This window comes from Rhizobium sp. BK377, assembly GCF_014193935.1.
Lineage (GTDB): Bacteria > Pseudomonadota > Alphaproteobacteria > Rhizobiales > Rhizobiaceae > Rhizobium.
Genome location: NZ_JACIAC010000005.1, coordinates 223,386 through 454,071 on the forward strand (window position 1 = coordinate 223,386; position 230,686 = coordinate 454,071).

200 protein-coding genes, 1 tRNA gene, 1 pseudogene and 1 riboswitch (2 of these 203 only partly in view) are annotated in these 230,686 nt (G+C 59.4%); of the genes and pseudogenes, 88 read left to right on the plus strand and 114 right to left on the minus strand.

All coding sequences use genetic code 11. The features are described from left to right. The 9 genes from FHT92_RS20745 to FHT92_RS20785 all read left to right on the plus strand — a co-directional run. Window positions 1-825: the 3' portion of a M81 family metallopeptidase gene (locus FHT92_RS20745; RefSeq protein ID WP_183828852.1), read on the plus strand. The gene continues 618 nt to the left of window position 1, outside the view; only the last 825 of its 1,443 coding nucleotides appear in the window; its start codon lies off the left edge, out of view; its stop codon occupies window positions 823-825. Window positions 826-1,032: 207 nt separating this feature from the next. Next, on the plus strand, window positions 1,033-1,758 hold the full coding sequence (locus FHT92_RS20750) for a FadR/GntR family transcriptional regulator (protein WP_183828853.1): 726 nt from the start codon (window positions 1,033-1,035) through the stop codon (window positions 1,756-1,758). Between the two features lie 79 nt (window positions 1,759-1,837). Further along, entirely contained in the window at window positions 1,838-3,346 is a 1,509-nt protein-coding gene (locus FHT92_RS20755) for an ABC transporter substrate-binding protein (RefSeq protein ID WP_183828857.1), read from the plus strand. Between the two features lie 62 nt (window positions 3,347-3,408). Beyond that, on the plus strand, window positions 3,409-4,356 hold the full coding sequence (locus FHT92_RS20760) for an ABC transporter permease (protein WP_183749855.1): 948 nt from the start codon (window positions 3,409-3,411) through the stop codon (window positions 4,354-4,356). After that, complete coding sequence (locus tag FHT92_RS20765) at window positions 4,353-5,237, plus strand: ABC transporter permease (protein WP_183828859.1); 885 nt, start codon at window positions 4,353-4,355, stop codon at window positions 5,235-5,237. Before FHT92_RS20760 ends, FHT92_RS20765 begins: the two co-directional genes overlap by 4 nt. Before the next feature lie 21 nt (window positions 5,238-5,258). Beyond that, on the plus strand, window positions 5,259-7,043 hold the full coding sequence (locus FHT92_RS20770; RefSeq protein WP_183828862.1) for a gamma-glutamyltransferase family protein: 1,785 nt from the start codon (window positions 5,259-5,261) through the stop codon (window positions 7,041-7,043). Window positions 7,044-7,045: 2 nt separating this feature from the next. Further along, complete coding sequence (locus FHT92_RS20775) at window positions 7,046-7,801, plus strand: DUF1028 domain-containing protein (RefSeq protein ID WP_183828865.1); 756 nt, start codon at window positions 7,046-7,048, stop codon at window positions 7,799-7,801. A gap of 39 nt (window positions 7,802-7,840) precedes the next feature. Continuing rightward, a complete protein-coding gene (locus FHT92_RS20780) occupies window positions 7,841-9,679 on the plus strand; it encodes an ABC transporter ATP-binding protein (protein ID WP_183828868.1) in 1,839 nt (612 codons plus the stop codon). 256 nt (window positions 9,680-9,935) lie between these two features. Further along, a complete protein-coding gene (locus FHT92_RS20785) occupies window positions 9,936-11,267 on the plus strand; it encodes a glucoamylase family protein (RefSeq protein ID WP_183749850.1) in 1,332 nt (443 codons plus the stop codon). A 91-nt stretch (window positions 11,268-11,358) separates the two neighbouring features. On the opposite strand, the gene FHT92_RS20790 is transcribed toward FHT92_RS20785, so the two are convergent. The 6 genes from FHT92_RS20790 to FHT92_RS20815 form a co-directional block, all read right to left on the minus strand. After that, a complete protein-coding gene (locus FHT92_RS20790) occupies window positions 11,359-12,396 on the minus strand; it encodes an ABC transporter ATP-binding protein (RefSeq protein WP_183828871.1) in 1,038 nt (345 codons plus the stop codon). After that, the gene (locus FHT92_RS20795; RefSeq protein WP_210278555.1) at window positions 12,393-13,973 is read right to left on the minus strand and encodes an ABC transporter permease; all 1,581 of its coding nucleotides are present in this window, start codon (window positions 13,971-13,973) and stop codon (window positions 12,393-12,395) included. Before FHT92_RS20795 ends, FHT92_RS20790 begins: the two co-directional genes overlap by 4 nt. Before the next feature lie 150 nt (window positions 13,974-14,123). After that, window positions 14,124-15,149: an iron ABC transporter substrate-binding protein gene (locus tag FHT92_RS20800; protein WP_183828877.1), complete on the minus strand. Its 1,026-nt coding sequence runs from the start codon at window positions 15,147-15,149 to the stop codon at window positions 14,124-14,126. 205 nt (window positions 15,150-15,354) lie between these two features. Further along, window positions 15,355-16,893, minus strand: a complete 1,539-nt coding sequence (locus FHT92_RS20805) for an aldehyde dehydrogenase family protein (protein ID WP_183828879.1) — start codon at window positions 16,891-16,893, stop codon at window positions 15,355-15,357. Between the two features lie 25 nt (window positions 16,894-16,918). Beyond that, window positions 16,919-18,202 carry an NAD(P)/FAD-dependent oxidoreductase gene (locus FHT92_RS20810; RefSeq protein WP_183828882.1) on the minus strand — a complete coding sequence of 428 codons (1,284 nt, stop codon included), beginning with the start codon at window positions 18,200-18,202 and terminating at the stop codon, window positions 16,919-16,921. Window positions 18,203-18,271: 69 nt separating this feature from the next. Next, on the minus strand, window positions 18,272-19,678 hold the full coding sequence (locus FHT92_RS20815) for a VOC family protein (protein ID WP_183828885.1): 1,407 nt from the start codon (window positions 19,676-19,678) through the stop codon (window positions 18,272-18,274). 103 nt (window positions 19,679-19,781) lie between these two features. Between FHT92_RS20815 and FHT92_RS20820 the strand changes: the two genes are divergently transcribed. From FHT92_RS20820 to FHT92_RS20830, 3 genes are all read left to right on the plus strand, one after another. Next, entirely contained in the window at window positions 19,782-20,690 is a 909-nt protein-coding gene (locus tag FHT92_RS20820) for a LysR family transcriptional regulator (protein ID WP_183828888.1), read from the plus strand. Window positions 20,691-20,760: 70 nt separating this feature from the next. Continuing rightward, the gene (locus FHT92_RS20825) at window positions 20,761-20,997 is read left to right on the plus strand and encodes an Lrp/AsnC ligand binding domain-containing protein (protein ID WP_007825394.1); all 237 of its coding nucleotides are present in this window, start codon (window positions 20,761-20,763) and stop codon (window positions 20,995-20,997) included. A gap of 103 nt (window positions 20,998-21,100) precedes the next feature. Further along, window positions 21,101-22,267 carry a glycosyltransferase family 4 protein gene (locus FHT92_RS20830; RefSeq protein ID WP_183828891.1) on the plus strand — a complete coding sequence of 389 codons (1,167 nt, stop codon included), beginning with the start codon at window positions 21,101-21,103 and terminating at the stop codon, window positions 22,265-22,267. Window positions 22,268-22,282: 15 nt separating this feature from the next. On the opposite strand, the gene FHT92_RS20835 is transcribed toward FHT92_RS20830, so the two are convergent. From FHT92_RS20835 to epmA, 9 genes are all read right to left on the minus strand, one after another. Further along, window positions 22,283-25,594, minus strand: a complete 3,312-nt coding sequence (locus FHT92_RS20835; protein WP_183749841.1) for an oligosaccharide flippase family protein — start codon at window positions 25,592-25,594, stop codon at window positions 22,283-22,285. A gap of 89 nt (window positions 25,595-25,683) precedes the next feature. Next, complete coding sequence (locus FHT92_RS20840) at window positions 25,684-26,862, minus strand: glycosyltransferase family 4 protein (protein WP_183829204.1); 1,179 nt, start codon at window positions 26,860-26,862, stop codon at window positions 25,684-25,686. 46 nt (window positions 26,863-26,908) lie between these two features. Continuing rightward, window positions 26,909-29,383: a glycoside hydrolase family 2 protein gene (locus FHT92_RS20845; RefSeq protein ID WP_183828894.1), complete on the minus strand. Its 2,475-nt coding sequence runs from the start codon at window positions 29,381-29,383 to the stop codon at window positions 26,909-26,911. Window positions 29,384-29,398: 15 nt separating this feature from the next. Then, complete coding sequence (locus tag FHT92_RS20850; protein ID WP_210278544.1) at window positions 29,399-30,361, minus strand: DUF1839 family protein; 963 nt, start codon at window positions 30,359-30,361, stop codon at window positions 29,399-29,401. 8 nt (window positions 30,362-30,369) lie between these two features. Further along, a complete protein-coding gene (locus FHT92_RS20855) occupies window positions 30,370-31,278 on the minus strand; it encodes an amino acid--[acyl-carrier-protein] ligase (RefSeq protein ID WP_183828900.1) in 909 nt (302 codons plus the stop codon). A gap of 4 nt (window positions 31,279-31,282) precedes the next feature. Continuing rightward, on the minus strand, window positions 31,283-32,464 hold the full coding sequence (locus tag FHT92_RS20860) for an acyl-CoA dehydrogenase family protein (protein ID WP_183749837.1): 1,182 nt from the start codon (window positions 32,462-32,464) through the stop codon (window positions 31,283-31,285). Continuing rightward, entirely contained in the window at window positions 32,464-32,715 is a 252-nt protein-coding gene (locus FHT92_RS20865; protein ID WP_183749836.1) for an acyl carrier protein, read from the minus strand. Before FHT92_RS20865 ends, FHT92_RS20860 begins: the two co-directional genes overlap by 1 nt. A gap of 263 nt (window positions 32,716-32,978) precedes the next feature. Continuing rightward, window positions 32,979-34,031, minus strand: a complete 1,053-nt coding sequence (locus tag FHT92_RS20870; RefSeq protein WP_183828903.1) for a lysine-2,3-aminomutase-like protein — start codon at window positions 34,029-34,031, stop codon at window positions 32,979-32,981. Continuing rightward, a complete protein-coding gene (gene epmA, locus FHT92_RS20875) occupies window positions 34,028-35,092 on the minus strand; it encodes an EF-P lysine aminoacylase EpmA (protein ID WP_183828906.1) in 1,065 nt (354 codons plus the stop codon). Before epmA ends, FHT92_RS20870 begins: the two co-directional genes overlap by 4 nt. Window positions 35,093-35,243: 151 nt before the next feature. Here epmA and efp point away from each other — a divergent pair, with 151 nt between their 5' ends. Then, window positions 35,244-35,813, plus strand: a complete 570-nt coding sequence (efp, locus tag FHT92_RS20880; protein ID WP_011427226.1) for an elongation factor P — start codon at window positions 35,244-35,246, stop codon at window positions 35,811-35,813. 109 nt (window positions 35,814-35,922) lie between these two features. Here efp and FHT92_RS20885 read toward each other — a convergent pair whose 3' ends face one another. The 6 genes from FHT92_RS20885 to metA all read right to left on the minus strand — a co-directional run bounded on the left by FHT92_RS20885 (window position 35,923) and on the right by metA (window position 41,819). Beyond that, window positions 35,923-36,651: an SIS domain-containing protein gene (locus FHT92_RS20885; RefSeq protein ID WP_183828909.1), complete on the minus strand. Its 729-nt coding sequence runs from the start codon at window positions 36,649-36,651 to the stop codon at window positions 35,923-35,925. A gap of 13 nt (window positions 36,652-36,664) precedes the next feature. After that, entirely contained in the window at window positions 36,665-37,816 is a 1,152-nt protein-coding gene (gene nagA / locus FHT92_RS20890; RefSeq protein WP_183749832.1) for an N-acetylglucosamine-6-phosphate deacetylase, read from the minus strand. Then, window positions 37,816-38,847: an SIS domain-containing protein gene (locus tag FHT92_RS20895; RefSeq protein WP_183828912.1), complete on the minus strand. Its 1,032-nt coding sequence runs from the start codon at window positions 38,845-38,847 to the stop codon at window positions 37,816-37,818. Before FHT92_RS20895 ends, nagA begins: the two co-directional genes overlap by 1 nt. Beyond that, complete coding sequence (locus FHT92_RS20900) at window positions 38,844-39,617, minus strand: GntR family transcriptional regulator (protein WP_183749830.1); 774 nt, start codon at window positions 39,615-39,617, stop codon at window positions 38,844-38,846. Before FHT92_RS20900 ends, FHT92_RS20895 begins: the two co-directional genes overlap by 4 nt. A gap of 115 nt (window positions 39,618-39,732) precedes the next feature. Further along, complete coding sequence (locus FHT92_RS20905; RefSeq protein WP_183828915.1) at window positions 39,733-40,755, minus strand: aldose epimerase family protein; 1,023 nt, start codon at window positions 40,753-40,755, stop codon at window positions 39,733-39,735. A 149-nt stretch (window positions 40,756-40,904) separates the two neighbouring features. Then, the gene (gene metA / locus FHT92_RS20910; RefSeq protein WP_183828918.1) at window positions 40,905-41,819 is read right to left on the minus strand and encodes a homoserine O-succinyltransferase; all 915 of its coding nucleotides are present in this window, start codon (window positions 41,817-41,819) and stop codon (window positions 40,905-40,907) included. 47 nt (window positions 41,820-41,866) lie between these two features. Continuing rightward, window positions 41,867-41,944, minus strand: a riboswitch (SAM riboswitch). 148 nt (window positions 41,945-42,092) lie between these two features. Here metA and FHT92_RS20915 point away from each other — a divergent pair. Continuing rightward, window positions 42,093-43,958, plus strand: coding sequence for an ABC transporter ATP-binding protein/permease (locus tag FHT92_RS20915; RefSeq protein ID WP_183828921.1), 1,866 nt, complete (start codon window positions 42,093-42,095; stop codon window positions 43,956-43,958). 45 nt (window positions 43,959-44,003) lie between these two features. Here FHT92_RS20915 and FHT92_RS20920 read toward each other — a convergent pair whose 3' ends face one another. The 6 genes from FHT92_RS20920 to FHT92_RS20945 all read right to left on the minus strand — a co-directional run bounded on the left by FHT92_RS20920 (window position 44,004) and on the right by FHT92_RS20945 (window position 49,196). Beyond that, window positions 44,004-44,633 (minus strand): hypothetical protein, encoded by a 630-nt coding sequence (locus FHT92_RS20920; protein WP_183828924.1) that lies wholly within the window; start codon window positions 44,631-44,633, stop codon window positions 44,004-44,006. Between the two features lie 166 nt (window positions 44,634-44,799). Continuing rightward, window positions 44,800-45,198 carry a VOC family protein gene (locus FHT92_RS20925; RefSeq protein WP_183828926.1) on the minus strand — a complete coding sequence of 133 codons (399 nt, stop codon included), beginning with the start codon at window positions 45,196-45,198 and terminating at the stop codon, window positions 44,800-44,802. A 104-nt stretch (window positions 45,199-45,302) separates the two neighbouring features. Then, entirely contained in the window at window positions 45,303-47,123 is a 1,821-nt protein-coding gene (locus FHT92_RS20930; protein WP_183828929.1) for an ABC-F family ATP-binding cassette domain-containing protein, read from the minus strand. Window positions 47,124-47,126: 3 nt separating this feature from the next. Then, window positions 47,127-47,783 (minus strand): thiamine diphosphokinase, encoded by a 657-nt coding sequence (locus FHT92_RS20935; RefSeq protein ID WP_246735524.1) that lies wholly within the window; start codon window positions 47,781-47,783, stop codon window positions 47,127-47,129. 121 nt (window positions 47,784-47,904) lie between these two features. Next, the gene (locus tag FHT92_RS20940; RefSeq protein WP_183828935.1) at window positions 47,905-48,579 is read right to left on the minus strand and encodes an OmpW/AlkL family protein; all 675 of its coding nucleotides are present in this window, start codon (window positions 48,577-48,579) and stop codon (window positions 47,905-47,907) included. Window positions 48,580-48,671: 92 nt separating this feature from the next. Then, window positions 48,672-49,196: a MarR family winged helix-turn-helix transcriptional regulator gene (locus tag FHT92_RS20945; RefSeq protein ID WP_183828938.1), complete on the minus strand. Its 525-nt coding sequence runs from the start codon at window positions 49,194-49,196 to the stop codon at window positions 48,672-48,674. A gap of 115 nt (window positions 49,197-49,311) precedes the next feature. Here FHT92_RS20945 and FHT92_RS20950 point away from each other — a divergent pair, with 115 nt between their 5' ends. Further along, the gene (locus FHT92_RS20950; protein WP_183828941.1) at window positions 49,312-50,853 is read left to right on the plus strand and encodes an MDR family MFS transporter; all 1,542 of its coding nucleotides are present in this window, start codon (window positions 49,312-49,314) and stop codon (window positions 50,851-50,853) included. Window positions 50,854-51,233: 380 nt separating this feature from the next. Continuing rightward, the gene (locus FHT92_RS20955; protein WP_183749819.1) at window positions 51,234-52,778 is read left to right on the plus strand and encodes a M48 family metalloprotease; all 1,545 of its coding nucleotides are present in this window, start codon (window positions 51,234-51,236) and stop codon (window positions 52,776-52,778) included. A gap of 51 nt (window positions 52,779-52,829) precedes the next feature. Here the strand turns inward: FHT92_RS20955 and FHT92_RS20960 are convergent, their stop codons facing one another. From FHT92_RS20960 to FHT92_RS20980, 5 genes are all read right to left on the minus strand, one after another. After that, window positions 52,830-53,693: an RNA polymerase factor sigma-32 gene (locus tag FHT92_RS20960; protein ID WP_007825441.1), complete on the minus strand. Its 864-nt coding sequence runs from the start codon at window positions 53,691-53,693 to the stop codon at window positions 52,830-52,832. A 377-nt stretch (window positions 53,694-54,070) separates the two neighbouring features. Then, complete coding sequence (locus tag FHT92_RS20965; RefSeq protein ID WP_113299540.1) at window positions 54,071-54,643, minus strand: CarD family transcriptional regulator; 573 nt, start codon at window positions 54,641-54,643, stop codon at window positions 54,071-54,073. Between the two features lie 398 nt (window positions 54,644-55,041). Beyond that, a complete protein-coding gene (fdxA, locus tag FHT92_RS20970) occupies window positions 55,042-55,380 on the minus strand; it encodes a ferredoxin FdxA (protein ID WP_183749818.1) in 339 nt (112 codons plus the stop codon). Window positions 55,381-55,575: 195 nt separating this feature from the next. Then, window positions 55,576-55,980, minus strand: a complete 405-nt coding sequence (locus FHT92_RS20975) for an RNA-binding S4 domain-containing protein (protein ID WP_183749817.1) — start codon at window positions 55,978-55,980, stop codon at window positions 55,576-55,578. A 2-nt stretch (window positions 55,981-55,982) separates the two neighbouring features. Then, window positions 55,983-59,120: a helicase-related protein gene (locus FHT92_RS20980; RefSeq protein WP_183828944.1), complete on the minus strand. Its 3,138-nt coding sequence runs from the start codon at window positions 59,118-59,120 to the stop codon at window positions 55,983-55,985. An 856-nt stretch (window positions 59,121-59,976) separates the two neighbouring features. Between FHT92_RS20980 and FHT92_RS20985 the strand changes: the two genes are divergently transcribed. From FHT92_RS20985 to FHT92_RS29665, 4 genes are all read left to right on the plus strand, one after another. Beyond that, window positions 59,977-60,132, plus strand: coding sequence for a DUF3309 family protein (locus FHT92_RS20985; protein ID WP_017962528.1), 156 nt, complete (start codon window positions 59,977-59,979; stop codon window positions 60,130-60,132). Window positions 60,133-60,158: 26 nt separating this feature from the next. Beyond that, entirely contained in the window at window positions 60,159-60,413 is a 255-nt protein-coding gene (locus tag FHT92_RS20990; protein ID WP_183749815.1) for a YMGG-like glycine zipper-containing protein, read from the plus strand. 193 nt (window positions 60,414-60,606) lie between these two features. After that, a complete protein-coding gene (locus FHT92_RS20995; RefSeq protein WP_183828947.1) occupies window positions 60,607-60,750 on the plus strand; it encodes a hypothetical protein in 144 nt (47 codons plus the stop codon). A 58-nt stretch (window positions 60,751-60,808) separates the two neighbouring features. Then, the gene (locus tag FHT92_RS29665; RefSeq protein WP_281413035.1) at window positions 60,809-60,940 is read left to right on the plus strand and encodes a hypothetical protein; all 132 of its coding nucleotides are present in this window, start codon (window positions 60,809-60,811) and stop codon (window positions 60,938-60,940) included. Between the two features lie 2 nt (window positions 60,941-60,942). Here FHT92_RS29665 and FHT92_RS21000 read toward each other — a convergent pair whose 3' ends face one another. After that, on the minus strand, window positions 60,943-61,668 hold the full coding sequence (locus FHT92_RS21000) for a beta-ketoacyl-ACP reductase (protein ID WP_183828950.1): 726 nt from the start codon (window positions 61,666-61,668) through the stop codon (window positions 60,943-60,945). A gap of 67 nt (window positions 61,669-61,735) precedes the next feature. Further along, complete coding sequence (locus tag FHT92_RS21005) at window positions 61,736-62,917, minus strand: acetyl-CoA C-acetyltransferase (RefSeq protein ID WP_183749812.1); 1,182 nt, start codon at window positions 62,915-62,917, stop codon at window positions 61,736-61,738. A gap of 234 nt (window positions 62,918-63,151) precedes the next feature. On the opposite strand from FHT92_RS21005, the gene phaR reads away from it, so the two are divergent. Beyond that, the gene (phaR, locus tag FHT92_RS21010; protein WP_183749811.1) at window positions 63,152-63,724 is read left to right on the plus strand and encodes a polyhydroxyalkanoate synthesis repressor PhaR; all 573 of its coding nucleotides are present in this window, start codon (window positions 63,152-63,154) and stop codon (window positions 63,722-63,724) included. Here the strand turns inward: phaR and FHT92_RS21015 are convergent. The 5 genes from FHT92_RS21015 to mtgA all read right to left on the minus strand — a co-directional run bounded on the left by FHT92_RS21015 (window position 63,719) and on the right by mtgA (window position 66,827). After that, entirely contained in the window at window positions 63,719-64,126 is a 408-nt protein-coding gene (locus FHT92_RS21015; RefSeq protein WP_183749810.1) for a hypothetical protein, read from the minus strand. The two genes, phaR and FHT92_RS21015, sit on opposite strands and share 6 nt — an antisense overlap. 144 nt (window positions 64,127-64,270) lie before the next feature. After that, window positions 64,271-64,456 carry a 50S ribosomal protein L32 gene (gene rpmF, locus FHT92_RS21020; RefSeq protein WP_003543812.1) on the minus strand — a complete coding sequence of 62 codons (186 nt, stop codon included), beginning with the start codon at window positions 64,454-64,456 and terminating at the stop codon, window positions 64,271-64,273. 155 nt (window positions 64,457-64,611) lie between these two features. Continuing rightward, window positions 64,612-65,259: a glutathione S-transferase family protein gene (locus tag FHT92_RS21025; protein WP_183828953.1), complete on the minus strand. Its 648-nt coding sequence runs from the start codon at window positions 65,257-65,259 to the stop codon at window positions 64,612-64,614. Window positions 65,260-65,271: 12 nt separating this feature from the next. Further along, window positions 65,272-65,994, minus strand: a complete 723-nt coding sequence (locus FHT92_RS21030) for a DUF1868 domain-containing protein (RefSeq protein WP_183749808.1) — start codon at window positions 65,992-65,994, stop codon at window positions 65,272-65,274. Window positions 65,995-66,089: 95 nt separating this feature from the next. Further along, window positions 66,090-66,827: a monofunctional biosynthetic peptidoglycan transglycosylase gene (gene mtgA, locus FHT92_RS21035; protein WP_183828956.1), complete on the minus strand. Its 738-nt coding sequence runs from the start codon at window positions 66,825-66,827 to the stop codon at window positions 66,090-66,092. Window positions 66,828-66,961: 134 nt separating this feature from the next. Here mtgA and FHT92_RS21040 point away from each other — a divergent pair, with 134 nt between their 5' ends. After that, window positions 66,962-67,876: a polyprenyl synthetase family protein gene (locus FHT92_RS21040; RefSeq protein ID WP_183828959.1), complete on the plus strand. Its 915-nt coding sequence runs from the start codon at window positions 66,962-66,964 to the stop codon at window positions 67,874-67,876. A gap of 54 nt (window positions 67,877-67,930) precedes the next feature. Here the strand turns inward: FHT92_RS21040 and ispG are convergent, their stop codons facing one another. From ispG to FHT92_RS21055, 3 genes are all read right to left on the minus strand, one after another. Then, window positions 67,931-69,178: a flavodoxin-dependent (E)-4-hydroxy-3-methylbut-2-enyl-diphosphate synthase gene (gene ispG, locus FHT92_RS21045; RefSeq protein WP_183749805.1), complete on the minus strand. Its 1,248-nt coding sequence runs from the start codon at window positions 69,176-69,178 to the stop codon at window positions 67,931-67,933. A 95-nt stretch (window positions 69,179-69,273) separates the two neighbouring features. Further along, window positions 69,274-70,467, minus strand: a complete 1,194-nt coding sequence (locus FHT92_RS21050) for an MFS transporter (protein ID WP_183749804.1) — start codon at window positions 70,465-70,467, stop codon at window positions 69,274-69,276. A gap of 60 nt (window positions 70,468-70,527) precedes the next feature. Beyond that, a complete protein-coding gene (locus FHT92_RS21055; protein WP_183828961.1) occupies window positions 70,528-71,304 on the minus strand; it encodes a DeoR/GlpR family DNA-binding transcription regulator in 777 nt (258 codons plus the stop codon). Window positions 71,305-71,513: 209 nt separating this feature from the next. Between FHT92_RS21055 and FHT92_RS21060 the strand changes: the two genes are divergently transcribed. From FHT92_RS21060 to FHT92_RS21075, 4 genes are all read left to right on the plus strand, one after another. After that, window positions 71,514-72,383: a DMT family transporter gene (locus tag FHT92_RS21060; RefSeq protein WP_183829207.1), complete on the plus strand. Its 870-nt coding sequence runs from the start codon at window positions 71,514-71,516 to the stop codon at window positions 72,381-72,383. Window positions 72,384-72,537: 154 nt separating this feature from the next. Then, a complete protein-coding gene (locus tag FHT92_RS21065; protein WP_183749801.1) occupies window positions 72,538-73,311 on the plus strand; it encodes an amino acid ABC transporter substrate-binding protein in 774 nt (257 codons plus the stop codon). 102 nt (window positions 73,312-73,413) lie between these two features. Then, the gene (locus FHT92_RS21070) at window positions 73,414-74,094 is read left to right on the plus strand and encodes an amino acid ABC transporter permease (RefSeq protein ID WP_183749800.1); all 681 of its coding nucleotides are present in this window, start codon (window positions 73,414-73,416) and stop codon (window positions 74,092-74,094) included. Continuing rightward, window positions 74,091-74,852, plus strand: a complete 762-nt coding sequence (locus tag FHT92_RS21075; protein WP_183749799.1) for an amino acid ABC transporter ATP-binding protein — start codon at window positions 74,091-74,093, stop codon at window positions 74,850-74,852. The genes FHT92_RS21070 and FHT92_RS21075 overlap by 4 nt, the downstream gene beginning before the upstream one ends. Window positions 74,853-74,895: 43 nt before the next feature. Here the strand turns inward: FHT92_RS21075 and FHT92_RS21080 are convergent, their stop codons facing one another. From FHT92_RS21080 to FHT92_RS21090, 3 genes are all read right to left on the minus strand, one after another. Beyond that, entirely contained in the window at window positions 74,896-75,468 is a 573-nt protein-coding gene (locus FHT92_RS21080; protein ID WP_183828963.1) for an NADPH-dependent FMN reductase, read from the minus strand. Window positions 75,469-75,633: 165 nt separating this feature from the next. Beyond that, complete coding sequence (gene pyc, locus FHT92_RS21085; RefSeq protein WP_183828966.1) at window positions 75,634-79,098, minus strand: pyruvate carboxylase; 3,465 nt, start codon at window positions 79,096-79,098, stop codon at window positions 75,634-75,636. Window positions 79,099-79,216: 118 nt separating this feature from the next. Continuing rightward, entirely contained in the window at window positions 79,217-79,957 is a 741-nt protein-coding gene (locus FHT92_RS21090; RefSeq protein WP_183828969.1) for a LuxR family transcriptional regulator, read from the minus strand. A 317-nt stretch (window positions 79,958-80,274) separates the two neighbouring features. Between FHT92_RS21090 and FHT92_RS21095 the strand changes: the two genes are divergently transcribed. Further along, on the plus strand, window positions 80,275-82,038 hold the full coding sequence (locus tag FHT92_RS21095; RefSeq protein ID WP_183749795.1) for a glucan ABC transporter ATP-binding protein/ permease: 1,764 nt from the start codon (window positions 80,275-80,277) through the stop codon (window positions 82,036-82,038). A 608-nt stretch (window positions 82,039-82,646) separates the two neighbouring features. Then, window positions 82,647-83,612 (plus strand): magnesium and cobalt transport protein CorA, encoded by a 966-nt coding sequence (locus FHT92_RS21100; protein WP_183828972.1) that lies wholly within the window; start codon window positions 82,647-82,649, stop codon window positions 83,610-83,612. A 73-nt stretch (window positions 83,613-83,685) separates the two neighbouring features. Here FHT92_RS21100 and FHT92_RS21105 read toward each other — a convergent pair whose 3' ends face one another. The 10 genes from FHT92_RS21105 to FHT92_RS21150 all read right to left on the minus strand — a co-directional run bounded on the left by FHT92_RS21105 (window position 83,686) and on the right by FHT92_RS21150 (window position 101,069). Then, window positions 83,686-84,912, minus strand: coding sequence for an OpgC family protein (locus FHT92_RS21105; RefSeq protein WP_183828975.1), 1,227 nt, complete (start codon window positions 84,910-84,912; stop codon window positions 83,686-83,688). A gap of 81 nt (window positions 84,913-84,993) precedes the next feature. Then, on the minus strand, window positions 84,994-93,528 hold the full coding sequence (locus tag FHT92_RS21110) for a GH36-type glycosyl hydrolase domain-containing protein (RefSeq protein WP_183828978.1): 8,535 nt from the start codon (window positions 93,526-93,528) through the stop codon (window positions 84,994-84,996). Window positions 93,529-94,081: 553 nt separating this feature from the next. Then, window positions 94,082-94,246: a hypothetical protein gene (locus FHT92_RS21115; RefSeq protein ID WP_183749791.1), complete on the minus strand. Its 165-nt coding sequence runs from the start codon at window positions 94,244-94,246 to the stop codon at window positions 94,082-94,084. A gap of 129 nt (window positions 94,247-94,375) precedes the next feature. After that, the gene (locus tag FHT92_RS21120; protein WP_183828980.1) at window positions 94,376-94,564 is read right to left on the minus strand and encodes a hypothetical protein; all 189 of its coding nucleotides are present in this window, start codon (window positions 94,562-94,564) and stop codon (window positions 94,376-94,378) included. A 163-nt stretch (window positions 94,565-94,727) separates the two neighbouring features. After that, the gene (locus tag FHT92_RS21125; RefSeq protein ID WP_183749789.1) at window positions 94,728-95,477 is read right to left on the minus strand and encodes an ABC transporter ATP-binding protein; all 750 of its coding nucleotides are present in this window, start codon (window positions 95,475-95,477) and stop codon (window positions 94,728-94,730) included. Next, window positions 95,474-96,307 carry an ABC transporter ATP-binding protein gene (locus tag FHT92_RS21130; protein WP_183828983.1) on the minus strand — a complete coding sequence of 278 codons (834 nt, stop codon included), beginning with the start codon at window positions 96,305-96,307 and terminating at the stop codon, window positions 95,474-95,476. The genes FHT92_RS21125 and FHT92_RS21130 overlap by 4 nt, the downstream gene beginning before the upstream one ends. After that, a complete protein-coding gene (locus tag FHT92_RS21135; protein WP_183749787.1) occupies window positions 96,304-97,239 on the minus strand; it encodes an ABC transporter permease in 936 nt (311 codons plus the stop codon). The genes FHT92_RS21130 and FHT92_RS21135 overlap by 4 nt, the downstream gene beginning before the upstream one ends. Further along, on the minus strand, window positions 97,236-98,303 hold the full coding sequence (locus tag FHT92_RS21140; protein ID WP_183749786.1) for an ABC transporter permease: 1,068 nt from the start codon (window positions 98,301-98,303) through the stop codon (window positions 97,236-97,238). Before FHT92_RS21140 ends, FHT92_RS21135 begins: the two co-directional genes overlap by 4 nt. Window positions 98,304-98,325: 22 nt before the next feature. Then, window positions 98,326-99,966 (minus strand): ABC transporter substrate-binding protein, encoded by a 1,641-nt coding sequence (locus FHT92_RS21145; protein WP_183828987.1) that lies wholly within the window; start codon window positions 99,964-99,966, stop codon window positions 98,326-98,328. A gap of 44 nt (window positions 99,967-100,010) precedes the next feature. Then, window positions 100,011-101,069 carry a dipeptidase gene (locus FHT92_RS21150; protein WP_183828990.1) on the minus strand — a complete coding sequence of 353 codons (1,059 nt, stop codon included), beginning with the start codon at window positions 101,067-101,069 and terminating at the stop codon, window positions 100,011-100,013. A gap of 209 nt (window positions 101,070-101,278) precedes the next feature. On the opposite strand from FHT92_RS21150, the gene FHT92_RS21155 reads away from it, so the two are divergent. Continuing rightward, the gene (locus FHT92_RS21155; RefSeq protein WP_183828993.1) at window positions 101,279-101,830 is read left to right on the plus strand and encodes an NUDIX hydrolase; all 552 of its coding nucleotides are present in this window, start codon (window positions 101,279-101,281) and stop codon (window positions 101,828-101,830) included. 54 nt (window positions 101,831-101,884) lie between these two features. Here the strand turns inward: FHT92_RS21155 and FHT92_RS21160 are convergent, their stop codons facing one another. From FHT92_RS21160 to FHT92_RS21170, 3 genes are all read right to left on the minus strand, one after another. Next, window positions 101,885-102,910 (minus strand): ABC transporter permease, encoded by a 1,026-nt coding sequence (locus FHT92_RS21160; RefSeq protein ID WP_183828997.1) that lies wholly within the window; start codon window positions 102,908-102,910, stop codon window positions 101,885-101,887. Between the two features lie 33 nt (window positions 102,911-102,943). Next, on the minus strand, window positions 102,944-104,485 hold the full coding sequence (locus FHT92_RS21165) for a sugar ABC transporter ATP-binding protein (RefSeq protein ID WP_183749781.1): 1,542 nt from the start codon (window positions 104,483-104,485) through the stop codon (window positions 102,944-102,946). Window positions 104,486-104,554: 69 nt separating this feature from the next. Next, on the minus strand, window positions 104,555-105,484 hold the full coding sequence (locus tag FHT92_RS21170; protein WP_183749780.1) for a sugar ABC transporter substrate-binding protein: 930 nt from the start codon (window positions 105,482-105,484) through the stop codon (window positions 104,555-104,557). Window positions 105,485-105,874: 390 nt separating this feature from the next. Here FHT92_RS21170 and FHT92_RS21175 point away from each other — a divergent pair, with 390 nt between their 5' ends. Beyond that, window positions 105,875-106,378, plus strand: a complete 504-nt coding sequence (locus tag FHT92_RS21175; protein WP_183749779.1) for a DUF1993 family protein — start codon at window positions 105,875-105,877, stop codon at window positions 106,376-106,378. A gap of 6 nt (window positions 106,379-106,384) precedes the next feature. Here FHT92_RS21175 and FHT92_RS21180 read toward each other — a convergent pair whose 3' ends face one another. Both FHT92_RS21180 and galE read right to left on the minus strand, forming a co-directional pair. Further along, window positions 106,385-107,929 (minus strand): alkaline phosphatase family protein, encoded by a 1,545-nt coding sequence (locus FHT92_RS21180; RefSeq protein ID WP_183828999.1) that lies wholly within the window; start codon window positions 107,927-107,929, stop codon window positions 106,385-106,387. Beyond that, a complete protein-coding gene (galE, locus tag FHT92_RS21185; RefSeq protein WP_007824880.1) occupies window positions 107,907-108,890 on the minus strand; it encodes a UDP-glucose 4-epimerase GalE in 984 nt (327 codons plus the stop codon). Before galE ends, FHT92_RS21180 begins: the two co-directional genes overlap by 23 nt. A 357-nt stretch (window positions 108,891-109,247) precedes the next feature. On the opposite strand from galE, the gene FHT92_RS21190 reads away from it, so the two are divergent. Beyond that, window positions 109,248-109,892: a ThuA domain-containing protein gene (locus FHT92_RS21190; protein WP_183829003.1), complete on the plus strand. Its 645-nt coding sequence runs from the start codon at window positions 109,248-109,250 to the stop codon at window positions 109,890-109,892. 189 nt (window positions 109,893-110,081) lie between these two features. Here the strand turns inward: FHT92_RS21190 and FHT92_RS21195 are convergent, their stop codons facing one another. Next, a complete protein-coding gene (locus FHT92_RS21195) occupies window positions 110,082-110,339 on the minus strand; it encodes a DUF2934 domain-containing protein (protein WP_183749776.1) in 258 nt (85 codons plus the stop codon). A 177-nt stretch (window positions 110,340-110,516) separates the two neighbouring features. Next, window positions 110,517-112,044, minus strand: a pseudogene (locus FHT92_RS21200) (MFS transporter). Between the two features lie 165 nt (window positions 112,045-112,209). Between FHT92_RS21200 and FHT92_RS21205 the strand changes: the two are divergent. Next, window positions 112,210-113,154, plus strand: coding sequence for a LysR family transcriptional regulator (locus tag FHT92_RS21205; RefSeq protein WP_183829210.1), 945 nt, complete (start codon window positions 112,210-112,212; stop codon window positions 113,152-113,154). A 505-nt stretch (window positions 113,155-113,659) separates the two neighbouring features. Here FHT92_RS21205 and FHT92_RS21210 read toward each other — a convergent pair. Next, a tRNA-Ser gene (locus FHT92_RS21210) sits at window positions 113,660-113,749 on the minus strand. 304 nt (window positions 113,750-114,053) lie between these two features. On the opposite strand from FHT92_RS21210, the gene rplU reads away from it, so the two are divergent. The 4 genes from rplU (at window position 114,054) to FHT92_RS21230 (ending at window position 116,041) form a co-directional block, all read left to right on the plus strand. Next, window positions 114,054-114,371, plus strand: coding sequence for a 50S ribosomal protein L21 (gene rplU / locus FHT92_RS21215; protein WP_183829006.1), 318 nt, complete (start codon window positions 114,054-114,056; stop codon window positions 114,369-114,371). Window positions 114,372-114,405: 34 nt separating this feature from the next. Next, a complete protein-coding gene (gene rpmA, locus FHT92_RS21220) occupies window positions 114,406-114,675 on the plus strand; it encodes a 50S ribosomal protein L27 (RefSeq protein WP_007824841.1) in 270 nt (89 codons plus the stop codon). 125 nt (window positions 114,676-114,800) lie between these two features. Next, window positions 114,801-115,457: a GNAT family N-acetyltransferase gene (locus tag FHT92_RS21225; protein ID WP_183829009.1), complete on the plus strand. Its 657-nt coding sequence runs from the start codon at window positions 114,801-114,803 to the stop codon at window positions 115,455-115,457. Further along, complete coding sequence (locus FHT92_RS21230; protein ID WP_183829012.1) at window positions 115,454-116,041, plus strand: GNAT family N-acetyltransferase; 588 nt, start codon at window positions 115,454-115,456, stop codon at window positions 116,039-116,041. The genes FHT92_RS21225 and FHT92_RS21230 overlap by 4 nt, the downstream gene beginning before the upstream one ends. A gap of 35 nt (window positions 116,042-116,076) precedes the next feature. Here FHT92_RS21230 and FHT92_RS21235 read toward each other — a convergent pair whose 3' ends face one another. Beyond that, window positions 116,077-116,943 (minus strand): endonuclease/exonuclease/phosphatase family protein, encoded by an 867-nt coding sequence (locus tag FHT92_RS21235; protein ID WP_183829015.1) that lies wholly within the window; start codon window positions 116,941-116,943, stop codon window positions 116,077-116,079. An 83-nt stretch (window positions 116,944-117,026) separates the two neighbouring features. Here FHT92_RS21235 and obgE point away from each other — a divergent pair, with 83 nt between their 5' ends. The 7 genes from obgE (at window position 117,027) to modC (ending at window position 124,305) form a co-directional block, all read left to right on the plus strand. After that, entirely contained in the window at window positions 117,027-118,097 is a 1,071-nt protein-coding gene (obgE, locus tag FHT92_RS21240) for a GTPase ObgE (protein WP_183749770.1), read from the plus strand. Next, the gene (gene proB / locus FHT92_RS21245; protein ID WP_183829018.1) at window positions 118,090-119,259 is read left to right on the plus strand and encodes a glutamate 5-kinase; all 1,170 of its coding nucleotides are present in this window, start codon (window positions 118,090-118,092) and stop codon (window positions 119,257-119,259) included. Before obgE ends, proB begins: the two co-directional genes overlap by 8 nt. Further along, complete coding sequence (locus FHT92_RS21250; RefSeq protein WP_183829020.1) at window positions 119,252-120,535, plus strand: glutamate-5-semialdehyde dehydrogenase; 1,284 nt, start codon at window positions 119,252-119,254, stop codon at window positions 120,533-120,535. The genes proB and FHT92_RS21250 overlap by 8 nt, the downstream gene beginning before the upstream one ends. 37 nt (window positions 120,536-120,572) lie before the next feature. Further along, entirely contained in the window at window positions 120,573-121,172 is a 600-nt protein-coding gene (locus FHT92_RS21255) for a nicotinate-nucleotide adenylyltransferase (RefSeq protein WP_246715438.1), read from the plus strand. 496 nt (window positions 121,173-121,668) lie between these two features. Further along, window positions 121,669-122,460, plus strand: a complete 792-nt coding sequence (modA, locus tag FHT92_RS21260) for a molybdate ABC transporter substrate-binding protein (protein WP_183829023.1) — start codon at window positions 121,669-121,671, stop codon at window positions 122,458-122,460. A 76-nt stretch (window positions 122,461-122,536) separates the two neighbouring features. Next, window positions 122,537-123,238: a molybdate ABC transporter permease subunit gene (gene modB / locus FHT92_RS21265; protein ID WP_183829026.1), complete on the plus strand. Its 702-nt coding sequence runs from the start codon at window positions 122,537-122,539 to the stop codon at window positions 123,236-123,238. After that, entirely contained in the window at window positions 123,235-124,305 is a 1,071-nt protein-coding gene (gene modC / locus FHT92_RS21270) for a molybdenum ABC transporter ATP-binding protein (protein ID WP_183829029.1), read from the plus strand. Before modB ends, modC begins: the two co-directional genes overlap by 4 nt. Here the strand turns inward: modC and FHT92_RS21275 are convergent, their stop codons facing one another. Then, the gene (locus FHT92_RS21275; protein WP_183749763.1) at window positions 124,306-124,683 is read right to left on the minus strand and encodes a winged helix-turn-helix domain-containing protein; all 378 of its coding nucleotides are present in this window, start codon (window positions 124,681-124,683) and stop codon (window positions 124,306-124,308) included. Window positions 124,684-124,892: 209 nt separating this feature from the next. Here FHT92_RS21275 and rsfS point away from each other — a divergent pair, with 209 nt between their 5' ends. The 6 genes from rsfS (at window position 124,893) to FHT92_RS21305 (ending at window position 130,636) form a co-directional block, all read left to right on the plus strand. Continuing rightward, window positions 124,893-125,336 (plus strand): ribosome silencing factor, encoded by a 444-nt coding sequence (rsfS, locus tag FHT92_RS21280; RefSeq protein WP_183749762.1) that lies wholly within the window; start codon window positions 124,893-124,895, stop codon window positions 125,334-125,336. Window positions 125,337-125,454: 118 nt separating this feature from the next. Beyond that, on the plus strand, window positions 125,455-125,937 hold the full coding sequence (gene rlmH / locus FHT92_RS21285) for a 23S rRNA (pseudouridine(1915)-N(3))-methyltransferase RlmH (RefSeq protein ID WP_183749761.1): 483 nt from the start codon (window positions 125,455-125,457) through the stop codon (window positions 125,935-125,937). A 154-nt stretch (window positions 125,938-126,091) separates the two neighbouring features. After that, window positions 126,092-127,501, plus strand: a complete 1,410-nt coding sequence (locus tag FHT92_RS21290; RefSeq protein ID WP_183829213.1) for a murein hydrolase activator EnvC family protein — start codon at window positions 126,092-126,094, stop codon at window positions 127,499-127,501. Next, the gene (locus FHT92_RS21295; protein ID WP_183749760.1) at window positions 127,491-128,813 is read left to right on the plus strand and encodes a S41 family peptidase; all 1,323 of its coding nucleotides are present in this window, start codon (window positions 127,491-127,493) and stop codon (window positions 128,811-128,813) included. The genes FHT92_RS21290 and FHT92_RS21295 overlap by 11 nt, the downstream gene beginning before the upstream one ends. 77 nt (window positions 128,814-128,890) lie before the next feature. Then, the gene (locus tag FHT92_RS21300) at window positions 128,891-130,090 is read left to right on the plus strand and encodes a divergent polysaccharide deacetylase family protein (RefSeq protein ID WP_183829032.1); all 1,200 of its coding nucleotides are present in this window, start codon (window positions 128,891-128,893) and stop codon (window positions 130,088-130,090) included. Between the two features lie 12 nt (window positions 130,091-130,102). After that, the gene (locus FHT92_RS21305) at window positions 130,103-130,636 is read left to right on the plus strand and encodes an RNA pyrophosphohydrolase (protein ID WP_183749758.1); all 534 of its coding nucleotides are present in this window, start codon (window positions 130,103-130,105) and stop codon (window positions 130,634-130,636) included. 89 nt (window positions 130,637-130,725) lie between these two features. Here the strand turns inward: FHT92_RS21305 and bfr are convergent, their stop codons facing one another. The 5 genes from bfr to FHT92_RS29375 form a co-directional block, all read right to left on the minus strand. Then, window positions 130,726-131,211, minus strand: a complete 486-nt coding sequence (gene bfr / locus FHT92_RS21310; protein ID WP_027512212.1) for a bacterioferritin — start codon at window positions 131,209-131,211, stop codon at window positions 130,726-130,728. Then, window positions 131,177-131,551: a (2Fe-2S)-binding protein gene (locus tag FHT92_RS29370; RefSeq protein ID WP_246715436.1), complete on the minus strand. Its 375-nt coding sequence runs from the start codon at window positions 131,549-131,551 to the stop codon at window positions 131,177-131,179. Before FHT92_RS29370 ends, bfr begins: the two co-directional genes overlap by 35 nt. 109 nt (window positions 131,552-131,660) lie before the next feature. Beyond that, a complete protein-coding gene (locus FHT92_RS21320) occupies window positions 131,661-135,140 on the minus strand; it encodes an error-prone DNA polymerase (RefSeq protein WP_183829034.1) in 3,480 nt (1,159 codons plus the stop codon). Further along, complete coding sequence (locus tag FHT92_RS21325; RefSeq protein ID WP_312858782.1) at window positions 135,137-136,684, minus strand: DNA polymerase Y family protein; 1,548 nt, start codon at window positions 136,682-136,684, stop codon at window positions 135,137-135,139. Before FHT92_RS21325 ends, FHT92_RS21320 begins: the two co-directional genes overlap by 4 nt. Next, window positions 136,596-137,540, minus strand: a complete 945-nt coding sequence (locus FHT92_RS29375) for an ImuA family protein (protein WP_246735525.1) — start codon at window positions 137,538-137,540, stop codon at window positions 136,596-136,598. The genes FHT92_RS21325 and FHT92_RS29375 overlap by 89 nt, the downstream gene beginning before the upstream one ends. Before the next feature lie 162 nt (window positions 137,541-137,702). Here FHT92_RS29375 and FHT92_RS21330 point away from each other — a divergent pair, with 162 nt between their 5' ends. Further along, on the plus strand, window positions 137,703-138,140 hold the full coding sequence (locus FHT92_RS21330; protein ID WP_183829040.1) for a metallopeptidase family protein: 438 nt from the start codon (window positions 137,703-137,705) through the stop codon (window positions 138,138-138,140). A 1-nt stretch (window position 138,141) separates the two neighbouring features. Here the strand turns inward: FHT92_RS21330 and FHT92_RS21335 are convergent, their stop codons facing one another. Next, on the minus strand, window positions 138,142-138,348 hold the full coding sequence (locus FHT92_RS21335) for a DUF1737 domain-containing protein (protein ID WP_183749753.1): 207 nt from the start codon (window positions 138,346-138,348) through the stop codon (window positions 138,142-138,144). Continuing rightward, window positions 138,348-139,253 carry an HpcH/HpaI aldolase/citrate lyase family protein gene (locus tag FHT92_RS21340; RefSeq protein ID WP_183829043.1) on the minus strand — a complete coding sequence of 302 codons (906 nt, stop codon included), beginning with the start codon at window positions 139,251-139,253 and terminating at the stop codon, window positions 138,348-138,350. Before FHT92_RS21340 ends, FHT92_RS21335 begins: the two co-directional genes overlap by 1 nt. A gap of 113 nt (window positions 139,254-139,366) precedes the next feature. Between FHT92_RS21340 and FHT92_RS21345 the strand changes: the two genes are divergently transcribed. The 3 genes from FHT92_RS21345 (at window position 139,367) to leuD (ending at window position 140,873) form a co-directional block, all read left to right on the plus strand. After that, window positions 139,367-139,603, plus strand: coding sequence for a hypothetical protein (locus FHT92_RS21345; protein WP_183749751.1), 237 nt, complete (start codon window positions 139,367-139,369; stop codon window positions 139,601-139,603). Window positions 139,604-139,712: 109 nt separating this feature from the next. After that, window positions 139,713-140,132: a VOC family protein gene (locus tag FHT92_RS21350; RefSeq protein ID WP_183749750.1), complete on the plus strand. Its 420-nt coding sequence runs from the start codon at window positions 139,713-139,715 to the stop codon at window positions 140,130-140,132. Between the two features lie 132 nt (window positions 140,133-140,264). Next, window positions 140,265-140,873, plus strand: coding sequence for a 3-isopropylmalate dehydratase small subunit (leuD, locus tag FHT92_RS21355; protein WP_183749749.1), 609 nt, complete (start codon window positions 140,265-140,267; stop codon window positions 140,871-140,873). Window positions 140,874-140,935: 62 nt separating this feature from the next. Here leuD and FHT92_RS21360 read toward each other — a convergent pair whose 3' ends face one another. Beyond that, the gene (locus tag FHT92_RS21360; RefSeq protein ID WP_183829046.1) at window positions 140,936-141,868 is read right to left on the minus strand and encodes a pyridoxal-phosphate dependent enzyme; all 933 of its coding nucleotides are present in this window, start codon (window positions 141,866-141,868) and stop codon (window positions 140,936-140,938) included. 180 nt (window positions 141,869-142,048) lie between these two features. Here FHT92_RS21360 and leuB point away from each other — a divergent pair, with 180 nt between their 5' ends. Continuing rightward, a complete protein-coding gene (gene leuB, locus FHT92_RS21365; RefSeq protein WP_183829049.1) occupies window positions 142,049-143,161 on the plus strand; it encodes a 3-isopropylmalate dehydrogenase in 1,113 nt (370 codons plus the stop codon). Window positions 143,162-143,410: 249 nt separating this feature from the next. Further along, entirely contained in the window at window positions 143,411-144,148 is a 738-nt protein-coding gene (gene lpxE, locus FHT92_RS21370; RefSeq protein ID WP_183829052.1) for a lipid A 1-phosphatase LpxE, read from the plus strand. A 341-nt stretch (window positions 144,149-144,489) separates the two neighbouring features. On the opposite strand, the gene FHT92_RS21375 is transcribed toward lpxE, so the two are convergent. The 5 genes from FHT92_RS21375 to FHT92_RS21395 all read right to left on the minus strand — a co-directional run bounded on the left by FHT92_RS21375 (window position 144,490) and on the right by FHT92_RS21395 (window position 150,874). Further along, window positions 144,490-146,376 (minus strand): MFS transporter, encoded by a 1,887-nt coding sequence (locus FHT92_RS21375; RefSeq protein ID WP_183829056.1) that lies wholly within the window; start codon window positions 146,374-146,376, stop codon window positions 144,490-144,492. A 209-nt stretch (window positions 146,377-146,585) separates the two neighbouring features. Continuing rightward, window positions 146,586-147,869 (minus strand): ABC transporter permease, encoded by a 1,284-nt coding sequence (locus FHT92_RS21380; protein ID WP_183829058.1) that lies wholly within the window; start codon window positions 147,867-147,869, stop codon window positions 146,586-146,588. After that, window positions 147,866-148,555, minus strand: coding sequence for an ABC transporter ATP-binding protein (locus FHT92_RS21385; protein ID WP_183829061.1), 690 nt, complete (start codon window positions 148,553-148,555; stop codon window positions 147,866-147,868). The genes FHT92_RS21380 and FHT92_RS21385 overlap by 4 nt, the downstream gene beginning before the upstream one ends. A 6-nt stretch (window positions 148,556-148,561) precedes the next feature. Beyond that, window positions 148,562-149,023 carry a hypothetical protein gene (locus FHT92_RS21390; protein WP_183829064.1) on the minus strand — a complete coding sequence of 154 codons (462 nt, stop codon included), beginning with the start codon at window positions 149,021-149,023 and terminating at the stop codon, window positions 148,562-148,564. A 96-nt stretch (window positions 149,024-149,119) separates the two neighbouring features. Beyond that, window positions 149,120-150,874: an alkaline phosphatase gene (locus tag FHT92_RS21395; RefSeq protein ID WP_183829066.1), complete on the minus strand. Its 1,755-nt coding sequence runs from the start codon at window positions 150,872-150,874 to the stop codon at window positions 149,120-149,122. 69 nt (window positions 150,875-150,943) lie between these two features. Here FHT92_RS21395 and FHT92_RS21400 point away from each other — a divergent pair, with 69 nt between their 5' ends. From FHT92_RS21400 to FHT92_RS21410, 3 genes are all read left to right on the plus strand, one after another. Continuing rightward, on the plus strand, window positions 150,944-151,174 hold the full coding sequence (locus FHT92_RS21400) for a hypothetical protein (RefSeq protein ID WP_183749740.1): 231 nt from the start codon (window positions 150,944-150,946) through the stop codon (window positions 151,172-151,174). A 112-nt stretch (window positions 151,175-151,286) separates the two neighbouring features. Next, a complete protein-coding gene (locus tag FHT92_RS21405) occupies window positions 151,287-152,321 on the plus strand; it encodes an aspartate-semialdehyde dehydrogenase (protein WP_183829069.1) in 1,035 nt (344 codons plus the stop codon). A gap of 168 nt (window positions 152,322-152,489) precedes the next feature. Then, window positions 152,490-153,311: a lytic transglycosylase domain-containing protein gene (locus FHT92_RS21410; RefSeq protein ID WP_183749738.1), complete on the plus strand. Its 822-nt coding sequence runs from the start codon at window positions 152,490-152,492 to the stop codon at window positions 153,309-153,311. A 53-nt stretch (window positions 153,312-153,364) separates the two neighbouring features. On the opposite strand, the gene FHT92_RS21415 is transcribed toward FHT92_RS21410, so the two are convergent. From FHT92_RS21415 to pdxY, 3 genes are all read right to left on the minus strand, one after another. After that, entirely contained in the window at window positions 153,365-154,990 is a 1,626-nt protein-coding gene (locus tag FHT92_RS21415; RefSeq protein WP_183829216.1) for a GGDEF domain-containing protein, read from the minus strand. A 91-nt stretch (window positions 154,991-155,081) separates the two neighbouring features. Then, entirely contained in the window at window positions 155,082-155,723 is a 642-nt protein-coding gene (locus FHT92_RS21420) for a carbonic anhydrase (RefSeq protein ID WP_183829072.1), read from the minus strand. A gap of 61 nt (window positions 155,724-155,784) precedes the next feature. Then, the gene (pdxY, locus tag FHT92_RS21425) at window positions 155,785-156,660 is read right to left on the minus strand and encodes a pyridoxal kinase PdxY (RefSeq protein ID WP_183749736.1); all 876 of its coding nucleotides are present in this window, start codon (window positions 156,658-156,660) and stop codon (window positions 155,785-155,787) included. Window positions 156,661-156,931: 271 nt separating this feature from the next. Between pdxY and FHT92_RS21430 the strand changes: the two genes are divergently transcribed. Then, a complete protein-coding gene (locus tag FHT92_RS21430) occupies window positions 156,932-161,710 on the plus strand; it encodes an NAD-glutamate dehydrogenase (protein WP_183829075.1) in 4,779 nt (1,592 codons plus the stop codon). 30 nt (window positions 161,711-161,740) lie between these two features. Next, entirely contained in the window at window positions 161,741-163,129 is a 1,389-nt protein-coding gene (locus FHT92_RS21435; protein WP_183829078.1) for an MFS transporter, read from the plus strand. 41 nt (window positions 163,130-163,170) lie between these two features. Here FHT92_RS21435 and purH read toward each other — a convergent pair whose 3' ends face one another. The 4 genes from purH to htpX form a co-directional block, all read right to left on the minus strand. Beyond that, entirely contained in the window at window positions 163,171-164,787 is a 1,617-nt protein-coding gene (purH, locus tag FHT92_RS21440; protein WP_183829082.1) for a bifunctional phosphoribosylaminoimidazolecarboxamide formyltransferase/IMP cyclohydrolase, read from the minus strand. Window positions 164,788-164,979: 192 nt separating this feature from the next. Continuing rightward, the gene (locus FHT92_RS21445) at window positions 164,980-166,647 is read right to left on the minus strand and encodes a heparinase II/III family protein (protein ID WP_183829085.1); all 1,668 of its coding nucleotides are present in this window, start codon (window positions 166,645-166,647) and stop codon (window positions 164,980-164,982) included. A 102-nt stretch (window positions 166,648-166,749) separates the two neighbouring features. Continuing rightward, entirely contained in the window at window positions 166,750-168,141 is a 1,392-nt protein-coding gene (locus FHT92_RS21450; RefSeq protein ID WP_183829088.1) for an RsmB/NOP family class I SAM-dependent RNA methyltransferase, read from the minus strand. Continuing rightward, a complete protein-coding gene (gene htpX / locus FHT92_RS21455) occupies window positions 168,132-169,094 on the minus strand; it encodes a zinc metalloprotease HtpX (protein WP_183829091.1) in 963 nt (320 codons plus the stop codon). Before htpX ends, FHT92_RS21450 begins: the two co-directional genes overlap by 10 nt. Before the next feature lie 111 nt (window positions 169,095-169,205). Between htpX and FHT92_RS21460 the strand changes: the two genes are divergently transcribed. Beyond that, window positions 169,206-169,430, plus strand: a complete 225-nt coding sequence (locus tag FHT92_RS21460; RefSeq protein WP_183829094.1) for a DUF1674 domain-containing protein — start codon at window positions 169,206-169,208, stop codon at window positions 169,428-169,430. Window positions 169,431-169,504: 74 nt separating this feature from the next. Then, window positions 169,505-169,921 carry a thermonuclease family protein gene (locus FHT92_RS21465; protein WP_246735526.1) on the plus strand — a complete coding sequence of 139 codons (417 nt, stop codon included), beginning with the start codon at window positions 169,505-169,507 and terminating at the stop codon, window positions 169,919-169,921. 33 nt (window positions 169,922-169,954) lie between these two features. Here the strand turns inward: FHT92_RS21465 and acs are convergent, their stop codons facing one another. Beyond that, on the minus strand, window positions 169,955-171,910 hold the full coding sequence (acs, locus tag FHT92_RS21470; protein WP_183749727.1) for an acetate--CoA ligase: 1,956 nt from the start codon (window positions 171,908-171,910) through the stop codon (window positions 169,955-169,957). 232 nt (window positions 171,911-172,142) lie between these two features. Here acs and FHT92_RS21475 point away from each other — a divergent pair, with 232 nt between their 5' ends. Further along, window positions 172,143-172,844, plus strand: a complete 702-nt coding sequence (locus FHT92_RS21475) for a DUF1013 domain-containing protein (RefSeq protein ID WP_113300824.1) — start codon at window positions 172,143-172,145, stop codon at window positions 172,842-172,844. A gap of 71 nt (window positions 172,845-172,915) precedes the next feature. Here the strand turns inward: FHT92_RS21475 and FHT92_RS21480 are convergent, their stop codons facing one another. Both FHT92_RS21480 and FHT92_RS21485 read right to left on the minus strand, forming a co-directional pair. Further along, window positions 172,916-173,851, minus strand: coding sequence for a flagellin (locus FHT92_RS21480; RefSeq protein ID WP_183749726.1), 936 nt, complete (start codon window positions 173,849-173,851; stop codon window positions 172,916-172,918). Between the two features lie 416 nt (window positions 173,852-174,267). Continuing rightward, the gene (locus FHT92_RS21485; protein ID WP_183829100.1) at window positions 174,268-174,927 is read right to left on the minus strand and encodes a YggS family pyridoxal phosphate-dependent enzyme; all 660 of its coding nucleotides are present in this window, start codon (window positions 174,925-174,927) and stop codon (window positions 174,268-174,270) included. A gap of 192 nt (window positions 174,928-175,119) precedes the next feature. Between FHT92_RS21485 and leuS the strand changes: the two genes are divergently transcribed. The 3 genes from leuS to holA are packed head-to-tail and all read left to right on the plus strand — an operon-like array spanning window position 175,120 to window position 179,320. Continuing rightward, the gene (gene leuS / locus FHT92_RS21490) at window positions 175,120-177,750 is read left to right on the plus strand and encodes a leucine--tRNA ligase (protein WP_183829103.1); all 2,631 of its coding nucleotides are present in this window, start codon (window positions 175,120-175,122) and stop codon (window positions 177,748-177,750) included. Further along, window positions 177,740-178,261, plus strand: coding sequence for an LPS assembly lipoprotein LptE (gene lptE / locus FHT92_RS21495; protein WP_183749723.1), 522 nt, complete (start codon window positions 177,740-177,742; stop codon window positions 178,259-178,261). Before leuS ends, lptE begins: the two co-directional genes overlap by 11 nt. Window positions 178,262-178,273: 12 nt before the next feature. Next, window positions 178,274-179,320, plus strand: a complete 1,047-nt coding sequence (holA, locus tag FHT92_RS21500) for a DNA polymerase III subunit delta (protein WP_183829106.1) — start codon at window positions 178,274-178,276, stop codon at window positions 179,318-179,320. On the opposite strand, the gene FHT92_RS21505 is transcribed toward holA, so the two are convergent. The 8 genes from FHT92_RS21505 to hemE form a co-directional block, all read right to left on the minus strand. Further along, a complete protein-coding gene (locus FHT92_RS21505) occupies window positions 179,321-180,202 on the minus strand; it encodes a ParB/RepB/Spo0J family partition protein (protein WP_183749721.1) in 882 nt (293 codons plus the stop codon). It abuts the gene before it with no gap. A gap of 31 nt (window positions 180,203-180,233) precedes the next feature. Next, entirely contained in the window at window positions 180,234-181,028 is a 795-nt protein-coding gene (locus FHT92_RS21510; RefSeq protein ID WP_183749865.1) for a ParA family protein, read from the minus strand. A 19-nt stretch (window positions 181,029-181,047) separates the two neighbouring features. Then, complete coding sequence (rsmG, locus tag FHT92_RS21515) at window positions 181,048-181,665, minus strand: 16S rRNA (guanine(527)-N(7))-methyltransferase RsmG (RefSeq protein WP_183829109.1); 618 nt, start codon at window positions 181,663-181,665, stop codon at window positions 181,048-181,050. A 28-nt stretch (window positions 181,666-181,693) separates the two neighbouring features. After that, entirely contained in the window at window positions 181,694-183,568 is a 1,875-nt protein-coding gene (gene mnmG / locus FHT92_RS21520; RefSeq protein ID WP_183829112.1) for a tRNA uridine-5-carboxymethylaminomethyl(34) synthesis enzyme MnmG, read from the minus strand. Window positions 183,569-183,624: 56 nt separating this feature from the next. Further along, window positions 183,625-184,947, minus strand: coding sequence for a tRNA uridine-5-carboxymethylaminomethyl(34) synthesis GTPase MnmE (mnmE, locus tag FHT92_RS21525; RefSeq protein WP_183829115.1), 1,323 nt, complete (start codon window positions 184,945-184,947; stop codon window positions 183,625-183,627). A gap of 105 nt (window positions 184,948-185,052) precedes the next feature. After that, window positions 185,053-186,318 carry a transcription termination factor Rho gene (rho, locus tag FHT92_RS21530; protein ID WP_029868909.1) on the minus strand — a complete coding sequence of 422 codons (1,266 nt, stop codon included), beginning with the start codon at window positions 186,316-186,318 and terminating at the stop codon, window positions 185,053-185,055. 198 nt (window positions 186,319-186,516) lie between these two features. Further along, window positions 186,517-187,053, minus strand: a complete 537-nt coding sequence (hemJ, locus tag FHT92_RS21535) for a protoporphyrinogen oxidase HemJ (RefSeq protein ID WP_113322176.1) — start codon at window positions 187,051-187,053, stop codon at window positions 186,517-186,519. Next, entirely contained in the window at window positions 187,053-188,090 is a 1,038-nt protein-coding gene (gene hemE / locus FHT92_RS21540) for a uroporphyrinogen decarboxylase (RefSeq protein WP_183829118.1), read from the minus strand. Before hemE ends, hemJ begins: the two co-directional genes overlap by 1 nt. 402 nt (window positions 188,091-188,492) lie before the next feature. Here hemE and FHT92_RS21545 point away from each other — a divergent pair, with 402 nt between their 5' ends. The 5 genes from FHT92_RS21545 to dnaQ are packed head-to-tail and all read left to right on the plus strand — an operon-like array spanning window position 188,493 to window position 192,119. Beyond that, window positions 188,493-189,314, plus strand: a complete 822-nt coding sequence (locus FHT92_RS21545) for a pyruvate, water dikinase regulatory protein (RefSeq protein WP_183749716.1) — start codon at window positions 188,493-188,495, stop codon at window positions 189,312-189,314. A gap of 35 nt (window positions 189,315-189,349) precedes the next feature. Further along, complete coding sequence (locus FHT92_RS21550) at window positions 189,350-189,949, plus strand: Maf-like protein (RefSeq protein WP_183749715.1); 600 nt, start codon at window positions 189,350-189,352, stop codon at window positions 189,947-189,949. Continuing rightward, window positions 189,942-190,799: a shikimate dehydrogenase gene (locus tag FHT92_RS21555; RefSeq protein ID WP_183829121.1), complete on the plus strand. Its 858-nt coding sequence runs from the start codon at window positions 189,942-189,944 to the stop codon at window positions 190,797-190,799. The genes FHT92_RS21550 and FHT92_RS21555 overlap by 8 nt, the downstream gene beginning before the upstream one ends. Beyond that, window positions 190,799-191,395: a dephospho-CoA kinase gene (gene coaE / locus FHT92_RS21560; RefSeq protein WP_183829124.1), complete on the plus strand. Its 597-nt coding sequence runs from the start codon at window positions 190,799-190,801 to the stop codon at window positions 191,393-191,395. Before FHT92_RS21555 ends, coaE begins: the two co-directional genes overlap by 1 nt. A gap of 7 nt (window positions 191,396-191,402) precedes the next feature. Then, entirely contained in the window at window positions 191,403-192,119 is a 717-nt protein-coding gene (gene dnaQ, locus FHT92_RS21565) for a DNA polymerase III subunit epsilon (protein ID WP_183829127.1), read from the plus strand. Between the two features lie 59 nt (window positions 192,120-192,178). Here the strand turns inward: dnaQ and secB are convergent, their stop codons facing one another. Next, entirely contained in the window at window positions 192,179-192,661 is a 483-nt protein-coding gene (gene secB / locus FHT92_RS21570) for a protein-export chaperone SecB (protein WP_183749711.1), read from the minus strand. Between the two features lie 96 nt (window positions 192,662-192,757). Then, on the minus strand, window positions 192,758-193,276 hold the full coding sequence (locus tag FHT92_RS21575; RefSeq protein ID WP_183829130.1) for an FxsA family protein: 519 nt from the start codon (window positions 193,274-193,276) through the stop codon (window positions 192,758-192,760). A gap of 125 nt (window positions 193,277-193,401) precedes the next feature. On the opposite strand from FHT92_RS21575, the gene FHT92_RS21580 reads away from it, so the two are divergent. From FHT92_RS21580 to gyrB, 5 genes are all read left to right on the plus strand, one after another. After that, on the plus strand, window positions 193,402-194,106 hold the full coding sequence (locus FHT92_RS21580; protein WP_183749709.1) for a Tim44/TimA family putative adaptor protein: 705 nt from the start codon (window positions 193,402-193,404) through the stop codon (window positions 194,104-194,106). Further along, window positions 194,099-195,214, plus strand: a complete 1,116-nt coding sequence (locus tag FHT92_RS21585) for a murein transglycosylase A (RefSeq protein ID WP_183829219.1) — start codon at window positions 194,099-194,101, stop codon at window positions 195,212-195,214. The genes FHT92_RS21580 and FHT92_RS21585 overlap by 8 nt, the downstream gene beginning before the upstream one ends. Continuing rightward, window positions 195,214-195,783, plus strand: coding sequence for a Smr/MutS family protein (locus FHT92_RS21590; RefSeq protein WP_183829133.1), 570 nt, complete (start codon window positions 195,214-195,216; stop codon window positions 195,781-195,783). Before FHT92_RS21585 ends, FHT92_RS21590 begins: the two co-directional genes overlap by 1 nt. After that, a complete protein-coding gene (locus tag FHT92_RS21595; RefSeq protein ID WP_183749707.1) occupies window positions 195,780-196,157 on the plus strand; it encodes a helix-turn-helix domain-containing protein in 378 nt (125 codons plus the stop codon). The genes FHT92_RS21590 and FHT92_RS21595 overlap by 4 nt, the downstream gene beginning before the upstream one ends. A 133-nt stretch (window positions 196,158-196,290) precedes the next feature. Next, the gene (gene gyrB, locus FHT92_RS21600; protein WP_183749706.1) at window positions 196,291-198,726 is read left to right on the plus strand and encodes a DNA topoisomerase (ATP-hydrolyzing) subunit B; all 2,436 of its coding nucleotides are present in this window, start codon (window positions 196,291-196,293) and stop codon (window positions 198,724-198,726) included. A 60-nt stretch (window positions 198,727-198,786) separates the two neighbouring features. On the opposite strand, the gene FHT92_RS21605 is transcribed toward gyrB, so the two are convergent. After that, window positions 198,787-199,383 carry a nitroreductase family protein gene (locus tag FHT92_RS21605; RefSeq protein ID WP_183829136.1) on the minus strand — a complete coding sequence of 199 codons (597 nt, stop codon included), beginning with the start codon at window positions 199,381-199,383 and terminating at the stop codon, window positions 198,787-198,789. A 311-nt stretch (window positions 199,384-199,694) separates the two neighbouring features. On the opposite strand from FHT92_RS21605, the gene FHT92_RS21610 reads away from it, so the two are divergent. The 9 genes from FHT92_RS21610 (at window position 199,695) to FHT92_RS21650 (ending at window position 208,582) form a co-directional block, all read left to right on the plus strand. Beyond that, on the plus strand, window positions 199,695-200,537 hold the full coding sequence (locus FHT92_RS21610) for a fumarylacetoacetate hydrolase family protein (protein ID WP_183829139.1): 843 nt from the start codon (window positions 199,695-199,697) through the stop codon (window positions 200,535-200,537). Between the two features lie 207 nt (window positions 200,538-200,744). Then, a complete protein-coding gene (locus tag FHT92_RS21615; protein ID WP_183749863.1) occupies window positions 200,745-202,019 on the plus strand; it encodes a polyhydroxyalkanoate depolymerase in 1,275 nt (424 codons plus the stop codon). A gap of 144 nt (window positions 202,020-202,163) precedes the next feature. After that, window positions 202,164-202,598 (plus strand): DUF2852 domain-containing protein, encoded by a 435-nt coding sequence (locus tag FHT92_RS21620; protein WP_183734600.1) that lies wholly within the window; start codon window positions 202,164-202,166, stop codon window positions 202,596-202,598. A gap of 90 nt (window positions 202,599-202,688) precedes the next feature. Continuing rightward, the gene (locus FHT92_RS21625) at window positions 202,689-203,447 is read left to right on the plus strand and encodes a M48 family metallopeptidase (protein WP_183829142.1); all 759 of its coding nucleotides are present in this window, start codon (window positions 202,689-202,691) and stop codon (window positions 203,445-203,447) included. Window positions 203,448-203,519: 72 nt separating this feature from the next. After that, entirely contained in the window at window positions 203,520-204,194 is a 675-nt protein-coding gene (locus FHT92_RS21630) for a phosphoribosylanthranilate isomerase (protein ID WP_183829145.1), read from the plus strand. Next, complete coding sequence (trpB, locus tag FHT92_RS21635; RefSeq protein WP_183749701.1) at window positions 204,191-205,411, plus strand: tryptophan synthase subunit beta; 1,221 nt, start codon at window positions 204,191-204,193, stop codon at window positions 205,409-205,411. The genes FHT92_RS21630 and trpB overlap by 4 nt, the downstream gene beginning before the upstream one ends. Before the next feature lie 6 nt (window positions 205,412-205,417). After that, window positions 205,418-206,257: a tryptophan synthase subunit alpha gene (gene trpA, locus FHT92_RS21640; protein WP_183749700.1), complete on the plus strand. Its 840-nt coding sequence runs from the start codon at window positions 205,418-205,420 to the stop codon at window positions 206,255-206,257. Between the two features lie 39 nt (window positions 206,258-206,296). After that, window positions 206,297-207,199 (plus strand): acetyl-CoA carboxylase, carboxyltransferase subunit beta, encoded by a 903-nt coding sequence (accD, locus tag FHT92_RS21645; RefSeq protein WP_183749699.1) that lies wholly within the window; start codon window positions 206,297-206,299, stop codon window positions 207,197-207,199. A gap of 30 nt (window positions 207,200-207,229) precedes the next feature. Next, complete coding sequence (locus FHT92_RS21650; RefSeq protein WP_183829148.1) at window positions 207,230-208,582, plus strand: bifunctional folylpolyglutamate synthase/dihydrofolate synthase; 1,353 nt, start codon at window positions 207,230-207,232, stop codon at window positions 208,580-208,582. 46 nt (window positions 208,583-208,628) lie between these two features. Here the strand turns inward: FHT92_RS21650 and trxA are convergent, their stop codons facing one another. The 12 genes from trxA to FHT92_RS21710 form a co-directional block, all read right to left on the minus strand. Further along, entirely contained in the window at window positions 208,629-208,949 is a 321-nt protein-coding gene (gene trxA, locus FHT92_RS21655; protein WP_183749697.1) for a thioredoxin, read from the minus strand. 75 nt (window positions 208,950-209,024) lie between these two features. Next, window positions 209,025-212,570, minus strand: coding sequence for a double-strand break repair helicase AddA (gene addA, locus FHT92_RS21660; protein ID WP_183829151.1), 3,546 nt, complete (start codon window positions 212,568-212,570; stop codon window positions 209,025-209,027). Continuing rightward, window positions 212,563-215,748, minus strand: a complete 3,186-nt coding sequence (gene addB / locus FHT92_RS21665; RefSeq protein WP_183829154.1) for a double-strand break repair protein AddB — start codon at window positions 215,746-215,748, stop codon at window positions 212,563-212,565. Before addB ends, addA begins: the two co-directional genes overlap by 8 nt. A 3-nt stretch (window positions 215,749-215,751) precedes the next feature. Beyond that, the gene (locus FHT92_RS21670; protein WP_183829157.1) at window positions 215,752-216,483 is read right to left on the minus strand and encodes a nucleotidyltransferase family protein; all 732 of its coding nucleotides are present in this window, start codon (window positions 216,481-216,483) and stop codon (window positions 215,752-215,754) included. 12 nt (window positions 216,484-216,495) lie between these two features. After that, entirely contained in the window at window positions 216,496-218,007 is a 1,512-nt protein-coding gene (gene tsaE / locus FHT92_RS21675) for a tRNA (adenosine(37)-N6)-threonylcarbamoyltransferase complex ATPase subunit type 1 TsaE (protein ID WP_183829160.1), read from the minus strand. Then, window positions 218,004-220,589 (minus strand): sensor histidine kinase, encoded by a 2,586-nt coding sequence (locus FHT92_RS21680; RefSeq protein ID WP_183829163.1) that lies wholly within the window; start codon window positions 220,587-220,589, stop codon window positions 218,004-218,006. Before FHT92_RS21680 ends, tsaE begins: the two co-directional genes overlap by 4 nt. A 202-nt stretch (window positions 220,590-220,791) precedes the next feature. After that, window positions 220,792-222,192 (minus strand): adenosylhomocysteinase, encoded by a 1,401-nt coding sequence (gene ahcY, locus FHT92_RS21685; protein ID WP_183749691.1) that lies wholly within the window; start codon window positions 222,190-222,192, stop codon window positions 220,792-220,794. Between the two features lie 169 nt (window positions 222,193-222,361). Further along, window positions 222,362-222,637 carry an HPr family phosphocarrier protein gene (locus FHT92_RS21690; protein WP_183749690.1) on the minus strand — a complete coding sequence of 92 codons (276 nt, stop codon included), beginning with the start codon at window positions 222,635-222,637 and terminating at the stop codon, window positions 222,362-222,364. 9 nt (window positions 222,638-222,646) lie between these two features. Beyond that, on the minus strand, window positions 222,647-223,048 hold the full coding sequence (locus FHT92_RS21695; RefSeq protein WP_007813746.1) for a PTS sugar transporter subunit IIA: 402 nt from the start codon (window positions 223,046-223,048) through the stop codon (window positions 222,647-222,649). Between the two features lie 153 nt (window positions 223,049-223,201). Beyond that, window positions 223,202-223,642, minus strand: a complete 441-nt coding sequence (locus tag FHT92_RS21700; protein ID WP_183829166.1) for an HPr kinase/phosphorylase — start codon at window positions 223,640-223,642, stop codon at window positions 223,202-223,204. Further along, on the minus strand, window positions 223,639-225,429 hold the full coding sequence (locus tag FHT92_RS21705) for a sensor histidine kinase (RefSeq protein WP_183749688.1): 1,791 nt from the start codon (window positions 225,427-225,429) through the stop codon (window positions 223,639-223,641). Before FHT92_RS21705 ends, FHT92_RS21700 begins: the two co-directional genes overlap by 4 nt. Window positions 225,430-225,504: 75 nt before the next feature. Next, window positions 225,505-226,242, minus strand: coding sequence for a response regulator transcription factor (locus FHT92_RS21710; RefSeq protein ID WP_210278563.1), 738 nt, complete (start codon window positions 226,240-226,242; stop codon window positions 225,505-225,507). 336 nt (window positions 226,243-226,578) lie between these two features. Between FHT92_RS21710 and FHT92_RS21715 the strand changes: the two genes are divergently transcribed. The 3 genes from FHT92_RS21715 to FHT92_RS21725 all read left to right on the plus strand — a co-directional run bounded on the left by FHT92_RS21715 (window position 226,579) and on the right by FHT92_RS21725 (window position 229,338). Then, a complete protein-coding gene (locus FHT92_RS21715) occupies window positions 226,579-228,189 on the plus strand; it encodes a phosphoenolpyruvate carboxykinase (RefSeq protein WP_183829169.1) in 1,611 nt (536 codons plus the stop codon). 98 nt (window positions 228,190-228,287) lie between these two features. Next, window positions 228,288-228,725 carry an alternative ribosome rescue aminoacyl-tRNA hydrolase ArfB gene (arfB, locus tag FHT92_RS21720; protein ID WP_183749685.1) on the plus strand — a complete coding sequence of 146 codons (438 nt, stop codon included), beginning with the start codon at window positions 228,288-228,290 and terminating at the stop codon, window positions 228,723-228,725. A gap of 1 nt (window position 228,726) precedes the next feature. Next, window positions 228,727-229,338, plus strand: a complete 612-nt coding sequence (locus FHT92_RS21725) for an alpha-ketoglutarate-dependent dioxygenase AlkB (protein ID WP_183829172.1) — start codon at window positions 228,727-228,729, stop codon at window positions 229,336-229,338. 10 nt (window positions 229,339-229,348) lie between these two features. On the opposite strand, the gene coaA is transcribed toward FHT92_RS21725, so the two are convergent. The 3 genes in view from coaA to hisF are tightly spaced (at most 16 nt apart) and all read right to left on the minus strand, a layout consistent with a single transcriptional unit that may run on beyond the window. Continuing rightward, window positions 229,349-230,344, minus strand: coding sequence for a type I pantothenate kinase (gene coaA, locus FHT92_RS21730; protein ID WP_183829174.1), 996 nt, complete (start codon window positions 230,342-230,344; stop codon window positions 229,349-229,351). Then, entirely contained in the window at window positions 230,341-230,664 is a 324-nt protein-coding gene (locus tag FHT92_RS21735; protein WP_183734621.1) for a phosphoribosyl-ATP diphosphatase, read from the minus strand. Before FHT92_RS21735 ends, coaA begins: the two co-directional genes overlap by 4 nt. A gap of 16 nt (window positions 230,665-230,680) precedes the next feature. After that, window positions 230,681-230,686: the 3' portion of an imidazole glycerol phosphate synthase subunit HisF gene (gene hisF, locus FHT92_RS21740; RefSeq protein WP_183829177.1), read on the minus strand. Its footprint extends 783 nt past the window's final position; only the last 6 of its 789 coding nucleotides appear in the window; the start codon falls outside the window, past its right edge; the stop codon is at window positions 230,681-230,683.

Genomic DNA, 230,686 nt, shown 5'->3' on the forward strand with positions numbered 1-230,686 from the left:
GGCATCGATGCGCTAGACGGCGTCTGGGATGCTTCGCTGATGGTCGGCTACGTCTGGGCTGACGAACCTCGCGCCACCGCTGCAGCCATCATGACCGGTACCGACCGCAGCGTACTGGAGCGTGAGGCAAAGCGTCTGGCGAAGGCCTATTGGGATGTGCGCGAAGAATTCGTCTTCGGCTGCGAGACCGGCTCGATCGAGGAATGCGTCGCCACGGCGATCGCCAGCTCCACCGGCCCCGTCGTACTCGCCGAATCCGGCGACAATCCGACTGGCGGCGGCGTGGGCGATCGTGCCGACATATTGGCCGAACTGATTGCAAAAGGCGCCACCGGCGTCGTCTTCGCCGGCATCGCCGATAAGGCGGCCACCCAGACCTGCTATGCTGCGGGCGTCGGCGCCACTCTGGAGCTGACGGTCGGCGCCTCGCTCGATACTAAGGGCAGCAAGCCGGTGACGGGACGCTTCCTGGTGAAATTCCTGCACGAAACCGCTGACGCGATCGATCGCCAGGCCGTCGTTTCCATCGGCGGCATCGATCTGGTGCTGTCCGCCAAACGCCGCCCCTATCACAAGATCGTCGATTTTACCCGCCTCGGTCTTGATCCGCGCACAGCAAAGATCGTCGTCGTCAAGTCGGGTTATCTCTCGCCGGAACTGGCACCGATCGCCAATCCGAACCTCATGGCGCTCTCGACCGGTGTCGTCGACCAGTTCGTCGAGCGCCTGCCGCGCCTGCGCAAAGAGCACCCGACCTATCCTTTCGACAAGGATTTCAGCTTCGAGCCGCAGGCTTTCCTTTCTGCGCGCTCCGCGAACCGCTGAGGCTTGAGAGGCGAACCAATTGATTTTTGGTACCGCGCGCCTGCCTGGCGTGCGGTTCGCATTGAAACGTGCGCCTGTCTCTGGATCTGCCGCAAATCCAAGCCATTCGACCAATAAATAGGCAGGTATCTATATGCACAAAAAAGCGCTTGACGATCGACAGGATTTGGTTTGCATTGAACCAATATTAAATTGGTTCAGCCGATCATGGACGAAACGCAAGGTAATTCGAACTACGCGCTGGAGAAGCTGAGGACTCTCCTGCAGTCGGATAGTCTCGATGCCGATGGCAAGCTGCCAACCGAACGTACGCTCTCCGAAATCCTCGGCGTCAGTCGCCGCTCCATCCGCCGCGCGCTGGAAGTGCTGGAAGCCGAAGGCCGCATCTGGCGCCGGCAAGGTTCCGGCACCTTTGCCGGTAAGAGGCCGGACGGTTGGAGCAACCATGTCGATTCCATCGTCGCCGATACCGATCTCATGGAAATCATGGAAGTGCGCCTGCGCGTCGAACCGCAGCTTGCCCAGCTTGCGGCCATGCGCGCCAAGGCCGCCGATGTCGAGCGCATGTATGATCTGGTGAAGAAGATCTACGAAAGCACCGATGCCGACGGCCGCGAACTCTGGGATGGGGCGCTGCATCGCCAGATCGCCCAATGCGCCGGCAACTCATTCTTCCTCACGATCTTCGACGTCATCAACCGCGTGCGCCAGGACGAAGCCTGGCAGACCATCCGCGAGCGCGCCCGCAGCGTCAGCCGCACGCGCGAAGTCACCCATGGGCAGCACACAGCCATCGTCGATGCTATCGCCGCCCGCGATCCAGGAAAGGCCGGCGAAGCCATGCGCCAGCACCTGCTGACGCTGCAGGAAAGCCTCATCCGCATTACCTCCTTCGACCACAGCGAAACGCAGGCCGAGAAGGAGCCCACCTGAGCGAGGAAAAAGCACGGCGGAGATAACCGCCGGCTCGGCACGACGAATGTGAAACAAAAACATAACAGAGGAGAATGAAATGAAACCCGCCAGATTGCTGACATCAGCCGCAGCGGCAGTGCTCTTTGCGCTTCCCGCTTTCGCAGTCGAATTGAAGATCGGCCTGCAGGATGATGCCGACGTGCTCGATCCCGCGCAGTCGCGCACCTTCGTCGGCCGTATCGTCTATACAGCGATGTGCGACAAGCTCGTCGACGTCTCGCCAGATCTAAAGATCGTGCCGCAGCTTGCGACCGAGTGGAGCTGGTCGGCCGACGGCAAGGCGCTCACCATGAAGCTTCGCCAAGGCGTGAAGTTCCAGGACGAAACGCCCTTCAACGCAGAAGCCGTCGTCGCCACGATTGAGCGTAACATGACCCTCCCGGAATCGCGTCGCAAGAGCGAGCTGAGTTCCGTCCAGAAGGTCGAGGCATCAGGCGAATACGAAGTCAAGTTCACGCTGAAGAGCCCCGACGTCACCCTGCTTGCCCAACTTTCCGACCGCGCCGGCATGATCGTCTCGCCGAGGGCCGCGACGGAACTCGGCGCGAAGTTCGGCGACCATCCGGTCTGCGCCGGCCCCTTCAAGTTCGTCGAACGCGTCCAGCAGGACCGTATCGTACTCGAAAAGTTCCAGGACTACTGGAACAAGGATAACGTCTTCATCGACAAGATCACCTATCTGCCAATCCCGGATTCGACCGTACGCCTGGCCAATCTGCGCTCCGGCGATCTCGACATGATCGAACGCCTGGCCGCAACCGACGCCGAGACGGTCAAGAGCGATCCGAACCTCGTCTACAAGGATGTCGTCAACACCGGCTGGCTCGGCATCTATGCCAATGTCGGCAACGGCGCGCGCGCGGACAATCCGATCGGCAAGGACAAGCGCCTGCGCCAGGCCTTCTCGCTGGCAATCGACCGCGATGCCGCCATGCAGATCGTCTTCGAAGGCACCGGCGTTGCCGGCAACCAGCCTTTCCCACCGAACAGCCCGTGGTTCGACAAGGATGTTCCGGTTCCGGCCCGCGACGTCGAAAAGGCCAAGGCTCTCGTCAAGGCGGCAGGCTTCGACCGCATTCCGGTTGAAATGCAGGTTTCCAACAGCCCCGTGGTCATGCAGATGATGCAGATCGTCCAGTCCATGGTCGCCGAAGCCGGCTTCGACCTGACCCTGAAGACAACGGAATTTGCGACCCTGCTCAATGAGCAGACCGCCGGCAATTACCAGCTCAGCCGCTCCGACTGGTCCGGCCGCGTCGATCCCGACGGCAATATCCAGCAATTCGTCACCTGTGGCGCTGGCCTGAACGACAGCAAATATTGCAATGCTGAGGTCGATAAGCTGCTGAACGAGGCTCGCCAGTCTCCCGACGATTCCGTGCGCAAGCAGAAATACGATGCCGCAACTGCAATCCTCAATGACGACTTGCCGATCATCTTCCTCGGCCACCAGTCCTGGATCTGGGCGCTGCACAAGAACATCGCCGGCTTCATTGCTTCGCCAGACGGCATGATCCGCCTCGTCGGCGTGAAGAAGGAAGGCTGATAGCCGCACGCTTCAGGAACGCGGCGACCTCGCCGCGTTCCGCTGATGGTATCGGAGCGCCCATGTACAGGTTCATCGCCAAGCGGCTGCTGGTCGCCATTCCAACTCTGCTGATCATTTCGGTCTTTGTCTTCTCGCTGCAGAAACTTCTGCCGGGCGATCCGGTTCTGGCCATGGCCGGCGAAGAGCGTGATCCGCAGGTGCTGGAATTCCTGCGGGAAAAATATCACCTCAACGATCCCGTTCTTTACCAGTATTTCTACTGGCTGGGCTCAGCCCTGAAGGGCGATCTCGGAATTTCATTGCGCACAAACCAGCCGGTTCTCGAGCTCGTTGCAGAAAAACTGCCGGTCACCATCCAGCTTGCGATCATGTCGATGATCTTCGCCTTTGTGATCGGCGTGCCGATGGGCATCCTGGCCGCCGTCAAGAAGAACACCATCATCGACTATTTCGCCAACATCATCGCTCTGTCGGGCCTGTCGATCCCGAACTTCTGGCTCGGCATCATGCTGATCCTGCTGATTTCGGTGAACCTCGGCTGGCTTCCGGCTTCGGGCTATGAGCCTTTCTTCTCCAATCCGCTACGCTCGATCCAGACCATGCTGATGCCCTCCTTCGTGCTCGGCAACGCGCTCGCCGCCACGCTGATGCGCCACACCCGTTCGGCCATGCTGAGCGTCTTGAGCGCCGACTACATTCGTACCGCCCGCGCCAAGGGGCTTCCGGAAAGCTCGGTGGTGCTGGAACACAGCTTCCGCAACGCGGTCCTGCCGATCGTCACACTGACCGCTCTGCTTTTCGGCGAACTTCTCGCCGGCGCGGTTCTCACGGAGCAGATTTTCACCATTCCAGGCTTCGGAAAACTCATCGTCGATGCCGTTTTCAACCGCGATTATGCTGTCGTCCAGGGCGTCGTCATCTGCACGGCGATCGGCTTTATCCTGATGAATCTCGTGGCCGATGTGCTCTATGTCCTTCTCAATCCGCGCATGAGAGCGTCGCTATGACCGCAATCGATCAAGTCGCAACCGCGCCCGTCACGTCCATCGAGCAGCGTGCGCCGAGCCGCGCCTGGCGCAAGCTCAAAGCCAACAAGGGCGCGCTCGTCGGCCTCGCCATCATCGCCTTCTTCGCAATCCTTGCCATCATCGCGCCGCTCCTGCCGCTCCCCGATCCGAACGCCACGAGCTGGTCGACGATTCGCAAGCCGCCGTCAGCGGCCCATTGGCTCGGCACCGATGATATCGGCCGCGATATTCTCTCGCGCATGATCTGGGGCGCGCAGGCCTCGCTGATGGCCGGCGTCTTCTCGGTGGCGATCGCCGTTTTCATCGGCGTGCCCTTCGGCCTGATCTCCGGCTATTTCGGCGGCTGGATCGACATGATCATCTCCCGCATCACCGAGGCCTTTCTGGCAATGCCCTTCCTCATCACCGCGATCGCGCTCGCCGCCTTCCTCGGCCCAAGCTTGAGCAATGCGATGATCGCGATCGGCCTTTCGGCCATGCCGATCTTCGTGCGGCTGACACGCGGCCAGGTGTTGGCAGTGAAGACCGAGGAATATATCGAAGGCGCGCGCTCCATAGGGCTGCGTCACTTCAGCATCATCATCCGCTACATCCTGCCAAATGTTTTCGCGCCGATCCTCGTACAGGCGACGCTGACGATCGCGACTGCCATCATCGCCGAAGCCAGTCTCTCCTTCCTCGGCCTCGGCCAGCAGCCGCCGGCACCAAGCTGGGGCTCGATGCTAAACGTTGCCAAGAATTTCCTCAGCCAGGCACCGTGGATGGCGATGTGGCCAGGCATTGCCATCTTCCTCGTCGTTATCGGTTTCAATCTTTTGGGCGACGGCCTGCGCGATGCGCTCGATCCGCGCGAAGCATGACCCTTCGAAAGGACATATGAAATGACCGCATTCACGACCCGCCCCGAAATTCTGGGTACATTCGGCGTCGTCACCTCAACGCACTGGATTGCTTCGGCCGTCGGCATGAGCATCCTGGAAAAGGGCGGCAATGCCTTCGATGCGGCGGTTGCTACCGGCTTCACCCTGCAGATTCTCGAGCCGCACCTCGTCGGCCCCGGCGGTGACATGCCGGCGATCATTTATTCGAAGAGGAAAGACAAGGTCGAGGTCATCTGTGCCCAGGGCCCCGCCCCGGCAGGCGCCACCATCGAACACTATACGTCCGAGGGCCTGAGACTGATCCCCGGCGACGGCCTGCTGGCAACCGTCATTCCCGGCTCCTTTGATGGCTGGATGCTGATGCTGCGCGACTACGGCAGGCTGAGCGTGCGCGACGTGCTGGAGCCGGCGATCTATTACGCCGAAAACGGCCATCCGCTGCTGCCGCGCGTCTCCGCAACCATCAAGGGGCTTGCCGAATTCTTCGAAAAGGAATGGCCGACCTCCTACGAAACCTGGGTGCCTGGCGGCTCGGTCCCCGAACCGCATTCCAGCTTCAAGAACCCGGTTCTCGCCGAAACCTGGAAACGCATCATTTCAGAAGCGGAAGCAAAGCAGGGCCGCGAGGCGCAGATCGAAGCTGCCCGCGACGCCTTCTATCGCGGCTTCGTCGCCGAGAAGATCGCAAACTACCTGAAGACGGCCGAAGTGATGGATGCCAGCGGCAGCCGCCACAAGGCAGTGTTGACGGCGGATGACATGGCAAACTGGTCGGCAACGATCGAAGAGCCGCAGACCTACGACTATCAGGGCTGGACCGTCGCCAAGATCGGTCCCTGGGGTCAGGGCCCTGTCTTCCTGCAGACCCTGTCGATCCTCAGGGATATGGATATCGCCTCGATGGAGCCTGATGGAGCCGACTTCGTCCATACCGTGACCGAAGCCATGAAACTCGCCTTCGCCGATCGAGAGATCTACTACGGTGATCCCAAATTCGCCGAGGTGCCGCTCGATCAGCTTCTCTCGGACACCTACGCCGCCGCCCGCCGCAAACTCATCACAGACGAAGCCTCCTTCGACCTGCGTCCCGGAAAGCTGTCCTGCTTCGAGCGGCAATATGACGCAACAATGGAGATGCTCGGCGCCGATTCCAAGACCGGCGCCGTCTACGAGCCGACCATGGCGCACCTGACGGAAAAGCGCGGCGACACCGTCCATATCGACGTTATCGACCGCGAAGGCAACATGGTCTCGGTCACCCCCTCGGGCGGTTGGCTGCAATCCTCGCCGATCATTCCAGGCCTCGGCTTCTGCCTGAATTCGCGCGCCCAGATGTTCTGGCTGAAGCCCGGACTGCCGACATCGCTCGCTCCCGGCAAGCGCCCGCGCACGACACTGACACCTTCGCTCGCCCTTTATGAAGGCCGCCCGACGCTCGCCTTCGGCACGCCCGGCGGCGACCAGCAGGAACAGTGGCAGCTCTCCTTCTTCCTGCGCTATGTGCACCACAAGATGAACCTGCAGGCGGCAATCGACCAGCCCCTCTTCCACACCTCGCATTTCCCCGGCTCCTTCTATCCGCGCACGCGTGAACCGGGCGGTCTGATGGTGGAAGGCAATTTCAGCGCTGCCGTACTCGACAGTCTGCGTGCCCGCGGCCACAAGCTCACCGTCGCCGAACCTTGGACCATTGGCCGCCTGACGGCAGCCCGCCGCGATGCCGACGGCCTGCTGCGTGCCGCCGCCACGCCGCGCCTCATGCAGGCCTATGCGATCGGGAGATAAGCATGACCTGGTCCATCGTCGCCCGCGATCCCGACACAGGCTATCTCGGCATTGACGTCGCCACCCGCTTCTTTGCGGTCGGCGGGCTGGTGCCGCATATCCGCGGCGGCATCGGCGCAGCCGCGACGCAGGCCTTCGTCAGCCCGCTCTACGGCACGGACGGGCTCGCTTTGCTTGCTACCGGCAAGGCGCCGGATGAGATCATCGCAGAACTGACCGCCCGTGATGCCGGCCGAGACCAGCGCCAGCTTCACCTGATCAATGCCGAAGGCCGCAACGCCGCCTTCACCGGCGCCAAATGCATCGATTGGGCCGGCCATCTGCTCAACGACAATGTTTCCGTCGCCGGCAATATACTGGCAGGTCCTCAAGTCGTCGCCGAGACGCTTGCCACCTATAAGCAGGCAATGGACAAGCCTTTCATCGAGCGCCTGCTCGAAGCCATGCAGGCCGGCGAGGATGCCGGCGGCGACAAGCGTGGCAAACAGTCTGCCGCCCTCCTCGTCCATCGTGATCAGGATTATCCCTGGCTCAGCATCAGGGCGGACGATCATCCTGACCCGCTCGCGGAATTGCGCCGGCTCTATGCTGTAGCGCAAGAACGCTACATGCACGTCGCCGAAACGATGGCGACGAAGGCCAATCCCAATGGAATGATCGACAGGCGCGAGATCGATGAAAGGATCGCGGCGCTCGAGGCCGCGCGCATTGCTGAAGGACGGCCGTCCGCCTCACTTGCCACGCCTTTGAAGACCTGAAATCCCAGCGCTCTGGCACAAAAAGAATAAGGGAACGATATGAGTGATCAGCCTGCAACATCCGTCTCTCCGGTTCTTTCCGTCCGGAACTTGACAACCTCCTTTCTCGCCGACGGCGAGTGGAGATCCGTCGTCCGCAATGTCTCCTTCGATGTCATGCCGGGGGGAACAGTCGCCATCGTCGGCGAGAGCGGGTCCGGCAAGAGCGTCACCTCGCTTTCCATCATGCGCCTGCTCGCCAAGGGCTCGAGCCGCATCGAAGGCAGCATCACGCTCAACGGGCGCGATATCCTTTCCCTCTCCGACAAGGAGATGCGTTCCGTGCGCGGCAAGGATGCCGCCATGATCTTTCAGGAACCGATGACCAGCCTGAATCCGATCTTCACCATCGGCAGGCAGATTTCCGAAGCGCTGACGTGCCATGGCGACATCAGCAAGGCCGACGCGCGAGCCGAAACGATCCGCCTCCTGGAAAAGGTGCGCATTCCCAATGCCGCATCCCGCTTCGATGAATATCCGCACCAGTTTTCCGGCGGCATGCGCCAGCGTGTCATGATTGCCATGGCACTTGCATCGAGGCCGAAGCTATTGATCGCCGACGAACCGACCACCGCACTCGACGTCACCATCCAGGGCCAGATCCTCGATCTCATCAAGGTGCTGCAGGAAGAGGAAGGCATGTCCGTTCTCTTCATCACCCATGACATGGGCGTCGTCGCCGAGATCGCTGACCGCACCATCGTCATGTATCGCGGCGAAGCGGTCGAAACGGGCACGACGGACGATATCTTCAATCGCGGCAAACATCCCTATACGCGCGCCCTGCTCTCTGCCGTGCCGCGGCTCGGCTCGATGGATGGTCGCAAATGGCCGCTGCGTTTCCCTGTCATCGACACGGCAACCGGCGAACGCCGCGAACCGGTGGAAGTGGCCGAAACCGTCGACCGCCGCAAAACGCCAATCCTTGAAGTGAAGAACCTCGTCACACGCTTCGATATTCGCGGCGGTCTCCTCGGCCGCAAGACTGGCGCCATTCATGCCGTCGAGGACGTTTCCTTCGAACTCTTCCAGGGCGAGACGCTGGCCCTCGTCGGCGAATCCGGCTGCGGCAAATCCACGACCGGACGCTCGATCACGCGCCTGGTGCAACCGAATGGAGGCTCTGTCAGCCTTGACGGCTATGACGTGCTGAACCTCGACCCGATCAGCCTGCGCCAGATGCGCCGCAGCATCCAGATGATCTTCCAGGACCCCTTCGCAAGCCTCAATCCGCGCATGACGATAGGGGCTGCCGTCGCCGAACCCATTGTCGAACACGGCCTCGGCACCCGCGCCCAGGCCCGCGACAAGGCCGCCGACCTGCTGGAACGCGTCGGCCTGAAGCCCGATATGATGAAGCGTTACCCACATGAATTTTCCGGCGGCCAGCGCCAGCGTATCTGCATCGCCCGCGCCCTTGCGCTCGATCCGAAGGTGATCGTCGCGGATGAAAGTGTGTCCGCCCTCGACGTTTCGATCAAGGCCCAGGTCTGCAATCTGCTGATGGACCTGCAGCAGAGCCTCAACCTTGCGTTCCTTTTCATCTCCCACGACATGGCCGTCGTCGAACGCGTCAGCCATCGCGTTGCGGTCATGTATCTCGGCGAGATCGTCGAAATCGGCCCACGTGAAGAGCTCTTCCGCAACCCGCAACACCCCTACACCAAGAAGCTGATGGCGGCTGTTCCGGTGCCCGATCCCGCCCGACGCGGCATCCGCCGCAACCTCGGCACCGACGAGCTGAAAAGCCCCGTCCGCCCCGCGGGTTACGTGCCTCCGAAGCGTCAGTTTCGTGAGGTCGTAGCAGGCCATATGGTGCGGATGGAGGAAGCCGCCTGAGTTAGTCGATCAGGCTCAACCGAAAGTTTACGCATGATAGATATTGCACGGGATGGACTACCTCGCGGGAGTGCAGTTTAATCCCTTTTGCTGCATCGCTTATATCATTTATCCCAGATATTATTTCACGGGGAAATTATTAACGCCAATCGCCGACGTTTGTGTTCTCTTATCCTTGCGAATCAAAAAGGTTTGATTTGCGTGGGGCAGCCACCATGTTGAAGCATGGGGCGATAGAACAGTTGGGCAGGAGCACATGCTGCAACGGATTGAAGACATTGATGCCGCGCTAGTCGACAGGCTGCAGCATTCAGCGTTCAAATATTTCCTGAAATATTCCAATCCTGAAAACGGCCTCGTGCCGGATACGTCTATCCCTGGCGTACCGGCGAGCATCGCCGCAGTCGGCTTCGGGCTTTCCTCCTATCCTGTTGGCGTCGAGCGCGGCTGGATAAGCCGCGCGGAAGCTGCCGAGCGCGTTTTCAACACGCTGCACTTTTTTGCCAACGCCAAGCAGGGTACGGAACGCCACGCGACTGGCCATCGCGGCTTCTTCTACCACTTTCTGCACGTGGATACGGGCAACCGCGCCTGGAACAGCGAGCTTTCGACCATCGATACCGCTCTGCTCGTCGCCGGCATCCTGACCGCCGCGCAATATTTCGACGGCGAGGATGAAACCGAAACCGAGATCCGTGCGCTCGCAAAATTCATCTACGAGCGCGTCGACTGGCGCTGGGCGCTGAACAAGGGCGATTGTATCTCGATGGGCTGGAAGCCGTCTTCGGGTTTCCTGCGCTGGCGCTACCATGGCTTCGATGAAGCGATTATCCTTTACACGCTGGCGCTGGCGTCACCGACCTACCCGATCCCGCAATCGAGCTACGACGCCTTCACGGCAAGCTATTCGTGGATGATCTTCAACGAGCAGCCCTATCTCTATGCCGGCCCGCTCTTCATCCATCTCTTCTCCCATGCCTGGATCGATTTCCGCGGCATCCAGGACAAGCCGATGCTTGAGCGGAACTGGGATTATTTCCGTAACACGCAGGTCGTCATCAATGTCCAGCGCGATTATGCGGAACGCAATCCCGGCCAGTTCGTCGGCTATAGCAAGGATATCTGGGGCTTCACCGCCTGCGATGGCCCCCCGCCGACGCGGCGCATGCGCGGTGGCCGCAATCCGAAAGTACTGGGTTATGCCGCCCGCGGTGCTCCGCTCGGCCCTGATGACGGCACGATCGCGCCCTGGGCAGCGCTCGGCTGCCTGCCCTACGACCGGCAGGCCGCCCTCGATGGCACCAAGGCTCTGCTGACCACCTATCCGAACCTGCTTCTGGAAGGCGGCTTCCCCGGCGGCTTCAACCCGACAGTTCAGACCAAGCGGCCGGAAGGCTGGGTCGACGACCGCACCGTGGCTATCGACCAGGGCCTCCTCGTTATGACGGTCGAGAACGACCGCTCCGATTTCATCTGGAAGCTGATGCGCAAGAATCCAGTCATCCGTCTCGGCCTCGAGCGCGCCGGCTTTACCGGTGGCTGGCTGGCAGGCGAAGAGCCGCAAGAGCTGGTTCTGAAGGCGGGTTAAGCAATTCCAGCAAAAGTGTGCAGCGGTTTTGCGTCCGGAATTGCGTTAAGGAGCATTTTCGGGTTTCGAAGAAAACGGAAATGCTCTGAACTTACCGCACGAAGACATGCGCCTTGCCGGCGATATCGAGGCGAACGAGATCGCCTCGCGTCGGCAATGCCACGCTTGATGTCTTGATCAAGATCGGCGGCAGGGCGACAGCCGCAAGCGACACCGCCACCGTGCAGGTTGCGCCGCCGAATTCCACATCCACGACGCGCCCGCCGTACTTCGCGTTGGCCTCGTCGACGACGACGCGGATCTGCTCCGGCCGCAACATGATTTCCGCTTTGCCCTGATGGCCCCCCTCAACCGGCACACTGCCAAGCGCGCAATCGGCAAAGCCGTTCTTGATGATAGCGGGCAGCATCACCGCATCGCCAAGGAAAAGCGCCGTCTCGCGATCCCGCGGTTTGAGATAAAGCGTCTGCGGCGTGCCGGCCTGCACCAACCGCCCTTCACGCAAGACCGCAACCTGATCGGCAAAGGACAGCGCCTCTCCCTGATCGTGTGTCACGAGAACGGCGGTGATGCCAGCCGTTTGCAGAACGCGGGCAACAGCCTTGCGCATGTTTTCCCGAAGGCCTGTATCCAGCGCAGAAAAGGGTTCATCAAGCAGCATGAGGCGCGGACGGCGACCGAGCGCGCGGGCAAGCGCCACACGCTGCTGCTGGCCGCCCGAAAGCTGGTGCGGGCGGCGATCCAGCATACTGTTTTCCAGCTCCACCATTTCCAGAAGGTCGCGAATACGCTTTTCGCGATCCGGCGCCCCGCGCTCGAAACCGAAACCGATATTTTCAGCGACACTCAGATGCGGAAAGAGAGCGCCATCCTGCGAGACAATGCCGATGCCGCGCTTGTGGGCGGGAACGCAGGCCGGTCCGTCAGCGAGCACCTCACCATCGAGCATCACCCGCCCGACATCAGGCTGTTCGAAGCCGGCGATGATGCGCAGAAGTGTCGTCTTGCCGGAACCGGAGGGACCGACGACCGCCGTGCGGCTGCCTGCCTGCACTTCGAGCGAGATATCCTTCAGGGCTTGAACCGGGCCGTAGCGCTTGCTGATAGTGTCGATCGTAAGCAGCGTCATTGGCCGGCAGTCCGTTTCGATTGGGTATAGAGCATGAGGGTAAGCGGCAGCGACAGCACGACCATCATGAAGGCGTAGGGTGCTGCAGAGACATAATCGATCTCGCTGGTCATCGACCAGAATTTCGTGGCGAGTGTATCGACACCGTTCGGCGAGAGCATCAGCGTCGCCGTCAGTTCATTGGTGATGCCGAGCGCGGCGAGTGCCACGCTGGCTGCGGCCCCCGGCGCTGCGAGCCGCATGGTGATCTGGCGCACTGCCTGTCCCGGCGTCCGGCCAAGCCCCATTGCCGCCCGCTCCAGTTCGACAGGCGCCTGCGCGATGCTGGCGCGCAGCCCGACCATGGCGCGCGGCAGGAACAGCAGCACGTAGGCAACGAGCAGCGTTGCAAAGGTCTGGTAGAGCGGCAGAATAAGCCGGACAGTGATGGAAACCAGCGCGAGCGCCACGACGACGCCGGGCAGCGAACCGACATAATAGTGGCAGGCTTCGAGAATACGCTGGAGGCGGCCCGGCGCGCGCACCGAGAGCCAGGCCATGGGGGCGGCGGCGATTGTCGTCAGCACGCCGCCGGCAATGGCGAGAACGATCGTCTGCACAAAGGCGCTCACGACCTCGAGACGCCAGATGCCGAGCCCACCGAGATAAAGCCAGCGACCGAGCGTAATCAGCGGCACGCCGAGCGTCAGCACTGCGAGAATGATCGGCAGTGCCAAGGCAGGCGCCACGAACCAGCCGAGCCGGCGGCGATCGGCAGGGCGAGCCGAACCGGAGCCGACGCGCGCATATCGCTCATTGCCGCGCAACAGGATCTCGAGCCCGAGCAGGAACAGGCAGCAGGCGACGAGCACGCCGCCGAGCATATTGGAAGCCGGGCTGTTATAGGAAGACTGGAACTGGTCGACGATCGCGGTCGCAAACGTGTCGAAGCGTATCATCACGAACAGACCGTATTCCGACATCAGGTGCAGCGCGATCAGCAGCGAGCCGCCGCAGATGGCAAGGCGCAGCTGCGGCAGGATCGTGCGGAAGAAGACGCGCCACGGATCAAGGCCAAGCGAGGCCGCAGCATCCTCGATCGCCGGGTCGAGCCGGCGAAGAGTGGCGGCAACCGGCAGGTAGAGGAAAGGGTAATAGGCCACCACCGAAACGAAAACGCCGCTCTGCAACCCGCGCATGCCTGGAAGCAGGCTCACCCAGGCATAGGAATGCACGAAGGCCGGCACGGCAAACGGGGCAATAGCGAGCCACGCCCAGAGCCGTGCGAACGGAATATCCGTCCGCTCCGTCAGCCAGGCGAGTGTTACGGCAAGCGCGATAGACAACGGAATGGTGATCGATTCCAGGAGAACCGTATTGACGAGAAGCTCGCCGACACGCGGGCGGAAGACCAGCGTCTTCACCGTTTCCCAGCCGACATCATAGGTCACCCAGGCAATGAAGCCGAGCGGCATAAGGCTGAAGATCGCCACGATCGATGCGAGGAGAACGACGGAAGCGTGCGGCATGGGCCCGCGCGGCAAACTCATTCGCGCGGCCCCTGGCGTCACCGGCGCCTTATTGCCGGATGCAAGCAATCTATTGTCCTGCAGCAAGGCCGATGCCTTCACACGCTGAAAAAGGAAGGCAACCGCTTTTGAAGAGCGGTTGCCGGATTTCGTCTTGCCCTAAGGTTTTCTTGAGCCAAAAGCAATAGTTTTGGCCGGAAGAAGCCTGCGGCAGAAAGGTTAGATGAGGCCGGCGGCTGTCATCAACTCCACGACCTTCTTGCTGTCGAGGGTCGAGGCTTCGACCTTCGGCGCGTCAAGGTCAGCAAGCGGAGTGAGCTTGTCGTTGGAAGCGGCGTCCTTGCCGACGGCATATTCATAGGAATCGCCATCCTTGAGAACGGCCTGGCCGGCCTTGCTGGTCAGATACTTGATGAAAGCCTGAGCCTCCTTCATGTGCTGCGTGGACTTCAGGACACCGCCGCCGGAAACGCTGACGAAAGCGCCCGGATCCTGGTTCTTGAAATAGTGGAGGCCGACATTTTTGCTGTTTTCGCCGGTCTTGGCCTGATCGCCGAACCAATAATAGTGATAGATGATCGCGCCCTCGACTTCACCGGCGTTGACGGCCTTCATCGCAACGCTGTTGCCCTTGTAGGGAGTGGCGTTGTCCTTGAGGCCTTTTAGCCATGCCTTGGTGGCTTCTTCACCCTTCAGCTGCAGGAAGGCCGCGACGATTGCCTGGAAATCAGCACCGGCGGGTGCGGCACCCCAGCGGCCCTTCCAGGCCGGATCCTGAAGTTCGGCCATCGACTTCGGCAGCTTGTCTTCCGTCAGCTTCGTCTTGTCATAGACAAAAACGGTGCTGCGGGCGGCGATGCCGGTCCACATGCCGTCAGCCGGTCGATACTGCTCGGGAACCTGATCCAGCGTGTCCTTCTCGATCGGCGCAAACAGGCCGGCACCATCGACCAGCGTCATCGCCGGCGAGTTTTCGGTGAGGAACACGTCGGCCGGCGATGCATCGCCTTCCTGGATGATCTGATTGGCGAACTGCATGTCGCTTCCCTGGCGCATGGTGACCTTGATGCCGGTCTCCTTGGTGAAGGCGTCGATCCATTCGCGGCCGAGGCTTTCGTGCTGGGCATTATAGACGACGATGCCTTCTGACTCCTGCGCATTGGCGCTGCCTGCGAGCGCAGGGGCGGCAAGAAGTGAAGCGGCAAGCGTGAACGCGCCGGACAAACGGTTAAAAGCAATTTTCATGATGGCCTCCGTGGCGATGTCACCCGAGTTCCCAAGGATGATGGGAGGCGTATATTTTTGTTGACTGATGACTTCAAGTTTCGAGGTCAAAAATAACATCAAATTATCTTGACTCGATCTTTCATCTTCGCAGGGAATAAATCCGGATGTTGTCAAAAAAAGCGACGCCAGTGAGGCGCCGCTTTTTAGATTCCAATGCGTTAACTTATTCGACGTCGAACTTGACGCCTTGCGCCAACGGCAGGGTCTTGCCGTAATTGACGGTGTTGGTGGAGCGTCGCATGTAAGCCTTCCAGGCATCTGAACCGGATTCACGGCCGCCGCCGGTCTCCTTCTCGCCGCCAAAGGCTCCGCCGATCTCAGCACCGGACGGACCAATATTGACATTGGCAATGCCGCAATCCGAACCCCGCGAGGACAGGAAGGTCTCCGCTTCGCGCATATTGTTGGTGAAGATCGAGGATGACAGGCCCTGCGGAACGGCGTTGTGCAACTCTAGCACGGCGTCGAAATCGCTGTACTTGATGACGTAGAGGATCGGAGCGAAGGTTTCCTGCTCGACCGGGCCGGTCTGCGCGGGCATTTCGACGAGTGCGGGGCGAACATAGAACGCTTCTGCCGAATCATTGTCGACACGCTCACCACCGACGACGGCGCCACCGGCAGCCTTTGCCTGGCCGAGGGCCGCCTGCATCTTCTCGAAGGCCTGCCCGTCGATCAGCGGGCCGACCAGAGTACCCGTGTCCAGCGGATTGCCGATCGTCACCGAGCCATAGGCCTTCTTCAGCCGCGGAACGAGCTGGTCATAGACGCTCTCATGCACGAAGAGACGGCGCAGCGTTGTGCAGCGCTGGCCAGCCGTACCCATCGCCGCGAAGGCAACGCCCCGCAGCGTCAGATCGAGGTCAGCCGTCGGGCAGACGATTGCGGCATTGTTGCCGCCGAGTTCCAGGATCGCGCGGGCAAAGCGCTGCGACAGACGCGGACCGACCGCGCGGCCCATGGCCGTTGAGCCGGTGGCCGAAACCAGCGGGATCTTCGGATGGTCGACCAGCACTTCTCCTACCTCGCGCCCGCCGATCAAGAGCGTCGAGAGATTTGCCGGCGCCTTGCCACCTTCAGCAGCAAAACGCTTCAGTGCCTTCTCGAACAGCGCCTGCACGGCAAGCGCCGTCAGCGGCGTCTTTTCCGAAGGCTTCCAGACGGTGGAATTGCCGCAGACGATGGCGAGTGCCGCATTCCACGACCAGACGGCCACAGGGAAATTGAACGCCGAGATGATGCCGATGGCGCCGAGCGGATGCCAGCTTTCCATCATCCGGTGCTCGGCACGTTCGGTGGCGATCGTCAGGCCGTAGAGCTGGCGGGAAAGGCCGACGGCGAAATCGCAGATATCGATCATTTCCTGCACCTCACCGAGGCCTTCGGAGGTGATCTTGCCGACTTCGATCGAGACGAGGCGGCCAAGCGCTACCTTGGAGGCACGCAACTCTTCGCCGAGCAGGCGGATCAGCTCGCCACGCTTGGGTGCCGGAACGCCACGCCATTCGAGGAAAGCCGTGTGCGCCGCATCGATCGCCGCCTTGGCGTCGGTAACAGAATGCTCCTTCAGCTTTCCGATTTCCTTGCCCGTGATCGGTGATGTCACCGAAAGCGTACCGCCGGTGTATCTGTTGGCATCGACGCCGAGATCGGCGAGCAGCTTGGCGGTTTCGGTGGCGAGATCGAGGACGGCGATGGTCATTGTCTTGGTTCCAGTCTTGTTGTTCTCAGAAACGGGCATCGGCGAAATGGGCGACCTGAGCGCCGGCTTCGTACCATAATTCCTTAAGGGCGCGGAAGCTCGGCTCACGAGGATCTGTCAGCGGCAAAGGCAGATCCGCTTCAGCCATCCGGCCAAGAATATGCTCCGCCAAAGTGCGGCCGAACACTGTCCCCGGCGCGATCCCGCGGCCATTATAGCCCGAAAAGCCGATGACATTGGGAGCGAATTTGTGGAAGCGTGGCAGCGCATTGTCGGTCATGCCGATCTGTCCGTACCATTCACATTCGAATTCGATATCGCCGATCTCGGGGAAGAGCCGCTTCAGCGAGCGCTTGGCCCAGCCTTTGTGCACGGAAAGGCCGGTGTTGCGCAGCGCCCCGACACTCCCGAAGACCAGGCGGCCAGCCTGATCCATCCGGAAGGAGGAGAGGATTTCCTTTGTATCCCACACACCCTCGCGATTGGGCAGGATCGAGCGGCGTAGGTTGTGGCCGAGCGGCACGGTGGCGAAATTGAAATAGGGCAGAAACACCTGCTCGCTGCGCACCTGCTCCCAGGGGCCGGTACTGTAGGCGTCGGTCGCCACGATAATCCAGTCGGCGCTCACCTGTCCGCGTGCCGTCTTGACCACCCAGCGGCTGCCCTGCCGGTCGGTTGCGATAACAGGGCTTGCCGTGTGCAACACGACACCCGCCTTCTGCGCCGCATGGGCAAGCCCGCGCGCATAGGCAAGCGGCTGTAGCGTGCCGGCCCGCATGTCGAACAGCGATCCGGCATAGGCATTCGTACCGATGCGTTTTGCCGTCTCATCCGCATTAAGCAACGCGACGGGTGCACCACGCGCCGACCATTGTTTGTAGCGTTCCTCGACTTCCTTCAGCCCATCGGGACCGACAGCGCAATGCAGCGTACCCTGCTTTTCGAGCTCGCAGGCGATACCATGCTTTTCGATCAGCGCCATCACCAGCTGCGGCGCATTGCCGAGCAGATCGAGCAGCCGCTCGCCATAAACAGGGCCGAGCACACCGGGCAGGTCATCGGGCATGACCCACATGCCGGCATTGATGAGGCCGACATTGCGGCCAGCGCCGCCGAAACCGATCTCCTTCGCCTCCAGGAGCACGACCCGCGATCCAGCCTCGGCCAGATGCAGGCCGGAGGAAAGGCCGGTATAGCCGCCGCCGACGATGACGACATTGGCCTCGGTGGCGCCTTCCAGCGCAGACGTGACGGGCGGCTGGGGAGCAGTCTTTTCCCACAGGCCGTGGGAGCGCGGATCATTGAGCATCGGACAGTCCAGTCTGGATCGAAATCGGTACTCTAGCGCCGCTCCCGCCTCTGCGGAAGCGGCGGATTGTCAGGCGACCGTCTTCAACTTCAGGCCGGAAAGGCCGAGCTTTTCCATGGCCATGTCGAGCGAGGCGGCCTGCCGCTCGTCGTAAAGCGCGAGCTCGTCCTGTACATCTGCGCCGAGCGCCTCTTCGAAGACATCCCGATTCGAGCGTGTCGCATAATTCTGCTGCTGATCCGTACCGAGGTTCGACTGAAAGATACCGGCCGCGCTGACCGGCAGGAAATCCTCGTAGATAATAGGATCGAACCGCAAATAGCCCTTGGCGATCAACGCGTCCAGATCGGAGGGTAGTTCTCCCCTGGCCGCAATACCTTCGGGCGTCGCCGAATAGTGGAAGAAGGCAAGTCGGCCGCGCCGCAACTCGTCCCAGCTGTCCGGCAGCGCTTTAAAACGCTCGGCAAGTTCGGCATCGTAGTCGCCGGCCTTGGCGCCGGATGCACCGACCTGCACTTCGCCTCGTACCGAGGCAAGCAGCCGATCATAGAGTGCCCGGCCCTTCGCCGTCAGCGCCACGCCGCGCTGTTCGATCTCGCCGAAGCGCGCCGTGTGCGTGCCTGATCTCGTCCCGGCCTCGCCGGTAAAAGCAATCGGCTCTTCCAGAGCCTTGAAGCTCGTCTGCCGCAGCAGGATATCGCAATTGCGTCGCGGCGGGCCTTCGATGACGGCCTTGGGCGTGATGCCGCGCTCTGGCATGCGCCGCTGCACCTCATCAATATCGAGGGTGCGCGGCGTCAGATGGTTGATATGCGGCCCCTTGAAACTGACGACATCGGCAATGAGGCGATGCGCATCATGCAGACGTTTGTAGGTCTCGGCGCTGACCGTCGCCTCGCCGTGCCAGCGGAAGGTTTCCAGGGCCTCGGCAACAAATTCTGCGGCTTCCGCTTCCGTCAGACCGCCGGCCTTCTCATTCTGTTCGATGAGGGCGATGGCACGCGGTGTGTAGACGCGCCGTCTGGCGAGGATTGCCGCGGCTTCAGCGCGCAACTCTTCGTCTTCGATCAATTCCAGCCGCAACAGAGAAGTAAAGACACGGAACGGATTGATGTTCAGCGCCTTTTCTTCGACAGGCCTGAAGCAGGTAGAATGCACGGGAACACCGGCGACCGAAAGATCGTAATAACCGACCGACTGCATACCCATGACGGCAAAGAGCCGTCGGATTGTGAAGAGTTCCTCAGCCGTTCCGAGACGGATCGCACCGTGGCGCTCGACATCGATGCGCTCGAGCTCACCTGCATGCCGAAGCCGCTCGCTGAGTTCCTGGTCTTTCGCGAGGACTTCGGCGTTGACCTCCCCCACAAGTTCGATCAGCGCCCCGTATTGCGGCACCTCCGTCCGGTACATCTGCGACATGGCTTCGGTGAAAAGCGAACGGATGCGATCCGTGGAGACGAAAGCGCCGGGCATGAGGAAACTCCGCGTTCATTCCGATTTTGCAGGATGAAGTTCTTTACAAGGGCTATCAAGCCGTGAATATCGACGTTTCGGAAATAGTTCATTCTGAGATGGAATGATCATGCTTTCAGCAAGACGTTTTTTGCCGTCGATTTCGCATCTCGCCGCCTTCGAGGCAGTGGCGCGAACCGGCAGCGTAACGGCAGCAGCACGCGAACTCGACCTGACGCAGAGCGCCGTCAGCCGCCAGATCAAGGCGCTGGAGGAGCAACTCGGCGTCGAGCTTTTCCTGCGCGAGCGCCAGACGGTGCGACTTACTCTTGCCGGAGACGCTTACGCGCGGGAGATCCGCGAGGCACTCCGCCGTATCTCCAGCGCCTCGCTGAACCTGCGTGCTAATCCGCATGGCGGTACTTTGAACCTCGCCATTCTGCCGACCTTCGGCACCCGTTGGCTGGCGCCGCGCCTCGGCCGCTTCCTTGCCGGCAATCCGGGCGTCACGATCAATCTCGTGACCCGGCTTTCCTCCTTCGATTTCCGGCTCGATTCCATTGATGCCGCCATCCACTTCGGTCATCCCCACTGGCCAGGCGCGGAACTCACCCTTCTGATGTCGGAACGCACGCTTCCTGCCTGCAGCCCGAATTTCCTCAAACGCAATGCGATCTCCCGCGCGGAAGACCTGCTGACGATGCCCCTTTTGCATCTGACGACGCGGCCTGATGCCTGGGAGCGCTGGTTTGCCGATAACGGCGTCACCTTCGAAAGCGTCCACGGCATGCTGTTCGACCAGTTTGCGACGGCAGCACAGGCGGCGATCGCCGGCCTCGGTGTCGCCCTGCTGCCGACTTTCCTCATCCAGGAAGAGCTGAAGCGCGGCGATCTGGTCGCAGCCGTCGACCGCGAGATGGAGAGCCGCGAGCGTTATTATCTCGCCTTTCCGCCGGAACGTGCCGATTACGCCCCGCTTGCCGCTTTCCGTGATTGGATCGTCGCCGAAGCCTGTTCAGGTTCAGACACGTAAGGAAGGCTTGCATCGCAGCCACGCTTTCGACCATTATGCGCGCCATCAGAATTCGATGCAGGAAATTCCCATGAAGCCGATTTTCGTCCAGCTCCAGTGCGCGCCCGGCAAGACCTACGAGGTTGCCGACGCCATCTACAAGACCGAGCTGGTCTCGGAGCTCTATTCGACATCAGGCAACTACGACCTGCTGCTCAAGGTCTACATCGAGGAAGGTCAGGATATCGGCAAGTTCATCAACGACAACATTGCCAACATCCCCGGCATCGTTCGCTCGCTGACGACATTGACCTTCAAGGCATTCTGAAGCGATTAACCATCCCACCAATAAAGCCGGAAGGATCACTTCCTCATATACCGCACCTTAAGGCTCGGTATGGCTGGTCATTCCCATAGAGAACAGGTGGGAAATGTCCCTCTCCGTGGTAGAGACCGTCGAGAACAGCCCGCAGCCGAAAGCTGCGCCCCTCATCGTGCACGTCGTACGGCAGTTTCTGCCCAACCGCGGCGGCCTTGAGGATGTGGTCGCCAATCTCGCCCGCCAGACCCTGAAACGCGGATACCGCGTCCGTGTCGTCACGCTCGATTCGCTCTTTACCGCTCCTGACGACAAGCTTCCGGCGCGCGAAACCATCGACGGCATCGAGGTTGTCCGCATCCCCTGGTCCGGCAGCAGCCGCTATCCGATAGCACCACAGGTCTTCCGCCATATCGGCGATGCCGATCTCATCCATGTCCATGCAATCGACTTCTTCTTCGATGCCCTCGCCTGGGGCAGATTCCTGCACCGCAAGCCCATGGTTGTCACGACCCACGGCGGTTTCTTTCACACGAAGAAATTCCTTGTCATCAAGAAAGTCTGGTTCAGAACGCTGACGCGGCTCTCGGCGATCGCCTATCGACGCGTCGTCTGCTGCAGCGCGTCGGATCTCAGCCAGTTCGTCCAGATCGTCCCCGATGGCATGACCATCGAGAATGGTGCCGATATCGGCAAATTCGCCGATGCCGCCTCGCGCACGCCCGAGCGGCGCATCGTCACGATCGGCCGCTTCTCCGTAAACAAACGGCTCGATCTTCTGCTGGACGCGATGGCCGCACTCCTAAAACGTCATGCCGACTGGCATCTCGACATTATCGGCGCCGAATCCGATCTTGATGCCGCTGACGTCAGGCGGGAGATTGCCGCAAGATCGTTGCAAGCATCCGTAACCCTGACCGTTTCGCCGGACAATCACGCGATCCGCGGCATCATTGCCAAGGCATCACTCATGGCTTCGGCATCGGAATATGAAGGTTTCGGAATCGTTGCGCTGGAAGCGATGAGCGCTGGCCTGCAACCGGTCCTCAACACCAACGAGGCCTATCGCGCGCTCGCCCGGCGGCATGAGGAAATCATCCTCGCCGACTTCACGAAGCCGGAACTGGCGGCGGATGCGGTCGAGAAAGCCTATCGCAACGTCACCGTCGAGGGTTCGTCCTTACGGAAGAGCCTCATGCAAGCCGCCCATGCCTATTCGTGGGATGCCGTTGCGGAACGGTATATGGACCTCTACCGCTCAATCGGCATTGCCACTTAAAAGATCAGGAAATTCTCAGGCTTTCGCCAGCCGGACGATCTCCTCCAGCACCAGCTTGCGCGATTCCGGCGGCGTCAGATTGTGATCGGCATCCTGCAGCATCACCAACCGCACATTCGGGTGCTTGGCAAACTTGTGGCCGCGCGGGCCGAAGTGGAAATACATGTGGTCGAGACCGACATCGCCTTCGCTGTAGATCAGCGTCAGCGGCACCTTGCGTTTGCCGAGTGCCGCAAAAGACTGACGCACCTGGCGTGCGATATGACGGCGGCCCGGAATGAGTTCCACGAGCGGCGCGATGCGCGGCGAAAGCCGGCGACCGATCGCGATGAAGATGTTCTGCAGGGCCGCAAAGACATCGACCTCGCCGCGCAACAGCCGCTTGACCGTGTCGAGCCGCATCATCCGCTGACCGTAATCGTCGACGCTGCGCGGAACTGAGACGACATGTTCGCGTCGCACCGGCATCTCGGGATCCCAGTAGTAGACGAAGGGATTGATGGAAACGATCGCCTTCAGCCGCTCATCCTCGATGCCGGCGCGCAGGGCTACATAACCGCCGCTGCAGCGACCCGCGACCATGATCGGTCCGGCAACGAAGCTTTCCAAAAGATCCAGCGAGGCGAGCGCGTCTTCCGTCTGTGTCGCGGAATAGAGAACCTGTTCCGGCGCATCCGGGCGGGGGACGCTGTCGCCGACGTTGGCGGAATCGAAGCGCAGCGAAACGACGCCCTGGCGAGCGAGCTCGCGCGCCATATCGACAGTCGTCCGGCCCCAGCCGGCATGCCGGTCATAGGCCGTCGACATGAAGAGCACGGCGTTACCCTTGATCTCGCCTTGAGGCCGGCTGACGACGCCGATCAGATGCTGGAACGCGCCGAAACGAACCGGAATCTCCTCAAAACCGTCACCTGCGAGCGGCCGGTTTTCGACCTCCTGCGAAGAGTGACCGACGGACCCAGCAGGCGCGGTTGTCTCGACAAGCCATTCGGCAAGCAGCTTGATGACTGCCATCGGCGTCTTGGCAAAGAGCGGGTTCGTGACCAGCTCGTCATAGCCTTCGAAAACCCGCTGCTCGACGTTACCGCCAAGTGCCTTCAGGGAGTCAGCGAAGGCCATATCATCAACCCGAACCGGGCGTTCGAGGATCAGGTAATTCGGCGCCGAAAGCTCCTGCGGTGAACTGATATTGAGCTTGCCGATTTCCGCAGCAATCGCGTCTGGCAGGGTCAGGCCGGCGATCTGAACCTGGGCGCTTGGTGCATGCTCCTTGCCGAGACCGAGGTCGGCATGGATGATCCGCGACCACATATTGATTTCACGCAGATGCCCCCTGCCGCTGAGGACAGGCGCAAGCAGCACGATACTGTCGACGCCCTCGATCGTGTGGCCGGTGAGATGAGCAAGCGTGCCGCCGAGACCCTGGCCGACAAGAATAATCTGCGAGCAACCGCTGAGCGTCTTCAATTTTGCAGCGGCTGCGCGGATGGAATTCTTCCAGATTTCCAGACTGGGTGTCTGATCGCCAAAATCGAGCGCATCACCCGTACCCGTGTAGTCGAAACGCAGGCTCGGCACGCCAACGTCGGAGAAATGCTCCGCCGCGACGCGATAGAATTTCCGCGTGCACATTTCCTCGAAACCCCAGGGGCTGACGAACAGGACAGCAGCCGAGCGTTTTGCAACGTCAGCCTTTTCCGGCATGAAAAGACCAATCGTGCCATCAAAGACAACGGGAAGAGCAGCGGAGCGGCCGGCGCCTTCCGCCGGTTCACGCGAGAACTCTTCGTTATCAGGCTTCTTCTCTTCTCCTTCTGGGGTCGGCGCAGTGATGAAACTGACCGCGCGTCTTGCCGGTCCCTGCAGCAATGCGGGCATCTTGTCGAGGATCGAGCGCAGCACCTGGATATCTTCGGCAGGAACGGCACGGAGGACTTTCAACGCAGCAAAATACGCAAATGTACCAGCGATGATCGCCGCGACAAGGCCGACAAGCCCCTGGACGAGCTCAAGTGCAGTAATCGCACCGCAGGCGCAAAATACCGCCGCGAGAGTAATCTTCGTAAGGCTGAGATAAAGACCCGAAAGCTGCGTTCCGAATCCCGTTTGTCTGACCATCATTACCGACATCGCAACGAATACGGCTATGCGCACAAGCGCGGCACCCTCGGCGGCCAGACTAGGTACGATGAGTAAACAACCTACTACCATAAGAAGGCCACCTATCACACTGATTTTCAACCGTACATTGGCTTTGTCGATTGAGAGCAGGTACAGGCTGAGAACCTGCATGAGAGTGTAGGCAGGCGCGACAAGCGCAAGCAGAGCGACCACTCCACCGCTTCGGTCGAAGGCTTCGCCGAAGACGACATGCACAAGTTCGGTAGAGATCGCGGCAAGCCCCAGACTCATAGGCAGCACGATATAGGCCATGCTGCGGATGACAGCGGCAAAGGCGTCGACCGGGAACTTCGAGTCGGCGCTGGTGTGCCGTCGTTCCGAATAATAGGGGAGCAGGCTACCGCTCATCTGGATCGGAAGCTGCAGCGCGATATTGGCGATCGACAGGCCGGCAGCGTAGAAGCCGACCATTTCCACCGACCAGAACTGCTGCAGGAAAAGCAGTTCGATACGGTTTAGGAAGATCGAATCGATGATGAATTGCATCGACAGGATGACCGACGACGACGCCAGATATTTGAGCGAGACACCGCAGCGGTCACGACGAGCAAAGAGGATCGGCAAGGTAGCGACGAAAAGCACGAGCTGGCCGAGCGCATAGCCGACAAGCACGCCCTGCACACCGTAAAAGACGGCACCGACCGCGACGCCCACAAGCTGGAAAACCGAGACGATCAGCGTCAGCTGGAAGAACGTGCCGAGCCGCTTTTCGCCAATGAGGTAAAATTTAACGAAAGAGCCGATCGCCTGGACGAAGAAGAGGATGCCTGTCACAAGCGCCACCGACGGTGCGGTGTCGGCCCAATGCATTTCCTCCGATGTCAGGAAGAACAGAGCATAAAGCCCCAGTAGCACCAACGTGGAGCAGACCATGAAGGTGACGAGGATCGAGGCAAATCCTCTGCGTTGCTCGAAGCTGTAGCCCTGCGCCGAAAGCTGCGGCAGTGTCTTCAGAAGCGTGATGCTGGAGCCGAGCTCAGCAATCGAGGCCCCTGTGACGACGAGCCAGAGTGAAAAGGCGACGATACCGTTGGCCTCGGGGCCGAGCAGGCGTGCAGTTATGATCGAGGACGCGAACCCCGTCACCAGAAGCAGCATACCCGCCGCCGCATTCATCACCGAATTTGCAATAATGCCCTTCGACATCCGTCCATCCGCCAGAAACCGCAGCGCGGCCGAAAACAAGTCATCTCTAAATTGGAAATGTTAAAATAAAGGGGAGTAAAGCGCTCAGCTTAGCTCGCCTGCATCGCAGAAAGCCGTGAAAGCGCCTTGTCGTAGCTGTGCTCGGCGAGATGACGCACGAGATAGGCCCGCGCCGCCTCTGCTTTCTGCTTCGCAGCCTCGGGATCGGAATAAATGCTCTTCAAATGCGCCGCCGCGGTCGCGGGTGAAGGATCGGCCCAGACGGCATTCGTGAGATCAGCAAATTCCGGATGGCTATCGACGACAGGAATAAGCGACGGCTCGACCAGCCAGGTATTGTCGGGATCGCAGAAGTCAGCCGTGCCCGACCATTCTGTCGAAACGACGGGCGTGCGATGCATGATGGCTTCAGCCACCGTCAGGCCGAAACCCTCCGAACGATGCAGCGAAAGATAGGCATTGGAATCGCGAATGATGCCGTTTATCTCCGAACTCGCCAGATTATCGGTAACGATCCTGATGTTGCGGTCGCCTTCCACGGACTGCATGAGCGCGCGAAGTGCCTCGTCCCGGACCGGATTGCCGCTCGCCTTCATCAGCAGGAAGGCATGGGGGCATTCGGCGCTGAAGAGCCTGAAGGCCTCGATCGCCGCCTGCGGGTTCTTGCGGTTGATCGAGGAACCGGCGCTGAAGACGAACGATACGAGGAAAGCATCCTCGGCAATTCCGAATTTCTGCCGGATACCGTCAGCCGCCGGCCGCTCGGTCACCGGGTGCGGCACGACAATGACAGGTGCAGTCGTATGTGGTGCGATTGCCCTCCTGGCGAATTCCGAGGGAACGAAGACGGCGTTCATATAGTGCATGGCATTGCGCCATTCCGCTGGCACTACTTCCAGCTCCCATGCCCAGTAACCGATATTGAAGGCACGGGTGAAATTGCCGAGACCTTTCTTCAGGATCGCGCGCGGCAGCATGGGCGGATTGAGATGCCATATGCGGCTTCCCGGCTGGCCGCCGGACATTTGCTCTGACGCCCATTCGACCAGCTTGCCTTCGTCCGGATGTGTGCTGACATCCGCAAGCATGATCTCACGGCCTGCCTGCGAAAGCGCGGCAGCGCAAAGCCGCGCCGATTCGCCCACACCTGCTGCCATCGACAGATAACCGACAATCTCGACCGGTCGGCGCGGATTGAAGGCAAGCCGTGATTTGACAATCAGCCGCTGCAGCAGATGCCCGCGCACGCTTCGATAAACGCCCCGCAAAGCCTCTTCCGCCTGCACCCTGATCGTCATGACCGCTCCCTGGTCCTTAAAGCGCGAAACGGCGCAAGGCGCCGACGCTCCTGATTTCGCCCGCCGGCAACGCATCGCCATCAATGCCCGCAGCAGCGATGAGCTTCACTCGCTTGGCAGGACCTGGTGCCAGATGGAACCAGTCCTCTTCAGCCCGGTAGCCTTCGACATCGATATGCACGGATTGAGCCAGCCTGTCGGCCGCAAGCGTGATGAACCAACCATCGCCCTCACGGATGAAGGACGCCTCGATCGTCGCGTCGTGGAAGGCTCTGGCTCGGCCGCGCGGGAAATGGAAAGCCTGCGCCAACAGCGCGCCGTCCATCGTCGACCGCAGCCAGGCAACGCTGACGTCATGCGATGGCGCACCGAAACGGAAGGCATAGGCCGCATCAAAGAAGCCGCCGAAGAGATCGGTGCAAGCGATACGCTCCACGCTTCTCGGGTCGAGATTGAAGGCCTTGCTGCCGCTCGCGACCTGCTGGCGCCCCTCGCGGAGGCAGGCGACATCGAGTTCGAGAGCCACCACTTTGTCGGTCTCGTTGATGACATGGACATGGAGGCCATTCGTCCCCTCGTCCGTAAAAACTGCCTGCACAGGACGGAAGGCGCGGCGCATCGCATGCCAGACAGGTTTGGGCTCGCCGGCGGAATCGATCACGCCCCAGCCGGGACCTGGCAACAGATCCTGCAAGGTCCAGACGAGCGCCCCATTGCAGGTCGACCCCTTGCGCCGCCATTCGGCAAAGGTTTCCTCCAGCACTTCACCCGTAACAGCGCGCGACAAGTCGAGATAACGTTCGGGGTCTTCACGGCGGAGCTTGGCGGGGTCGACGTCATAGAGAAGTCCGAGATAAAAGTCCCTGACATCCTCGAAATCCCAGGAAGCACCGCGGTCGCGCGGCACCCGCTCTTTCCAGAGCGGACTGTGAACTGAAGGCACGTCGAGATGCCGCTGTAGGGTCCTTTGCTGCGGTACATGTGCGAAGGCGAGGCTTTCCGCCGCAAAGCGTACCTCGGCGCGGCGCGCATCCTCGAGCGGCCGCATATAGGCACCGACGCCGTAATAATGCGTGACGCCAGCGTTGGGCGAAAAGGGCATCGCCCCGCCGTGGGGCGAATTCGGCACGTAAGGGACGTCAGGCCGCATGCGCTGGCAGATCGCCGGGATGATCTCGTCGGTGATCGGCCCGCTCCAGAAATCCGAGGGCAGGCCGAACATCGCCGCCTGCTGGTGGATTTCGCTGCCGCCGCAGAGCACGGCGAGCGACGGCGAAAGCTGTACGCCGTGCAGGAATTCCTCCACCTCGGCATGCACATGGCCGATAAAGGTCTTGTCGTTCTTCGGATAGTCGAAATTGGCGAACATGAAGTCCTGCCAGACCATCAGCCCAAGTTCGTCGCAGAGCGCGAAGAATTCCGGCGTTTCATACGCCATGGTTCCCCCGATGCGGATCATGTTCATGCCGGCCTCGGCAGCAAGCCGCAGGAACGGCTCGTAGTCAGCCCGCTCCCCCGGCAGTCGCGCGATGTCGGCTGTCGTCCAGACCGCGCCACGGCAGAAGACCCGTTCGCCATTGACGCAAAGCGTGAAATCACTGCCGTCAGCGCCGTGGTCAACCTCGACACGCCGAAATCCTGCCTTGCCGAGCGAATGTTCCTCGCCGTCAAGAACCAGCGTCACATCGTAGAGATGCGACGCGCCATGCGTATGTGGCCACCAGGCCTCGACCTCGGGCAGCTTGAGGATTACCGAATAATGCCTGTCGCCGATCTTCTCGAAACCCTGCTCGATACCGGCGCAGCGCAGAAGCATAACGGGCTCTTCGCCATCGGCATGAAGAGAAACGCTGAGCCGTCCCGCCCCGCTTTCCTCCAGAACAGCACGCACCGTGACATTGTCGACCGAGGCAACGCCCCGGCGCACGAGCGAGATCGGCCGCCACGGCCCGACGGCATGGATTTCAGGGCACCAGCCGGGCATATGTCCAAGCAGCGTCGTGCGGATATTCTTCAGCCCTTGCGGCGTGATCATCTGCGGGCGCCAGCGGGCTCGCGGTCCGGGTTCGCCAAGGCGGGGAGCGAGGGCCCGAAAGCAGAGCGCCAGTTCATCGCCGCCCGCGAGCGTCACCGGTATCTCATGAGCGGTGAACATGCTCTCGGAGAAAAGGATCTCAACGCCGTTCAGAAAAACATGGCAGATCGTCGCCAGCCCTTGAAAACGCAGAAGCGCCTCGCCTGGCTCCGCATCGAAGAGGCGGGTCAGATACCAGGCATCCTTGGTGTTCAGCGGCTGTGGATTTTCCCGGTCGAACAGCCCTGCTTTTTCGAGCGCCGCTGCGACAGTGCCCGGAACAGGTGCGGGAATGAACTGCGCCGAAAGATGGATATCGTGGGGTGTCGCGCAGGCGTCAGGCTCGGTCAGAACCAGATTCCAGCCTTCGGAAAGCAGGCTTTCCTCAGCCCCTATGCTTGCCAACCGCCCCCGCATGTCTGATCTCCGGCTTCAGGCTCGCTCCGCGAGCGATGCCATCATCGAATCCCATGCATCGGCAGCCGGATCAAGAGCCGCTTTCAACGGCTCGAACTTGCGGCGGGTGACAGCACGCGCCAGCTGGAACTGAACAGACTTCGCCACCTCCGAGATCCGGCGTGCTTCCTCGATCGCGACGCCGAACTCGTCGGCTGAAAGCCAGGCCAGATGATCGGCCGCGAGTTCGAAATTCGCACCCACCTGTCTGAGCGTGTTGAAGGCATACTTGTGGAAGAAGCCAAACGGCCGGTCGGCCACCCCTTCGACCTGCAGCGGGAAGACTTCCGCAAAGGCGCGGATCGGATTGGCACCCGGCCTGCGGGCGAAATGAAAGCCAAGGAGCCGGCGGGAAACTTCGCGCAGATGCGCCTCACCGACCGGGCGTTCCGGGAACTTGGCGAATTCCGTATAGGGCAGGAACGGCGCATCTTCATCCGTCAGATGGGATTGAAACAGCCCGTCGAAATCCTCGCCCTCGATGCGGAAATAACCGGCATTGTGGAAATAGTCGACGCGCTTGCCGGCAAAGTCCAGCCGGTTGATCGCCACTGTGGTCTTGCCGTGCTCCTGCCGGTAGGCGGTGCCGCGCGTATCCGGCATAAAGAAGGAATCCATCTCGATCAGGCAGAGCCGCCCGCGGGCGATCTGCACCTCGACATGCCGCTCGACGCGGTCGTAGATCGCAAGCTCGGTAGTGCGGATGCCATAGAGCGCTTCGAGATCTTCCAGCGGCATCTTGAAGAAGGTGAACTGGTCGCCCTCGAAATCCTGCGTCAGCGTAAAGCCGAGCATCGCTTCGGGTGCGACGCCGAAAGTCGAGAGCACCTCAATCCAGAGATCGATATAGCAATTGGTCTCCGGCCACATGCGCTCGCCGGAATGCAGCGCATGCGGCTTGTAGGTATCGGGATCGATACCCGCAAAAACCGAGGTCATGGAACCGCTCAGCCCCACAGGACTTTCCGCACGCTATCAGGCCATTCCTTAACGTCGAGGCCGTGGTGATGGAAGAGCGCGAGCGCGATTCGCTCGAGGCCGAAGCCGACGCAGGCGGTATGGGCCACGCTGCCGTCCTCGAGGTTCAGGCCCCATTTCACGCCGAAAGAGTCCTGATGGTAGTTGAAGCTCATGCAGGCCGTCGGGTTTGCCGACGAGGTGATCGGGATCAAGAGCTCGAACTTCAGGTTCTGGTCGCGCTGGTTGTTGACCATCATCTTGCCGGCACGGCCGAAGAACGGGTCGTTGGCAACATCGATCGTCACGTCGAGACCGACCTGCTTCATCATTTCGACGCCGCGGTCCATCCAGCTCTGACGGAAATCGGTCACATGCTGCTCGGTGCCCATGCAGACATATTCGCGCATGCGGAACAGCTGCTGGCGCGCCGGATCCTTGGAGGGCTCATGGCGGAAGCAGTAGGACTGCAGATCGAAGAGGCCGCCCTTGGCCGGCAGGTTGCCGCGTTTGGCAACTGTCGGATAAAGCGGGTAGCAGGCAGCCGGCGTCAGAACGATATCGGTTGCCTTCTGATCCTTGGTCCAGTCCTCGCCGACTTCCATGCATTGCAGCAGGCTCATATGGTCGAGCTCGCTGCCGCAGAAGCTGTGCACCGTGCCGGCGAGCTGCGGGAAGCTCTTCATATAGCCGCTCTTTTCGAAGAGCGCACGGTTCATGCCGGGCGGAAAGCGCATCGCTTCGGCGCCATCGGCGCCACCGAACCTGTCGATCAGCCGTTCAAAAGCGGCGATGACGTCTTCGAACTGGCCGCTGCGTCCGTAAAGACCGTCAACGCCGGTATCGATCAGCAGGCCGGACTCGAAGAGCCGGTCCAGAAACGAAGTCTGCATATCCATGGCTTTACCCCAGTAGGCTAGTGTCCTGCTTATGGACAAGGAGCATGCTCGACGTATTGCCGAGGATGCGGTCGTTCGAGATCATGAGCTGTGCGGAATGGGCATCGCGCAGATGGCGTCCGAGGCTGAAGGGGGTACCGTTCTTGTAGCCCATGATGCCGCAGATCAGCATGGCATGATTGACGATTTCCAGGATCGTCTCAGACGAGGCGATCTTCACATTGTTCATCGCCACGGCAAAGCCCATTGAGGAAAGCTTGTCGCCGTCAGCCTTGGCGTCCTCATAGGCCTTGAGGCCGGCAACGACATTCGACTTCACCATCTGCAGGAGGTTGGAAACCTCAGCGAGGCGAAGGGCGCCGGGCGGGGTAGCATCGGGAGACTTGCGGGCAGCGGCGCGCACGAAAGCCTGTGCGCGGGAAACGGCGTCAACCGCGATGCCGTACCACACGCCGCTCCAGAGCAGATGCGAAGAGGCAAGCATCGACTGCGCGGCAATCTCAGCGAATGGCTTCGGCAGGATCTGTGCGGCCGGTGCTTCACCCTTGAACAGAAAGCCGTCGGAGCAGGTCCCGCGCATGCCGAGCGTGTTCCAGGCATGCGTCTTTTCGAGCGTGTACTGATCTTTCAGGAATGCGGTCAGGACCTGATCGGAAGAGGCGGCTTGCGGATGGCTGCGCGAAGTGATGAGAATGGCATCGGCATGCGAGCCATAGGAAATGACGGTCGCATCCTTTTGCAGCCTGCAGATATCGCCATCGATTTCGATCGCGCAGATGCTGTTGCGCAGATTGCCCCCGATCCCACCTTCGGTGGTGGCGGAAGCGATCAGAAGCTGTTCGGCAGCGATACGGCGCATGAAGGCGCTATGCCATTCGCTGTCGACGCCGTGTTCGACGAGACTCGAAAGCTTGATATGGTGCATGGCAAAGACCATCGCGCTTGCCGCGCAGGCCTGGCCGAGCATCGAGCACAATTCGGCAATATCGGTCGTGGAAGCAGCCTCGCCACCAAGATGGCGGGGGATCTGGATACCGAGCAGCCGCTCGGCCTTCATCGCGTTGACGGCTTCCTGCGGGAACCGGCCTTCGAAATCGACGGCATCCGCATGTCTCGCCGCAATTTCGGAGACGCGGGCAGCCCTTGCGACCAAGCTGTCTTCCGTGATCTTGACCGGGAAATTCATCAGGCGACCTTTCGGCCATCCCGGATGAGATCGACCGTGTTGGCGATCGCCGAGATGCTCGCGAAGGACTTGCGGTTCAGGAGATTATCGGGAAACTCGATGTCGAAGGCCTCTTCGATGCCGAGCATGAGTTGCACGGAAGCGAAGGACGTCAGACCCGCGGCGTAGAGATCCGCATCGTCGGCAACCTGATCAACGGACACAGGAAGCTTACCGAACTTGGCTACGAGGTCGCGGATTGTCTTGTTCATCCCATTCACTCCAGATTTTCATGATCCTGAACCGGCATTCATCGCCTTTTCATGGAGTGCTTTTAGTACGGAAAACAGAACATTCCGCTAATATAATTAGTTAAATATGACTAAGACTCATACTTTGCATTTTACGGATCATGCTTAGCTGAGGCCTAATACTTCATTTCTATCAATAGTTTGATATAGCCCGAGAAAACCGGCAGCAAGTCGCTCGAGTCGTGCGAAGTGCAGAAATGGTACGCCAGGAGCCTGCTGGTACGCTAATCTGCGGGCGGATAGGAATGCTCGTTGCCACGATAATCCGAAATCGAATAACAACCTTCGCCGGTCGCTTGCGCGGCGGTTTCGCCGATCGCGGCCTTGCCGTAGCCGCCCGGAATATCGAGGATATAGGTGGGCTGGCAAAGGCCGGAGATACGGCCGCGAAGCGACGAGACGATCTTCTGCCCCTCCTCTATCGACAGCCGGAAATGACTGGTGCCGGGCGCAAGATCCGGATGGTGGAGATAATAGGGCTTCACGCGTGCCTCGACGAAGGCTCGCATCAGTTCCGCCAGAACATCGGGATCATCGTTGACACCTTTCAGAAGCACCGACTGGCTGACCATGACGACGCCGGCATCCACCAGGCGGGCACAGGCGGCGCGCGCTTCCGCCGTCAGCTCACGAGGATGATTGGCGTGGAGCGCGACATAAACTGTCTTGCCGCTCGCCTTCAGTGCCGCGATCAGTTCCGCATCGATCTTCTGCGGGTCGACAACCGGCACCCGTGTGTGGAATCGCACAATTTTCACATGCTGGATTGCCGCAAGCTCGCTTAGAATGTCGCCGAGACGACGTGGTGAAAGCACCAGCGGATCGCCACCGGTCAGGATCACCTCCCAGATCTCGCTGTGGCCGCGAATATAGTCGAAGGCTGCAGCCAGCGCGGCCGGCTCGAGAGTGCCGAGCCCCTGCGGTCCCACCATCTCGCGCCGGAAGCAGAAGCGGCAATAGACCGGGCAGACATGCACAGCTTTCAGCAACACGCGATCCGGATAGCGATGCACGATACCTTCCACCGGACTATGCGCATGATCGCCGATGGGATCGGCCCGCTCCTCCGGCGTGGTCACCAGTTCCGCCGCATCGGGCACGAACTGCCGGGCAATCGGATCGGCCGGATCGGTGTGATCGATCAACCTTGCCATGGCGGGTGTCATCGCAACGGCATAGCGTGCAGCAACCTCATCGAGCGCCAGTCGCTCAGCCTCCTCGATCAGGCCTGTTCTGACGAGATCGTCGACACTTTTGATCGGACGCATGACATTCATCGGCCATACTCCGCAACAGGCGCCCAGAGCACCTGATCGATCCGCGACGCTCCCGTCGCCAGCATCACAAGCCGATCGAAGCCGAGCGCGATGCCGCTCGCTTCCGGCATGATCGTCAGCGCCGCCAGAAAATCTTCGTCGAGCGGATAGGTCTCACCATAGACCCGCATTTTCTCGGTCATCTCGATCTCAAAACGCCGCCGCTGCTCTGCGGCATTGGTCAGTTCACCAAAGCCGTTGGCAAGCTCGACCCCGCAGGCATAGAGCTCGAAGCGCTCCGCCACCCGCGGATCGCGCGCCGAAGGCCGCGCGAGAGCCGCTTCAGAAACAGGATATTCGTCGAGAATGGTAACACGGCCGAAGCCGAGATGCGGCTCGACCTTTTCCACCAGCACCCGACTGAAGAGATCAGCCCAATGATCGTCATCGGCAACGCGCATGCCGACCCGCCGCATCTCGGCGGCGAGATGCGCGCCATCCGTCGAGCCGTCAGCGGAAACCGAAGCCAGAAGATCGATGCCGGCATGGCGATCGAACGCCTCTGCAACGCTGATACGCTCCGGCCCGGCGAAGGGATCGCACTCAGCGCCGCGATAGACGAGCATTTCGGTCTTAACCGTCTCGGCAGCGAGCGCCAGCATGCGCACGCAATCCATCATCAGGCTCTCATAGCTTTCGCCCGCCCGATACCATTCGAGCATCGTGAACTCAGGATGGTGCAGCGGCCCGCGCTCGCGGTTGCGATAGACATGCGCAAAGCAGGCAATGCGTTGTTCACCGGCGGCCAAAAGCTTTTTGCACGCAAATTCCGGCGATGTGTGCAGATAGAAGGGCGCGGCCTGTCCGTCCGTCGTCAGCGCCTGGGTGGCAAAGGCATGCAGGTGAGCCTCGTTGCCCGGAGAGACCTGCAGTGTGGCCGTATCAACCTCGATGAAATCCTCGCGCGCAAAGTAGCCGCGCAGCGCCGCCTGGATCGCGTTGCGTCCGATGAGGAACGGGCGGCGATCGGCATGCACGGGTGGTGTCCACCAGGGAGACGCTTTGGCGCTCGTGAGGGTCATTCAGCGTGTTCCTCGCCGGATTCAGCCGTGTTGGGGGTGGCTATTTCCGCGATTTTAGGTTAGTGCCGCCCCGAAGAAAAAACATTTTGCGTCTTCAGGACTATTCTGACTGTCCTCTACGACGCCGAAAGCCGACTTACAAGGAAGTCTTATGGTCAAGGTCATCGCCTCTTCGGTCCGCAAGGGCAACGTTCTCGATGTCGACGGCAAGCTCTACGTCGTTCTCACCGCACAGAATTTCCACCCAGGCAAGGGCACGCCGGTCACACAGGTCGACATGCGCCGCATCGTCGATGGCGTGAAGGTTTCCGAACGCTGGCGCACGACCGAGCAGGTCGAGCGCGCTTTCGTCGAAGACGTGAACTTCCAGTACCTCTATGAAGACGGCGAAGGCTTCCACTTCATGAACCCGGCCACCTACGACCAGGTGGTCGTCAGCGCCGAAACCATGGGTGACCAGAAGGCCTACCTTCAGGAAGGCATGACCTGCATTCTGTCGATCCACGAAGGCGTTCCGCTGGCGCTCGAACTGCCCCGCCACGTCACCCTCGAAATCGTCGAGACCGAACCGGTCGTCAAGGGTCAGACGGCTTCCTCCTCCTACAAGCCAGCAATGCTGTCGAACGGCATCCGTACGTCGGTCCCGCCGCATATCGATGCCGGTACCCGCGTGGTCATCGCAACGGAAGACAATTCCTACGTCGAGCGCGCCAAGGACTGATTGCGTCAGTTTTCGGAGTTCAAACGGCCCGAAGCACACGCTTCGGGCCGTTTTTATTTTGCCCGATGGCGAGACGGAAAATCGGCCGGCAACATGCCGGCCCATTTGCTCAGAGATGGGGATTACGCGGCCGGTACTTCTTCACCAGCTTCTGATTGATCTCGGCCGCACCCGGCATGTTGGCGCTGAGATAGACGGGCGCGTCACCGGATTTCGAAAGCTGCGAAGCAACTTCTGCGCAGATGGCGTTGATGACCGTCACCCCGACGGCCGTAGACACCGGACCGACACGAAGACCCGTGCCCTCGAGATCAAGGACGGCGTCACCCGGCGGCAGCCCGTTATCAAGCACCACATCGGCCACATCGGCAAGCCGCCGGCGGTCATTGGCAATTGCCGTCGAATAGGCGATCGAGGTGATGGCGATGACTTTTGCGCCAATCTCGCGCGCGTAGTCGGCCGCCTCGATCGGCGCAGCATTTACGCCCGAATTGGAGGCGATTATGATGACATCACCCGGCTGCATGCCGTAACGCTCCAGCATCGGCCGCACCAGACCCTGCGTGCGCTCATAGACCGAGCTGATGACCGCCCCCTCATGCAGCATGGCCGAGCCGACGAGAACGGGCACCGTGAAAGCAAGCCCGCCTGCCCGATAATGCACTTCTTCCGCCAGCATATGCGAATGGCCGGTGCCAAAGACGTAAACGCGCTTGTCGCCACGGGCGGCCTCGAGGATTACAGCGGCCGCCTGCGCCATCGGTGCGGCAAGCGCCTGCTTCAGCTCCTCAAGCCGGCCGATGAGATTGGAGAAATAGGCGTCCGTAATGTCAGTCATCGGCCACTCTCCTTCACACCGCTTCGCCGTTCAGCCAGGTCGCTGTCACTTCGATCGCATCGGTGAAATGGACGAGATCGGCGCGCGCGCCTGGCGAAAGGTGGCCGCGATCAGTAAACTTCAGGAAGCGCGCCGGATAGAGCGTCGCCATCCTCAGTGCCTCGGCAAGCGTCAGCTCCAGATAGGTGACGCCGTAACGGATCGTCGAAGCCATATCGACATCCGAACCCGCCAGCGTGCCATCCGACAGCACGAGTTTGGAGCAGAAGCCGCCCCTTTCGCGCCGCACGGTGCGGCCGTTCAGCGTGAACGTATCCATCTCGGAGCCGACCAGCGACATGGCGTCGGTCACAAAGAAAAGCTTGCCCTCGCCGCGCTTGGCACGCAGCGCCGTGCGCAACGCCTTCGGATCGACGTGATGGCCGTCGGCGATGATGCCGCACCAGACCGCCGGATGATCGATCGCCGCACCAACGAGGCCCGGCGCGCGGTGCGCCAGCTGGCTCATGGCGTTGAAAAGATGCGTCACACCCCGTGCACCTGCATCGAAACGCGCCTCGGCTGCCTCGCTCGTGCAGTCCGAATGGCCGATACTGACGATGACGCCGGCTTCGCTGAGTTCGCGCACCTGAGAAACCGTCACTTGCTCCGCCGCCATGGTGACGAGCAGTGTGCCGATTTCCTCGCGCGCGGCGATGAAGGATTTGACATCCCTGTCCTCGACCGGACGCATCAACTCGGCGAGATGGGCGCCCTTGCGGGCCGGGGCCAGATGCGGACCTTCGAGATGCAGGCCTGCGACGCCGCGGTTCGTCTTCACCGCAATCTTTGCCGCCTCGATCGCTGCAGCCGTCGCTTCTGCCGTATCGGTAATCAGCGTCGGCAGCAGCGCCGTCGTTCCGTACGGCCGATGTCCGTCGGCAATCATGTACATCGAGTCCGGTGACGGCTCGTCGTTCAGCATGCGGCCACCGCCGCCATTGACCTGCGCATCGATGAAGCCGGCAGACAGCACACCTCCGGCAAGAGTTACGACCTCGCCGTCGGGCAGATCATTCGTGCCGACGATTGCCTCGACATGTCCGCCCTTGACGATCAGCGCCCGCTCGTCATGAAAGCGCTCGCCGTCGAAAATCCGTGCGCCGGTGAAGATCTTGCGCGTCATCAGACAGTCTCCGTCACCTTGAGCAGATTTGCCGGCTTGTCCGGATCGAAACCCTTGCGGCGAGTGACGGACTCGATCAGTCGATAATAGACGAGCAGCGAAACCAGGGGATCGATAAGGCCATTGCCTGTTGTCGGAACCTGCAGATTGACGCCGGCAAGCGGCTTCGTCGAGAAGGGCACGGTCGTAGCGCCGAGCTTCTGAAGCCGGTCGAGTGCCTTCACGTTGTTGTCGAAGGCCGCATCTTCAGGCACGAAGCCGACGATCGGGAAGCCCGGCTGCACCAGACGCATCGGGCCGTGCATCAGTTCCGCAAGAGAGAAGGCTTCCGCATGGAGGCCGGCAGTCTCCTTGGCCTTCAGCGCAGCTTCGAGAGCAATGGCGAAAGCGGTGCCGCGGCCGCCGGTATAGAGCGAGGCGGCGTTGAACAGAACCTCCTCGGCAGCAGCCGTATCGATGCCCGATGTCGCAGCGAGTGCGGCCGGCAGTTTTTCGAGCGCCGCCTGCAGATCGGCCTTGCTGCCTATCGCAGCCGTCACGCCGGTGAGGGCGGCGACAGATGCAATGAAGGACTTGGTTGCTGCAACGCTCTTTTCGGCGCCGGCATTGAGGCCGAGGACGATATCGGCTTGTTTCGCAAGGGGGCTGTCTGTGACATTGACCACGGCAATCGTCGTTGCGCCGCCCTTCTTGGCCGCATCCTGCAGCGCCACGATGTCAGGGCTCGCGCCCGACTGGGAAACGGTGAAATGGATGCCGCCCTTCAGATGCAGGGGCGCGTTATAAACTGAGGCGATAGACGGGCCTATCGAAGCCACCGGCACGCCACAGGTGATCTCGAACAGATATTTGAAGAAGGTCGCGGCGTGATCGGACGAACCGCGCGCAGCCGTCGTCACAACGGACGGGCGGGCGGACGAGAACAGCCGGGCTATTTCTGCGAAGACCGGCTTTTCCTTTTCGAGCAGGGTAGCGACCACGTCGGGCGATTGGCCCGCCTCCTGCAGCATCAACGACTGGTTCTCACTCATAGGTCATCTCCAATTCTCAGTTCGGCGACGAAATCATAAGCGTCACCACGATAATGCGAGCGGGTGTATTCAACGACACGCTGGTCTTCCAGGCGTGAAACGCGTTCGATCAGAAGCGCCGGCGCACCGGCCTTGACGTCGAGGATAGCCGCCGATGAGGGATCGAGCGTGACGGCGGTCAGGCGCTGCATAGCGCGCACCGGCTTGTGGCCGCTCTGGGCAAGCGCGTCATACAGCGAGCCCTCGCCGCCGGCATCCTCGCCGAGAAACTTGACCGGCACGACGGCGCGTTCGATGGCGAGGGGCAGCCCGTCGGCCAGACGAAGGCGGTCGAGCCGGAGCACAGGCTCATCGACACCGAGACCGAGCAGGAAGGATTCTTCTGGAGACGGATTGTTGATGGTACGCGACAGGATCTTCGCCGCCGGCGAGCGGCCGCGTGAGCGCATGTCCGCCGAGAAGGAGGAAAGCCGCCATAGCGACTGCTCCATGCGCTCCACCCTGCTGGAAACGAAAGTGCCGCTGCCGTGGCGCGATTCCAGCGCCCCTGATGTCATGAGATTGCGATAGGCTGTCCGAACCGTCACGCGTCCAAGCTTCAGGGCCTCCGCCAGATCGCGTTCGCCGGGCAGCGCTGTTCCGGGCTTCAAGAGGCCCTCCTGAATGAGACCCGTGAGCGCAACAGCCAGCCGCTTGTAAAGCGGCCCCGTTGCCGCCTCATCGCGCAGCCCACGGCCATTCAGTTCCGCTATCAGACTGGTTCTATCCATGGACGCATAATAGAACCTATTTAGAACCAATCGGCAAGCCGGATTCGCTTCAACAAAAAGAAAACCCTCGCGATACGTTGCGAGGGTTTCATCGATCCTGACAGGATAGCTGAACTCAGTTCTTCATGAAGATGTAATCCGTTTCCTGCCGCAGTACCTCACCTGGACGCAGAACCGCGTTCGGAAAATCAGCGTGATTGATAGCATCGGGCCAGATCTGCGTTTCCAGGCAGAAGCCGGCGAACGGGCCATATTTGCGGCCGTCGAGACCCGGCACCGGCACAGCGAGCTTGAAGCCGGCGTAGAACTGTACGCCTGGCTCAGTCGTACGCACTTCCAGCGAGACGCCGGAATGCAGGCTGCGGGCAAGTATGACGGAGCGCTTGGCCGTGCGCTCATTCGAAAAGCAGAAATTGTGGTCGTAAAGCGCCTGCTCCTGCCCGGCGAAACGCTTCATCGGCGCCATCGCGCGGAAATCGAACGCGGTGCCCTCGACAGAGCGAATCTCGCCGGTCGGTATCTGCTTCTCATCCGTCGGCAGGTAGTGGTCGGCGGCGATCATGATGTCATGCGCCAGCGCGTCCTCCCGGCCATCGAGATTGAAATAGGAGTGCTGGCAGACATTGGCGATCGTCGGCTGGTCCGTCACCGTCTCGTAGTTGACGGATAGCTCGCCATTGCCATGCACCCGGTAGGTCGCCTGGATCGTGCAGTTGCCGGGATAACCGGCGCGGCCATCGGGATCGACGATCTTCAGTACGACACGGTCGGTCTCGTGCTCGACGATCGTCCAGACGAGCGTACCGATATTATTGCTGCCGCCGTGAAGATGCGTGACGCCCTTCTCGTTCAGTTCGAGCTGATAGTCCTTGCCGTCAAGCCTGAACTTGCCGTCGCCAATCCGGTTGGCACAGCGTCCCGGCGTCGCGCCGAAGAAAGGCGAATGAGCGAGGTAGCTCGCGAAATCCTCGAAACCGAGTACCAGCGGCGCATCATGCCCTTCGAGCCTGATATCCTGGATGACCGCGCCCCAGCTCAACACCTTGACCGTCAGTCCGCCTCCGCGGATGACGACGCGATGGACGGCCTCTCCATCCTTCGTCTGTCCGAAAACTTCCCGTTCCAATTTATCCGCCATGATCGACGCTCACTCCATCCCTAGAATTCAGGAACCGGAACCTGCCCCCATTCGCCGCAAACCGCAACCGGGCAGGGCCGGAAAACAAAATGCCGTCGCAGAAATGCGACGGCATCATTTCTAAACAGGACCGGCGACGCTCAGATGTCCTAGCCGATCTCTTCGATATCGTAGGGCGTTGTCTGGTAGATCTCGTTGATCCAGTTGCCGAAAAGCAGATGCGCGTGGCTTCGCCAGCGGTTCTGGGGCGCGAGCGCCGGATCGTTATGCGGGAAGTAGTTGTGCGGCATTTTGATCGGCACGCCGGCATTCACGTCGCGGAAATATTCGTCCGAAAGGGACGTGGAATCATATTCGACGTGATTAAAGATATAAAGCCGCCGGCCCTTCGGCTCGTGGACGAGGCAGACGCCCATCTCGCTCGATTCCATAAGGATCTCGAGGCCGTCGACCTTCTCTATGTCGGCCCGGCGAACCTCGGTCCAGCGCGACACCGGGACCTCGAAATTGTCGGAGAAACCGTTGAGATAAACGGAGGAGGGCTTGAGATTATTGTGCCGGTAAACGCCGAAAGCCTTTTCCTTCAGTTCATACTTCGGCACGCCGTGGAAGTGATAAATCCCCGCCATCGCGCCCCAGCAGACATTCATGGTCGAATGAACGTTTGTCTGCGTCCAGTCGAAAATCTGCTGCATTTCCTTCCAATAAGTGACGTCTTCGTAGGGCAGCGTCTCGATCGGCGCGCCCGTGATGATGAAGCCATCGAACTTGCGGTGCTTCACTTCCTCCCAGGTCTGGTAGAAGGCGAGCAGGTGTTCTTCAGACGTATTCTTGGCCTTGTGGTTGCCGACACGGACCAGCGAAAATTCCACCTGCAGCGGCGAAGCGCCCACCAGGCGCGCCATCTGCACTTCGGTCTTGATCTTGTTCGGCATGAGGTTGAGCAGCCCGATCTGCAGCGGTCGGATATCCTGACGGATCGCCACCGTTTCGGTCATCACCCGCACACCCTCGTTCACAAGGGTTTCGAAGGCAGGCAGCGTATCGGGGATCTTGATGGGCATTGCGGTCAACTCGATCAAAATAAAAAACCGGCGGCGAAAGAATCGCTACCGGTCCGCACGCGGCCCTTTAGCGACTTATTTAACGTGGCTGCAAGCCGGCCGGCCAAATCACCACGAGGCGTCTTAAATAGCGCCAGTCGCGCCGCGAATCAACTGTCAATAGAGGCAGCTGCACAAGTCATCACGCTTTCTTTATGGGTGGTGGAATCTGTTGATGGACCAGTAACGCCCCCATGTTATTAATGGTGCGATGGGCGGATTTGGAAAGTTGTAATGGCAAATAGCGTAAAAGGGGGGAAGGGTATCCAGGGTCAGGACCGCGTAGGGTATGATCTAAGCCTGACATATCGGCTTGGAGTGATGTTCTCCGCATTCTGGAATTCGCAGGTCCGCGGCAAGGTCGTGGGGCTTGCGATCCTGCTTGTCCTCATCATCCTGGCGACCGCCTACGGACAGGTGATCCTCAACGAATGGAACGCCCCCTTCTACGATTCCCTTGAGCGTCGTGATCTTGGCGAGTTCTTCCGCCAGCTCGAAGTCTTCGCGATGATCGCCGGCGCGCTGTTGCTGCTCAACGTGCTGCAGGCATGGCTGAACCAGATGACGGCCCTCTACATGCGCGAAGGTCTCTCGCGCGATCTCGTCGATCAGTGGTTCAAGCGCAAGCGTGCCCTCAAGCTCTCCACCATCGGTATCATCGGCGTCAATCCCGATCAGCGCCTGCATGAAGATTCCCGCAACCTCGCCGAAAGCACCACCAACCTTGCTCTCGGTCTGTTGCAGTCGACCATCCTTCTCGTCAGCTTCATCGGCGTTTTGTGGGAGCTTTCAAGCGGCTTCATCTTTCGTATCAGTGGCTATAACTTCACAATTCCCGGCTACATGGTTTGGGCGGCAATCTTCTATGCCGCATCAGCGTCGGTCTTGAGCCAGGTCGTCGGCCGCAAGCTCGTCAAGCTCAATGCAGATCGCTTCTCCCAGGAAGCAGAGCTGCGCTTCGCTCTGATGCACGCGAACGAAAATATGCCGGCAATAACAGTGGCGCACGGCGAAGAGAACGAGCGCAAACGCATCAATGAAAATATCAGCAATGTCCTTGCCGTCATCAAGCGGCTTGCCATGGCCAATACCAATCTGACCTGGGTCTCGGCGGGTTATGGCTGGCTGGTCATCGTCATCCCGATCATCGTTGCAGCGCCCGCATACTTCTCCGGCGGACTCACCTTCGGCCAGTTGATGATGTCGGTCGGCGCTTTCAACCAAGTCAACACGGCGCTGCGCTGGTATGTCGCCAACTTCGGGCCGATTGCCGAATGGCGCGCCACGCTGATGCGTGTGACCGACTTCCGCCAGGCGCTTCAGGAGATGGATGATGGCTTCAAGTTCGAAGATGGCATTGTCTATGAGGAAACGACGCCCGATACGCTGACGCTGAAGGATGTGGTGATTGTTGCCAAGCTCGGTGAGGACATTGAAGATTGCGGCGGCTTCCGCCTGCGCGAGACGGACGTGACGATCAAGGCCGGAGAAAAGGTCATGATAAACGGCGATCACAGCGTGAACCGCCGCCTGCTCTTCCGGGCCATGGCCGGCCTTTGGCCCTCGGGGCACGGCACGATGGGTCTGCCGCCGATCGACGACATGCTGTTCATCCCGCAGGTCGCCTATGTGCCGGGCGGAACTCTGCGCGAGGCGATCGCATTTCCCGAAAAACCCGAAGACTATGACACGGCGGCCATCGAAGCCGCGCTTGAGGCTGCCGGTTTGCATTCGCTGGTCGCCCGCCTCGATAGCCGCGCGCGTTGGGACAAGCTTCTCGATGCCGATGAACAGAAGGCGATCGGCTTTGCCCGTCTGCTTCTCGTCAAGCCGCGCTGGGTCGTCTTCGACGAAGTGCTCGAAGGCATGGAGCCGGAATGGCAGCGCACGATGACGAAGCTGCTCGCTACCATGCCGGACACCGGCATGATCTATATCGGCCGTTCGGAAACCTATCTGGAAGTGCTGCACCCGCGCACACTGCATCTGCAGGCGCTGCCCTCGAATTCAGACGAAGAACCGGCAGCTTCCGTTGCAGGATCGAGCGCCCAGGCAGCCCCGTCCCGGCACTCTAGGGCAATTGCAGCAAAAACCGTATAGCGGTTTTGCCCCCGGAATTGTGTGAGAACGAAACCCCGGAAAATCTTACATCGGCGGCATCACGCCGTTGATGCCGACGGCGACCTGCGCGGCCGAGATGCTGCCATCGGCTGCCTTTTCCGCCATGACGATCACGCCGGCACCCGGCTTCAGATCGTGCTTTGTTGCCGGCGCAAAAGTAACGATCGGAGTACCCTCTGCAATCGAGATGATCTTCTCCTTACCCTGATAGATGAGCGTAATCGTGTGGCCGTCGACGGCCTTGACGGCATTGCTGACGGTCGCATTCGTCATCGAGCTGTTCGGCTGCAGGTCCCATGGACGGCTGCCTTCGCCGGTGCCCTTCATTGCGGCCGGGAATATCAGCACCTCGATCGCGCCATCGGGACCTGTGTCTTTCGGCAAGGAGGCGACACCGACGAAATCGCCGACTTTGATATCATCGACGGAAGCATTCCCGATACCGGCGACCTTCCAGCCAGACTTGAGCGCCACTGTCGCATCCCTGCCCTCGCGGGTCTTGACGGTTAGCGTGTCGCCATTGAGGCTCTCGATCGTACCACGCACCCGCACGCGCTGGTTTTCCTGCGCACGCGCCGCCTGCGAAAGGCCGAGCACGACGAAGCTGCCGGCGGCAAGCGCGATGAATATTCTGGTATAGGATTTGCGAGGCATGTGACTCTTCCTTATTGCCATTGATCGGCAAGATCCCCCCGCTGCCGGAGTGGCACCCTATGCCTCATGACACGGCACGAGCGAATCAAGGAAAAGTGAGGAAAGCGAACTCCGACAATCCAATTCCGGGCGCCGGGAGTCCGCGAATGACCTTTAGAAAATTGGCTCAACCGGCAGCAGACATGTCCATGTACATGATTTCCCAGACATGACCGTCGAGGTCCTGGAAGCTACATCCATACATCGGCGCCATATCGAGGGTCGGCTTCCAGGGTTTGCCTCCGGCTGCCAGCGCCTTCTTCAGATAGTCGTCTACTTCGGCGCGGCTGCCTGCCGAAAGGCAGGTCAACACTTCCTTCCCTTTGGAAGTGTCGGCGATATCGCCCTCGATGAACTGCTGGAAGTGACTGTGGGACAGCAGCATCACGCAGATGTTTTCCTCGACGATCATGCAGGCGGCATCGTCGTTGGTGAAGGCGGGATTGTAAGAAAAGCCAAGCGCCGAGAAAAATTCCTTCGATTTGACGAGGTCTTTAACGGGCAGGTTTACGAAAATCATGCGCATGAAAAATCTCCGTTCTGACGTGGCGGCACCATGCCGTTGATCACGCTCGGCCCAAAGACGCAGAAAAACCACCCGATCCGACATTTCAGGAAATTTTTATAGGATCAACCTTCCAGCTCCTCACGCAGCATTTCGAGTTCCAGCCATTCCTCTTCCATCTTCGTCAGGCTTTCGCGCAGCTTCTCCATCTCGGATGCCAGCCGGTTGAAGCTCGCGGGGTCCCTAGTGAAGAGGTTCGGATCAGCCATCTTCTCCTCACGCTTGCCGATCTCCGCTTCCGCCTTGGCCATTTCCTTCGGCAGGTTTTCGAGTGCGAATTTCTGCTTGTAGGAGAGCTTGCCCTTCGAGGCGGAAGCAGTGGCCGCAGCCTCAGGCGCCTTAGGCTTTTCCGCCGCCTTCTCGGCCCTGCGGCGCTCCTCGGCCGCACCCTTGCGCTGCGCCAGCATGTCGGAATAGCCGCCGGCATATTCGATCCAGCGTCCATCAGGCGTTTCCGGATTGGCGGGCGCAATCGTCGAGGTCACCGTCCGGTCCAGGAAGTCGCGATCGTGGCTGACGAGGATGACGGTACCGGCAAAGCCTGTGACGATCTCCTGCAAGAGATCAAGCGTCTCGATGTCGAGATCGTTGGTCGGTTCGTCGAGAATGAGCAGGTTCGTCGGCCGCGACAGGATGCGCGCCAGTATCAGCCGGGCACGTTCGCCACCGGAAAGATTCTTGATCGGCGTGCGCGCCTGCTCCGGCTGGAACAGGAATTCCTTCATGTATCCGGTCACATGCCGCTGCTCGCCATTGACCAGGAGATTCTCACCGCGTCCATCCGTCAGATAATTGGCGAGCGTATCCTCGGGATTCAGATCCTCACGCTTCTGGTCGAGGGTCGCGATATCAAGATTGGTGCCGAGCTTCACCGTTCCGCTGTCGGGCGCAAGCTGGCCGGTCAGCATCTTCAGGAGCGTCGTCTTACCGGCGCCGTTCGGGCCGACGAGACCGATGCAATCGCCACGATGCACGCGGATCGAGAACGGGGCGACGATCGGCCGGTCGTCATAGCTCTTGGTGATCTTGTTGGCCTCGATCACCAGCTTGCCGGATTCCTGCGCATCGGAAGCGCTTGCCTGCACGGTTCCCTGCGGCCCTTTGTGGCCACGATACTGCGAACGCATCGTCTGCAGCTCGCCGAGTCGGCGCATATTGCGTTTGCGTCGTGCCGTCACGCCATAACGCAGCCAGTGCTCCTCACGCTCGATCGCCTTGCCGAGTTTGTGCTGTTCCAGCTCTTCCGCTTCCAGCACCTGATCGCGCCAGGCTTCGAAAAACGCAAAGCTCTTGTCGAGCCGACGGGACGTGCCTCGGTCGAGCCAGACGGTCGCCGTCGAGACCTTTTCGAGGAAGCGGCGGTCGTGCGAGATCAACACCAGCGCACTGCGCGTCTTCTGCAATTCGCCTTCCAGCCATTCGATGGTCGGCAGGTCGAGATGGTTGGTTGGCTCGTCGAGCAGCAGAATGTCGGGCTCCGGCGCCAGTACGCGCGCAAGCGCCGCGCGGCGCGCCTCGCCACCGGACAGGTTATTCGGATTCTCTTCGCCGGTGAGCCCCAGATGGGAGAGCAAGTAAGTGACGCGATAGGGATCGTCGCCCGGTCCGAGTCCGGCTTCCGCATAGGCCTGCACGGTCTCGAAGCCGGCAAAATCCGGCGCCTGCTCCAGATAGCGCACCGTGGACGCTGGATGGCGGAAGACCTCACCCGACTGCGCGTCGACGAGGCCGGCGGCGATCTTGAGAAGCGTCGATTTGCCCGAGCCGTTGCGGCCGACAAGACAGATCTTGTCGCCGGGCTCGACCTGCAGGGCAGCGCCTGCCAGGAGCGGCGTGCCGCCGAAGCTCAGGAAAATGTCGTCGAGTTTCAGAATGGGTGGCGCCAAGTATCAGACTCCGGAAAGATCATAGGGCCGCGCGAGCACGATGGCCCTGCCGCTGGCAAGCGAGAAGCGCACGGGGCCTTCCGCCACATTGGAAATGGTGCGCGACGAGCCGAAGGGCAAATCGAAGTCGGCGAGCGGATAGCGGGCATTTTCGATGAACAGGCCACGCAGCTCGCTTAAGCCTGGCACGGAAAACAGACTGCCCGGCGGAAGATCGATCTGCAGCGAGCCAGGGAGCAAGGGCACAGCCTCCTCTTTGCCCGAGGTCAGCAGCATGTCGAAGCCTTCTTCCGCCAGCTCCACGGCGTACAGCAAGTGCTGCAACGCGTGGTCGGACCGTTCGCCGCCCAGCGCACCCGCAAGGATCAAGCGCTTCGCACCACGCTCGATCGCCTCGTTAACGGCAATTTCACCATCCGTTGCAGCCTTTGCGGCTGGGTAGGGCTGACGCGGCACGTCAGGAAAAGCACCGTCGAGATGGGGTGGCGTCGAATCGAAATCGCCGACCCACAGTTCCGGCACCACGCCCAGCGCCGCGGCATGCCGCATGCCGCCGTCAGCCGCGATGAACCGGCTGTCCCGCACGGCGTCGCGCAGACGATCCGTCAGGCTGAGTGACCCGCCGAGCAGGATGGTGAAGGTGGATTGGCTCATGGGCATTGCCCATAGCGCAAACGGGGGGTGAAGGGGAAGAGGCGCCGCAGATGCTGCGCCTTCCCTCAAAGCAATTCCCGTAAAACTGTGCGGCGGTTTGCGACGGGAATTGCGTCAACCAAATGCTTTAGAAGCGATAGGTGATACCGGCACCGATCAGCCAGGGATCCAGTTTCGCCTTCCCGCTGACATCGGCACCGCCGACTGTCGCATCAAAATCCGGACGCAGGAAGATCTTCTTCACATCCATGTTCGCGCCCCAATGCTCATCGAACATGTAGTCGAAGCCGGCCTGCAGCGCGACGCCGAATGTGTTCTTCACATCGAGGCTGTCGGCGCTCTTGCCGGACTGGTTGTAGAAGACTGTATAGTTCACACCGGCACCGAGATAAGGCTGGAAGGCGCCGAAATCGGTGAAATGGTACTGCAGCGTCAGCGTCGGGGGCAGCAGCCAGGTCTTGCCGATTTCGCCAAGGCCGGCAATCGAGCCTTCGCCACGCACATTAGCATAGGTCGTGCCGAGAATGAGCTCCGCGGAAATATTGTCGGTGAAGAAATAGGAGATATCCGCTTCCGGAATCACCGTGTCCGAATAGGAAAGACCGGATTCTGAAATACCGTCGACCGAGCCGTTGTCGCGCGTGATCACGCCAAGCGCACGAAGGCGTACTTGCCATGGGCTTTGCGTGGCCATTGGCGAGCCTGCCGAAGGCGCCAGATCGGCCGAAAGCGCCGCATGCCCGAAGGATGCGAAAACGATAGCGGCAAAAATACCCTTCAGCCGAAGCGGATGATGTTTCATGCGAATCTCTCCTGATGTCGTCGAACGAGGAGAGACTTAGGCTTGCCTTGGACGGGTCGGCTTGAGCGAGATCAAACGCTCGGACTATTTTCTTAGCCCGGTGTATCCTTATCGCGGGAAAGGAAGATCGCCTCGTAGCCGCCGATAAATTTCTCGAACAGCAGCGAGAAAGTGTCGATCTCCTCCTGTGGCCAGTCCCGCACGACCTCGGAAACGAAGGCGAGTTTCTGGGCCCGGATTTCTGCCAGTAGATTCTTCCCGAGCGAAGTCATGACGACGACGATGCGCCGCGCATCCGCCTGCGAAGCCTCACGGCGCAGGACGTTGCGACCCACCATATCCGACACGACGCGGCTTGCCCTCGACGGGTCGATTCGCAGCATCTCGGCAATGGCGCCGACCGTTACCTCGCCGTTTTCCTGCGCGCGGCGCACGGCATCGAGTACGTCGAGATGGGAAAGCTCCAGATCCGGCGCCACGCTCTGGATCGCAAGGCGACCGATCAACCGGCGTCCTGTCATCATTCGCATTCGCGTCATCGCGCGGCCGATGCGGGGCACACTGTCCGAGGGATCATCAAGCTCGGTCGTTCTTGTCTTCGTCAAGGTCTCGTTCATGACGAAACCATAGCAGACCGACGCTGAAAATAAAATATGCCAATATCAGCAATGTGCCGTTGACAAATATATGACATTAGCACCTAATGTATGCATATACGAAATGGCCCATCCCATGGATATGCAACTTGCCCCCGCGCCGCTCGTGACGGATCCCCGTCGGCGGCTCATCCTCTTCTTCTTCCTGATGACCGCCATGTTCATGGCGACGCTGGATAACCAGATCGTCTCCACGGCCCTGCCGACCATCGTGGGTGAGTTTGGTCATCTCGACCGCTTCGGCTGGGTTGGTTCGGCCTATCTCTTGGCACTCAGCGCCGTCATGCCGCTTTACGGCAAGCTCGGCGATCTTTTCGGCCGCAAATATGTGATGATGACGGCGATCGCGATCTTCACGGTCGGTTCCACCGTCTGCGGTCTTGCGGTCTCAATGAACACGCTGATTGCCGCCCGTGTACTGCAGGGCTTCGGCGGCGGCGGCATCATGGTTTCGATCTTCGCCGTCAACGCCGATCTCTTCGAGCCGCGCGAACGCGCCCGCTATCAGAGTTATTCCAGTCTGGTGCTGATGGCCTCCGGTGCCATCGGCCCTGTCCTCGGCGGCACGATGAGCGATCTCTTCGGCTGGCGCTCGATCTTCCTCGTCAATGTGCCAATCGGCTTCATCGTACTTACCGGCCTCGCCTTCATGCTGCCGTACCGCAAGCCGCATCGCCGGCCGAAGATCGACTACGCCGGAGCACTCCTGCTGGCGCTGACGACAACCAGCATCGTGCTTGCTACCGACAGCAGCGAGCTTTTCGGTGCGCTGATCTCGCCGCAAAGCATTGGCATCGCCGCCGTCGGCGTGATTTGCGCCATCGCCTGGGCATTCGTCGAGCGCCGCGCGCCAGAGCCGATCGTGCCGCTGCCGCTTTTCCGCAATTCTACCTTCAGCCTGCTGCTGGTGATCTCGATCATGGGCGGTGCGATCGCTATCGGCATGGTCAATTATCTCGCACTCTTCCTGCAGACGACGACAGGTCTTTCGCCGTCGGGCGCCGGTCTGCTCTTCATTCTGCTGACAGGCGGTCTCGTCTGCGGCTCTCTGAATGCCGGCCGCATCATTTCGAAGACCGGCCGCTACAAGCCTTTTGCGATCGCCAGCATGACCTGCAGCGCCATCGCCTTTGCGCTGATCTCTCAGGTTCATGCCGGTACGCCGATAGCCTTCATCGGCGCGATCATGCTGCTGCACGGCATCGGCATCGGCCTTGCCCAGCAGGTTCCAGTCATCGGCGTTCAGAACGCCGCACCAGCCCGCGATGTGGGTGTTGCGACCGGCTCGGTGACGCTGTCGCGCATGGGCGGCGCATCGATTGCCATCTCCATCTACGGTGCGATCATCGCATCGCAGCTCGGCAGACTCGGCTCCTCCATATCGGGTGTAGCCAATCTCGAGGAACTGACGCCGAAAATGATGGCAGCACTTCCCGAAGCCAGCCGCCAGGCGGTGGCCAATGCTTACGCCTCCGCCTTCTCGCCGCTGTTCATGACCTCCTGCGGCATTGCTTTGATCGGTCTGGTCGCCGCCATCATGCTGAAGCCGGTGCAGCTCCCCCGCGCTGGCGAACAGAAGACCGGGCGGACCAACGTCGCCCCAGAGGCCGCGGAGTAAGTACGGATGCGCGCCCTCAGCGCCACCTCAATGTAGGTCACTCGACAACACTGCCATTAATTGCATTATTCGCGCGAATGTCACGCTTGCCCGCATCGGTCGCCGTTCTGACCGACTTTTTCCGCAGTGCCGTCGGAATCTGCACTCGCGATGGAACTTTCGCCATAATTTCATCGGAGCGAAAAGTGCCTCGACAGGCGAGGCATTGCCGAAATGCAACGGCGCCACATTTAGATGGAGTCTCGCTATGCAACCCATGCGGAAATCGGCTACAGCAAAGACTTGGAGCGGCCGATTGTGCAGCGCGAGAACCGAGGCGGAGCCTATTGAATTTCCCTGGCAACGGCCGGCCCGACGATGCGGCAGACCGGCGACTTAAAATGATGCGGAGAGACAGACTGGACAGCATGACGACGTGGAAATCGCCCGCGCTTTCCAGTGATGCCTTTTTTGCGCCGCGCCGCTGGGTGCGCCGTTTCCTGTTGCTGTCGGCCTGCGCCGTCGCGCTGAACGGCTGTGAGTCGTTGATTCAGCAATCTTATCAGCCGACTGTCGGCCCTTCGTCTAATCCGCAAATCGTCGACGAAGTACAAAAGAACGACCCGCGCGCCGCCATGGGCGCCCGTGAGCATCCGCGCATCGTCGCAAGCTATGGCGGCGAATACAAGGATGCCAAGACCGAGCGCCTCGTGGCCCGCATCGCCGGGGCGCTGACGGCCGTGTCGGAAAATCCGAGCCAGTCCTACCGCATTACCATCCTGAACTCGCCCGCCATCAACGCCTTCGCGCTGCCGGGCGGCTATCTCTATGTCACCCGCGGCCTGCTGGCGCTTGCCAATGACGCCTCGGAAGTTGCGGCCGTGCTGTCGCACGAGATGGGTCACGTCACCGCAAACCACGGCATCGAGCGACAGAAGCGCGAAGAGGCGGAAGTCATTGCCAGCCGCGTCGTCGCCGAAGTGCTGTCTAGCGACATAGCCGGCAAACAGGCGCTCGCCCGCGGCAAGCTGCGTCTTGCTGCCTTCTCCCGTCAGCAGGAACTACAGGCCGACGTCATCGGCGTGCGCATGCTCGGCGAAGCCGGCTATGATCCTTATGCAGCCGCCCGTTTCCTTGATTCCATGGCCGCGTACAGCCGCTTCATGTCGGTCGATCCCGAGGCCGACCAGAGCTTGGACTTCCTGTCGAGCCATCCGAATTCCGCCCAGCGCATCGAGCTTGCCCGCAGCCATGCCCGCGCCTTCGGCCAGGAAGGCGCGGTCGGCGACAAGGGCCGTGACTACTATCTCGATGGCATCGATGGCCTTCTCTACGGCGACAGTCCAGAAGAGGGCTATGTGCGCGGCCAGACCTTCCTGCACGGTGGCCTCGGCATACGCTTCGACGTGCCGCCCGACTTCAGCATCGACAACAAGGTCGAAGCCGTCATGGCAACCGGCCCGAACGATATCGCCGTCCGCTTCGACGGCGTGGCCGACAACCAGAACCAAAGCCTCACGAACTACATTTCCAGCGGCTGGGTTACCGGCCTCGATCCGGCGACCATCCAGCCAATCAACGTCAATGGCATGGAGGCTGCGACCGCGCGCGCCACTGCCGACCGCTGGGACTTCGACGTCACGGTCATTAGAAACAACAATCAGATCTTCCGCTTTCTGACAGCGGTGCCGAAAGGCAGCCCGTCGCTGGAGCCGACGGCAAACGTTCTGCGCGCAAGCTTCCGCCGTATGACGCCGGATGAAGCGGCTTCGCTGAAGCCGTTGCGTGTGCGGGTGGTCATTGTCCGCCCTGGCGACAACATCACCACGCTCGCCTCCCGCATGATGGGCACCGATCGCAAGCTGGATCTCTTCAAGCTTATCAACGCCTTGCCGACGGGTGCTGCCGTTTCTCCCGGCGACCGCGTGAAGATTATTTCCGAGTAAAAGAAGGCCCGGCTTATGCCGGGCCAGTCTGTGCTGCTGGGATAATTCCTGTCAGGCATAGGCTGCCATATGCGGATCGGCGCTGACGAGCGCCGTACGAAGCTTTTCCATCGCCCGGCTTTCGATCTGGCGTACGCGTTCTTTGGAAATGCCGAGGTCGGCGCCGAGCTCTTCGAGCGTCGCTCCGTCTTCGGCAAGGCGCCGCGCGCTGATAATCTTCATTTCGCGTTCGTTGAGATGCTTGAGGGCAGACGCAAGCCAGACGCGGCGTCGCTCCCCGTCGATCATGTTGGAGACCTGCTCATCCGGCAGCGGTTCGTCGCTGACGAGGAAATCCATCTTTTCCGCACTGTCGGCATCACCCGAGACGGAAGGCGCCTGCAACGAGGCATCGTTGCCGGAAAGGCGCGCATCCATGGTCTGCACGTCGGCAAGGCTGACACCGAGGGCAGCGGCGATTTCCTGATGAATGGATTGCAGTGTTAACTGCGTATCACCCTTTGCAAGCTTGGCTCGCAGGCGCCGCAGATTGAAGAATAGTGCCTTCTGGGCCGAACTCGTACCGCCGCGTACGATCGACCAGTTCCGCAGGATATAGTCCTGGATCGAGGCGCGGATCCACCAGCTTGCATAGGTGGAAAAGCGCACATCGCGCGCCGGTTCGAATCGAGCCGCGGCTTCCAGAAGCCCGACATAACCTTCCTGTACGAGATCGCTCATCGGCAGGCCGAAATTGCGGAACTTGCCTGCCATGGAAATGACGAGGCGCATATGCGCCATAGCGATCTGATTGCGGGCGCCTCGGTCTTCATGATCCTTCCAGCGAATGGCCAGATTATGCTCTTCTTCACGGGCTAGATAGGGAGCCGCCATTGCTATTTTGATCATGCGCCGATCTGCAGACATGTTCTTCATATTGCTCTCCTAAATGGGCCACGTCCCTGAAAATGAACAAGCAAACACCGTTTCCGGACACCCCTGCGCCGGAGCAAACTGGATCTTGAATGCATGAAGGCCCCCTCCTGGACTTTTCAGGAGGAGGCCCTATTTCTCATCGTGTGCCGGCAGGACGGCAGAGCTGGGTCTGTTCCTCGAGATTGCCCGAACGGCAAATTCTGGAAAACATGATCCGCTCCTCATCGAATTTGACAGCTTCGGCGGAAATCAAACCGAGCTCTATGGGCGCCGGTTGGAATCCGCATTACTGTCTATCAACGTCGTAATCGCGAAAAAGTTCCAATAAAAAACCCGGCACGAGGGCCGGGTTTTTTATCAGCATAAACAATGCGCTATTAAGCGGCTTCATCCTGCGAGTCATCTTCCTCGATTGCCTTGCCGCGCTTCGGACCCTTGTTCAGGTTGGTTTCGACGAGGCGAACGGCTTCGGTTTCAGACATCTTGTTGACAGCAGCGATTTCGCGAGCCATGCGGTCGAGCGCAGCTTCATAAAGCTGGCGTTCGGAGTAGGATTGCTCCGGCTGGTTCTCCGCACGGTAAAGATCGCGAACGACTTCTGCGATGGAAATCAGGTCGCCGGAATTGATCTTGGCATCATATTCCTGGGCGCGGCGGGACCACATGGTGCGCTTGACGCGGGCCTTGCCCTGCACGACCTTGAGAGCGCGCTCGACAAAGTCGGTCTCGGAAAGCTTGCGCATGCCGATGCTCATGGCCTTTGCCACCGGAACCTTCAGACGCATCTTGTCCTTTTCGAAATCGATGACGAAAAGTTCAAGCTTCATGCCGGCGACTTCTTGCTCTTCGATAGCCGTGATGGTACCGACACCGTGTGCAGGGTACACGATCGATTCACCGGTCTTGAAGCCGTGGCGTGCGGTAGAAGGTTTTTTCTGCTGGATGGTCATTCTAATCAAAAACTCCCTGTTACGCTTCCGGCGGCGGCCGGAGCCGGGTCAGTCAGGCCCGGATGAGACGGTTAAATCCGTCGGGTGACTTCACTCTGGTTCCACCAGACAGAAGCAAAAGATATCCCCGCGCGCGATCTTGGGATCCGACAGCTCAAGTTATTGATATGTCACGGAAACCGCGGTACGGTATTTGTTCTACTTTCGTGATGGTTTCGGGCATGCGTCATGCCACAAATGGAACAGTGTGGTGAAGCTATCACAAAAATATGAGGAAATCAATAATTTGCTTAACGTGAGTCATGTGGGCAACACATAGCCCCCATGTGACTCACGCTCAATCTGAAACGTTTAACCTGTCGCCGAACGCGGTTTCAACGGCGTTGCATGCCCGAGTTTCAGTCGCCGCTGCCGGGCTTTTCCGAAAAGTATTTTTCGAATTTTCCCGTCTCGCCGTCCAATTCCTTTGCCCCGGCCATCGGCTCTTTCTTGACTGTGATGTTCGGCCAGATGCCTGCATATTCAGCATTGATCTTCAGCCACTTGTCGAGACCCGGCTCGGTATCGGGTTTAATCGCCTCGGCCGGACATTCCGGCTCGCAAACGCCGCAGTCGATGCACTCATCGGGATGAATAACGAGGAAATTCTCGCCCTCATAGAAACAGTCGACGGGGCAGACTTCAACACAATCGGTATATTTGCAGCGAATGCAATTGTCGGTCACGACATAGGTCATGAAGAACTCCAGGATTTCCATGCGGGCGGGGCCGGGCAACCTGGAACGTCGCGCCTGTCCCCTAAGCCGGAGAGAAAGCGTGGACAGGCTTGGGAGGCAAGCACGCTACCCGGCAGGTTGTGTGTGACGTATCGGCTTTACGGCAGGATTTCAAGGACAAACGATCTGCGAAAAGCTGCCGGCGGGAAGAGTTTTCTAATCCTCGTCCGACATCAGCCTGTCGATTGCGCGCCGTTCCTTTTTCGTCGGTCTTCCGGAGCCCTGACCCCGGATAGCCTGCTCATAGGGAGTGAGGCGTTTTGCCTCATCAGCTGGCGGCGACAGATCCTCATAGAGCAGCTTCGCCTCGTCATAGGGCCCACGCCGCTCGCCGGGCAGCCGGACGACGAGAATGACGTCCCGTCGTTCCAGCGTCAGCTCGACGCGATCCCCCACCTTGACTGTTTGACTCGGCTGCGCACAACGCGTCCCGTTGATGCTGACGTGACCGGACTGGATATGGCTCTGTGCCAGCGAGCGCGATTTCACCATGCGTGCGAAGAACAGCCATTTATCGATGCGCTGGCGCGAACCGCTTCCTGGCTGTGTCTCTCCACCCATGATTACTTCTTCATCTGCTCCTTGAGCGCAGCAAGCTTGGCGAAGGGCGAATCCGGATCGATCGGCTTCTCCTTGCGGGGCGGCTTGGCCTCGAAGCGCAGCGGCTGTGAATTGCCGCGATTGTTGTTACGGTCGTTGCGATCGCCACGATCCTTGCGGTCACCGCGGTCCTGACGGTCGCCGCGCTGCTCGTTGCGGTCATTGCGCGCATGCTGAGGCCTGCCCCCATCACGATTGCCGCCGTCACGATTGCTGCCTTCCCGGTTGCCGTCGCGATTGCCGCCATCCCGGTTGCGATTGTTATTGCGATTGCCGTCCCTGCTCTCGCCGCCTTCACCACCGCCCTGACGGCGGTTGTTGCGCTCACCGCGATCCTGACCCTGGCCGCCACGGCGGTCGCCATGGCCGCGCGCCTGGCGCTGGTTTTCGTTGCGGCCACCGAGACGCCACAAGAGGACCGGCTTCGGTTCTGCAGTCTCGGCCTCGCCGGCTTCCGCCGAACCTTCGGCGGCTGCAGGCGTTTCCACAGACACAGGTGCGGCTTCGGCGGCGGGCGTTTCTTCTGAAGCGCCGTCCGCGTCATCATGGTCGGCCTTTTCAGCCGCTTCCTCCGCCACAGTTTCCGGCGCGGCAGATGGAGCTGGAGCGGACGCTGCATCCTGTGTCGCAAGGAATGCGGCTGCCTCTTCGGTCTTCACGGCGTCGGCCCGGTAGCCGAGCCCTTTGAGGATCTCTTCCATGTCTTCGAGCGTCGCGCCGAGAATGGATAGCATCGCCGTCGTCGTCGTGAAGCGGCGACCGTCATAGGCGCCTTCCGGACGCGTGCCCTGTCCTGGCTTCCACTGCAGGAGCGGACGGATGAGATCGGCCAGGCGCTCGAGAATGTCGATGCGCACGGCACGCTTACCAAGGAAACGGAAGCCCGCAAGCTTGTAGAACATTCGCTCGAAGCTCGGATCCGTGACCACAGAGGTGCGGCCGGCGGCGAGCACCGGAATAAGATCGCCGTAACCCGGCTTGTCGAGACCGTCATTCTTCAGCGCCCACAGCAGGGTGATGAGCTCCGCCGGCGCCGGCTTCAGAAGCGCCGGCACGAAGATATGATAGGCGCCGAAGCGGATGCCGTAGCGACGCATGGAGGCGCGCGCGTCCTGATCCAGCGACTTCACTTCTTCTGTCACGTCGCGGCGGAAGAGCACGCCGAGATTCTCGACAAGCTGGAAGGCGAGCCCCTTGGCAAGGCCCTGCAGGTCTTCAGCGCGCGACAGGTCCTCGAGCGACTTCAGAACCGTGCTGATATGATGATTGACGAAACGTTCGATACGAGCGGCAACATGGTCGCGCGCATTGCCAGCAAGCTGCTCGTCGGCGAGCAGGATGACGCGCGGACGCATTACATGGTCGCTGCCCGATAGGCGGCCGACGGGATCGCCGAGCCAACGGATGAGTCCATCAGAGCCAATCGCCAGATCGGCATTGCCTGCGGCATGCAAGCGTGCGGCCCTAGCTTCGAATTCGAGAGCGAGCGCCTTCTGCGACGCAGACTGAACCGCCTTGGCGTCAGGCCCGTCCGTTCCGCCCACAGGCGTAAAACGGAACCCGGTCAACTGCCCCACATGATGTCCTTCAACAAAGACATCGCCATTCACACTGATTTCAGCTTCCAGCATCGCATTCTCTCTCAGGCGCTTCATGAGCACAGATGTCCTGCGATCAACAAAGCGTTTCGTCAACCTTTCATGTAACGCGTCGGACAATCGATCTTCGATTTCCCGCGTCTTTTCCTGCCAGTGTGTCGGATCGGCAAGCCAGCCGGGCCGATTCGATACATAGGTCCAGGTCCTTATCTGCGCGATTCGCGCCGAAAGCGTGTCAATTTCTCCATCTGTACGATCCGAACGGTGAACCTGCTCTGCAAGAAATTGCTCGTTCACCGTGCCATAGCGCACCAGATCGGAAAAGAGGGTAGAAATAAGATCGGCATGTTGCGCAGGCGTTATGCGCCGATAGTCCGGTAGAGCGCAAGCCTCCCAGAGCTTTTCGACTCGCGCCGGAGTATTGGCGATATCAACAATTTCCGGATAACGCGACAAATGTTCGAGCGCCTGCTGGTCGACCGCCGGCAATGCCCGCGTCAGACCCGGTAAGCGCGGACCGGTGTCAAGGCTTGCCCGCAGGGATTGTATCGTCGAGAAATCGAGATCCTTGGTCCGCCATTGCAAAACCTTGACGTTGTCGAATTCGTGGCCTTCGATGCGCCGCACGAGCTCCTCGTCGAATGGTGAAACCTGACCGGTTACACCAAAGGTTCCGTCGCGCACATGGCGCCCGGCGCGGCCCGCTATCTGGCCGAGTTCACCGGGATTGAGATTGCGGAACTGATACCCGTCGAACTTCCGGTCCTGCGCGAAGGCCACATGGTCGACATCGAGGTTAAGCCCCATGCCGATCGCATCAGTTGCAACGAGATATTCGACATCGCCCTCCTGATAGAGCGCCACCTGCGCATTGCGGGTGCGAGGGCTAAGAGCCCCGAGCACGACTGCCGCACCGCCGCGCTGGCGCCGGATCAGTTCCGCGATCGCGTAGACTTCGTCAGCCGAGAAGGCAACGATCGCCGAGCGCTGCGGCAGCCGCGTGATTTTCTTCTGCCCAGCATAAAGAAGGTGAGAAAGCCGCGGCCGCTCCGTGACCGTTATCCCCGGCAGAAGCTGCTGCAGGATCGGCCGCATGGTGCCGGCGCCCAGCAGGAGCGTCTCGTCACGGCCGCGCAGATGCAGGATGCGGTCTGTAAAGATGTGGCCGCGCTCGAGATCTCCGGCGAGCTGCACCTCGTCGATGGCGACGAAGGCTGCCTTGGTTTCCCGCGGCATCGCTTCGACCGTGCAGACGGAAAAACGCGCGTTCGGCGGCGAGATCTTTTCTTCGCCGGTCACCAGCGCCACGTTGTGGGCGCCGACCTTTTCGACCACACGCGTATAGACTTCGCGTGCCAGCAACCGGAGCGGCAGGCCAATGACACCCGTGCCGTGTGCCACCATGCGCTCGATCGCGTAATGGGTTTTGCCGGTATTCGTCGGCCCGAGCACCGCGGTCACGGCGCGCCCGCTCGGTATTATCGGCTGCGAAGTCAGGGTCATATTCCATGCAAGTGAGGCGGTAACGCCCCAGGGTCAAGTCGGAGCTGCGGATGAGGCAGGAGAACACATGGACAGCCGAAGCTCCAAACGCAAGGGCAGATTTGAAATAGACTTTGCATCCCGCACGGAAGTTACAGCCCGCTAAGTCCTTGATTTAAGATTCGGAACAGCTTGAGAACGAATCGGAGACGAATCACTGACTCCGGCTGATTCAGCTTTTGTTCACGGCTAAGTATTGATTTTGAATCACTTTTTTCCACTAGATGCTGAATCGGCAAAGCCTGCGTGAAAACGAATGTCGGCAACCGCGATTAACGCTTCCTGCTATTTGCAAAAACGGCAAAGCGCGACCCCGAAATTAACGCTTCGATCAAAGCCGGAACGAATCGGAGACGAATCGCTGACCGCCAAGTTTTCCCTTTTCGTTCACGGCGAGATGTCGTGGGCGTTTTCACTACCGACCCAAGATACGGATCTGGGGTTTGCCGCAGCCGTTCCAACTGCCGGATCCCATTAATCCTCTGGATGCCGAATTTACGGAGTTTAAAGCATCCGGAATTGGTGAGCCGATGAAGGGTCGCGGCTGATCAAAGCCGGAACGAATCGCTGACGAATCGGAGACATTTTCATTTTCTTGATTTGTTCACGGCAACATATTGTATTCAAAGAGAATTTTAACCATATCACAAATGCCCGATATTATTTCGCCGCCTTGCTTTGTAGGGCACCGGCTAAAGTCGGCTCCTCCGCAGCGGCTGATAGCGCCACCGTAATATTCCAGGAGCTTAGCCGGGAACAAAAATCGCGGATACGTGTTTATAGTCCAGTTGAAATGAGGATGAGGCAGGACAACACCATGCTTGGCACGATACTTCTTATTATCCTTATTCTGTTATTGATCGGCGCCTTGCCGAATTGGGGTTATAGCCGCGGATGGGGCTATGGACCTTCCGGTGGTTTGGGGTTAGTTCTCGTCATCATTATCATTCTTGTATTGATGGGCCGAATTTAAAGGCCGATAACCTGGGGAGTTTAGACATGAAAAAGATCATCCTTAGCTGCGCTCTCATTGGCGCTCTCGCCTCCTGCACCCCGACGGAGCAGGGCACGGCGATTGGTGCGGGCACGGGCGCCATCATCGGCGGCGCTGTCTCCAACAGTTGGGGTGGCGCGGCAGTCGGCGCAGTCGCCGGCGGTCTGACTGGCGCTCTCATTGGCCATTCGGTCGAGCGCCAAGGCTACTGCATCTATCGCGATCGCTACGGCCGCCGTTACGAAGCACGTTGCCGCTGATCGATCCCGGCCCATCGGAAATTTTGAACGGGCGCTTCTGCGCCCGTTTTTCTTGCACGCTTTTGTTGTCAATGCCGCGTTGACGATCGGTCGTTAAAGTCAAATCTACCGCGACGCCAGGTCCAAGCCCATATTCCTTTCAATATCGCAAGGGCAGAGCATGTGCCGCCCGTGAATGAAAAGGAACGCTACCATGGCCCAGATTTTCCTGAATTTCGCCGTCGCCATCCTGATCGCCGCTTTCCTCACGACGGCAGTCGCTGCCCTCTACGGCCAGGACCGCGCCGTTCAGAAAGTGCCCGTCAAAGCCAATGGACGGCGTCGTCCAAACACCTGACAGCATCAATTACCAGCCGCGCGACAGCAATTATCCGAGCGCCCGTCCGCAGAGAGATATGACCATGAACAAGGTCGTGGCAATCGCCGCCCTGATGACCATTACCCTCGCAGCATATGGCGCCGCTGCCGACCCTTATGACGGTGCCGGCAGCTTCCCGAACAATTATGCCCACAGCCACAAGAAATAGGTTTAGACGAAGAACTGGCCGCCATTGGCCGTCAATGTCGAACCGGTAATGAAACCGGCATCGTCGGAAACGAGGAAAGTTACGCAGCGCGCAATTTCTTCGGGTTCACCGAGGCGTCCGACGGGGATTTGCGGAATGATTTTCTCATTCAGCACCTTTTCCGGCACCGCAAGAACCATCTCCGTCCCGATATAACCGGGGCAGATGGCATTGACGGTGATGTTCTTGACCGCACCTTCCTGGGCAAGCGCCTTGGTAAACCCGAGGTCGCCGGCTTTGGCGGCAGAATAATTCACCTGCCCCATCTGGCCCTTCTGGCCATTGATGGAGGAGATATTGACGATGCGGCCGAAGCTGCGGTCACGCATGCCACTCCAGACATGGTGTGTCATGTTGAAGAGGCCGGTGAGGTTGGTATTGATCACCTCATGCCATTGCTGGGCCGTCATCTTGTGAAACATCGCATCGCGCGTGATGCCGGCATTGTTGACGAGGATTTCGATCGGGCCGAGTTCGGCTTGGACCCTCGCAATACCTTCCCCGCAAGCAACATAGTCGGACACGTCCCACTTGAAGACCGGCACGCCGGTAACATCATGAAATGCCTTGGCCTTTTCATCATTGCCGGCATAGTTGGCAGCAACCTTATAGCCGGCGTTCTTGAGTGCCATCGAAATCGCCGCGCCAATACCGCGCGTACCCCCAGTGACCAGAGCCACTCTGCTCATGTTCCGCTCCCCTGTTGTTGTCAGCCCGCTTTAAGTTGGGTCTGATGAAACATGCATCGTACGCTATTTACATTGCCTCAAAACACATTGCGACACCCATGCCGCCGCCAATGCACAATGTCGCAAGGCCCTTCTTCGCGCCGCGGCGCTTCATCTCGAAGAGCAGTGTGTTGAGGACGCGTGCACCGGACGCGCCGATCGGATGACCGATCGCAATCGCGCCGCCGTTAACGTTGACGAGATCGGGATCCCAGCCGAGATCCTTGTTGACGGCGCAGGCCTGGGCCGCAAACGCCTCATTGGCCTCAACGAGATCGAGATCGCCGACGGACCATCCGGCCTTTTCCAGCGCTTTGCGTGAGGCGGGGATCGGGCCGGTGCCCATGACCTGCGGATCCACGCCGGCCGTTGCCCAGGACACGATGCGGGCAAGCGGCTGGATACCGCGTCGCGACGCTTCCGCTTCACTCATCAGCACCGCCGCGGCAGCGCCGTCATTGAGACCGGAAGCGTTCGCCGCCGTTACCGTGCCGTCCTTGTCGAAGGCAGGCCGCAGCTTGCCCATAGCCTCCAGCGTCGCACCATGACGGATATATTCGTCTGCATCGACGGTCACGTCACCCTTGCGGCCTTGAATGACGAAGGGAACAATTTCGTCCTTGAAACGGCCAGCCTTCTGCGCGGCTTCAGCCTTGTTCTGCGAGCCGACGGCGAATTGGTCCTGGTCATCACGGGAAAGCTGCCACTGACGCGCGATGTTTTCAGCGGTAACGCCCATGTGATAACCGTAAAAGGCGTCAGTGAGGCCGTCCTTGATCATGGTGTCGATCATCTTCATGTCGCCCATCTTGACGCCGCCGCGCAAATGCGCGGCGTGCGGCGCCATCGACATGGATTCCTGACCGCCGGCGACGATGATCTTCGCATCACCGAGCGCGATCTGCTGCATGCCGAGAGCGACGGCGCGCAGGCCAGAGCCGCAGAGCTGGTTGACGCTCCAGGCGGTCGCCTCCTTGGGAACACCGGCCTTCATCGCCGCCTGGCGAGCGGGGTTCTGGCCCTCGCCGGCCTGCAGGACTTGGCCAAGGATCACCTCGTCCACGTCTTCAGGAGAAACACCTGCCCGCTCCAGCGCGCCCTTGACGGCAGCCGCGCCGAGCTCGTGAGCGGGAATTGTGCCGAAAGCACCGTTAAAGGAACCGACAGCGGTGCGCGCTGCGCTGGCGATGACGACGGATGAACTGCTCATGGGGTGGTTTCCTCGTTTCTCGTCACACATATAAGCGGAAACTGACAAAGCTGTAGGCGCAAGTCAAATGCCAAGACCTATTCCACTATTTGCTGCAGCGCCCTCGAATGGATTTATCCGTACAGGGAAAGGGCTTGCCGCATCGCACAAAGAGATTGTCACCGCCCTTCTTTTGCGTCTACAGTCTCTGGTGGAGGAGTATCCATACAATCAGACGGGGTTCGGGAGACTGATATGGCGAAGACTGAGGGTCAGATCGTAATCAAGAAATATGCCAATCGCCGCCTCTACAATACGGGCACCAGCACCTATGTGACGCTGGAAGACCTGGCGGAGATGGTGAAGAAGGGGGAGGATTTTGTCGTCCAGGACGCCAAGAGCGGAGACGACATCACGCATTCGGTACTGACCCAGATTATTTTCGAGCAGGAATCGAAGACTGGTAACACGCTGCTTCCGATCTCCTTCCTGCGTCAGCTGATCACCTATTACGGCGACCAGATGCAGATGGTCGTTCCGAGCTTCCTGGAACATTCCATGCGCGCCTTCACGGAACAGCAGTCGCAAATCCGTGAGCAGGTAAACCGTGCCTTCGGCGAAACGCCGCTCGGCAAGAACCTGCAGCTTCCCATGCAGATGATCGAAGAGCAGGTCCGCCGGAATACCGAGATGTTCCAGCAGGCCATGCAGATGTTCTCACCCTTTATGACGCCGCCGCCAAAGGAAAGCCGCAAGGCGGAAGCCAAGGACATCGACGAGCTGAAGGAACAGCTTCGCGCGCTGCAGAACAAGCTCGACAGCCTATAGGCCGATCGAAACGTCCCGGCCGGCGCTGCGGATCGACACTGCAAAGCCGCCGATCACGTCGATCAGCGCAATGATCATCATGATGAAGAAGACCTGGGTCGCTGCATCCTGGACGAGCAGAAACTCGACCAGGAAAGCGATGAAGACCAGCATCGACAGCATATGATTGATGAGATTGCCGGAGCCATTCCGGGTTGCCTTCAGGATCTCGAAGAAAAGTACGACGAGCGCCACGACGATGAAGAGATCGCCGAGCGCCATGCTCCAGATTGCGCCAGAAAGCATGGATAGCACGATCACGTCGTGCTGGAGCGAGGGAATTCCGCCGCCACCCATCACGCCTAGCATCGCCAGATTGTAAAGAATAAATGGAATAACCATCAGCGGCATTGCGGTAATCATGCAGAAATATCTCCCGGATCTCTAGGGAATACTGCCTGACATCACCGCCTCACTTCAAGGCACTGAAGATTATAATATCTTGAAAACAAAAAAGGCCGGCGTCGAGCCGGCCTTCGAAGCCTCATCGGAAAAGCCGCATAAAAATTATGCGCTTTCCTTCGGCGTCAGAACCTGACGGCCACGGTACATACCGGTCTTCAGATCGATATGGTGCGGGCGGCGCAGTTCGCCGGAATTCTTGTCTTCGACATAGGTCGGAGCCTTCAGCGCATCAGCCGAACGGCGCATGCCGCGCTTGGACGGGCTCGTTTTTCTCTTCGGTACAGCCATTTCTCTTACTCCACTTGCGGGCAAAACATTCCCACGGCCAGACTGGCGGCCGAAACGGACATGTCGCGATTTCGGAATTTTGCGCGCTTATACATGCAAGGGGCGGCCTTGACCAGTCCCCATATGTATTTTTTGCGATGCCTCTGATTCTCCGCTCAGACCTCGTCTTCCGGGACGATCCACGCCTCGGCGCGGGCTGCTTCTTCCCACTTCCGCCAGGCTGGATGCGCCTTCATCGCGCTCATATAAGCCAGCATATCGGCGCTGCTGACGAGATCATAGATATCGAAGCGGTTGACGACGGGCGCAAACATCGCATCCGCTCCGCTGAATGCACCGAAGAGGAACGGTCCACCGGATTTCTGCAAAAGATCGCGCCAGATTGTCTCGATGCGACTAATATCTGCAGAGACGCCGTCAGGAAGCGCGATCTTGCCCTTTGGCCGGCGAATATTCATCGGGCAGGCGCTGCGCAGCGCCCGGAAGCTCGACATCATCTCCGCGGAGACCGAACGGGCGAGCGCCCGCTCGGCACGATCCTTCGGAAGCAACCCGGCATCGGGATAGAGTTCGGCCACATATTCGATGATCGCAAAGGATTCCCAGATCTTCAGCGCACCGTGCTGCAGCAAAGGCACGTGGCCGCTCGGCGAGACCGCCTTGATGTTGGGATTGCCGTTTGGATAATCGAAGGGGATCAACACCTCCTCAAAATCGATGCCGACGCCCGTCAGCGCCATCCATGGCCGGAACGACCAGGAAGAGTAGTTCTTGTTGGCGATATAGAGCGTCAGCTTGTCCATGGTGTCTTCCTGTCAAGGTTCGAAATCGAAGATCAGCAGTTCGTGGAAGTGGTTCATATCCTCGAACACGCAGAAGGCCGGCGGGCTGAGTTCCAGTACAGGCGCCCTGCTGCGGATATCCTCTGTCACCTCGTCAAGCATTGCCTGCCAACGCGGCAGCGCCTCGTCTTCCAACCGTTCGATCGCATAGGTGAAGGTCATATGAAACTTGTAATCGTCATGGTTCGGCTGACGATAGCCCAAGAGGTCAGCGAGCGCATCGCGCCAGGCGCGCATAACCTTGCGATCGTCTTCGGTCGCCCCTTCGACGAGCAGGCCGGACGGTCGGGCGTTGACGATCGCCACCTTGAAGGGCCGAAACATTGAGAAACCTTCGAGCCGAGCCGCCATAAGCTCTGTCATATCCTCAATCGGCGTTTCCAGCGGAATATCGCCCGGCCAATAATCTTGTTTGCGGCGACCTTCGATAACACCTTCAAAAAGCGTCATGTGGATGCTGGTGATCGGCGTAAAGAGGAACTGCGACGCCTCCGGCATCGCCAGATATTTCTCACGTGCCTCGATCAGCACCTGTTGCGTTTCCGATCCCTTGAGCGGATGGCAGACGACCGTATTGCCGGGTTCGGGCAGGAAACCGCCGACCTTGCGGTAACGGGTACCGAGATGCGCTGGCGGAATGGGATTATGGGTCTTCGAATACTGAAGGAGCTCGGGCGAAAGTGTCGTTGGCGTCATGGGCGACTCGGGTTTTGATGGCTGATGCATTCGCCCATATGGCAGTACCAAGAATGTCAGATGACGCTTGCCGCTTCCAACGACAAGTTCTGATATCAATCATAGATACACTTGATGTAATCGCCCGAGCCCTGCGCCCGCCGTTCGATGAGCGCCGCAAGCCTGCGCAGGCCTCGCCCGGGTTTTCCGGCATTGCGATCGATCGGGTTCGGCAGAGAAACCGCAAGCAACGATGCCTGCCGGCGCGTAAGCTTCGAGGCGGGCACCTTGAAGTGATACTGTGCCGCTGCCTCGATGCCGTAGATACCGGGCCCCCATTCGGCGATATTGAGATAGATCTCCATCAGCCGCCGCTTCGACCAGACGAAGTCGGAACCAACGGCCAGCGGTAGTTCCAACCCTTTGCGGATGAAGGAGCGGCTGTTCCAGAGGAAGAGGTTCTTCGCCGTCTGCATGGGAATCGTGCTGCCGCCGCGCGTCTCCTGGCCCTTCAGTGTGTCTTCGACCAGCATACGCATCTCGCTCCAATCGACACCGCCGTGGAAGCAATACTGCCCGTCTTCCGACATCATCACCGATTGCACGAGCACCGGTGCAACATCGTCAATCGACACCCACTGCCGGTCGTAACCGCGCAGAAGCACGAGATCGCGCAGCATCAGCGTCGAAACCGGATGGATGAAGGGCAGCAGATAGAGAAGGATCAGCACATAGGGCAAAAGCAGCATCGCCAGAACGGCAAGAACAATGCGCTTCAGCACTTGGCGGTCTCCAAGCCAACGCCGGTGAACCGGCGCCTCGACGCTTTCCTCTGTCTGCGGCGCTATATCCAATGTCCCAGTCCGATTTCGCCCTCGTCGTTGTCATACCGCCTGAAAACCCGCATTGCCAGAGTGCAGCGGAAATCTTGACGCGGTGATCGACAATTCCGTTGCCAGCAGCCGTTCTGCCGTGCCAAAGAGCGCGCATGGACGCAAAGCGGGGAACATTCGAGACACGGTTGAAAAGCAGTGCCGCCGAGATCGAGGCGCTACTCGATCTCCTGCTCTCTCCTACCGTGCTGTCCGACGAGATCGCTCGCCCCGACCTCTTGCGTAGCGCCATGCACTACGCCGTCCTGAACGGCGGCAAACGCCTGCGCCCCTTCCTTGTCGTGGAAAGCGCAGCACTTCTCGGGGGCAACAGGCAGGCAGCACTTCGCGTCGGTGCGGCACTCGAATGCATCCATTGCTATTCCCTTGTTCACGACGATCTGCCGGCTATGGACGACGACGACCTGCGCCGCGGCAAGCCGACCGTACACATCAAATTCGACGAAGCGACCGCCATTCTGGCCGGCGACAGCCTGCTGACCTATGCGTTCGATATCATCGCCGCGCCGGAAACCAACCTGCCGGACCGCAGCAAGACGGAACTTGTTCTGGCGATCGCCCGCGCCGCTGGCCTTGGCGGCATGGCCGGCGGACAGGCCCTTGATCTTGCAGCGGAAACGCAGGCGCCCAATGAGGCTGGCATCATTCGCCTGCAGGCGATGAAGACGGGCGCGCTGATCCGCTTCGCCTGCGAGGCCGGCGCCATCATTGCCGGCGCGTCTACCGAAGACCGGCAGCGCCTACGCCGCTTCGGCGAAAAGATCGGCCTCGCCTTCCAGCTTGCCGACGATATTCTCGACCTGACCTCCGATATCAAGACGATGGGCAAAGCGACCGGCAAGGATGCTGCCCGCGGCAAGGGAACGCTCGTGGGGCTTCACGGCATGGAATGGGCGGAGAAGCGGCTGCGTCGGCATGTCGAGGACGCAGAAGAGTTGCTCGCCCCCTATGGAGAGCGCGCCGCGGTGCTGATCGCCACGGCTCAGTTTGTGGCCGAACGCAAGAGCTGAGACAGAAGAAGGTCCATCCAGCCTGCCGCAGAAGGTCATCGAAAAGCCGAGTGATTACTCAGCTGCCGTCTTCTGGCCGAAACGCTTCTCGATATAGTCGATGACGAGCGCCTCGAAATCCGAGGCGATATTCGGGCCGCGCAGCGTCAGGGCCTTCTTGCCGTCGATGAAGACGGGAGCAGCCGGCGTCTCGCCGGTACCGGGAAGCGAAATGCCGATATCGGCATGCTTGCTCTCGCCCGGTCCATTGACGATACAGCCCATGACGGCGACATTGAGCGCTTCCACACCCGGATATTTCTCACGCCAGACCGGCATGTTCTTGCGAATGTCGTTCTGGATGTTCTGCGCGAGTTCCTGGAAGACCGTCGAGGTCGTGCGCCCACAGCCGGGACAGGCCGCCACGACGGGCACAAACTGGCGGAAACCCATGACCTGCAGCAGTTCCTGCGCCACCTGCACCTCGCGGGTGCGGTCACCATTCGGCTCCGGCGTCAGCGAAATGCGGATCGTATCGCCGATGCCGTTCTGCAGCACATAGCCCATGGCAGCCGAAGAGGCGACGATGCCTTTGGTACCCATGCCGGCTTCGGTCAAGCCGAGATGCAGCGCATGGTTGGAGCGCTCAGCGAGCATGGAATTGACGGCGATCAAATCCTGAACCTGGCTGACCTTGGCCGACAGGATGATACGATTGCGCGGCAGGCCGATCTCTTCGGCGAGCTGTGCCGACAGCAGCGCCGACTGCACGATCGCCTCGCGCGTCACCTGCCGGGCCGAAAGCGGCGATCCCTCGGCCTGGTTCTTGTCCATCAGCTGCGTCAGCAGCTCCTGATCCAGCGAACCCCAGTTGACGCCGATGCGCACCGGTTTGTTGTGACGGATCGCCATCTCGATGATTTCGGCGAACTGCTTGTCCTTCTTGTCCTTGAAGCCGACATTGCCTGGATTGATGCGATACTTCGCCAGCGCTTCGGCGCAGGCCGGATGATCGGCAAGCAGCTTGTGGCCGATATAGTGGAAGTCGCCGATCAGTGGCACATCCATGCCGAGGCGCAGCAGCCGCTCGCGGATTCTCGGCACGGCGGCAGCGCTTTCGTCGCGGTCGACGGTGATGCGCACCAGCTCCGAACCGGCGCGATGGAGTGCAGCCACCTGCGCAACCGTGGAATCCACGTCAGCCGTATCCGTGTTGGTCATGGATTGCACGACCACCGGCGCGCCCCCGCCGACGATGACACCGCCGACATCGACAGCAACGGAAGCGCGGCGCGGTTTCGGATCGAAATCGAAAGCAGACATAAAGAGCTCTTACACCCGGAAGACAGAGCCTTTCAGGTGGATCAAGCCCGCGAGCTTGTCAACCGCCCCGTATATCACTTTTGTTTGGAGGCGGCTCACCGGCCGCCGTCCGAGACTCCATCGGCATATTGCGCGAGCCGTGAGAATGCGAGAACCACGAGCAGCAGCACCGGCAGCGCCATGAAGACGGCGGCAAAGCCCACATGCTCGGCCACGAAGCCGATCACCGAAGGCGCCACCAGCATGCCGGAATAGCCCAGGGTCGTGACGACGGAGATGCCGATGCCGGGCTTCAGACCGGGAATGTTGCCCGCTGCCGAAAAGGCGATCGGCACCATGTTCGAAATACCGATACCGCAAAGCGCGAAGCCGATGATGGCGATTTCGGCATTCGGCGCAAGGCTCGTAAGCAGCATGCCGACGATGGCAAACAGCGTGCAGATGCGCAGCGTCTTGACCCCGCCGAGACGATCGCGGACCAGATCGCCGGCAAAGCGCATGATCGCCATGGCCGCCGAGAAAGCCGCAAAGCCGAGGCCGGAGAGGGCGACCGACGCCCCCATTTCCTGCCTGAGATAAAGCGCACCCCAGTCGAGGATCGCTCCCTCCGGCACCATGCAGAACAGCGCCATCAGACCGAGCAGCCACGGCAGCGGCACCATCGGCAGCTTCGTCTTCTCCTTCTTTGTATCGGGATGCGGCGGATCGGCCAGAACCATCGGCCAGGCGACGGCAAGGAAGACAGCAGCCAGTACGGTCGCCAGTTCCGCGTGCCCGAGAATGCCGAGCCTGGAGATCACTAGGCCGCCGAGGCCGGAGCCGATCAAGCCGCCGAGGCTCCAGAAGGCGTGGCAGGATGACATGATCGCGCGTCGCATGGATTTTTCCACCGCCACGGCATTGGCGTTCATTGCCACGTCCATCCCGCCAATGAAACCGCCGAACAGAAAGAGAGAGATCGCCCCTGTGATCACGTTGGGAGCCAGCGTCAGCGCCAGAAGCGTCGGCAGCAAGCAGACGGCGAGCACCCGCACGACAACGCGTGAACCATGTCTGGCGATCTGCGCTCCGGCGATTGGCATCATGACCAGCGAGCCGAAACCGAAGACGAGGATCATCAGTCCGAGCTCGAACTTGGTAAGTCCAAGCCGTTCGGCGAAATCAGGAATCTTCGGCGCCCAAGAGCCGATGACAAAACCGTTCATGAGGAATAGCAGCGAGACCGCCGCTCTGCTCCGGGTAATGAAGCCGCTCCGTACCCGCGGCGCTGCACTCACATTGTTATCCATTTCCTTGTCTTTCCTCTCGATCGGACTTGTCTGCCGATTCCCGTAAATGGCGGAACGGTCTCAAGCCGTTTTGCCCGCAATGATCGTCCGGCACCCGCGTGCACGGTATTGCTCGAGCATGGCAGCATCCGCATCGTGCTCGACGACAAGGCATTCACAATGCGCGACCGGCAGGACGCTATGTGGCGCAGCCGTCCCGAATTTTTCCGATGTCGCAGCGACCATGACCCGCTTGCTCCTGGATGTGGCGAACCTCTTGAACTCCGCGTCCTCGAAGCCGAATGTCGTCAATCCCGCCTCGATATCGACGCCACAAGCGCCCAGAATGCAGAGGTCAGGCGCCAGTTGCTCCATGTCCCGCAATGCTTTGGCACCAAGCGAACCGCCGGTTTGGCGGTCGACGAGACCGCCGATCAGGATGACATTGACACCGGGCTTTTCGATCAACGCGGCAGCAATCGCTGGAGCATTGGTTGCCGCCGTCAGCGCAAGATCGGCCGGTAAAGCGTTGGCAATCGCCAGATTGGTGCTGCCGGCATCGAAGAATACCGTCGTACCTGCAACGATTTCCTCTGCCGCGGCGCGGGCCAGCGCCTGTTTCCGCTCGGCAGCAAAGCTCATGCGCTGGGTCAGGCTTGCGCGCGCCGGCGAAATCGGCAATGCTCCGCCATATACCCTTTCGCAGAGCCCTGCCGCCGCCATCTCGCGCAGATCGCGCCGTACCGTATCTTCCGAGACGCCGAATTCGATTGCAAGTTCCGCAGCCAGCACGCGACCATGCGTCTTCAGTCGCTCGGAAATGACGGTCTGGCGTTCCCGCAATAGGAAATCTTGCATGTTTATACCGGATTAGCCCTTAAAAATCTAAAACAGGCATAAACACTGATTAGCGTGCACGCAACATGCACGATCACACGTTTTCTGACACTTTGAAACAAAGCTCCACGACCAGGGCGAAATCTTGCATATTGACCGACTCCGGGGGGCAGGACTATCGATTGGGCATCTCGTTTCCCGCTGGCACCGCCCGCCACTGGTACATCCCCGTGAAAAACTCCGTCAGCCTGGGCATTCTGCTCACGATCGCGGCCTACATGGCGTTCACTTTCCATGATGCGATCGTCAAACTTTTGACGGCGAGTATTCCCGTCTGGCAGATCCTGTTTTTCCGCAGCCTCACCATCCTTGTTGGCTGCCTCGCCTATGGCCGCGGCAAGCTCGTCCATCAGACGGTCACCTCACCGATCATCAAGCCGATGATTGCCCGCAGCATTCTTCTCCTCTGTGCCTGGCTTTCATATTACACTGCCGCAAGCCATCTTCCGCTCGCCGAGGTCACAACGCTCTACTACGCAGCTCCCGTCGTCGGCACGTTGCTCGCCTGGTTCATCCTGAAGGAAGAGGTCACCTCCGCCCGTTGGCTTGCGGTCGGCGTCGGGTTCGTCGGCGTGCTTATCTCCTGCAATCCCGTCGGGCTCACGATCTCCTGGCCGGTCTATCTGGCGCTGCAGGCAGCCGTGCTCTGGGCTTCCGCCATGGTCTTGCTGCGCAAGACCTCGCTGCATGAGAAGACGATCATCCAGCTTGCGGTCTCCAACGTCTTCTTCCTCATCATGACCGGTATTGCCGTGATCTACACCTGGCAGACCCCAACCCTCACGCAACTCGCCCTGCTCATCGGCACCGGTGTCGTCGCCGGCTGCGCCCAGTTCGCCCTTTTTGAAGGCATGCGTCAGGCTCCAGTATCGGTGCTCGCGCCCTTCGAATATACATCGCTCGTCTGGGCCTTCATTCTCGGCTATCTGATTTGGGCTGATATACCCACGCAGAATGTCGTCGTTGGTGCGATGATGATTCTTGGCGCGGGCTTGATCATCCTCGTCAGCGAAAGATTGCGTCGTCGGGCCGCGGCTTGATACCGGTTTCAGCCGGATTCGGGGTTAGCGCGGCAGCTTGAGAAAAATATTCGCAGTTGCCGCTTTTATTTGCAGTTTTCTACGCTTTCGATACCGCAATTTTCTGCGATGTATCGACCATCCGAACACAATCTTCCCAAGGATGGATAGAACAATGAACTGGTTGAAAACCGTCGCCGCCGCCGCGCTCATTCAGGCTGCAGCCCTGCTGCCCGCCCATGCCGGCGAAAACCTCAGCTCCATCAAGTCTGCCGGCATCTTCAAGATCGGCACGGAAGGCACCTATGCGCCCTTCACCTATCATGACGAAAGCGGCAAGCTCGTCGGCTTCGACGTCGAGATCGGCGAAGCAGTCGCAGCCAAGCTCGGCGTGAAGGCTCAGTTCATCGAAGGCAAGTGGGACGGCCTGATCGCCGGCCTCGACGCCAACCGCTATGACACCGTCATCAACCAGGTCGGTATCACTGATGCCCGCAAGCAGAAGTACGATTTCTCCGAGCCTTATATCGCTTCGAAGGCCGTTCTGATCGTTCGTGACGGCGACGACAGCATCAAATCCTTCGCCGACCTCAAGGGGAAGAAGGCCGCCCAGTCGCTGACGAGCAACTTCGGCAAGCTCGCCACGGAAGCAGGCGCCGAACTGGTCGGCACCGACGGCTTCGACCAGTCGATCCAGCTCGTCCTGACGAAGCGCGCCGATGCCACGATCAACGACAGCCTTTCCTTCCTGGACTTCAAGAAGCACAAGCCGGATGCTCCGGTGAAGATCGTCGCCCAGCAGGAAAATGCCGATTACTCCGGCATCATCATCCGCAAGGGCGAACCGGAGCTGCTCGAAGCGATCAACAAGGCGCTCGCCGATATCAAGGCTGACGGCACCTACAAGAAGATCGCCGACAAGTATTTCGGCCAGGACGTTTCCAAGTAAGTCCTGACCGGCGGTTTCGCGCTGCCCCCATATCCTTTATAGCTGCATGTGTAAGCGTCCGGTGAACACTCGCCGGACGCGTCTTTTCTTGAGGACACGCCCTTGCCGCACTGGCTCCAACTGATGGCGGAATCGCTTCCCTCGCTCCTCTTGGCGGGGTTGATCTTCACCATCCCATTGACCCTACTTTCCTTCGCCTTTGGGCTGATCCTGGGCCTGATCACCGCAATCGCCCGTCTTTTCGGGCCAGCACCTGTTGCAGCCATCGCACGCTTCTATGTCTGGGTCATCCGCGGCACGCCGCTGCTCGTCCAGCTCTTCGTGATCTTTTATGGCCTGCCGAGCATCGGCATCCTGCTCGACGCCTTCCCGGCAGCGCTCATCGGCTTCACGCTGAATATCGGCGCCTACAGCTCCGAGATTATCCGCGCCGTCATCTCCTCAGTGCCCAAGGGCCAATGGGAAGCGGCCTATTCGATCGGCATGAGCTGGCGCCAGGCGATGAGCCGCACCATCCTGCCGCAGGCCGCCCGCGTCGCAGTCCCGCCGCTGTCGAATACCTTCATTTCGCTGGTCAAGGATACTTCGCTCGCAGCGGCCATCACAGTGCCCGAACTCTTCCAGGCCGCGCAGCGCATCGTCGCGACAACCTACGAACCGTTGATCCTTTATATCGAGGCGGCGCTGATCTATCTCGCCTTGAGCTCCGTACTCTCGGCGCTGCAGCAGCGGCTGGAGCGCCGCTTCGCCCGTTATGGTGGGATGCTGGAGGCAAATGCATGATCGAGCTTTCCACTATCGAAAAGCGCTTCGGCGATGCGATCATCCTGAAGGATATCAGTATCCGCATCCCCGAAGGCAGTGTCACCGCCCTCGTCGGCCCCTCCGGCGGCGGCAAGAGCACCCTGCTTCGCTGCATCAATCTCCTGGAGATCCCGACCGCAGGCACCATCCGCCTCGGCGAAGAAACGCTCTCTTTCACGCCCGGCAAGCGTGTCGGCTGGCAGGCAATCCAGAAGATCCGTCGCCAGACCGGCATGGTCTTCCAGAACTTTCAGCTCTTTCCGCATCAGACGGCGATCGAAAATGTCATGGAAGGTCTGGTTACGGTCCTGAAATGGCCAAGGGAAAGGGCGCGCGAACGCGCCATGGAACTGCTGACCAAGGTCGGCATGGCGCACAAGACCGATGCCTGGCCCTCGACGCTCTCCGGCGGCCAGCAGCAGCGCGTGGCAATCGCCCGCGCTCTTGCGCCTTCGCCGCGTGTCCTGCTCTGCGACGAACCGACGTCTGCGCTTGATCCGGAACTTTCGGCCGAAGTGGTGGACGTGCTGGGCCAGCTTGCCCGCGAAGGGACGACCATGGTCATGGCAACCCATGATCTTCGCCTCGCCTCCAAGATCGCAAACGACGTGGTTTTTCTGGAGGCGGGCAGCGTGGTGGAAACCGGCAGCGCCAGAGCGATTTTCAACACGCCGGAGAAGGAGCGCACCAAACGCTTCATCTCGACCATCAATGCCGCGCATACCTATGATATCTGAGGCAATGCCGGGATGTGAACATCCCGGCATATAGAAATTCCGATCAGGCAGACGTGACGACGGCGCGCGCTGCCTTCAGCGCATTGCCCCACCAGGTCAGCTGATCGAGCAGATTCTTGGCAGCTTCGTTCAGATGCGCGTAATCGCCGAGGTTCTTGCCTTCCTTCAGAACGGCAAGATATTCGCTGAACGCGATGTGAACCCCCGTCCTGACGGACGCTGCACTCATTTCGACGAAGACCAGACGAAGCTGCTCAACGGCGCGTGCGCCGCCGACGCCGCCGTAACCGACGAAGCCGACCGGCTTCTGAATGAATTCGCCTAGATCGATCGCGTTCTTCAGAACAGCCGTCGGAGCATGGTTATATTCGGCGACTGTGAAGATGAAGCCGTCGAATTCGCGCAGCTTCTTCTTCCAGCGCTCGGCCGTTTCGCTTTCCGCGGTGGTGGCGCGCTCTTCGCCGAAGAAATGCATCGGGTAGTCGAGAAGATCGAGGACTTCGACTTCGAGATCGGAACGCTGGCCGGTGAGCCCCGCGATCCACTTGGCCGGATGCTCGGCGAAACGGCCAATACGCGTGCTGCCGATGATGACGGCAATCTTCAACTTGCTCATGAGATGATCCCTGATTGGTCTTGGGGCGGTGATGGGAGCTGAAGTCTATGAGAAAGCCTCCTCGCCCGGCAAGGCGAGAAGGCTGCCAACTCGTGGGAAAATCAGCTTTTTATCGGATCGATCGTACACAATCGGGTGATGTCGGAAAGACCGTCCGTCGTCTTTCTAACCGGCATAGACGACGAGCAGATCCTTTGCGTCGATCTGGTCGCCGGCCTTGACCAGGACTTCCGAGACCGTTCCGTCCTTTTCTGCATGCAGCGCCGTTTCCATCTTCATCGCCTCGATGGAGACGAGTACGTCACCGGCACTGACGACCTGGCCCGGCACAACGAAAACGCGCGAGATGACGCCCGGCATCGGCGCCCCGACATGGGTTGCATTGCCCGGCTCCGCCTTGCGGCGGGCCGCAGCGCCCGAAGCGCCATGCGCCCGATCCGGTACCTTGATGCGGCGCGGCTGGCCATTGAGCTCGAAGAAGACAGTAACCATGCCCTGGCTGTCGGTGCCGCTCATCGCCTGATTGACGATAACGAGCGTCTTGCCCTTCTCGATATCGGCAAACAGCTCCTCACCATCGGCAAGACCGTAGAAGTAAGCAGGCGTCGGCAGCACGGAAACCGGACCGTAGGTGTCAGAAGCCAGCGCGAAATCGGTGAAGACCTTCGGATACATGAGGTAGGAGGCGAATTCGAAATCGCTGACCTCACGCTCCAGCTTGGTCTCGATCGCCTTGCGCTCCGCATCGAGGTCGGCATCGTCAAGCAGCGAGCCGGGACGCACCGTATAGGGCTGCTCGCCCTTCAGAGCCTTCTTCTGCAGCGCTTCCGGCCATCCCGACGGAGGCTGGCCGAGATCGCCCTTCAGCATCGAGACGACCGATTCCGGGAAGGAGACTTCCTTCTCAGCGCTGACCACATCGGCAACCGTCAGGTCCTGGCTCACCATCATCAGCGCCATGTCGCCAACGACCTTGGACGACGGCGTCACCTTGACGATATCGCCGAACATCTGGTTGGCGTCGGCATAGGCCTGCGCCACTTGGTGCCAGCGGGTTTCCAAACCCAGCGAGCGGGCCTGTTCCTTGAGGTTGGTGAACTGGCCACCCGGCATTTCGTGCAGGTAGACTTCCGAAGCCGGTCCCTTGAGATCGCTCTCGAATGCCGCATACTGATTGCGAACCGCTTCCCAATAGAAGGAGATGCGGCGGATCCATTCCGGGTCGAGGCCCGGATCGCGCTCGGAGCCACGGAGCGCTTCGACGATGGAGCCGAGGCAGGGCTGCGAGGTATTGCCGGACAATGCGTCCATCGCCGCATCGACAGCATCGACGCCGGCATCCACGGCAGCAAGAACCGTGGCCGCGGCGATGCCCGACGTATCATGCGTGTGGAAGTGGATCGGCAGGCTGGTCGCTTCGCGCAGCGCCTTGAACAGCACCTTGGCCGCAGCCGGCTTCAACAGGCCCGCCATGTCCTTCAATGCGATGATATGCGCGCCGGCCTTTTCGAGCTCGACGGCAAGATCCGTATAATATTTCAGGTCATATTTCGGACGGGCCGAATTGAGGATATCGCCTGTGTAGCAGATCGCCGCCTCACAGAGCTTGTTCTCCTCTGCCACCGCATCCATCGACACACGCATGTTCTCCACCCAGTTCAGGCAGTCGAAGACGCGGAAAAGGTCGATGCCGCCCTTGGCGGCCTGACGGACGAAATATTTCACGACATTGTCAGGATAATTCTTGTAGCCGACGCCGTTCGCTCCGCGCAGCAACATCTGCAGGAGCAGGTTCGGAGCCGCCTCGCGGATCAGCCCCAGACGCTCCCACGGATCCTCGGTCAGAAAGCGCATGGAGACGTCGAAGGTCGCGCCACCCCAGCATTCCAGCGACAAAAGATTCGGCAACGCATGCGCATAGGTGCCGGCGATCCTGGCGATATCATAGGTGCGCATGCGAGTGGCGAGCAGCGACTGGTGACCGTCGCGCATCGTCGTATCGGTCAGCAGCACCTGCTTCTGCTCGCGCATCCACTCGCCGAATTTCTTCGGGCCGAGCTGATCGAGACGCTGCTTCGTACCATCGGGGACCTTACCGCCGTCCGCATAGGGTACCACCGGCTTGGCAGCATCCTCCGATGGCCGCGGGCGATCCTTTGCCTCGGGATGACCGTTGACGGTGACATCGGCGAGGTAGGTCAAAAGCTTGGTCGCGCGGTCCTGGCGCTTGACCTGCTGGAAAAGCTCCGGCGTGGTGTCGATGAAACGTGTCGTATAGGAATTATCCTGGAACTTCGGATGAGTGATGATCGCTTCGAGGAAAGTCAGGTTGGTGGCGACACCGCGGATACGGAATTCGCGCAGTGCGCGGTCCATGCGGGAAATGGCCTCCAGCGGGTTCGGTGCCCAGGCCGTCACCTTCACCAGCAGCGGATCGTAGTAACGGGTGATGATCGCGCCCGTGTAGGACGTGCCGCCATCGAGACGGATGCCGAAACCCGATGCAGAACGATAGGCGGTGATACGGCCGTAATCCGGAATGAAGTTGTGCTCGGGATCTTCCGTCGTGATACGGCACTGCAAGGCATGACCGTTGAGGCGGATGTCCGCCTGCTTCGGCACGCCGGATTCTTCGGTGCCAATTGCAAAGCCATCGAGGATATGGATCTGCGCCTTGACGATATCGATGCCGGTCACGACTTCGGTGACGGTATGCTCGACCTGGATGCGCGGATTGACTTCAATGAAGTAGAATTTGCCGGTATCGGCATCCATCAGATATTCGACGGTACCGGCGCCGACGTAGTTCGTCGCCTGCGCAATCTTGAGTGAATAGGCGGCAAGTTCCTGGCGTTGCGCGTCCGACAGATATGGGGCGGGCGCGCGCTCGACGACCTTCTGATTACGGCGCTGGATGGAGCAGTCGCGCTCGAAGAGATGAACGACATTGCCATGCGTATCGCCGAGGATCTGGCTTTCGACGTGGCGGGCGCGCTCGACGAGTTTTTCGAGATAGACTTCGTCCTTGCCGAAAGCGGCCATCGCCTCGCGCTTGGCTTCCGTCACCTCGCGGGCGAGATCGGCTTCCGAGCGGATGACGCGCATGCCGCGTCCGCCACCGCCCCATGAGGCCTTCAGCATCACGGGATATCCGATCGCGGCAGCCATCTTGGCAACTTCCGCCATGTCGTCGGGCAGCGGCTCTGTCGCCGGAACAACGGGAACGCCGACGGAAATGGCAAGGTTGCGTGCCGCCACCTTATTGCCGAGCTGACGCATAGTGTCGGCCCTGGGACCGATGAAGGTGATGCCTGCAGCATTGCAGGCATCAACGAATTCGGGGCTTTCCGAAAGCAGGCCGTAACCCGGATGAATGGCGTCGGCGCCGGAAAGCTTGGCGACGCGGATCACCTCGTCGATCGAAAGATAGCTTTCGATCGGTCCGAGATCGCGGGAAAGATGCGGGCCGCGGCCGACTTGATAGCTTTCGTCGGCCTTGAAGCGGTGCAGCGCCAGCTTGTCTTCCTCAGCCCATATCGCGACCGTTTTTATTCCGAGTTCATTGGCCGCGCGGAAGACGCGGATGGCGATTTCGGAACGGTTGGCGACAAGAATCTTCGATATGGGCAATGTACTCTCCTCAAAGCACGAAAAACGGGGCATGCTGCACCCGCGAAGAGAATTCTTAACGTGCTGTTACAGAAAGTTCAATTTCCCTCATCTCGACGAAATAGAATTTCTCCAGATCTCAGGTAATCAAACCATACCGGAAAGCAAGCGCCACTGCCTGCTGCCGGTTCTTGGCCCTTAGCTTATCCTGCAGTCCGTTCATGTACCAGTCGACCGTATGATTGGAGATCTTCAGATGCTTGCTGATTTCCATCGAGGTCATGCCCTCGGCAAGATAATGCAGGATTTCCATTTCGCGCCGGGTCAGCTGTGTGTCGGTCATCGGCACCGTTTCCAGCGCGATAGCTTCGCCCTGCAGATCGAGCAGCCGCCAGAAGGCCTTGCGGGCGATCGCCTCGAAAAGCGCGATTTCGGCCGGCGAGAGCTCAACGGGCCTGCCGCCGAGGCTGAGGCTGCCCAGGATGCCGTTTCGTCCATAGATCGGGAAGACATAGCCGTCTTCCAGTCCGTGGCCGAAGGCATCGACCATCATTTGCTCCATCCGACGCTGATGTGGGTCATTCCGAAAGGCGGACATGCTGTCACGCCAGCGGAAAGGCCGCTGCGCATGCGCAAGATACCGCACGGTCGGATCGACGAGCACGTATTTTTTCACGGCATAGACGTGTGACCATCCGTCCGGCCATCGACTGGCCATTGTCACACTCCATGGGTTGTCTCCTTGCTTGGGGTGGCGAAGCAGACCATAGAAATCGAATCCGTATACGCGGATCACCTTATCGAGTTCCTCGACCGCACTTTCGCTGTCGGAACGCTCGCCAAGAATAATAAGTAATTGAACTAGAGTATGAATTTGCACAAAATGCCCCTTGCCCGGACCAACGAGACCGCCGAAACAAGCCTGCTGAGCCGCCGCTGAATGGTCCCTATTAAAAATTGCAGTTCACAAACTGGATGGTGCGCTAGACGCTCCAGGGAATGCAAGCGCAAATTGTCGCGATATATGCCTAAGCAACAATTTCGAAACTATGGCCACTTATCGCATTCGGCGATCACGTGGGCGCACGAATTTTGAAGCCGGATTTCAGACCTGAATGTCCCGTTAATCGTCGGTTCAGGTAGATTTCTGTAGCATCCAACCCTCCTGTTCTTCGCAGATGCAAAAGAGGTCCCGACGTGTCGTTATTCAAGGTCTATGCAAGAGCTCTGCGCTATCTCGGCGCCTACAAGCTCCGCGTATCCCTCGTCGTTATCGCGAATATCGTATTGGCGGCCATCACCATCGCCGAGCCGATCCTGTTCGGCCGTATTATCGATGCGATTTCCGGCAAGGGCGAAGTCAAGCCGATTCTTATGATGTGGGCGGCATTTGCCGTCTTCAATACCATCGCCTTCGTTCTCGTGGCGCGCGAAGCGGACAGGCTGGCCCACGGCCGCCGCGCGACGCTTCTGACGGAGGCCTTCGGGCGCATTATCTCAATGCCGCTTTCCTGGCATCACCAGCGGGGCACGTCCAACGCGCTGCATACGCTGCTGCGTGCTTGCGAAACTCTGTTTGGGCTATGGCTCGAATTCATGCGCAACCATCTTTCGACGGCAATTGCGCTCGGTTTGCTTATCCCGACCGCGATCTCGATGGATTATCGTCTCTCCGCCGTCCTGATCGTGCTCGGCATCGCATACTGGCTCATCGGCCGCGTGGTCATGAGCCGCACGAAGGATGGCCAGGCTTCGGTCGAAAACCACTACCACACCGTCTTCGGCCATGTCAGCGATTCCATCAGCAATGTCTCAGTGCTGCATAGCTATAACCGTATCGAGGCTGAAACCCATGCGCTGAAGTCTTTTGCCGACCGTCTGCTGCAGGCGCAGTATCCGGTGCTCGACTGGTGGGCGCTTGCCAGTGCGCTGAACCGTATGGCCTCGACGATCGCCATGATGATCGTGCTTGTCATCGGCACCGTGCTCGTTCAGAACGGCGAATTGCGCGTTGGTGACGTCATCGCCTTCATCGGCTTTGCCAACCTGCTGATCGCTCGCCTGGACCTGATGCGCCAGTTCGCGACGCAGATCTTCGAAGCACGTTCGAAGCTGGAAGACTTCTACAATCTGGAAGATTCCGTTCGCGAGCGTGAAGAGCCGGCCGGCAACGGCGAAATCAAGGACGTCAAGGGCGATATCGAGTTCGACGACGTCTCCTTCGGCTTCGCCAACAGCTCCCAGGGCCTGCACAACGTGTCCTTCAAGGTGAAGGCCGGCCAGACTGTTGCGATCGTCGGCCCGACCGGCGCCGGCAAGACGACGCTCGTCAACCTGCTCCAGCGCGTCTACGACCCGCAGGGCGGCCGGATCCTCGTCGACGGTCATGATATCAGCAAGGTCACGCGCAAGTCGCTGCGCCGCTATATCGCCACCGTCTTCCAGGATGCAGGCCTGTTGAACCGCTCGATCAGCGACAACATCCGTCTTGGCCGCGAGAATGCTTCGGAAGAGGATATGCGCCGCGCCGCCGAAGCCGCTGCCGCTGCCGACTTCATCGAGAACCGCGACGAGCAGTACGATACCCATGTCGGTGAACGCGGCAACAAGCTGTCCGGCGGTGAGCGCCAGCGTATCGCGATCGCCCGCGCCATCCTCAAGGACGCGCCGATCCTGGTGCTGGACGAGGCAACGTCGGCGCTCGACGTCGAAACGGAAGCCCGCGTCAAGGCTGCAATCGACAACCTGCGCCAGAACCGTACCACTTTCATCATCGCCCACCGTCTTTCGACGGTCCGTGAGGCCGATATGGTGCTGTTCCTGGACAACGGTCGCATCGTCGAGAACGGTAGCTTCGATGAGCTCAGCCACTCGAACGGCCGCTTCGCCGCCCTGCTGCGCGCCAGCGGTATCCTGACGGACGACGAGGTCCGCAAGGCCCACGCGACCGAAGCCGCCTGATCGGCTTCGAACGAAAACAATCAAAAGCCGGAAGGGCACTCCCCTTCCGGCTTTTTTGTTGGATGAAATTCCAGGTGAAGCACTGGCAGCAGGCACTTGGCGTTTGCAGCATCGATCGCAACGCCGAACTGATCCAGGCAGCTTCCTCATAGACGAGATCGGGCGCGACGATCCACTTACCCTGCTTAAGCGAAAGGCATCCAGTCTGCCGCGGCCATCTCTGGCAGCGACACCTACGAAACGGTAGCGGCTGCCGCTCCGGTCAATAACCAGAGCGGAATCGGCTTGCCGCGAAGACGGCCGACCACAGAGCGTTCAGTCCTGATTGGCATCAAGCAGGAAATATTCGGCGGCACGTTACGACTGACCATCAGGTGCGGCCTCGCTTCGGACGACTCGAAGCACATCTTCGTGCTCCTTATGAATGGCATTGCCTTAGGGAACAAAATGGATCGAGGAGCGTAGCCGTTCCATTCGTGATGAACGGCTAGAAAATCAAGATCTCATGGTTATTCGCGAGGTCTTGTCCTTCCGGCTTTGGGCTGCACCTTCTTCCGGAGGGCCGCGAGATGCCGGGGATGGCGGACGCATAATTGAGTGGAGCGTCGATGAGCATTGTTGCCTCCTACCTGTACCGCGATGGTCAGCGAGCAGGGTCCTTCGACATTGACACCGGCACCGTGCCGACGGTGAAGAACGAGTTCGTCTGGATCGGCCTGCACGATCCGGACGAGCGAGAACTTTTTGCCCTGCAAAAAACCTTCCGCCTCCATCATCTTGCGGTGGAAGATGCTCTGAGCCCGATCCAGGTTCCCAAACTCGATATCTACGATGGACAACTCTTCCTCATTACCAAGACCGCCCATCTGGACGGTGACGTCATCGAGTACGGCGAGACGGCAATCTTCGTCGGCGACTATCACGTCGTCACTGTCAGACATGGTTCCGATCGCGGCCATGGCGCACTGCGCAAACAACTTGAAGCCGCGCCCGAGACCCTGAAGAACGGACCAGATTACGTCCTGCACGGCGTGCTGGATTTCATCGTCGATGGATACCTCCCCGTCGTGCAGGCCATAGAGGATCGCGTGCTGGAAATGGAGCAGCGAATGCTCGATGCCTTCCTGAGTCGAGAGCAGATCAAGCGGCTCTTCCGCTTGAGGCGCCAGATCATTCGCTTCCAGCGCGTCCTCGGCCCGATGTCGGAAGTGTGCGGAAAGCTGGTTCACCTCGATCTGCCCTGCATCGACAGCGAGGCACGCAAATACTTCAGGGATGTCAACGACCATATCAGGCGCGTCGAAACCACGACTGGCGGGCTTAAGGACGTCATCACGTCGGTCTTCGAAGCCAGCAACCTTCTGGAGCAGCAGCGCCAGGGCATGATCACCCGCCAGCTGGCAGCCTGGGCTGCGATCGCGGCGGTGCCGACAGCGATCGCCGGCATCTACGGCATGAACTTCGAGAGTATGCCGGAATTGAAAACGGAATACGGCTATTACGTCGTCATCGCCGTCATTCTGAGCCTCTGTGGCATTCTATTTTGGCGTTTTCGGAAATCGGGCTGGCTTTAAGGGAACGAGATCGATCTCCCCATGTCGGGATAGAAGAAAGAGCTGGCGGCCGGCTCTCCAATAAAGCCTCTGCCTATTTCAGTTTGCCGTGGCCGTAAGACTCCGCCGGCCGGTTGATACGGACCGGCACCGGGACGACACCGGCGAGAGGCCGGCCCTTTTCCTGTTCGCGCTTGTATTCGAGATGATAGGCATAGGCGAACTGGACGGCGATGCCGGCAAGCACGAAGATCGGGCCGATGATCTGGTCGCGGTTGGTAATGTAGAGCAGCACCTGTCCAACCATCGCAAGGATGGTGCCGGCGACGAAGATGTTCAGCGAATGCCGGCCGAGGACGGTCAGCGGATGATCGGCCGGGCGGCGGAAGGCCTTCGACACAACGGGAATATTGATCACCAGATAGGCGAGAGCCAACACGTGCAGAAGGCGCGGCAGCGACAGAAATGTCTTGTCGAAATCGGTCAGCACCGCCGGCAGGCCGAGGGCTGCAAGATAGTTCCCGAGATCCCAGAGACGCGCCGTCACCCAGATGAAGGAGAGCACGACATAGCTGAGTGCCAGCGCGAAAAGCAACGGATGACGAGGAAGCGTACCGCCGCGCTTGACATGCATCATCGAGACGACGCCGATCGTAAACAAGAACTGCCAGGAGAAGGGATTGAGGAACCAGTCTCCCTCGAACAACATGTTTTGCGGGGCAAGATGGTAGATGCCCGCAAGCAGCCAGACCGCACCGGAAACCGCTAATGCCAGCAGCGTGCTTTTCTCGTTCAGAAGCAGGATCAGCGGCACCATCAGCATCAGCGCGCCATACATCGGCAGGATGTTGTTGTAGCCGATCTGGTGGCCGAGCAAGAGCAGAGCCGGAATGCCTTCCTTCAGGTTCATCAGCACTGCCAGGATATTGATCTCGACCAATAGTCCCGGCCGGTGAAACAGCCAGGCGCCGCAGATGAAGAGCGCGAGCGTGACGAAGGTGGTGATCATATGGGCGAGGTAAAGCGTGAAGGCGCGCCTTGCCGCCTTGATCGCCATTTCCAGGCGCGCGCCCGGCTTGAAGCGGGCACCGTAGGCAAGGCCGACTGCGATGCCCGAGATCAGTACGAAGGCTTCGGCGGCATCGGAAAAGCCGAAATTTTTGGTCGTAATATATTCGAAGATTTGCCCCGGAACGTGATTGATGAAGATCGTGATGAGCGCAAGACCGCGAATCACATCAAGCCTCGTATCGCGCTTGGACGCCGCTACCGATGTGGAAGTTCGTTGGGCGCCAATGGCTTTGGTCGGCATACCTGCCATGGTGTCTCTCCTGTCATCCGTTTTGCAAACGCTACGCTGGCCAAAAGGGTTCCCCCTGTGGCCACACGAATCGCCGGAAAATCAGCTTGGAGATTGCTGCAATCCGACCGGATATCCCTCGTGGGGATTGGCGACTTCGCTGCCGTCTATCGATAGATTGTAGCCGTCAGCATTGGACGCTTTTGAGACCGAAATGCGGTATTTGCTTCCGCCGCATTCGATCTCTGCCGCAAACCCGTCCCAATTGGAAGGAAGCGACGGGTTCACAAAAAGTTGTCCACCCTTTAGCCGGATACCAAGTATACCCTCCACCACCGCCCGATAGAGCCAGCCGGCCGAGCCGGTGTACCAGGTCCAGCCACCACGCCCGACATAGGGTTCATGCCCATAGACATCGGCTGCCACGACGTAGGGCTCGACGCGATACCGTTCGGCCGCCGCCTTGTCCAGCGAATGGGTGATCGGGTTGAGGATCTGAAAGCAGCGCAGGGCATCGTCACCCCGCTTCAATTCCGCCAGCGCCATGACCACCCAGGTGGCGGCATGCGTATACTGGCCGCCATTCTCGCGAACGCCGGGCGGATAGGCCCCGATATAGCCTGGATCCTTCGGCGACCTTTCAAAAGGCGGGGTGAAAAGGCGGATGATCCGTGCATCCTCGTCAACCAGCCGGTCGAGCACCGCATCCATCGCCTTGACGGCCCGCTTCGGATCACCTTCGCCCGAGAGCACACTCCAGGACTGTGCAATCGAATCGATCTGGCATTCGAGGCTCTCCTTCGAGCCGAGTGGCGTGCCGTCGTCGAAAGTGCCGCGGCGGTAATAGCCGCCGTCCCAGGCAACGTTTTCGAGCGCCGTCTTGAGTTCGATGAGATGCGCCTTCCAATGCTGCGTACGGACTTTGTCGCCGCGGTCTTCGGCATACGGTATGAAAGAGCGCAGTGTTCCGGCAAGGAACCAGCCGAGCCAGACACTCGTGCCGCTGCCGTCGATGCCGACGCGATTCATCCCGTCATTCCAGTCGCCGCCAAGGAAGAGCGGCAGGCCGTTCGTTCCCTTGCGAGCAATGGCGAGGTCGAGCGCCAGAGCTGCATGTTCATAAATGGTTGCCGTATCCTCGGATATTTCCGGCTTGAAGAAAGAGTCATGCTGGCCTTCCAGCAGCGCAGGCCCATCGAGGAAGGCAACCTGCTCGTCGAGCACGCTTTTGTCGCCGCTGACGGTACAGTAATGATCGATCGCATAGGCGAGCCACACGACATCGTCGGAAATCATGGTGCGTACGCCCGCCCCCGTCTCCGGCAGCCACCAGTGCTGTACGTCCCCCTCGCGAAACTGGCGCGAGGCCGCGTTGATGATCTGCCCTCGCGCAAGCCCAGGCTCCTGCGGCACGAAGGCTAGTGTATCCTGCAATTGGTCGCGGAAGCCGAAGGCACCGCTCGCCTGGTAGAAGGCCGTCCGCGCCATGATGCGGCAGCCGAGGCTCTGATAGGGCAGCCAAGTATTGACAAGGTTGTTCATGCCCTGATCCGGCGTCGAGATCTGCAGCCTGCCGGTGAATTCCTGCCAGAAGCCCCGGTTTGCCTGCACCGCTTCATCGAACGAGGCCTTTCTGATATCGGCAAGCAGGACGCGCGCCTCCTCTTCGGTCGACGCATCACCCAGAAAGAGAGTGACGTCACGCTCTTCGCCGGCGCCCAGCTCGATATCGATCGCAAAGATCGCTGCCGGATCGCCGTCGAGCTCCGTGGAACCGGAGAGAGCAGCGGCTGAAGTGACGGCGACAGGCGCCACAATCGTCCCGCTCTTGCCGATGAACTCGCGACGACTTGCCGAGAAACTCGAAACCGTCTCGCTCGCGGCGAAGAAGGCGGTGCGACCCGAATAGTCGATGCTGTAGGGGTTCGCCGCAAACAGCGCCCCTGTCTCCTCGTCATGTTTCGACAGGACGAAAGAGGCGGTCTTCTGCGGATTATTCCCAAGGACCCATTCGACATAGGCGTAGAGCCTGAGCTTACGGCTTGCCGAGCCGGCGTTGCGCAGGCGCAGGCGCTGCAGCTTCACCGGCTTCTCGCGATGCACGGTCTGCGTCACTTCGAGCGCGATCTCGTGCTGCGTGCTGGAGAAGCTGGAATAGCCGAGGCCGTGGCGCGCTTCGAATCGAATGTCATTGCGCCGGGAAAGTCCTGCAAACGGCGTCATGACCGCACCGCTTTCGAGATCCGCTATGTAGAGGGCTTCGCCGGAACGGTTGATGACTGCGTCGTTCGACCAGGGGGTGAGCTGGTAGTCACGCGAATTGACGCTCCAGGTGAAACCGGCACCTTCCGCCGATACATGGAAACCGAAGCGGTCGTTCGAGATGACATTGATCCAAGGCTGCGGCGTCGCCTGCCCGCCCGGGAGACGCACGACATATTCGCTGCCGCCGCGGACAAAGCCGCCGATGCCATTCCAGAAGTCGAGATCGCCTTCTTCATCAATGACAACGGTCTTGATAGCCGGGGCCGGCAGAGGCGTTACACGCTTGATCGCCATCCTGGCGCGCTCGGTTTGTTCCGTGTTCTCAGGCTCTTCCTTATCGGGCGTAAACAGTATGCGGGCGCGATTCATCTGGTCGACAACCTTGCCGTTCTTGGCATGCAGTGTCACCCGCGAGGCGGCGATCAGCGCCTGATAGGTGCTCTCCTCCATCAAATCCTTGCGGACCGCGAAAATATGCTGTCGCAAGCCGTCGGCATGACCGAGGCGGCGCACGTTTTCGCACATGGCGTCGAGTGCGTGCTGCATATCCTGTGCATAGGACGAGGCGCGCTCGTTCATGATGACGAGATCGGCAGCCACCCCACGCGAGCGCAGATATTCCTGCGCCAGGAGCGCTTCGCGGGCGATTTCGAGGTCCATGTCGTCGTCGATGCGCAGTGTGAAGATTGGGAAATCCCCCGAAATCGCCAGCGGCCAGAGCGCCGACTGCGACTGCATGCCGGCTCGGACGGCGCCGTGGTCGCCGCGAAGTTGCATATCGGGATAGACAAGGTAGCGGCCAAGATGCTGGAACGCTGCCGCCTGCTGCGAGCTGACACCGACATGGCGCATCTGCACCTGTGTGCGCGTCCAGGCCTGGATGAGTTCGTGGTTGAAGGCATCCGGATGGCGATAGCGATCGATGGCCTTGTCCACCTCGGCACGGCTTGGTGCTGCAATCGTCCAGAAGATCACGCTCACCTTCTTGCCGGCTGGCACGCGCACCATCCGGCGCAACGACAGGATGGGATCCAAAGTGAAACCATCGGTGCCGGAAAGGGTAGCACCCGGATCGAAGGCAGCGGCACTCGAAAGAGTGCGGCCACGGCCGATAAACGTCCGCCGGTCGGTTTCGAATTCCGTGTGCCGCGTATCCCCGCCATTGTCGACTATCAGATGCGCGAGACTCATATCCGGTTCGTTCGGATCGCGCTTGTTACGCTCGGCACGGATGACATCGCCGCGATTGTCGATCTCTGTTTTCACGAACATGCGGGCGAAAGCCGGATGCGCGCTGTCCGTGTCGTCGGATGTAATGACCGGCTCGAGATAGGACGTCACTTCGATGAAGCGATCTTCCGTGCCCATGTTGAATAGCGTCAGGCGGCGGGCTTCCGCATCATGTTCGGTGGCAACGATGCATTCGATCTCGCTCGAAAGTTCGCCAAGAACTTTGCTGAACACGGCCTTCTCGTCAGCAAATTCCACTCGGACCGTTTCGCCCTCCACGCTCTTTGGCTCCGATGTGGCTGACCACCATTCATGGGTCTCCGTGTCGCGCAGGAAGATGAAATTGCCCCAGCGGTCTTCGGTCGGATCTGCTTTCCAGCGGGAGACGGATAGACCGTTCCAGCGGGCATAACCCGCACCCGTTGCCGTCAGCATCAGGGAATAGTGGCCGTTCGACAGGAAGACGAGCTCGCGTTCGCACGAAGCCGGATCGTCGATCTTGCGGATAACGGGCCGCATCAAATCGTCCTGGATGCTGGCGGGCGTACTGGATTCATCCTTGCCGCTCATGACGGAGATGTCGCGCGGGGCTTTTTCCTGCAGCAGCAGTTCAGCCGCCTCGATGACAGGATCGGAGTGGAAGAGCTCACGCAGCATGCCGTCGAAAGCGACGTTGGCCACGGCTGCGATCGACATGCCGTGATGGTGCGCATAGTAGTTGTAGACGACAGCGCATTGCCTGCCTTCAGGCACGCGTGTTGGCGTGAAGTCGACGGCGTCGTGAAAGCCGAACTTGCCGAGAGCGCCGAGCTTGCGAAGCCTCTGCAGGTTTTCAAGTGATGTCCCCGGATAATATTGGCTGGCGAGCAGCGAGGCATAGGGTGCGATGACGGCATTGTGGCCGAGACCGCGCTTCAGGCCGAGCGTCGGCACGCCGAAGTTCGTGTACTGATAGTTGAGGTTGTGGTCGCGAGCATTGAAGGCTGCTTCCGAGATGCCCCAGGGCGTGCCGAGCTTACGGGCATGGTTCATCTGTTCGACGATGACGAGATTGTTGGTCTGGTTGAGGATGCCTCCGCCGCGCTCCTGCATGACGAGCGGCGGCATTAGATATTCGAACATCGAGCCGGACCAGGAGACCAGCGCTCCGCGCGAGCCGACCGGAACGACCTGCCGGCCGAGCTTATACCAATGCTCCGTCGGCAGGTCGCCCTTGGCGATGCCGAAGAGCGAGGTGAGACGGCATTCCGAAGCCAGAAGGTCATAACAGGCCGCATCGAGCTCGCCGCTTTCCACGCGATAACCAATCGACAGCAGGCGACGCTCCGGACGGTATAGAAAGCCGAAATCCATCGAAAAGGCGAGATCGCGGGTCTTGTCGCGGAGCGCGACCAGGCGGGGGCGCAATGCATCGATATTGGAAAGGTCGAAGGTACTATCGGAGATGTGAGCCTCGCAGACCTCGACCAGCGAGGCCGCCCACAACGTGACCTCTTCCGTCTGCTTCGACTTCACCTCGTGATGCAGGTTGCCGGCAAGGTTCTGGATGTCGCGCGCCAGGACCGCAAGGTTGATGACACGGATCGAGGCAAACTCGTGCTCGCGCTTGACAGCGGCAAGTGCATTCTGAAAGCCGGAAATGCGTTCTTCCAGACGGCGGCGCAGTGGCCGCACGGTCTTGCGGTCATCGGGAAGATCGGCCAGCACTTCACCGAGGATGCCCGCCGTATCACCCACACCGTCGAGATTCCCCTGGACATGTGCCGAAGGTGCTTCCGCCCAGTCGCGGCAAGCCGCTGAAACGGCAATCAGGTGACCGGCCAGATTACCGCTGTCGACTGCCGAAACATAGCGAGGTCCAAGCGTCTGCAGCGTATCGGTGTGATACCAATTGAAGAGATGGCCGCGGAACTTTTCCATGCGGTCGATCGTGGCGATCGTATGCTCCAGGCGCTCGATCGTCTCCTCGAAGGAGAACCAGCCGAACTGGCGGCCGGAAATGACGGATAGGAGATAGACGCCGATATTTGTGGGCGAAGTGCGCGTCGCGACGATGACGTGGGGCGTTTCCTGTACGTTGTCGGGCGGCAGATGGTTCTGCTCTGCGGTCGTGAAGGTTTCGAAGTAACGCCAGGTGCGGCGCGCGATCTTGCGCAGTTCGCCGGAGACCGCGTCCGATATGTTGAGCCGGTCTTCCGTCTCGGCCGACTGGCTCACATACCAGGCGACGGCGGGCGAACAGATCCAGAGCAGCGCGAAGGGAATGCCGACCAAGAAAGAGTCGTTGCTCGACAATGCGGCGAAAACAACCGACAAAATCGCCAGAACCGGAGCATGCCACATCGCTCCATAGTAGGAGAGGATGGTGCCCTGCTTCCCGGCCCCGACACTGGCCGCGGTGCGCCATTGCAAGAGCAGCTTGCGGCTGACGAAGAGACGGTAGAGCGATCGTCCGATCGCGTCCGCCATCATGCAGACAGTGTCGGCGATAAAGATAATGCGCAGTGCCACCTGAGCATTGGCAGCCGCGACATCCGACCAGACAGTATAAAGATGGGCGCGGGCGACGACATCGCTGGTCCGCGGAATGATACCATTGATGAGCGAAAGGGTTGGCGCCACGAACAGGCAGAAGATCAACAGGATCTGCCAGATCAGCGCCCCAAATGGCTCCATCAGATACCAGCCGAGCACGGAAGCGAGGAACCAGGCGATCGGTGTCGCCGACCGGCGCAGATTGTCGAACATCTTCCAACGCCCGAGCGCCGTAACACCGCGTTTCGGGCTGAACATATAGGGCAAAAGCTGCCAATCGCCCCGCGCCCAGCGATGCTGGCGTGAGCTCTCGACCTCATAGCGAACCGGGAAGTCTTCGACGAGTTCGAGATCGGTAACGAGTGCGCAGCGCGCCATCGACCCCTCGAGAAGGTCATGGCTGAGCACCGAATTCTCTTCGATACGACCTTTGAGCGAAGCCTCGAAAGCATCGACATGATAAAGACCCTTGCCGGTAAACGTGCCTTCGCCGGCAAGGTCCTGATAAACATCCGAAACCGTGAAGACGTAGGGATCGAGGCCGCGATTGATCGAAAAGACACGCTGGAAGACCGAGGCATCCTTGCCGGTCGTCAGTGACGGTGTGACGCGCGGCTGCAAAATGCCGTAGCCGCTTTCGACACGCCCGCTTTTCAGGTTGATGGTCGGACGGTTGATCGGATGGTGGAGCTTGCCAACGAGTTTGGTGACGATATCGCGCATCAGCCGCGTGTCGGCATCGAGCGTCATGACATATTGAACGTCGGCCGGTAGGGTATTGGCGCCCGGCAGAAAGGTGGTGTCTCGATCGCCGCGCAGCAGCAGGTTCAGCTCGTGCAGCTTGCCACGTTTGCGCTCCCAGCCCATCCAGACGCCTTCAGATGGATTATGGAGCCGGCGGCGGTGCAGTAAATAGAAACGCGTCTTGCCGTCATGGGCGTAGCGAGCCGAAAGATTGGCGATCTCCCGGCGCGCATATTCCAGGACTTCCAGATCGGCGGAGGTTTCCTCCACATCGCTGTCCGGCCAGTCGCTGAGCAACGCGAAATAGATCTCGCCGCGCGGATTGGCGAGATAGTGAACCTCGAGGTTGCGCACCATCTCGTCGACGCTGTCACGATTGGAGATCAGGCATGGTACGACGAGCAGAGTGCGCGCATCCGCAGGAATGCCCTGCTTGAATTCATAACCGACGAGCCGCGCCGGCGTGACGAGGAAGGAAAGCGCTGTGTTGAAAAAGCCGGTTGCGCCTTCCGACGCGGGCAGCGAGAAGAGGATCAGCAGTAAGGCGATTTCAATTGGCCCCATGCCGGCCTCGACCATGAAGCTTCCAACTACAGCCATGGCGATGATGGTGATCATCACGACGGGAACGGCGATCGCCATCCAGTTGAACTTCCGCACCGAGCGAACGAAATGCTGCGCCAGTGTTGGACGATAGTTTGCCCGCGCTTCGAGTTTCGGGCGTTGAGTCCCCGTAATGAAATCGCCGATGTTGGGCTCGTGCCCCAGCGGCTCATCGGAAAGCCCGGCCTCTACCACCATGTCTATGGCAAGCTTGGCGATTTCCACCTCGCTCAGCGGCGAGTGCATGGCAAGCTTTTCGATCTGTCTGCGATAGGTATTGCGCGAGCCGGAATCGAGATTGCCATAATCAGAATGATCCCAGAGCAGTCTGTCGACACGGCTGACCTGCTCGACCCAGACGGACCAGTCCGCATCGTTTATTTCACGCAGGCTGCGGATGATATTACCCATCATCACGTTGCCGGAGGAGAGCCGGCCGTGTTCCGCCATCAGCGCTTCTTCGCTGTCACGACCGAGCTTCTCAAGCCGCTCGTCGAGCCAGGAAATGGCGAGGCTCGAACTCCGTGAGCCATCACGCATGCGGTAAAGAAATTGCGTCGAAAACGTATTGTCCTCGGCAAACTCTTCGAGCGTCTTCAGATAGGCAGCGGCCTTTGCCGTGTCGGCAAGGCGGACCAATTCGTCGGCAGCCTCGTTGGCACGGCGACGCAGGCGGCGGCTCCGTTCGACGCGGCTCGAAATACGGCGGAGATTTTCGACGAGCACGTAGCGCACCAGCGTCGGCAACGCCCAGAGCTCGCCGATCTTCAGCGTCTCGTGCTGCTGGAAGCCGTCGACCAGCGCCGTCAGGCTTTCCTGCGAGACGGTGCTGTGGGTATGGGCGACATAGAGCCAGGCGAGAACGAGCGTGCGCGGGATACCGACTCCCCCGACGTTCATAAGCGGCAGTTCGCGATAGAAACGGCGCGGGAAATCGCGGCGGATTTCCTGAATGGCCTCTTCGACGATGTAATGATTGTCGAGCAGCCATTCGGCCGCCGGCGTGATCGTCTCTCCGGCTTCGACATCGGCTGCGGTCGTGCGGTAGACTCGCAGGATCTCCTTCTCGTTTTCCCTGGTGCGCGAGAAGAAGTCGAAAGGCGTGAAGGCAGGCAACGCGCTGACTGCACCGCTGGCTACACCTTCGCCCATCGCCCTGATGTCTTCGTTGGATAAATAGGTCGAGCGGATCGAGTCGTTGTGGTCGATCTGCTTCTCGGACGCGCGCGACAGGCTCGGAGATGGATTGGAAATGTTCATGGCTTTCGGTTCTGGATCCAAACAGCTCTCTTATTCCGGCTAGGTCTGCACTGCTTGCGATGACTGTCGCATGAACGGGCTGGTCATCTTCGAGATCAGCAAAACCAGGATCGACAGGAGGCTTGCTCCCTTTCGGCGACAGGCCATCCGGATGATGGCATGACTTTACGGATGGCCGTGGCTTTCCAGCGCCCCTGCGAAGCCACTGGAGAAACTTGGACGCAATCGAAATAATTCAAGGCAAAGGACGATCCTGCAATTCCAGCCGCCGGCATGAAAAAAGGCGCATGGCAACGTCCATGCGCCTTACGGCGTCCTGACGCGATCAGCGCCTTACGCCTACTTTCGGATATGGACTAAACCGCATAGAACAGGAAAGAAAAAGGGTGATGGGCATCGGACTATCGAGCAACCATCGTGGAATGCCCTTCATGACCACTCTCCTGTGAGCACCAAAGTGTCAGGAGAATGCTGACGCACCCCAATTGTTCCAGATGGAAAATTACTCGATCAAATGAGCGCCATCAAATGGGCGCTCAAGGACGCGCCGGCGTCAGCCGACGACGCCACAAACCATAGCGACGACAAAAAGGAAAGCCGCCGTGAAAAGGGCTGCATGGATCGCGGTCTGGATTCTATGCCGCGTGGTGACCGGCTTCTTTGCCGGTACGGATCCGTACTGGTTCACATGAGTATGCGAGATACCCAGATTTGCCATGTGTCGCCTCCGTCTGTTTGTTTTGCGGCCGAATTGCCGGCTCGGTTTATATTCTTATACTCTATAATGTAGGTAGAGATAATTTTCCGTCCAGAGCGGACGAAAGAGAAAATCCGCCCGGGTCCGATTTCAGCAGAGCGCGCGCCATGCCCAGAGCCAGGAACGTTCGGCAGAGCTGTCGCTCTGAGGTGCGTTCGGGGATGTTTCGATCAACCGGCGATCCTTTTCCGCCGGGATAGTCGCGGAGGCGATTTCCCTCCGCTCGGCCTTAACAGGCGGATCGAGGTAACCCATGGTCATCCCACCGAGAAAGAACATGCCTCAACCTCCATCGATCACGAAAGCTAACGGTCGTTAACGAGATCATGACAGAACTAAGGCAGCTGTCAATAGTCTAGTCGAATGGTCGTGTTTTAGGGAAACATTATCCTTAACGCCCGCGGGCATGCCAGATTTTTCAAAGGCTTGAAACCATTGGCTTTCAAGCCTTCACGAAACCCTTGCTCGCGATCATCAAATTTCGCGTATACTCCTCGTGAACGCTGCCGGCAGCGAGTTCGGCCGATGTCAGCCGTTCAACGACGGCGCCGCCGCGCATCACCGCAAGCCTCTCGCACATATGGGTGACGACACCGAGATCGTGACTGACCATGACGAAGGTCAATTTCCGATCACGCCGGATCTGCTCCAGAAGATTGAGAACCTCGGCCTGTACGGAGGCATCCAACGCCGATGTCGGCTCATCGAGCAGCAGGATGGACGGTTCGACGATCAGTGCGCGGGCGATTGCCACACGCTGCCGCTGACCTCCGGAAAGCTGATGCGGGTAGCGGAACCGAAAACCATTGCCGAGCCCAACCTCGTCGAGCGCCCGGGCAATACGCTTTTCGCCATCGCCGATACCGTGGATGGCAAGCGGCTCCAGAAGCAACCGGTCGACAGTCTGGCGGGGGTGCAGCGAGCCATAGGGATCCTGGAAGACCATCTGGACGCTTCGATAGAAGCTTCTGCTGCGCTTCCAGCCTTTAAGCTCCTCGCCGTGAATGTGGATCGCTCCCTCACTGACAGGAGCGAGCCCGGCAACGGCGCGTAGCAACGTGGACTTGCCCGAGCCGGATTCACCAACGAGGCCGAAGGATTCGCCACTTTCAATGGAAATGCTCACGTCTTTCAGCGCATGGAAATGATCATAGACGACACCGAGATGGTCCGCGGACAGCGCCGTACTCATAAAGCCCACTCCGGCTTGCGGTCGAGAACCGGCAGCGGATGCCTGTCTTCACCGATCTGCGGCATGCAGTTCAGCAGGCCTTGCGTATAGGGATGCTTCGCGTTGCGAAGCTCGGATGCGGCAACCTCTTCGACGATACGGCCGGCATACATGACGATGACACGGTCGCAGAAAGAGGAAACGAGCCTTAGATCGTGGGAGACGAAAATCAGCCCCATGCCACGCTCGGACACCAGCCGGTCCATGATCCTCAAAACATCGAGCTGGACCGTTACGTCGAGGGCCGAGGTAGGCTCGTCGGCGATCAAGAGTTCCGGTCCGGCGATCAGCATCATGGCGATCATCGCGCGCTGGCCCATGCCACCCGAAACCTCGTGAGGATAGAGACCGAAGACACGGTTGGGATCGCGGATCTGCACCGCTTCCAGCATATCGAGCGCACGGTCTCGCGCCTCGCCTTTGCCGACCTTCTCATGCGTGCGCAATGTTTCGCAGATCTGCTTGCCGATGGTCATGACCGGATCGAGCGAATATTTCGGATCCTGCAGGATCATGGCGATGCGTTTGCCGCGCAGCTTGCGCCGCTCGGCGGCCGAAGCCTTGAGGAGATCGAGGCCGCTGAAATCCAGCGTGTCGGCGGTGACGAGGCCGTGCTTCGGCGTCAGCCCCATGATCGCACGGCCGGTCTGCGATTTGCCGGAGCCGGATTCGCCGACGATGCCGAGTCGCTCCTTGCCGAGCGTGAAGGACACGCCACGCACGGCCTCAATGACACCCGTGCGGGTTGGATAGCTGACACGCAGGTTTTTCACGGTCAGAAGCGAACTCATTGACCGGCCTCCTTCGGATCGAGCGCATCGCGCAAGCCATCCCCCAGAAGGTTGAAGCCGAGGCTGACGACGAGGATGGCGATACCGGGCATGGCTGCAACCCACCACTGATCGAGGATGAAACGGCGGCCGGAAGCGATCATCGCACCCCATTCCGGCAGCGGCGGCTGTGCGCCAAGACCGAGGAAGCCGAGGCCGGCGGCCGTCAGGATGATGCCCGCCATGTCGAGCGTCACGCGCACGATCAGCGAGGAAATACAGAGCGGCATGACATGCCTGATAATGATGCGCAGCGGCGAGGCGCCCATCAGCTTGACCGCCGAGATATAATCGGACCGCCGGACCGTCAGTGTCTCCGCGCGGGCAATGCGCGCATAAGGCGGCCAGGAGGTGATGGCGATGGCGATGATGGCGTTCTGGATGCCAGGCCCGAGGGCTGCGACGAAGGCAAGTGCCAGCACGAGCTTCGGGAAGGCAAGGAAGATATCGGTGATGCGCATCAGCGTCGCATCCACCCATCCGCCGGCATAACCCGATACCGTGCCGACGATGAGTCCAACAGGCGCGGAGATAACGGCGACAAGGACCACGACGAGCAGCGTCAGCCGCGAGCCGTAGATGAGACGCGAGAAGATATCGCGGCCCTGATCATCGGTGCCAAGCAGATAGCCGGCGCTGCCGGGCGGCAGCAGGCGAGCATTCTTGAGATCGCCGACAACGGGATTGTGGGTGGCGATCAGATTGGCAAAGGCAGCAATCAGCAACAGCGCCACGATGATCAGCAGACCGATGACGGCGAGCCGGTTGGCGGTGAACTGCCGCCAGGTAACGTAGGCGCGGCCAAGTCGAGCCTGCATGCGCGACTGCGGCCGGTCGGACAGCAACCAGTCACGGCGGCTCACGGGCGTGGAAGGCGTGGTCGGAACCGTCATCGGTCGCGCGTCCTCGGGTCGAGTATCCGATAGAGGAGATCGGAAATAAGGTTGATGCCGACGAACACCGTGCCAATGACGATCGTGCCGCCAAGCACGGCGTTCATGTCGGCGTTTTGCAGCGAGTTGGTGATATAGAGGCCGATGCCGGGCCAGGAGAAGACCGTCTCCGTCAGCACCGAGCCTTCAAGCAGACCTGCATAGGAAAGCGCTATGACGGTCACGAGCGGCACCGCAGCATTTCTCAGCGCATGACCCCAGATCACCCGCGTTTCCGATAAGCCCTTGGCGCGGGCTGCCACCACATATTCCTGCGACAGCTCGTTCAGCATGAAGCTGCGGGTCATGCGGCTGATATAGGCGAGCGAGAAATAACCGAGCAGCGAGGCCGGCAGGATGATGTGGCGGAAGACGTCATAAAAAACATCCCACTGCCCCTGCCAGGCACTATCGAGGAGATAGAAGCCGGTGACCGGTGTGAAGCTGTATTCGTAGACGATATCGATGCGGCCGGGGAAAGCCACCCAACGCAGCTGCGCATAGAAGATGACGAGCGAGATCAACGCCAGCCAGAAGATCGGCACCGAATAGCCGACAAGGCCGATGACGCGCACGACCTGGTCGGCAATGCTGCCGCGGCGCACGGCAGCCAGTACACCGAGCGGCACGCCAATGACAGAGCCGATGATCGTGCCGACGGTCGCAAGTTCCAGTGTGGCCGGGAAGACGCGGCGAATATCGACCATGACAGGATTGGTGGTCAGCACCGAATTGCCGAAATCACCGGAAAGTATGCCCTTGAGATAGATGTAGAACTGCTCGTAGAGCGGCAGGTCAAAGCCCATCTCGCGGCGCACGCGCTCTACGACATGGGTCGGCGCGCGGTCGCCAAGAATGGCGAGCACGGGATCGATCGGCACGACGCGGCCGATGAAGAAGGTGACAGCCAGAAGGCCGAGATAGGTGGTGACGGCGGCGAAGAGGAAACGCCCCAGCGCCTTCGCAAAGGAGAGTGCACGGCCCTTGCGGGGCCGCGCCTCCTGTCTCGTTTCGACGATACTCACTGGATCAGCCTAGCCGGCCCCATCACTTCGAGATCGGGCCTACATAGTTGGTGTCGAAGCTGGGACCCAGCTTGAAGTCTTTGAGGCTCTTGCGATAGCCAGCCACTTCGATTTGCTGGAAGATGATGACGAAGGGGCTGTTGGCCAGGAACTTCTTCTGAATGTCCTCATACATGGCCGCACGCTTGGCGGCGTCACGCTCGAGCAGGGCAGCCTTCGTCTCCTTGTCAAGCTCGGGCGCTTCCCACGTATTGCGCCATGCAAGCGTCTTCACCGTGCCCGCATCGGAATTGTCGGGGTTGGAGGTGAAAGTATCAGCATTGGAGTTCGGATCGAAATAGTCCGATCCCCACTGGCCGATATACATGTCGTGCGTGCGGGCGCGGTACTTGGTCAGCGTCTGCTTACCGTCACCGGGGATGATCTCCATCTTCACCCCGGCCTGGGCAAGCGTCTGCTGCATGGATTCGGCAATGCCGGTGACCGGCTGCGTGTTGCGAACATCCATGGTGACCGAGAAACCGTCCGGCACGCCTGCCTTGGCGAGCAGTTCCTTCGCCTTGGCAACGTCGAGCTTGTAGGGGTTCTCGTTCAGCGCTCCGAGCTGGCCAGTCGGCAGGAAGGTCTGGTGGATCTCACCGATGCCCTTGATGAGGGTCGCGCCAATCGCGTCATAGTCGACGAGATACTTGAAGGCTTCCTGGACCTCAGGCTTCTTCAGGTTCTCGTTCTTGCTGTTGAGGCTGACGTAATAGACGGTGCTTTTCGGCGCGTTGGTGGTCGCCAGATCCGCATTCTTGGAAACGGCGTCGAGATCATTGGGCTCGAGGTTGCGGGCGATATCGATATCACCAGCCTCGAGCGCCAGGCGCTGAGCCGAGCTTTCCTTCATGTAGCGATAAATGACGCGGTTGAGCTTCGCCTTCTCGCCGTAATAATTGTCGTTGCGCTCCATGACGACAACTTCGTTGGCGCGCCATTCACGCAGTTTGTAAGCGCCGGAACCGGCATAATTCGTCTTCAGCCAGTCATTGCCGAAATCGTTGTCGTACTTGTGGTCGGCATCGACGGTGACCGGTTTCACATGGTCCACCACCAGCTTCTTGTCGACGACCGAAGCAACCGTTGCCGTCAGGCAGTTCAGCACGAAGCTCGGCGCATAGGCCTTGTCGACAGTGAAGGTGAAGGTGGTCGGGTCGACAGCCTTGGCCTTCTCGGTGACGTTGTCGCCGGTCAAGCCGAATTGGGTGAGAATGAAGGCCGGGCTCTTGTCGAGCTTCACGGCGCGCTCGAAGGACCAGGCAACGTCTTCGGCGGTGATCGGATTGCCGGACGCAAACTTCAGATCCGGCTTCAGTTTGAAGGTGTAGGTCAGACCGTCATCGGAAACCGTCCAGCTGTCGGCGAGGTCACCCTTGATCTTCGAAGTGTCGTTCATGTCGAGACGAACGAGCAGGCTGTAGGTATTGCTGGTGACCTCAGCCGTCGAAAGCTCGAAAGCTTCGCCCGGATCCATCGTGATGATGTCGTCGATGGCAAAACCTTCGACGAGCGTGTCCTTCGGCGTCTCTGCGAAGGCAGCGGGCGCTGCTGCCATCAGGAGCGAAAGCGCAGCCCCTGCGGAAAGAAGGCGGAAGCTGCGGTTGAGTTTGGTAATCATCATGGCTTGTTCCCCTGTTTTGATTGATTACTAAGTATTATTTGGTCTCAGGCGTCCTCTTCCCTCCACGCCGAAGCCAGAATGCGAAGCCAGTTTTCGCTGGCCATTTTGGTCAAGTCCTCCGCACCATAGCCAGCTTGCCGGAGAGCGGCAATCAGCCTCTGGTTGCCCGAGGCATCACCGATTTCTTCCGGAATGGTAGCACCGTCAAAGTCCGAACCGAGCGCCACGCAATCGATTCCGACCCGGTTCACGAGGTAATCGATATGGCGGATCATGTCGGAAAGCGGCGTATCGGCATCGGAGCGGCCGTCAGGACGAAGCATCGCCGTCGCATAGTTCACGCCGACGAGGCCGCGCCGCTCACGGATCGCATCGAGCTGCCTGTCGGTGAGGTTGCGGGCGACCGGCGTCAGCGCATGGACGTTGGAATGGCTGGCGACGAGCGGCTGGTCACTCGTCTGCGCCACATCCCAGAAACCCTTCTCGGTGATGTGGGCGAGATCGATCAGGATGCCGAGGCGGTTGCACTCGCGCACCAGCGCAAAGCCGGCTTCCGTCAAACCCGGCGCCGTATCCGGTGAGCTCGGGAAGGCAAAGGGCACGCCGTGCCCAAAGATATTGTGCCGGCTCCATACCGGGCCGAGCGAACGCAGCCCGGCGGCATAAAAAACATCCAGAGCAGCGAGATCGGCGCCGATCGCCTCGCAGCCCTCCATATGCATGACAGCGGCAAAAACGCCCGACGCCATCGCCTTGCGGATATCCTGAACCGAGCGGCAAAGTCGCCAGGCACCGGCACGGTCGAGTCTGAGCGCGATCGCCGCCATCTCTGTGGCTATGGCAAGCGAGGGCAGGGGATCAAGCGGAGCGGCAAGCGGCGTCGCATAATGGCCATTCGCATCGGGATCGGCAAAAACCAGATCGCCCGAGGGAATGTAGATGGCACAAAGGCCGCCCGCCAGACCGCCGGCCTTTGAACGCGGAGCATCTATATGACCTGCCGTCGTGCCATCAGCAAATTCCGCGACCGGATCACTTCCGTCTTTCGCATGAGACCAGAGTCGAAGGAGAACGTCGTTATGACCGTCGAATACGAGTTGCATCTGCTTTCCTGCACTGCCCGAACGGGCGGATCGAAGCGGCAAGAATAGAAAAGCTGACGGAAAGCGCCACCTCTTTTTTTACAAAGGCGCGCTGTGGAAGCCATGCAATTTTGCGATGCAGAAGCAGAGCGACACAAGTACCGTCAATGGCGCAGCCCGCAGGCCCAATCGCCGTGGAATTCCTTTTGCCGGTGACCTGAAAGAACCCCATGAGCAAGGAAATTTTCCAAACGCTTATCCGACAATACCCGCGTGCCAGGCTGTCGACGGCCGATCAGCCCTTGCCGGAAGCTGATTTTGAGGCACAGAAACACAAGCACTTTTCCCGTCGGGCGTTGGGCGGAGCGATCGGCATCATTCATAATGCCAGAGGTCAAATCGTCCTGGCGAAGAGAAGCGGTATGCATGCAGGCTGGTCTCTGCCGGGTGGAACGGTCGAAGAAGGCGAGGATTTCTCCGCCGCATTTCGCCGGGAGATAATGGAAGAGATCGGCGTGTCTTTGGATCTGGTGGATCTGATCGAAGTCGAACGAAAAAGGTTTATCTCACCACAAGGCGAAACCTTCGATTTTCTGCTCACCGTCTTCACAGCACGGATGCGTGAGGAAGAGTTGCCGGGACCAACGGATGACGCTATCGCGAAGGGACTTGAAATCGCCCTCTTCTATCCCGCCGCTATTCCTTCCGAGATGATTTTGGGTGATCGCCAGAAACTCACGCACCATCTGAAGACATCGGGGGCCCTTGATCCTTCGTCGTGATCGCAGCCATTCCCCATGAAACGATGAAGGGGGCTCGAAGCCCCCTTTTCCGGTTCAGTGCTTGGTCCGTTTCTTCTGTCTGTAGACGTCGATAACGACGGCCGCAACGATGATGACACCCTTGACGATTTCCTGATAGTAGGCGTCGATCCTGAGAAAAGTGAAGCCTGACGTCATGACACCGAGGATGACGGTGCCGATGACGGTGCCGGTGATGCGCCCGACGCCGCCGGTCAGCGATGTGCCGCCGATCACGGTCGCAGCGATCGCGTCGAGTTCATATCCGACACCCATGCTCGCCTGCGCGGTTTCGGCGCGCGCTGCCGTGACGATACCGGCAAGACCGGCCAGCAGTCCCGCAATCACATAGACCTTGACGAGATGCGCCTCGATATTGATGCCGGAAACGCGTGCAGCCTGCGGATTGGCGCCGATCGCATAGGTGAACTTTCCGTAGCGCGTGTAACGCAACGCAATGTGGAAGATAAGCGCGACGACGAGGAAGACGACGACTGGCCATGCCTTGGTTCCGATGAAATGGAACTGTTCGGTGATCCCTGAAACCGGCTGCCCCTTCGTATACCACTTCGCGACGCCTCTGGCCGACACGAACATGCCGAGCGTCGCGATGAACGGCGGGATCTTCGTATAAGCGATGAGCGAGCCGTTTATGAGGCCGGCGACCGCCCCGATCAGCAGGCCGATCACGATCGGCACAAGAGCAGGCAGATCGGTCAGCGAAGGAAAAACAGCCCGCCCCCAGGTGGAGGACTGCGCGAAGCTCGTCGCGATCATCGCCGTCATGCCAACGACCGAGCCCGACGAAAGATCGATGCCACCCGTGATGATGACTTGGGTGACGCCGACGGCAATGATGCCGATCACAGAGACCTGCAGGATCATGATCGTCAGGCGCTGCGAATTCAGGAGGAAGCTCTGGCCGATGAACAGCCAGCCCAGCACTTCATAGACCAGCGCGATGCCAACAAGCACGAGGAAAATGCTGAGCTCCGGCGGCATGCGCCGCCGTCTCGGCCGAGTTGCGAGCGGAGCCGGACTCTCTGCTGCCGTGGTATTCATGTCAAACCTCCCTTGGGTGATCACAGGCGCGCATCACTGCGCAGCCAGCTCCATCACCTTGATCTGCGTTGCTTCATCGCGATTGAGGAAACCGGTCACGCGTCCTTCATGCATGACCATGATGCGGTCGCTCATTCCGAGGACTTCTGGCATCTCCGACGAGATCATGATGATCGCCACGCCGTTGCGCGCCATTTCCGTGACCAGCCGGTGAATTTCCGCCTTGGCGCCGACATCGATGCCGCGCGTCGGCTCATCGAGGATCAGAATCTTTGGGTGAGTAAGCAGCCAGCGCCCGATCAGCACCTTCTGCTGATTGCCACCGGAAAGATTTTCGACGCGCTCGTAAAGATTGGGCGTTTTCACCCGCAGCCTTTTTGCCATGTCTTCACAGGTCGCTTCGACTGCGCCCTGCTGCACGAAGCCAGCCTTGACAAACCTATCCTGCAGGACGGCGATCTGCATGTTCTCCAGAATATCGAGGATCAGCAGGCACCCCGTATCTTTCCGGTCCTCGGTCAGGAACGCCATCCGGTGGCGGATAGCCTCGGTCGGTGAGGAAATCGTCACCGGCTTGCCAAACAGCTCGATCGAGCCGGAGCTTGCCGGCGTCACCCCAAAAAGCGTTTCAGCCACATTCGACCGTCCGGAGCCGACGAGGCCCGCCACGCCGAGAATCTCGCCGGCTCTCACCTCGAAGGAAACGTTCTGGAAAACTCTGTTGAGACAGAGATCCCTGACGGAGAGGACGACCTCGCCGATCGGCACCTCTTCCTTGGGGAACATCTGGGTGATCTCGCGCCCGACCATCATGCGGATGATGTCGTCACGGGTGACCTGCGTCGACGCATGCGTGCCGATATAGCGACCGTCGCGGAAGACGGAAAACTCATCGGCGATCTCGAAAAGCTCGTTCATCTTGTGAGTGATGTAGACGATGCCGATGCCCTGGGCTCTCAGATCGCGGATAATACGGAAAAGATGCTCGACTTCGCGCTCCGTCAGCGCCGAGGTCGGCTCGTCCATGATGAGCACGTCGGAATTATAGGAAACCGCCTTGGCAATCTCGACCATCTGCCGGTTTGCGACCGAGAGGTAGCGGACCTCGATATCGGGGTCGATTGCGATGTTGAGCCGCGCAAACAGCTCCTCGGTCATGCGATGCATCACGCCGTGATCGACGAAACCGAAACGGTTCTTCGGCTCGCGGCGAATCCAGATATTTTCGGCGACCGTCATGAACGGCATCAGGTTCAGTTCCTGATGGATCATGGCGATGCCGTTTTCCAGCGCATCGAGCGGCGATTTCAACCGGATTTCGACCCCCTTCAGCCGGATATCGCCCTTGTCGGGCGTATAGATGCCGGCGAGGATCTTCATCAGCGTCGATTTGCCGGCGCCGTTTTCGCCCATCAGAGCATGCACGGAAGCGCGCTTCAGCCGGAACTGCACGTCGTCGAGCGCGACCACCCCGGGAAATTCCTTGCGCACGCCTTCTGCGCTCAAAAGATATTCCGCATTCGGAACTGCGCCACTTGCGCGCACGGCGGCCATGGTTGACGGGCTGACGGCCATATCATCTCCTCCGGATACGGACAGGCTGAAAGGATGCGGGCAGAGCCCGCATCCTGCTTGGCGTTTGCCTCAGTTCTTGGAGACAAAGTCCTTGACGTTGGCAGGCGTGACGAGCTGGAAGGGAATGTAGACCTTCTTCTCGACCTTTTCGCCCTTGGCAATCTTGAGTGCCGTATCGAGCGCGCCCTTACCCTGGCCGGCGGCATCCTGGAACACGGTGACGTCAAGGTCGCCGGCCTGCATTGCGGCAAGCGCGTCCTGCGTGGCGTCGACACCGCCGATAACGACCTTCTTCATATCCTTGCCGGCCGCTTTCAGCGCCTGGATGGCGCCGATCGCCATTTCGTCGTTGTTGGAGATCACGGCGTCGAACTCGATGCCGCTGGAGAGCCAGTTGGTCATCAGGTCGGCGCCCTGGGTGCGATCCCAGTTTGCCGTCTGCTCTTCCACGATCTCCAGTCCCTTGCATTCATCGGTCTTGACGACGTCGTGAACGTCCTGGGTGCGCATCCGCGCAGCCTGGTTGGAGAGTTCGCCCATGATGACGACGGCTTTGCCCTTGCCGCCGAGAATACGGCAGATTTCCTTGGTTTCCAGCGTGCCGGATTCCTGCTCGTTGGAAGCGACGAAAGCCTGCTTGTCCGGCAGCGTATCGACGTTAACCGGCTGACGGTTGACGTAAACCAGCGGAATGCCTGCATCGGCAGCAAGCTTCGACATTGCCGTCGTCGCATCGGTATCGACGGGGTTGACGATGATCGCGTCGACCTTAGAGGCGATGAAATTCTGGATCTGGCTCTGCTGCTTGGAAACGTCATTCTGTGCGTCTTCAACCTGCAGTGTGACCCCCTTAAGGGTCTTTGCATAATCGGTCATGCCGTTGCGCAGGACGGTCAGGAAGTTGTCGTCGAACTTGGCCATCGAAACGCCGACGGTTTCCGCGTGTGCGGCCGTCGACAGGACGAGCGCCATCGCAGTGCCCAGGATGAATTTTTTCATTGCATTTTCCTCCACAAAACGGTGCCCGGCTGCACCCTCCTCACGCCGGAGTCCCAGACATCCATCTGCGGACCTCAATCCCGCACCGCCTCTCCCGCGACGGCTCCGTCAAAACGGAACAAACAAACCGTAAAATTTGCTCTGCGGAATATTCATTCCATTTTATCGAAACGGCGTCAAGCCTCTTTGCCGATTTCGGACACCATTGCAGCGCAGGGACTGGGTACCGCGGTGAATTCTGGATGATCGGCCCGTTGCACTCCAGCCACGATGGACGGCAAACCGTCACAAACGCTTATTGTGATCGTCCTAGAAATCCCCATCTAGTCGAAGTCCATAGCGGCCCGCGCACACGGGCTGTTTGCTTGAAGATTTTTGGAGACAGGACAGATGTCCATTTCGATGTATCGCCTGACCGTGCCGATGTTCCTGCGCGGCATTGCCAGCCTGAAAACCTACCTCGACAAGGCAGAAGCGCTTGCCGAAGAAAAGAAGATCGATCCCACCATTCTCGTGAACGCGCGTCTCGCCCCGGACATGCTGCCGCTTTCCGGCCAGTATCAGCGTGCCAGCGACACCGCTAAATTTGCGCTCTCCCGACTGACTGCAACCGACGCACCGAAATTCGAGGACAATGAAACCACGATCGCAGAGCTGCGCGAGCGCATGGCGAAGACGGAAGCCTATCTCGCCAGCTTCTCGCCGGAGGCTTTGGAAGGCAGCGACGTCAGGGATATAACCATACCCGGCCGCAACGGTTCGGTCGTGCCGGGCATCGAATATGTCGCCCTCTTCGCATTGCCGAACTTCTACTTCCACGTGACAACGGCACATGCCATCCTGCGCAACCAGGGTGCGCCCGTCGGCAAGCGGGATTTCCTTGGAAATTTCTGACGCTTATCAGGGTCGGTACGTTACCGGCCCTTTTTCCGTCAGTTCGGTGTAGGCAAGCGTCTGATCCAGATGTCGTGCCCTGAGCGACAGCAGCCGTTCTGCGTAGGTGAGCCGCACCGAAGCATAGGCCGGATCATCGGCAAGATTGCGCAGTTCCATCGGATCCTCGGAAAGATCGAAGAGCAGCGCCGGCAATGCCGTGAAATGCACGTATTTGAACCTGTTGTCGCGGATGACGGCAAGATTCAGCTCGTTCGACCGAAGGCCGAAATGCCGCTCCGCCTCGCCATGCGCGATATCCCGGAAATCGAATTCCCAGAAAGCCGCATCCCGCCAGCCGGGCGCCACGCCGCCATCGAGGAAAGGCACAAGCGAGTGCCCGTCGATGCCATTGGCAGGTCTGATGCCCAGCCGATCGCAGAGCGTCGGGAATACATCGGCAGCACTGGTGAAATTCTGGACGACACCCCCGGAAGAAGCCGCGCCAGGATCGCGGATGACGAGCGGAATATGATAGCTGCCGTCGAAATAGCCGCCCTTGCCGAGCGTCCAGTGATCGCCCGCCATCTCGGCGTGATCGGACGTGAACACGACGATCGTGTCGTCCCAGGTGCCTGCGTCTTTCAGCGCTTGCCAGATACGACCGAGCTGGTCATCCACCTCTGCGATCATACCGTAGTAGATCGACCTGATGGCATCGAAATCGGTAGCGGTCCAGTCGCTGAGCGGCCCTTCCGCCCCCTGGATGAAACTGCCCTTGCCGGCACGCGGCATGGCATAGGCGAGATAGGGATGGCCTTGCTGTTCCATCTCGCGGTCTGTCGCGCGTGCAAAGGCCGGACCTTCACCCGGCTTGAACATGCGGTTGAACGGTTCAGGTACAGAGAAGGGCGGATGCGGCCGCAGGAAGGAAATATGCGCGAACCATGGTGAATCCTGCTCGCCCATCCAGCGGATGAATTCCCCCGCCAGGAAAGCGGTCTGCGTCTCCTCGCGTGAATAGGCTGGCGCTGCATCCGAGATCTCCCCTGCTGCAGCGCCGACCGCAATGTGGACATCACGGCTGACGGCATCAGCACGACCGCGCGATCGCAACCAGGAAAGCCACTGTCTTTCATGCTCGGGCAGCAGCTGGCGAACCGTAAACCCCGGCAGCACGCCTTCATAGGTCGTCAGATGCGGATCATTGGCATCCATCTCGCGTGGATCGGGCGCCGTGTCCGTGTAGCCGAACAGCGTCGGATCGTAGCCCGCCCGCCTTGCCGCCAGCGCCAGATTGTCGAAGCGCCGGTCGAGCGGCGAGCCGTTCCGGCAGACCCGGTGGTTCATCTGGTAGAGGCCGGTATAGAGCGTGGCGCGCGCCGGCGAACAGGGAGCAGCACCGGCATAATGGCGCCGGAAGAGCGTGCCCTCCTTCGCCAGGGCATCGACATTGGGCGTCCTGACGCAGGCGTGCCCCACAGAAGAGAGACAATCGCCGCGCCATTGATCCGCAGTGATGACGAGAACGTTGGGCCGTGACCCGCGTTCAGTGATGGTTTGATCTCGCATGCCAGTTCCAGGCCGACTGGATGATCTGCGAGAGATCATACTGCGGCACCCAGCCGAGCACGTCGCGCGCCTTGTCGTTATTGGCGACCAGAGTGTGCGAATCGCCTTCACGGCGACCGATATACTCCACCGGGAAGGGCTTCCTGGAAACGTCCTCGATGGCGCCGAGCAACTCCTTCACCGTGGTGCCGGTGCCCGTGCCGAGATTGAGCGCAACGGATTCGCCGCCATCAAGCAGATATTGGACGGCGCGCACATGTGCATCCGCAAGATCGAGAACGTGGATATAGTCGCGCACGCAGGTGCCGTCGCGCGTCTCATAGTCGCTGCCGAAGACCTTGAAGCCCTGGCGACGGCCGAGTGCTGCATCGATCGCCAGCGGGATCGCATGCGTTTCCGGCTGGTGCCATTCGCCGATGCGGCCCTCGAAATCGGCACCGGCGGCATTGAAATAGCGCAGCACGACGGAGCGAAGGCTCTTGTACTGGTCGTAATCGGCAAGCGCCTGCTCGACGATATATTTGGTGCGGCCATAGGGATTGATCGGCACCTGGCGGTGCGTCTCATCGAGCGGCACGCTCTGCGGCAGACCATAGGTCGCGCAGGTGGACGAGAAGACGAAGGCATTGATGCCCGCCGCCTGCGCCGCCGACAGCAGCGTCAATGTACCAATGACATTGTTCTCATAAAAAGAGACTGGATCCTTGACCGATTCGCCGACCTCGATCAGCGCCGCAAAATGCAGGATCGCCGACGGCTTATGCTTTGCCAGCACCTCATCGAGCCGGGCGCGATCGCGGATATCACCCTCTTCCGCCGGTCCCCATCTGACGAATTCGCGATGGCCGTTGGAAAAATTGTCGAAGACGACGGGCTTGTAGCCCTTGTTCGCCAGATCGAGACACGTATGCGAGCCAATATACCCAGCGCCGCCGACGACGAGTACCGTTTCACCTGCCATACATCTCACCTTTTGCAAGCCACAGATGCGCGGACCTTAGACAAGTTACGCGTCAGTAAAAAGTTATCTCGGTTACATATTTGCAAAAATAAGAAGATTAGAGATGCCTTTTATACGGAATATGCTTTTCGAAAGAGCGATTGGCTTGCCGGCTACATCGAAAGCCGGCCATGTCTCTAGTGTGCCGGCAACGACTTTCGCATCGAAGACATTCGTTATATCGCTAGCGACGTCGGCAATGAACCCATCGTCTCAGCGCTTTCACGGTCGAAGAGATCGAGCGACCTCTGGCCGGCGAACCGTTGCGCTATAGTGTTACCGTCGAAAGCCTGCTTAATCAGGCCTAGAGGAGGAAATATGAAAAAGGCGATCATCGTCTGGGGCGGCTGGCAGGGCCACGAGCCGGAGCCCTGCGCCAATATCGTTGGTGAATTGTTGCGCGAGGACGGCTTTGCAGTCGAAATCACCAATGACCTCGGCATCTTCGGCTGGCGGCTTCTCGCAAATGCCGATCTTCTGGTGCCGGTCATTACCGGCGAGAAGCTGGAAAAGCCGCACGCAGATGCCCTGACCCAAGCCGTTCGCGGCGGCCTCGGCCTTGGCGGCCATCACGGCTGCCTTGCCACCTCCTTCAAGGAAAGCGCAGCCTTCCGCTACGTCTCCGGCGTTACCTGGGTTGCCCATCCCGGCAATATCATTGACTTCAAGGTTGCCGTAACGCGGCAGGACGATCCGCTGATGGAAGGCATTCCGGACTTCGACTATCGCTCGGAGCAGTATTATCTGCACTACGATCCCTCAGTCGAAATTCTCGCCACAACGACCTTCACCGGCCAGTACGATCCCGCCGCCCGCAATGTCACGATGCCCGTCGTGTTCAAGCGGCATTTCGGCGAGGGTCGCGTCTTCTATTCCGCACTCGGCCATGTCGCTGCCGAATTCAGCCACCCCTACATGCCCCTCATTCTCCGGCGCGGTCTCAGCTGGGCCGCTCGCCAGTAATCGGGGGCCAGGACCGGAACGAGCTGCGATGCTTGGCTGGCGGCTTCGACGAATATACAGAGCCGTGGACCGTTCACACCATGTTTGCGAACAAGCCGGCCTGACGACAAAAAGCCGCCGGCACGACGGCTGGCGGCTTTTACCATTCAGCATATAAAAGCGCCTCTGCGATGCAGGCCTCAGCCGAGCCTAGCGGCCCGCCGCCTTGCACCGGCTGCTTTGATCGTCCTTTGCCTCGGCCTCATCATAGACTCGCATCAGGCGCCCGGCTGCCTTCAGCTTTTCGATCAGATCGCTCCCATCGGCGGAAGCCTTGGTAGCCTCGAGCTGTTCGAATTCCCTGAGCGCCTGCGCCCAGTGGCTTTCGCCCCGACCATGCGGCCGGCCTTCCTCTTCCCAGATAGCATATGCCCGCTGGCTGACCCAATCATCCCGATTACGACTCATTGCAAAACCCCAGCCAGTAAAAACGCATACGCAATGCCAATGAGAATAAAAGTGCCAGCCCGGACTTTAGGAGTCGTTACTGCGGGATGTAATTTTGCAGGATAAATTGCTTCGGTAAGAGTAGTTTTTCAATATCTATAGTTAAAAGGGCGGAAACGTTCATCTGCCCTGATATGTTCAAACGGCGATAGACTCTTCAGCCGCCTCCCTGGCTTCGCCGGTACCTCGTCCCATGAAGGTGAAAATGACGATTGCCGTCAGGATCGTGATGCCGGTCAAAAACCATAGAAGTAGCCCGAAGGCGCTATTATAGGCATGGATGAGTTCCAGTTCTCCCATGCCCGAAAGAGCCCGGCCCGCACCATTGAGATCTCCCGTCACCAATCGCTGTGCCGCCACCGTCGCTTCATGGCTTGTTCCAAGATAGGACTGCGTCAGCGCGGACAGGACTGCACTCACGATGGCGAGCGCCACCCCTTCGCCTGCGACGCGGGTCGTGCTGAGGATCCCGGTTGCCATGCCGGCACGCTCCTTCGGCACGACACTGACGGCAAGCCCGTCCATGAGGCCCCAGGGCAGGCTGATGCCGATACCAATCGTCAGCAGCGGTGCAATAAGCGCCACATGATCCGAACCGACGGGAATGTGTGCGAGCCAGAAAAGACCGGCGGCCGAAATGACGAGACCGACGCTGCAGATCGTGGCTGCCGGCAACCACCGGGTCAGCAGCCCGGCCGCGACCGGCAGGATGAGAAGCGGACCGGAAAGCGCGATCATCATCTGTCCGGCGGCAACCGCGCTCAAACGCTCGACGCCGACGAAGCGCACCGGCAGCAGGATCAGCAGGACAACGAAAGCATAAGCGGGAGCAGCCGCCAGAAGCTGCACACCGACAAAGCGAGGATAGCGGAAAAGCGTCAGATCGAGCATCGGCCGCCTTACGAGGTGCTCGATGAAGCAGAAGACGGCCATCAGCAGCCGAGCCCAAAATGAGCCCAAGCGTGAGAGCATCGCTCCAGCCGCTTTCCGGCGCCCGCAGCACGCCATAGGTAAAGAGCGACAGGGCCAACGTGAAGCTGATCGCGCCTGGCCAGTCGAGCCCTCTTGCCTCGGGGTCGCGGGTTTCCGTCAGGAATATCGACCCGAAGACGAAGGCGATGATAGCGAGGCCGACCACGAGCGCGAAAATCGCCCGCCACCCGTAGGCCTCGATCATCATGCCCGACGCCATCGGCCCAAACGCCAGGCCGATACCGAAACTTGCTCCGACCAGGCTGAAGGCGCGCATGCGTTCCTTTCCGTCGAACTCCTGTGCCAGCGATGCCATCCCGCCGGAAAAGGCCGCGGCCGAGCCGAAGCCCTGAAGCGCGCGAAGGCTGTCGAACCAGACGATGTCAGGCGAAAAGGCAAGCCCGCCGGAAAACAGGATGAAGGCGGCAAGGCCGCACAGGAAGACGCGCTTGCGGCCATAGCTGTCTGCCAGCGCGCCGGCCGCCATCAATGTGCTGCCAAATGTCAGCATGAAGGCGTTGGTGACCCAGTTGTGAGCGATTGGGCTGCCGCCGAGTTCGGCACTGATCGCTGGCAGGGCCACGGCGGGACCTGTAAAGGTGAGAGGCATGGCCGCCGCTGCCGAGCAGACGGCGATCAAGACGAAGATTTTCTCCGCGATACTTGCAGGTTTGGATTTATGGGGAACGGTCATCGGATATCCGCTGGTTCGAATGTGGGACGCGCCTGAGAGGGGCGCGGGCGGCGCTGAAACGCCTGGACTTCAATTGCGCGAAGCAGCATAAATTGAGGGTAATGCTTCGATAACCTATGGTTTGTTCCGCATATAAAGGAAGAAACCGCTCGAATGGATCGACTTATGGACCAGCCTCTGGGTGGCCTCACGGCATTTGTCAGAACTGCGGATCTTGGAAGTTTCGTCGCCGCCGGCCGAGCTCTCGGCCTTTCCGCCTCCGCTGTCGGCAAGGCTGTGACCGCGCTTGAACAACAACTCGGCGTCCGCCTGTTCCAGCGCTCGACACGAAGCTTGCGGCTGACCGAAGAAGGCCGCCTGTTCCACGAGCGCTGCCGGCGCATCCTTGATGACCTGCAAGATGCCCAGGCCTCGCTCGCTCAGGCTGTCGCGACCCCTCGGGGGCGGCTGCGCGTCAGCGTGCCGCTGGTCAGCTACCATCTGATCCTGCCGATCCTGCCGGAATTCGTGAACCTCTACCCGGAGGTCGAACTGGATCTCGACTTCAACGACCGGATTGTCGATCTGATCGAAGAGGGCGTCGATGTTGCAATCCGCAGCGGGACCTTGCCAGATTCGAGACTGATGTCGCGCGCACTTCGCCCGTTTCAGCTCCTGCTATGCGCCGCGCCTGCCTATCTGGAAAAATACGGAACACCGGATTGTCCCCGCGATCTCCAAGGCCATCAGAGCGTCCGGTTCCGATTCCCCAATTCCGGAAAGCTGCAGCCCTGGCCGCTCAGCCTCACCGCGGACCATCCCGAAATCAGAACCCGTACCGTTCTGACCTGCAACAACATGGAAGCCCTTCGCGGCGCCACCATCAGCGGCATGGGTATCGGCTGCATGCCGGATTTCCTCGCCCGCGACCCGCTGGCCGACGGCAGGCTGCGCACCGTGCTGGACGCTCACATAGATGCCCCCGCCCAGTTCCACCTGCTCTGGCCCTCCAACCGCCACCTCTCACCCAAGGTCCGAGTGCTCGTCGATTTCCTGAGCGAGAAGCTGTTCTCCGATCGCTGTGAGAGCTACGCAAAAGATACGGCAGCGCTACCTTCTCCGAGACATTGAACGCCGGCATCACCATCATCATGATGCTCTCGCCGAACCGGATATGCATCGGGCCGGAAATTCCGAGTCCAAATGACAGGGCTTCGAATACCTCAGCGCATAGGATACATAAGATGCATAGGCTTTTTCATTGGTCGTGCGGGAAATGTCAGACGGTGACATGACAGGCATTGAATCTGACATTTCCTATAGAGCCGTTGAAATGGCCTATGCATCTCATGCATCCTATGCAGGCCCCGAAAACAAATGGGCCTTTCTCGCCGCTGACTTCTCCCGACGCCCCTCTTTCTCCTGACGTCCGTCTCGGACTCAACCTTCTCGCCGATAGTCTCTGTGATCAGCAACATGGGGAAAGGCGAAAGGCTGGATGACGTGGTGAAAGTCCACCTCTATCCGAAAAATCGGAATCGCTTCACGCTGTGGCCAGAATATAGTGAAAGACTGGCGACGGCCGATGCCTTGGGCTCGACGATCGGCAAAGGGCTGCAATCGGTTGCCGGCGGTATGGCGGAGAGGGTGGGATTTGAACCCACGATACCCTTGCAGGTATGCCGCATTTCGAGTGCGGTGCATTCGACCACTCTGCCACCTCTCCGCGGTCTTGGTCGGCGCTTGTTCGGCGCGGGCGTTCTCATAACGAGCAAATGACAGGCTGGCAAGCCGAAATCTCAAGCTTTTCCATCCTTTTGCCTTGACACCTTTCTGTCACTCGCGTATCCCGCATCCGCAATAGGAGTGGAGTAATCCGCCCCTTGCCCGCCTCGCGCTCGCGTGGGGTTTCACCGGCAGACCAGAGTTCCGGGCTAGTTCCCTGAAATCCCTGCTTAACTTCGACTGATAAAAAGACAGCCACCTGCGCTTTGCGGGGAGAGCTGGATCGAACATGAAAGGATAAAATAATGTTCGCAGTCATCAAGACCGGCGGTAAGCAGTACCGTGTGGCAGCCAATGACGTGCTGACCATCGAGAAGCTTGAAGCCTCCGCTGGCGACTCCATTGAATTCACCGAAGTCCTCGTGATCGGCGAAGGTGCCGACGCAGCGATCGGTGCGCCCTTCGTAACCGGCGCCTCCGTCAAGGCGGAAGTCGTCGACCAGACCCGCGGCAAGAAGGTCATCGCCTTCAAGAAGCGTCGTCGTCAGAATTCGAAGCGTTCGCGCGGCCATCGCCAGCATCACACGGTTGTCCGCATCACGGACATCGTGGCCGCCAAGTAAGATCAACGGGTTTCAGGTTTAAAGGAGAACTCCAATGGCACATAAAAAAGCTGGCGGTTCCTCGCGTAACGGTCGCGATTCCGATTCCAAGCGCCTCGGCGTGAAGAAGTTCGGCGGCGAGAACGTCGTAGCTGGCAACATCATCGTTCGCCAGCGCGGTACGCAGTGGCATCCGGGCGCCAATGTCGGCCTCGGCAAGGATCACACCATTTTTGCGCTTACGGCTGGCAATGTGGACTACCGAACGAAGGCCAATGGTCGCGTGTACGTGTCTGTAATGCCGAAAGCGGAAGCAGCGGAATAAGCCGGTAGCGCTCAAAAACAGCCGGCGTCTCATCGACCCGGCTGACCGTACCAGGTTCAGTCCAGAAAACAGGGGAGATGGGGCGCCATCTCCCCTTTTTCTTTGTCCAAACAGGAGGACTGAACATGCAAGGCGAATTGATAAGGGTCGACCAATCACGGTCAACCCGGGAAGACCAGCGGTCTTCCATGGAACGGCTGAGGCCGGAGCGGTTAAGGACCGATTGCCCCGTCTTGTTATCGGAAAGGCTCGTCATGCGCGCGCCCCACGAGGAAGACATTGACGCCCTTGCCCATCTCGCCAACAACGCCAAAGTCGCCACCATGGTATCGCGTATGCCGCACCCCTATACCGCCAATGATGCCGCCGACTTTGTTTGGCGTACGCGAAATGGCGAGATTGGCAAGTGCGTCTATGCCATCACCAAGGCCGAAAACGGCGCCTTCATGGGCTGCTGCGGCGTGGAGCCGCATACTGACGAAAAGACCGTCGAGATCGGCTATTGGCTCGGCGAACCCTATTGGAACCAGGGTTATATGACAGAGGCCTGCCATGCCCTCGTCGACATGGTATTCAGGACGCGGCAGCAGGTCGAGCAGATCGATGCCCGCTGCCGGGTCATGAACGTCGCCTCGCGCCGCGTCATCCAGAAGTGCGGCTTCCAGTTCCAGGGATCCGGTCTTGCCGCATCGCTGGCGCTCGGCAGCAACGTGCCGGTCGAATGGTACCGGCTCGACCGCAAGACCTGGATATCGCTGCGAAGCTGGGGGGCAATCTCATGAGTTCGGTTACCCTTCAGCGGCCCAAGAGCAAGCCCATGATGCCCGGCCCTGCGCCGGTCATCACGACGGCAAGGCTGACGCTTCGCCCGCACAGGCTGAGTGACGCTCCGGCGATCGCGGAATCACTTTCCGATTTCGCAGTCACCCGCATGCTGGCCCGCGTTCCCGCTCCCTACGACCGGCAGGATGCGCTGGATTGGCTGATCGCGGTCACGTCAGGCGTCATGCCTGACTGGAGTTTGGCGATCACCGGCAGTGATGATGTTCATATCGGCAATGTGTCGATCGAACTCCGTCACGGCCGCTGGCACCTCGGTTACTGGCTGAACCGCTACTACTGGCAGCGCGGCTACATGAGCGAGGCGGCGGAAGCAGCGCTGGAGCGTTTCTCACAGCGCATGCCTGACATTCCCGTTCATTCGGGCGTCTTTGCCGACAATCCTGCGTCGCTCCGGCTGCAGGAAAAGCTCGGTTTCCGGATGACCGGCTGCAGCGAAATCTACTCTTTCGCCCGCAATACCATGGTCGCCCATATCGAAACCGTGCTGCAGCCCGGCGCGCTGCAGCAGCAGAAAGTGGCCTGAATTAACGAGGACGCCGCGGCAAAAGCGGCGTCCTTTCAATCGCCGATCTCGACCCGCAGGGGAAAATGATCCGAACCTGGGGAATTCGTATCAATGACAGCCGATCTCAACCGGTCCTTGAGGCCGCAACTGACGAAACAGTAATCGATATGCATACGCCTGCCGTGATCTTCCGGATCCATCCAGCTGTAGCTGCCGGGCGTGTAGGCGCCAAGCGCCGCAAAAGCGTCGACGGGCGTGCCGATCCGCGCCGTACGGCCGTAAAACCCGTCAAAAGCGCCAGCGAAGGTGCAATATTCCGGCGATTCCGGCTCCATATTGAAATCGCCCATGATCACGTAATCCTCCGGCAGCAGCGGCTCAGGAAGCCCGAGTTCACAGGCTCCGGTCAGCGACGCGCCCTCCTGAATGAACGCATTGATGCGATCGCTGAGATAGTGGAGCTGCGCAATGCGCTCGTCGATCGAAACGTGGTCGAGATGAACGGAATAGACGCGGAGAGCACCCTCAGGTGTGGCAATGACGGATTCCGTCGCACCGCGCTGCAAATTGACCTTGTCGACCGTACGGCTGCGCGGCAGAAGCAGCGTTCGCGTCGACAGGATGGGCCATCGCGACAGGACCATATTGCCGAACTGGAAACGGGTGCCGCGCGGCAGGGGAACCTGGCCCTCCGGCGCCTCGACATGGATGTCGCAGGCCGCTCCATAGACCCAGAAATGGTCGGGAAACAAGGCCGCGATGATGGCGGGCATGTCGGCATAATCGTTGCGAATGAAACCTCTCGTCACCTCCTGCAGGGCGATGACATCAGCGCCTTCAAGACTTTCGGCGATGCGTTCCAGATCGTATCTGCCATCGAGACCGAAGCCGTACTGTATGTTATAGCTCGCAAAAATCACGATATTCTTTGACCTCCGCCTGAACCGCCTATATCGAGTGGGCCAAGAGGGGTCGCCCAAACGCACCGAGTACTGGAAGTAAAATGAAATTTCTCGATGAAGCAAAGGTCTATATCCGGTCGGGTGATGGCGGCGCGGGCAGCGTTTCCTTCCGCCGTGAGAAGTTCATCGAGTTCGGCGGGCCCGACGGAGGCGACGGCGGACGCGGCGGCGATGTGTGGGTCGAGGCCGTCAATGGCCTCAACACGCTGATCGATTTTCGCTATCAGCAGCACTTCAAGGCCAAGGTCGGCATGCACGGCATGGGCAAGAACCGCACCGGCGCCAATGGCGACGACGTGACGCTCAAGGTTCCCGTCGGCACGCAGATCTTCGAAGAGGATCAGGAAACCCTCATCTGCGACCTGACCGAGGAAGGCCAGCGCTTCTGCCTGGCAAAAGGCGGCAACGGCGGTTTCGGCAATGCTCACTTCAAGTCTTCAGTCAACCAGGCGCCGGATTGGGCCAATCCCGGACTTGAGGGCGAGGAAAAGACCATCTGGCTGCATCTGAAGCTGATTGCCGATGCCGGTCTCGTCGGCCTGCCCAATGCCGGCAAGTCCACCTTCCTCGCTTCGGTCACCCGCGCGCGCCCCAAGATCGCCAACTATCCTTTTACGACGCTGCATCCGAACCTCGGTGTCGCGACCATCGACAGCCAAGAATTCATCCTTGCCGATATTCCCGGTCTTATCGAGGGCGCACATGAGGGCGTGGGCATCGGCGACCGCTTCCTCGGTCATGTCGAGCGCACGCGCGTACTGCTGCATCTCGTCTCTGCCCAGGAGGAAAAGGTCGGCAAGGCCTACAAGACGGTGAAGCACGAGCTCGAAGCCTATGGCAACGACCTCGTCGACAAGCCGGAAATCGTCGCGCTCTCGCAGATCGACGTGCTCGACGATGCGACCCTGAAGAAGAAGGCGAAGGAACTCGCCAAGGCCTGCGGCAAGACGCCGTTCCTGATTTCCGCCGTCACCGGCAAGGGAATGACGGAAGTGCTGCGCGCGCTTCGCGACATCATCGTCGAAGCCAATACCGAGGAAAAGCCGGCCAAGACCCCTAAGCTGCGCCATCGCGACATGATCCTCAACGACGAGGACGAGAGCGATGAGTAGCCGCAAACCGCTGGATCGCTACCGCCGCGTCGTCATCAAGATCGGCTCGGCGCTCCTGGTCGATCGTAAGACCGGCCTGAAGAAATCATGGCTCGATGCCATGTGCGCCGATATCGCGGCGCTGAAGTCCAAAGGCGTCGATATCCTTGTTGTATCGTCAGGCGCTATAGCACTCGGCCGCTCGGTGCTCGATCTTCCCTCGGGCGCCCTGAAGCTGGAGGAAAGCCAGGCGGCGGCGGCCGTCGGCCAGATCGCGCTGGCACGTGCCTGGTCGGAAAGCCTGTCGCGCGACGATATCGTCGCCGGCCAAATCCTGCTGACGCTCGGCGACACCGAAGAGCGTCGCCGTTATCTCAACGCCCGCGCCACCATCAACCAGCTTTTGAAGATCGGCGCCGTGCCGATCATCAACGAGAACGATACGGTCGCGACCAGCGAAATCCGCTATGGCGATAACGACCGCCTGGCTGCTCGCGTCGCGACCATGACAGGCGCGGACCTGCTGATCCTTCTCTCCGATATCGACGGTCTCTACACTGCCCCGCCGCATCTCGATCCGAATGCGCAGTTCCTGGAAACCATTGAGGAAATCACCCCCGAGATCGAAGCCATGGCCGGTGGTGCGGCCTCCGAACTCTCACGCGGCGGCATGCGCACCAAGATCGATGCCGGCAAGATCGCGACGACTTCGGGCTGCGCCATGATCATCGCGTCAGGCAAGACGGAAAGCCCGCTTTCGGCAATCGAAAACGGTGCGCGCTCCTCCTGGTTTGCGCCTTCGGGCACGCCCGTCACCGCCCGCAAAACCTGGATTGCCGGACAGCTTCAGCCGGCCGGCATGCTGCATCTCGATGAAGGTGCCGTCACCGCACTCGGCGCCGGCAAGAGCCTGCTGCCCGCCGGCGTGCGCAGCATCTCCGGCAATTTCGCCCGCGGCGATACGGTTGCGATCATCGCCCCCTCCGGCCGCGAGATCGCCCGTGGGCTGGTCAGCTACGACGCAGAAGAAGCCCGCCATATCGCCGGCCGCAAATCGGCTGAAATCGAGGCAATCCTCGGTTATCCCGGCCGCGCCGCCATGGTCCATCGCGACGATATGGTGATGACGGCGCAGATCGGTTCGAAATCGGAAAGGCAGAAGAAGGACGCAAGCTATGCTTGATACGGTTGCGCTAAGCCCTGACATTGACGCGCTGATGAACGACATCGGCCGCAAGGCCAAGGCCGCCGCGCGACCATTGGGCTTTGCTTCCACCGATGCCAAGAACAAGGCTCTGAACGCCATGGCGGATGCCATCCTTGCGAACAAAGCCCATATCCTTTCGGAAAATGCGAAAGATTTGAAGGATGTCGAGGGCACGGACATGCTCGCCTCCTTCATCGATCGCCTGACGCTGAACGACAAGCGCGTCACGGAAATGGCCGAGGGCATCCGCGCGATTGCCGCTCTTTCCGATCCTGTCGGCGAAGTCATTGCTGCCTGGGAGCGCCCGAACGGCCTGAAGATCGAACGTGTCCGCACGCCACTCGGCGTCATCGGCGTCATCTTCGAAAGCCGGCCGAACGTCACGGCCGATGCCGGTGCGCTCTGCCTGAAGGCCGGCAATGCGGTGATCCTGCGCTGCGGTTCGGATTCGCGCCGTTCCTCGGCTGCGATCCATGCCTGCATGGTCGAGGGTTTGAAATTTGCCGGCCTGCCCGAACATGCGATTCAGCTTGTGCCCGTCACCGATCGCGCCGCTGTCGGCGCGATGCTTGGCGGGCTCGATGGTGCAATCGACGTCATCGTACCGCGCGGCGGCAAGAGCCTCGTTGCTCGCGTCCAGAGTGAGGCACGCGTACCGGTTTTCGCCCATCTCGAAGGCCTCTGCCATATCTATGTCGACGCCTCCGCCGATCTCGAAATGGCAAAAAACATCATCGTCAATGCCAAGATGCGCCGCACCGGCGTCTGCGGCGCGGCTGAAACGCTGTTGGTAGACAGTGCTGCCATCGGCACGCATCTGGCACCATTGCTCGAGGTTCTGACTGAAGCCGGCTGCGAGGTTCGCGGCTCGGCCGCGGTTCTCAACGTAGTTTCCGGCCTCAAGCCTGCGACCGAAGAAGACTGGTCGACCGAATATCTGGACGCGATCATTTCCGTTGCCGTCGTCGACGGCATTTCCGGCGCGATCGGCCATATCCAGAAATATTCGTCGAACCACACCGAAGCCGTGCTTGCCGAAGACCCTGAGGTCGTCGAGCGCTTCTTTACGGAGATCGACTCGGCCATTCTGCTGCACAACGCCTCCACCCAGTTTGCCGATGGCGGAGAATTCGGCATGGGTGCGGAAATCGGCATCGCCACCGGCAAGATGCATGCGCGCGGTCCTGTTGGCGTCGAGCAGCTCACCTCCTTCAAGTACCGCGTTCGCGGCAACGGACAGACGCGGCCCTGACGTGACCACAGAGCATGTAGACCGGCGCTATCTCCGCATGCCGCATAGCGAACGCGGCATGATCGTCGGTCTGTTCGGCGGCTCGTTCAATCCGCCGCATGAGGGCCATGTCCTGGTCGCCGAAATCGCCATCCGCCGCCTGGGGCTGGATCAGCTCTGGTGGATGGTGACACCGGGCAATCCGCTGAAAAGCCGCAATTATCTGGCACCTCTTTCGGAGCGTATAGCGCGCAGCGAGGCGATCGCGACCGACCCGCATATTAAGGTCACGGCATTCGAGCAGGCATTTGGCGTAAGCTACACGGCCAATACGCTTGCCCGGGTCAAGGCGCGCAATCCGCATGTGCATTTCATCTGGATCATGGGCGCCGATAGCCTGGAGAATTTCCACCGCTGGCAGAAATGGCAGAATATCGCTCGGACCTTTCCGATCGCGGTTATCGACAGACCAGGCTCGACCCTCTCCTACCTTTCCTCGAAAATGGCCAAGACCTTTGCTTTTGCCCGCATTGACGAGGATGATGCCCGTATTCTCTGGAAAAAACCGGCGCCCGCCTGGACCTTCATTCACGGTCCGCGCTCGACTTTGAGCTCGACAGCCATTCGTAACGGCGATCAGCACAAGGCCGCGGAATAAATCGGATTGTTTGAAAGTTCCCAGAAATGAAAAGCCCGACGCGGGAGGAGGTGCGTCGGGCTTAAAACTTGATCGACAACTGGGAGGAGGAGTGTTGTCGATCCTATCGGACGGCTATGGGAGGAGGAGAAGCCGTCGGATGATTGTCTTTTAGCACATTTGTTCAGAAGGTGAATATAGGTTGGTGCATTGCAGCAATGCTTATAATGCAAACCTCTGTGGGACAATACCGCCTTCGCTGCCAATTTAATCAGCAAAAACAGGTTGATCCAAACTGGCTCCTCAGATCTCTTGTCATTTACTACGTAGAAGCGCCACATTTTTTCCTCACGAGCTCTCGGCTCGAGGAGAGCCATGCACCTCACGAATGCGTGAAGAGACGGCGTGCAGAAAATTCGCGCTCCGCCAGCGTTATGTTTTACCAAATACAACTCTAGCCAAAGCTTACGTGGCGTTATATTCGTCTAAATATTTCGAATTCGGAAAGATAAAAATTATGCAGAGCCGCCGCCACTGGATGAAACTGGCAACCGCCGCGATCTCGGCCATCTGGCTTGGCGCAGCAGCGCTTTCGACGCCTGCCGCAGCCGCCGAAAAGGTAGCTGTCTTCGCCGCTGCAAGCCTCAAAAATGCGCTGGATGCGGCCAACGCCGCCTGGGCCAAGGAAAGTGGCAAGGAAACCGTTGTTTCTTATGCGGCAAGCGGCGCACTGGCAAAGCAGATCGAGAATGCAGCCCCGGCTGACGTCTTCATTTCTGCCGACCTGAACTGGATGGACTATGTCGCCGATAAAAAGCTGATCAAGGCGGACACACGCTCCAACTTGCTCGGCAACCGCCTCGTTCTGGTCGCTGAAAACGGCAAACAGAAACCGGTTGAAATCAAGGCGGGCTTCGATCTCACCGGCCTCCTCGGCGACGGCAAGCTCGCCATGGGTGAGCCGAAGTCGGTTCCGGCCGGCAAGTATGGCCAGACAGCGCTCGACAAACTCGGCGTCTGGAAGTCCGTCGAGACCAAGGTTGCCTATTCAGAAAGCGTGCGCGCCGCCCTCGCCCTCGTTTCCCGCGGCGAAGCACCGTACGGAATCGTCTATCGGACCGATGCGGCCGCCGATAAGGGCGTTGCAATCGTCGGCACCTTCCCGGCCAATTCCCACCCGCCGATCATCTACCCGGTCGCCCTGCTCGCCGGGAGCAAGAACCCGGATGCCGCTGCCTATCTCGACTTCCTGAAGTCGGACAAGGCTGCCCCATTCTTCACGGCGCAGGGTTTCACCATCCTGGAATAATTGCGCAATCGGCGCCCAGAGCCTAGCGTGAAGGGCTCGCTTCGGCGGCCTTCACTGTTTCGGAGAAGATGACGTTTTGGATATGTTCGGCTTGCGCGATGAGGAATGGACGGCGATCCTGCTGAGCCTGCGCATTTCCTTCGTCGCCATGGTGGCGAGCCTGCCGCTCGGCATCCTCGTCGCCTTGCTGCTTGCCCGCGGCCGCTTCTGGGGCAAGTCCGTCCTGAATGGCATCGTCCACCTGCCGCTGATCCTGCCACCTGTCGTGACCGGCTTCATCCTGCTAGTCCTTTTCGGCCGCCGCGGCCCGATCGGCAGCCTGCTAGATCAATATCTGGGCATCGTACTGTCCTTCCGCTGGACGGGTGCAGCGCTCGCGTGCGGCGTCATGGGCTTCCCGCTGATGGTGCGCAGCATCCGCCTCTCCATCGAAGCCGTCGACCGCAAGCTGGAGGAAGCGGCCGGAACCCTCGGCGCGAGCCCGGCCTGGGTCTTCCTGACCGTCACGCTGCCGCTGATCATTCCGGGCGTCATCGTCGGCATGATCCTCTGCTTTGCCAAGGCGATGGGCGAGTTCGGCGCCACCATCACCTTCGTCTCCAATATCCCGGGCGAAACGCAGACTCTGTCGACCGCCATCTATACCTTTACCCAGGTGCCGGGTGGTGACGCCGTCGCCATGCGGCTCACCCTCATTTCCATCGCCATTTCCATGCTGGCCCTGCTCGCTTCGGAATTCCTCGCCTATCTCGCCGGCCGGAGGATCGACCCGGAATGACGCTCATCGTCGAAGCAAGACATCGTCTTGGCGCTTTCGGGCTCGATGCCGCCTTCACCTCCGAACGCGGCGTGACGGCGCTCTTCGGTCGTTCCGGCTCCGGCAAGACCTCCATGATCCGCATCATCGCCGGCCTCACACGACCGACCGAAGGCCGGGTCCTGCTCGACGGCGAGGTGCTGACGGACACAGCAAAGGGCATCTTCGTTCCCCGGCACCGCCGCCGTTTCGGCTACGTCTTCCAGGAAGCGCGGCTTTTTCCGCATTTGAGCGTCCGGGCAAACCTCTCCTATGGCCCCTGGTTCACGCCGAAATCCGCACGCATTGAAAATTTCGATCAAGTCGTCGACCTGCTCGACATCGGCCAGTTGCTCGCCCGCAGCCCTTCAAAGCTGTCGGGGGGCGAGAAGCAGCGTGTCGCGATTGGTCGCGCACTGCTTTCTTCGCCGCGCCTGCTCCTGATGGACGAGCCCCTGGCCGCCTTGGACGAAGCCCGCAAGGCCGAGATTCTGCCCTATCTCGAGCGTCTGCGCGACGAGATGGATATTCCGATCGTCTATGTCAGCCATTCGATCTCCGAAGTCGCGCGCCTGGCAAATCGGGTCGTGGTCATGCGCGACGGCAAGGTGGAAGCCGCAGGCCCCGCAACAGAGATCCTCAGCCGTTCGTCGCTGCTCCCGGAAGACCGAAAGGAAGCCGGTGTCGTTCTGGAAGGCACGGTCGAAGATATCGATTTGGCCAATCGGATTTCGACGGTGCTGCTGAAGGCGGGCAGGCTCTATGTTCCGGGTGCTGCGCCGGCCATAGGCAGGCCCGTGCGCATCCATATCCCCGCCCGAGACGTGATGCTGGCAACGCGGAAGCCGGAAGGGCTGAGTGCCCTCAACATTCTGGAAGGAACCGTCACGCAGGTTTCACCAACGGAGGATGGAACCGTCGAGATCCGCCTCGATTGCACCGGCGACGCCGTGCTCTCGCGCATCACTGCCCTGTCCTGCGAGCGTCTGGGATTATATCAGGGCATGCTGGCTTTCGCCGTTATCAAGACGGTGGCGCTGCAAGCCTGATCAGCGCCGGCCGTCCGGCAGCGGATTGCGGTTGTTTTCCAGCCAGGCGAGATCATCGGCAAGGCTGGTGCGTACCGTCTTTTCCATGTCGCGAAAGCGCGCCAGCAGTTGCTCGCCGAACGGCGTCAGTGCCGCGCCACCACCCTTCTGGCCGCCACGCTGCGATTCCACCACCTGCGACTTGAACATGCGGTTCATCTCGGCAACCAGCATCCACGCACGGCGATAGGACATGTCCATTGCGCGGCCGGCCGCCGAGATGGAACCTGTCTCGCGGATATGCTCGAGCAGCTCCATCTTGCCGTGGCCGAGGCGATCGTCATCGGGAAAGGTGATTCGCAGGACGGGGGCGAGCGGATTTTTGGCAGTTTTGGTCATTTCGGTCAGTGTTTGCGGAAATCATCGACACTTTACGCCCTACCGCAAACGCTGTACACAGCCCCTCCATCTCGACCGAGGGTCGAAATCTTGATTTCGTGACGCCAAATGCGGCTTTCCGCCGTTCGCGCGCTGCGCCGCGTCTTGAAACGTTAATGGTTTGATGCCTATCTTAACCATGATCCGGTTGTACCGGATCCGTGTTGTGCATGGTTTGTCATTCCAGGAAAGGGAAAGCACTGACAACAGTACACGCCAAGGGAAAAACGCTTGCCGTTCTCCCGAAGGGTGCGGAACGTGGCGCCGATGCCGCCGCCCGTGCTCTGGAAGCCGTCCTCGTCAGCCTCGAGGACTCCAAAGCTGAAGATATCGTCACCATCAACATTGCCGGAAAATCGGCGCTTGGAGACTACATGGTTGTCGTCTCCGGCCGCTCGAACAGGCATGTCATGGCGATCGCCGATCATCTTCTGACCGATCTCAAGGACGAGGGCTTCGGTACAGCCCGCGTCGAAGGTCAGGAAGGTGGTGACTGGATCCTGATCGATACCGGTGACATCATCGTGCATGTGTTCCGTCCCGAAATTCGCGAGTTCTACAACATCGAAAAGATGTGGGCGGCTCCGGATATGGATGAGGAAACGCGGCACTGACAGGCAGCCCGGCATTCGTCCGGGGCCTGAGACGTGGTAACTGGCCGGGCCAGCTTTCAATCGCTGGCCGGTAAGTCCACATTGCGCTTCCAAAGCGCGGCATAGCAGGAGCGGATGAATGCGGATTGGTCTTTTTGCGGTGGGACGGCTGAAGTCCGGCCCCGAAAAGGATCTTGCGGCCCGTTATTTCGACCGTTTTGCCAAGGCCGGTCCTGCGGTCGGGCTGGAATTTTCTCGTATCGCCGAAGTGGCTGAAAGCCGCGCCTCCAATGCGGAGACCCGCAAGCGCGAGGAGGCGGCGATGCTGCAGAAGTCGCTCTCCGAAGGCGGCATCCTCATTCTCCTCGATGAACGCGGCAAGGCGCTGGACAGCGAAGCTTTCGCCAATCTCCTCGGCACCTATCGCGATCAGGGCAAACGCGACCTGACGATCGCGATCGGCGGCGCCGATGGCCTCGATCCTTCCCTCTACGACCGGGCCGACATGACCCTTTGCCTTGGCAAGATGACATGGCCTCATCAGATCGTCCGCACGCTGATTGCCGAACAGCTCTATCGGGCAGTGACCATCCTTTCCGGCCACCCCTACCATCGTGTTTGACGCGGCCAAAAACCCTCACGCAGCCGTGTTTTGCGTGACGACCTCTTCTCCTTCAAACTTTCTGGCCAATAGCCCCAAATCAGCTTAGGTTCCGGGCGATTTGAACGAGTAAACCCCGACACGCATGACGAGAGCTGCCCCCAAGCGATCCCGCCTGTTTTTGCCGGCCGTTGCCGCAGGGCTCGGTGCGGCCGTCATTGCCATTTCCGGAAACCCCTTTGCCGTACAGGCGCAGGACGCGCCGGCTCCGCCTGCGACAGCCGAACAGGCTGCCCCGGTCACGTCGGCCGAACAACCACCGCCTGACCCCGCCGCCGAACTGGCGAAGAAGCGCGACGAGACGCGGGCCGAGCTCGACAAGCTGTCGAAGACGATCAACCTCTCCTCGGACAAGGTGAGCGAGCTTCAAAGCAGCATCGACAATCTGGAAAAGAGCACAGCAAGCATTCGACAGGCATTGATCGATTCCGCCGCGCGCCGCAAAGGCCTGGAAGGCAAGATCCTCGACAGCGAGAAGAAGCTCGCCGAGCTTGGCGTCAAGGAAGACGGCATCCGACGTTCGCTGCACGAGCGCCGCGGCCTTCTGGCCGAGGTTCTTGCCGCATTGCAGCGCATGGGCCGCAACCCGCCGCCGGCCCTTCTCGTCACACCCGATGATGCGCTGGCTTCGGTTCGCAGCGCCATTCTGCTCGGCGCTGTCGTTCCTGGTATCCGCAAGGAGACCGAAAAGCTGGCAGCCGATCTCACCGATCTCGCGGCTTTGCAGACGGCAAGTGCCAAGGAGAAGGAAGGCCTGACTACCACCATGGCAAACAGCCTGGAGGAGGAGCGGCGCATGGACCTGCTGCTTGCCGAAAACGACAAGCTGAGCCGCACCAATGCCGCCGAACTGGAAGCCGAAAAGCTGCGGTCCCAGGAACTGGCAAGCAAGGCAACGACGCTCGAAAGCCTCGTCGCCTCGATGGAAACGGAGATCGCCTCCGTGCGCGATGCTGCCGCTGCCGCCAGGCAGGCAGAGGAAAACCGCAAGCTCCTGACCGACGAGCAGCGCGCTCAGGCAAAGGCTTTGGCTGACAGCGGAGTGCCCGATAAAAACCGCATTGCGCCCGCATATCCTTTCGGAGATTTGAAGGCGAAGCTGGAGCTGCCTGTGGCAGGCGATATTCTGCGCCAGTTCGGGGATGCCGATGGCACCGGACACGAGGCGATGGGAATGACGGTCGCGACCAATCCGGAAACGGTGATCACGGCGCCTGCTGACGGGCTGGTGGTTTTTGCCGGTGCTTTCCGCAGCTATGGCCAGATGATCATCCTTGATGCCGGCGACGGATACCACCTGGTTCTCTCAGGCATGGATACGATCAGCACCCGTCAGGGAAAATTTGTTTTCTCCGGCGAACCCCTGGCTGTGATGGGTGCGAAAAGAGTGGCAAGCGCAACCGCATTGGCGCTGGAAACAGATCGGCCAACGCTTTACATTGAGTTTCGAAAGGACGGTAAACCGGTCGATTCCCGGCCGTGGTGGACCGCCAAAGACACTGGAAAGGCACGCAATGATTCGTAGGGCTTCTCTTGTTCTGGTCGGCGCCCTGATGGGCGCGACCGCAATGAGCGTCATTTACTCCGCAGGCGTGCCTGCAGAGGCGGCGGGCGCATCGACCTATAAGGAGCTTTCGGTATTCGGCGACGTCTTCGAACGCGTGCGTGCACAATACGTAACGCCGCCGGCCGAGGATAAGCTGATCGAAAGCGCCATCAACGGCATGCTGTCCTCGCTCGATCCGCATTCCAGCTACATGAATGCGAAGGACGCCGAAGACATGCGCACCCAGACCAAGGGCGAGTTCGGCGGCCTCGGCATCGAAGTCACCATGGAAGACGAGCTCGTCAAGGTCATCACCCCGATCGACGATACTCCGGCTGCCAAAGCAGGCGTTCTGGCCGGCGACTATATTTCCGAGATCGATGGCCAGTCCGTCCGCGGCCTGAAGCTCGAAGACGCCGTCGAAAAGATGCGCGGCGCGGTCAATACGCCAATCAAGCTGACGCTGATCCGCAAGGGTGCCGACAAGCCGATTGAATTGACGATTGTTCGTGACGTCGTTGCCGTCCAGGCTGTGAAGTCGCGCGTCGAGGATGATGTCGGCTATCTGCGCGTCATCTCCTTCACCGAAAAGACCTATCCCGATCTCGAAAAGGCGATCACCAAGATCAAGGCGACCGTTCCGGCTGACAAGCTCAAGGGCTTCGTCCTTGACCTGCGTCTCAACCCCGGGGGTCTGCTCGATCAGGCGATCAATGTTTCCGACGCCTTCCTGCAGCGCGGCGAAGTCGTGTCCACCCGGGGCCGCAATCCGGACGAAACCCGCCGCTTCAACGCCGGTCCGGGCGATCTGACGGATGGCAAGCCGCTGATCGTCCTCATCAACGGCGGCTCGGCTTCCGCATCGGAAATCGTTGCCGGCGCCCTGCAGGATCTGCGCCGTGCCACCGTTCTCGGCACGCGTTCATTCGGCAAGGGCTCGGTGCAGACCATCATTCCGCTTGGCGAAAACGGCGCGCTGCGCCTGACGACGGCGCTTTATTACACGCCATCGGGCCGCTCGATCCAGGGTACCGGCATCACGCCTGACATCAAGGTGGAAGAACCCCTTCCCGCCGATCTCCAGGGCAAGATGGTGACCGAGGGCGAATCCGCCCTGCGCGGCCACATCAAGGGCCAGAGCGAGACCGACGAAGGTTCGGGCTCGGTCGCCTACGTCCCGCCGGATCCGAAGGACGACGTCCAGCTCAACTACGCGCTCGACCTGCTGCGAGGCAAGAAGACCGATCCGTCATTCCCGCCGAACCCGGATAAGGCCGTCGTCGCCAAGTAATTCATCGATCTCAAGGCCGGGCAACACGCCCGGCCTTGAGACTTTCTGCTGTTTCCCGGTTTTGGAGTGGCAAGGAATTGGGAACGGACCTGCATGCACCCCTGGGCCGCAACCGCAAGGCCGCCCGCAAGCGCCCTGGCATATTGCGGATCGGGCAGATTGCTTCGAGTATCTGTCTTGTCGCGATTGGCGGCTTTTCCCTTTACACGGCATTTCGCAGTGATGGCCTTGAGCAATCGAAGCCTCCGGCGCAGCAGGACTCGTCCGCCGCCCCGCCCACCGATACGATCCAGCAACCTTCAACCTCGGGCAATCAGGCGGCAAACGGTGCGCCGCGTTCGGAGCCGAACTCAGGCGCCAACGTGGAGCGCATGGTCACCGGGGATGGCTCTGCCGTTACCAAGTATAGCCCCCGATCCCGCGACGGCAGCGGCCCGGTTCTGGTCGATGCCATGCAAATCGGCCAGGACCCCCGCATGGCGGCTATTCCCAACGACGACCTGCTCGAAGAAACGCCCTTCGGCCGGCTGCCGATCACAGGTTCCGATGGCCGGCGACCAATGGATCAATATGCGCGGCCGTGGTCCGGCACGCGCGGCATCCGGATAGCAATCGTCCTCAGCGGCCTCGGTCTCAGCCAGACCGGCACGCAACGGGCCATACAGCAATTGCCGGAGGAGATAACCTTCGCCTTTGCCGCCAGCGGCAACAGCCTGCAGCGCTGGATGCAGGATGCCCGCCGCGGTGGACACGAAATATTGCTGCAGGTGCCGCTGGAGCCATTTGATTATCCAGCGAATGATCCAGGACCGGATACGCTGCTGACGTCGAGGCCCGTCGCGCGCAACCTCGAAAGCCTGCATCGGGCCATGGGCGAAATCACCAATTACACCGGCATCATGAACTATCTGGGCGGACGTTTCCTCTCCGATCCCAAGGCGATGGAACCGGTCATGCGGGATATCGGCAAGCGTGGGCTGCTGTTCCTCGACGATGGCACTTCGGCGCAATCCAAGACGGCTGCGGTCGCCAAGGGCACGGAACTTCCCTACGCTTTCGCCGACCTGCAACTGGATGGCCAGGTCGATGTGAACACCATCCTGCAGAAGCTCGATGAACTGGAGCGCATCGCCCGCCGCAATGGCCAGGCGATCGGTGTTGCCTCGGCTTTCGACGAGAGCATTGACGCAATCTCCAAATGGAGCGAGGAAGCGACCATGCGCGGCATCGAGATTGTCGGCGTCGCAGCACTCGTCAACGACCCCAAGAATCCTTGAGCGGAGAGAACCATGAGCGAGGCGACCGTAAAAGCCGAGGACCTGCCCTATCGCCCCTGCGTTGGTGTGATGATCCTCAACCGCGAGGGCCTCGTCTGGGCCGGGCGGCGCATTCCCGACGGCAATTCCGAATATGACGGCTCTCCCCAGCTCTGGCAGATGCCGCAGGGCGGCATCGACAAGGGCGAGGACCCGCTGGAGGCGGCCTATCGAGAACTCTACGAAGAAACCGGCATCAGGTCCGTCACCTTGCTCGCCGAGGCCAAGGACTGGATCAATTACGACCTTCCGCCGCAGCTGATCGGCATCGGCTTAAGGGGCAAATATCGTGGCCAGACCCAGCGCTGGTTCGCCTTTCGCTTCGAGGGCGACGAAAGCGAGATCGCCATCAACCCGCCCCCCGGCGGCCATGAGCCGGAATTCAATGCTTGGGAATGGAAGCCGATGGAAGAGCTGCCCGGCCTGATCGTTCCCTTCAAGCGCGCCGTCTATGAACGGGTCGTGGCGGAGTTCAGCCACCTCTCAAGCTTGACCCCGGAAGATTGAACAGCATAGGCCGAAGCATTCATCGATGCGCCAAAACGAAACCGGCCGCCCAAGAGGCGGCCGGCTGAGAGGAGATTGTCGATAGCGCGTTATTCGGCTTCGTTGGCCGAGTCTGCGTTGAGCTGGCCGTACTTCGCTTCTCCGATCTTTTCGAGCAGGTCGAGCTGCGTTTCGAGGAAATCGATATGGCCTTCCTCGTCTGCCAGCAGCTCTTCGAAAAGCTTCATGGAAACATAGTCGCCGGCGTCATGACAGATATCGCGCGATTTCTTGTAGGCGGTGCGGGCGTCATATTCTCCGGCAAGATCGGCCTCGAGAACTTCCTTGACGTTCTGACCGATGCGCAGCGGCGCAAGCGTCTGTAGATTGGGATGGCCTTCGAGGAAGATGATGCGCGCGACCAGCCGGTCGGCATGATGCATTTCCTCGATCGATTCGGCGCGCTCCTTCTTGGCGAGCTTGGTGTAGCCCCAGTCCTCGAGAAGACGATAGTGAACCCAATACTGGTTGACCGCACCGAGCTCTAAAAATAGAGCCTCGTTAAGCCGCTCGATGACCTTTTTGTCGCCTTTCAATGTCCGCTCTCCTGTTTTCTTCATGGAATTTTCTCAGGCGCGACATGAAATCAAATATTTCCGATTCCGTCGAGTGGCGGCGGGCATGATAATCTTCGGTTGTCTGGATGATGATATCGACAACGTTCGGGAAACAACCGCAGCAGCGGCCGCGTTTGGCCATGGCGTGATAGACCTTCGCCGGCACGATAAGCTGCCAGCAATCCTCATCGAGAAGATTGTTGATGACGTCCCGGATTTCCTTGTCGGTTATGTAATTGCAACTGCAGACGAGCACGTCTTCATTCCAAACATGACACTTACTATCGTGTTTTCTGCAAAAGAAGATAGGAACTGTCAAGAAAAATCGCGACCCTCATTCGATCACGATTCCGCAGCGGGACATCACACACCGGCGAGCTTGTTCGTAAGTCCTTAAGAAGCATCAATTTCCAGGCCGCGAGCGTCAATCAGTGGAAATTGCGCCCGCGCGGCATCACGCTCGCGGTCTCCGCGATATCACCATCCCTCGCCCTCTCTGATGGTCTTTTCTCGCCGATCTTGCTGAGCAGGTTGTCCCGCGCCAGGCTATCCGCCTCCTTCCGCTGCCGGTGATCCTGTGTCGCGCGCAACACCTCGTCCGAGCGTTCGCTGACGCCGAAGCGTTTCGTCTCTCGCTGAAGGATACCGAGCAGCGGCGTCATATCCTCGATACGTTCGACAACGGTATGGATGACGCCGCTCTGGCTTTGTAATTTGCCATAGATTTTCACGAGCCGGGCGCCCATGACCACGGCGCGGTATTTTTCGAAGACTTTCTTCCAGACGATGGCATTGGCAACGCCGGTCTCGTCCTCCAGCGTCATGAAGATCACACCTTTCGCGGAACCCGGCTGCTGGCGTACCAGCACCAATCCCGCGATGATCACGCGCCTCCCATTCGCAACGCGAAGCAGATCGACATTGCGCGTCACGCCCGTCCTGCCTAGCTCTTCACGCAGGAAGGAAACGGGATGCCCTTTCAAAGAGAGCGACAGGTAGCGGTAATCCTCGATGACCTGTTCGCCCGGCAGCATGTCAGGGAGTTTGGCAGCCGGCTCAGGCTGAGGATCGATGTGGCGAACCTTCTCGAAGAGCGGCAGTTCCTCAGTCGCGCTTTTCACATCCAGTGCTCGCACCGCCCACAACGCCTGACGTCGTGATAGTCCGATGGATTGAAAGGCATCTGCATCTGCCAGCCGCTCGATGACAGATTTCTGCAGGCCGGAGCGTAACCAGAGGTCACGTACAGAATGGTAACTCTCACCGCGGTTTTCGATGAGCTTTCCCATATCTTTAGGGGAAACACCCTTGATCTGCAGAAGACCAAGCCGAACAGCATGGCGAGTCTTGATGATATCCCGCATCTCGCCGTGACGAAAATCGATTGCTGCCGGCTCAAAAGCCGCCTCTTCAAGCGTACACTCCCAATTCGACAGATTGATATCTGCCGGCAGGATTTTCACCCCATGCTCACGTGCATCCCGCACCAGTTGCGCCGGCGCATAAAAACCCATCGGCTGCGAATTCAGCATCGCCGCGCAGAAGACGTCGGGATAATAGGCTTTCAGCCACGAGGATGCATAGACGAGCAGAGCAAATGAGGCCGCATGGCTCTCGGGAAAGCCATATTCACCAAAACCCTTGATCTGGTTGAAACATTGCTCCGCGAACTCAGGGTCGTAGCCATTTTTAATCATTCCATCCACGAACCGTTTTTGGAAACTATCAATGGTGCCGGTTCTCTTGAATGTCGCCATCGACCGTCGGAGCCGATCTGCTTCTGCTGGTTCAAAATCTGCCGCGGTGATAGCAATCTGCATGGCCTGTTCCTGAAACAGGGGAACCCCGAGGGTTCTTTCAAGAACAGTCTTCAGTTCCTCGCTTGGATATTCGATGGGAAGGTTCTTATTCCGCAGCTCTCTGCGCTTCAGATAGGGGTGCACCATGTCGCCCTGGATCGGACCAGGCCGGACGATCGCCACTTCAATCACGAGGTCATAGAAGATTCTGGGCTTCAGGCGCGGTAACATACTCATCTGCGCCCGGCTCTCAATCTGGAAAACGCCAAGCGTATCGGCCCGACCCATCATGTCATAAACTGGTTCGCCTTCCTCTCCGTGCTCCCTATTGCCGAGGTCGGCGAGTGTCTTTTTCACGTCGTAGTGCAACGCAAGCAGCGTGAAAGCCCTGCGTAAGCAGGTCAGCATACCAAGTGCCAGGACATCCACCTTGAGGATTTTGACGTTGTCGAAATCGTCCTTGTCCCACTCGATCATATAGCGATCCGGCATTGCCGTCTTCATGATCGGCACGACCTCGTCGAGCCGGTCTCGCGTGATGACGAAACCGCCGACATGCTGCGTGAGATGACGCGGAAAGCTGAGAAGCTCGCAGGCATATTTCAGCACATTCCGTGTCACTGGATCCTTGATATCGAGACCAGCTGCCTTGGCATCCCGCTCCGAGAGATTGTCTTCGGACCATCCCCAGACGAGGCTGCTGATCGCCGATTGAACATCCTCCGACAGACCGAAGGCCTTGGCGACCTCACGGCCAGCCGAGCGAGTGCGATAGCTGGTGACGGCAGCCGTCAGCCCGGCATGCATAATACCGTATCTTTTATAAATAGACTGAATGACTTCTTCCCGCCGCTCATGCTCGAAATCAACATCGATATCCGGCGGTTCGTCCCGATCCATTGAAATGAAACGATCGAAGAGGAGCGTGCTCTTTTGAGGATCGACTTCTGTAATTTCCAGGCAATAGCAGATAACCGAATTGGCCGCCGACCCTCGCCCCTGACACAGAACTTCGAGCACATAACGGGCGTGGTGAATGATCTTGTGAACTGTCAGGAAGTAAGAGGCGTAGTTCTTGTCGCCGATGAGCTTCAGCTCGTAATCGATCTGCTTCGCCACTTTTTCAGGAACGCCATCAGGATAACGTTTTACCGCACCTGCTCTTGTCAGCCTTTCGAGAGTCTCCTGCGGCGTTTCACCGGGATCGTTTTCAGGCGGATAATTGTGCTTTAGCTCGTTCAGCGAAAAGCTCAACCTGCCGAAAAAGACCTGCGTATTCTCGACCGCGCCAGGATAATCCCGGAACAGCCTGACTATTTCACGTGAATCCTTAAGAAAACGCTCGCCATTGGGCGCCAGGAGGAATCCGGCTTCAGATATCTGCACATGTTCCCGGATTGCGATGACGACGTCCGAAAGCGGCCGCCGCTCGGGGTGGTGATAGAGCGGTTGATTGGTGGCAATCAACGGCACGCGATTGCGGGCGGCAAGCATGGCGAGCACCGCAAAAGCCTGTCGATCACGACCGTCATAGGCTGGCGATAGCGCCATGAAAAATGTCTTGCGAAAACGTTTGCGAAATCGTTCCAGATAATCTTCTAGGACTGGCTGGCCGGGTGGATCATTCACGACAGTGCGATCAGGGACGAGGGCAAGCATCATCTCATCGCCCCATTCCATGAGCTCTGCTTCCGTCAGGATGCAGGTTCCCTTGACCGATTCTTCCTTCAGGTTGCCGACACTGAGCAGGCGACAGAGATTTGCCCAGCCTCGCCGGTTTTGCGGATAGGCAAGGATATCGGGCGTTCCATCGGAAAAGACGAGACGAGCGCCTGGCTGAATCCGGATAGGGTCGAGAATGATCTCCGTTTTCCCTTCCTTCTTTGCCTGAGCCAGGATCGCATCCCTGTTCTTATATCTTTCCTCGAGCTGTTCTGCCTGCGCATGCGCCCGCACCACGCCGGCAACCGAATTCCGATCCGCAATGCCGAGACCGCCGAGCTTCAGATAAGCGGCCTGCACGACCATCTCTTCCGGTTTCGACGCGCCTTCCAGGAACGAAAAATTCGTCCTCGTGCCGATCTCGAAGAACGCGGGCTCGGGTCTCATGCAAATACCCCATGCATGAACCATTGAGGATCGGGTTTCTGGCCATAGAGGCCGCGGCGATAGATCCAGAAACGGTGCCCGACCTCATCTTCGATCCGAAAGTAATCACGCGCCTGGACCTCATCCCCATCGATCCACCATTCCATGGCAATCCGTTCAGGGCCTTCGCTCCTCGCCACCTGATGCTGCAGGCGCCGCCAACGGAATGTCTGCGGCGCACCATCAGGCACCTCGGCAAATGCGACCTCGACCGGCTCCGGCGTTGCAAAAAGCCGCAGCGGACGCTCCTCACGGAAAGGAAGCGCGCTTCCCTGCTCCGTCTTCCGCAATGCCGGAAGGTTCTCCATTGCCGGCACCGTCATCACGGCACGCTCCGGCACATGGCTCTCGCGAAGCTGGAAGCTTTGCAGACAGTCCGGACCAAGCCGGGCCGCGACACGGTCGACAAAGCTCGAAAGCGAGATCTCCCCCTGGCCGTTCCCTTCGAAATCACCCTGCGCGTCGTTGAATGAATCATGCCGTAGCACATTCAGGCGCAGGATCTCGAAACCATAGCCGGCATCGATATCGTCATAGATCACCTGCAGACGCTCGGAAAACAGCCCGGCGACGAGCTTTGGTTCGCGAAGTGGTCGTGAGGCGCCGACGGAAATGCGGAAAACCCTGCCATCGACACGAAACAGCACCAGCTCGAACACCCGCCCGCCGGCGCCACGCGCCTCCAGGGACGGCTTCAGCGACACGGCGATTTGGCCGGTGACGGCAAGAATCTGTTCTTCCGTTCCAACCGGCTCGACCAGACGGCGTTCGGATGAGAGGCTGGGGACAGGAAGCCGGGGCGAGATCGGCTCCTCCTCGCGACCCAGCGCCTGATCGAGACGCAGAAGCAATGTCGGCCCGAAGCGGCGGGTCAGCGGCGCCCGAGGCGCATGGATGACGTCGCCAACATATTTGAGGCCAAGTTTCTTCAGGGCATCGACGGTCAGGTCCTCCAGCCGCAAGGCCGAGACGGGCAGCGGCATCAGCATGCGCTCCGTTTCCTCATCCTCCACCACGCCGCCCTGCCCGAAGCGGGAAACGGCCCAGGAAAGACCCGGCGAAGAGGAGATCGCACCGCGCGCATCGAGCCCCATATGGAAGAGCCGCGACAGGATATCCTTGAGAAGCACCTTCTCACCACCGAAGAGATGGGCACAGCCGGTAATGTCGAGAAACAGCCCGTCCTTGCCGTCGAGCGCTACCATCGGCGTATAGCGATCGCACCAGTCGGCGATCGCTTCCAGCAGCCGGCGATCGGCCGCAGGATCCTCTTCTACGACATCGAGCGCCGGATACATGGCGCGCGCTTCGGCAACACCCTGTTCCTTTCTCAGCCCCAGCTTCTCGGCGAACTCGTCCAGCGCCGTCAGCCGCATGGCATTGCTGAGCTTGCCGGAACAGACGAGGGGTGCCGCTTCAGGACGCCCTTTCGAACGCCAGGAGAGCCCCCACCGTCTGCGGGCGATGCGGTCCGTTGGCAGATGCGGAAAGCTGAGCGCCAGAATGCGCTGACTGTTCGCCTGGAGGGCGAGCGAAGCTTGGTTCGTCGATAGGGTGAAATTCGCGTTCATGGGGGTTCCACTCCAGAAGAAAGGAAAGCGGGGCCGGATTGCGACTCTTCTCCAGCGTGAGACGGAAAATCGGATTGCCGATGCTGCCGGAAAGCTTCGATCCGTCCGGCAGCGGCCGCAGGTCAGATGGCGCCGGCTCGACATGCAGACGGAAAGCGGCACTGCTCGCCTCCTCCTCCCCGGCCTGACGGACGAGAAAGAGCGGACGCCGGACGGCGCGTGCCCTGAGACTGAGTCGGCGGCTTTCGGTCAGGCCGAAATGCAAGGGATTGCCGCGCACTTCAAAGACGACGGCCGAGAAGGCAGCACATTCAAGGGCCGCTTCCGCCAGCCAGAGCGCATCCTCCAGTTTGCGCGGCGCGGCATGGAAAAACCTTTCCGGCTTCAGCCCGAAATCCTTCAGCCCCGGAGCATAGGGACGACCTGCCTCCAGTGTGCCGACGGCATCACCGATCCAGAGCAGCGGCAGCAGCCTGCCGGCATCCTCTTCCTGCTTCTGCAGTCGCGCCGCAATGGCCATCGCCAGACCGCTTACCGCCCCTGCATGGCCGGAACGCGCCGCACGGAATTCGGTAATCGCATCGAGCTGCAGGCCGCCTTCCAGGGCCTCATCGAACGGTTGAATGCCAAAAGACAGCCGAGGCAGAATGCAATCCTGCCGTCTCTCGCATCCTTCCGAGAGGGCTTCCCGTTCCGCCGCGGCCAGCGCCGGCGCGGATTTTCCCTCCAGTCGAGCAATGGTTTCGCGGAGCGCAAAAAGCCGCTCGCGCGCCAGGGCGGTCTGCGCCATGGCGTTCTCTCCATCCGTCTTGTTCCTGTTATGTTCTTATAGATTCCAGAGCTCTAATGAAGAGTCAACGGCCATTTTATAAGAATTTATTCCTGCCTTTGATTCCGCACTCGAAAATCGGCGATAAAGGCTCTATATGGGCCGGCAAAGGAAGGAATATTCATGGCCCACATAGACCGGAGCGATGATTGGCGGGACCGCCATGCGCCGACGATCAGCGCCTTCGAGTCGCTGGCAATGGACGCATACAGCCATCTGCCGGACGAATTTCGCAAGCTGACGACCAATCTGACCATCGAAATCGAAGACTTCCCCGATGACGAAGTTTTCGAGGACATGGCGCTGGAAACGCCCTTCGACCTGCTCGGCCTTTTCGAGGGCCGCGGCATTTCGGAGCGCTTTACCGTGGAAACCGGCGAAATGCCGAACCGCATCCGCCTCTATCGCCGTCCGATCCTCGATTACTGGGCCGAAAACGACGAAACGCTGGGTGATATCATCACCCATGTGCTGATCCATGAGATCGGTCACCACTTCGGCCTCAGCGACGACGACATGGAACGCATTGAGGCAAGCGCCGAAGAAGCGGCCGAACGCTGATTTATTGTTCGGACAGCTTCATGTCCGGGTGATAATCCTTGCCCTCGACCTCCTTGACCACGGCCTGGCCACACTGCATCTGGCCGGTCGCAGCGTTGAAGGCATAGGTGGGCGAACCGGACAGCGACCAGCCCTTGTTCAGCGCCGCCGTCACCTTGTGGCAGAAGGAAGCGTCGTCGGGACCGGTCAGGAAGCGGTAGAGTTTCATCAGGCGGGCTTTCTTGCGGAAATCAGGTGCGCTTTATGGACCAGAGCTTCGGCCTGGACAAGATGCAGCCGCTCGATCATCCGCCCGTTCACATTGATGACGTTGAGCCCTTCTGCAGCTGGATCGGCAAAGGCGGCAATGATTGCCTCCGCCTCCGCAATCTCTTCTGCGTCAGGCCCGAAATACCGGTTGGCGGCTTCGATCTGCGCTGGATGGATCAGCATCTTGCCCACAAAACCCATGCCGCGGCCCTGCCCGCATTCGGCGTCGAAGCCATCGGCATTCCGGAAATCGTTGAAGACGCTGTCCAGCGCATCGAGTCCATGGGCCTTGACCGCCAGAATGACCTGCATCAGCCACGGCACGAGATAAGTCCGCCCGGTCTGCGGCAGAACCCCTGTTTCCTTGCGCAGGTCGTTGAGGCCGACGACGAGGCAATCGAGCCGCGATCCCGGCGTGCGGCCGGATTCGGCGATCGCTGCGGCATTCAGCACGCCGCGCGGCGTCTCGATCATCGCCCAGATGCGCAACTCCTCCGGCGCATAGGCCTCGGCAAGCAGATCACTGATTGCCATGACGTCCTGCGCTTCGTCCACCTTCGGCAGGAGAACAGCATCGGGCGATAATGCCTTTATCAACTCCAGATCCGCCAGTCCGAATCCGGATGACAAAGAATTGATGCGGATGATCCTTTCCTTACCCTCAAGCGGCGGATCGGCAAAAAAAGCTTTCAGATTGTCGCGCGCTTCCGCCTTCTTCTCAGGCGCGACGGAATCCTCGAGATCGAGAATAACCGCATCGCAATCAAGGGAATGGGTCTTTTCAAGTGCACGCGCGTTGATGGCGGGTACGCTCAGTACCGAGCGGCGCAGACGCAGGGAACGAAGAGGTGGTGTTCGGCTCATGGACCATTAGTGCCAAGCTTCGTAAAGCCTCGCAAGACAACAAAAAGCCATGCTTGGCTTGCAGAGATGAAAAAGAAGGACCACATTCCTTTCCGTAGAAAGGTCTATAACCAATGCAGAACATTCGCTCCATCTTCTTCATGCTTGCTGGCGCCACCGTCTTCGTGGCCATGCTGCTTCTCACCTTCTCGGTCACGCTCGCCGTCGGCGGCATCCTGACCGTGCTCATGGTCGGCCGCGCCCTTTCGATGAAGATGAAGCCCGCTCCCGTGCGCGCCCGCGCTCGCGCTGACGGCAAGCGCGAAATGCGCATCTGGAATGACGGCCGCGGCACGATCATCGATCTCTGATCGCTTTTCGCTGAAATTCTGACCGACATTGTCGGCTCACACTCCCATGCTACGTCCTTGAAGCAGCCGAGCATTCAGCCGGCACTTCAAAAACGAATGGAGGACGAGCATGGACGCGATGGAGAGCAACCAGGCCAAGATGCCGCCGGTCAAGAATGGCCTGCTTCCCTATCTGACGGTCGATGGCGCGGCAAAGGCTGCGGAATTCTACAAGAAGGCTTTCGGCGCCGAACAGGCCTATATCGTGCCGCCCGACGAGAGTGGCCGCACGATGCATGTGCACCTTTATATCAACGGCAGTTCCCTCATGCTGTCGGATGCCTATCCGGAATACGGCCATCCCTTCAAGGGCCATGAGGGCTTTGCCATCCAGCTGGTGATCGACGATATCGATTTCTGGTGGGATCGCGCGGTGGCTGCCGGCGCCGAAGTGGTCATGCCGGTCGAACTGATGTTCTGGGGTGACCGCTACGGCCAGCTTCGTGATCCGTTCGGTGTGCTCTGGGGTCTGAACGCACCGTCCAAGTAGAGGTCGCGCAATCGGCAGGCCGCGGGAAACGTCGCGCGGCCTCCATCAGCGAAAGATTCTTCTTCATTTCGGCGGAAAACTGGAATAGATGCAAAATCAGAAAGTACGTTTTGCTGAAATGGAGCATGGGTCATGGATAAATTCGTGAAGCTCACGGGCGTCGCAGCGCCCCTGCCGGTCGTCAACATCGATACCGACATGATCATTCCGAAGGACTATCTGAAGACCATCAAGCGTACCGGCCTTGGCAAGGGTCTTTTCGCCGAAGCCCGCTACAACGAAGACGGTTCCGAAAACCCTGATTTCGTACTGAACAAGCCGGCTTATCGCGAGGCGAAGATCTTGGTTGCCGGCGACAATTTCGGCTGCGGCTCCTCGCGTGAGCATGCTCCGTGGGCGCTGCTCGATTTCGGCATCCGCTGCGTGATCTCCACCAGCTTCGCCGATATCTTCTACAACAACTGTTTCAAGAACGGCATCCTGCCGATCAAGGTCAGCCAGGAAGACCTCGACAAGTTGATGGACGACGCCGAGCGTGGTTCCAACGCCATTCTGACCGTCGACCTCGAAAACCTCGAAATCACCGGCCCGGATGGCGGCTCGATCAAGTTCGATCTCGACGAATTCAAGCGCCACTGCCTGCTGAACGGTCTCGACGATATCGGCCTGACCATGGAAAAGGGCACAGCGATCGACGAGTTCGAAAAGAAGAACGCCGCTTCGCACCCCTGGGCTGCCTGAGTCTAATGCGTTACCCTATCGATCAAGCCGGGCTTTCACCCGGCTTTTTTCTTTGCCCGATCTCAGAGAAACTTCTCTTTCCAGACATCAAGCTTTTCGAGTGACACGCCGATGCCGCCGCAGACTTCGATAAGCGGATTGTTAAAGCGCGACAACAGACCGGCATGCACGTCGGCAACGGCAAGGGCTGCACCGCAGGCCGGTTCGACCAGGATGCGTTGCGCATCGGCAAATTTCCGGCAGGCGACCACGGCATCGGCATCGCTGACGAGAACGCTTTCGATCGGGTGATGTTTCGGCAGATCGAAGACATGCTGCGCCACCTGCCGCGCGCCGAGCGAGGTGGCAATCGATGTAATGACCGGTAGCGAAATACGCTCATTGGCCTTGAGACTTGCGTGAAACGATGCAGCTCCTTCCGTCTCGACGGCAATGACGGGCACATCGGAAAGCCCGTTCCGCTTCAGCCCCTCGACGATGCCGGCAAGCAGCCCGCCGCCGCCGACACTGGTAACGACGCAATCGAATTTGACACCTTTTGCCACCACCTCATCGATCAGCGTCGCATGGCCATCCCACAGGAGTGGATGATCGAAGGGGTGTACATAAGTCGCCTTGCTGCTTTCGGCGAGCTCGATCGCATGGGCATTGGCCTCGTCAAAGACAGATCCATGGACCAGTACATTGGCACCCATTGCGGCAATCGTCCGGCGCACGTCGGGCGCCGTCGTCTCGGGCACGACGATCGTAACGGGTACGCCGAGCGCCCGCCCGGCATAGGCTGCCGCAATGCCGGCATTGCCGCCGGAGGCGCAGAAGATTTCGCGCGCTCCCTTTTGAACCTCGTGCTGGCAAAGCCGGCCGACGCCACGAAGCTTGAAGCTGCCGGAGGGCTGCATAGCATCAAGCTTCAGCCAGAGCGGCTTGCCGCTGGCACTATAATCAGCCGTAGTCTGGAGGAGGGGCGTGTCGAGATGGAGAGGCGCGAAGGACATGGAGAATATCCGAAAAAGAATAGGCGGAGCTGCCGTTTTAGCCCGTTTGCAGGCAACGGAGCAACCTGCGCAGATATCACATTACGCCGAGACAAGCGTACCGATTCACCCTTTCTCTCGCTTGAAATGCCCATTTCCGGGGTCTAAGAAGCCGCAGCTTGTTTTTCCGCGGAGGCTTTCATGACAGTGCGCAATCTTTTCCTGCTGCCGGGCGACGGCATCGGTCCCGAGGCCATGGGCGAAGTCCGCAAGATCATCGCTTACATGAACGAGGCGATGAGTGCCGGTTTCGTCACCGACGAAGGCCTCGTCGGCGGCTGCGCCTATGATGCGCATGGCGCAGCGATCTCCGAAGACGACATGAAGAAGGCGCTTGCAGCCGACGCCGTGCTTTTCGGCGCCGTCGGCGGCCCGAAGTGGGATAATGTTCCCTATGAAGTACGCCCGGAAGCCGGCTTGCTGCGCCTGCGCAAGGATCTGGAACTCTTCGCAAACCTGCGCCCGGCGATCTGCTATCCCGCACTCGCCTCAGCTTCCTCGCTGAAGCCGGAATTGGTCGAGGGCCTCGACATTCTCATCATCCGCGAGTTGACGGGCGGTGTTTACTTCGGCGAGCCGAAGGAAATTATCGATCTCGGCAATGGCCAGAAGCGCGGCATCGATACGCAGGTTTACGACACCTATGAAATCGAGCGCATTGCCGGCGTCGCTTTTGAAATGGCCCGCACCCGCAACAACCGCGTCTGCTCGATGGAAAAGCGCAATGTCATGAAATCGGGCGTGCTCTGGAACCAGGTCGTGACCGAGACGCACAAGGCGAAATATTCCGACGTGCAGCTCGAACATATGCTGGCGGATGCCGGCGGCATGCAGCTCGTGCGTCAGCCGAAGCAGTTCGACGTCATTGTCACCGACAACCTCTTCGGCGATATGCTTTCGGACGTTGCCGCCATGCTGACCGGCTCGCTCGGCATGCTGCCGTCGGCTTCGCTCGGAGCGCCCGACGGTAAGACCGGCAAGCGCAAGGCGCTTTATGAGCCGGTTCACGGCTCGGCTCCCGATATCGCCGGCAAAGGCATCGCCAATCCGATCGCGATGATTGCCTCCTTCGCCATGTGCCTTCGCTACTCTTTCAATTTGGTCAAGGAAGCGGACAACCTGGAAAAGGCGATCGCCAACGTGCTCGATAAGGGCATTCGCACTGGCGACATCATGGCACCGGGCAGCCGCCAGGTCGGCACCGTCGAGATGGGTGATGCCATCCTCGACGAATTCAAGGCCCTTTCTGCTTGATATTTCACGTGAAACGCTTTTCGGCCCTTCGCATCTCTGCGGAGGGCTTTTTATCGATTCCCGTTCCTATGAGTATGTCACGGCTGGTCTGGCAGTCGTCGCATCGGCGCATTGCCCCCTATCACGCTCGCTCGTACCGGTTGGCATTAGCAAAATTGATTAGAATTATCTAAGGAAGCCCGCTCTCTGTCGTAATCCTGTGCATTTTTATCGCCTATCTCATACCCAAGGGTTATACGGATAGTCGGAATGCGGGAACTTCTAGTCTCCTTGGACAGGCGCTGGCGCAGAAATAGACGCGTCATGCCATCATTGCGGTGGCGCGCGTGGTTTTTCATTACGCTGAACACTGTCATCCTTTCCATGCTGGTCTTCGATGCGCCGATCGGTTCCGGTCACCTGCCGGAGCCCATTCAGCGCTTCGGGGAAATATTGACCGATTTCGGCAACTCCGCCTGGCTGATCCTCACCAGCGTCCTGCTCTTCTTCCACGGCGGAGCTGGCTACAAGCTCCTGAAAAGCGCAAGGGCAAAGGCCCAGGCCCTTTATGTAAGCTGGATCGGCGCCTATCTGTTCACGACCGTCGTCTTTTCCGGCCTGCTCGCAAACCTTCTCAAGCGCATGATCGGCCGCGCACGCCCCGAACATTTCCAGGATCTCGGCGTGCTTTCCTTCACGCCCTTTTCCGGCCGTGCAGCGCTGGAAAGCTTCCCGTCCGGCCATTCGACCACCGTGGGCGCTTTCTTTGCCGCCGCCGCACTGCTCTTCCCGCGCTATCGGATTCCCTTCATCGCCGCCGCCATCTGGCTCGCCATGACGCGTGTGATGGTCGGCGCGCATTATCCGAGCGATGTCATTGCCGGCCTTGCCTTTGGCGCCTGGTTCTCGCTGCTGACGGCAATCGTCTATGCCCGCTACGGCCTGCTCTTCAAGCTTTGCCCGGACGGCTGGCCCATGTCCAAGCGATACTTCCCAGACGCATTGTAAAATGACACTCCTGCGGCATTCGTAGTCAATGTGGCAGACAAGGTCTCGCCGGCATGAAGCGCTGGTGGAGACGCTTGGCGATCTCATCGAGGCTGCAAGCTGAATACGACGCGGTCCTCTGGAAAATTCACAACACCGTCGCGTCGGGCAGATGTGGAAGGCAACAGGAACGGCTGATGCTGGAATCTACCTTCGTGCGAGAAGGTCACGTTGACAGTCGCTAAATCTGACATTTCCTGAAGAGCGTTAAAACTGGCCTGCATCTCCTGCACCCTATGCGGCATGAAAAACCCGGCGCCTTATGAACACCGGGTCTTTGATTTCAGAATAGTCGACGCTCCTTAGTCCAGCGCATGAATATCCCGGTTCTTGGTTTCCGGCAGGAACAGCACGCCGATGACCAGCGTGATCGCTGCGAAGACGATCGGATACCAGAGGCCATAATAGATGTTGCCGGCGGCGGCACTCATCGCGAAGGCCGTGGCAGGCAGCAAGCCGCCGAACCAGCCGTTGCCGATATGATAGGGCAGCGACATGCCGGTATAGCGGATGCGGGTCGGGAAGAGCTCGACCAGCAGGGCCGCGATCGGGCCGTAAACCATCGTCACGTAGAGCACGAGCACGAACAGGATGGCGATAGTGCCGATCCAGTTGACGCGGGCAGGATCGGCCACCATCGCGAACGAACCGCCGCCAGGGATCGTGTAGACGGCCATGTCCGTCACGCTTTTCGCTTCATCCGCCGTCAGCAGCTTGCCGGCAACGAGTTTGTCGGCCGGCAGCGTTTCCTTCTGGCCCGCGCGTATCGCGTCGGCATTGAGGCTGAGCTCCGGATTGGCGGCGATGAAGGCATCGAGCTTGGCATCGGCAACCTTGGCAGCACCGCGCTTCAGCGGATAACCGGCATCATGAAGGGCAAGATTGACGCCCTTTTCGAAGGCGGCATTGGTCTTGGCTGCATCGGCGCCGGCTGCGACGGCGTCATAACCTGTAATGGTATTGTCACCCACCTTCACGGTCGCAGGCTGGCCCGCCGGACCCGGCACCACGTCATAAGGCACTGAGTTCTTGGTCAGGAACGCCGTTGCGATATCGCAGGAGTTGGTGAATTTCGACGTGCCGGTCGGATTGAACTGGAATTTGCAATCCGCCGGATCGGCCGTCACCGTTGCCCGGATCGTCGCCTGCGCCTCGTAGAGAGCCGGATTTGCCGTATAGGTCATCGCCTTAAACAGCGGGAAATAGGTGACCGCTGCGATCAGCAGGCCCGCCATGATGATCGGCTTGCGGCCGATTTTATCCGACAGTCCGCCGAAGATGACGAAGAATGGCGTGGCGAGGAAGAGGGCGATGGCAACCATGATGTTGGCCGAGTAGAGATCGACCTTCAGCACGCTCTGCAGGAAGAACAGGGCATAGAACTGCCCGCCGTACCAGACGACTGCCTGACCCATCGTGGCGCCGAGAAGCGCAATCAGCGCGATCTTCGCGTTCCGCCACTGGCCGAAAGCTTCCGTCAGCGGTGCCTTCGACCCCTTGCCTTCCGCCTTCATGCGCTGGAAGGCGGGCGACTCGTTCATCTTCAACCGGATCCAGACGGAGATACCGAGCAGGACGACCGAGACGAGGAACGGAATGCGCCAGCCCCAGGCGGCGAAGGCAGTTGTTCCCATGATCGACTGGACGGTGACGATGACGATCAACGACAGGAAAAGGCCAAGCGTTGCCGTCGTCTGGATCCAGGACGTAAAGTAGCCGCGGCGGCCGTTCGGCGCGTGCTCGGCAACATAAGTCGCCGCACCGCCATATTCGCCACCGAGCGCCAGGCCCTGCAGCAGGCGCAGGCCGATCAGGATGATCGGAGCGGCAATACCGATGGAGGCAGCACCGGGCAGGATGCCAACCAGGAAGGTCGACAGACCCATGATGAGAATAGTCACCAGGAAGGTGTACTTGCGACCGACGAGATCGCCGAGGCGGCCGAAGACCAATGCGCCGAACGGTCGCACCAGGAAGCCCGCAGCGAAGGCGAGAAGCGTGAAGATGTTACGCGTCGCTTCCGGATACTGGGTGAAATAGGTCGCGCCGATATAGGTGGCGAGCGAACCATACAGATAGAAATCATACCATTCGAAAACCGTGCCGAGCGACGAGGCGAAGATGACCTTCTTCTCCTCGCCCGTCATCGGACCGGCTTTCACGTTGTCGACGCTTGCGACATTTGCCATTGTCTGTCCTCCACAGAGTGATGAGCAACGGTCGCGGCCTACTCTCCTCGAAGCACATCCCTGGCCGCGACACGCCTGAGAAGAGTTTGACAGAAAAGACGCGTCAGAAAGAGGGATGCTTTGGGATTATGACTTTAGTCTAATTTTGCGCGCAAATTGTCGCAGCATGGCTCCTGCCATGGCGGAGCAGGCATGGCACGCCGCAATCATCATCCCCGCAAAGCCTGGGCCGGAGACTGTCGGTAGGCGAGCATCGCCGGCAAGGCAGCGAGGACAGCAGCGAAGGCGAGAAAGATCATCGCAAGCGTTCCGTCTTCGGGTGCGAAGCCGACAGGCAGGTTGACACCGCTGCTTTGCGAGAAGAAGCCGGAAAGAATGCGTGCTGCACCATAACCAAGTGTAAAACCGAGCCCTATTCCGACAGCGATGAGGATGAATAACTCCAGCCAGACAATGCCGAAGATCGCGCCGCGTGGAGCACCGAAGGCGCGGAGCGCGCCGATCTGCCGCCGACGCTGGCCGATATGGATAACGGTCACGAGGATCAGCGAGGCGGCAACGAGCACCTGCGCGCCGGAGGCGACGGCAACGAGAATCTGCTTGGCATCGCCGAGCGTCGCATAGAGATTGGTCAGCACCTCGCCGGGAAAGACGGCAATCGTCGCGCCGTTGCGATAGTCCTGCCGCAGCTTGTAGGCATCGGCAATCGTCTTCGGCTTGACGAGGATGGCCGGAAGGCCGGGCGTTTCCGCGGTCCACCTCCCGTTCAGGCCGGCATGAGGGTCGGGCTCCGCATGAGGGTCGACATCCTCATGTGCGCTTTCCACGTGTGCGGCTTCCTCATGATGATCGGCCTCCGCGGCGTGGTCGTGCTCATGCTCTTCGGCAGCTTCCAGTCCGTGAATATGCCAGACGGCCTGGATCGGAACGAGAATGGCGCGGTCCCAAGCTGCGCCCGTCGGCTGCAGGCGCCCGATCACGTGATAGGCAAGTTCCGTATGGGTATGGCCGCCGGTTTCGATCGTGCCGTGCATCGGCTTGATTTCGCTGCCGATGGCAAGGTCGACGCTCGCGCCGATGACAGCCTCGCCCTCACTGGCGAACGCCCGGCCTTCCGAAAGGCCGCCGGAAATCGTTTCCGTCAACACCCTCGTCGTGCCGACGATCGGATAGCCCGCGAAGGAATCGCCAAAGCCGACGGGAGCAGCCCATTCCACGCGCGGATCGGCGGCAAGCTTGGCCAGGACGGCGCCGGACATCAGCGGCAGTGCGGACGGCTGCAGGAAAACGGATGAGAGCACAAGCTGGGTCTCGCTGCCGCCAGCGCCTATGACGAGATCGAACTTGTCTGCCGCCCGCGCACTGCCGAGACGCAGAGCCCGTTCCTGCAGAATGACGGATACGCCGAGCGCCGTCGCAAGCGCCACCAGCAGCACGACAACGACGGAACCAGCCCACAAGCGGCGCAGATCTGCGAAGATGAAGCGGATCATGCGGCCGCTCCCTTGATGGTGGAATCCTCCACGATATGGCCGGACTGAAATATCAGGCGACGATCGAGGCGGCCGACAATGCGAGGATCGTGCGACACGACGATCAGGGTGCTGCCTTCGGTCGCGGCAAGATCGAGCAGCAGATCACCGACCGTATCGCCGCTTTCCGCATCGAGGCTGGCGGTCGGTTCGTCGGCGACGATGACGCCGGGCCTGCGCAACAGTGCCCGAGCGATGGCCACACGCTGCATTTCGCCGCGCGACATAGTCTCGATCTTCTGCCAAGTACGGCCGACGCCAGCGATCTCGAGAAGATTATGGGCACGTTCGATGACCGCCGATGTGGCAGCACGGGCAAGACGCGCGGGCAACAGCACGTTTTCGACCGCCGAAAGCCCAGGAAAAAGATGAAACTCCTGCATGACCAGTCCGATATTGGCGGCGCGGAAGCGGTCACGGCGACCTTCGGAGAGTGCGGCAATATCTTCGCCATTCCAACGGACGCGGCCTTCGCGAACCCGCTCCAATCCGGTGACGAGGTTGACGAAGGTACTTTTGCCGGAGCCCGAGGCGCCGGTAACCACGACACGGCTGCCGGCAGCAATCGATAGATTATCGATGGCGAGCGCAGGCGCCGAAAGACCGGGAAACGTCATGGCCAGATGTTCGATTTCAAGATCTAGCATCGATACTCAGACGCTGGAATATTCAGCCTGGCGGATACGCAGCAGGCTCACAAAGCCGGTTTCAGGATCCTGCCAGGATCCATATTCCAGTTTGCCACGCACCTCGATCGTCTGGCTCGGCTGTACGAAAGTCTGCTTTTCCCCGAGATAAACGACGACGATATTGTCAGGCCAGTCGGCATCCGACGAACAGAACGGGCAGAGCGACATCGGCACTTCAGTCAGCACGAAGAATTGCGCCTCCGCCTTCAGCGGCGGAGCCATGAAGCCCTTCATGCTGATGTCCTTACCGGCAAGCGCTTTCACCTTGTCGGAGAATTCGAGCCCGAGCACACCGAACTTGCCGTAGAGCTCGTTAAAGGTGAGTGAAGTATCGGCAGCACGAACAAGGGACGTGGTGAAGGGAAGCATAACGGCCGCGGCCATCAGCCGGCGTCTGCTGAGCTGCGACGAAGGAAATTTTTCCATGGCGATCTCCAGGAACCAAATCCCGGCCGTCGGGCGGCCGGGATTATGATCGATGAAAGAGGCAAGGCCGGCCCGGGCCTTCGGATCAGCTCGGGATCAGTTGGTCTGCTTGGCGCCGAGAGCGAAGGTATCTGCCAGCACGCGGTAGACATCGCTCTGTTCCATATAGCCATGGAAGCCTTCAGCGCCCGGACCGGCCGACTGCAGCACGACATCGTCTACAGCATGGACGCCGCTCTCGCTGCTCTTCGGAAGATTGCCCTGAACGAAGACCGCGCCGGGAACATCCTTATACTGTTCGTTGGCGACATATTCCTTCTTTTCGTTCTGGATCGCCGGAACGAACGGGCCTTCGAGCTTCGGACGGAAGGTCTCGTAGTGGTCAGGGCCGTTGTTGGCGCTCAGGAACAGGCGGCGGCTGACGTCGATCTTGTCGGGATAACCGTCGCCGTTTTCGTCCTTGTAGTTGGGGAAACCGGCTTCGGCATAAGTGCCGACCTTTTCGCGCATTTCCGTGCCCGGCTTTTCGTCATCGACCGTGCCGATGATGGAAACGCCATGCGTGTGGTCACCGGTGACGACGATCAGCGTGTCCGGATGGGCCTTCTGGAATTCGCGGGCTACGCCGATCGCCTTGTCGAATTCGATAGTGTCGACGACGGCGCGGTCCCAATCGAGCGGATGGGACATCTTATCGATCGAGGACCCTTCCACCATCAGAAAGAAACCATCAGGATTCTTGGACAGACGATCGAGCGCGACCTTCGTCATGTCGACGAGGCCCGGCTGGTTCGGGAACTTCTCGACAGTGCCCTTTTTCAGGAATTCGCGATCAAGCGTGACGTCCATATTGCCGGTGTGGAAAAGACCGAGGAGATTGCCTTCAGCCGATGCATTGGCTGCGAGCTCATTCTTGTCCGTCGCGAGCTTGTAGCCGGCGTCCTGGAACAGCTTGATGTAATCCTGATTGTCCTTGCGCTTGGAACCGGCAACCTCTTTGCCGAGAAAATAGGCTGAGCCGCCGCCAAGGAGGACTTCCGGCTTGACGTCGAGCAACATGCCGACGATGTCGGCCTTGTCGCTGCGGTTGCGGGTATGGGAAACGACGGCAGCCGGCGTAGCGTCTTCGACTTCAGCCGTCGCAACGATGCCGACCGATTTTTTCGTCATGCGGCGAACGGCTTCTGCGAAGGTTTCGACGCGCGGATCATCGAGCGAGGACGGCGTGCGATCTGCGTAAACGCCGATCGCGTTGACGGCCGTCTTGTGGCCCGTCATGAAGGCCGACATGGTATTTGCCGAGTCCGTGGAAACGGCATTCGTCGCCGACGTTCCGATGAACGCCATATGATCGAGGTCGTCCATGTTCAGGCGGCCATTCGCTTTGCCTTCCGTCATGCCCTTGGACATGATGCGGGCAGCCGTGCGGTGCGCGACGGAAAGCCCGTCGCCGAGCAGGAAGATGATGTTCTTTGCCTTCGGCTGGGCCGCCGTGTCGTAGACGTTCCAGGTCACGGACTTCGTTTCGTCGCCGGCGGCGACCTCGACCTTGTAAGCGCCCGGAGCGGAAATCTTTAGGCCACGCAGCAGGAGAGCGGAACCGAGAGCCTTGTCTTCCTTGCCCTTTTCCAGCTCGACGAACTGTGCCTCGCCGCCGAGGACGGTCTTGTAATCCTGGCCATTGACCGTGATTTTCACGTCTTCCGGCTTGACCTGCTTGCTGAGCTCGACCTTGAAATCGAACGGCGAACCGACAAGAATCGTAGCGCGATCAAGCGGATAGACCGAAGCTGCCTGCGCGGCGCCGGCTAGAATCGTGGTGGCCGCGAAAGCGGCGAGAAGCATACGCATGGAAAAACCCCCGTTTTTCGTTGCAGTCGTTGCAACTGCTCGGAAATACCCCCCGGCAGTGACAGACGGATGACGAAACACCGCAGCGCTGCAGTACCCTTCCCCTCTTCTCATCGCGCACGCAAACACCTTGACTCCTGTGGAAAACCTTTTATGAGCAACGACGGAAAAGGAATATCCATGGTTCGCCACGAGCACGCCATCGCTGAGCGCAATAACCTGGCAGAGAATGCCGGGCTGGATTTTGCCGTTCCGGTTTCTTCCAAAACCAAGGCCAAAACGACGACGAAAACCGTCTGACGTCTCTGGCCTGCCGCTCTCTCCCCGGCCCGGCCGGGGACAGGAGGTCGCGATGATGTCGCGCTTCCCCCCTCACCGGACAAGAGGAGAGAAGAGAAAGAGAGCTTGAGAAATGGGTTTCAAAGTTGCAGTCGCGGGTGCGACCGGAAATGTCGGGCGCGAAATGCTCAACATTCTCTCCGAGCGTGGTTTCCCGGCCGATGAAGTCGTCGCACTCGCCTCCGCCCGCTCCCAGGGCACCGAGGTTTCCTACGGCGACCGGACGCTGAAGGTCTCGAACCTGGAGAACTACGATTTCTCCGACACCGATATCTGCCTGATGTCGGCCGGCGGCGAGGTTTCCAAGCGCGTCTCCCCGAAGATCGGCCAGCAGGGCTGCGTCGTCATCGATAATTCCTCGGCCTGGCGCTACGACGCCGACGTGCCGCTGATCGTTCCGGAAGTGAACCCGGACGCGATTTCGCTCTTCGCCAAGCGTAACATCATTGCCAATCCGAACTGCTCGACCGCCCAGCTCGTCGTCGCGCTGAAGCCGCTGCATGACTTCGCCAAGATCAAGCGCGTCGTCGTCTCGACTTACCAGTCGGTTTCCGGCGCCGGCAAGGATGGCATGGACGAACTCTTCAACCAGACACGCGCCGTCTTCGTTGCCGACCCGATCGAGAACAAGAAGTTCACCAAGCGCATCGCTTTCAACGTCATTCCGCACATCGACACCTTCATGGAGGACGGCTACACGAAGGAAGAGTGGAAGGTTTTGGCTGAAACGAAAAAGATGCTGGATCCGAAGATCAAGGTGACCTGCACCGCGGTCCGCGTTCCCGTCTTCATCGGTCATTCGGAATCGGTCAACATCGAATTCGAAAACGAGATCACTGCCGACCAGGCCCGCGATATCCTGCGCGACGCACCGGGCTGCCTCGTCATCGACAAGCGCGAGGATGGCGGCTACATCACGCCTTACGAATCCGCGGGCGAAGACGCGACCTATATCTCTCGTATCCGCGAAGATGCGACCGTCGAAAACGGCCTTAACATTTGGGTCGTCTCCGATAATTTGCGCAAGGGTGCGGCTCTTAATGCCATCCAGATCGCCGAATTGCTCGTTAATCGCGGCCTCGTCAAGCCGCGCAAGCAGGCAGCCTGATACCATTTATAAACCATAATATGCTAAAGCCCTGCTCGACGAGCGGGGCTTTTTCGGGCAGACACCGTCGTATAAGCGCTCGCTAAAAGGTGATCGTGACAAAATCGCCGGTGGCTGGCATTCTCCTGCCCGGCTAAAAGCTATGCAGATCGAGAGCGGGGTTTCTCAATGCGCATGATAAAATTGATTCTGGCGGCCGCCGCGACAATGGGCGTCCTCCATGCAGCACCGGCGTTCGCGCAAGGGGCACAATGCGGCAATACCAGTGCCGGCTTCGAGGACTGGGTGGCCGATTTCAAGCAGACGGCAGCAGCCAATGGTGTAAGCCAGTCGGTTCTCAACCGCGCCTTCGCCAATGTCAGCTATAACCGGCCGACTATTTCAGCCGACCGCGGCCAAAAGAGCTTCAAGTTGTCTTTCGACGCTTTCATGAAGAAGCGCGGCGGTGCCGCCGTCATTTCCCGCGGCCGTTCGATGAAAGCCGCCAATCAGGCTCTCTTCGCCTCGATCGAGCGACGCTTCGGCGTGCCGGCCGGTCCGCTGATCGCCATCTGGGGCATGGAGACCGGCTTCGGCAGCTATATGGGCAGCCAACATACGATGTCCGCTGTCTCTACCCTTGCCTATGACTGCCGCCGTTCGGAATATTTCACCGACCAGCTTTATGCAGCCTTGCAGCTCGTTTCGGAAGGCTATCTCAGCCCGCAAGCCCGAGGCGCTGCCCATGGTGAAATCGGCCAGACGCAGTTCCTGCCGCGCAATGTGGTGCGCTACGGCGCTGACGGCGACGGCGACGGCCGCATCGATATGGTCGGATCCCGCGCCGATGCGCTGGCCTCGACTGCCAATTTCCTCAAGGGCCACGGCTGGCGTGCTGGCGCCGGTTACCAGCCGGGTGAGCCGAACTTCGTCGCCATCCAAGGCTGGAATGCCGCAGCCGTCTATCAGCAGGCAATCGCCTATATCGGTCAGCAGATCGACGGCAACTGAAGAAACATCGGTAGGAAAATGAACACGAGCGCCGCATGCGAATGCGGCGTTTTTCATTTGCGGAAGTCGTGGGTTCCGCCGGCACTCTTGCGGCGCTCTTCCTGCGATGCCGCGGAAGGAACAATCGGCCCGGCAACGACGCAATTGCGTCCCGAAGCCTTCGCCGCATAGAGCGCTAGGTCAGCACGCTTCACCAGATCGTCGAAATTGCGATTGCTGACGGCATTTGCGCGCCCCGCACAGCCGAAGCTTGCCGTCATTCGCAGACGCTCGCCACTCGGAAGCGCGATCTCAGCAGCCTCGATGGCCAACCGGACACGTTCGGCAACGACCGCCGCATCCTCTGGTGTCGAATCCGGCAGCAGCGCCATGAACTCCTCGCCGCCGTGGCGAACCAGCAGATCGAAGGAGCGGAAACTTTCCCGCGCGACGCCGGCTACGTGCTTCAGGACGATATCGCCAGCATCATGGCCATATATGTCATTGATTTTCTTGAAGTGATCGAGATCAAACAAAACGACCGAAATCCAGCGTGATCCATACTCGGCCTGCATCAGAAGCGCTAAAGCAGCAGCCTCGAAGCCACGGCGATTATAAAGGCCCGTCAGAAGATCGGTCTGGGCAGCATTGCGCAGCTCGTTGATGAGCAGTTCACGCTCTTCGGTGACGCGGGCAACGAGACGGATACCCCGAACAGCAAGCGCCACAATAAGGGCAACGAGCAGCACCAGTCCGGATGACAGCGCAAGTACGACCGTCATGTGAATATGCGAGCGCATCGACAGCTTCTGTCCGGTCACATGAATATCATCGGTGACGGAGGCAATTTTTTGCTGCAGGAAATCCAGCCGCTTATTCTGGATACCGATCCATTTGTCTCGGATCGCCTTGTCCGGCCGCAACGCACCGGAAACCATGGCATTTGTGAAGGTATCGGCCCAGACCTCGTCGGGCTGAGACCTATAAGCAAGGATTTCCCGTACGACAGGCGAGGAAGAATGAAAACGCAAGCGATCCATGCCGTTGCCGAGCATTGTTTCGCCTTGAACGAGCTGTTCATGCGACATGGCGGAAAAGTCGGCTCGATCGAAATAGCGCTGGCCAAGATTGCCGATCAGCCGCTCGCCGTAATAGGTCAGCAGGATACTCATCAGCTCGCTGGATTTGCGTAACAACACAGGATCATGGATCCTCGACGAAAGCGACTCGACAAGTCCGAGCTGCTTCAATCCGGCCTGTCCATAGATATGAACGGGGTTGCCGCCTTTGCCGTAATAACCTCGATCGACCGCCGAACGTGTCGCAACGATACGGCTGTAAGCGAGGCGGAGATTGGCAAGTTGTGACTGTAGACCAAGATCGAGCGTTTCAACGGGCGGGAGGCTGGCGTTGAAACGCGCGCGTTCGCTGTCGAGTGCGCTGCGCCTTTCCATCATGGCAGCCTTGGTCATCTCGTTGGGATTATTAATGTAAGTTCGCGCCGCGACGAGTTCCGCCAGAATTTCATTGGCAGCAATCGATCCTCCGCGGGCAAGGACGTCGGCAAAGAGATGATCGTTTTCGAGCGCGCGGTATTGCATGAGCGAGAAGCGGATCAACACTACCCCTTCGGCAATCATGAAGACGAAGGGCAGCAGAACGGCGGCGAGAACTACCCTTCTGATATTCTTGAATTTCACCACTTCGAAATTCATGACCGATCCACGCGCATAGACTGCCCGCAAGTGAGCCTAGTGAAATATCTTAAAAAACCGATAAAGCGGTCTATCCCTAGATTTCGGGACGAATAAAATCGAGTGTCTCAGAATCCATCACCCAGAGCTCACCGGTCGAAATATCGAACCAGGCGCCGTGAAGCTCCAGCTTGCCCTCTTCCTCGAGCGCCCTGATATCAGGGAAGGATCTGAGATTGTTGATCGAATTGCGGATGGAGACCCGCTCCAGCGCGGTCTGCCGTTCGGCAGGCGTCATGACGTCGTTGCTGCCGATCTGTTCGGCGGCAGGACGAACGAGCGACATCCAGCGACCAATGAAATCGCCGGATGACAAAGGTTCGGCATCGGGATCGAGGGCTGCGCGGATTCCACCGCAGCGGCCATGACCCATGACGACGATATTCTTGACCTTCAGCGCCTGCACGGCGAATTCGAGCGCCGCCGACGTGGAATGGAAATGGCCATCCGGTTCATAAGGCGGCACCATGTTGGCGACGTTGCGGATGACAAAGAGTTCGCCCGGCCCTGCGTCGAAAATCAGCTCGGGAGCCGCGCGTGAGTCGCAACAGGCAATGACGAGCGTCGTCGGGCTTTGCCCGTTTTCCGCAAGCTGCCGATACCGGTCGCGGGCATCGGCATATCGCCCGTTCATGAAGTTGCGATAACCGTCCACCAGGGATTTGGGAAAACTCATCATGACTTTTGGATTAGCGCGCGCGCGCGCCGAGATCAACTGCTGCGCTGCAAAAGTATGAAGCCTATTTTTTCCGCCGCTGGGCAGGATGGACGAGGTGACGCATCTGCACCATTGCCATGGGCGTCGAAAGGCTGGAGGCATCGCTTGCCAGCATCAGCTCGTTGCTGCCGCGCTTGACGGCACGCGCCAGCACTTCAAACACACTTGCAGTCGCCAACTGCAGCGCCTTTTCATCCTCCACACCTGAGAGCAGGCGGGACAGGAAGAGCGCTGCAAGCAGGTCTCCAAGCCCATTTGGTGGGTTTTCGACGACACGGTGTTCGGCAAGCAGAGCATGCCTTCCGGAAAGATAGAGATTGCCGGTGCCGCCTGCCATCATCGGCACCGCCGATGTGACCAGCATGCGCGAGGGGCCGAGCGAAAGTGCGGCCTCCATGACCGCGTTATTGTCATCGAGTGCCGCACCCGACAGCCACGCAAGTTCGTATCGGTTCGGTGTTGCGAGCGAAGCGAGCGGTATCAGATGGTCACGGATCGCCTCGGCTGTCGCTTCCGGCACGTAAAGGCCGCCGAGATCGCCCATGACCGGATCGCAGACATAGAGCAGTTCCGGGTTCTTTTCGCGCAGCGACGACACGAGTTTCGCGACGGAGCGGGCCTGGGCTGCGTTGCCGAAATAGCCCGACAAGACGGCTTTGACCTCGCCGATCCACGGTGCGCGGATGAGATCGTCGATCGCCGCTTCGAAATCGGCCTCGGCGAAGGCAAGCCGTGTCGAACGGCTGTGACCGGGATGCCAGGGCAGCACGATCGTCGGCAGCGCCCAGACCTGATGGCCAAGCGTTTCCAGCGCAAAGACCGCAGCCCGGTTTCCGACCGACCCGCGCACCACGTGGCTGGAAATGACGATGACTGCGCCTGCTGTGTTTTCCGACATGGCATCCGGTCCCGAATTTCGACCGTCGTTGATGATATTTTTGACGAGGCGCTGTCAACCATTCTTCACGCGAGCGTGGAAATGTGAGCCGTCGGGAATCCGGACAAGGCATTTTGCCATCCACCGGCATAAATCGACCAAAAAACTTCAAAATCTCTCGCCAGCACAGCCAAAAAAGCACGAAAACTACGTTTCGAAGCCCTCTTTTAAGGATTTTTTCGAAGAACCTTCTGCTAACTTGCCCACATCAAAACAATCGGGGGGATGATCCATGGCCGTCAGAAACAATCCGAAACGGGAAAAGCAGATCGAAAGCGCGCGCAAGATTGCGGCTGCCACCGGCGAACCCTATCTCGACCCCGAGATCCTCTTCGGCCGGGCCAGCGGCGACGACCTCGAACTCTATACACCGGAAATGCTGGCGCTTTCCGCCGTGCATTCGGCAGCCGAACTCTCCGCCTGGAACGGCAAGTCGCCGCGTGTCAACATCGGCACGATCGCCGATGTCACCCCCGGTGGCGTCGCCGTCTCCGTTCTCTCGGTGACTGATCACAACAAACCTTTCCTCTACGAATCCGTGATGGGCGAGGTGACCAGCACCCACCGCGACATCTCCATGGCCGTTCACCCGATCCTAATCATGGAGGACGACAAGGTTCCGGAACTTTACTCCGCCGATGTGCCGAGCGATCCGGCAAAGCGGGTCAGCCACATCCAGCTTCATATCTCGCCGCTCGCCGCCTCGCAGGCAGACGATCTCATCAAGCGTATCAACGCGGTGCTCCAGCAGGTGGAGCTTGCCGTTTCCGATTGGAAGGCGATGCTCTCGCGCGTCGACGAGGTGATTGCAGAGCTTTCGAACTACAACGCCAGCCGCAAGAAGGCCGACCGTGACGAGGCGATCGCCTTCCTGACCTGGCTGCGCGACGAGAACTTCACCTTCCTCGGCATGCGCGATTATGTCTATTCCGGCAAAGGGGCGAATGCGAAGGTTGAACGCGACAAGGGAACCGGCCTTGGCATTCTCTCCAATCCCGAGGTTCTGGTCCTGCGCACCGGCAAGGACGCGGTGACGACGACGCCGGAGATCCTCGCCTTCCTCGATGGCCCGGATTTCCTGATCGTCACCAAAGCCAATGTGAAGTCCGTAGTCCATCGCCGCGCTTACATGGACTATGTCGGCGTCAAACGTTTTGACGTACAGGGCAACGTGACAGGGGAGCTGCGTATCGTCGGCCTCTTCACCTCGACTGCCTATACCTCGTCCGCTGCCGAAATCCCGCTGTTGCGCTCCAAGATCGAAAAGGTGAAGGAGCATTTCGGCTTCGACCCGATGAGCCATTCGGGTCGAATGCTCGACAACACGCTTGAATCCTACCCGCGCGACGATCTTTTCCAGATCGATACCCAGCTTCTTGCGTCCTTCGCCGAGCAGATCAACGATCTCGTCGACCGTCCGCGCGTCCGAGCCCTACCGCGTATCGACCATTTCGACCGCTTCGTTTCCGTCATCGTCTTCGTACCGCGCGAAGAATATGATTCGATCGTGCGCGAACGCATCGGTACTTATTTGAAGACCGTCTATGACGGCCGCGTCTCCGCCTATTACCCCGCCTTCCCGGAAGGCGGCGTGGCGCGTGTACATTTCATTATCGGCCGCTCTGGCGGCAAGACTCCGCGCGTCCAGCAGGCCAAGTTGGAAGCGGCGATTCGCCAGATCACCGCACGCTGGGACAGCCGCTTCGAGATGCTCGCCGGCTCTAAGGCGCCGAAGCTCGGCGTCAGCAACGCCTTCCAGGAGGCCTTCACGCCGGATGAAGCGGTCGGCGACCTGCCCGACATCGCCGCATGCGCCGCCGGTGAGCCGATCCGCATCGAATTCTACTATCGCCACGACGATGAACGCGGCCGCATCCTGTCGCTGAAGATCTTCCATAGTGGCGAACAGCTGCCGCTGTCGCGCCGCGTGCCTCTCCTAGAAAACCTCGGCTTCAACGTCCTGAGTGAGCGGACCTTCGATATCGAAGTTCCGACAGCCGATGGCGCGATCAACATTGTGGTGCTGCACGACATGGAACTCGAGGCCCGTAGCGGTGCAGACATCGACCTTGCACGTTTTGGCGCACCGCTCGAAGAAGCCTTCGTTGCCGCCTTCGAAGGCGCGATCGACAATGACAGCTTCAACCGTCTGATTTTATCGGCCGGCCTTTCGGCCCGGGAAGTCAACGTGCTGCGTGCTTACGCGCGCTATCTGCGCCAGGCAGGCATTGCCTATTCGCAGGATTATATCGCCGCAACCCTCGACAAGTATCCTGGCATTGCCGCCTCGATCTTCCGCCTTTTCCACGACACGCTCGACCCGGGGCTTCCTGAAAAGGTGCAGCTCAAGAAGCTCGCCGAACTGCACGACATCATAGAAACCGAACTTGCCGACGTGCCGAGCCTGGATGACGACCGTATTCTGCGCCGCTACGTCAACATCGTCGATGCGACGCTACGGACCAACTATTTCCAGCGCAATGCCGATGGAACACCGAAGCCGATGCTCGCCTTCAAGCTCGACCCGCATCTGGTCGATGGTCTTCCGGAACCGAAACCGTTCCGCGAAATCTTCGTCTATGGCGTGGAAGTGGAAGGCGTGCATCTGCGCTTCGGTCGCGTTGCCCGCGGCGGCCTGCGCTGGTCGGATCGCGCCGAGGATTACCGCACCGAGGTCCTGGGCCTCGTGAAGGCACAGCAGGTCAAGAACGCCGTGATCGTGCCTGTCGGTGCCAAAGGCGGATTCTATCCAAGAAAACTGCCGGTCGGCGGCAGCCGCGAAGAGATCTTCAATACGGGCCGGGAAGCTTATAAGACCTATATCCGTACATTGCTTTCCATCACCGACAACATTTCCGGCGCCGACGTCGTCCCCCCCAAGGACACGGTGCGGCTCGATGGCGATGATCCATATTTCGTCGTCGCAGCAGACAAGGGCACGGCGACCTTCTCCGACACCGCCAATGCGCTCGCCCAGGAAGCCGGTTTCTGGCTGGACGATGCCTTTGCGTCAGGCGGCTCGGCCGGCTACGACCATAAAAAGATGGGCATTACCGCCCGTGGCGCCTGGGAAACGGTGAAACGCCACTTCCGCGAAATGGACATCGACATCCAGACCACGCCCTTCACGGTAGCGGGCGTCGGCGACATGTCGGGCGACGTCTTCGGCAACGGCATGCTCCTCTCGCCGCAAATCAGGCTGCTGGCTGCCTTCGACCACCGCGATATCTTCATCGATCCCGATCCGGACATGGAAAAGACGCTCGCCGAGCGTCAGCGTCTCTTCAACCTGCCGCGCTCAAGTTGGCAGGATTTCGACAAGTCCGTCCTTTCGAAGGGCGCCATGATCATTTCGCGCTCCGCAAAGTCAGTCACCCTGACGCCGGAGGCCGTGGCTGCAATCGGCATCGACAAAGCCGTCGCCACGCCCTTCGAAATCATGACGGCAATCCTGAAGAGCCCTATCGACCTTCTCTGGTTCGGCGGCATTGGCACCTATGTGAAGGCAGCATCGGAGACCGATACCGACGTCGGCGATCGCGCCAACGATCCGATCCGCATTACGGCCGACGAAGTTCGCGCCAAGGTCATCGGTGAAGGCGCCAACCTCGGCGTTACCCAGAAGGGACGCATTGCCTATGGCCTCAAGGGCGGCCGCAGCAATTCCGACGCAATCGACAATTCTGCCGGCGTCAACACCTCGGACGTCGAGGTCAACATCAAGATCGCCCTGGCAAACGCCATGCATGAGCAGCGTCTCAGCCGCGCCAAGCGCGACCAGCTTCTCCGCAGCATGACGGACGAAGTGGCAGGCCTCGTGCTGCGCAACAACTACCTGCAGTCTCTGGCAATCTCGCTCACAGCTCGCAAGGGAACGGCAAACGGCCTCGAACTCAGCCGCTTTATGAGCGTGCTGGAAGCAGCCGGACAGTTGAGCCGCAAGGTGGAAACGCTGCCCGACGATGCTTCCATGTCCGAGCGCTATACTGCCGGCAAGCCGCTGACGCGCCCTGAAATCGGGGTGTTGCTCTCCTACGCCAAGATCGTGCTCTTCGACGCAGTAATCGCCAGCGAGTTGCCTGACGATCCGTATTTCGTTGGCACGCTGTTCAATTACTTTCCTGCCAAGATGCAGAAATCCAGTGCATCCGACATCGACAGCCACCGATTGAAGCGGGAAATCATCGCGACCGTGCTCGCAAACGAGGCGATCAATCGCGGCGGACCGGGCTTCGTCGTCAGCATGATGGATGCGACCGCTGCCTCCGCTCCCGAAGTCGTACGCGCCGCAATCGCCGCTCGCGACGGCTTCGATCTCAACCGGCTATGGGCGGAAACGGACGCCCTGGACAACAAGGTATCCGGTGAAGTCCAGAACAGGGTCTATGAAGAGATCAGCAATAGCTTCGTGGTGCTGACACGCCTGCTGCTGAAAACCGGCATGACCAAGGGCGATCTCGCCGAAAACATTAGCCGGCTGCAGACAGCATTGAAAAAACTTAAACCCGTCTTTGCCGATCAGGCCGGGACCGATGTCGCGACACGCCGGCAGGATTATCAACAGGCCGGCTTGCCGGAAAAACTCGCCGCTGACATCGCCGCTCTTCCAACCTTCGCCCTCGTGCCGGAAATCATGCAGATCGCCGACAGGACCAGCGAAACGCTGACGCGTGCTGCCGAAAACTACTTTGCCTTCACGCAGACCTTCCGCGTTGGCCGGCTGCTTGCTGCTGGCAACCGCATCATCACTTCGGACCATTACGAAAACCTCGCGCTTGCCCGCAGTATCGATCAAATTGCCAGCGCCCGTCGCGATATCGTGATCTCCGCGCTTTCAGACCACGGCAAGGAGAAACGGCCGGTCCAGGCCTGGCATGCACAGGACAGAATCCGCATCAACCGCATCGTCGAGGAGCTTGCAACCCTCAGTGACGGCGCCGATCCAAACCTCGCGCGCATCACAGTTGCTGCAGGTATCCTGACCGATCTTGCGCGCGACCGGGCGAGGTGACACAGTCCGCCCAAAAAAAGGAGCGGACGTTTGAATCGCATTGACTGGACAGGAACGCAGCCGCCGAAAGCCACGGAGAAGGGCCTATGGGGCTGGATGCTCTTCGATTGGGCAGCCCAACCTTTCTTCACCGTGGTTACCACCTTCATTTTCGGCCCCTACTTCGTCTCGCGACTGACGGCCGATCCCGTCTCCGCGCAGACGATGTGGAGCAATATGGCGACGATCTCCTCTGTTATCATTGCCATCCTGTCTCCCGTACTGGGCTCCATTGCCGACCAGTCCGGCGCGCGCAAACCCTGGATCGCCTTCTTCGCTGTGATCAAGATCGTCAGCCTCTGCTGCCTCTGGTTTGCGGCACCCGGCTCGCCAATCATCTATCCCGTCATCTTCATGATCCTCGCCTCAATCTCGGCGGAGTTTTCGATCGTATTCAACGATTCCATGATGCCGCGCCTCGTCGGCAAGGACGAGGTGGGCAAGCTTTCCAACACCGCCTGGGGTCTTGGATATCTCGGCGGCATGATCGTGCTGATCGCCGTCGTGGCGCTGCTGGCCGGCAGCCCGGAAAGCGGCAAGACCATTCTGGGCCTCGATCCGCTTTTCGGCCTCGATACTCATACGGGCGAGGATGCGCGCGTCACCGGTCCGATTTCGGCCGTCTGGTATCTGATCTTCATCCTGCCGATGTTTTTCTTCACACCGGATGCCCGCAAAGGCCTGCCTTTCAGCTTTGCCGTGCGCTTCGGCCTAAGGGAATTGCGCAATACGCTCGCCGAATTGAAGACCCGCCGCGGCATCCTGACCTTCCTTATCGCCCGCATGATCTATCAGGATGGCGTCAACGGCCTGCTGATCCTTGGTGGCGCCTTCGCGGCGGGCATGTTCGGCTGGGCAACGATCGAGATCGGCATCTACGGGATCATCCTCAATGTCGTGGCGATCCTCGGCTGCCTGATTGCCGGGCACGTCGACAGGGGGATCGGCTCCAAGGTTACCGTTATCATCAGCCTGACCATGCTGTTGCTGGCCACGATCGGCATCATTTCCACCGGCCCGGGCTACACTTTCTTCGGACTGATGCCGCTTTCGACCGCCGACGGCGGCGGCTTATTCGGCACGATGGCGGAAAAGGCCTATATTCTCTATGGCCTGTTGATCGGTCTTGCCTTCGGACCAGTGCAGGCTTCATCACGCTCCTATCTGGCGCGCAGCGTCAGCCTGGAAGAAGCCGGCCGCTATTTCGGCATCTATGCGCTGTCCGGCCGCGCCACGAGCTTCATGGCAACGCTGTTGTTTTCGATCGTGACCTATATGACAGGATCGGCGCATCTCGGCATGTCGACGCTGATCCTGTTCCTGGCCGCAGGCCTGGTGTTGCTGATCCGCACGCCCTATCCGGCAGATCGCGCCTGGTAAACTCCCCGGCCGCAAAGTCGGGGATCTATCCGTTGTCCAGTTTAATGGCGGAAATGGCGCATGCCGGTAAAGACCATCGCAACATTGTGCTCGTTTGCGGCATCGATGACCTCCTGATCGCGCATCGAACCGCCCGGCTGGATCACGGCGGTAGCGCCGGCAGCAATCATCGACAGCAGACCGTCGGCGAAGGGCAGGAAGGCTTCGGAAGCGACTGCCGAACCATGCGTCATCGGAACGGCGAGGCCGAGCGCCTTTGCCGCTTCCTCAGCCTTCAGCGCGGCGATGCGGGCGGAATCGACGCGGCTCATCTGGCCGGCGCCGATACCTGCGGTCTGGCCGCCCTTGGCATAGACGACCGCATTCGACTTCACATGCTTGCCGACCTTGAAGGCGAACTTCATGTCTTCGAGCTCCTGGGCCGTCGGCGCACGCTTGGTGACCACCTTCAGTTCCAGATCCTCGACCATGCCGTTGTCGCGGCTCTGGACGAGCAGGCCGCCGGAAACCGTCTTGGCAGTAATGCCGGCCGCACGCGCATCCGGCAGGCCGCCGGCTGAGAGCAGGCGCAGGTTAGGCTTGCGTGCGACGACCGCCTTGGCTTCTTCGGTGACGTCAGGTGCGATAATGACCTCGGTGAAGAGCTGGATGATTTCTTCGGCTGTCGCCGCATCGAGCGTCTGGTTCAGCGCGATGATACCCCCGAAAGCAGAGACGGAATCGCAGGCAAGCGCCCGCTTGTAGGCTTCGAGAAGCGTTGAACCGGTTGCGACACCACAGGGATTGGCGTGCTTGATGATGGCGCAGGCCGGCGACTTCTCAGGCAGGAACTCGGCAACGAGCTCGTAGGCCGCATCGGTATCGTTGATATTGTTATAAGAAAGCTGCTTGCCCTGCAGCAGGACGGCTGTCGAAACGCCCGGGCGCTTTTCGCCCGTCACATAGAAGGCAGCCTTCTGGTGCGGGTTTTCACCATAGCGCATCTCTTCCTTCAGCACGCCGCCAATGGTGCGGTGACGCGGCGTATCGATCGAAAGCGCCTCGGCAAACCAGTTGGAGATGGCAGCGTCATAGGCGGCGGTGCGGGCATAGGCCTTAGCTGCCATGCGCTGGCGGAAGGCATAGGCCGTCTTGCCGGCATCGGCCGACAGTTGCTCGGCGAGCTCGGCATAGTCTGCCGGGTCGGTAATGACGGTGACATAGGCATGGTTCTTGGCCGAAGCGCGGATCATTGCCGGGCCGCCGATATCGATATTCTCGACCGTCGTCGGATAGTCTCCACCGGCCGCACGAACATCCTCGAAAGGATAGAGATTGACGACCAGCAGGTCGATGCCGTCGATCCCATGTGCTTTCATAGCTTCCTGATGTTCGGCATCGTCACGAATCGCCAGCAGGCCGCCATGCACCTTGGGATGCAAGGTCTTCACGCGGCCATCCATGATCTCAGGAAACTGAGTCACTTCGGAAACGTCGGTTACGGCAAGTCCCTCGGCCGCGATCACCTTGTAGGTGCCGCCGGTCGACAGCAAGCGCACGCCACGCGCCGAAAGCGACCGGGCAAGGTCGATGATACCGGTCTTGTCGAAGACAGAAAGCAGCGCAGTCTTGATCTCGACCTTGTCGGGGGCGGGGATTTTCTTGGAAATGACGGCCATGAACCTTCTCCGTTCGGGCTACGCGGGAGACATCCGGGCGAGGGACGCTTGATGAGGCCGCGTTAGCACAGCTTGGAGCCGGCGCAAACAGCCGCCGAAGCAATTCCAGCAAAAGTGTGCATCGGTTTGCGTTCGGAACTGCACAAAGGAAAGAGATAAAGCATTTCCATGTTCAGAGAAAACAGAAATGCTTTAGCTTTTGCGCGATAAAAACCAGCGAATTTCAGGTTTCTCCCCCAAATCGAAGTCGATCTCGATCTGGTCCGAGCTGCTGATACCGGCGCTGTCGGCAAAGAAAATATCTTCGGAGATCAGCACTTCATTGCCGGGAGAGGAGAACAACCAGCTTTCGCCATCCGGCGCCGTCAGCAGCACGGATTCCGTGTCGTTCTGCCGCGGCACGATGGCGGGATGGATATGGAAGCGGGCAACCGCCCGCAGCGGTCCTTCGCTGTGATACCGGTCATCCGTCACGAAACGGTCCATGCCGGTCACGATGGAGCCGGCGGCATTAAGCGTCAGCTCCCGCTCATGGATGACCCCAAAAGCATCGAGATAACCGTCATGCCTTGCCTTGATGCCTTCGCGGCCATCCTCAGTCTCCACGCGCTCGGCGGCAACCGTTTCCACCGGTTCCGTCATCATGTGAGCCAGAAAGGCTGAGGGAGAGAAACGGCTGGAGGACGTATCGTTCAAAACCACGGTGGAATGGGCAGCCGTGGTGCGGGCCATCTGCACATAGCGCTGGCCGGCGAATTTCGGTGATCCTGAGTTGACGATGAAGCGGTAACGGCCGGAGGACATTTCGAAAGAGAGACTGCCTGCGTGGGCCGTTCTGAAACAGCCGGGCGAGGGTGGCCCTGTATCGGCAATGATCACCGTCTTGCCGGCGGCAAGCCGCTGATAGCGTGAGTGCGGCAGCGCCTTGAAAGGCTGGCCCGCCGTCTCATCATAGCGCAGCACGGACATCAGCTCGTCTGCCAGCGTGGATGTCGCGCCATTGAAGAGCGCCAGATCTCCGTCCTGATGGCGGAAGAAGCGCAGGGCGGGGTACATGCGGTCGATACCGGAGATCAGCTTCTGCGGCAGATCATGGCCGAGATTGACATAGGTTTGTCTCAGCGGCAGCAGATCGAGCAATAGCTCCAACCCGATGCGGGGATTGCGGGAGATATGGCCGCCGTCAAGCAGAATCTGGCTATCGAATTCGCGGTCGAGCGCTTGGGCGGCCCGCCGGATGGTCGAGGCACGCACCGGCATGGCGACGGAGGCCATGGCAAGCGCGATGCGCAGCCGGAAGCGGACTTCGCCGGTCGAATAGGGTGCCATGCGCCGCAAGTAGCCGATATGAAAAGCGAGCGACTTCATGAAGCGGCGATAGAAGCCGCGATCGGCGTTCTGCAGGACGACCGGAGAATGCGCCAGCCAGGCAATGACGCGCTGTGAGACGACGTCGGTCTCCCAGGCGATCCCCTCGATACGGCCTCCATGAATCGAAAGCCAACTATCGACGATCGCACGGGCAACAGCCGAACCGCGCTCGCTCTTGTTGGCCCGCATATGCCGCAGCCAGCCGAAACTATGAAGCCTGATCGCGAAAGCACGCGACGGAAGAGTAAGCGTAAAGGGGGACTTGCCGCCGGTTTCCAGCATTCGGCCAGCGAGCGGAAACCGTCCGTCGATGATCTCGTCGGCAACGTGGGAATCGACGCCTCTCAGATCCGTCGGCGCGACGATCAGGCGTTCGGGAACCGGAATTGCATGTCGGAAGAAGCGCAGGCGCAGAAGTGCGGCACGGCGCGTACCGCGCCGCCAAGCTTCCCGAACATACATGCTCGCAAGACGCCGACCGGACTGCATATCAAATGTCTATTGACCCTCGTGGTTAAGAATAGATGAATCTAAACCGATTTCATTAGCCACGATGTATTATTTTGTGATGAAGTTAGAATATAATAGCATTCAGACTCGTCTGAGCACTGCGGCGTAGAAGCCGTCGAGGCCCGAAGCGAAACCGTCAGGCATACCCAGCATCGTAGGGAGCGTGCGAAACTCGCCCAGCGGTGTAATGGCCTGTTCCATGCCGGGCCATCTTATTGCGTCGATCGGCAGCCGCTCGACGCTCTTCAAATCTTCGAGAACGCGCGCCACGACCTCTTCGCCTTCCTGCGGATCGAGCGAGCAGTTGGAAAAGACAAGCACGCCGCCGGGGTTCAGCAAGGTAACGGCATGGCGCAGAAGGCGCTCCTGCAGTGCCGCCAATTTAGCAATATCCTCCGGCCCCTTCGTCCAGAGCACGTCGGGATGCCGGCGCGTCGTACCCGTCGATGAGCAGGGTGCGTCGAGAAGAATCGCGTCGAAGCGCTCGGACGGTTCGAATTTCGTAAGATCCACTGCGATCGTATCGGCTTCGAGGCCAAGCCGCTCCAGATTGGAGCGCAAGCGCTTCAGCCGGTTTTCGGACTGATCGATTGCGGTCACCCTGCCACCGGCAAGGATGAGCTGTGCGGTCTTGCCACCCGGTGCAGCGCAGAGATCGGCAACACGCTTGCCGGTAAGCTCACCGAAGAGCTTTGCGGGAATGCTCGCAGCCGCGTCCTGAACCCACCATTCACCCTCGTCAAAGCCGGCAAGCGAGGGAATGCCGCCTTCAAAAGCGGAAAGCCGCACGCCGCCAGTCGGTAACACAGCGCCGTTCAGGCGCTCCGCCCAGCCTGCGGCATCGGATTTAACGGTAAGGTCGATCGCTGCAGGCTCAAGCTGGGATTCGGAAATGGCAAGCGCCCGCTCTTTCCCATAGGCTTTCGCAAGCCGCGCGATGAACCACGCCGGCATTGGCGGAATGTCAGCAATCTCGGCAAGGATGTGCTCCTTCTCGCGGCCGAGACGGCGCAGGATCGCATTGACGAGCTTGGCGAAACGCCGATTGCGAGGATCCTGATTGGCCTGTTCGACCGCAAGGTCGACGGCGGAGTGATCGGGAACGTCGAGATAGAGAATCTGCGCGGCACCTACGGCAAGCACATGATGCAGAGCTCGGGCGCCTTCCGGCAGTGGCGTTTCGAGCAGCGAGGCAATGGCGGCATCAATACGGGGCAGATGCCTGAGCGTGGTATTGAGAATGGCGCGGACCAGCGCACGATCGCTTTCCCCGAGCGCTTTGTAGGCCGGATTTCCATGCTCGTGATCCAGCGCGCCATCGAGCGGCAGTTTTTTGTCTACGACTGCGGCCAGGATTTTTGCGGCAGCCGCACGCGCCGGCAGGCCGGGTTTTACCGGTGCCGGCGCTGGGCGTTCTGCTGAAGCTTTTTGTTCGCGAGCTGGCTTCTTCTTGCCGTCTGAATTCAAGACCACGGACCCTTTGGCGGTTGCGAGTCACCGCGGCCGAAACCGGTATTGGGAACCGAGCGCGATTTGCGTGTCGGATTAGCAGCGCGAACCGGCGGCGTCGAGACGTCGAAACCTCCCCGTGCCATTTCCTGCAAGGCAGCAATACGATTTTCGGTATCCGGATGTGTCGAGAACAGATTGTCCATGCGCTCGCCGGAGAGCGGGTTGATGATGAACATATGCGCGGTGGCCGGGTTGCGCTCCGCGTCGTAGTTCGGCACATGCGCCGGGCCGCGGGCAATCTTGCCCAGCGCCGAGGCCAGCCACAATGGATTGCCGCAGATTTCAGCACCGCGCCTGTCGGCCGAATATTCGCGCGTGCGGCTGATCGCCATCTGCACCAGCATGGCGGCCAGCGGCGCCACGATCATCGCGACGAGCACGCCGATGAAACCCAGGGGATTGTTGTTGTTCTCGCGATTGCCGCCGAAGAAGAAGGCGAAATTGCCGAGCATCGAGATTGCACCCGCAAGCGTGGCGGTAATCGTCATCGTCAGCGTATCGCGGTTCTGGACGTGGGCAAGCTCATGCGCCATCACGCCTGCAACCTCTTCCGGCGAGAGGACGGCAAGAAGGCCCGTAGAAGCCGCGACGGCGGCATTCTCCGGATTGCGGCCGGTCGCAAAGGCATTCGGCTGAGGGTTGTCATAGAGATAGACCTTGGGCATTGGCAACCCGGCATTATGAGCGAGATCGCGCACGATACGATAGAATTCCGGGGCGTTGCGCTCATCGACCTCCTGCGCCCGATAGGCCGACAGCACCATCCTGTCAGCATTCCAGTAGGAGAAGAAATTCATGCCGGCAGCGATGAGAAAGGCGATCATCATGCCGCCCCGGCCGCCGATCAAAAAGCCGACAAACATGAAAAGCGCCGTCATGAAGGCAAGCAACATGGCAGTACGCACGAGGTTCATCAGAGGTCTCCATCTCCTTGATTGCAGCGCGATGCTTTAAATCCTGGCGCCGACGCTCTATGATTTGGTTATTCGCCAGCCATTTTCAATATTTTCAGGCGGGAGCGCAGCATGCAGACGGCCGATAACGACAATATGGAAACCCCGGCGCCAGAAGGCTCCGAGCTGCCGCGCAAGATGCTTTCCCCTGCCGCCAGGCGTGCGCTCGCCGAAGCCGAAGAGCGCCGCAAGAATGCGAAGCCTGCCGAACTGCCACCGGAGATCGGCGGGCGGGGCGGAGCTGAGCCCTCCCGCTTTGGCGACTATGAGATCAACGGTCGAGCGATCGACTTCTAGGTAAATATTCCCATTGACTTCGCAGCGTAATCGGAATTTATCCTGTTATGTTGAAGCCGCTCTCGATTCTTCTGTTGTCTCTTTCGTTTGTGCCGACCCTTGCGGCACGGGACGAAATCGACGGACCCGTATCGGCGGAGATTATCCAGATCATTGACGGCGATACGCTACTGGTTCCTGCAACACCCTGGCCACAGCAGACTATGGAAGTCCATGTCCGCATTCGCGGCATAGACGCGCCCGAAATCCATTCGAAATGCACGGAAATCCGGAAGGCTGGTCTTAAGGCCCGCGATGCGCTTCAACAAATGATATCAGGCGTCTCCATTATTCAGTTGAGGGGGATCGCCGGCGATAAATATTTCGGCCGAATTCTCGCTGATGTCACTTTCGCGGACGGGCGCAATCCCGCACAGGATCTTCTTTCGGAAGGACTGGTCCGCGCCTATGACGGCGGCCGCAAGCCACAGGTTTTCTGCGCGGAAGAATAGGGCCGCTCCTGACGGCGGAGCGGCCCTTTGACTTTAAGCCGTAGCCTTGTTCTGCCGGTTAGCGATGAGATCGTCGACAACGGCCGGATCTGCCAGGGTCGAGGTATCGCCAAGCGAACCGAAATCGTCCTCGGCGATCTTGCGCAGGATGCGGCGCATGATCTTGCCCGAGCGGGTCTTCGGCAGCCCGGGCGCGAATTGGATTTTGTCAGGTGCTGCAATCGGACCGATTTCCCCACGCACATGTTTAACGAGCTGCTGACGCAGCTCATCTGTGCCCTGATTGCCCGCCATCAACGTAACGTAACAATAGATGCCCTGGCCTTTGATCGGATGCGGATAACCGACGACGGCAGCTTCCGAGACGAGATTGTGCGAGACGAGCGCGGATTCGACTTCCGCGGTGCCGAGACGATGGCCGGAGACGTTCAGAACGTCATCAACGCGGCCGGTTATCCAGTAATAGCCGTCCTCATCGCGGCGGCAGCCGTCACCGGTGAAATACTTGCCCTTGTAAGTGGAGAAGTAGGTCTGGATGAAGCGCTCGTGGTCACCATAGACCGTACGCATCTGGCCCGGCCAGCTATCGCTGATGCAGAGATTGCCGTCGGCGGCACCCTCGAGCACCTTACCCTCATTGTCGACGAGCTGCGGCTTGACGCCGAAGAAGGGCTTGGTGGCCGATCCGGGCTTGAGGTCGGTTGCGCCCGGCAGCGGCGTGATCATATGGCCGCCGGTCTCCGTCTGCCACCATGTATCGATCACAGGGCAGCGCTTTTCGCCGACGACGTTGTAATACCATTCCCAGGCTTCCGGATTGATCGGTTCGCCGACCGTGCCGAGCAGCCGTAGGCTCTCGCGCGAAGAGCGGGTAACGAAATGGTCGCCAGCACCCATGAGCGAACGGATCGCCGTCGGCGCAGTGTAGAAGATATTGACCTTGTGCTTGTCGATGATTTCCCAGAAACGGCCTTGGTCCGGGAAATTCGGCACGCCTTCGAACATCAGCGTTGTCGCGCAGTTCGCCAGCGGGCCATAAACGATATAGGAATGACCAGTAACCCAACCGACATCGGCCGTGCACCAGTAGATATCACCAGGGTGATAATCGAAGACATATTCATGTGTCATCGCCGCATAGACGAGATAACCGCCCGTCGTGTGCAGGACACCCTTCGGCTTCCCCGTCGAGCCTGACGTATAGAGGATGAAAAGCGGATCCTCCGCCCTCATCTTCACCGGCGGGCATTCCGGCTTCACCGTGGCGATTTCCTGATGGTACCAGAGGTCGCGGCCCGGCGCCCAGCCGGTCTTGCCGCCGGTGCGACGCACGACGAGCACCTTGCTGACCGTGACATGCTGGCGGGCCGCAATATGGATGGCGGTATCCGTATTGTCTTTCAGCGGAACCGGCTTGCCGCCGCGAATGCCCTCGTCGCAGGTGATGACGAAGGTGGATTGGCAGTCGACAATACGGCCGGCCAGCGCCTCCGGCGAGAAGCCGCCGAAGACGACGGAATGCACCGCACCGATGCGGGCGCAGGCGAGCATCGCATAGGCGGCTTCAGGGATCATCGGCATGTAAATGGTGACACGGTCACCCTTTTTGACGCCATGCTTCTTCAGCACGTTCGCCATGCGGCAGACGTGCTCATAGAGTTCGTTATAGGTGATCTTCTTATCGATATAGGGGTTGTCGCCTTCGAAGATGATGGCGGTCTGGTTGCCGTTCGTCTTCAGGTGACGATCAATGCAATTATAGGAAACATTGGTCTGGCCGTCCTCGAACCACTTGATCGACACCTTGCCGGTGAAGGAGGTGTTCTTGACCTTGGTATAGGGCTTGAACCAGTCGATGCGCTTGCCGTGTTTACCCCAAAACTTGTCAGGATTTTCAATGCTCTCCTCGTACCATTGCTCGTACTTGGCCTGATCGATCAGCGCACGAGTCTTCACCGGTTTGGAAACCGGATAGATCTTCTCCGACATGGGAACTCCTCCTCACAAGGCTATGCAACGGCCGATGGTTTCGACGCAGCGACCGGACTTGAATTGCGCAATTCATATCAGGTCGTCTGATGACGGCAATTAGACAAAGGTCATTTCATTTCTGAAGAATTGCAATTCTGCGACAGTGCGGTTATATAGCGCCATATTTCCCGGACATTGTGGTGACAATCCACGGACCGCGACCGGCGCGGACGACAGAAGGACTATATCCATGGCTCAACAGCTGCTCATGCCGAAGGCGACTGCCATCTGGCTCGTCGACAATACAGCCCTGTCTTTCGACCAGATTGCTCAGTTCTGCAAACTGCATCCGCTCGAAGTGAAGGCGATTGCCGATGGCGAAGCCGCGCAGGGCATCAAGGGCCTGGACCCGATCGCCACCGGCCAGCTTTCCCGCGATGAAATCGCCCGCGCCGAGGGCAACCCCAACTATAAGCTGAAGCTTTCCGAGCCGAAGGTCCGCGTACCGGAATCCAAACGCCGCGGTCCGCGCTACACGCCGGTTTCCAAGCGTCAGGACCGCCCGAACGCCATTCTCTGGCTGGTTCGCAACCATCCGGAACTGAAAGATGCCCAGATTTCGCGTCTCGTCGGCACCACCAAGTCGACGATCGAGCAGATCCGCGAGCGCACCCACTGGAATTCGGCAAACCTGGCACCGATGGACCCGGTCACGCTCGGCCTTTGCAGCCAGATCGATCTCGACATGGAAGTGGAAAAGGCATCCAAGGGCCGTCCGCTGCCGACCGCTGCCGAACTCGGCGCAACGCTGCAGTCCGCTCAGGAAACAGAGCGTCTGACGCCGAGCTACGAGCGCGAGGAGGAAAAGGAAATCGACGCCGATGCCGTCTTCCGCAAGCTGAGCTCACTGCGTTCGGCGCCTAAGGACGAGGATGAAGACGATCAGTTCTAAGATCGTCATATCCAGAAATGAATAAACCCCGCTAATGGCGGGGTTTTTTGTTGCCGTCTCCTGCGCGCTTATTAGCTGCGGAAGAGCGAGAGAATGTTCTGTGCCGAGGAATTGGCAATCGAGAGAGACTGGATCGCAAGCTGCTGTTGCGTCTGCAGGGCAGAGAGCTTGGAGGATTCCTCTTCCATGTCGGCATCGACGAGGCGGCCAACACCCGAGTCGATCGAGTCGCTCAGGGCGCTGACGAAGGTTTCCTGCAACTGTATTCGGGTCGAAATCGAACCGAGCTGCGAGCCTGCATTCGTCAAGGCCTGGAGCACAAGTTCGACGCCGGAAAGCGCTCCATCGAGCTGGCCTTGTGTGAAGGTGGTGATATCGAGCGCATAGATCGACGGCATGACGATAACCGTATTGCCATAAGTCCCGTTGAAGGCGGTGCCGATGATGCCGCTCGTCGTTTGGATCGTGCCATTGCTGTTCATCCCGAACAGCACATTGCCAAGCGTGCCGTCGTTCAGGACATAATCCGTCATCTTGACAGAAACGGCATTCGAACCGTCACGGACGAAAGAGGAGACGACGCTCTTCGTGCCCGAAGCGCCGGCAACCCAGTTTTCACCGGAGAAGGAAGCCGACTGGGCGATGCTCACCAGCTGTTCCTGCAGCTGGTCGAGTTCTTCCTGGATCTTGGTTTTGTCCACGCCCTTTTCCGTGGCAGCGACGATCTTCGCCTTGATTTCCGTGACAACGTCGATGGCGTTGTCCATGGCAGTATAGGCGGTGTCCACCTTTGCTGCACCAAGGCCGAGTGCATCGGAAACGGCCGAGAGGGCCTTATTGTCCGAACGCATGGTTGTTGCGATCGACCAGTAGGCAGCATTGTCCGCCGCCTTATCGATACGGTAGCCCGAAGAGACCCGACCCTGGGTATCCTTGAGGCTATCGTTTATGCCGCGCAGGGTCTGCAGCGCTGCCATAGCAGCGTTGTTGGTGAGGATGCTTGTCATGTTCCGTTTTCCGCAATCAAAGTGAAAGGGGTCATCCGGACAAGTCCGGTAACGGCGACGCTTCATGCAAAACCCAAGAGAGCTGGGTCATTGCCGTTAACGAATGGTTGCACCCAACATAGTTAATAATTCCTCAATTAGCTTTTCGGAAAATTTAATTTAAGCTCTCGTTAGGGCTTGCGGCGGCTTCCGAGGAGCCTCGAAGAAGCACACGAATCCCACAAAAATTATTTAATATTTAGAATGTCTTAGAGAAGCATGGCCGAGTTTGACCAATCAAGGCTTCACGAGAGAAACCGCCTGCTGAAACTTTTTTCGCATTAATGAATATTATCGCTTTCCAAACAGGGGGCCGCGGATAGCTCGTTGAATCACGAATAAGCCTCTGATTCGAAGAGGTCGTTTTCCGCCATTTGTTAACGCGCCCCGAAAATCGCCGAGCCGACACGCACGCTCGTGGCCCCGAACGCAATGGCGATCTCGTAGTCACCCGACATGCCCATGGAGAGTCTTTGTACGCCGCACTTTTCTGCGAGCTTGGCGAGCAGGGCGAAATGCGGGCCGGGATTTTCATCCGCCGGCGGAATACACATCAACCCTTCAATGGTGAGGCCGAGCTCACTGCGACAGAAGTTCACGAAAGCGGCTGTATCGCCAGGCGCAACACCGGCCTTTTGTGGTTCCAGGCCTGTATTGACCTGCACATAGAGACGCAACACCTTGCCCTGCCGCTTCATTTCCTCAGCAATGGCGCGCGCGATCTTCTCACGGTCAATGGTCTCGATCACATCGAAGAGCGCAACCGCTTCCGCAGCCTTGTTGGATTGCAGCGGGCCGATGAGGTGCAACTCGATGCCGGGCGTTTCCGCCTTCAGTTCCGGCCATTTTCCCTGGCTTTCCTGAACGCGGTTTTCTCCAAAAATGCGCTGGCCAGCTTCAATAGCCAGGCGAATGGTATCGGCGTCAAAAGTCTTGGAGACCGCCACAAGTTGCACTGAACGTGCCGGACGGCCCGCATCCCGCCCCGCGGCATCGATCTTGGACCATACTTCTTTCAAACGCTCTTGAAGTTCCATCGCTATGCCCCGACATCCGGCTAATCCATCGGCAATGCACTACTGGGCTGTCGTGGCCTTGCCAAGACTTGTCTCTGCGAAATCGCCTCCAAGCCGAGATCGAACGCGTGAGGCGCCCGCAAAACTTGACGCTTGATTGGTTTCATGGTGAAGGTCTCGGCCAACCTCCCCTGATTTTCCGGAAATCTGATTATGGCTACCGAACGTTACAATCCGCGCGATGTCGAGCCTCGCTGGCAGCAGAAATGGAACGAGGAAAAGGTCTTCGAGACCGACAACTCCGATCCGCGCGAAAAATATTACGTCCTGGAGATGTTCCCCTATCCTTCGGGCCGAATCCATATGGGCCATGTTCGCAATTATGCCATGGGTGACGTGGTGGCGCGCTACAAGCGCGCCCGCGGCTATAATGTGCTCCATCCGATGGGTTGGGATGCCTTCGGCATGCCGGCGGAAAATGCGGCTATGGAGCGCGGCGTACACCCCGCATCCTGGACCTACCAGAACATCGGCTCGATGAAAGCACAGCTGAAGGCGATGGGCCTGTCGCTGGACTGGTCACGCGAATTCGCGACCTGCGATGTCGAGTACTATCAGCAGCAGCAGCATCTCTTCCTGGACTTCCTGGAAAAGGGCCTCGTCTACCGCAAGCAGTCTAAGGTGAACTGGGATCCGGTCGACAATACCGTTCTCGCCAACGAACAGGTCATCGACGGCCGTGGCTGGCGTTCCGGCGCACTGGTCGAGCAGCGCGAACTGACGCAGTGGTTCTTCAAGATCACCGACTTCAGCCAGGACCTGCTGGACGCGCTTGATACGCTCGATCAGTGGCCGGAAAAAGTGCGCCTGATGCAGAAAAACTGGATCGGTCGCTCTGAAGGCCTCACGATCCGCTGGGAGATCGTCCCGGAAACCGCACCTGCCGGCGAAACCGAAGTGGAGGTCTACACGACGCGCCCGGATACGCTCTTCGGGGCCTCCTTCCTGGCGATCGCCGCCGATCATCCGCTCGCCAAGGAGGCAGCGGGAAGGAATCCTGACATCGAGGCCTTCTGTGAGGAATGCCGGCGTGCTGGAACTTCTCTTGCTGCACTTGAGACGGCTGAGAAGAAGGGGATGGATACCGGCATCCGCGTGAAGCATCCGCTCGATCCATCTTGGGAGCTGCCGGTCTACGTCGCCAACTTCGTTCTGATGGACTACGGCACGGGCGCCATCTTCGGCTGCCCCTCCGGCGACCAGCGAGACCTGGATTTCGCCCGCAAATACGGCCTGCCGGTTGTGCCGGTCGTCATGCCTGAGGATGGCGATGCCGCAAGCTTCACCATCGGCGATGTCGCCTATGACGGCGAGGGCGTGATGATCAACTCGCGCTTCCTCGACGGCAAGACGGCGGACGAAGCCTTCCAGATTGTTGCCGACAAACTGTCGTCCACCCTGCTTGGCAATGCGCCGCAGGGCGAACGCAAGGTCAATTTCCGCCTGCGCGACTGGGGCATTTCCCGCCAGCGTTACTGGGGTTGTCCAATCCCGGTCATCCATTGCGATGATTGCGGTGTCGTGCCGGTTCCGAAAAAGGACCTGCCTGTGAAGCTGCCGCAGGATGTAACTTTCGATCAGCCTGGCAATCCGCTGGACCGTCACCCGACCTGGCGTCACGTCGCCTGCCCGCAATGTGGCAAGGATGCGCGTCGCGAGACGGATACGATGGACACGTTTGTCGATTCGAGCTGGTATTTCACCCGCTTCACCGCACCCTGGGAGAAGCAGCCGACCGACCCTGCTGTGGCCAACCGCTGGCTGCCGGTGGACCAGTATATCGGCGGTATCGAACACGCGATCCTGCACCTGCTCTATTCGCGCTTTTTCACCCGCGCGATGCGCGAGACCGGCCATGTAGACGTCAAGGAGCCTTTCAAGGGTCTCTTCACCCAGGGTATGGTGGTCCACGAAACCTATAGCCGCGGCGCCGGCATGCATCGCGAGTGGATTTCCCCCGCCGATATCCGCATCGAGGAGATCGACGGAAAGCGCAGCGCCTATCTGCTGGAGGGCGGCGAAGAAATTACCATCGGCTCGATCGAAAAGATGTCGAAGTCGAAGAAGAATGTCGTGGACCCGGATGATATCATCGCCTCCTACGGCGCCGATACTGCCCGTTTCTTCGTCTTGTCCGATTCTCCGCCTGAGCGAGACGTCATCTGGTCGGAAGCCGGGGTCGAAGGTGCCCATCGCTTCACGCAGCGCCTCTGGCGTCTGGTCTCGGAAGCGGCAGAAGCCCTGGCCGCTGTCGAGCCCAAGCCGGCAAAGGAAGGTGATGCGTTGGCAATTTCGCAGCTTGCCCACAAGACGCTGAAGGCCGTCCAGAACGACTATGACAGGCTCTGGTTCAACAAGGCGGTCGCTCGCATCTACGAACTCGTCAACGCGCTGGCAGGCCCGCTGACGAAGGTCGCGGCCGGGGAGGGCGATGCCAGTTATCGGGCAGCCATCCGAAATGCGGCCGAAATCCTTATTCAACTCGTTGCGCCGATGACCCCGCACCTGGCCGAAGAATGCTGGATGATCCTTGGCAACGCGGAGCTCATCGCCCATACGGCATGGCCAAATTATGACGAATCGCTGGTCGTGGAGAACGACGTGACCCTTCCCGTGCAAATCAACGGCAAGAAGCGCGCCGAATTGACAATTTCTCGCGACGCAGATCAGAATGCCGTCACCGAAGCCGTGCTGGAATTGGACGCGGTGAAAAATGTCTTGAACGGCCAAGCACCGAAGAAAATCATCGTGGTTCCACAGAGGATTGTTAACATTGTCGTCTGATTTCGTCCGCAAGCTTGCGCACCGCGCCGGCATCGTCACGATCCTTGTCACAACGGCGTTTCTTTCCGCCTGCCAGGTTCGTCCGCTTTACTCCGAAAGCACCGGCGTTACCGAGAAACTCGGCTCCGTCGGCTTTTCCGAAGCGGGTACGCGTGTCGGCCAGGAAGTTCGCAACCATCTGATCTTCCTGGCGTCCCGCGGTGCCGGTGAAGTTGAAAAGCCGAATTACATGGTTGATATGCAAGTTTCGTCATATGTTGCCGATACATTGCTTGTTCAGTCCTCGGATACATCTCGCGCAGGTCGCGCGACGGTCTCGGTCAGCTACACTTTGCGTACCACCAAAGACAATCAAGTGATCAAAGCGGGCAGACGCGAAGCGACGGCGCTGGTCGACTTCCCGAGACAGGAATTTGCGAAGCAGCGGGCTATCCGTGATGCCGAAAATCGCGCTGCCAATCAGGCGGCCGAATTCGTGGGAGCAGATATCGCCGCCGCGCTCAGCCGCTAAGGGAGCGGTAGGGTGGCGGAGATCAAATCCCATGAGTTTGAAGGGTTTCTGCAGAAATCCGCTCGCCTGTACCGCATCTACCTGATCTACGGCCCGGACCGTGGACTCGTTTCCGAGCGCGCCGGTATGATCGCTGCAAAGAGTGGCATAGATCAGAGCGATCCGTTCTCTGTCACCAAGCTCGATGTCGGCGATTTACAAAAAGAGCCTGGCCGACTGGTTGACGAAGCCCAATCTATCGGTCTTTTCGGCGGTGAAAAGCTGATATGGGTAAAGGGTGCCACAAACGAGAAATATCTCGTCGACACTGTCGGATTTCTGGCCGGCGCGTCCCTTGAAGCGGCCAGTATCATCATCGAAGCAGGCGACCTGAAAAAGGGGGCAGCCTTACGTAAGACGGTTGAGGCTGCTCGTAGCGCAGCAGTCGCCATCCCCTGCTATGCCGACGACGGCCGAGCGCTGAACGCACTGATCGACAATGAACTTTCCGCCGAAGGGTTGGGTATAACCCCTGCTGCCAGGCAAGCTCTCGTCGCGCTGATCGGCGGCGACAGAATTGCTTCCAGAAATGAAATTCGCAAACTGGCGCTCTATTGCCGAGGCATGGGAACGATCGAGGGTCATCACGTTACCGAAATAATTGGCGATGCCAGTGCGATTTCGGTCGATGATGCCGTTGACGCGATATTGAGCGGTAACAGTGACAGCTTCCTGCATGCGATGCAGAAAATCACCAGCTCCAAGACCTCAGTCTTCCTGGTTCTGCAAGCTTGCCTTCGACAGTTTCAGCTTCTCGATACGATGCGCGCGGAAATGGACGAGAAGAAACTGCCCGCTGCGCAAATTATGCAGACGCAGGGTAGGCACCTTCACTTCCGTCGCAAGCCGATTATAGAACAATCATTAAAGAGCTGGAGCGCGGAGGCCATTTCGCGTGAAACAAAACGCCTGCAGGCAGCTGTCCTGCAAACCAGGCAGCGTCAGATATTGGAAGACAGCATCGCCATGCAGACGCTGCTCTCCACGACACTGCAGTCGGCAAGACGCCCTCAAGGCTGATCAGCGACGCTCCAGAAGCCGGCAGACTTCCTCGAGCTGCTCCAGGGACTTATAGAAGATGCGGATCTGACCACCGCTGGCCTTGTGATTGATAGAGACATCGAGCCCGAGCGTATCCGACAGCGTGCGCTCCAGAGCCAACGTATCGGAATCCTTCTGGCTCCTTTGAACCGGCGCCTGCGGCTCTGACTGAGCCTTAATGTCGTTCTGTGCAAGCTTCTCCGCATCGCGCACTGACATGCCCTTGGAAACAATCGTACGCGCGAGTGCGGAGGGATCTGATGTCGAAACCAGCGCACGCGCATGGCCCGCGGAAAGGCTTCCGGCGGCCAACATGTCCCGAACTGGTTCGGGCAGCTTCAATAGGCGCAACGAATTTGCAACATGGCTGCGGCTCTTGCCAATAATCTCACCGAGATCGTTCTGGGTATATCCATATTCGGCAATGAGCTGTTCATAGCCGAGCGCCTCTTCGAGAGCATTGAGATCGGAGCGCTGGACGTTCTCAACGATCGCAATTTCCAGCGCTGTCTTGTCATCAACATCCCTGATAATAACGGGGATTTCGATCAAACCGGCCAACTGCGCCGCCCGCCAACGTCTTTCGCCGGCTATGATTTCATAGCGGTCCCGCCCCAGCGTCCTGACGACGATCGGCTGCACGATACCGTGCTGGCGGATCGAACTCGCAAGATCGTGAAGTTCAGCATCATCGAAGAAACGACGAGGATTACGAGGGTTACGGGTGACGAACTCGATAGGGATCATCCGGTCGGCGCTGACCGTAGGCCGCTCCGCCTCAACCGGAACAGGCTGATCCATTTCACCTATCAGGGCCGCGAGACCACGACCAAGCCGTCTTTTCGATGTATCGTCATTCATGTCCAAACTCGCTTACTCTGTCATGCACTCTTCAAGCGGCCAGCCTCTGCCGCTCTCGCTGGATAACTTCCGATGCGAGCTGCAGATAGGCCTGACTGCCGGCGCACTTAAGATCGTAGAGAATTGCCGGCTTGCCGTATGAGGGTGCCTCTGAAACACGGACATTACGTGGGATAAGCGTGTGATAGACTTTCTCACCAAGGTGAGTCCGCACGTCATTGACGACCTGCTGCGCCAGATTATTACGAGCGTCGAACATCGTCAGCACGATGCCTTGGATGTCGAGCTGCGGATTGACCGTTCGGCGAACCTGGTTGACGGTCTCCAGAAGCTGGCTCAAACCTTCAAGGGCGAAGAACTCGCACTGCAGCGGTACTAGCACGGAATGTGCAGCCGCCATGGCATTCATCGTCAGCAAGTTGAAAGAAGGCGGGCAGTCGAGAAGGATATAAGAAAAAGACACCGCTTCGGAAGAAGACAATGCTTTTTTGAGCTTGAAGACGCGATCGCTCTGCTGGGAGATCTCCATCTCCACTCCGAGGAGATCCATTGTCGACGGCACGATAAAAAGATTGGGAACCGCGGTCTCCAACGCGACCTCACCGACGCCAGCTCCGCCGACCATTAGATCATAAGAGGAAAGCTTACGATTGCGTCGATCAATACCCAAACCAGTGCTTGCATTGCCCTGTGGATCCAGATCGATAATCAGCACGCGCTCGCCAATGGCGGCAAGAGCGGTTGCCAAATTGATAGCAGTGGTCGTCTTGCCGACGCCACCCTTTTGATTTGCGATGGTGATAATCCGATTACGTTCGCCAGCCATTGCCGCAATATCCGCTTCTTTAAACCAGGCGCTGGAGATTTGATATTTCGAGAATGACAGAATCTTGCTCAACAGCGCTATTGTGTTCTAGCAGATCAAAGGTCCAACGACCATGTGCTTTCTGGATCTCTCTCCGGTAATCCCGGCCTTTGTGAAAATATGCGCGATTCTTTTCTTTTCCAGCCATCCATGGCGCCGCGTATTCAATCAGCTTATCGAGATCCGCCAGCGCGCGGGCGGAGATAGCATCGCAAGCAGCTATTGCTACCGGCGCATCCTCGATCCTGACGGCATGTACTTCACCGCGCGCGCCAGTTTCTCGCAAAGCGGTTCGCAGAAATGCCGCCTTCTTATTATTGCTCTCCACCAAGTGAACCCAGCCTTGCTGCTGTTCGGTGAGAAAAATCGCGGTAATCACACCCGGAAAGCCACCGCCGCTCCCGAGGTCGATCCAGGTCTGCGGGTGAGGAGAGATCTGAAATATCTGCGCACTATCCGCGATATGCCGGCTCCAAATATCACCCATGGTGGAAGGCGCGACAAGGTTGATCGCCTTGGCCCATTTGGTGAAGAGCTCTGCGAAATGTTGCAGACGTTCCTGTGTTTCACGTGAAACACGCAATCCGTTTAATTCCATTCTCGAAGACTCTCAAATCTTGCAGCCGTTATGCAACCTGACTACGAATACTTTCTTCACGGCGCAAATGCACCAGCAAGAGCGAAATCGCTGCTGGTGTCATGCCTTCCACCTTCAAAGCCTGAGCAATGTTGGCAGGCTTCTGCAAGTTGAGCTTATTCTTCAACTCGTTCGAGAGTCCCGAAAGGCTACTGTAGTTGAAGTCCTCCGGAATCAAGCGTGCCTCATCCCGTCGCTGCGTCTCGATGGCTGCTGCCTGGCGATCCATGTAAACAGAATAGATCGCCTCGATCTCCAAGGCCTCAGCGACTTTCTTCGAGAAAGATCTTAGACCTCCCCACACCTGCTCCAACTGGGAAAACGTATATTCGGGATAGGAAAGGAGTTCATAAGCGGTTCGGCGCTGACCATCCAGGTTGAGGTTAAGTCCCGCTTTACGCGCTTCATTCGGCGTGACGGAAAAAGACTGAAGCAGCGTTCGAGCGTTCTCCAGCTCGTTTTGATATGCCGCAAAACGCGCCTGGCGCTCACTGGACACACACCCAAGTTCGACTGCCTCTGGCGTAAGCCTCGCATCGGCATTGTCTGCGCGAAGCGTCAACCGATATTCCGCGCGGGATGTGAACATACGATACGGTTCCGTGACGCCCCGCATGGTCAGATCATCAATCATAACGCCAATATAAGAGTTCGTGCGACTGAAGATAAAAGGTTTGGAATTGCCGCTCGACAACGCTGCGTTGAGACCCGCGGCGAGACCTTGGGCGCCGGCTTCCTCATAACCTGTCGTTCCGTTGATTTGCCCAGCCAAGAAAAGACCCGGAAGTTTTTTTACTTCAAGTGCTGCCGTCAACTCCCGCGGATCGACATGATCATATTCAATAGCGTAACCAGGATGCAATATTTCGACGTGTTCAAGGCCGGGTATCGTCCTGATGAACGCGGTTTGAACGTCGGCCGGCAGGGATGTCGAAATCCCATTTGGATATACGGTACTGTCGTCAAGCCCTTCCGGCTCCAAGAAGATCTGATGCCCGTCTCTCTCGCCAAATTTGACGAGCTTGTCTTCGATCGAGGGGCAATATCGCGGACCGACACCTTCGATCTGGCCGGAATACATCGCCGATTTTTGCAAATTATCGACGATGATGCGGTGTGTCGCCTCTGTTGTTCGCGTTACACCGCATTCGACCTGCGGATTCACGATCCGATCTGTCATGAAGGAGAACGGAACCAACTCCTCATCAGCAGCCTGACGACCAACGGATTTCCAGTCAATCGTTTTTCCGTTCAGACGGGCCGGAGTCCCGGTTTTAAGGCGCCCCAGCTTCAAACCCAATCGAAGGAATGTCGTTGAAAGCCCGATCGAAGGTGGTTCGCCGGTGCGGCCGGCAGGTGTCTTCGCATTTCCTATATGGATAAGTCCGCGAAGGAACGTGCCTGTCGTAATCACCACGGACGGGCTCCCGATGAGTCGTCCGTCTTTCATCATTACGCCAGCGACTCGATTGTTTTTGATATCCAAATCAACCGCGTCTCCTTCGATCACATCAAGGTGGTCGATTGCTTCAATGGCATCCAACATCGCGAGGCGATAGAGCTTGCGATCCGCTTGAGTGCGCGGGCCACGAACCGCTGCACCCTTCTTCCTATTCAGCATACGAAACTGGATACCCGCGGCATCAGCGATACGACCCATAAGACCATCCATTGCGTCAATTTCGCGAACAAGATGGCCCTTGCCAAGACCGCCAATGGCAGGATTACAGGACATGACGCCGATCGTGTCGCGCCGATGCGTGATCAAGGCGGTTTTCGCGCCCATTCTCGCAGCCGCCGAGGCCGCTTCCGACCCGGCGTGACCGCCTCCTATCACGATAACATCATAACTACTCGCGCTCATGCGCTACTCCACAAAAGGTTTCACGTGAAACCCGCGCCCTGCGTGTTCCACGTGAATCATTTTCCGATACAAAACTCCGAAAAGATGACGCCAAGAAGATCCTCAACGTCGACCCGTCCAGTAATACGCCCAAGATGATCACTGGCAAGCCTAAGCGATTCCGCCCTGATTTCCAGGTTTTGTTCTACCTCATCGATTGCCGCCGATAAGGCGCTCAAGCATTTTAGAAGCGAATCCTTATGCCGCTCCCGCGTCGGAATAGATAAAGACAGCCCCTTAAACTTCTGTTCGATGAAGGAAGAAACAAAATCCCGAAGTTCCGGAAGGCCTTCACCCGTCTTTGTAGAAATCTGAAGGTCGTATGAAACAACTGAAGGATATAAGTCCCGCTTGGTGCCAACAATAACATGCGAAGGAGCTCGTTCCAAGTCGACAGAATCTATCGGCGTCGGCGACCCCATATCGGTCAGGAAGAGCACTAGATCAGCGTTATTCAATGCCAGTTGCGCTCTCTTGATACCTTCCCGCTCCACAATATCAGCTGTGTCTCGCAAACCCGCGGTGTCATAAAGCTTGACCAGATAACCATTCAGGTTGATGTCGACATGAAGCACGTCACGTGTAGTGCCAGCTATATCGGTAACAATTGCCACGTCCCTCTGCGCAAACCAGTTCATCAAGCTGGATTTACCGGCATTGGGCGCCCCTGCAATAACAACTTTAAAACCATCCCGTACAATCTCCCCCATATCGGCATGGGAAAGATGATCCTCGATCTCTATTCGAAGCTCCGATAGTGACACCCAGATCTGATCGGAGACAGAGCCAGGGACGTCATCCTCGTCCGGGAAATCCAGTTCGGCTTCGAGCAAGGCGCGCGAGCGCGTAATTCGTTCCGCCCACGAATCATATAGGCGAGACAGACCACCCGAGCTTTGCTCCAGCGCCAGACGACGCTGCATTTCCGTCTCGGCCGCAATAAGGTCCGCTAATCCTTCGATTTCGACGAGATCAAGCTTACCGTTTTCAAAGGCGCGGCGGCTGAATTCGCCTTCCGTTGCTAGTCTGGTCCCGGAAAACGTCGCCAATTCTCTCGATAGAGCCGATACAACCGCTTTCGAACCGTGGACCTGGAATTCGGCGGAGTCCTCGCCGGTAAAGGAGGCCGGACCAGGAAAGAAAAGAACTAGCCCGGCATCAATGGGAAAACCGTTCCGAGTCCGAATCGTTCGGTAAGCGGCGGTTCGCGGTGATGGAATCCCACCAATTAACGCCTCCAGGATAAGACAGGTCTGCGGACCACTGACACGAAAAACCGACACACCTGACGGCGGAGTGCCACTCGAAAGCGCAAATATGGTGTCATTCCACGTTTCCATATCGTGTTCGGCCTATCGGTTCGTTTCCGAATCAATCGAAACAGAAAAGGCTGGCGGGTCGTGTAAACGACTCACCAGCCCCAACTTGAGGAATCCGGCTAATAATCAGGTATTCATCGAGTCGAAGAAGTCACCATTATTCTTCGTCTGTTTCAGCTTGTCGATGAGGAATTCAATCGCATCCGTCGTTCCCATCGGGGCGAGGATACGGCGCAGAACGAAGATCTTCTGCAGATCCTGGCGCGGGACGAGCAGGTCCTCCTTACGCGTGCCAGACTTGAGGATATCCATGGCCGGGAAGATACGCTTGTCGGCAACCTTACGATCGAGAACGATTTCAGAGTTGCCGGTACCCTTGAATTCTTCGAAGATGACTTCGTCCATACGGCTACCCGTGTCGATGAGAGCCGTTGCGATGATGGTCAGCGAACCACCCTCTTCAATGTTGCGTGCAGCACCGAAGAAGCGCTTGGGGCGCTGGAGCGCATTGGCGTCGACACCACCGGTCAGAACCTTACCCGATGAAGGAACGACGGTATTGTAGGCGCGACCAAGGCGGGTGATGGAATCGAGCAGGATTACAACGTCCCGACCGTGTTCCACGAGACGCTTGGCCTTTTCGATCACCATTTCGGCGACCTGCACGTGCCGAACCGCCGGCTCGTCGAATGTGGAAGAGATGACTTCGCCGCGGACCGAACGCTGCATATCCGTGACTTCTTCCGGACGTTCATCAATCAGCAGCACGATTAGATAGCATTCCGGATGGTTGGCCGTGATCGAGTGAGCGATGTTCTGGAGGAGAACCGTTTTACCTGTGCGTGGTGGAGCAACGATCAGACCGCGCTGACCCTTGCCGAGAGGCGCCACGAGATCGATCACGCGGGGCGAAAGATCCTTCGAAGTTGGAACATCCAGTTCCATCTTGAAACGCTCGTTCGGATAGAGCGGCGTCAGGTTGTCGAAGTGAACCTTATGACGGATCTTTTCGGGATCGTCGAAATTGATTGTGTTGACCTTGAGAAGCGCGAAATAGCGTTCGCCTTCCTTCGGACCGCGGATCGGACCCTCGACCGTATCGCCGGTCTTCAGAGAGAAGCGGCGGATCTGGGAGGGAGAGATGTAGATATCGTCCGGGCCGGGCAGATAGTTGGCATTTGCGGAGCGCAGAAACCCGAAACCATCCTGCAGGACTTCAACGACGCCTTCGCCGATGATTTCGATATCCTGGCTGGCAAGAACCTTGAGGATTGCAAACATGAGCTCCTGCTTTCGCATCGTGCTCGCATTCTCGACCTCGAGCGATTCGGCAAAAGCCAGAAGATCCGTTGGGGATTTACTCTTAAGTTCCTGAAGCTTCATTTCAGCCATGAAGTGACCAATACTCGTTATTTTATAAGGGGAAAGGCGATGTTGGGTCGTATTCGGTACTGCGAAAGGGGCTCGCAGGCGACTGAACTCTACACACATGCCACGAAGATGAGATGGCCGGAAAATAGCGAGTCAGAACCCGGCCCGCAAGGGGGCTGCTTAAAATGTCTGAAATTTAACCTCGGCAACTCCTGGGTCTCAAAAAGGTTTCACTACCACCAGGATGACGATGAGGATCATCAGTGCCGTTGGCGCCTCGTTCATGAAGCGCCAGTAACGCGCCGAGCGACGGTTTTCATCCCGTTCAAACGCCCGCACAGCTCTGCTGAAGAAGACATGGACGATGGTCAGGAGAACAACCAACCCGATCTTCGCATGTAGCCAGCCTCCCTGAAAATCATAGACTGACCAGGCGAGATAAAGACCAAGGATCCAGGTCAGCATCATCGCCGGGTTCATGATGATCTTGAGCAGCCGGCGCTCCATCACCTTGAAGGTCTCGGATTGAACCGAACCAGGTTCCGCATCCGTGTGGTAGATGAAAAGGCGGGGCATGTAGAAAAGCCCGGCCATCCACGAGATCACGGCGATGATATGGAGGGCCTTGATCCAGAGATAGAGATTATCAGGGTTCCAGACGAAAAGCCCGACAGCCAGAAGAGCGAAGAAGGCGAGCGCAAAATGCGCACGCCGGCGGGCATAGGCACCCGGTTTTTGATCCGTCTGTTTTTCCATCACGCAGCCCCCGTGCCACGCACGCGTTCCACGAGAAGGCGCACATTCTCCGGATCCGCTTGCGGCGTGATGCCATGACCGAGATTGAAGATCAGCGGTCCGTTTCCGAGCGCCTGAAGAACGTCATCGATACCTTCCTCCAGCGAGTGACCGCCGGCCACGACACGCATCGGATCGAGATTGCCCTGCACTGGTCCGTCCTTCTGCAACTCGGCCGCAAAGGCGAGTGGTACGGACCAGTCGAGCCCGATGGCATCTGCTCCGGTCTTCTGCCGGTAAGTCTTAAGCATGTAGCCTGCACCTTTGGCAAAGGCGATGATCCGCGCCTGTGGTCGCCGCGCTCTGATCGACGCGATCATCCGCGCCACGGGACGGATTGCGAAAGCTTCAAATTCCTTCTCGCCGAGAACACCCGCCCAGGAATCGAAGATCTGCACCGCATCAGCGCCCGCATCGATTTGTGCCACCAGATAGTCGGCGGAGACATCCGCAAGCAGCATCAGCAGGTGTTCGAAGGCGCGCGGATGCTTGTAGGCGAAGAGGCGAGCAGGCGCCTGATCCGGCGTGCCGTGACCGGCAATCATATAGGTCGCTACCGTCCAGGGCGCGCCGCAGAAACCAAGGAGGGTTGTCTCGGAGGGCAACTCATTCCTCAGACGCTTCACCGTCTCAAGGACTGGCTGCAGGTAATCGACAACGTTTTCTCCATTCAGAACCGCGATGCCCGTCTCGTCGATCGGATCCATTTCAGGACCATGCCCCTCGGTAAAGCGCACATTGCGCTTCATCGCATCAGGGATGACCAGGATGTCGGAAAACAGGATAGCTGCGTCAAAGCCATAGCGACGTATCGGTTGAAGTGTGACCTCGACGGCATGATCAGGTGAATAACAGAGATCGAGGAAACTTCCCGCTTTGGCGCGTGTTTCCCTGTACTCAGGCAGATAGCGCCCTGCCTGTCTCATGAGCCAGAGGGGAGGGGGCGTAAGGGTCTCGCCATCAAGAACCCGCATGATTTTCCGGCGCGTTTCACTCAAGCGCTTCTTCCCTATAAAAATCCAAAGATATTTTAAAAGGTTTCTATTTCTTAGAGTCGGTGTCTATCAAGGATTAAAATCCATCCACTGCCGGCGCGATTTGTCACGCACGTGGGGTTGATGGGAATCGAAATTCGTATATTTGCGTTTAAAGCAATAGAAAATTCGAATACCGCAGGAATTCCAGAAGGTTCCAGGAATTCATCTCATCACCTATCCTGTGGACAAGCTGTGCATCGCTTCGAGAAGCATGATCACTATCCCCATACTCCACAAGCGCCTCTGAGACGGCCTCCGAGAATTCCGGATGTGGATAAGGAGGCATGTTTTCCCTTGCCTCGATCCCGGCCACGCCATTAGCTCTTCCCTGTCCAGTCTTTTCAACAGGCAGCGGAAAATAGCGTGGAGAACAGAACGAACTTCTTCCATCTGCATCTGATTTCTGACTCGACCGGAGAGACTCTGATCTCCGCCGGCCGAGCCGCCTCGGCTCAGTTCAAGTCTTCTCAGCCGATCGAACATGTCTATCCGCTGATCCGGAACCGCAAGCAGCTGATGCCTGTGCTTCAGGCGATCGATAACGAACCTGGCATTGTTCTCTACACGATCGTTGATCCGGAGCTTGCCAGCATCATTGATGAACGCTGCGCGGAAATGGGCGTTGCCTCGGTCAATGTTCTGGAGCCTGTCATCGGCGCGTTCCAGATCTATCTCGGCGCTCCCTCCAGAAGGCGGGTCGGCGCTCAGCACGTGATGAATGCCGGCTATTTCGCGCGCATCGAAGCGCTGAATTTCACCATGGACCATGACGACGGTCAGATGCCGGAGGATTACAATGAAGCCGATGTTGTCATCGTCGGCATCAGCCGCACGTCGAAGACACCGACCAGCATCTATCTCGCAAACCGTGGCATCAAGACTGCGAATATCCCGATCGTTTATGGTGTGCCTTTGCCTGATGCATTGGCGACGGCGACGAAACCGCTGATCGTCTGCCTCATCGCCACCACGGATCGGATTTCTCAGGTGCGCGAAAATCGTCTGCTCGGATCGACGCAAGGTTTCGACCGGGAGCACTATACCGACCGCGCAGCAATCTCGGAGGAGCTGAAATATGCGCGATCTCTTTGCGCTCGCCACAACTGGCCAATGATCGACGTCACCCGGCGCTCGATCGAGGAAACGGCAGCGGCTATCGTTGCCCTGCGTCCGAAGCTGCGTTAAGCGCTGAACGATCGAATCGCTCCCGAGGACCTGGAATGACACCAAAGCTCGTGCTCGCATCATTAAGCCCATTCCGGCGGATGCTGATGGAAAATGCAGGTCTGGCCTTCGAAGCGCATGCCGCTCATGTCGATGAACGGGCGATCGAGGCACCTCTGGAAAAATCGGGCGCCACGCCGGATGAGGTGGCGCTTGTTCTTGCCGAAGCGAAGGCGGATGAGGTCAGCCAGCGCTTTAAAGGGGCGCTCGTCATCGGCTCGGACCAGACGATGTCGCTCGCCGCTCGGGTCTTTCACAAACCGAAGGATATGGCGGACGCTGCCAGTCATCTGAGCATGCTCGGCGGCAGAACACATCGGTTGAACAGCGCGGTTGCGATTGTCAGAGATGGCGAAGTCTTGTGGCGGCATGTAGCGCACGCGGAACTGACGATGCGTCCGCTGACCGATGATTTTATCGCGCGCCATTTAAAGCGCGTGGGACCAAAGGCTCTGGCAAGCGTCGGTGCCTATCAGCTTGAAGGTGAGGGAATTCAACTGTTCGAGAAGATCGATGGAGATTATTTCACGATCCTCGGTCTGCCGATGTTGCCTCTTCTCGCAAAACTCCGGGAGCTGGATGCGATTGATGGATGATTCACGTGAAACACATGGGCCGAAAGCGTTTGTCACTGGCTTTCCCGTCAAACACTCGCGCTCACCATTGATCCACGGCTACTGGCTGAAGACGCTCGATCTGCCTGGCAGCTACCAAGCGTACGAGGTCGCCCCTGAAAGTTTTGCAGATTTCATCGTCTCGTTAAGGAACGGTAGTGCCGGTTTCGTTGGCGGCAATGTCACGCTTCCGCATAAGGAGATGGCGTTCAAGCTGGCCGACCAACCGGACGAGCTTTCAGAAGAACTCGGCGCATCGAATACGCTATGGCTGGAGGATGGAAAACTTCTTGCGACCAACACCGACGGCCGCGGCTTTACCGCCAATCTCGATGAACGCCACCCCGGATGGGACCGGCATGACCGGGTCGTCGTCTTCGGCGCCGGCGGCGCGAGTCGCGCTGTCATCCAGGCGGCCCGCGACCGCGGCTTCAAAGAAATCCACGTCGTCAACCGTACAGTCGAGCGGGCGCAGGAACTGGCCGACCGCTTCGGCCCAAAGGTCCACGCACATCCGACCGCAGCACTCGCCGAAGTAATGACCGGAGCAGGGCTGTTCATCAACACCACCTCTCTCGGCATGGACGGGGAGGCGGCACCCGCAATCGATTTCTCCCCGATGCGTTCCGACGCGGTCGTTACCGATATCGTCTACGTGCCCTTGAAAACACCGATCCTCGCCCAGGCAGAAGAACAGGGATTTGCGATCGTCGATGGCCTCGGTATGCTTTTGCATCAGGCGGTACCTGGATTTGAAAAGTGGTTCGGCAGGCGGCCTGTCGTCGATGAAACACTGCGAGCCCTCATCATCGCGGACATGGATAAACACTGATGCTGAAGATCGGCCTTACCGGCTCCATCGGAATGGGCAAGTCGACGGCGGCGAAGCTCTTTGCTGAAGCCGGTGTCGCGGTCAACGATTCGGATGCTGTCGTGCATGATCTCTATGCAGGCGAGGCGGCACCTCTGGTCGATGCGGCTTTCCCCGGCACGATGAAAAACGGTGTTGTCGACCGTCAGGAACTTGGGCGGCAACTTGCTCGAGATCCAGCCGGCTTCAAGCGGCTGGAAAAGATTGTTCATCCCCTGGTGCGCAAGCGGGAGAATGAATTCCTGGCACGGCAGAAAAAGGCAGGGACAGACATGGTGGTGCTCGACATCCCTCTGCTTTTTGAAACCGGCGCCGATCAAAGAGTGGATGTCGTTGTCGTTGTCAGCGCCGATCCACAGATTCAACGGGAGAGGGTGCTTGCGCGCCCGAACATGACGGAAGAAAAATTCAATATGATTCTCTCCCGCCAGATGTCGGATGAGGAGAAACGCCGTCGGGCCGACTACATCGTGGATAGCAGCCACCCCATAGAGACAACGAGAGAACAAGTGGCAGATATCGTCGCCGACTTGAAGAAGCGGATAACGAAGGAATAAGTCCCGAATGCGTGAAATCATTTTCGATACGGAAACCACCGGCCTCGACAACCGCATGGACCGCATTATCGAAATCGGCGGCATCGAACTCTTCAATCATTTTCCGACAGGAAGGACGCTTCACCTTTTCGTCAATCCGGGTGATCAGAAGGTTCACCCGGACGCGCTCGCCGTCCACGGCATCACCGACGAATTTCTGAAGGACAAGCCGGCTTTCGCCGAGGTTGTCGAGCAGATCCTGGAATTCTTCGGCGATGGCAAGTGGATCGCCCATAACGCCACTTTCGATATGGGCTTTGTGAACGCCGAACTTGCCAGGCTCGGCCTGCCGCCGATACTGCCGGATCGCGTCGTCGACACGCTCTCGCTTGCCCGTCGCAAGCATCCAATGGGACCGAACTCGCTCGACGCTCTCTGCCGCCGTTACGGGATCGACAACTCGCACCGCACCAAACACGGCGCGCTTCTCGACTCCGAACTTCTTGCTGAAGTCTATATCGAGATGATTGGCGGCCGGCAGGCCGCATTGGGGCTCGGCGTCGCAGGATCTGCGAGCCAGAGCAAGGACAATGCCGAGGTGGAAGAAGTCGTGGTCGCTGCCATCATGGAGAGACCGCGGCCGCTGGCGCCGCGATTGAGCGAAGCGGAAGCCGAGGCTCATGCGGCCCTGATCGCCAAACTCGGTCAAAAGGCCGTCTGGTCGAAATATGGTCAGCTCAACTAAAAATAAAAATGCCCGGGTGTCACCCGGGCATTTGATTTCGAGTGCCTGTAAAGATCGGCTTAGTTCGGAACGGCCTGAACCTTGGAGCGGGCCTGTTCTTCGGCAACGCGTTGTGCAAACATCTGTGCGAAATCGATCGGGTCGATCATAAGCGGCGGGAAGCCGCCATTGCGCGTGACGTCGGCAACGATCTGGCGGGCAAACGGGAAGAGCATGCGCGGGCACTCGATGAAGAGAACCGGCAGCATGTGCTCCTGGGGGAAGCCGGCAACGCGGAAGACGCCGCCGTAGACGAGCTCGGTATGGAAGACCGTCTTGTCGCCTTCCTTGGCTTCAGCGATCAGCGAAAGCACGACATCGAAATCCGTTTCGGACAGCGGATTGGCATTGACGTTCACATTGATGTTGATCGCCGGTGCCTTGTCGCGGGCCTGAAGGGAGCGGGGTGCGCCCGGGTTTTCGAAGGAAAGATCCTTTACGTACTGGGCAAGGATCGAAAGGGTCGGGCTCGCTGCGCCGTTGCTGTTGTTGTCGTCTGCCATGGGCTTTTCCTCGAGGGGCATTGGATGGTGCCGCCATCTAACATTTCGGGGAGGGGCTTACAACCCTGGGCCTCTGGGCAGTTAGCGTGCCTCGGCCTAGTCGCCGAGCCTTTTGCGGGACCAGGGTGACTTTCCGTTCGGTTGCCGATGATAGTCCTCTTCATCAAGATCGACCACCTTTGAATCGCCTGGCTTGCCCGACCGGCTCTGAAAATCCGGATGCGAGGATGAGGAAAAGCCCCTACTGCCGGGGTCGACCACAACGAAACGCTTTGCAATCGACCGCCAAAACAGGTTTCGAACCTGCGGAATAAGAAGCAGGATCGCCAGGATATCCGAGAGAAAGCCCGGGATGATGAAGAGCAGCGCGGCGATTACGGTCATCGCCGGATTGAGCAATTCCCGTCCGGGCATGGTACCGTTGCGCCCTTCGGCCGACATGCGACGCAGGATGCTGATACCTTGCCGGCGCAAGAGGAACGAGCCGAGGACAAAGCCCAGCACGACAAGCGCCAGCGTCGCAGCAAGTCCGACTGCGCGGCCGACAATCACGAAACCCGCAATTTCGGCAAGCGGCAGAAGCAGCGCAAAAACCGGGAGCATGGAAAAACGCATCTCTTTCTCCCGGGTGCCCCGGGCTCCTCTTGGCACTGGCCAAGAACCAGCCATGATTTGAATCATTCGTATAGCCGGACTATATGGGGTTAGAAATCAGGGATGTTAACAGCGAACGGCGGGATATGAGTTCAAACGACTTCATCACTTTATTTTTTCTGGTGGCGGCGGTGCTGATTTTCTTTCAGCTTCGGTCCGTTCTTGGACGCCGCACCGGAAATGAGAAGCCGCCGCGTGATCTCTATACGCCACGGGACGCCGCGCAGAACGATACGGCCGATGTCGGCAAGGTCGTAACCCTGCCGCGGCGCGATGTGAACGGGGAAGAGGAAGACCGCTTCTCTGCCATCGATGCTTTCGCACCAGCCGGCACGCCGCTGAACGAATCGCTGCGCGCGCTCAGCAGAGCCGATGCCTCCTTCGACCCGAAGGAATTCTTGAATGGCGCCCGCATGGCCTACGAGATGATCGTCATGGCCTTTGCTGATGGCGACCGCAAAACGCTGAAGAATCTTCTATCCCGGGAGGTCTATGACGGCTTTGATGCGGCGATCAGCGATCGCGAAAACAAGGGCGAGAAGATGAAGTCCACCTTCGTGGGCATTGACAAGGCTGAGATCACGCATGCCGAGACCAAGGGCAGCGAGGCGCAAATCACTGTGCGCATCATCAGCCAGCTGATCTCAGCGACCTACGACAAGAGCGACGTGCTGATCGATGGCGACGCCGAAAATGTCGCCGAGGTCAACGATCTCTGGACCTTCGCTCGCGATACGCGCTCGCGCGACCCCAACTGGAAACTCGTCGCGACCGAATCGGAACATGAGTGACGCAGTAGGCTTCGCCCTTCAGGCAGTCAGTTTCGACGCATTGAAAGGCTGGAGGGATGACGATCCCTCCAGCCTTTTTGAAGTCATGGCTGCCTGTCGCCGCTATATTTCCGAAACCAAACCCTATCATATGGGGTCGCTGGGGCTGAGTTCAGCTGACCTACTTCCATTGCTGGAGGAAGCAGAGGCGTTTCGCCCGTCTTCAGCGGAGGAAGCACGCGCCTTTTTTGAGAAGTACTGTCAGCCATTTCGGATTGTCCGGGCCGACGGCGCTAGCGGTTTCGTCACCGCCTTCTACGAACCCGAAATCGAAGTTTCCGACAGACGGGACGCGACCTATCGGTTTCCGATCTACCGGCGACCGGAGGATCTTATCGACCTCGACGATCAAAATCGTCCAGGCAATCTCGATAGTTCCTACGCATTCGGGCGTGTGCGGGACGGGCTGATCGATGCCTATCCGGATCGCCGCGACATCGATCAGGGCTATCTGGAAGGCCGTGGTCTCGAGATCGCCTGGGTAAATTCAAAGGTCGATCTTTTCTTTGTCCATGTGCAGGGCGCTGCCCGGCTGCGCTATCCGGATGGCAGACTTGGCCGCATCACCTACGCCGCAAAAGCTGGTCATCCATTTTCGGCTATTGGCAAGCTGCTGATCGACCTCGGCGAGATCGATCGCGCAAAAATTTCGATGCAGGCGATCCGTGCATGGCTTGCCGCTCATCCGGACCAGATCGACGAAGTCCTATGGCATAACCGGTCCTATATTTTCTTTCGTGAAGTACCGGTCGACGATGCAAATTCAGGGCCGATCGCCGCTGCAAAAGTGCCGCTGCTCGCGGGACGATCGCTCGCCGTCGACCGCCTGATCCACACGTTCGGTTTTCCATTTTTCATCCGTTCCGAAACCCTGACACACCTTGATGCCGGTAAGCCGTTTCAACGACTGATGCTGGCGCTGGACACCGGTTCGGCAATTGTCGGTCCGGCGCGCGGAGATATTTTCACTGGTTCGGGCTATGATGCAGGAGAGTTGGCGGGAACGGTACGCAACGATGCCGATTTTGTAATTCTCATCCCCAATGCCGCTGCAGCGAGGTTCCTCTGATGGCGAAGGACCGCAAGCTCAGCGCAGACGAGAGAATCCTCTGGGGCAAGGTCGCCCGCAGTACCCGGCCTATGCCCGGCAAGACGGATGAACTGACGGCCCTTGATGCCTTCCTGGCGGAGGCTGAAGCGGCCGCCGAACAAGAAAAGGCGGAGAAGCAGAAGACGGCCACACCGGTTCCGCAGCAAGCAGTAGCCCAGATACCCGCAAAACAGTCTTCGGGCGTCCACCATCCGCTGGAGCGGCCGGTCAAGCGCAAGATCGCCAAAGGCAAGCTGGCGCTGGAAGCACGGATCGATCTTCATGGCATGGTCCAGAGTGAGGCCCATTCCTTCCTGCTCGATTTCCTGATCCGTGCGCATGAACGCGGCATGCGGCATGTCCTCGTCATTACCGGCAAGGGCAGCTCCATGGGCAGCGAGGGCGCGTTGAAGCGCGCGGTGCCGCTCTGGTTTTCCAAACCGGAGTTCCGTTTTCTGATTTCGTCCTACGAACCTGCGGCCCAGCATCACGGTGGGGCTGGTGCCCTCTATATCCGCCTGTCGCGGCGTGCCGGGGAAAACTCATGACGCCGTTTGCTGAAGCAGTCCGCAAGCTGCGCGCCCGCAAGGGCGTGACGCAAAAACAGATGGCGGCGGCGCTCAATGTCTCACCCGCCTATCTCTCGGCACTCGAGCATGGAAAGCGCGGCATGCCGAGCTTCGATCTGCTGCAGCGCATCGCCGGCTACTTCAACATCATCTGGGATGAGGCCGAGGAACTCTTCCTCGTTGCCGGCTCTTCCGATCCGCGTGTTGTCGTCGATACTTCGGGGCTGCCGCCCGAATACACCGATTTTGCCAATCGGCTGGCCAAGCGAATCCGCAGCCTTGACAGCGCCGATATCGCCCGGTTATCGGCGCTTCTTGAAAATGGCGGCAAAGTGGACGGAAAAGCGTCATAATCCCCTGATTTATGCCTTGTTTTAGGACCTTGCCATTGGGAACTCGCTGCAAAAAACCTATATTCAACATTGAAAAAGCCGGTGATTCGCAAGGCGCGCCGTTGCTGACGACAACAGGGAAAATCTCGACAGAATGACCGATGCACCCGCGACGGAAAACGGCGTAAACACCGAATATGGCGCAGACTCCATCAAGGTCCTGAAGGGCCTCGATGCCGTGCGCAAACGCCCCGGCATGTATATCGGCGATACTGACGACGGTTCGGGCCTCCACCACATGGTCTATGAGGTCGTCGATAACGCGATTGATGAAGCGCTGGCCGGCCACGCCGACATTGTCACCGTCTCGCTCAATCCGGATGGCTCTGTGACCGTGACGGATAACGGCCGCGGCATTCCAACCGATATTCACAGCGGCGAAGGCGTTTCGGCAGCTGAAGTCATCATGACCCAGCTCCATGCCGGCGGTAAGTTCGACCAGAATTCCTACAAGGTTTCGGGCGGTTTGCATGGCGTGGGCGTTTCGGTCGTCAACGCACTTTCCGTCTGGCTGAAATTGAAGATCCGTCGCCAGGGCAAGATCCACGAGATGAGCTTCACCCATGGTGTCGCGGATGCCCCTCTGAAGGTAACAGGCGAGGCCGGCAACGAGACCGGCACGGAAGTGAGCTTTATGCCGAGCTCAGGAACCTTCACGATGACGGAGTTCGACTACGGCACGCTCGAGCACCGCCTGCGCGAACTCGCCTTCCTCAACTCAGGGGTTCGCATTCTGCTGACGGACAAACGTCACTCCGATATCAAGCAGGAAGAGATGGTCTATGACGGCGGCCTTGAAGCCTTCGTTTCCTATCTCGACCGCGCCAAGAAGCCGCTCGTTGAAAAGCCCGTGGCGATCCGCGGCGAAAAAGATGGCATTACCGTTGAAGTGGCCATGTGGTGGAACGACAGCTACCACGAAAATGTGCTCTGCTTCACCAACAACATCCCCCAGCGCGACGGCGGCACGCATATGGCAGGCTTCCGTGCCGCGCTGACGCGCCAGATCACCTCCTATGCCGACACATCCGGCATCACCAAAAAGGAAAAGGTGACGCTGACGGGCGACGACTGCCGCGAAGGCCTCACGGCGGTTCTTTCGGTCAAGGTGCCGGATCCGAAATTCTCTTCGCAGACCAAGGACAAACTCGTTTCCTCGGAAGTGCGCCCGGTCGTCGAAAGCCTGGTCAACGAAGCGCTCAGCACTTGGCTCGAGGAACATCCCGGCGAAGCCAAGGTTCTCGTCGGCAAGGTCGTCGAAGCCGCTGCCGCCCGTGAAGCTGCGCGCAAAGCGCGCGAGCTGACGCGCCGTAAGGGTGCGCTGGATATTGCCTCACTGCCGGGCAAGCTGGCCGACTGCTCCGAACGCGATCCAGCCAAGTCTGAAGTCTTTCTCGTCGAGGGTGACTCGGCAGGCGGTTCGGCAAAGCAGGGACGCTCGCGTGAAAATCAGGCAATCCTGCCGCTGCGCGGCAAGATCCTGAATGTCGAGCGTGCCCGCTTCGATAAGATGCTGTCGAGCCAGGAAATTGGCACACTCATTACCGCGCTTGGCACCGGCATCGGCAAGGATGAGTTCAATGCCGAGAAACTGCGCTATCACAAGATCATCATCATGACGGATGCCGACGTCGATGGCGCCCACATCCGCACACTGCTGCTTACCTTTTTCTTCCGCCAGATGCCGGAACTGATCGAGCGTGGCCATCTCTACATCGCCCAGCCGCCGCTCTATAAGGTTTCGCGCGGCAAGTCGGTGCAATACGTCAAGAATGAAAAAGCGCTGGAAGATTATCTGATCGGCCAGGGGCTGGAAGATGCGGCGCTGAAGCTCGCCAGCGGCGAAGTTCGCGTCGGGCAGGATCTGAATGAAGTCATTCATGATGCCCTGCGTCTGCGCGCGCTGCTCGATAATCTGCATTCGCGCTACAATCGTGCCGTCGTCGAACAGGCGGCGATCGCCGGTGCCCTCAATGCCGAACTCGTCAGCAATGCGGACCGTGCTCTGGAATTGGCGGGCGAAGTCGCCAAGCGGCTCGACCTTATCGCTGAGGAAACTGAACGCGGCTGGGAAGGTAACCTCACCAGCGAGGGCGGCATTCGTTTGGAACGCATGGTTCGCGGCGTCAAGGAAGTCATCGTGCTCGACATGGCATTGATCGGCTCCCAGGATGCCCGTCTTATCGATCAGTTGACGCCACGCATGAAGGAAATTTATCAAACGCCACCGGCACTGAGCCGACGTGATGGCGATGTCGAAATTTCCGGCCCGCGCGCTCTTCTTGATGCGATTTTCGCCAGCGGCCGCAAGGGACTAACGATGCAGCGCTACAAGGGTCTCGGCGAAATGAATGCCGAGCAGCTCTGGGAAACGACGCTCGATCCGAACGTTCGCTCGCTGCTGCAGGTCAAGGTCAGCGATGCGACCGATGCCGATGGTCTCTTTGCCCGCCTCATGGGCGATGAAGTCGAACCGCGCCGCGAATTCATCCAGGACAATGCGCTGAGCGTCGCCAACCTCGATATCTGACCGAACCGGTCACCAAAAAGCCCTGCAGCCATCGGGCTCGCGGGGCTTTTTATTTTGCAATCAATCGTTTCCGACGAAATGGCCGTTGAAGACGACCTCCGAGAGCGGCTTGCGCTGGCTCGGAAATTCGCGCTCACGATTGCGCTCAGAAAGGATGCTCTTGTCGGCGATACGACCGACGGCAATGCCGGCTTCGACGCGATAGCCATCGGGGATCCCAAGCTTTTCCTTGATCTCATCATGCTTGATGCCGCCCATGCCATGAGCATAGAGGCCGGAAATACGGGCCTGAATGGCAAGGTGACCCCAGGCCGTGCCGGCATCGAAAGAGTGTGTGTAGCTTGACCGTCCCTCGCTGCGAGCGCCGTTGAAGCTGCGCGAGATCACAAAGATCAGTGCCGAGGCATTCTTCGCCCATTCCTGATTGGATTCGACGAGCAGGCTCACGAATTCTTCCCAGTGCTCGGAGCCTTTCAATGCGTAGAGGAAGCGCCATGGCTGCAAGTTTGCGGAAGATGGCGCCCAGTGCGCTGCATCGAGCAGCGTCAGAAGCTGGGCTTCTTCAATGATCTCGCCGGTAAAGGCGCGGGGTGACCAACGGTCGAGAAACATCGGATCGATTGGATATTCGGATTCGCGGCTGTTGGCTTTCGTCATGCTGGCTTCCGGATGTTGGCGATGGACGGGGATTCCATTGTGGGACCACTTAAGTGATATTTCCGTCCTCGCTTGCTTGGCAAGCACAGTTTGGTCGCAGCCAACACACGATCAGTTGTAGAATCAGCCTTACGCTCGCGAAGATTCACGCTCAGGCGGCGTCAACCCGAGCAGGTCCGACAGGTGGGAGTGGTTCTAATGTGCCCTGAAATTTTCTAGCCGAGCGTACCGCTTGTGCAGAAAGGCATAATGACACCGATGAATAATTCGTTCATAGGTGGCGCACCCCGCTTTCCATGAGGAGGATATTCATGAAGCTGATGCGCGTTGGAGAAGCGGGCCGCGAAAAGCCGGCCCTGCTCGATGTCGATGGCAAGATCCGCGATCTTTCCGCCCATGTCGCCGATATCGGCGGCGAGACGATCACGCCGGCAGGTCTTGCAAAGATCGCCGCCCTTGATCCGAAGAGCCTGCCGGAACTGGCGCCCAGCCGTATCGGCGCTTGCGTTGCCGGCACCGGCAAATTCATCTGCATCGGCCTGAATTACTCCGACCATGCGGCTGAAACCGGCGCGACCGTGCCGCCCGAGCCCGTTATCTTCATGAAGGCAACGTCGGCGATCGTCGGCCCGAACGACAATGTCCAGATCCCGCGCGGTTCCGAAAAGACCGACTGGGAAGTCGAGCTCGGTGTTGTCATCGGCAAAACCGCGAAATATGTGAGCGAAGCCGAGGCCCTGGATTATGTCGCCGGCTACTGCGTCTCCAACGACGTCTCCGAGCGCGCCTTCCAGACCGAGCGTTCCGGCCAGTGGACCAAGGGCAAGTCCTGCGACACCTTCGGGCCGATCGGCCCCTGGCTCGTCACCAAGGATGAGGTCGAGAACCCGCAGAACCTCGGCATGTGGCTCAAGGTCAACGGGCAGATGATGCAGGACGGCTCCACCAAGACCATGGTCTATGGCGTCGCTTTCGTCGTGTCCTATCTCAGCCAATTCATGTCCCTGCAGCCCGGTGACGTCATTTCTACCGGCACGCCTCCGGGGGTTGGCATGGGCATGAAGCCGCCGCGCTTCCTGAAGGACGGCGATGTCGTCGAACTCGGTATCGAAGGTCTCGGCACTCAGAAGCAGCTCTTCGTAGCGGATCGTTAACTATTTTTCCGGCTGAAAAGCTTAAACTTTGTGCATCAAGGTAATGCCGGGGATCAATTTTCCGGCATTTTTCTTTCGGACTGTAATGTTATGTTGCTGTGCAACAAAAACCTGTTAGCCTACGTTGATGTGCCAGCGTTAACGGAAAGAGTCCGGTGCCCTTCAATTGGCGCCGTCTTTGCCGGATAGAGAAAGGTGGCGCCCTTCATGTTCTACCAGCTTTACGAATTGAACCATGCAGCGTTGGCTCCCTTCCGCGCTGCAGCCGATATGATGCGTTTTGCCTATGCCAATCCGCTGAACCCCTTCTCGCAGACTCCGATCGGCCGCACCATTTCGGCCAGCCTCGAAATGTTCGAGCGCACGACGCGCCGTTATGGCAAGCCGGAATTCGGGCTCAATGAGACCGTCATCGACGGGAAGAAGGTTACGGTTCGCGAGGAAGTGGTCTGGACGCGCTCCTTCTGCAGTCTCCTGCATTTCTCCCGCGATGTGCCGGCTGGCCATAATGGCGATCCGCGCATCCTCATCGTCGCACCCATGTCCGGCCACTATGCGACGCTGCTGCGCGGCACTGTCGAAGCACTTTTGCCGAACGCCGACATCTATATCACCGACTGGGTCGATGCGCGCATGGTGCCGATGACGGAGGGTACCTTCGACCTTTCCGATTACATCGACTACGTCATCGAGATGCTGCATTTCCTTGGCCATGACACGCATGTCATCGCGGTCTGTCAGCCCTCGGTGCCGGTGCTGGCAGCTGCTGCGATCATGGAAGAGGCCAAGGATCCGCTCGCTCCGTCGTCGATGACGCTGATGGGCGGCCCGATCGATACCCGCATCAATCCGACGGCCGTCAACAAGCTTGCCAAGGAGCGCCCGCTCGAATGGTTTGCCGACAATGTCGTCATGAACGTGCCCTGGCCGCAGCCGGGCTTCATGCGCCCCGTCTATCCGGGTTTCCTGCAGCTTTCCGGCTTCATGTCGATGAACCTCGACCGTCACCTGATCGCCCACAAGGAGTTCTTCATGCATCTCGTGAAGAACGACGGCGAACCGGAAAAGCACCGCGATTTCTATGATGAATATCTCGCCGTCATGGACCTCACCGCGGAATTCTATCTGCAGACGGTCGAGCAGGTCTTCATGAAACACGCGCTGCCGAAGGGCGAATTGATGCATCGCGGCAAGCGCGTTGACCCCGCTGTGATCCGTAATGTGGCTTTGCTGACGGTCGAAGGCGAGAACGACGATATCTCCGGCGTCGGCCAGACTCAGGCCGCGCAGTCCATCTGCGTAAACATCCCTGAACATATGCGCATGCACTACTTGCAGCCGGATGTCGGCCACTATGGCGTCTTCAACGGTTCTCGCTTCCGCCGAGAGATCGCACCTCGTATCGTCTCCTTCACGCGCCAGCATTCGCGAGCGAAGAAACCGGCGGTTCAGCGCGTCATAAAAGGTGGCAAATCCGCGTGAGTTAGAAAACGCTGATTTAATGCCATCGATTCAAGGTCTTATTCGATTTAACCTGAAATCGTCTTGAAGGCCGGTTCAGCGGTAACCATCTGTTTTTTCAGCACTCGGCATCCTGTCGGGTGCTGAACGCGAGGATACCGCACGATGAACCAGTCAGCATTGCTTCGCCCGGATTGGACTCCGGCTACCGTTGCCTTGATGATCCTCGGCTTCATGGTCTTCTGGCCTCTGGGGCTGGCCATGCTTGCCTACATCATTTTCGGCGAGCGGCTGCGTGGCTTCAAGCGTGACGTTAACCAGGCAACGGATGGCTTCTTTGCAGGCTGCCGCCGTTCGCACGGTCGTCACCGCCCGCATTTCTCGACGGGTAATGTCGCCTTCGACGATTGGCGCAAGGCCGAGCTCGATCGTATCGAGGAGGAGCGCCGCAAGCTCGATGAAATGCGCGAGGAATTCGATTCCTACCTGCGCGAGCTCCGCCGCGCCAAGGATCAGGAAGAATTCGATCGCTTCATGCGCGAGCGCAAGAACGGCCGACGCGACGACAATGGTCCGGTCGCCGAATACCAGACGCCGTAAAGTGTGATCACAGAAAATCTACGGCCGGCATCGCTTGCGATGCCGGTTTTTCTTTGTTCGGATTTCTGCCGAATCGTATAGAAAACTCCTATGTTCCCGCTCCCGAAGATCCGTCGTATGACGAAAAAACCGGCGCCGCCCGAAAAGCGGACGCTGGATGTCGCCGGCCGTCTGATGCCCCTGACGATCAAGCAGCATGACCGGGCAACCCGAATCACACTGCGTATCGAGCCGGGCGGCCGGGCATTGAAGATGACGGTGCCGAAGGGACTTGCCGCCCGCGAAGTCAACGCCTTCCTTGATCGCCATCAGGGCTGGCTGCTGACCAAGCTTGCGAAATTCTCTACAGATACCGGCCTGCGCGACGGTGGTGAAATTCTCATTCGCGGTGTCAGACATCATATCGAGCACACAGGCAGCCTGCGTGGGCTGACTGAGGCCGTCGTGACGGACGGCAAACCGGTACTCCGCGTCAGCGGCATGCCGGAACATATTGGCCGGCGCATCGCGACCTTCCTCAAGAAAGAGGCGCGCAGTGATCTTGAGAGATTGTCGCGGCTGCATGCCGGCTCCATCAAGGCGCCGATCCGCTCGATTTCGATGAAAGATACCCGCAGCCGCTGGGGTTCCTGCTCCTCGGAAGGAAATCTGAGCTTCTCCTGGCGCATCGTCATGGCGCCGCCTTCGGTGATCGATTATCTTGCCGCCCATGAGGTCGCGCATCTAAAGGAAATGAACCACGGTCCGCACTTCTGGGCGCTCTGCAAGAAGCTTTGCCCGCACATGGAAGAGGCTAAATCCTGGCTGAAACGCCACGGCAGCCAATTGCACGCGATAGAGTTCGATTAGCGTCAGCTTTAAATGCGGCGAGCATTTGCAAATTGGCTCGACTCTTTTCCCTTTTCGTGTCACTTCGCTGCCATGAGACCGGATATCAAGATCTGCGGTTTGAAGACGCCTGAGACTGTCGAGCGCGCATTGAAGCGCGGAGCGACGCATATCGGCTTCAATTTTTTCCAGAAAAGCCCGCGTTATGTCGAGCCGGATATTGCCGGCAAGCTTGCGGAACCGGCTCGCGGCAAGGCGAAGATCGTCGCCGTCGTGGTCGATCCGAGCAATGACGATCTCGATGAAATCGTTGCAGTTTTGCGACCGGACATGTTGCAGCTTCACGGCAGCGAGAGCCCCGAGCGCGTGCTGACCATCAAGGCGATGTACGGGATCCCCGTCATCAAGGCACTGTCGGTCCGCACCGCCGATGACCTGAAGAGGGTCGAAGCCTATATCGGCATCGCTGACCGTTTTCTCTTTGATGCCAAGCCGCCAAAAGGGTCTGAACTGCCCGGCGGCAATGGCGTTTCCTTCGATTGGGGCCTGCTCACCTGGCTTGACGGCAATGTCGACTACATGCTGTCAGGCGGACTTAATAAGGCCAATGTCGGCCAGGCTCTTGAAATGACGAAGGCGCCGGGTGTCGATACCGCCTCCGGTGTCGAGAGTGCACCGGGCGTGAAGAGCCTGGACATGATCGATGAGTTTTTCGATGCGGTTGAACAGGCATGTATGCCTGAAACGACCACAGGGAGTGTAAATTGAACGAGACGCCTAAACCGAATTCCTTCCGCGCCGGTCCGGACGAAGACGGCCGCTTCGGCATTTATGGGGGCCGTTTCGTGGCCGAAACCCTGATGCCTCTGATCCTCGATCTGCAGGAAGAGTGGAACAAGGCAAAGGACGATCCGGAATTTCAGGCGGAATTGAAGCAGCTCGGCACCCATTATATCGGCCGCCCGAGCCCGCTCTATTACGCCGAGCGCCTGACGGAGCATCTCGGCGGCGCCAAGATCTATTTCAAGCGCGAAGAGCTCAATCATACCGGCTCGCACAAGATCAACAACTGCATCGGCCAGATCCTGTTGGCCAAGCGCATGGGCAAGACCCGCATCATCGCCGAAACCGGTGCTGGCCAGCACGGTGTGGCTTCTGCCACCGTCGCCGCCCGTTTCGGATTGCCCTGCGTCGTCTACATGGGCGCCACCGACGTCGAGCGTCAGGCGCCGAACGTCTTCCGCATGAAGCTGCTGGGTGCCGAGGTAAAGCCTGTCACGGCCGGCAGCGGCACGCTGAAGGACGCTATGAACGAAGCGCTGCGTGACTGGGTCACCAATGTCGACAGCACCTATTACCTGATCGGCACGGCTGCCGGTCCGCACCCCTATCCGGAAATGGTGCGCGATTTCCAGGCCGTTATCGGCACGGAAGCCAAGCAGCAGATCCTGGAAGCGGAAGGCCGTCTGCCGGATCTCGTCATCGCTGCCGTTGGCGGCGGTTCGAATGCGATCGGCATCTTCCATCCCTTTCTCGACGACAAGGAAGTCAAGATCGTCGGCGTTGAAGCTGGCGGCAAGGGCCTGCAGGGCGATGAGCACTGCGCTTCGATCACAGCCGGCTCGCCGGGCGTACTGCACGGCAACCGTACCTATCTGCTGCAGGACAATGACGGGCAGATCAAGGAAGGTCATTCGATCTCGGCTGGCCTCGACTACCCCGGCATTGGCCCGGAACATTCATGGCTGAATGATATCGGCCGTGCCGAATATGTGCCGATCATGGACCATGAGGCGCTTGAAGCCTTTCAGACGCTGACGCGCCTTGAGGGCATCATTCCGGCGCTCGAGCCTTCGCACGCGCTTGCCGAAGTCATCAAGCGCGCGCCCAAGATGGGCAAGGACGAGATCATCCTCATGAACCTCTCCGGCCGCGGCGACAAGGATATCTTCACCGTCGGCAAGATCCTGGGAATGGGTGAGTAAAGAAATATGACCGCACGTATGGACAAACGCTTCGCCGATCTGAAGGCGGAAGGCCGCCCGGCGCTCGTAACCTATTTCATGGGAGGCGACCCTGATTACGAGACCTCGCTCGGCATCATGAAGGCGCTGCCGGAAGCAGGTTCGGACGTTATTGAGCTCGGCATGCCCTTTTCCGATCCGATGGCCGATGGTCCCGCGATCCAGCTCGCCGGCCAGCGTGCCCTCAAGGGCGGCCAGACGCTGAAGAAGACGCTGCAGCTCGCTGCCGACTTCCGCAAGACCAATGATACGACGCCGATCGTCATGATGGGCTACTACAACCCGATCTATATTTACGGCGTCGAAAAGTTTCTCGATGATGCGCTGGCATCCGGAATCGATGGCCTCATCATTGTCGACCTGCCGCCGGAAATGGATGACGAGCTCTGCATCCCGGCTCTGAAGAAGGGTATCAATTTCATCCGTTTGGCCACACCGACGACAGATGAAAAGCGCCTGCCGACCGTTTTGAGGAATACGTCGGGCTTCGTCTATTATGTCTCGATGAACGGCATCACCGGTTCGGCCTTGCCGGATCCGTCGCTGATTTCGGGCGCAGTCAAGCGCATCAAGGACCATACCGATCTGCCCGTTTGCGTCGGTTTCGGCGTCAAAACGGCTGAACACGCAAAGATCATCGGTGCTTCGGCCGACGGCGTCGTCGTTGGCACCGCAATCGTCAATCAGGTGGCCAACAGCCTGACGGCAGAGGGGAAGGCGACAGCGGATACGGTTCAGGCCGTTGCGACGCTGGTTCGGGGCCTTTCCACAGGAACGCGTTCGGCGCGCCTTGTTGCTGCCGAATAGTTTCCCCACATTGGCACTAGTCAATCAGGAGTATTCGAGTTGAACTGGATCACTAACTACGTTCGCCCGCGGATCAATTCCATGCTGGGTCGTCGCGAAGTGCCGGAGAACCTCTGGATCAAGTGCCCGGAAACGGGTGAGATGGTCTTCCACAAGGACCTGGAAAGCAACAAGTGGGTCATCCCAGCTTCCGGCTACCACATGAAGATGCCGGCAAAGGCGCGCCTTGCCGACCTGTTCGACAACGGCGAATATGAAGCTTTGCCACAGCCCAAGGTCGCCCAGGATCCGCTGAAGTTCCGCGATTCCAAGAAATATAGCGATCGTCTGCGTGACAGCCGTCTCAAGACCGAGCAGGAAGACACGATCCTTGCCGGTCTCGGCAGCGTGCAAGGCCTGAAGCTCGTTGCCGTCGTCCATGAATTCAACTTCATCGGCGGTTCGCTCGGCATGGCTGCTGGCGAGGCTATCGTCAAAGCGTTCGAACGCGCGATTGCGGAAAAGTGCCCGCTTGTTATGTTCCCGGCTTCCGGCGGTGCTCGTATGCAGGAGGGCATCATGTCGCTGATGCAACTGCCACGCACGACGGTTGCGGTTGACATGCTCAAGGAAGCAGGCCAGCCCTATATCGTGGTTCTGACCAATCCGACGACGGGCGGCGTAACGGCGTCCTACGCTATGCTTGGTGACATTCATCTGGCCGAGCCGGGCGCCGAAATCGGCTTTGCCGGCAAGCGCGTCATCGAACAGACTTTGCGTGAAAAACTTCCCGAGGGCTTTCAGACGTCGGAATATCTTCTGGAACACGGCGTGGTCGACATGGTGGTCAAGCGTCACGATATCCCGGAGACTCTGGCGCGCCTGTTGAAGATCCTGACCAAGAAGCCGGCTACTGCAGCAAATGATGCCAATGGGATGATTGCTCTGGCGGCGAGCGCCTGAGCAGCAGACCTCACAGAATAGGGCGGGCCGATGGCAGACAGAGGCCAGATCGTGGTGAGTGAGGCGGCACAGGAGATCGAAAAGCTCATGGGATTGCATCCCAAAGGCTATGATCTGTCATTGGACCGCATCAAGCGTCTTCTGGAAGCACTCGGCAATCCCGAGCGCAACCTTCCTCCCGTCATCCATGTCGCCGGCACCAACGGTAAGGGCTCAACATCGGCTTTCTGCCGCGCACTCCTGGAAGCGGGCGGATATAGCGTTCACGTCCATACATCTCCGCATCTCGTAAACTGGCATGAACGCTACCGTCTAGGTGTTCCAGGCGGGCGTGGACAGCTGGTTCATGATGCCGTTTTCGCAGAAGCTTTGCGACGCGTGACCAAGGCCAATGATGGTGAGAAGATCACCGTCTTTGAAATCCTGACGGCCGTCACTTTCATTCTTTTTTCCGAACATCCGGCCGATGCGGCAATCATCGAGGTCGGTCTCGGCGGCCGTTTCGACGCGACGAACGTCATCGAGGATCCCGCCGTTTCGGTCATCATGCCGATTTCACTCGATCATCAGCCTTATCTCGGCGATCGGGTGGAACTGATCGCTGCGGAAAAGGCCGGCATCATCAAGCGCGGCAATTCGGTCGTCATCGGCCATCAGGACTATGACGCAGCCCTCGATGTGCTGATGTCGACCGCCGAGCGGCTGCGCTGCCCAAGTGCCGTTTTCGGCCAGGATTTCATCGCGCATGAGGAATATGGCCGGCTGATCTATCAGGATGAATTCGGCTTGGCGGATCTGCCTTTGCCGCGCCTCCCCGGGCGCCATCAATATGCCAATGCCGCTGCCGCCATCCGCGCCGTCAAGGCTGCGGGCTTCACCGTCACCGAACCGATGATGGAAAAGGCGATGGAAACGGTGGAGTGGCCGGGCCGCCTGCAGAAGCTGACGAAAGGCAGGCTTTTGAGCCATGCGCCGGCACGGTCGGAAATTTGGGTCGATGGCGGCCACAATCCGGGTGCCGGTGAAGTGATTGCCGAAACCATGGCGAATTTCGAAGAGCGCCAGTCTCGTCCGCTGTTCCTGATATCGGGCATGATCAACACCAAGGACCCCGTCGGCTATTTTAAGGCCTTCGCGGGCCTCGCAGAGAAAATCTATTGCGTGCCGATCCACGGCAGCGAGGCGATGATCGATCCGGTGATTCTGGCCCATGCCGCCTATGATGCCGGTCTCGTGGCCGAACCGATGTCCTCAGTCGTCGACGCCCTGCAAGCCATCGCTTCGACAGCCGATCCTGAGGCGCCGCCACCGCGTATTTTGATCGGCGGCTCACTTTATCTCGTCGGCGAAGTGCTGGCGGAAAACGGCACTCCCCCCAAATGAAAAAAGCCCGGCATTGGCCAGGCTTTTTGCATCGAATTCGATATCGTTAGGCTGCGCTGGAAATCCAGTTTGAAAGCGCCGTCTTCGGCTTTGCGCCGACAGAGATATCGGCAACTTCGCCGCCCTTGAAGATTGCAAGCGTCGGGATCGAGCGAACGCCGAACTGGGCAGCCAGTTCCGGGTTTTCATCGATATTGAGCTTCGCAACCTTGACCTTGCCGGCCAATTCCGTAGCTATTTCCTCGAGGCTCGGAGCAATCATCTTGCACGGACCACACCACTCGGCCCAAAAATCGACGACGACGGGTTCTGCGGATTCCAGAACTTCCGACTGGAAGTTGTTGATATCGACCTTAACGGTGGTCATAGGCTGCTCCTTTACCGGAATTTGCTGTTGCGTAACATGTGAGGGTGCGGCGCCGGAATTTCAATGTCCGATATTTCACTTTGTGCTGAGTCCTGCAAGTGCCGAAGCCAAAGCCTGTTCGCGAAGAGTATGGATGGTCGCATTTTCTGTATAGACCAGCATGCAATCGATCCGTTTGGCAGGATAGAGCGGCCTCAGTATTTCCCGATAGATCGCAAGCTGCGCCTTGTGCGCAAACGGGATTTTGTCTTCGCTCGCCGGTGGAACACGATTTGTCTTGTAGTCGATGATAACGACGTTGTCTGGCAGGACAGCAAGACGGTCAATCCGGCCGGAAACTGCGTATTCCCGGTTTTCCAGCGTCAAGGTTCCCATGATCGAGATTTCCGCCTGGGCACGATCATCGAAGACGGCCTGAAGCCTTTCATCTTGCAAAAGCTTCACGACCGAATCGACCAAAGCCTGCCGCTCTGTAGCCGGCCAGAATTGCGCCGCGCGTTCAGCATAACGCTTCGCTGCGTCGGCTCGTTCCTCCGCCGGAATATCGGGAAGAGCCTGAAGCATCCGGTGGATAAGACGGCCCTTTTCCAGAGAACGATCGCTGCCCTCCTGATCGCCGAAGAGCGGTGAGGTCACCAGGAGATCATCGGCCTCTTCGTCAATGATCGTTCCGGCACCCGAAGGGCTGAGTGGTCGCGGCAATTGATTCTGAGGCGGCAGAGGGCGGAACAGGTCCGGGGGAACCGTTTCGACCGTTGCCTGCTCAGGCACACGGTCCATTCGCTCGAAGCTGCGCTCGACCTGCGGCACACGCCAGCGCATGCCGTCCCACTCGCCATCCGGGCCGGCGAAAGTCGCCTTTTCGACATGCGGATGCTCCGCGTCGAGGGCAGTGGAAATCATCATATGCCAAGTGTCGTTGTTCAGCCGCACGCCACGATAGCCGCAGACGATCAGCCGGTCGGCGGCACGCGTCATCGCCACGTAGAGCAGGCGCCGGTATTCCTCTTCGGCAAGAAGCTGGATGCGTGCTGCATCCGTCAACGTCAGCGAGTTGCCGAGATCGCTGACGGGAATCCACACCGGCATCGGCGGCTCGTCCGGCCCCGCATCAAGCAACCGGAGCTTTGGCAGATGAGTATGGGTAAAGGCTTTGGAGCCGCCATCGACCAGAAAGACGATTGGCGCTTCGAGACCCTTGGAGGCATGCACCGTCATGATGCGCACCTCGTTGCGGCCCTTGTCCTGTTCGCGCTTCACCTCCGGCGCTTCAAGTTCCAACGTCGAGATAAAGGACTGCAGGCCGGGGAGACCCGATGTCTCATGGTCGAGCGCAAAGGTCAGGAACTCGTCGAGAATATCGCTGACTTCGGTACCGAGCCGCGCCAGAAACTGTCGCCGGCCGCCATGACTGCCAAGGACACGGGCATAGAAATCATGGACCGAAAGGTTTCGGGACTGGGCAAGGAAGAGCTCCAGCCTTGCAACCGCCGCGCCGAGGCGCTCATTGCCGTCGTCGGCATATTTGCGAAGATGGTGCCAGACGCTTTCATGCTCGCCACGCAGCGCCGCAACCGCAAAAATATCCTCTTCCGAGAGATTGAAGAGCGGGCTTTTCAGGAGAGCGGCGAGCGAAAGATCGTCTTCCGGCAGAAGAAGAAAACGGCCGAGCGCCAGCAGATCCTGTACGGCGATATGACTGGTCAGCACCAGCCGGTCCGCGCCGGCGACCGGAATGTCGCCACGCCGTTTGAGTTCCCGCGTCAGCGCATTGACGAAGGCGTCCCGTTTGCGGACGAGAACGAGGATATCGCCGGCCTCGATGAAGCGTTCCTTGCCCTTTTCGACGATCGTTTCGCGGCCGACGAGAGTACCGATCGTGTGCGCGATGCGCCGTGCCAGGATGGCGGCCGGCGCGCTCTCGGGCGTTGCATCGAAAGGAGCGGTCCAATCCTCGTCCTTTACCACGGCATCGGGCACGACCATTTCCCAGAGGTCGACGGCACCGGGATGGCCGATACGGCTGGAGCGATGAACGACCGGTTCGGTGCCGAGGCCGCGTGCATTCTCCGGTGGGGTAAAGATGTGATCGACGGCGAGCAGCACGTCGGAGGTGGAGCGGAAGGAGAGCGGCAGGCGGACGGTGGAGAAATCGAGACCGCTGTTCTGCACCCGGCGCTGTGTTCGCTCCTTCTCTTCGGAGAACCGTTCGGGCCGTGCGCCCTGGAAGGAATAGATCGACTGCTTCTCGTCGCCGACGGCGAACAATGTCCGGGCCACGGGCCGCGAACTTTCGCCCGAGAAGAAATCTTCCGCCAGCGACTGGATGACACTCCACTGGATAGGGCTGGTATCCTGCGCCTCATCGACGAGAATATGGTCGATACCCTGATCGAGCTTATAGTGGATCCACGGGCCGACACCGCTCTTCGTAAGCAGGTCTGCGGTACGTGTGATCAGGTCTTCGAAATCGAGATGGCTGCGCTGCTTTTTCAGTTCCTCATAATCCCGGTTCAGCCGGTCCGCGAGCACGAGGGCGGCATGAGTTGCCGTATGCATTCGCATCATCTTCAGGCGGTCTCGGCACGTGACGACATGCGTCCGCGCGGAAGCGATCGCATCGGCAAGCTGTGGCGCTTCCGCGAGCATCGCCTTGACGAAGAATTGCCCGTCCGTCTTCGGCTCGCCCTTCGATGTCAGGAAAATCTTCTCCAGAATCTGCGAACGCGCGGTCACATCTCGTTCGCGTACGGCGCGGCGCAGGCCTTCGGCAACATCCTGCGCTTTAGCGCCACCCTTCATTGTGGCAAGCGACAGGTAAAGTTCCAGCGTTGCACCCGAGAGCCCAGGCAAGGGCCAATATCGTTCGGCCAGTCCCTCCTCCGTATCATCAGGTGAAAGGCTTAGCCTCTTGCGGAGCAAGCGATCGACGCCGCCATGCGGCTCGGCTGCGAGCATGAAACGGCGGATGGCATTTCGGTTCGCAACGATCTCACCGAGCAGATTTTCAAGCCCCGTTTCGTCGCCGAGATTGAGCACATAGCCGAAGGCATCGGCGAGTTCTCGATCTTTCTCTGGCGCTGTTGCTGTCAGAAGCGAGCGTCGCGCATCGGCAAGCAGCGTCGCGGCCGCCCGGTCATCGAGAACGGAGAAATGCCCCGCGACGTTTGCTTCCAGCGGGAATTGGTGCAGCAGCGCCTCGCAAAAGGCGTGGATCGTCTGAATCTTGAGCCCACCCGGTGTTTCCAGTGCCTTGGCAAACAGCCGTCTTGCTTCCGCAAGCTTCAGTGAATCCGGCTCACGACCTTCGATCTGGGTGATGCGCCTGGCTAGTTCCTCATCCGGAAAAATTACCCATTCCGCCAGCCGTTCGAAGACGCGGTTCGACATTTCGGAGGCGGCAGCCTTCGTATAGGTGAGGCAGAGAATGGCGGAAGGCCGCGCACCCGCCAGCAGAAGCCTGATCACGCGCTGGGTCAGAACATGCGTTTTGCCGGAACCGGCATTGGCCGACACCCATGCCGAACGCCCGGGATCGGATGCGATCGCCTGCTGGATCGTCGTCCAGCTGATCCATGTGCCGGGATCGTCATCTTCGGGAAGCGCTGTCGGCTCAATCATCGCCTCCTCCTTCCGGGTCAGCGGTTGCCCATTCCGCAACACGGGCGAGATGGTCGTAATCGCCGCCAAAATCGAACTGCTGCGCGGGAATCAGCCGCGAGGTGAAGCCTTTTTCACCTGACTGCAGCAGGGCCACGAATTTCACCAGTTGATCGATCGATTCCTCGGCGAGCTGCATCGCCGATTTTGCCTTGTCGCTGTTGGCTTCCTCATTGTTGATCTTGTCGACCAGAAAGCGCGTGCCTGGCCGCAGGCGGACATAAAGAAGATCATTTGGAACAAGGCTGCCCGCATCGCGAAAGGCCCCGGCCTGAAGCGCGGCTGCCTCAAGCGCAAGCTGCGGGTCCAGCAGCGCTCGGGCCTGCGTCGGAGAGGGATTGTAGCCGGTCTTGTAGTCGATGATATCGGCACTGTTCGGCCCCTTGATATCGATGCGGTCGGCGATGCCGGTGAGCCGGATATCGATTCCATCGAGTTCGATGCCGCCTCTGACTTCTGTCAGCCTCTTCTGCACATCGGGCTGCCGTCCGGCCTCCCAGTTCAGAAAAGCCCGCGCGACTTCGCGGAAGCGCGGCCGCCAGACGGCGTCGATATGCGGCGGCAACTGCTCCATATCGAAGAGTTCGTTCAGAATGATTTCCATCGCCGCTGCCGCCTCCGGCGTGCCTGCTGAATGGTCCTCGCGAACAAAGCGATCGATGATCTTGTGGTAGAGCGTACCGCGTTCCGCCGCGCCAGGATCGCGATTGAACGGGTCGACGGGATCGAGCCGCAGCACGCGCCGCGCATAAATCGCATAGGGATCGCGGCGCAGCCGACCGACTTCGCTGAAGGAATAGGATTTGGGTTGCAGTTCCCGTGGTGGCCTGGGAGAGGGTCTCTGCGCTGGCGCCTGATTGTCACCCAAGTCTATCAGGTTTGACCAGTGAACGAAGCGCGCGCCCCGCTTGCGCAATTGCTCTTCGAGATCCTCGCCGCCGAGCGCCAGCAGCCGTTGCAGCCATCGGGAGGCGACCGTCGGCGTCGAGCCCTGACGCAGCGCGCGCGAGTAGATCAGATGGCGTGTGCCATTCGCCATCTCGAAATCATGCGCCAGCTGGCCGATGCGCCGTTCCGGCGGCTCCAGCCCGATTTCCGTCTTCATCGTGCGGGAGACGAAGGGATTGTTGGTCGTCTGCCCCGGCCATGACCCTTCGTTGAGGCTGCCGAGGATCAGCGTGTCGACATTCTGCAGGCGCGCTTCCAACGTACCGAAGATGAAGAGGCGAGGGTGGCTGAGGGCGCCGGGTTTGACGGCATGACCGGCCGACAACGCCTGCATGATATCGATCCATTGTGGCCCCTCCGCTTCCATCTGGCCTTCGGTATCGATGATTTCGCCAAGCAGACTTGCCAGGGCATCACCCGCTTCACCGGACCAGAGGCTTGCCAGATTGCCATGTCCGTCGGCAGCGATACTCTCCAGAGCGCGGCCCGTCCGTTCGGCCCATTGCGAGAGCAAGAGGCCCGTCAGGCCGTCATCATCCCCAGGATGCCGTACGAGCGCCGATACCAATGGCTCCACGGCACGTTCAACTTTCCGGGCTAACCTGCGGGCCATCTCCGACGCTTCTGATGGCAGCGACTTGCGCCACACCGGCGCGTGCCTGTCGAGCGCCTGCTCCGAAAGCTGATGGTCGAGCAGCTGTTCAAGCGATCCTATATCCACTTCTGTCACGCCGCCCCGCAGCGCCAGCAACTCCAATGCCTCCACAGCTCCAGTCATAAAGCCGCGCTCCAGCCCGAAGCGGGCAAGCGGATGTTTGAGCAGCGAAACGATGGCGACGGGATCACCGGGACGAAGTGTCGCTTCAAGGAGCAATTGCAGCAGCGTGCCCTGTGGCGTTGCCGAAAGTGGCGTACCGGCTGAATCGTCGGCTAGAATGCCGAAGCGGGAAAGCTCCGCCATGACCCGGCGCGCCAGGTTGCGGTCTGGCGTAATAAGCGCAGCCCTGCTTTCCCCATCTCTTCCCGGCCGTTCCAGGGCAAGGCGCAGCGCAACGGCAATCGCCGTCGCCTCCTCGCGCTCGTTGGCGGCTTCGATCATCGATACGTCCGCGAATGCCGCGGCAAGGGTCCCTTCCGGCAGGTCCTTTTTCCAATCGCCCCAGCCACTCGTGGCTTCCGATGGAGTAAGCGCCCGCGAGAGGACTTCCGCGCGCGAGCGCAGATCGGCTTCCGCTTCCTCGATCGGCTGAACGTCCTCACGGGTCAGTTTCAGCCGCTTCAGCAGCACGGAAAGACCATACTGCGGATGTGTGCGGCTTGCCGGATTGGCCCGTTGACCCGGCAGAAGATCGGGCGCGACCAGCCGCCAATGTTCCTCCGGCATGGAGAGGTCGAGGCCGGGCAACACGATTACGCCTTCCGGAAGGTTCGCCACGGCGCCGATGAGATCGGCCGTGGCAGGAAGCGAACCCGTCGAACCGGCAATGATGATCGGACCGGAAGGTTTCGCCGTCGAAAGCCGGCCAGCCTCAGCGCGCAGAATGGCATTGCGGTGGCGGGCCGGCGATGATCGGCCAAGTTCGATCAGGCGTTCCGGCCAGAAGCCGCTGGCGATCTGCAGGAATTCCGCCGTCAATTGCCACCAGGCCGCATACTCACCCGTATCGAGCTTGCCGAGTTCGGACCAGGCAAGATCCTCGGTTTCGATCGAATCGATCAGCTCCGCCAGATTGCGGGCAAGCCAAATAGCATCTGCCGGGCTTGCCGGCGCGACGAGAGGCGATTCCGAATGGATGTGTCGGACGATCTCCGGCAGCTTGTTGCGCCAGGCAAGGATCAGCCGGGCCAGTTCCAGAAGGCGCGCGGTGTTGGAAAGCGGCTGGGCAAGATCGATCGTTCCCGGCAGCGCCTCGTCGAAATAGCCGCTGTCGTCATCCGTCTCTCCCAGTGGCCGGATAACCGGCAGGATCGCCGAACGGGCGCCAAGCAGATCGACGAATTCCGAACGCAGCACGCGTACGGCGCGCCGGGTCGGCAGGTAGATCGTTACCTTGGCGAGAGACAGTGGGTCGGCGGGATCATGTGCGAAAAGCGGTGTCAGGCGTCCGTCACAAAGCGAACTCGCCAGCGTCTTCAGAAAGGGAAGGCCGGAGGGGATCGTCAGAATGCGTGGCCGGTGCCGCTCCGTCATGTCTCACGCAAACGTCCGGAACCGCCGGATCGTCTCCTCCGCGTCGTCAATTGCATCGGGCGTGCCGACCGTCAGCCAATGGCCTTCCATCATCATGCCGAAAAGCCGGCCGCGGCCGATCGCCTTGTCGAAATAGATATTCAGGTTGAAGGGTTCTTCGGGTGCATCGTCCAGCAACGCAGGGTGCATGACGATTGCACCGGCATAGACGACCGGATTGGAGGGATCGTCGCGATAGCGCGTCAATCGACCGTCGGGCCTCAGGCTGAAATCGTTCTTGCCATTATGGCCGGTCGTATCTTCGATGCGCACGCAGAGCAGCGCCATATCCATGCGTTCGGCATCGAAGAATCCGGCTAAGCGCCGTAGATTGCTGGGCCGGTCGGTCGGTTCACCGATCCAGAAAAGATCGGCATTCATGACGAAAACTGGTTCTCGGGCGAGCAGCTTCAGGCCCTTCGCCAGCCCGCCGCCCGAATTCATCAGTGCATTGCGCTCGTCGGAAATCAGAATATCGAGGCCGCGATAGTTTTTCAGGTGATCTTCCATCTGATCGGCAAAATGATGGACATTGATCGCGGCCTGTTCGACCCCGGCTTCGACAAGCGAATCCAGTGCATAGTCGATCATCGGCTTGCCGCCGATCTTCACCAGAGGCTTCGGAATCGTGTCGGTAATCGGGCGCATGCGGGTTCCGAGTCCCGCGGCCAGTACCATGGCTTGTCTGATGGTCATGCTGGTCCGGATTTATGATTCGACTGGCAGTATTCCAGCCCTTGTGCACCATTCGCGCAAGGGGGCAAGCACCTCGTGTTCCAGCGCAACCTTAAGATAGGAAAGCGTGCGCGGCATATGCTGCAGATAGCCGGGCTTGCCATCCCGCTGCAGGAGCCGCACCCAGAGGCCCGCAAGCTTGCAGTTTCGCTGCGCCGACATGATGGCCCATGCCTTCATGAATCCGGCTTCGTCGAAGCCGCCTTGGGCGCGCCGGAGCGAAAGGTAGTCATCCATCAGCTGGCGAAAAAGATCCGGCTCGATCGTGACGCGCGCATCCTGAACGATGGAGGCAAGGTCGTAAGCGGTTGGCCCGATCATCGCATCCTGGAAGTCGATGATGCCGATCTTGCGGATTCCGCTCTCCTGCTCGCGCCAGATGATGTTGGGCGAATGGAAGTCGCGCAACAGCAGGTTCTTTTCGGCCGATTGCAGCTCGTCGATCAGATTGTCCCAGATTGCCAGATACTCGTCTCGCTCCGCATCCGTCGGTCCCGTGCCGCGCTTCCAGGCGATATGCCAGTCGAGTATCAACCGCACTTCCATCTTCATCGCTACGCGATCGAAGTCCGGAATGTGATGCGTATGCGCGGCGGAAACCGGGATATCCTGCGGGATTTTCATCGAGTGGAGATGGGCAAGGCAGGCGACGCTTTCGCGGTAGCGCTCGACGATCGGCCGGCCTTCATCATCCAGGACACCGTCCGTGCCCAGATCCTCGATCAGCAGCATGCCTTGTTCGTAGTCGACCTTTTCGATTTCCGGCGTTGCGAAACCGCGCTCGCGCAACGCCTCGGCGATCGCCACGAAAGGATAGGCGTCCTGCGCAAGATGCGCGACCTTTGGATAGGGCTTGCCCTCATAGATCGGGGGGCCTTCCGGAGGCGGCCGCCAATCCATGAGGATTTTCCGCGTGCCATTACCGAGATGGAAATATTCATAGGCGCGAAGTGAAGCATCGCCCGTCAAGAACCGTCGCTCCACATCGCCGTAGCCAGCGTCAATGAGGAAGCGGCGGATCGCCAGCACACGATGGATTCGGGCCAATACCTTCTCCGGTGCCGTGATTGTCGCACGACGGCCGACGCACTCATGCTCCAGCCGTAACGAGATGCGCGATATCGGCAATTCACCTTCAGCCATCTCCGGCCATTCGACGATGCAGATGCCGTTTTCAAGCGCTTCGTCGAAGCCAAGCTCCGTCAGTTCCGATGCATCGCCAAGCCGATAGAGATCGAAATGCGAAACGGGAATGCGCAGATCATAAGATTGCACCAGCGTGAAAGTGGGGCTCGGAACTTCCAGGCCGTCATCATCAGCCATGGCGCGCAGGAAAGCCCGCGCCAGCGAGGATTTTCCGGCACCGAGATCGCCCGACAGCGCCAGGCAATCACCGGCTTTCAGCGCAAGCGCCAGATCATTGCCAAGGCGAAGGGTTGCCGCATCGTCTTCCAGAAAAAGCGAGATGATGTCGCCTTGCGTCATTCGGCGGCGACGGAATGGGGCAGGTTGATGGAAGGGATGCGGCAGGTCACCGTCGTTCCCTTGCCGGGTTCGCTGTCGATGCTGACCTCGCCATTGTGCAGGCTGACGAAGCTGTCGACGATCGAGAGGCCAAGTCCGGCACCGCCGCGCTTGCCGCTCTTCGCGCCGGTTGCGAAACGGTCGAAGACGGTAGCAACCATATCAGGCGAGATACCGGGGCCACGATCCCTTACGGAGAAGACAAAATCCGTGCCCTCGCGACGGCATTCCAGCGCGATCGACGCACCCTCGGGCGAGAAGTTTGCGGCATTGGCCAGAAGCTTCAGCAGGATTTGCTTCAGTCGCTGCGGATCGGCAACGATCGATCCGAGGTAGGCCGGGGCGGTGATTTCCAGCGATACACCGCTCTCCTGCAGCCGGTCGGCGATCTGCATGGAAACATCGTCGAGAAGGTCGGCGAGATCGATTTCCGCGTAGTTCAGCCGCATGATGCCGGCATCGACGGTCGCGAGATCAAGGATGTCGTTGACGAGCGTCAGGAGCACCGAGGACGAGGTTGCGATATGGTCGATATATTCGGCCTGCCGCTCATTCAGCGGGCCGACACCCGGGGTGCGCAGCAGATCGGTAAAGCCGATGATATTCGTCAGCGGCGAGCGCAGTTCGTAGGAGACATGCTGCACGAAGTCGTTCTTCAGCTCATCCGCCTTACGCAGCGCCTCGTTCTTTTCCGTCAGCGCCCGTTCGGCGCGTACGCTGTCTGTCATATTGACGAAGGTCAGCATGGTCTGAGCGTTCGGCAGAGGGATGACAGCAAAGTCGAGCACGAGGCCGGACAGCAGTTCGAGCGTTCCCTGGCTGGAACGACGCTCGTCGTCGAAGCTGGTGATCAGCTCCGCAAAGGTCTTCCAGCCGTCGGGCTGGTCATAGGAGGGGGCGCAGGCCTCGCCGATGCCGCGAATATGCGTGCCGGGCTTGGCTTCCGTCTCGGTAATACCCCAGAGCGCACGGAAGGCAGGGTTGGAGAGGCGGATCCGGCCGTCAGGCCCGAAGACCGCAACGCCTTCCGAAAGGTGGTCGATCGTCTCGCCCTGTACTTTCACCAGCGTATTGTAGCGCGTTTCGAGATCGACCTGCTCGGTCAGATTCTCGAAGACCCATGTTGCGCCGCCCTGTGGATGCGCGGTCGCAAAGACACGCAGCGTCTGCCCGTTCGGCAGGTGCCAGAGGTCGGATTGTGTATCGAGCGAACGATAGACGGAAAGCGCCGTTTCCTTCCACGATTTCCAGTTCAGCTGGTCCGGCAGTTTCTTGGCTGCACGAAGGCGTTCCAGAAGCTCGCTGTTGTCAGGCTTGCTTTCGAGGAACGAAATATCAAGTTCCCAGAGCGAAACGAAGGCCTGATTGTAGAATTGCAGCCGGCGGTTGCCGTCGAAAATAGCAACAGGAGTCGCCAGATGATCGAGTGTTTCCGCATGGCTCTTAAGCGTCCGCTCGAGTTCGGCGCGAACCGCTTCGACATCGGAAACATCGACGGCAAGGCCGGCCGAGCCATTGGGGACCTTTACGTCGACCACGTCAAAGAATGTGCGGTTGCCGCGAACGACTGTCGAAATTGTGTCATGGAAAGGCGATTCCGGCGTTGCCGTAGCGTGGATGCGCTCGCGGGCGACAGTCGTCAGGATTTCGCGGCCTTCATTGACAGCCTGCTGAGGTGATTGCGCTTCGACAGCGTCGCCATAAGCGTGATTCACCCAGGTCAGACGCCCGGCGGTATCTCGCTGCCAGGCCGGCATGTCGATAGCGTCGAGCATAGTCTGAAAGGCGGAGATCGACGTCATCAGCCGATCGCGTTCGATTTTCAGTTCAGCCAGCTCGGCGCGCAGATTGTTCAGCGCCACGAAGCGCACGAAGGCGCGGCCGCCGGAAACCCGGCCTTGTGCTTCGATTACCTCGTCTCTGATAGTCTCGATCACCATGTCGAAACTTTCGGCCTGTTCACGCAGACGACCGACCGCTCGCTCCAGTTCGGAAGCCGATCGCGCCTTCAGCCAGAGGCCGAAGGCAAGGAACTCATTGTCCTGTGGGGCGCCGGTTTCCGGTGGGAGCTGGCCGAGGAGTTCCGGTCGGGCACCGCCATCCCAGATGACGATGCGCCGGTTCTTGTCGGCAATGAGCGCTTCATATTGAGAGATGCGCTGCTGCGCGTCCGAAAGCGCCGAGCGGATCTCGCGACTTTCATTTTCGAGATTGCCGCGCTGGCGCACCAGCCAGAGCGTCGAAAGCAGGGCAGCCGAAATTACACCGATGACGACGGAAAGGCCGACAACCTGCGAGGAAGTGAAAAGACGTGCCGATGCGCCGATAACAGGCTCCGCCTGCGCCAGAACCGGCCATGCCGGTACGGCGATTGCTGTGCTTGCAGCGCATAGTTTTGCAATGCGTGCCAAAGACCATTGCTTCTGCCTGGCGGTCACAGGGACCGCGGCGAACTTATATTTTTGGCCCGCCTGAAGCGGGCGGTCAGCGGCGTAAGCGCTATCGTCCGCCTGGCAGGGCAGGCTGTGTTTCATTTTCGACATCCGAGGTATGTCTCCGTCCTTTAATGTGCCGCATCACGACAAGACATCCCATTTTCGTGGAAAACGGAGAGGTCCGAAACCACGAATCAAGTCTTAAAACAATACTTCGGAAGGGAATCGACGGAAAGAGAGCGCCCAAAAAATAAGCCCCGGCATTTGTCAATGCCGGGGCCACCACATCTTGTGGATATCGAAGGCGCAATCAGTATCTGTAGTGGTCGGACTTGAACGGACCCTGCGGCTTCACGCCGATATAGGCAGCCTGTTCTTCGCTAAGCTGGGTAAGCTTCACGCCGAGCTTGTCGAGGTGAAGGCGCGCAACTTTCTCGTCGAGGTGCTTCGGCAGGATATAGACTTTGCTTTCGTACTGGCCGGGCTTGGTGAAGAGTTCGATCTGCGCCAGCGTCTGGTTAGTGAACGAGGCCGACATGACGAAAGAAGGATGGCCCGTCGCATTGCCGAGGTTCAAGAGGCGACCTTCGGAAAGAAGGATGATGCGGTTGCCCTTCGGAAACTCGATTAGATCGACCTGCGGCTTGACATTGGTCCACTTCAGGTTACGCAGCGCTGCGACTTCGATTTCGTTGTCGAAGTGGCCGATATTGCCGACGATCGCCATATCCTTCATCTGACGCATGTGGTCGATGCGGATGACGTCCTTGTTGCCGGTGGTGGTGATGAAGATATCGGCCGAGGAAACGACGTCCTCGAGGAGAACGACCTCGTAACCGTCCATCGCGGCCTGCAGGGCGCAGATCGGATCGGCTTCCGTGACCTTGACGCGGGCGCCGGCGCCGGAGAGCGAAGCGGCAGAACCCTTGCCTACATCGCCGTAACCGCAAACGACGGCAACCTTGCCGGCCATCATGACGTCGGTGCCGCGGCGGATCCCGTCGACCAGCGATTCCTTGCAGCCATATTTGTTGTCGAACTTCGACTTGGTGACGGAGTCGTTGACGTTGATCGCCGGGAAAGGCAGAAGGCCCTTCTGGCTGAGCTGATAAAGGCGGTTGACGCCAGTCGTGGTTTCTTCGGTCACGCCCTTGATGGCGTCGCGCTGCTTGGTGAACCAGCCGGGCGTTGCGGCAAGGCGCTTCTTGATCTGGGCAAAGAGGATTTCCTCCTCTTCCGAATGCGGGTTGGATAGAACGTCCTCACCGGCTTCGGCACGAGCGCCGAGCAGGATATACATAGTGGCATCGCCGCCATCGTCGAGGATCATGTTGGAGAAACCGCCATCGCTCCACTGGAAGATCTTGTCTGTGTAGTTCCAGTAGTCGACGAGGGATTCACCCTTGATCGCGAAAACCGGAATGCCGGCGGCGGCGATCGCTGCAGCGGCATGGTCCTGCGTCGAGAAGATGTTGCACGAAGCCCAGCGAACTTCGGCGCCGAGCGCAACCAGCGTCTCGATGAGAACGGCCGTCTGGATCGTCATGTGCAGCGAGCCGGTGATGCGTGCGCCCTTCAGCGGCTTGGATTCACCGAATTCGGCCCGGCAGGACATGAGGCCGGGCATTTCGGTTTCGGCGATGGTGATTTCCTTGCGGCCGAAATCTGCAAGACCGATATCGGCGACAACATAATCTTTCTCAGTGCTCATAGGGTTCTCCAGGCTGAAAACGGCTCAAAAAAACGTCGCAAGGACGCAACGATGACCGCAACGGATCGAACAGGTGCGGGTGCACGTCATGCTCGCCGTTTAGCAGGCTTCGGTCGCGAAGGCAACGGGGATATAAAGAGGTCTTTATATCTTTATATGACGTTGAAGATCAGATTTCTTCGCCGAACTTGTTCTGGATCAGCTGATCGAGGGCATTCAGCGCTTCGGCAGCCTGGTTGCCGCTCGCCGAGACGATGACACTGGAGCCGGGGCTCGCCGCAAGCATCATAAGGCCCATAATAGAGGTGCCCCCAACCGTCATGCCGTCTTTGGAAACGGTGATCGTGGCATCGAACGCATCGACCGTCTGAACGAACTTTGCCGAAGCGCGCGCATGCAGGCCGCGCTTGTTGATAATGAGGATTTCGCGGGAGAGCGGTGTCATGGAGGCTTCTTACTTTCCGCTTAGAACCCGGCTCGCAACATTGATGTATTTACGACCTGCCTCGGAAGCTTCAGCAAGCGCCTTTTCCATATTGTTCTCGCCGCGCACGCCGGCGAGCTTGATCAGCATCGGCAGGTTGACGCCGGCGATGACTTCGGTATGGCCGCTGCTCATCACTGAGATGGCAAGATTGGAAGGCGTGCCGCCGAACATATCGGTAAGAATGACGACGCCATGACCGTCGTCTGCGCCGGAAACGGCCTCAAGAATATCCTGTCGTCTCTGATCCATATCGTCTTCCGGTCCGATGCAGACCGTTTCTATGAATTTCTGAGGACCGACGACGTGCTCTACGGCATGACGAAACTCTTCAGCCAGCTTGCCATGAGTGACAAGCACAAGTCCGATCATGATATTACTGCTCCCATGGCATACGCAAATCGTGGCCCCAATATCGCAACGCAGCAATTACGTCCACCAGTGGGGGCACATCTTGGCGATCAAAAGCCGAAGTGCAAGATAAAAATACAAATATGTAGGCCGTATCGGGGCCTGCGGAAGACTTCAGCTTCCGATTTCCGGCGCTTTCGCCATCAATACCGCAAGGGGTAGTTGAAGATTGGGCAGCAACCGCAGTACGGGCAGTTCGAAACCCGCGGCAAGAACAACCGTTTCTCGCTCGGGAGGGATCCGGTTTTCTCCGGTCGCGCTGGCCGGCAGAACTGCAAAATGCATCGTCGCCTGGGTAATATGATCCTGCTCTACGATGCCGGTGCCGCGCAATTCGATGAGCCCGGCAATGGCGGGCGGACAGGCAGCCGTGATTGCTCCATCTTGCTTTGAAAGAAGCACCTGATCATCAGCCACGAGAACAGAGAAAACACCCTGCCGCCGCGCCTCCACTATGCAGGTAAAGGCGGTCATCGACTTGCCCCAGCCTGACGGGCCGGTGAACAGCAGGCCGGTCTTTCCGATGACGATTGCGGTGGCGTGGATATTGATCATGCTGCGGCATCTGCCGGAAGGGCAAGGATGAAGCGGGCGCCAAGCAATTTGCCATTCTCGTCGTCGACGATGTTCTCGGCTCGCAGAGAACCGCCATGCGCCTCGGCGATCTGCCGGCTGATGGAAAGTCCGAGACCTGAATTTTGGCCGAAGCCTTCTGATTCCGGCCTATCGGTATAAAAGCGTTCGAAGATGCGGTCGATATTCTCCGCCTGGATGCCCGGACCGTTGTCTTCGATGTAGACGACGCAGCGCGAGCGAGTGCGGACAAGTCGGACCGTGATCTTGCCGTTATGCTCAGGCACGAAGGAACGCGCGTTTTCAATCAGGTTGGTGATGATCTGGCCGATCCGCAGGTCATGGCCATTGACGACGAAACGCGTCTTCACATTCGGTTTGCGGTCGATGACATATTCGATCTCGACCTGCTTCTTGGTACTGCGAATCTGGCGTGACACATCGATCAAATCGCGCAGCAGTACTTCCAGATCGACGGAGCCGGCATCGACGCGTGCGAGCTCCGCATCGAGACGGGATGCGTCTGAGATATCGCTGATCAGGCGGTCAAGGCGGCGTACATCGTGCTGAATGACATCCATCAGCCGCTTCTTGGAATCGTCGGATTTGGCAAGCGGTAGCGTTTCGACGGCGCTGCGCAGCGAGGTCAGTGGGTTCTTCAATTCATGACTCACATCGGCCGCAAAGCTTTCGATCGCATCGATCCGGTCATAAAGGGCTGTCGTCATCTCACGCAGAGCGATGGAAAGGTTGCCGATTTCATCCTGGCGCACGGAGAAATCAGGAATTTCTTCACGCTCCTTGGCGCCGCGGCGCACGCGGATCGCGGCGGCCGAAAGCCGCCGCAGCGGATTGGCGATGGTCGAGGAAAGAACCAGCGACAAGAGCACGTTGACGAGCGTTGCGACACCAAAGACACGCATGATGGCAAGGCGCTCGGCATGCACGATATTGTCGATATCGCCGGCCTGCGTCGAAAGCAGCAATACGCCGAGCACGGCGCGGAAGCGCTGGACCGGCACGGCAACCGAGACGATAAGTTCGCCTTTTTCCGTCGTGCGCACGACCGCGCCGCGTACACCCGTCAGTGCATTCATCACTTCGGGATAGATGGAGCCATCGCCGCCCGGTGCCTCCTTGTAGACGGGAAGATTGCCCGGCTGCAGCGCCTTGTTGAAGAGCGCTGTGAACCATTCGCTCCAGGTCTGCTTTTCTTCTTCCACCGGCGGCAGATCGAAACGAAGAACCTGTCCGCGCGAATAGAGATGGCGGGAATCGAGCAGCAGATTGGCGTCGGCATCGAAGATGCGGGCTCGGGTGCGGGTCGGCGAGATCAGCCGGCGAAGAACCGGTGCTACCTTTTCCGGGTCGATCGGAAATTCGAGATCCTCGTCGTTCGGTACCGGCGTAATGCTCTGGCCTGCCTGCAGTTCGAGCAGCTTCTGCGGATCGATGGTAATCGAATTCGTATCGACGGAGGCTGAGGCCGAAACCGCGCCGGCGATGATCTCGCCCTGCGTCAGCAGGCTCTCGACGCGCGCGTCGATCAGGCCTTCACGGAACTGGTTGAGGTAGAGAATGCCACCGACTAGGACGAGCAAGGCCGCAAGGTTGAAGAAGACAATGCGGCGCGTGAGGCTCGAAAAGACGGCGTTGCCGAAAATTCGGCGGATCAGGGTGAAGGGATGCGACCAACGCCGGCCTCTGACGCGGCGGGTGCTCACGCCCTCCGCATCGTCTAAATCCCTTTCCTGCACCAACTGTGCCAATGACGGCCCTTTCGGAGGGCGGGGCCGTTTGATTGGCCCGTCGCCCTCAATCGTCTCTTGCCGCGCCTCTTGGCGTCAGGCTGCTTCGCGGAAGCGGTAACCCACACCGTAAAGCGTTTCAATCATATCAAAGTCAGTATCGACCATCTTGAACTTCTTGCGCAGCCGCTTGATGTGGCTGTCGATGGTGCGGTCATCAACATACACCTGTTCGTCATAAGCGGCATCCATCAGGGCATCGCGGCTTTTCACCACACCCGGGCGCTGGGCCAGCGAATGCAGGATCAGGAATTCCGTGACGGTGAGGGTGACGGCCTCACCCTTCCAGGTGCAGGTGTGGCGTTCCTGGTCCATGACCAGCTGGCCGCGCTCGAGCGAACGGGCCTGCTGAACCGCACCCGCCTTTGGCGTGCCGACAGCGGCAACGCCGCCGGTTGCGGCTGCCTCACGGCTCGAAGCGCGGCGCAAAACGGCGCGAACACGCTCGACCAGAAGACGCTGCGAGAAAGGCTTGGTGATGAAATCGTCTGCGCCCATCTTCAGGCCGAAGAGTTCGTCGATCTCTTCATCCTTGGAGGTGAGAAAGATGACGGGCATGTCCGATTTCTGGCGGAGGCGGCGCAGCAGCTCCATGCCGTCCATGCGTGGCATCTTGATATCGAAAATCGCCAGCTGCGGCGGGCGAGCGAGTAGACCATCCAGCGCAGAAGCGCCGTCCGTGTAGGTCTCGACCTTATATCCTTCGGCTTCCAGTGCAATCGACACGGAAGTGAGGATGTTGCGGTCGTCATCAACGAGCGCGATTGTCGGCATGGTGTTGGTCTCCGTCATCAGTGCGCAATCTCCCGGATTGGTCGTCCCCAGGCGGTCTTCGTGACCGGTTGCGCTTATGGAGGATAAAGGTGGAACAAATTGTGGCAAAGATAAAGGGGTAGATTGCCGGTTCTGGTGGTTCACAATCGCAAGTGGTGCGACAAGTTGTTTCAACAGAAGGTCTTCAAACGATTTAAAACAAGCTTAGGGAATTTAAATCGATTAATTATTTGATATCATTGTATTTTTTGGGATTAATGCTATTGCCATTTAAAATTTCTCCTTTACTTTCAGGCAGATTTTAATGGCCAAGGCGCCTCAGCGAAGGGAAAAGCTATGGAGACGTTCGGAGTTCATAACCAGGCAATCGAGCTGGCGACGATCGGTTTCAGCGACGTACGGAGCGTACGTTACAACCTCTCCGCCGCTCTTCTCTATGAGGAAGCGATTCGCCGGGGAGAGGCCGAACTGACAGCCCAGGGCGCCCTCCGTGCCACCACCGGCCAGCACACAGGCCGCTCGCCACGTGACAAGTTCGTCGTCCGCGATGAAAACACCGATGGCCAGATCTGGTGGGACAACAACAAGCCGATGTCGCCGGAGCATTTCGCCCTGCTGCATAAGGACATGCTGGCCCACGCGGCCGGCAAGGACCTCTTCGTACAGGATCTCGTCGGCGGCGCCGATGCAGGCCACGCGCTGCCGACTCGCGTTGTGACCGAATTCGCCTGGCATTCGCTCTTCATCCGCAACCTGCTGATCCGTCCGAAGGCCGATACGCTTGCAAGCTTCGCACCGAAGCTGACGATCATCGACCTTCCGAGCTTCAAGGCCGATCCGGATCGTTATGGCTGCCGCACCGAAACGGTGATCGCCTGCGATCTGACGAACGGCATCGTTCTGATTGCTGGCACCTCCTATGCCGGCGAGATGAAGAAATCGGTCTTCACTGTGCTGAACTATCTGCTGCCGGAAAAGGGCGTGATGCCAATGCACTGCTCCGCCAATGTCGGCCCGGCAGGCGACGCCGCCGTCTTCTTCGGTCTCTCGGGCACCGGCAAGACGACGCTTTCGGCAGATCCGGCCCGCACATTGATCGGCGATGACGAGCATGGCTGGGGCGAAAACGGCATCTTCAATTTCGAAGGCGGCTGCTATGCCAAGACCATTCGCCTCTCGGCAGAGGCGGAGCCGGAGATCTACGCAACGACCCAACGCTTCGGCACCATGCTTGAAAACGTCGTTCTCAACGAAAACCGCGAGCCGGATTTCGACGACGCGTCGCTGACCGAAAACACGCGCTGTGCCTACCCGATGGATTTTATTCCGAATGCATCGGAAACCGGCCTTGCGCCTCATCCGAAGACGATCATCATGCTGACGGCTGATGCCTTCGGTGTCATGCCGCCGATCGCCAAGCTGACGCCCGAACAGGCCATGTACCACTTCCTATCCGGCTACACCGCCAAGGTGGCAGGCACGGAAAAAGGTGTCACGGAGCCGGAAGCAACCTTCTCGACCTGCTTCGGCGCCCCCTTCATGCCGCGTCATCCCGCCGAATACGGCAATCTGCTGAAGGAGCTCATCGGCCGACACGGCGTCGAGTGCTGGCTAGTCAACACTGGCTGGACCGGTGGTGCTTACGGCATCGGCAAGCGCATGCCGATCAAGGCAACGCGCGCACTTCTGACGGCCGCCCTTTCGGGCGAACTCGCCAAGGTCGAGCTTCGCACCGATCCGAATTTCGGCTTCGCCGTTCCGGTCGCAGTCGAAGGCGTTGATACCGGCATCCTCGATCCGCGTTCGACTTGGGCCGATAAGCAGGCTTATGACGCGCAGGCCGAAAAGCTGGTCTCCATGTTCATCGCCAACTTCGCCAAGTTCGAAAACCATGTCGACGGCGGCGTGCGCGATGCAGCGCCCGGCATCAAGGTTGCAGCCGAGTAACTCGGTACTGGAACCAGTCGATTCACGTGAAACCCGATCGCTCCAGCGCCGGGTTTCACCCGCTTTCAATTCGCAGTCATTATGCGCTAGAAGGCGGTATGGCCAGCGACGCGCTCTACATCGATGACAGGATCACCATCGCCGGATGGGAGCTGACGGAGCAGTTCGTTCTGGCGGGCGGTCCGGGCGGTCAGAACGTCAACAAGGTGTCGACCGCCGTTCAGCTCTTCTTCAACATCCCGAACTCGCCCTCGCTCAACGAGCGGGTCAAGGCCAATGCGATCAAGCTCGCCGGCAGGCGCATGTCGAAGGACGGTGTGCTGATGATCGAGGCAAGCCGCTTCCGCAGCCAGGACCGCAACCGCGAGGATGCGCGCGAGCGGCTGAAGGAACTGATCCTGGAGGCCGCCAAGCCGCCACCGCCGCCGCGTAAGAAAACAAAGCCGACCAAAGGCTCGATTGAACGGCGCCTAAAGGAAAAATCCGGCCGCTCGGAAGTCAAGAAGATGCGCGGCCGGCCGGGCGGCGGAGAATGACATGCCGGAACTCCTGAGCGGCGTCCGCCACCTTCCAGGATACCTGGATCGTGCCCGTCAGGAGGCGCTGGTCGGCATCATCAGGACTATCGTCGCAGAAGCGCCACTTTACGTGTCGGTCATGCCCGGCACCGGCAAGCCGATGTCGGTCCGGATGACCAATTGCGGTTCGCTTGGTTGGGTGACGGATAAGGAACGCGGCTACCGCTACCAGTCGATGCATCCGGCGACCGGCAGGCCATGGCCGCCCATCCCTGCGGAATTGCTGCAAATCTGGAGCGATGTTTCGGCCTATGATAAGCCGCCCGAAGCTTGCCTCGTCAATTTCTATTCGGATGCGGCGCGCATGGGCCTGCACCAGGATAAGGACGAGAACGACCTGAAAGCGCCTGTCGTCTCGATTTCGCTCGGCAACGCCTGCCTGTTTCGCGTGGGCGGTCTGAACCGCAACGACAAGACCATATCTTTCAAGCTATCGAGCGGAGATCTCGTCATTCTCGGTGGGGAGGGACGCCTCTGCTTCCACGGCGTCGACCGCATCTACCCGGCCACCTCGACGCTTCTGAAGAATGGCGGCCGCATCAATCTGACGCTCCGCCGCGTCAATCCCTGACCCACGTTCTTCAGAGTTTGCGCAGCGCTACCTGCTCGATCAGGTGATCCTTGCCCTTGCGCAGGATGAGATCGGCGCGCGGCCGTGTAGGCAGGATATTCTGGCGCAGGTTCTTGAGATTGATATTCGCCCAGAGGTCTTCGGCAATCGCAACGGCTTTTTCCTCGCTGATTGACGCATAACGGTGGAAGTAGGAATCCGGATCCCGGAAGGCGGTTTCCCTGAGGCGCATGAAGCGCGTCACGTACCAGTTATGGATTTGTGTTTCTTCAGCGTCGATATAGATCGAAAAGTCGAAGAAGTCGGACACCATCGGCACGATCTTGCCGTCTGCCGGCAGGTCACGCGATTGCAGGACGTTGATGCCCTCGAAGATCAGGATGTCGGGCCGGTCGACGATCTTGTACTCGTCCGGCAGCACGTCATAAACGAGGTGCGAATAAGAGGGCGCCTTCACATCCGGCAGGCCGGCCTTGATCGCCGACAGGAAACGCAGGATTGCGCCGGTGTCGTAACTTTCCGGGAAACCCTTGCGCTGCATCAGGTTCTCGCGCTTCAGCACCGTGTTCGGATGGAGAAAACCGTCCGTAGTGACGAGATCGACCTTAGGACTGGACGGCCAGCGGCCAAGCAGCTCTTTTAGAATACGCGCCGTCGTGGATTTACCGACAGCCACCGATCCCGCAATACCGATCACGAACGGCGTCTTGGTTACATTCGACAGGCTGAGGAACCGATTGCGCTGCTTGAACAGCAACTGCGAAGATTCAACATGCGCCGAAAGCAGACGAGAGAGCGACAGGTAGATGCGCCTAACTTCATCGAGGTCGATTGGATCGCCCATGGAGCGCAACCGTTTGACCTCGTCTCCCGTCAGCGTCAGCGGCGTATCGGCTCGAAACTTTGCCCACTGATCCGAGCTGAAGAAATGGTAGGGAGAATAAGAAGCGGTCTGGAAGTCATCCACCTTTTCCGCCACTCCGATAATCTGTGTCGCGATGCTCATGAACTCTGCCGACTGGCCTTTTCCTTGAGGCCGGATTGTGCGGTCCGCCGCGCAAGTTCGGTCATGACATTCTCTACCGGTATTTCAGCAATCTTCAATACGACCAATAGGTGATAGAGGACGTCGGCTGCTTCATAGGTGAGGTTATCGCGATCGTTTGTGACGGCGGCCATGACAGCTTCGATCGCTTCCTCGCCGAGTTTCTTGGCTGCTTTCTGCTGTCCGCCCGCCACCAGCTTGGCGGTCCAGGATTCGTCCGGGGAGGCCTTAGCACGCTCTTCGACGATCCGTTCGAGGTCGGAAAGGGAAAATCCGCTCATGATACTGCTTTCAAACTCAGTC

What these genes read in the sequence shown, in the direction of transcription:
- FHT92_RS21145 (WP_183828987.1), bottom strand. Translation starts at nt 99,966, where the DNA reads ATGATGATTACCAAACTCAACCGCAGCTTCCGCCTTCTTTCCGCAGGG.
- FHT92_RS21650 (WP_183829148.1), top strand. Translation starts at nt 207,230, where the DNA reads ATGGCAGACAGAGGCCAGATCGTGGTGAGTGAGGCGGCACAGGAGATC.
- FHT92_RS20935 (WP_246735524.1), bottom strand. Translation starts at nt 47,783, where the DNA reads ATGCCCATGAGCCAATCCACCTTCACCATCCTGCTCGGCGGGTCACTC.
- epmA (WP_183828906.1), bottom strand. Translation starts at nt 35,092, where the DNA reads ATGACCCTCACGAGCGCCAAAGCGTCTCCCTGGTGGACACCACCCGTG.
- FHT92_RS21385 (WP_183829061.1), bottom strand. Translation starts at nt 148,555, where the DNA reads ATGCTAGATCTTGAAATCGAACATCTGGCCATGACGTTTCCCGGTCTT.
- FHT92_RS20810 (WP_183828882.1), bottom strand. Translation starts at nt 18,202, where the DNA reads ATGCTCAATGATCCGCGCTCCCACGGCCTGTGGGAAAAGACTGCTCCC.
- efp (WP_011427226.1), top strand. Translation starts at nt 35,244, where the DNA reads ATGGTCAAGGTCATCGCCTCTTCGGTCCGCAAGGGCAACGTTCTCGAT.
- FHT92_RS21255 (WP_246715438.1), top strand. Translation starts at nt 120,573, where the DNA reads ATGCCGCATAGCGAACGCGGCATGATCGTCGGTCTGTTCGGCGGCTCG.
- FHT92_RS21550 (WP_183749715.1), top strand. Translation starts at nt 189,350, where the DNA reads ATGACACCAAAGCTCGTGCTCGCATCATTAAGCCCATTCCGGCGGATG.
- FHT92_RS20920 (WP_183828924.1), bottom strand. Translation starts at nt 44,633, where the DNA reads ATGCCTCGCAAATCCTATACCAGAATATTCATCGCGCTTGCCGCCGGC.
- FHT92_RS21390 (WP_183829064.1), bottom strand. Translation starts at nt 149,023, where the DNA reads ATGGAAAAATTTCCTTCGTCGCAGCTCAGCAGACGCCGGCTGATGGCC.
- FHT92_RS21030 (WP_183749808.1), bottom strand. Translation starts at nt 65,994, where the DNA reads ATGACGCCAACGACACTTTCGCCCGAGCTCCTTCAGTATTCGAAGACC.
- FHT92_RS20750 (WP_183828853.1), top strand. Translation starts at nt 1,033, where the DNA reads ATGGACGAAACGCAAGGTAATTCGAACTACGCGCTGGAGAAGCTGAGG.
- FHT92_RS21135 (WP_183749787.1), bottom strand. Translation starts at nt 97,239, where the DNA reads ATGACGGTTCCGACCACGCCTTCCACGCCCGTGAGCCGCCGTGACTGG.
- FHT92_RS21160 (WP_183828997.1), bottom strand. Translation starts at nt 102,910, where the DNA reads ATGAATACCACGGCAGCAGAGAGTCCGGCTCCGCTCGCAACTCGGCCG.
- FHT92_RS21330 (WP_183829040.1), top strand. Translation starts at nt 137,703, where the DNA reads ATGGCCCACATAGACCGGAGCGATGATTGGCGGGACCGCCATGCGCCG.
- FHT92_RS21205 (WP_183829210.1), top strand. Translation starts at nt 112,210, where the DNA reads ATGGACCAGCCTCTGGGTGGCCTCACGGCATTTGTCAGAACTGCGGAT.
- FHT92_RS21580 (WP_183749709.1), top strand. Translation starts at nt 193,402, where the DNA reads ATGAGTTCAAACGACTTCATCACTTTATTTTTTCTGGTGGCGGCGGTG.
- FHT92_RS21735 (WP_183734621.1), bottom strand. Translation starts at nt 230,664, where the DNA reads ATGAGCGGATTTTCCCTTTCCGACCTCGAACGGATCGTCGAAGAGCGT.
- FHT92_RS21050 (WP_183749804.1), bottom strand. Translation starts at nt 70,467, where the DNA reads ATGGATAACAATGTGAGTGCAGCGCCGCGGGTACGGAGCGGCTTCATT.
- FHT92_RS21615 (WP_183749863.1), top strand. Translation starts at nt 200,745, where the DNA reads ATGTTCTACCAGCTTTACGAATTGAACCATGCAGCGTTGGCTCCCTTC.
- FHT92_RS21295 (WP_183749760.1), top strand. Translation starts at nt 127,491, where the DNA reads ATGATTCGTAGGGCTTCTCTTGTTCTGGTCGGCGCCCTGATGGGCGCG.
- FHT92_RS21105 (WP_183828975.1), bottom strand. Translation starts at nt 84,912, where the DNA reads ATGGCAGGTATGCCGACCAAAGCCATTGGCGCCCAACGAACTTCCACA.
- galE (WP_007824880.1), bottom strand. Translation starts at nt 108,890, where the DNA reads ATGGCAGGTGAAACGGTACTCGTCGTCGGCGGCGCTGGGTATATTGGC.
- trpA (WP_183749700.1), top strand. Translation starts at nt 205,418, where the DNA reads ATGACCGCACGTATGGACAAACGCTTCGCCGATCTGAAGGCGGAAGGC.
- FHT92_RS21040 (WP_183828959.1), top strand. Translation starts at nt 66,962, where the DNA reads ATGGACGCAAAGCGGGGAACATTCGAGACACGGTTGAAAAGCAGTGCC.
- FHT92_RS20965 (WP_113299540.1), bottom strand. Translation starts at nt 54,643, where the DNA reads ATGACCATCCAGCAGAAAAAACCTTCTACCGCACGCCACGGCTTCAAG.
- FHT92_RS21710 (WP_210278563.1), bottom strand. Translation starts at nt 226,242, where the DNA reads ATGCCGACAATCGCGCTCGTTGATGACGACCGCAACATCCTCACTTCC.
- FHT92_RS20960 (WP_007825441.1), bottom strand. Translation starts at nt 53,693, where the DNA reads ATGAAGAACATGTCTGCAGATCGGCGCATGATCAAAATAGCAATGGCG.
- FHT92_RS20850 (WP_210278544.1), bottom strand. Translation starts at nt 30,361, where the DNA reads ATGACCTCGGTTTTTGCGGGTATCGATCCCGATACCTACAAGCCGCAT.
- FHT92_RS20830 (WP_183828891.1), top strand. Translation starts at nt 21,101, where the DNA reads ATGTCCCTCTCCGTGGTAGAGACCGTCGAGAACAGCCCGCAGCCGAAA.
- ispG (WP_183749805.1), bottom strand. Translation starts at nt 69,178, where the DNA reads ATGTCTGCTTTCGATTTCGATCCGAAACCGCGCCGCGCTTCCGTTGCT.
- FHT92_RS21445 (WP_183829085.1), bottom strand. Translation starts at nt 166,647, where the DNA reads ATGCAGTCCGGTCGGCGTCTTGCGAGCATGTATGTTCGGGAAGCTTGG.
- FHT92_RS21585 (WP_183829219.1), top strand. Translation starts at nt 194,099, where the DNA reads ATGAGTGACGCAGTAGGCTTCGCCCTTCAGGCAGTCAGTTTCGACGCA.
- rplU (WP_183829006.1), top strand. Translation starts at nt 114,054, where the DNA reads ATGTTCGCAGTCATCAAGACCGGCGGTAAGCAGTACCGTGTGGCAGCC.
- FHT92_RS21625 (WP_183829142.1), top strand. Translation starts at nt 202,689, where the DNA reads ATGTTCCCGCTCCCGAAGATCCGTCGTATGACGAAAAAACCGGCGCCG.
- FHT92_RS21410 (WP_183749738.1), top strand. Translation starts at nt 152,490, where the DNA reads ATGCGCATGATAAAATTGATTCTGGCGGCCGCCGCGACAATGGGCGTC.
- FHT92_RS21555 (WP_183829121.1), top strand. Translation starts at nt 189,942, where the DNA reads ATGGATGATTCACGTGAAACACATGGGCCGAAAGCGTTTGTCACTGGC.
- FHT92_RS21225 (WP_183829009.1), top strand. Translation starts at nt 114,801, where the DNA reads ATGCAAGGCGAATTGATAAGGGTCGACCAATCACGGTCAACCCGGGAA.
- FHT92_RS21340 (WP_183829043.1), bottom strand. Translation starts at nt 139,253, where the DNA reads ATGAGCCGAACACCACCTCTTCGTTCCCTGCGTCTGCGCCGCTCGGTA.
- FHT92_RS21110 (WP_183828978.1), bottom strand. Translation starts at nt 93,528, where the DNA reads ATGAACATTTCCAATCCATCTCCGAGCCTGTCGCGCGCGTCCGAGAAG.
- FHT92_RS21170 (WP_183749780.1), bottom strand. Translation starts at nt 105,484, where the DNA reads ATGAAAAAATTCATCCTGGGCACTGCGATGGCGCTCGTCCTGTCGACG.
- FHT92_RS20815 (WP_183828885.1), bottom strand. Translation starts at nt 19,678, where the DNA reads ATGCCCGGCGCTTTCGTCTCCACGGATCGCATCCGTTCGCTTTTCACC.
- FHT92_RS20975 (WP_183749817.1), bottom strand. Translation starts at nt 55,980, where the DNA reads ATGGGTGGAGAGACACAGCCAGGAAGCGGTTCGCGCCAGCGCATCGAT.
- gyrB (WP_183749706.1), top strand. Translation starts at nt 196,291, where the DNA reads ATGACCGATGCACCCGCGACGGAAAACGGCGTAAACACCGAATATGGC.
- trxA (WP_183749697.1), bottom strand. Translation starts at nt 208,949, where the DNA reads ATGACCACCGTTAAGGTCGATATCAACAACTTCCAGTCGGAAGTTCTG.
- coaA (WP_183829174.1), bottom strand. Translation starts at nt 230,344, where the DNA reads ATGAGCATCGCGACACAGATTATCGGAGTGGCGGAAAAGGTGGATGAC.
- FHT92_RS20765 (WP_183828859.1), top strand. Translation starts at nt 4,353, where the DNA reads ATGACCGCAATCGATCAAGTCGCAACCGCGCCCGTCACGTCCATCGAG.
- FHT92_RS20870 (WP_183828903.1), bottom strand. Translation starts at nt 34,031, where the DNA reads ATGAATGTCATGCGTCCGATCAAAAGTGTCGACGATCTCGTCAGAACA.
- rsfS (WP_183749762.1), top strand. Translation starts at nt 124,893, where the DNA reads ATGGTTTGTCATTCCAGGAAAGGGAAAGCACTGACAACAGTACACGCC.
- arfB (WP_183749685.1), top strand. Translation starts at nt 228,288, where the DNA reads ATGGCCAGCGACGCGCTCTACATCGATGACAGGATCACCATCGCCGGA.
- nagA (WP_183749832.1), bottom strand. Translation starts at nt 37,816, where the DNA reads ATGACGCGCAAGATCTTCACCGGCGCACGGATTTTCGACGGCGAGCGC.
- hemJ (WP_113322176.1), bottom strand. Translation starts at nt 187,053, where the DNA reads ATGGAAAAACAGACGGATCAAAAACCGGGTGCCTATGCCCGCCGGCGT.
- FHT92_RS21005 (WP_183749812.1), bottom strand. Translation starts at nt 62,917, where the DNA reads ATGAGCAGTTCATCCGTCGTCATCGCCAGCGCAGCGCGCACCGCTGTC.
- FHT92_RS21420 (WP_183829072.1), bottom strand. Translation starts at nt 155,723, where the DNA reads ATGATGAGTTTTCCCAAATCCCTGGTGGACGGTTATCGCAACTTCATG.
- FHT92_RS20955 (WP_183749819.1), top strand. Translation starts at nt 51,234, where the DNA reads ATGATGCGGAGAGACAGACTGGACAGCATGACGACGTGGAAATCGCCC.
- FHT92_RS21175 (WP_183749779.1), top strand. Translation starts at nt 105,875, where the DNA reads ATGTCCATTTCGATGTATCGCCTGACCGTGCCGATGTTCCTGCGCGGC.
- FHT92_RS21320 (WP_183829034.1), bottom strand. Translation starts at nt 135,140, where the DNA reads ATGAGACCCGAGCCCGCGTTCTTCGAGATCGGCACGAGGACGAATTTT.
- FHT92_RS20980 (WP_183828944.1), bottom strand. Translation starts at nt 59,120, where the DNA reads ATGACCCTGACTTCGCAGCCGATAATACCGAGCGGGCGCGCCGTGACC.
- FHT92_RS20925 (WP_183828926.1), bottom strand. Translation starts at nt 45,198, where the DNA reads ATGCGCATGATTTTCGTAAACCTGCCCGTTAAAGACCTCGTCAAATCG.
- mnmE (WP_183829115.1), bottom strand. Translation starts at nt 184,947, where the DNA reads ATGGAAACGTGGAATGACACCATATTTGCGCTTTCGAGTGGCACTCCG.
- FHT92_RS20805 (WP_183828879.1), bottom strand. Translation starts at nt 16,893, where the DNA reads ATGACCATCGCCGTCCTCGATCTCGCCACCGAAACCGCCAAGCTGCTC.
- FHT92_RS20895 (WP_183828912.1), bottom strand. Translation starts at nt 38,847, where the DNA reads ATGAGTGAGAACCAGTCGTTGATGCTGCAGGAGGCGGGCCAATCGCCC.
- ahcY (WP_183749691.1), bottom strand. Translation starts at nt 222,192, where the DNA reads ATGAGCACTGAGAAAGATTATGTTGTCGCCGATATCGGTCTTGCAGAT.
- FHT92_RS21230 (WP_183829012.1), top strand. Translation starts at nt 115,454, where the DNA reads ATGAGTTCGGTTACCCTTCAGCGGCCCAAGAGCAAGCCCATGATGCCC.
- FHT92_RS20915 (WP_183828921.1), top strand. Translation starts at nt 42,093, where the DNA reads ATGGCAAATAGCGTAAAAGGGGGGAAGGGTATCCAGGGTCAGGACCGC.
- FHT92_RS29665 (WP_281413035.1), top strand. Translation starts at nt 60,809, where the DNA reads ATGACCATGAACAAGGTCGTGGCAATCGCCGCCCTGATGACCATTACC.
- FHT92_RS21120 (WP_183828980.1), bottom strand. Translation starts at nt 94,564, where the DNA reads ATGTTCTTTCTCGGTGGGATGACCATGGGTTACCTCGATCCGCCTGTT.
- FHT92_RS20985 (WP_017962528.1), top strand. Translation starts at nt 59,977, where the DNA reads ATGCTTGGCACGATACTTCTTATTATCCTTATTCTGTTATTGATCGGC.
- rpmA (WP_007824841.1), top strand. Translation starts at nt 114,406, where the DNA reads ATGGCACATAAAAAAGCTGGCGGTTCCTCGCGTAACGGTCGCGATTCC.
- FHT92_RS20945 (WP_183828938.1), bottom strand. Translation starts at nt 49,196, where the DNA reads ATGAACGAGACCTTGACGAAGACAAGAACGACCGAGCTTGATGATCCC.
- FHT92_RS21065 (WP_183749801.1), top strand. Translation starts at nt 72,538, where the DNA reads ATGAACTGGTTGAAAACCGTCGCCGCCGCCGCGCTCATTCAGGCTGCA.
- modC (WP_183829029.1), top strand. Translation starts at nt 123,235, where the DNA reads ATGACGCTCATCGTCGAAGCAAGACATCGTCTTGGCGCTTTCGGGCTC.
- FHT92_RS21725 (WP_183829172.1), top strand. Translation starts at nt 228,727, where the DNA reads ATGCCGGAACTCCTGAGCGGCGTCCGCCACCTTCCAGGATACCTGGAT.
- FHT92_RS20790 (WP_183828871.1), bottom strand. Translation starts at nt 12,396, where the DNA reads ATGACGCTGCTTACGATCGACACTATCAGCAAGCGCTACGGCCCGGTT.
- FHT92_RS20835 (WP_183749841.1), bottom strand. Translation starts at nt 25,594, where the DNA reads ATGTCGAAGGGCATTATTGCAAATTCGGTGATGAATGCGGCGGCGGGT.
- fdxA (WP_183749818.1), bottom strand. Translation starts at nt 55,380, where the DNA reads ATGACCTATGTCGTGACCGACAATTGCATTCGCTGCAAATATACCGAT.
- FHT92_RS20825 (WP_007825394.1), top strand. Translation starts at nt 20,761, where the DNA reads ATGAAGCCGATTTTCGTCCAGCTCCAGTGCGCGCCCGGCAAGACCTAC.
- rsmG (WP_183829109.1), bottom strand. Translation starts at nt 181,665, where the DNA reads ATGGAATTAAACGGATTGCGTGTTTCACGTGAAACACAGGAACGTCTG.
- FHT92_RS21130 (WP_183828983.1), bottom strand. Translation starts at nt 96,307, where the DNA reads ATGAGTTCGCTTCTGACCGTGAAAAACCTGCGTGTCAGCTATCCAACC.
- FHT92_RS21190 (WP_183829003.1), top strand. Translation starts at nt 109,248, where the DNA reads ATGAAAAAGGCGATCATCGTCTGGGGCGGCTGGCAGGGCCACGAGCCG.
- obgE (WP_183749770.1), top strand. Translation starts at nt 117,027, where the DNA reads ATGAAATTTCTCGATGAAGCAAAGGTCTATATCCGGTCGGGTGATGGC.
- FHT92_RS21505 (WP_183749721.1), bottom strand. Translation starts at nt 180,202, where the DNA reads ATGAATGACGATACATCGAAAAGACGGCTTGGTCGTGGTCTCGCGGCC.
- FHT92_RS20865 (WP_183749836.1), bottom strand. Translation starts at nt 32,715, where the DNA reads ATGAACAAGACAATCCGCGACCTCGTAGCCAAGTTCGGTAAGCTTCCT.
- FHT92_RS21430 (WP_183829075.1), top strand. Translation starts at nt 156,932, where the DNA reads ATGGCCGTCAGAAACAATCCGAAACGGGAAAAGCAGATCGAAAGCGCG.
- FHT92_RS21590 (WP_183829133.1), top strand. Translation starts at nt 195,214, where the DNA reads ATGGCGAAGGACCGCAAGCTCAGCGCAGACGAGAGAATCCTCTGGGGC.
- dnaQ (WP_183829127.1), top strand. Translation starts at nt 191,403, where the DNA reads ATGCGTGAAATCATTTTCGATACGGAAACCACCGGCCTCGACAACCGC.
- FHT92_RS21575 (WP_183829130.1), bottom strand. Translation starts at nt 193,276, where the DNA reads ATGCGTTTTTCCATGCTCCCGGTTTTTGCGCTGCTTCTGCCGCTTGCC.
- htpX (WP_183829091.1), bottom strand. Translation starts at nt 169,094, where the DNA reads ATGAACCTCGTGCGTACTGCCATGTTGCTTGCCTTCATGACGGCGCTT.
- lpxE (WP_183829052.1), top strand. Translation starts at nt 143,411, where the DNA reads ATGCGGGAACTTCTAGTCTCCTTGGACAGGCGCTGGCGCAGAAATAGA.
- FHT92_RS20785 (WP_183749850.1), top strand. Translation starts at nt 9,936, where the DNA reads ATGCTGCAACGGATTGAAGACATTGATGCCGCGCTAGTCGACAGGCTG.
- FHT92_RS20855 (WP_183828900.1), bottom strand. Translation starts at nt 31,278, where the DNA reads ATGGATATGCAGACTTCGTTTCTGGACCGGCTCTTCGAGTCCGGCCTG.
- FHT92_RS21155 (WP_183828993.1), top strand. Translation starts at nt 101,279, where the DNA reads ATGAGCAAGGAAATTTTCCAAACGCTTATCCGACAATACCCGCGTGCC.
- FHT92_RS20860 (WP_183749837.1), bottom strand. Translation starts at nt 32,464, where the DNA reads ATGAATTTCCCGGTCAAGATCACGGAAGACAGCTTGGTCGCAAGGGCT.
- FHT92_RS21475 (WP_113300824.1), top strand. Translation starts at nt 172,143, where the DNA reads ATGGCTCAACAGCTGCTCATGCCGAAGGCGACTGCCATCTGGCTCGTC.
- FHT92_RS20845 (WP_183828894.1), bottom strand. Translation starts at nt 29,383, where the DNA reads ATGCGGGGGCGGTTGGCAAGCATAGGGGCTGAGGAAAGCCTGCTTTCC.
- FHT92_RS21630 (WP_183829145.1), top strand. Translation starts at nt 203,520, where the DNA reads ATGAGACCGGATATCAAGATCTGCGGTTTGAAGACGCCTGAGACTGTC.
- purH (WP_183829082.1), bottom strand. Translation starts at nt 164,787, where the DNA reads ATGGCCGTCATTTCCAAGAAAATCCCCGCCCCCGACAAGGTCGAGATC.
- FHT92_RS21180 (WP_183828999.1), bottom strand. Translation starts at nt 107,929, where the DNA reads ATGCGAGATCAAACCATCACTGAACGCGGGTCACGGCCCAACGTTCTC.
- FHT92_RS21345 (WP_183749751.1), top strand. Translation starts at nt 139,367, where the DNA reads ATGCAGAACATTCGCTCCATCTTCTTCATGCTTGCTGGCGCCACCGTC.
- coaE (WP_183829124.1), top strand. Translation starts at nt 190,799, where the DNA reads ATGCTGAAGATCGGCCTTACCGGCTCCATCGGAATGGGCAAGTCGACG.
- rho (WP_029868909.1), bottom strand. Translation starts at nt 186,318, where the DNA reads ATGGCTGAAATGAAGCTTCAGGAACTTAAGAGTAAATCCCCAACGGAT.
- FHT92_RS29375 (WP_246735525.1), bottom strand. Translation starts at nt 137,540, where the DNA reads ATGGCGCAGACCGCCCTGGCGCGCGAGCGGCTTTTTGCGCTCCGCGAA.
- secB (WP_183749711.1), bottom strand. Translation starts at nt 192,661, where the DNA reads ATGGCAGACGACAACAACAGCAACGGCGCAGCGAGCCCGACCCTTTCG.
- FHT92_RS21485 (WP_183829100.1), bottom strand. Translation starts at nt 174,927, where the DNA reads ATGGAACTTCAAGAGCGTTTGAAAGAAGTATGGTCCAAGATCGATGCC.
- FHT92_RS21305 (WP_183749758.1), top strand. Translation starts at nt 130,103, where the DNA reads ATGAGCGAGGCGACCGTAAAAGCCGAGGACCTGCCCTATCGCCCCTGC.
- FHT92_RS21025 (WP_183828953.1), bottom strand. Translation starts at nt 65,259, where the DNA reads ATGGACAAGCTGACGCTCTATATCGCCAACAAGAACTACTCTTCCTGG.
- acs (WP_183749727.1), bottom strand. Translation starts at nt 171,910, where the DNA reads ATGTCGGAGAAGATCTATCCGGTTTCCAAACCGGTGAAGACTCGTGCG.
- rpmF (WP_003543812.1), bottom strand. Translation starts at nt 64,456, where the DNA reads ATGGCTGTACCGAAGAGAAAAACGAGCCCGTCCAAGCGCGGCATGCGC.
- FHT92_RS21605 (WP_183829136.1), bottom strand. Translation starts at nt 199,383, where the DNA reads ATGACGAAAGCCAACAGCCGCGAATCCGAATATCCAATCGATCCGATG.
- FHT92_RS21195 (WP_183749776.1), bottom strand. Translation starts at nt 110,339, where the DNA reads ATGAGTCGTAATCGGGATGATTGGGTCAGCCAGCGGGCATATGCTATC.
- FHT92_RS21715 (WP_183829169.1), top strand. Translation starts at nt 226,579, where the DNA reads ATGGAGACGTTCGGAGTTCATAACCAGGCAATCGAGCTGGCGACGATC.
- FHT92_RS20800 (WP_183828877.1), bottom strand. Translation starts at nt 15,149, where the DNA reads ATGAAAATTGCTTTTAACCGTTTGTCCGGCGCGTTCACGCTTGCCGCT.
- FHT92_RS21150 (WP_183828990.1), bottom strand. Translation starts at nt 101,069, where the DNA reads ATGCAACTCGTATTCGACGGTCATAACGACGTTCTCCTTCGACTCTGG.
- rlmH (WP_183749761.1), top strand. Translation starts at nt 125,455, where the DNA reads ATGCGGATTGGTCTTTTTGCGGTGGGACGGCTGAAGTCCGGCCCCGAA.
- FHT92_RS21610 (WP_183829139.1), top strand. Translation starts at nt 199,695, where the DNA reads ATGAAGCTGATGCGCGTTGGAGAAGCGGGCCGCGAAAAGCCGGCCCTG.
- FHT92_RS20820 (WP_183828888.1), top strand. Translation starts at nt 19,782, where the DNA reads ATGATCATGCTTTCAGCAAGACGTTTTTTGCCGTCGATTTCGCATCTC.
- FHT92_RS21275 (WP_183749763.1), bottom strand. Translation starts at nt 124,683, where the DNA reads ATGACCAAAACTGCCAAAAATCCGCTCGCCCCCGTCCTGCGAATCACC.
- metA (WP_183828918.1), bottom strand. Translation starts at nt 41,819, where the DNA reads ATGCCCATCAAGATCCCCGATACGCTGCCTGCCTTCGAAACCCTTGTG.
- pdxY (WP_183749736.1), bottom strand. Translation starts at nt 156,660, where the DNA reads ATGTCGGAAAACACAGCAGGCGCAGTCATCGTCATTTCCAGCCACGTG.
- FHT92_RS21680 (WP_183829163.1), bottom strand. Translation starts at nt 220,589, where the DNA reads ATGTCGAAAATGAAACACAGCCTGCCCTGCCAGGCGGACGATAGCGCT.
- FHT92_RS21595 (WP_183749707.1), top strand. Translation starts at nt 195,780, where the DNA reads ATGACGCCGTTTGCTGAAGCAGTCCGCAAGCTGCGCGCCCGCAAGGGC.
- FHT92_RS21335 (WP_183749753.1), bottom strand. Translation starts at nt 138,348, where the DNA reads ATGAAACTCTACCGCTTCCTGACCGGTCCCGACGACGCTTCCTTCTGC.
- addB (WP_183829154.1), bottom strand. Translation starts at nt 215,748, where the DNA reads ATGACGGAGCGGCACCGGCCACGCATTCTGACGATCCCCTCCGGCCTT.
- FHT92_RS21000 (WP_183828950.1), bottom strand. Translation starts at nt 61,668, where the DNA reads ATGAGCAGAGTGGCTCTGGTCACTGGGGGTACGCGCGGTATTGGCGCG.
- leuS (WP_183829103.1), top strand. Translation starts at nt 175,120, where the DNA reads ATGGCTACCGAACGTTACAATCCGCGCGATGTCGAGCCTCGCTGGCAG.
- tsaE (WP_183829160.1), bottom strand. Translation starts at nt 218,007, where the DNA reads ATGACGCAAGGCGACATCATCTCGCTTTTTCTGGAAGACGATGCGGCA.
- FHT92_RS21375 (WP_183829056.1), bottom strand. Translation starts at nt 146,376, where the DNA reads ATGGCAAATGTCGCAAGCGTCGACAACGTGAAAGCCGGTCCGATGACG.
- FHT92_RS21690 (WP_183749690.1), bottom strand. Translation starts at nt 222,637, where the DNA reads ATGACACCGCTCTCCCGCGAAATCCTCATTATCAACAAGCGCGGCCTG.
- phaR (WP_183749811.1), top strand. Translation starts at nt 63,152, where the DNA reads ATGGCGAAGACTGAGGGTCAGATCGTAATCAAGAAATATGCCAATCGC.
- FHT92_RS20995 (WP_183828947.1), top strand. Translation starts at nt 60,607, where the DNA reads ATGGCCCAGATTTTCCTGAATTTCGCCGTCGCCATCCTGATCGCCGCT.
- FHT92_RS20900 (WP_183749830.1), bottom strand. Translation starts at nt 39,617, where the DNA reads ATGGATAGAACCAGTCTGATAGCGGAACTGAATGGCCGTGGGCTGCGC.
- FHT92_RS20755 (WP_183828857.1), top strand. Translation starts at nt 1,838, where the DNA reads ATGAAACCCGCCAGATTGCTGACATCAGCCGCAGCGGCAGTGCTCTTT.
- FHT92_RS21055 (WP_183828961.1), bottom strand. Translation starts at nt 71,304, where the DNA reads ATGCAAGATTTCCTATTGCGGGAACGCCAGACCGTCATTTCCGAGCGA.
- leuB (WP_183829049.1), top strand. Translation starts at nt 142,049, where the DNA reads ATGACAGTGCGCAATCTTTTCCTGCTGCCGGGCGACGGCATCGGTCCC.
- FHT92_RS21015 (WP_183749810.1), bottom strand. Translation starts at nt 64,126, where the DNA reads ATGATTACCGCAATGCCGCTGATGGTTATTCCATTTATTCTTTACAAT.
- FHT92_RS21620 (WP_183734600.1), top strand. Translation starts at nt 202,164, where the DNA reads ATGAACCAGTCAGCATTGCTTCGCCCGGATTGGACTCCGGCTACCGTT.
- FHT92_RS21100 (WP_183828972.1), top strand. Translation starts at nt 82,647, where the DNA reads ATGAGCATTGTTGCCTCCTACCTGTACCGCGATGGTCAGCGAGCAGGG.
- FHT92_RS21380 (WP_183829058.1), bottom strand. Translation starts at nt 147,869, where the DNA reads ATGATCCGCTTCATCTTCGCAGATCTGCGCCGCTTGTGGGCTGGTTCC.
- FHT92_RS21670 (WP_183829157.1), bottom strand. Translation starts at nt 216,483, where the DNA reads ATGACCATCAGACAAGCCATGGTACTGGCCGCGGGACTCGGAACCCGC.
- FHT92_RS20760 (WP_183749855.1), top strand. Translation starts at nt 3,409, where the DNA reads ATGTACAGGTTCATCGCCAAGCGGCTGCTGGTCGCCATTCCAACTCTG.
- FHT92_RS20885 (WP_183828909.1), bottom strand. Translation starts at nt 36,651, where the DNA reads ATGACTGACATTACGGACGCCTATTTCTCCAATCTCATCGGCCGGCTT.
- FHT92_RS21350 (WP_183749750.1), top strand. Translation starts at nt 139,713, where the DNA reads ATGGACGCGATGGAGAGCAACCAGGCCAAGATGCCGCCGGTCAAGAAT.
- FHT92_RS21360 (WP_183829046.1), bottom strand. Translation starts at nt 141,868, where the DNA reads ATGTCCTTCGCGCCTCTCCATCTCGACACGCCCCTCCTCCAGACTACG.
- FHT92_RS20780 (WP_183828868.1), top strand. Translation starts at nt 7,841, where the DNA reads ATGAGTGATCAGCCTGCAACATCCGTCTCTCCGGTTCTTTCCGTCCGG.
- FHT92_RS21125 (WP_183749789.1), bottom strand. Translation starts at nt 95,477, where the DNA reads ATGAGTACGGCGCTGTCCGCGGACCATCTCGGTGTCGTCTATGATCAT.
- FHT92_RS20905 (WP_183828915.1), bottom strand. Translation starts at nt 40,755, where the DNA reads ATGGCGGATAAATTGGAACGGGAAGTTTTCGGACAGACGAAGGATGGA.
- proB (WP_183829018.1), top strand. Translation starts at nt 118,090, where the DNA reads ATGAGTAGCCGCAAACCGCTGGATCGCTACCGCCGCGTCGTCATCAAG.
- FHT92_RS20770 (WP_183828862.1), top strand. Translation starts at nt 5,259, where the DNA reads ATGACCGCATTCACGACCCGCCCCGAAATTCTGGGTACATTCGGCGTC.
- FHT92_RS21480 (WP_183749726.1), bottom strand. Translation starts at nt 173,851, where the DNA reads ATGACAAGCATCCTCACCAACAACGCTGCTATGGCAGCGCTGCAGACC.
- FHT92_RS21115 (WP_183749791.1), bottom strand. Translation starts at nt 94,246, where the DNA reads ATGGCAAATCTGGGTATCTCGCATACTCATGTGAACCAGTACGGATCC.
- FHT92_RS21400 (WP_183749740.1), top strand. Translation starts at nt 150,944, where the DNA reads ATGACGAAACACCGCAGCGCTGCAGTACCCTTCCCCTCTTCTCATCGC.
- FHT92_RS21460 (WP_183829094.1), top strand. Translation starts at nt 169,206, where the DNA reads ATGCAGACGGCCGATAACGACAATATGGAAACCCCGGCGCCAGAAGGC.
- FHT92_RS21250 (WP_183829020.1), top strand. Translation starts at nt 119,252, where the DNA reads ATGCTTGATACGGTTGCGCTAAGCCCTGACATTGACGCGCTGATGAAC.
- FHT92_RS21700 (WP_183829166.1), bottom strand. Translation starts at nt 223,642, where the DNA reads ATGATCAATATCCACGCCACCGCAATCGTCATCGGAAAGACCGGCCTG.
- FHT92_RS20950 (WP_183828941.1), top strand. Translation starts at nt 49,312, where the DNA reads ATGGATATGCAACTTGCCCCCGCGCCGCTCGTGACGGATCCCCGTCGG.
- FHT92_RS21080 (WP_183828963.1), bottom strand. Translation starts at nt 75,468, where the DNA reads ATGAGCAAGTTGAAGATTGCCGTCATCATCGGCAGCACGCGTATTGGC.
- mnmG (WP_183829112.1), bottom strand. Translation starts at nt 183,568, where the DNA reads ATGAGCGCGAGTAGTTATGATGTTATCGTGATAGGAGGCGGTCACGCC.
- FHT92_RS21405 (WP_183829069.1), top strand. Translation starts at nt 151,287, where the DNA reads ATGGGTTTCAAAGTTGCAGTCGCGGGTGCGACCGGAAATGTCGGGCGC.
- FHT92_RS21395 (WP_183829066.1), bottom strand. Translation starts at nt 150,874, where the DNA reads ATGCGTATGCTTCTCGCCGCTTTCGCGGCCACCACGATTCTAGCCGGC.
- FHT92_RS21510 (WP_183749865.1), bottom strand. Translation starts at nt 181,028, where the DNA reads ATGGCTGGCGAACGTAATCGGATTATCACCATCGCAAATCAAAAGGGT.
- FHT92_RS20775 (WP_183828865.1), top strand. Translation starts at nt 7,046, where the DNA reads ATGACCTGGTCCATCGTCGCCCGCGATCCCGACACAGGCTATCTCGGC.
- leuD (WP_183749749.1), top strand. Translation starts at nt 140,265, where the DNA reads ATGGATAAATTCGTGAAGCTCACGGGCGTCGCAGCGCCCCTGCCGGTC.
- FHT92_RS21075 (WP_183749799.1), top strand. Translation starts at nt 74,091, where the DNA reads ATGATCGAGCTTTCCACTATCGAAAAGCGCTTCGGCGATGCGATCATC.
- modA (WP_183829023.1), top strand. Translation starts at nt 121,669, where the DNA reads ATGCAGAGCCGCCGCCACTGGATGAAACTGGCAACCGCCGCGATCTCG.
- FHT92_RS20990 (WP_183749815.1), top strand. Translation starts at nt 60,159, where the DNA reads ATGAAAAAGATCATCCTTAGCTGCGCTCTCATTGGCGCTCTCGCCTCC.
- addA (WP_183829151.1), bottom strand. Translation starts at nt 212,570, where the DNA reads ATGATTGAGCCGACAGCGCTTCCCGAAGATGACGATCCCGGCACATGG.
- FHT92_RS21695 (WP_007813746.1), bottom strand. Translation starts at nt 223,048, where the DNA reads ATGATCGGACTTGTGCTTGTCACTCATGGCAAGCTGGCTGAAGAGTTT.
- FHT92_RS21165 (WP_183749781.1), bottom strand. Translation starts at nt 104,485, where the DNA reads ATGGCCGTCAGCCCGTCAACCATGGCCGCCGTGCGCGCAAGTGGCGCA.
- FHT92_RS20940 (WP_183828935.1), bottom strand. Translation starts at nt 48,579, where the DNA reads ATGAAACATCATCCGCTTCGGCTGAAGGGTATTTTTGCCGCTATCGTT.